Source organism: Phaeobacter sp. S60, assembly GCF_000826845.1.
Lineage (GTDB): Bacteria > Pseudomonadota > Alphaproteobacteria > Rhodobacterales > Rhodobacteraceae > Phaeobacter > Phaeobacter piscinae.
This window is the reverse complement of the sequence record NZ_JSWJ01000003.1, coordinates 283246-513931: the sequence shown is the minus strand read 5'-3', so window position 1 is coordinate 513931 and position 230686 is coordinate 283246. Positions and strand designations below refer to the sequence as shown.

Here is a 230686-nt window from a genome sequence, read left to right as displayed (position 1 = left end):
TCACGCGCGCCTAAACCGCGGGCCGTCAGAAAAGGGACGTGCCGATGTTACCGGCCTCCATTGAACACACAGATCACAAACTATCGGCGCACCACATGATGTGGCGACGGTGCCTTCGATCGCGCGAAGGTGTATCCGCTCGTCAGGCGGCGATGGTCGGGTTTGTCACCGCTGTTCTGTCTGCTGCACCTGGTTTTGCCGGCGACTGGAGCGGATTTTTCCTTGGCACCTCAATTGCACGGGTGCAGGCAGTACAATCAGAGCGCGGCTCGGTGAGCGCGTCGGGGCTTCATCTTGGCTATGATCATGATTTCGGCCGCGTAGTGCTGGGTGGGGAGGTTGAGGTCGATCGCAGCGGGCGTGTCCGCTCTGACCTGACTGAGGAGCAGACTCGGCGGATCAAGCTGCGCGCTGGGTACGACATGGGGGAGACGCTGGGATATGTCACCATCGGCTCCGCGCGCAATGAAACCGCCACAGATAGCGACAATGGTGCGGTTTATGGCCTGGGGCTCAGCTACTCGCTCAACCGTGCTCTGCGGGTCAGCGGGGAATACCTGCATCAGGACGCAAGCGATGGTGCGGCCGTTCGGGCCCCATCCCGGGATATCCTGTCGATCCGCGCATCTTTTCAGTTCTGACAGCAGCCCTCTCACCATCCGCCAATAGAATTGACTGCCGAAATCGGCCTACTGCGGCTATTTCGCAGGTCCGAGCATCCCTGCACAGCGCCTCAACCTCGGTTGAGCGACCCCCGGAATAGGCCGATCCGGAGCAGTCGGCTGGGCGCGGATACGGAATCAAGATAGGCGGCGGTTGGCCGGTCGCGCGAGATGCTGGCGCGTACTTGCCAATCGGCAATGAAACGCCCGAAATCAATCGGCAGGAACCTGCCTCAGACGCTCATTTTGGGCCAAATAATGCGCAGAAATTCGGAAAAATATGCCGGGGTCTGGAACAAAACGGCCGTCGATCTTCTTTAGGAGGGGCAGACGCGAGAGTAGCGCGTCGACGCAGAAGACACATGTCGAAAGACAGACAAGGAGAAGTCGAGATGACTCGTATCGTATCCATGGCCGCTATCGCCGCCGCCCTGAGCACCCCAGCCTTCGCCGGCAACCTGGAAGAGCCTGTCGTAGCCCCAGCCCCTGCCGCTCCGCCAGTTGTGGTTGCCAATGACGGCGGCGACTGGACCGGTGCATATATCGGTGGCCAAATCGGGCAGCTGGACGCAGATACCAGCAATGGCCTGTCAGGGGATGATGTCTCTTACGGTGTGCACGCTGGCTACAACTATGATTTTGGCCGCTTCGTACTGGGTGGTGAGATTGACTACGACGCCACCGATGTTGATCTTGGCGGTGGTGCCGCCACTGTGGACTCGGTGATGCGCGGCAAGGTGAAGGCCGGGTATGACTTTGGCCCCGTGCTGGCCTATGTGACCGGCGGTGTGGCGCAGGTTGATACCTCTATTGGTGATGAAACCGGTGAATTCTACGGTATCGGCGTGGCCTACCGTGTGACAGATCAATGGACTGTCGGTGGCGAAGTGCTGGAGCATGACTTCGACAATCTGGGCAGCTCCGGCATCAGCGCTGATGCGACCACCGTGTCGCTGCGAGCCTCCTACCAGTTCTGATTTGACCCACCGGGGTTAAAGGCGGCGCGTCCATTTCGGTGGGCGCGCCGTTTTGCGTTGGCGTGAGGCTTCGGTCTGAATTGCAGGCTTGGCGGGACGATGCGCGCGTGTTATGAAAACTCCATGAACCGGATTTGCAACATTATTACCTGCTGCATTACCTGCTGAAATAGTCAGCGGGCTGGTTTCTGTCGTTCCCTTCTTTTGAACAAGTTGCTAAGCCCGCGCTGCGCGCCGCGTATCTGCGGCACCCGTTGGGAGAGTGGCCAGAGGCGCATGCGCTGCGGTCAGACGAAGGATTTGTGATGACGACGATCAAGCTGCACAACACCCGCACCCGAGGCAAAGAGGTGCTGGACCCGCTCAATCCCGACGATGTGCGCCTCTATCTCTGCGGACCTACGGTTTATGACCGCGCCCATCTTGGTAATGCGCGTCCTGTGGTGGTGTTTGACGTGCTCTATCGCCTCTTGCGCCACGTCTACGGCACCGATCACGTCACCTATGCGCGTAATTTCACCGATGTGGATGACAAGATCAACGCAACTGCGCTGGCCCGCAAAGAAGCGGGCGCGCCGGGCACGTTGGAAGAGCTGGTACAGGAACGGACCGAAGAAACCATCAGCTGGTATCTGGCGGATATGGCTGAGCTGGGCGCGCTGGAACCGGATCACATGCCGCGCGCAACCGCCTATATTCCGCAGATGATCGCGATGATCGAAGACTTGATTGCCAAGGGCCATGCCTATGCCGATGGCGCGGGACATGTGCTGTTCTCGGTCAAGAGCTACAAGGACTACGGCGCGCTATCCGGCCGGTCGGTGGATGACATGATTGCCGGGGCGCGGGTTGAAGTGGCCGATAACAAACGCGATCCAATGGATTTCGTGCTGTGGAAGCCCTCCACCGATGAGTTGCCGGGCTGGGACAGTCCCTGGGGCCGGGGTCGTCCGGGGTGGCATATCGAATGCTCCGCCATGAGCCATGAGCTGTTTGGCGACAGTTTTGATATTCACGGCGGTGGCAATGACCTGATGTTCCCGCATCACGAGAATGAAATTGCGCAAAGCTGCTGTGCCCATCCTGAGGGCGATTTTGCAAAAATCTGGCTGCACAATGAGATGCTGCAGGTCGAAGGCAAGAAGATGTCCAAGTCTCTGGGCAATTTTTTCACCGTACGCGACCTTTTGGATCAGGGCTATCCGGGGGAGGTCATTCGCTTTGTGTTCCTGCAAACGCATTACCGCAAGCCGATGGATTGGACCGACAAAAAAGCAAAAGAGGCGGAAGCCACTTTGCGCAAGTGGTATCAGCTTGCGGCAACGGCCCTAGACAATGAAGAACCATATGTTGGGCTGATCAATGCACTATCCGATGATCTAAATACCGCTCAAGCGATTGCCGAATTGCATCAGCTTTCTCATGCAGGAGATGCTGCAAGCATGCGGGCTAGTTTGAAGTTCATGGGCCTTATGGGGGCGGACATTCCGACATGGGTTGCAGGTGAGGAAGTTGATTTAACCCACTATGAAAAATCACTTTTTGAGGCGCGCCAGGCGGCTATGGAAACCAAGGATTTTGCGGAAGTTGATCGGTTGAAATCCGCCTTGGTCGATGCCGGCATCGAAGTCCGCATGTCAAAAGCTGGCGTTGAACTGGTGCCCGGCCCGTCGTTTGATGCCAGCAAATTGGACGCGATCTAGCACCACGACACATCACGGCCCTCTGAGGGGAGGGCCACCCTCATTTGCCAAGCCATAAGGCCAGCCATGACCAAAGAACGTCTTTACCTCTACGACACCACGCTGCGCGATGGGCAGCAGACCCAGGGTGTGCAGTTCTCGACCACCGAGAAGGTGCAGATTGCCACGGCGCTGGACGGGCTGGGGGTAGACTACATCGAAGGGGGCTGGCCCGGCGCCAATCCGACTGACAGCGGGTTCTTTGATGCAGCCCCGCAGACGCGCGCGACCATGACCGCCTTTGGCATGACCAAACGGGCCGGGCGGTCCGCGGAAAACGACGATGTTCTGGCGGCGGTGATGAATGCCGGCACCGGGGCGGTCTGTCTGGTGGGCAAAAGCCATGATTATCACGTGACCCATGCGCTGGGGATCACGCTTGACGAGAACCTCGACAATATCCGCGCCTCCATCGCGCATCTTGTGGCGCAGGGGCGCGAGGCGCTGTTTGATGCCGAACATTTCTTTGACGGTTACAAGGACAACCCGGATTACGCGCTGGCAGCATGCCGCGCCGCGCTTGAGGCGGGCGCGCGCTGGGTGGTGCTGTGCGATACCAATGGTGGCACCTTGCCCGGTGACGTCGGGCGGATCGTGTCGGAGGTGATCGCGGCGGGGCTGCCGGGGGATTATTTGGGCATTCACACCCATAACGACACCGAAAACGCGGTGGCCTGTTCGCTGGCCGCGGTGGATGCAGGTGCGCGGCAGATCCAGGGCACACTGAACGGTCTGGGGGAGCGCTGCGGCAATGCCAATCTGACCACGCTGATCCCGACGTTGCTGTTGAAACCCCCCTACGTGGACCAGTTTGACATCGGTGTCAGTCGCGAGGGGTTGAGCACGCTGACCGCGCTCAGTCGGATGCTGGATGAGATTCTGAACCGGGTGCCAACGAAACAGGCCGCTTATGTTGGGGCTTCTGCCTTTGCCCATAAGGCCGGGCTGCATGCCAGCGCGATCCTCAAGGATCCGAGCACCTATGAGCATATTGACCCGGCATTGGTGGGCAATGCGCGTATCATCCCGATGTCCAATCAGGCCGGGCAGTCCAATCTGCGCCGTCGCCTGTCGGAGGCCGGTCTGCGCGTGGAGAACGGCGATCCGGCGCTGGCGCGTATTCTGGAACGGATCAAGACCCGTGAGGCCGAGGGCTATTCCTATGACACCGCCCAGGCCTCGTTCGAGATTTTGGCCCGTGAGGAGCTGGGGCAGCTTCCAAGCTTCTTTGAGGTGAAGCGCTATAAGGTCACGGTGGAGCGGCGCAAGAACAAGTATGACCGGATGGTCTCGCTCTCTGAGGCGGTTGTGGTCGTCAAGGTGGATGGCCAAAAGCTGCTGTCGGTGAGTGAATCGCTGGACGAAACCGGTAGCGACCGGGGGCCGGTGAACGCGCTGGCCAAGGCGCTGACGAAGGATCTGGGCCAGTACTCCAAGGCGCTGGATGATATGCGGCTGGTCGATTTCAAGGTGCGCATCACCCAAGGCGGGACCGAGGCGGTGACCCGCGTCATTATCGACAGCGAAGATGGCAAGGGGCGGCGCTGGTCCACCGTTGGCGTCAGCGCCAACATAATCGATGCCTCGTTTGAGGCGCTGCTGGATGCGATCCGCTGGAAACTGTTGCGCGATACCGATGCGGCGGGTGGTGCGGCCTGATGATCCCGTTTGATGATGATCTGACCGCCTGCGCCGATCTGGTGCAGAAAGGCGATCCCGACCGTTTTGCCACGGTGATGGCCGCCCCGGTCGAGGCGCGCGCGCCGCTGTTTGCGATCTATGCGTTTAATCTGGAATTGGCACGCGCGCCTTGGGCCTCATCCGAGGCGATGATTGCGGAGATGCGCGTGCAGTGGTGGCGTGATGTCGGGGAGGAAATAACCGCAGGCGGCTCGGTGCGTCGGCATTTTGTGGCAACACCGCTGGCCAAGGTCCTGACGCCGAAGCTGGCGGTGCATATTGATGCCATGGCAGAGGCGCGCCGCTGGGATATCTACCGTGATCCGTTTGAAGATGAGGCGGCGCTGGCCGATCACATCGACAAGACGACAGGGTCGCTCATGTGGATGGCCGCCGCAACACTGGGCGCATCGGATGAGGCGCTGGTGCGTCGGTTCGCCTATGGGGTCGGGGTTGCCAATTGGCTGCGCGCGATCCCGAAACTGGTCGCCGAAAAGCGTATTCCCCTGCTGGACGGCACGCCGTCAGGCATAAGTGCACTGGCAGAAACCGGGCTGGAGGCGATAAAGGAGGCGCGCGGGCAACGCGCCAAACTCACCAAATCCGCGCTGCCGGCACTGCTTCCCGGCTGGCAGGCCGCTGCGATCCTGCGGCAGGCCGTGGAGGAACCGCAGCGCGTGGCCGAGGGTATATTGGGCACCAGCGAGTTTCGCCGCCGCGCCAGCCTGATCTACCGGGTGTCAACCGGACGCTGGTAACGGGCTCAGGCCTTCAGATGAAAAAGACGCCTGCGGTTTCCCGTCAGGCGTCTTTTTTGTCGGTTTATCATCACGAGCCGGACTCTGCGCTCAGGCCTTGCGCAGAGCCCGCGGCTTCAGCATCAGCCACAGCAAAGCTCCGCCCGCCAGCACCAGGAAGGGCGCCATGGCCATGTTCACAGCGGTCCAGCCTTCGACCGCACTGCCGCCGGAACAGTTCATCAGACCACCAGAGGCGAGCGAAGCGAAGGTCACGCCGCCAAACACCAAGAGGTCGTTCAACCCCTGCATCCGGCCGCGCTCATAGCTCTCATGTGCGCCCGCCAACATGGTTGTCGCCCCGATGAAGCCAAAGTTCCAGCCAATGCCCAGCAGGACCAGCGCGACAAAGAAATTCTCCAGATCAACGCCTTGCAGCGCGACAGCTCCGGCTGCGGCAAGGATCACAAGGCCAGCGCCGACAATCTTTTCCACGCCAAACCGCGCGATCAGATGACCGGTAAAGAAGGACGGCACATACATTGCCAGCACGTGGGCGGTCACCACATCGGCGGCGCTGCCTTCGCTAAAGCCACAGCCAACAACCGCCAGCGGGGTTGAGGTCATCACCAGGTTCATCAGCGCGTAGGACACCATGGCGCAGATCACCGCCACGGCGATGGTGGGCGTGCGCAGCAGCTCCAGACGGCTGCGTCCCTTGGGGGCGTCTTCGCTGGGGACAGGGGGTTTGGGGATTTTGAGGAACAAGAACAGGATTGCACCCAGGACGTTCACGGCAACCACGGCCATATAAGTGCCGAGGAAGGGGATCACAAAGGCCTGGCTGGTCGCCTTGACAATTTGCGGGCCAATGATGGCCGAGAGCAACCCGCCCGCCATCACATAAGAAATCGCCTTGGGCCGAAACGCATCGGACGCCGTGTCCGTTGCGGCAAAGCGGTAAAAGCCCTGCGCGCTCATATAGATACCGGTGAGGAAGCTGCCCAGCAGGAAGATGGGGAAAGAGCCAAGGTAAAGCCCATATGCCCCAATGACACCGCCAAGTGTGCCGCCAGCGGCGCCCACAAAGAAGCCCGCCTTGCGCCCGTACCGCTGCATGATCGCAGAGATCGGCGTGGCCGCCAGCATGGAACCGGCAACGATCAGCGAAATCGGCAGCGTCGCGAAACAGGCATTGCTGGCAAGCGATTGACCTGCGAGACCACCAATGGTGAAAATCATCGGCATCTGCGCACCCAGAAAGGCCTGCGCAAGCACGAGAATGACAACATTGCGTTTGGCGATGCGGTCGTCGGGGAGGGGGAGGCTGTCAGTCATGACAGATGCGTATCCCTGAATATCCGACAGGGCAAGATTGATGCTGCATCAGTGCGCTATGCGCGCGAAAAAGACGCAAGGAGAGGTCACATATGACAGGATCGAAAAATCCGGATGCGGTGGGGATGGCCAACGTCGGGCGGATCATCACCAGTGACGCCTGTGTGCGCGAAGGTGCCGCGTGGCTGGCCGATCAGGATCCACGGTTTGCTGCCGCAATCGACCTCTGCGGACCGTTGCCCTTGCGCCGCAAACCCGAGGGATTTGGTGAACTGCTGAGCGCGATTGTCAGCCAGCAGGTCAGCGTGGCTTCGGCCAATGCGATCTGGGGGCGGATGGTTGAGGCCGGGCTGGATACAGCACCGCAGGTAGCAGCGGCCAGCGAGGAGGAGTTGCGCAGTGTCGGTCTCAGCCGTCAGAAAATTCGTTACGCCCATGCGTTGGCAGCGGCCGGTATTGATTTTGACACCCTGCGCCAGCTCCCGGATGCAGAGGTGATTGCGACCCTGACGCAAGTGTCGGGCATTGGCACCTGGACGGCGGAAATCTACGCGATGTTCTCGCTCGGGCGGGCCGATGTCTTTGCCCATGGCGATCTGGCGCTGCAAGAAGGGGCCCGGATCCTGCTGGATCTGCCGGAGCGGCCGAAACCCGCCGCGATGCGCCGCATCGCTGAGGACTGGTCGCCATGGCGGTCGGTTGCGGCGCGCGTGCTCTGGGCCTATTACCGGGTGGCAAAGGACAGGGAAGGGATCCGATGACACGAGTTTTGAAAGCCGAGCGCAAGGCGCCTTTGTCGGGGCAGACCCGATCCGTGGTGGTGTTCCTGCATGGCTATGGGGCCAATGGGGCCGATCTGCTGGGGCTGGCTGACCCCTTGGCCGAACATCTGCCCGACACCTTGTTTGTGGCACCGGATGCCCCGGAAAGCTGTGCAGGTGCGCCTTTTGGTTTCCAGTGGTTTCCGATCCCCTGGATCGACGGCTCCTCGGAAGAGGAATCCATGCGCGGGATGATGGCCTCCATCGAGGATCTGAACGCCTTTCTGGATGCGCTGATGGTGGATGAGGACGTGCTGCCCGAGCAGGTGGTGCTGTTTGGATTCTCGCAAGGCACAATGATGAGCCTGCATGTGGCCCCCCGCCGCGAGGATGCGGTGGCCGGGATCGTCGCTTTCTCCGGACGGCTGCTCTCGCCAGAGACGCTAAAGGATGAGGTCGTCTCAAAAATGCCGGTGCTGCTGGTGCATGGCGACGCTGACGATGTGGTGCCGCCACAATCGCTGCCCGAGGCTGCCGAGGCGTTGGGAGAGGCCGGGTTCCAGGATGTCTTTGCTCATATCATGAAGGGCACAGGCCATGGCATTGCCCCCGATGGGCTAAGCGTAGCGCTGGCGTTCATGCGGGACAAGCTGAGCCTTTGAGCGCTGAAAGCCGTAGATGAAGCGCAAAGCCGCGTAAGGATCAGCCCTTGCGCGGCTTTCTTGGTTTTCGGGGCTTTGCTCTCGCGTTCGGTTCCGGGCGAGCGGGCGTTGACGCGGCAGCCTTGCGCCGGGCGATGGCCTGTCGATTTGGCGCGGGTTTGGGCTTGGGCGGTCCGGGAATAGACGGCACCTCCAGATCCTCCCAATTGCCGGGGGACAAGCCATCAAGCGTCCAGATCCCAATCGCAGCACGGATCAGGCGCAATGTCGGGTGACCCACAGCAGCCGTCATCCGCCGCACCTGACGATTACGGCCCTCGCGGATGGTCAGCGCGATCCAGCTATCAGGGACGGATTTGCGCACCCTGATTGGCGGATTGCGTGCCCAGATCCCGTCGGGTTCATCCATCAATGCTGCTTTCGCCGGGCGGGTCAGCCCGTCCTTTAGTTCCACGCCGTCCGCCAGCGCCTGAATAGCCGCAGCGTCCGGCGTGCCCTCAACCTGCACCCAATAGGTTTTCGGCATTTTATGCTGCGGATCGGAAATCCACGCCTGCAAGCGCCCATGATCGGTCAGCAGCATCAGCCCCTCGCTGTCACGATCCAGCCGTCCCGCAGGGTAAACTCCCGGCAGATCAATCCAGTCGCTCAGCGTTGCGCGCGGACTGCTTTCGCTGCCACGGTCTGTGAACTGCGGCAAAACGTCATAGGGTTTGTTGAAGCGGATCAATCGGGTCATCTGTCTGCAATAGGCAGCACTCCGCTGAGTGGCAAGGGGCAGGCGCGCCTCCAGCGTGGTTTGTCCCGACGCCTTTCAGCGACTGGTCGTCATGCGGCTGTCACGGAAACATCCTAGAGGTTGATCTGAGAGCTGGTCTGAGACCTTGTCATAGTCATTGATAATGGGGGCTTGCCAGTTGCAGGCCACGATATATAGTTAATTCAAAGCAGGGGCGGGTTCCCCGCTCTGGTGTCGGAACACAGGCAGACAGGGCGGTAGAGCCGTTGCAGAACATGCAGATCCAACAGCAACAGATTTCAGCAGATAGTGGGTATCGCCGTGCAGCCGTTGCCCATGGTCAGCCTGTGATCAACGGCAGCAAGGGAATGCGCCCGCTGATTGGTCTGCGAATACCTGTTTGGCCGCATCGAAGCCTGCTGTCGGTTCACCCGCAGACTGCTGATATTCATATGACTGATCCAAAGACAAGCGCGTGCACTCCACGCGCTTTTGTTTTGTCTGAAACCACTGCTGTGTCGGCCCGTGCGCGGGGGCAGGGCGGTGGTCAGTGGCCGGGACCTTGGCGCAGGTCCGGGCCATTGAAACGAGGAGGTGCAGTATGACCGTCGCCGTTGGTAATCTCAGAACTTTGATTCTGAACGCAGATATGCAGCCGCTCAGCTGGGCGCCGCTGTCTGTCTGCAATTGGCAGGATGCGTTTGTTGCCGTCCATCAGGAACGGGTCATACAGGTCAAGACCTATGACGATGTCGCGGTGCATTCGGCTTCGGACACCTTCGAAGTGCCCGCTGTTGTTGCGCTCAAACGCTATCGCAAGCGCAAGAAGGTGGCCTTCACCCGGTACAATGTGTTTCTGCGTGATGAGTTCTGCTGCCAGTATTGCGGCAAGCGGTTTGCCGCCAAGGATCTGACATTTGATCATGTGATCCCCCGCAGCAAAGGTGGTGCATCCTCCTGGACCAATATCGTCGCCTGTTGCAGTGCTGATAATCTGCGTAAGGGCAATCTGAAACCACAGCAGGTGGGGTTGAAGCTCCGTCGTCAACCCTTCGCCCCAAGCCCACATGAACTGGACGCGATTGCCCGGCGCCTGCCACGCCCCAAACCGGAACTGCACCAGACTTGGATGGATTTCCTCTATTGGGATAGCGAATTGGACAGCTGATCGCACCCTGAAAGAGCTATGAAAAAGGCCCCGATCAGCAGCGCTGTCGGGGCCTTTTTGTATCTACCTTCGGGGGGATCAGCCTTTGGCGCGTTGCACCATGCCAAAGAGATCGCGCGGATCGTCAGGGTCGGCCAGCATATCCAGTTCGAGGAAGAAATCGGTGTCCTTGATCCGATCACGGATGTAGCGCAGAGCCGAGAAATCCTCGATCGCGAAACCGACGCTGTCGAACAGGGTGATCTGCTTGTCATCGCGGCGACCGGGTTTCTGACCCAAGATCACCTGCCACAGTTCGGTGACGTCAAAGTCCTCAGGCATCTGCTGGATTTCCCCTTCGACCCGGGTCTGGGGCGGGAATTCCACAAATACGTCAGAGCGGGACAAGATACCTGGTGCAAGCTCCGTCTTGCCTGGGCAGTCGCCGCCGATGGCGTTGATGTGCACGCCGCTGCCGACCATGTTGTCGGTCAGGATCGTGGCATATTGCTTGTCTGCGGTGCAGGTGGTCAGGATCTGCGCGCCCTCAATCGCCTCTTCCGGCGTCTCGCAAGCCACAACATCAAGCCCGCTGTTTTTCAGGTTTGCCGCGCATTTCGCGGTGGCGGCCGGATCAACATCATAGAGACGCACGGATTTTAGCCCGCAGATCGCCTGCATGGCGAGCGATTGAAACTCCGACTGGGCGCCGTTACCGATCATGGCCATGGTCGTCGCGCCTTTGGGCGCAAGGTGTTTTGCCACCATGGCGGAGGTCGCGGCCGTGCGCAGCGCGGTCAGAATGGTCATTTCGGTCAACAGTACGGGATAGCCAGTATAAACATCCGCAAGCAGGCCAAAGGCAGTGACAGTTTGCAGCCCCTCAGAGGTGTTCTTTGGATGGCCGTTCACATATTTGAAGCCGTAAGCCTCACCGTCGGAGGTGGGCATCAGTTCGATCACACCGACGTCGGAATGGCTGGCCACGCGTGGTGTCTTGTCAAACAGCTCCCAGCGTTTGAAATCCTCTTCGATATAGGCGGCGAGATCCTTCATCACCGTGTCGATCCCGACATGATGAATGAGGCGCATCATATTGTCGACGCTGACAAAAGGCACAAGCGCCTTGTCCGAGGGTTGGGTCATGACTGGGTCCTTTCACGGGGGCTGAGGTGGATGGCTGCCAGCATGCAGCGCACCGACCCGCCAGCGGTTTCGATAGTGGGAATGGAGAGCGGCAGCAGGGTCGCGCTGCGCTCAATTACAGCGATTTGGTCGGCGCGCAGCGCATCGACGGCACGCGACGACAGCGCCAGCAAGCGGCTGTGCCCGGTCAGCTCCAGCGCGTTGCCGGCAAATCCGGCAATCTGCTCGGGCGTAAGATCAATCACCCGGCGTCCGGTTTCCTCCAGCCGCGCGGCAACTTCGGCCCGGCGCGTTGGATCGGTGATCATATCAAGACAGATCAGCGCATAGTCCGTGCCAATACCCATCAGCACGTTGGTGTGATAGACATCGCGCCCTTGCGCATCCCGTGCTTCAAACACCATAGGTTCAAAGTTGAAATGGGTGCAGAAACGTTCCAGCAGCACCGGATCGGCACGGTTGGATTTCACGGTGTAGGCAATGCGCCCGATATGATCGAGCACCATGGCGCCGGTACCTTCCAGCGCCAGCCCGTCCTGTTCCAACCCGGAATAGTCGATCACATCCTGAACGCGGTAATCCCGCTTTAGCAGTTCAATCACATCCCAGCGGCGTTCCTTGCGCCGGTTGGCTGCATACATGGGGTAGACCGCGACATGGCCGCCGGCATGGGTCGAAAACCAGTTGTTCGGAAACACGCTGTCCGGGGTTTCCGTGCCCGTGTCGTCAAACACATGGACGCTCACACCCGCGCCGCGCAGTGCTGCAACCGCTCCGTCGAATTCGGCCAGCGCCTGCGCAGAAGTCACATCCGCCGTGTCATCCGCAAGGGTTTGAAACGCATTGTCGTCGCGCGTCTCCGGGTTGGAGCAAAAATGGTGCGGCCGGATCATCACCACCGCACCGGGGGCCTGAAGCTGGCTCATTGATAGCTCCGTGTCGGGCGGTCAAAGACACGACGCCCAAGGGCCGAGGCGCAGAGATCCACCATCAGATGGGCCGTGCGGCCGCGCTCATCCAGAAACGGGTTCAGCTCTACCAGATCCAAAGAGGTCATCAGTCCGGAATCATGCAGCATTTCGCACACCAGATGCCCCTCGCGCACTGTGGCGCCACCGGGCACGGTGGTGCCGACCGCAGGGGCCACAGCCGGGTCCAGAAAATCAACATCCAGCGAAACATGCAGCATTCCATTGGCATCCTTGACCCGCTGGAGGAAGGCAGAAAGCGGGCCGGCAATGCCATTTTCGTCGATATCACGCATGTCGTGACGGTGAATATCGCTGGCCTCAAGCGCGAGGCGTTCCGGGGTATCAACCGAGCGCAGGCCGATCATGCAGACATTTTCCTGCGGGACCGGATTGGCCACCTCGGGAAAGCCTGCAAAATCCGGACGCCCGGTGAAATAGCCCACTGGTGTGCCGTGCAGGTTGCCGCTGTCGGAGGTTGCCGGGGTGTGAAAATCGGTATGCGCATCGAGCCACAGCACAAATTGCGGGCGGCCTTCTTTGGCGGCGTGGTTGGCCACGCCAACAACCGAGCCGAGGGACAGTGAATGGTCGCCACCAAGAAAGATCGGCAGCCCCTCTGTCATCGCTTCTTCGGCGGCGCGGATCAGGCGATTGGTCCAGCCGATGGTTTCATTGCGGGCAAAGACCAGACCGTCGTTGGTATCGCGTTCATGGGTCGCAGGCCGCAGATTGCCCTGATCGATCACCTTGTGACCCAGACTTTCGATCGCGCGCCCCAGACCGGCGGTGCGATAGGCATCCGGCCCCATCAGGCATCCGGCGCGCCGCTTGCCGCTGTCCACCGGGGCGCCGATCAGAATACAGGTCTTGGATGTCACGCGCATATCTCCTCTGCGAACTGTGCTTACCCTTAGAAACCTCCGAGTTGAGGTGGATTCCAGCGATCAAATCGCCCATATAGTAGGGCAAATCATCAAGACGGAGGTCAAATTGGACAAAACGGATGAGCGCCTGATTGCTGCGCTACGTCATAATGCACGCGCCTCCCTGTCGGATCTGGCGTTGCAGCTGAACCTGTCGCGGACCACGGTGCGGGCCCGGATTGAACGCTTGCAGAGCAAGGGGGATATCCTTGGGTTTTCAGTTGTTCTGAAGGAGGATGTGCTGCGCGATCCGGTGCGCGGTCTGATGATGATCGGCATTGAAGGGCGGGGCACCAGCCGCATCACGCGGCAGCTTCAGGGCCTGCCGGAAGTGCGGGCGATCCACACCACGAACGGGCGCTGGGATCTGATTGTGGAACTGGGCACTGAAACACTGGAGACGCTGGATGCCGCTCTTGCCAAAATCCGCACATTTGAAGGGGTGGTGAGCAGTGAAACCAACCTCCTTCTTGCCACGAAAAAGGACAGCTGAGCCGAGCGGTGACAGGCCCGGCCCGATGCAGGCGTCAGATCCGGTTCTTGCGCATGTGATTGGCCGCAGCAACCCAGAGCACGGCCAGAAAGAGCGATGCAACCGCATTCCAGCTGGCCATTGAGAGGCTGAACAACTCCCACGGGACGTCGTCGCAGCGCACCAGCGGTGCAGACATGATCTGCTGCATCAGATCTTCGGAGCTGAGGTTGCCAATCGGGCCGGAGGTGCAGGAATTCGGGCCTTCCCACCAGCCACGCTCAACCCCGGTGTGATAAGCGCCGATCGCCGCCGTGGTCAGCGCAGCCAGCGCACCGAGATAGGGCAGCATCACCATTGGCACCATCAGCGCTAACATGCCGATCACCACAGCTGCGCCATGCGGATACCGTTGCCAGATGCACAGCTTACACGGTGCCATCTCACCAAGGTACTGAAACCCAAAGGCCCCAAGCAGCAGCGCAGCTGAACCGGCGGTGGCAATAAGGATGAGAAATCGGCTCATGTTTACAAGACCTTCAGTGCGAAAAATCCGCCAAACAACAACACGACAAACACCGTAAAGACAAGCCCCAGACGCCGCTCTATGAAGTTGCGGATGGGCGCGCCGAATTGCCACAAAAGCCCCGCAACCACGAAAAACCGCAGCGCACGGGCCAGAATGGAGGTCGCAACAAAGGTTGCAAGCGGCATGCCGGTCCAGCCTGACATTATCGTGATGACCTTATAGGGGAAGGGGGTGATGCCTGCGATCAGCACCGCCCAGAACCCAAAGTCGTTGAACCGTGTGTTGAAGTCCGCCATCGCGTCGGCTTTGCCCATGGCTGCGAGCACCGGCTGGCCGATACTGTCGTAGAAAAACGCGCCAATGGCGTAGCCTAGCAGGCCGCCGGCGACTGAAGCGACCAGCGCGACCAACGCAATCAGCCAAGCCCGCGATGGGCGTGCGAGGATCATCGGGATCATCAGAACATCGGGCGGGATCGGAAAAACCGAACTTTCGACGAAGGCGACGCCAGCCAGCCACCACAGGGCCTTAGGATGATCGGCCAGAGCCATGGTTCGGTCATACAGCGCGCGCAACATCCTCGGGGCTCTCCTTGGCAATCCGATGAGAGCGGTGCCACGTGGGAGCGGGCGGGTCAACCGCCATGGCCCCTCGGGCCCCAAACCCCGCTCAGACAACGGGTGCATTTTTCACCCCTTTGAAGACGATTTGCCTATGGACCTCCGCGACCGCCTTGGGTAGGAACAAGCCAGAGGCCCAAGTGGCGGAATGGTAGACGCAGGGGATTCAAAATCCCCCGCCTTTGCGGGCGTGCCGGTTCGAGTCCGGCCTTGGGTACCAAGGGTTTCAAGGGGCTGTGCGATGGTATTGCACGGCCCTTTATTTTTGGACATCCGCGTGCGAAGAACCGAAGCGGCGACATTGCCTGCTTGCCAGCCAACGTCATTGGATTTCGGGCAAGATGTCATCGTTCGCCCGGGGGAACACCTTATTGCACAATCGCGCGGGCGCGTGGCCGTCAGTAGTTGGGCGAGAAGGGCCGCGCTTCGCGGGCGGGCCAAGGGCTGGCGGCTATGGCCTCTTTCAGGGCGCGGTGGATCTCAGGGTCGATGGCCGTACCCTGCATCTCGTCCATAGTGGCGAATGCCTTCTCCAGCGGCAAGGCCGACCGATAGGGGCGATCCGCAGTCATCGCGTCGAAAATATCGGCAACGGTTAGGATACGCATTTCGACTGTCAGATCCGCAGCCCCAAGACCGTAGGGATAGCCCTTTCCATCCAACCGTTCATGGTGCGCTACCACCACGTCAGCAATGTCTTGGAAGACAGAAATGCGCCTTAATACCTCATACCCAAATTCAGGATGCAGTTTCATCTGTTTCATTTCCTGATCGCTGAGACGGCCAGGTTTGTCCAGGATCGCGTTGGAGACACCGAGCTTGCCCAGATCATGCAGAAGCCCTGCGCGAACCATCCAACGCCGATGAGGGAGCTCAAATCCGAGCGTCTCACAGATCATATCAGTGTAATGCGCCACCCTTTCAGAGTGACCATACGTAAAGGGACTCTTGGCGTCGATCACCTTGGAGAAAGCATAGGAAATATCGTCCATATAGGTGTCATCGACGCGCAAGGTTGCTCGTGCCGCAGGATCAGAGAAAACGCTGGTCTCTAGTCTGTCGCTGGTCAAGGTATCATAGAAACCAGGGGTGCGAACTACTCGGGTAAAGACGGGCACAAGCTCAGGATCAAACCAGCTGCCTGCGCGACTTTCCAACTCGTCCGCTGCGGCGCCAGAGCCATACTGAAGTGCAAAGACATCTGTCACCTGCGCCATAAGCGCAATACGGGAAAACAGCGGAATGTCCTTCCTGCTGATCCCCGCCGGATGGCCACCGCCATTCCAATGTTCATCCAGTGCGGCAATCCCACCGGCAATCCGTTCAGAAAAACGCATCAGCTGTGCAATCTTTGCCCCGCGATCACAACGGGTCTGGATCAGCTCGGTGGCAATACTGTCGCTGCGGGCGATCACGCCAGTTACGGTTTTCAGCCGCTTGAACCCGCTATCACCCTGACCTGTGTGCTGCAGCAAGAAATCAAGTTTTTTCCAGGTCGTATCGTCGACAAATTTGAAGTTGCGTTTGAAGGAGAGATCATCTGTGCGGTAGAGCGTGCTAATTCGCGCAGCGTTTGAGCTGCATCCCAAATCTTTGAGCAACAGCGTAAAGTACAGGTCCGATCGATCCTGCCGCGATAGGTGCAGATAATCGGCTACTTGCATACCAATCCAACAGCAGCGGACACAATGCCCTCTTGGCTGGCCTTCGGTGAGATCGAGCGCATGGCTGAGCGCGCCCAGGAGTTCGCCCAGCTGAATGGTCTGGCCGCCCACCCGAGGGTAGGTCACATCGTGCAGCACGCCCGTGGAGGCGGCCGCAAAACCGGGGCCCGGATCCGGTCCGGGCAGCGAATAGGGGGTCGGAGTGGCCACCATGGCGCGCATCCTTCTTCAAACGCGCACTCAGCCTACTATCACGGCCTTAATCTCTGGTTACTGCGGCGCTCGCCCGCCCTGCAGACATCGGCCTCGGCCTCGGTATCGGCCCAGGCGCCGGCACCGGCACCGGCACCGGCACCGAGTCAGGTGACACGGTTTGCCGAGGCCTCAAGCAGCGTCTGGGTATAGGGATGCTGTGTTTCACCGTTGCGCATCGCGTCGATGCTGAGCACCTCGACGATCTCGCCATGCTGCATCACGGCTGCCTGATCGCACATATGCGCCACCACCGCGAGATCATGAGAAACCATCACAAAGGTCAGCCCATGCTCGGAACGCAAATCGCTGAGAAGGTTCAGGATTTCCGCCTGAACTGACACATCCAGCGCCGAGGTCGGCTCATCCAGCAGCAAGATATCCGGCTGTGGCGCCAGGGCGCGGGCAATGGCGACGCGCTGGCGTTGGCCGCCCGACAGCTGATGCGGATAACGAAAGCGGAAGGCGGGGCCAAGTCCGACGTCTTTCAACAGTTGATCGACCCGATCGTCGATATCGCGAAACCCGTGCAGGTGCAGCGTTTCTGACAGCACCTGATCCACCGACTGGCGCGGATGGAGCGAGGCATAGGGATCCTGAAACACCATCTGCACGGTTTTGTAGAACTCCCGGTCGCGGGTGGGGCCAAGCCGTGCGCCCTCGACGGAAATCTCGCCGTTCCATTGCGGCGCCAATCCGGTGATGGCTTTTAAGATAGTGGATTTTCCTGATCCACTCTCCCCGACAAGCCCAAAACTGGCGCCGGTTTCAACGCTGAGAGAGGCTGCTTTGACGGCATGAACCAGCGCGTGGCGTTCGCCGAAATAGACGTTGAGATTGTTGATGTCCAAGGCGGTTGTCATCATCGTCCCTCCACACTGGGGGCGTCACGCCAGGCGGGATCGCGTTGCAGCACCTCCAGCCGGGGGCGCGGCGCGTCAAACCGGGGCAGGCTGCCCAATAGCCCCTTGGTATAGGGGTGTTGCGCCTCATGCAGGCGATTGGCGTCACAGACCTCGACGATGCGGCCCGCGTACATGATCAGCACCCGGTCGCAGAACTGGGAGACAAGATTGAGATCATGGCTGATGAAGATCAGCCCCATGCCGCGTTCCTTCACTAACCGGTCCATGATCGACAGCACCTGACCCTGCACCGAGACATCCAGCGCAGAAGTGGGTTCATCCGCAATCAGGATTTCCGGGTTCGGGATCAGCATCATGGCAATCATGATGCGCTGGCCCATGCCGCCCGACATCTCGTGCGGATAGGCGCCCATCACCCGTTCGGGATCCCGGATCGAGACCGCCTCCAGCATCTCAAGCGCTTTCTGGCGGGACTCGGCCTTGCTGGCCTTGGCGTGCAGGCGATGTGCCTCGATCAGCTGATCACCGATTGTCATCACCGGGTTGAGCGAGAATTTCGGATCCTGCATCACCATGGAGATCTGCTCGCCGCGCACCTTGCGCATATCGCGTTCAGATTTGGCCAGAAGGTTCTCTCCGTGGAGGGTGATGTGATCGGCCTCAACCATCCCCGGTTTGCGGATCAGTTGCAGGATGGCGCGCCCGGTCATGGACTTGCCCGATCCGCTTTCGCCAACAATCCCAAGCCGTTCCCGTCCGAGCGAGAAGGACACGCCGCGCACCGCGTCAAAGATCCCATTGCGCGTGGGGAACCGCACCCAGAGGTTTTCGACATCCAGAAGCATACTCATGACGCGCTGTCCTTTGGGTCCAATACGTCGCGCAAACCATCACCCAGCAGGTTGAAGGCTAGCGAAACGGCAAAGATGGCAAGTCCGGGCATGGTGGCAACCCACCAGTGATCCAGAATAAACCGGCGCCCCTCTGAGATCATCGCGCCCCATTCCGGGCTGGGGGGTTGCGCGCCAAGGCCAAGGAAGCCTAGTCCAGCGGCGGCCAGAATGATGCCGGCCATATCCAGTGTCACCCTCACGATCAGCGAGGACACACAGAGCGGCCAGATATGTTTGATAATGATCCGCAGCGGGCCTGCGCCTTGCAGTCGGATCGCGCTGATATAGTCGGAGGACCGGATGGTCAGCGTCTCTGCCCGCGCCATCCGCGCATAAGGTGGCCATGCGGTGAGCGAGATCGCCAGCACCGCGTTTTCTATCCCGGCGCCAAGGGCGGCAACAAAGGCCAGCGCCAGAACCAGCCTTGGAAAGGCGAGGAAGATATCGGTGATGCGCATCAGGATGATATCGGCCCAGCCTCCCACATAGCCAGAAACCGTGCCCACCAGCAGCCCGGCAACAGGCGCAATCAGCGCCACCAGGGCAACGATATAAAGCGTGATGCGGGCGCCATAGATCAGGCGGCTGAGGATGTCGCGGCCAAGGGAGTCGGTGCCCAGAATATGCCCTTCACTGCCTAGGGGCTGCAGGCGGTTGGAAAGGTTCTGCACAAACGGGTCATGGGGGGCCAACAGCGGTGCCAGCAGTGCGATGGAGATCAGCAGGATCAAGATGGCAAGCCCCACCATCGCCATATGGTTCTGACGCAGCGACAGCCAACCCTGATAAAGGGCGGCCAGCCGCGCCTGACGCCGCGATGTGGGGGTATCGGTCAACAGCCAGGCCCGCAGGCCCTGCTTTGGGGCCGGGGTTTGCGACGACATGCTCATTTCGACCTCGGATCAAAGACTTTGTAGAGAAGGTCGGAGAAGATGTTGAGGCAGATGAACACCAGACCAACAACAACTGTGCCGCCCAGCACCGCATTCATATCCGCCGACAGCAGAGCGGTGGTGATATAGCTGCCAATTCCCGGCCAGGAAAAGATAATCTCGGTCAGGACCGACCCCTCAAGCAGGTTGGCATAGCTCAGCGCGATCACGGTGATCAACTGGACACGGATGTTGCGGAACGCATGGGTCCAGATCACCGCCCATTCGCTCATGCCTTTCACGCGGGCCGTGGTGACATATTCTGCGGAGAGTTGTTCCAGCATGAACGACCGTGTCATTCGGCTGATATAGGCAAGGCTGTAGTATCCAAGCAGAGAGGCGGGCAGCACGATATGTGAAAACGCATCGCGAAAGCCCCCCCAATCCCCGGCGATCAGCGAGTCGATCAGGATTATCCCTGTGACCGAGGGGATCATGTCCTCGTAGAAGATCCCCTGCCGGCCTGGTCCGCCAACCCAACCCAGAATTCCGTAAAACAGCAACAACCCCATCAGGCCCAGCCAGAAGATGGGCATGGAATAGCCAACCAGCGCGATGACGCGGGCAATCTGGTCAATCCAGCTGCCGCGACGCACCGCAGCGATGACCCCCAGTGGCACGCCAAGTATGCAGCCAAAGAGGATGCCGATAGTGGCCAGTTCAAACGTCGCCGGAAACACGCGCGCAATATCGGTCGAGACATCCCGCGCCGTCAGCAGCGAGGTTCCGAAATCGCCCCGCAGGACATCGGTGACATAGTAGAAAAACTGCACCGCAAGCGAGCGATCAAGACCCAGCTCACGGTAGACGGCATTATACTGCTCCTCGGTGGCGCGCTCGCCGACGATGGCCAGCACCGGATCGATGGGCATCACCCGACCGATCAGGAAGGTCACAAACAAGAGGCCCAGCATCGTGACCGCGATGGACGACAGCGTCACCAGCGTGCCGCGCGCCCAAGGGGGGAGGGGCAGCCAAGGCCGCCGCTCCGTTTCTGTTGCGAAATTCGCCATCTTACTTGGTCACATCCCAGTAGGCGACCGAGGTGATGGCGCCGCCAAGGCTCAGCCCTTCGACGTTATCGGCCATGCCCGCCTGCTCGATCAGCTGGAACATTACGGCAAAGGGGGCGGTGTCACGGAATTGCGCCTGGATCTCATGATACATCTCCGCGCGCTTCTCTGTGTCGCCTTCGACAACAGCCGCCGACACCTTCTCGGTCAGACCACCTGTGTCCCAGCCGTTGCGCCAGGCCAGAAGACCGGTGGCATTCGCGGCGTCCGAGTTGTCGGGGTTATAGGCAAAGGTGCCCGCATTGGTGTGGGGATCAGGATAGTCCGGCCCCCAAGCGCCGAGATAGATATCCAGCTCACGCGCTCGGTACTTACCCAGCACCTGCTTGCCGGTGCCAACCTCAAGGTTCAGCGTGATCCCGGCCTGGGCGAATGTGTTCTGCAGCGACTGGGCAATTTCCAGACGCTCCTGCGCCTCACGCACGCCGACAGTCAGCTCCAGATTTTCGACGCCTGCCTCAGCCAGCAACGCCTTGGCCTTTTCCACATCGAGCGAGAAGGGATTCTCGTCCACCGCACCAAGATAGGTTTTCGGCAGGAAGTTCTGATGGCCGACATACCAGTTCTTGAGGAAGCTGTTTTCCATGCCGTCATAGTCGATCAGGTACTTCAACGCCTGACGGACTTGCGGTTTGGACAGTTCCGGGTGCTTCTGGTTGAAGGAGACATACATCAGGCGACCGCGCATTTCGCGCAGCACCTCAACGCCGTCAACACCTGCAAGACCATCAACATCAGACGGGGTGAGATCGCGGGCCACATCAATATCGCCACGCTCCAGCATCAGGCGCTGGGTCGCGCTCTCTTGTACGTGTCGCACAATGACGCGCTTCATTTCTGGTTCGCCGCCGTAATAGGCCGGGTTGGCGCTCAGGGTGACGCTTTCCTTCGGCTTCCAGCTGGCAAGGCTGTAGGGGCCGGACCCAGCGGAATTGGTGGTCAGCCAAGTGTTGCCCATATCGCCATCGACTTCATTGGCCATGACCAGTTCTTTGTCGACAATCGCGCCAATCGTGGCGGTGAGGCAGTTAAGGACAAAGGATGTCGCATAACGCTTGTCCGTTGTGATCGATAGCGTGTTGCCATCAACCTTGATCGTTTCATCGACGTTCTCGGGCGTGAACCCAAATTGGGTGATGATGAAGGATGGCGTTTTGTTCAGCAGAACTGCGCGTTTCAGCGAAAACGCCGCATCCTCGGCGCGGACCGGGTTGCCGGACTGAAATTTGACACCTTCGCGCATGGTGAAGGTGATGGTGCGGCCATCCTCAGAAACAGTCCAGCTTTCGGCCAGATCCGGTTGGTAGCCGGCGTCCAGATCCGCAGGGTCGAAATTCACCAGTTTGCCGTAGATGTTGCGGATCACGTCTGCGCCTGCAAATTCAAAGCTCTGTGCCGGGTCCAGCGTGGTGATGTCGTCAATGCGGTTGGCAATGACCAGCATATTATCCGGTGTTTCGGCCATCGTGGCCATCGGGGTGAGGCCAATTGCCAACCCCAGCGCGGCGGTGCCAAGAAGGGTTTGAATGGTTTTCATCTGTAACTCCCTATCGTGTTTTAATCTTTGAATATCGCGCTGTTGTCAGCGTCTTTTTGTTGTGTGGGTCTAAAACGGGCGCGTTTACTTGCCTGCGTTCTTGGCTGGGTTTTGCCAGGTCGCATCCAGAACCCGGAGCCAATTGTCGTGGCATAGTTTCTTCATAAGAGCATCGTTGAAACCGTGTCGGCGCAGGGCGGTACGAAGGGTAGGAAGACCCGCCACAGTCTCGATGTCCTTTGGCACCGTGGCGCCATCAAAATCCGAGCCGAAACCGACCCGATCCTCCCCGAGTTGGGTGATCAGGTGGTCAATATGGTGCAGCATGCAATCAATCGGGGTGTCCGCGTCCATGCGACCATCTTCGCGCAGGAAGGCCACGGCAAAGTTGAGACCAACCATGCCATCGCTGTCACGGATCGCGTGCAGCTGGCGGTCAGTCAGGTTGCGGCTGTGGGGAGTGAGGGCGTGGGCATTTGAATGTGTGGCCACCAGTGGCGCGTCACTCAGCTCTTCCACATCCCAGAATCCGGCCTCATTAAGATGCGAAAGATCGACCATCACACCCAGCTGATTGCAGCGATGCACCAGCCTTTTGCCATCCGCAGTTAGCCCCGGCCCGGTGTCGGGCGAGCCGGGAAAGCGAAATGGTACACCGTGGCCAAACCGGGTCGGGCGGCTCCAGACCGGGCCGAGCGAGCGCAAGCCCGCCTGATAAAGAACGTCGAGCATATGGAATTCCGGATCAATTGCCTCCGCCCCTTCCATATGCATCACGGCTGCGATCAACCCCGTGGCAAGACAGCTCCGAATATCATTGGTGCTGCGGCAGATCTTCAGCGCGCCGTCGCGTTCCAATTGGAGCAATATCGCCGCCTGAGAGAGCGCGACGGGGGCCGCATCCGGCCAGCTGACCTCCTCGGGCAAAGGTAAATCGTAGGCCGTGGCCATCATCTCATCATGGCTGTCGATATCGACCGCGTCAGGTACGTAGATGGCAAAAAAGCCACCGCCAAAACCGCCTTCGCGCGCTTTCACAAGGTCAATATGGCGTCCGCCGCCACCTTGGAACCCGTCAACACCGGGTGAAATGTCGCGATTATGCAAGCGCAGCAATAGATCGTTGTGGCCGTCGAAAATCAGAGGGTCAGTCATTTTGCTTCCTAATTCCCTGATATGAGGTCGTATCTTTTGCGCTAACGCAAGGGAATTTACGCTGGTTTTCACGATAAGCCTGGTCAACGCTCAAAAAGTGGCGCCTGACCAGCGGGATGCAGGAGGCTACCGGTCACCCTGACCGCCAATAGGTCGACCAGGCCGGGAATATGTTCGATTATCGCGCAAATGCGACTCAGGATTTTAGTCCTGCTTCAAGCTATAGCCTGCAAATGCCGCCAGCGCGTCGTCGATCTGCGCCGGGCTGAGTAGCTTGGGCGTACCGATGCTGCGGGCGCGAATGTAGGTTGCTGCCAAATGTTCCAGCTCAGCCATCCGCCACATGGCGCGCGCCAAGGTGTCACCGGTGCAGACGGCGCCATGGTTCGCCATAAGGCACCCCTCGCGGTCTGCCATTGCGGTAACAACATGGGCTGAGAGCTCTGCGCTTCCGAAGAGAGCGTAGTCAGCAAGCGGGACGTCGTGCCCGCCAAACGCTGCGACCATATAATGACAGGCCGGGATTGCCATGTGGTTCACCGCGAGAGCGCAGCAATTGACAGGGTGGGCATGAACAACGGCCATTGTCTCCGGCTTGGCTGCGAGCAGCGCCTGATGAAATTGCCACTCGGAAGAAGGGGCAAACTGGCGTCCCAGCGGAGCCGGATCGCCGACCACCGGCATCCGGACGATCATTTCTGGGCTCATTGCCTCATAGGGAACCCCGGATGGGGTGATCAGCATGTCCCCACCGGCGATCCGCAGAGATATATTACCGGATGTGCCCTGATTGACCCCACTCCGGTTCATCTCCAGACAGGCATCAATGATCGACTGGCGCAGCTCCAGGTTATCCTCTCGGGCGGATCTGGACATGGCAGATTACCCCGCCTTTCGGATAAGGTCAGGAAACAGCGCCGCCAGCCCCTCGGCAGAGGCGTCGCAGATACCGCGCTCGGTAATAAGCCCGGTCACCAGCCGGTTTGGCGTCACGTCAAAGGCGGGATTGCCGCAGGCGGTGCCCTCTGGCGTAACCTGTGCCAGCCCGATATCGCCACCCTCCAGCACGCCCTGAACATGGCTCACCTCGCGGCTATCACGGTCTTCTATCGGGATCTCTGCGACACCGTCCGTGACCGTCCAGTCAATGGTGGGCGAGGGCAGGGCGACATAGAACGGCACCCCGTTGTCACGGGCCGCCAGCGCCTTCAGATAGGTGCCGATCTTGTTGCAGACATCGCCCTGACGGGTGGTGCGATCAGTGCCGGTGATGACCAGATCAACCTGTCCGTGCTGCATCAGATGGCCGCCTGCATTGTCCGTAATGTAGCTGTGGCTGATGCCGTGGCTGCCCAGTTCCCAGGCGGTCAGCGCGCCCTGATTGCGGGGGCGGGTTTCATCGACCCAGACATGAATCGGAATTCCGGCATCATGGGCCTGATACATCGGGCTGGTCGCCGTGCCCCAGTCAACGGTGGCGATCCAGCCGGCGTTGCAATGGGTGAGCAGGCGTACGGGTTCACCTGCCGGTTTCTTAGCGGCGATATCGCGGATCAATGTCAGACCATAAGCGCCAATGCGGCGGTTGATCTCGACGTCCTCATCGGCAATGGCATGGGCAAGCTTCAGCGCAGCTTTTGCACGGTCTTCCTCCGGCAGGGGGCGCAGCGTCTCCAAGCAGCGGTTCAGCGCCCAGCGCAGGTTGATTGCTGTCGGGCGGGTCGCATTGAGTTGCTCCCAGGCGGCCTGTAGCGCGCTGTCGGACGGATCCATCTCCGCAGCCAACGCCATACCATAGGCCGCGGTCGCTCCGATCAGCGGTGCGCCACGCACCCGCATTTCCACGATGGCCGTAGCGAACTCCTCAAGCGTGGCAACGGGCTGGATGCGAAACTCATGCGGCAACCAACGCTGATCAATGATCATCAGGACCGATTGATCCTCATCCCACCAAAGCGAACGATAATGCGTGCCATTGATTTTCATGTGGGGGTCCTCCGTTCATGGCGAGCCCAGCGCCGCCGTTGAACGTTGTCCTAACGCATTGGCGTTAGAGTGCAATCATCTTGCACGCCTAACCACCGCGCAGCCGCTGCATCAGGTAGATTTCATTCTCAGGGGCGAGGGGTTCATCCAAACTGGCCGCAATGATGCGCCCGTCTACCGCCACCGAAACGCCTGCGTCCAGCGCCGGGATCAGCGCGGGGTAGGCGGCTTTCAGCGCGGCGATCATGGTGCCAGTGGTGCTGGCGGAAACTTCCACCGCGTCTTGCCCCTCGGCAAAGCGGCGCAACCCGGACCAAAGATGCACGGTCAGGCGCGGCAACCCCGCGTCCTGACCCAGATCTTGCGTCTCACTCGTCATCGCGCTGCATCAATCTGCCGTTCCGCGCTGCTGTTCCAATGCTGCCAGAATACGCGGCGGTGACATCGGCAGCGCATGCAGCCGCACGCCTGCCGCCGCAGAGACCGCATTGGCAATCGCCGCCAGAGGTGGGCAGATGGATGTCTCCCCCACGCCGCGCACACCAAAAGGATGGCCGGGGTTGGGCACTTCGACGATCACCGTGTCGATCATCGGCAGATCAGAGGCCACCGGGATCCGGTAATCGAGGAACACCGCATTCTGCAACCGGCCATCCTCGCCGTAAATGTATTCCTCATTGAGCGCCCAGCCGATACCCTGTGCGGCTCCACCCTGAAACTGCCCCTCCACATAGGTGGGGTGGATCGCCTTTCCCGCGTCCTGAATGACGGTGTAGCGGGTGACAGCGGTTTTGCCGGTTTCCGGGTCCACTTCGGCATCGACGATATGGGTGGCAAAGGAGACACCGGCGCCTTCGGGCGTGGCCTCGAAATGGCCCGAGATGGGACCGCCGGTCTGGCCCATGTCGCGGGTGATCTCAGCTAGCGGGATCGGGTCAAAATTGCCCGCATTCGGACCAGAGGGCACGGCGTGGCCGTCCTCCCATTTGACCGCATCCTCCGGGATGCCCCATTTCGCGGCAGCACGTTTGCTGAGTTTGACTACAGCGTCCTCTGCCGCCTTGATTGTCGCGAGGCCACTGGCATAGGTCACCCGGCTGCCGTGGGAGACGTCATTGTATCCCAATGTGGCGGTATCTGCGATGGTGACACGGATGCTTTCATAGGGAATGCCCAGAACCTCTGCCGCCATCAGCGCCATGGAGGCACGAGAGCCGCCGATATCCGGTGTCCCGACCGAGATCTGACAGGTGCCGTCCTCAGACAGGGACAACGACACCGAGGTCTCGCCCCCATGGTTAAACCAGAACCCGCAGGAGACCCCGCGCCCCTGACCGGGTTTGAGTGGGGCGCTGTAATGCGGGTGGGCTTTGGCGGCTTCCAGCGTTTCGACCAGACCGATGCGTTCGAATTTTGGTCCGTAGGAGGCTTTGGTGCCCTCGCGCGCCGCGTTTTTCAGCCGAACTTCGATTGGGTCCAGATCCAGCTTCCGGCACAGCTCATCAATTACGGATTCCACCGCATAGGCCGCCATGGGCGATCCCGGTGCGCGATAGGCGGCCTGTTTGGGGCGGTTGCTGATGACGTCATAACCGATCTGCTGGACATTCTGCAGATCATAGGGCGCAAAGGCACACATGGCGGTCATATCCGCAGGCGCCCCCGGAAAGGCACCGCCCTGCAGGCGGAAGGTGCCCTGCGCTGCGGTGATGATGCCATCCGCAGTCATGCCGATCTTGATATCCATGGAGGTTGACGCCGTGGGGCCTGTGGCGCGAAACACCTCCGGGCGGCTCATCACCAGTTTGACCGGGCGATTGGCCTTGCGCGACAGCGCCAGGGCCACGGGTTCGATGAACACAGTGGTCTTGCCACCAAATCCACCGCCAATTTCCGAGGCGGTGACGCGCAGCTGTGATGTCTCAATGCCCAACAACGCCGCGCAGTTCTTCTGCACATACCAGTGGCCTTGGGTACAGCACCACAGTTCCCCCTTGCCGTCCTGCCCCAGCTGGGCCAGACAGGCATGTGGCTCGATGTAGCCCTGATGCGTCGCCTCGGTGACGAAATGCTCCTCCACCACAAGGTCAGCCCTGGCAAAACCCGCCTCCACATCGCCATGACCGCTTTCGTGATAACGCACCACATTGGGGTGCATCCCCTCTGGCACGGAGTAATCGGCTGCCCCTTCACGGATCACCGGCGCATCCTTGGCCATGGCCTTGTCGACATCGGTTACATGAGGCAGCACCTCATACTCAACCTCGATCAGCTTCAGCGCATCGCGCGCGGCGAGGGCAGAGGTGGCGGCAACCGCGGCAATGGCATGACCATCATAAAGCGCGGTGTCGCCTGCCATCACGTTTTCCAGCACATTCCATTGTTCACCTTCGAGCCCTGGAGCGGGCTGGATCGCGTCGGAAAAATCGGCGCGGGTGACAATCGCCTTCACATCACCCAGCGCCTCAGCCTTGCTGGTGTCGATATGTTTGATCCGGGCATGGGCATGGGGGCTGCGCAGAATGGCGCCAAACAACATCCCCGGCGCCGTCACATCGGCGCCAAAGCGCGCCTTGCCAGTGACCTTGTCCAGACCATCGGGACGATTGGGACGGGTGCCCACTTGGGTGAAGTCGGTTTTTCGTTGATCCAGAGCCATTATGATGCCCCCCGCATCTCTGCTGCCGCGTCCATCACGGCGCGAATGATCTTGTCATAGCCGGTGCAGCGGCAGAGGTTGCCCGCCAGCCAATAGCGCACTTCGGTTTCTGTTGGATCCGGGTTTTTCTCCAGCAGAGATTTGGCTGCCACCAGAATACCCGGCGTGCAGATCCCGCATTGCAGCGCGGCGTGGTCAATGAATTTCTGTTGCAGTGGATGCAGTGTTTCGCCGGGCGCGATGCCTTCGACCGTGGCAATCTCCTGACCCTCTGCCTCAACCCCGAGGACAAGGCAGGAACAAACCAGCCGCCCATTCAGCGTGACCGAACAGGCCCCGCAGTCACCCGTGCCGCAGCCTTCCTTGGCGCCCGTGAGGTTCAACCGGTCACGCAGAACATCCAGCAGGGTTTCGCGCGGGTCGCAGAGATAGTCGACCGCATCGCCGTTGATGGTGGCAGAGACGTGGATTTTCGAACTCATGCTGTGTCTCCCTTGGAACGGGTATAGGCGATCTCGGCAGCGCGGCGTGCCATCACGCCCGCCACTTGGGTGCGAAAGGCAACGGTGCCGCGTTTGTCGGTGATCGGAGTGCAGGCATCGGAGGCGGCGGTGGCCAGTCGCTCAAGCGCAGCATCGTCCAGCGTGGAGCCAACCAGCGCATCGGCACAGGCCTCAACCAGCAGCACCGTAGGGGCAACAGCGCCCAGTGCAACACGCGCCTCCGCAATGGTGTCGCCTTCCAATCGCAGCCAGACGCCGCAACCAACAACTGCAATATCCATTTCGGTGCGCGGAATGAACCGCAGATAGGCATCGCCCTGACGCGGTTGAGTGGCGGGCAGATGCACGGCGGTGATCAGCTCGCCGGGGGCAAGCGTGGTTTTGCCTGGGGCTGAGGGAATATCCACAGCAGCTGCGCGGCGATCTCCCTTTGGGCCGGTGATGCTGACGGTCGCCTGCGCGGCAACCAAGGCCGGCACGCTATCCGCCGCTGGCGAGGCATTGCACAGATTGCCAGCCAACGTGGCGCGGCCCTGCACTTGGGTTGAGCCGATCAGATCCATCGCCTCCACGACACCGGGCCAGGCGGCACATAGGCCAGGGTGCTCGCTCATCTCAGCGCCAGCTACGGCGGCGCCGATCGTCCAGCTGCCATCGTCGTCCTGCCGGATGTCCCGCACCCCCTCAATTGACTTGATATCAATCAGCGTATCTGGCGTGACGATATCGGCCCGCATCTGCACCAGCACATCGGTGCCGCCGGCCAGCACACGGGTCACACCCTTGGCTGAGGCCGCCAGCTCTGCCGCCTCGGCAAAGCTGCTGGGTCGGTGATATTCCATTGGAGTTGTCCTTCTGCTGGCCTTGCTGCTGGCGACTGTGGTTAGGTCCGGAGGCCCGGCGGTCCGGCGTCGGGACCAAATGTTGGTGTGTCACTGACCCTATGATCCCTCACAGAGTCCTGAACGCGGCATATGCCCGTCGCACCATCTTGCGACCAGATGTCTGCTTGGGCAAGCCGCCATCAGTGCTTCGCCGGGTGATCGGCGAGAAAATCACGCTGTCAGGCGACTGTGTTCACAATGCGCGCAATTGACCGCTGTCCGCAGATGAAGCGGTGCCCACAATAGGAATGGGGAGGCTTTTACGTTATTGCCCCTTGCGGTGTCGGATCCACTCTTTTATGGCGTCGACGTTTCCAAGGTTGTCGCAAAAAAATATCGCCATGTAAGGGGCTTGAATGGCAGAGTTGGCTTGCACATTGGTGTGACAATCTGCCACACTACGCCGAATCCAACGGATGTGGGTACGGGGGAAATTTCCGGGATCAGTGTCAGATACGCAGAAACCCCGTGCGCTTTGGCAATGGGGCGGGCTGCAAGCCTTGACTCGGCCGGATGCGCCTGAAACGCTTAAGCCTCTGGACCTGCCGGAAATTGTTGCCAGAATACGCGACAAATCACACCTGGCGTCTACATGTCCCCAAGGGTTCAACAACCCCCAGCCGCGATTTTGGCGGCTCTACGGTTTCGACGACAAAAAACGTGGGAGAACAACACATATGACCAACACCAAGCTGGCCGTTAGCGCCCTTGTCGCATCTGCTTTCATGGCACCTGCTGCCATGGCAGAGGAATTCATCACAATAGGTACCGGCGGTGTAACCGGCGTGTACTACCCGACCGGTGGCGCGATTTGCCGTCTGGTCAACAAAACCCGCAAAGAGCATGGTATTCGCTGCTCCGTGGAATCCACTGGCGGCTCCGTCTACAACATCAACACCATCCGCGAAGGCGAGCTGGAGTTTGGCGTGGCGCAGTCTGACTGGCAGTATCACGCCTATAACGGCACCTCCAAATTCGAAGATCAGGGCGCCTTTGAAGGTCTGCGCGCGGTATTCTCCGTGCATCCCGAACCCTTCACCGTTGTGGCTCGCGCCGATGCCGGTGTGACCAACTTTGACGACCTGCAGGGCAAGCGCGTCAACATCGGCAACCCCGGTTCCGGTCAGCGCGGCACCATGGAAGTGCTGCTGGAAGCCAAAGGCTGGGGCATGGACAGCTTTGCGCTGGCAACCGAGCTGAAGGCGGCAGAACAGTCGGCTGCGCTCTGCGACAACCAGATCGACGCGATGGTCTACACCGTGGGTCACCCGTCCGGCTCCATTCAGGAAGCCACCACCGCCTGTGACTCCGTTCTGGTGACCGTTGATGGCGAAGCTGTTGAAAAGCTGATCGCAGACAACTCCTTCTACCGGACCGCAACCATCCCTGGTGGCATGTACCGTGGCTCCGACGCCGATGTCAGCACATTTGGTGTGGGCGCAACGTTCGTCACCTCCGATCAGGTCTCCGACGAGGCAGTCTATACCGTAGTGAAAGCGGTCTTTGAAAACTTCGATGACTTCAAAAAGCTGCACCCAGCATTTGCCAACCTCAAGCCTGAGGAAATGGCAACCGCAGGCCTGTCCGCGCCGCTGCATCCCGGTGCTGCGAAATACTACAAAGAGCAGGGCTGGGTAGAGTAACCCATCTCTGATGATTGCAGCGGGGCGCCAATGGCGCCCCGTTTTGCCCTTGCCGTGATGGCTTTGCCCTTTGCCATGAAGCGCTGAAACTCCAAAAGGGAGCAGGGCGCGTCGGGGCCAAGGGCAACACCCAAGAATAACCGGCCGCAGAGACAGACGGCCTCAGGGGGATACTCCATGACATCCGATGTTCAAGGAAATCGACCGCTTACCGAAGAAGAGCTACAGGACCTCGTCGCATCCTCCGATGCCGGCGCGCGCAACCCGGTTGGGTCGGTTGGGCTTTTCTTGGCCATTGTAGCGGTAATATGGTCGGTCTTTCAGGTGGTGCTGGCCTCGCCAGTTTCTAACCTGTTGTTACCCGGCAGCGTGGTGAATAACTCACGCCAGATCCATTTGGCTTTTGCGATTTTCCTCGCCTTTGCGGCCTATCCGGCCCTGAAGAGCAGCCCGACGGACCGGATCCCGGTTCAGGACTGGATCCTGGCCCTGATCGGTACATTTACCGCACTTTATGGCTATATTTTCTACGAGAAAATCGTGAATTCTGGTGGCAAGGGTGATGATATCGACACGATCTTTGCTGCGATCGGCCTTGTGCTGTTGTTTGAAGGCGCGCGCCGCGCGCTCGGGCCGGCGATGGCCATCGTGGCCTCTGTTTTCATGCTCTATGTTTTCTTCGGCTCGTCGGAGCTGGTCCCCGATGTGATCCGCTGGAAAGGCGCATCGCTGGACCGTGCCATGGAGCAGATGTGGATCACCTCGGAGGGTGTGTTTGGCATCGCCTTGGGCGTCTCCACCAAGTTCGTGTTTCTCTTCGTGCTGTTCGGTGCGCTTCTGGATAAGGCCGGGGCTGGCAACTACTTCATCAAAATGGCCTTTGGTGCCCTTGGTCACCTGCGGGGTGGTCCGGCCAAGGCTGCGGTGGTCGGTTCTGCCGCTACCGGTCTTATTTCCGGCTCCTCCATCGCCAATGTTGTGACCACCGGCACCTTCACCATTCCGCTGATGAAGCGGGTGGGGTTCAGTTCAGAGCAGGCCGGTTCGGTCGAGGTTGCCTCCTCGGTGAATGGCCAGATCATGCCTCCCGTCATGGGCGCTGCGGCCTTCCTGATGGTGGAATACGTCGGCATTTCCTACGTCGAGGTGATCACCCATGCCTTCCTGCCGGCGGCGATTTCTTATATCGCGCTGGTCTATATCGTCCATCTTGAGGCGGTGAAGCGCAACATGCCCACGCTGGGCAACCGTGTTGTGTCTATGGGACGGACGATCGGCGGCATGGCTGCGTTTTTCGCAGGGTTTGCTGCACTTTGCTACGGCATCCAATACCCGATCAAAGCAATCACCGCAGCCATCCCCGGCGCCTCTGGCCTTGTCCTGTCGCTCTTGGTGGTTGCAGCCTATCTGGGGCTATTGTGGCTGGCTGCTGGAACTGACGATCTGGTGCCAGATGATCCCAATGCGGCGGAGGTCGAACTGCCGGTTGTCGGCGAGATCTACAAGGCAGGTCTGCACTATCTGCTGCCGATCATCGTCTTGGTCTACTTCCTGATGATTGAGCAGAAGTCGCCGGGTCTGTCGGCCTTTTGGGCGACGGCTCTGCTGTTTGTGATCCTGTTGACCCAAAAGCCGCTGAAAGCGCTGTTCCGGGGGCAAAGCACCTTGGCACACAGCTTCCTGGATGGGGTGCATGATCTGTGGAACGGGCTAATTGACGGCGCGCGCAATATGATCGGCATTGCCTTGGCCACAGCCACAGCAGGCGTCATCGTCGGCACTGTAACGCTGACCGGCGTTGGTCAGGTGATGTCGGAACTGGTGGAACTGATGTCCGGCGGCAACCTGATCCTGATGCTGATCATGGTCGGCCTTCTCTCGCTGGTTCTGGGCATGGGGCTGCCGACCACGGCGAACTACATCGTGGTGTCCTCTCTGATGGCGGGCGTTGTGGTTGAACTTGGTGCACAATCCGGGCTGGTGGTGCCGCTGATCGCGGTACATCTCTTTGTGTTCTATTTCGGGATCATGGCGGATGTGACACCGCCTGTGGGTCTGGCCAGCTTTGCCGCCGCTGCGGTGTCGGGGGGGGATGCCATTCGCACCGGCTTTGTCGCGTTCTTCTACAGTCTGCGCACGGTGGCGCTGCCCTTTGTCTTCATCTTCAACACGGATCTTCTGCTGATTGATGTAGGCTGGGTGCAGGGCATTCTGGTGGCCATTTCTGCGACCATCGCCATTCTTGCCTTCACTGCGGGCACGATGAACTATTTCATCACCCGCAACCGCATCTACGAAAGTGTCCTGCTGGTTCTGGTCGCCTTTGCCCTGTTCCGCCCGGACTTCTTCATGAACCGGCTGATGCCTCCGTTTGCCAACACCGATCCGGCGGCGTTGGTGGAGACCGTTGCCACGGCCCCTGCGGGCAGTGAGTTGCGGATCACCGTGGAGGGTCCCGACTTCGACACCGGTGAGCAGAAGAGTACCACGCTGATCCTGCCGGTCGCTGATGGTGGCGACGGTCAGGCGCAGGTTGATGCCTTTGGCCTGATGTTGCTGCCTGAGGATGGTGTGGTCAAACTGGATGAGCCGATGTTTGGCACGCCCGCGCAATCCGGCATGGACAGCTTCGATTTCTACGGTGATGAACCTGTCCGCCTGCTGAGTGTGCAGGCCCCGGCAGACCAGCTGCCCAAGGAGTTGATCTTCATCCCGGCGCTGCTGCTACTGGCGATGATCGCCTTCTTGCAGCGCGCACGGGCCAGCAAGGAAGGAGTCCCGGCATGAGCAAATCCGTTCTCTGCGCATTGGAACTGAGCGACAAGACCATTGATGCCAAGGTGCTGCGCGAAGCGGCGCGGCTGGCGGATCTGGATCAGGCACAGCTGGATGTGGTCAATGTGCTGCCCGATTTCGGCGAAAGCTGGGTCTCGGGGTTCTTTGAGGACCATCACCATGACCGCGCCGTGAAGGAAACCGCCGACCATCTGGGCAAGCTCTGTGAGGAGATCCTGGGCGCTGAGCGCAACGCCAAGGTGCGCCATGTGGTTGCTACCGGCAAAGCCTATCAGGAAATCCTGAAGGTCGCCGACAAGGCCGGTGCAGATTTGATCGTTATTGGCGCGCATAAGCCGGAGCTGTCGGATTACCTGCTGGGCCCCAATGCGGCACGGGTGATCCGGCATTCGACCTGTTCGGTCTATGTGGTCCGCTGATCAGCCGATCCGAAACCATCGCTAACCCATGTGAATGGGGCGCCCTTAGCGGGCGCCCCATTCGATTCAGTGTGGTGATGACTGGTCACTCGCTAGTCCGCTGCAGCGCCGTAGCCGGTCATCTCAAGATACCCCTTGCCGACGTGACTGCCGCTGAGGCGCACCGGACCTTCCCAATAGGGAAAGGACATCTCCATCCAAGACTGCGGGTTCATCGCTGAGACACGAACGTCCAACCCGCGCGCAGGCAGGCGCAGTTGCCATTCCGTCGGCACCTTGCGCCCGGATACCTCAGTGAACGTGACAGGCGTTGCCTGCAGGCTGCCCGGCTCAAGCGGAGTTGGGGTGCCGTCGACCGCAATCCATGTCCCGGAGGTGAACAGGCTGGCACCGCGCAACTGGAAACCCATCAGTTTTTCACCGCTGTTGAACCGCAGCGAAAACCAGTCCCAACCACTCTGATCTTCTGACAGCGGCTGGCTGGACCATTCACGATCAAGCCAGCCTTTCCCCGTCACCGCCACAGGTCCGTCCGGCAGGTCCAGCGTCCCGGTTACCTGGTAATGCGGCTGGGAATAATAGTAGCTCGCCTGCCCATCCGCCGATTTCACCGAATAGCCGGCATCACCCTGCATCACCAGCGGCCCATCTGCGCTAAGCGACAGGTCATAGCGGAAGCTCTCGCCCGTTGCGCGCAAGGTCAGATCTCGCAGGTATTGGTCGCGGCTGCGCATGTGCCAATCGTCGATATAGGCCTCAAACGGCGCTGCGATAACGCCGGCCTGACCGATGCCACCGCGGGCCAGCCGCTCGGAGGAGTGATGGGCGTCAGGCGTCGTCAACCCTGCGTGCCCCATCCAGATCTGCGGATTGGTCCACACCGATCCTGCGTCATCCTGCCTGTCGTCGCCGGGTCGCAGCGCTGAGCGAAACAGCGTCCATTGCACGCCGTAATCACGCCCGTCGTCCCCGGTCAGGTTGGCCGTCAGATACCACCATTCAATCCGGTAGTCGGGATGGGGGGCGTGATCGCGTGGAAATACCAGCGGGCGACCGGGGACCGGCACGGCAAAGCCCTCCGCCTCGGTTCCCAATCCGGCATAGCCCTGCGCGACAGCGGGCGGTGCGGGCAGCGCCAGCAATGTCGCCGCCAGGGTGAATTTGCTGACAACTGCCGCAAGGGCGCGTTTAACGTTCATTGGCAAAGACCCTCAACAGATCGGCGGGTTTCAGCTTCGACAGCCGGCGTGCGGGCAGGGCGGCGGCCAGCGCTGCCGCCGCAAGCGCCATCAGCAGCAATTGCAGCCAGTCCAACGGAAACAGCGACATCGGCAAGCGCCAGCCAAAGGCCTCAACGTTGACGACGGCCAGAAGCGCCCAGCCCAGCAGCAACCCCAAAGGCAGCGCCAACAGTGCGGTCAGCCCCGCAAGGATCACGCTGCGCAGGATTTCATACCGGGCCAACTGTTGGCGCGTCAGCCCCATGGCCCAGATCGGCGCCAATTGCGGCAGGCGCTGGCTCCAGAGTGTCAACAGGCTGGTAAGCATGGCAAATCCAGCCACGCCAAAGGTCAGAAGGTTCAGCGCCCCGGTCACCACAAAGGTCCGGTCAAAAATCGCCAACGACTGCGCCTTGAGCGCGCTTTGATCGATAAAGGCGCTGCGCGGCAGACCAAACTCACGTTGCAGCGCCGCGCGGATCTCTGCGACCTCAGCAGGGGGCAACCGCAGACCAAACCGGCGGTTTTCAATCAGTGGACGATGCCGCAGCAGCGTTTCAAGCCCTACGATGGCCTGCGGGTTGGGATTTCCGTAATCGGAATAGACCCCGGCAATCCGCATCCGCCAGTCCGGCGCGATCACCAGCGTATCTCCGGGACCCAGATCCGCGCGCCGCGCCAGCTGTTCATTGATCAGCGCGCCACGCCCCCCGGCGAGTTGCGACCAGACCGTCGGCTCGGCCTGCAACAGCGGCCAGTTGTCACGATAGGTGGCATCATCCACCACCCCGTAGACCTCCATCGGTGCGCCGATACCGTCTGGTCCCACGTAACGCTCGTCACTGTGGCGGATCGGCAGGGTGCGAATTCCCCTGTCGGCAAGCCACGGCAGCACGTTTTTGGCCATCTCCTCCTGCGGCAGCGTCATATACAGCTCAGACGCCAATCGCTGATCCAGCCAGCCCAAGAACGTGAGGCGGAAGCTGGACACCATTGTTCCGACACCAATATTTGTCGCCAGCGCCAGCAGTAGCGCCATCAGCGCCAACGACAGACCGGGCAGTTGCGCCCGCATATCCGCCCAGAGCCATAGCGTTACCGGCTTGCGTGCCAGCTGCACGCCAACCGATGCCAACCGGGACAGCGCCAAGGGCAGCAGAAGCGCAGCCCCCAGCATCAGCCCCGCAAGAAAGGCAAACCCCACAAGCAGCCCGTCGAACAGCGCAGGGATCGCTGCCGCGCCCAACACAAGGAGCGCGCCGGACAGTGCCGAGAGGCGATGCCCGCGCAGGGCCTGCTGACCCCGCGCCGCCGCAGCCGGAGCCGCCAGAATGGGCAGGCGCGACAGGCCGACCCAGCTTTGCGCCCCTGCAAGCGCCATCCCTGCCAACGCCATTGACAGACCGGAAAACACCCAGCCGGGGCGCAGTTGCAGGCTGCCGTCCAGCGACGCGCCATAAAGCCCGGACAATGTCGCCCCTACGCCGGGGAGCAAGGCCGCGGCAATCAGGTAGCCGAGGATCAGACCCAGCAGCGCCGCCAGCAGTGTTGTCACCAGAAGTTCGGCAAAAATAAGCGCAACCAGCGTATTAAGCGGCACACCTAAACTGCGCAGCGTGCGGAACAGGCCTCGCCTCTGCTCAATCCCCAGCGCGATGGTGCCCTGCACGATGAACAAGCCCACCGCAAAGGACAACAGTCCAAAAGCGGTGAGGTTAAGGTGAAAACTCCGCGTCAGCTGCGCGGTATCCGCGCCGGTGGAGGCCGTTTGCAGGCGCAGCTGAGGGGCCAGTTCTGCCAGTGGGCGCAGGCCGATGGGTTGCTCATCAAGGATCACCAACCGACTGATAAAAAACGGCTTTCCCAGAAGGCGCGCGACTGTTGAGATATCGCCGACCACCACCCCACGCGGCACCGCCGTGGTGCGTGTCACAGGTGGCAGGCTGCGCAACAGCGGACCTAGATCACTGTCAGGATGCGCAAACAGATGACCGGGGGCCAGCAGTAGGTCCGCAGGGGTCAACGTCGCCTGCGCGCTTTCGTCAGGGGAGCTGTCCGTCGCAGCCAGCCGGGCCATCATCGGATGCGACAGGATATCTATCCCAATCACTTCCAGATCCGTCGCGCCCGCTTCGGCGGTATCCTCAGTAAGTGTTCCGATTAACACCGGTGACAGTTGCCAACCTTCACGTCGTAGCGCAACATATTGATCCAGTTCGATATATCCATCTTGAGGTGTCAGATATGTCTGCCCCGACGGGGATATACGCGCCGCAGCCTCGGCATAGCTGGCGCGGGCTTCTGCGTTGATGGCCTGCACCGCAGACCAGAGCGCCGTGGCAAGCGCGAGGCCGGTCACCAGCATCGCCAGCTGCAGCGGATGCAGACGCCAATGCGACAGGATCGCCGTGAATGTGGCCCTGATCACGCCTTGCCCTCGCGCAGGGTCCCACCGGACGAATTCATTTCATAGCGGATGTCAGTATCAAGGCGCCCCTTGCTAAGATGACGCTGCTGATCAAGCTGTGAGGCAATGGCCTGCGAATGCGTCACCAGTAGCAGCGCGGCACCGGTTTCGCGCACCAGATCCAGCATGAGCGCCATCACCGAAGCACTTGAACCTTCATCCAGATTTCCCGTTGGCTCATCCGCGAGAAGCAGCTTTGGCCGCATGGCCAGCGCACGCGCAATGGCAACACGCTGTTGTTGTCCGCCGGAGAGCTGCTCGGGATAGCGCTCCTGAAACTTCGCCAATCCAAGTCGCTCCGTCAGTGCCTTTATCCAACCCAGATCAACGCGCCCGGCCAGCCGGGCATGAAGGCTGATATTCTGCGCCACGGTCAGAGCCGGAACCAGATTGAACTGCTGAAACACCAATGAGACCTGCTGACGCCTGAGGGCGGCACGTCCTGCATCATCCAACCCTTCAAGGGAGATGCCATCCACCATAATCCGCCCGCTGTCGGCCTGATCCAAAGCGGCCGCCAGATGGAGCAGTGTGCTTTTGCCTGACCCGCTGTCCCCGGTCAGGGCCAGGCTGCGCCCGGCTGCCAGATGCAGTGATACCCCATTCAGAACCGGAATATCACCGGAGGGACCTTGATAGGACTTGTTGACGTCCTCAATGATGAGCATCACTTCGCAACCTTTTGACAACACATATTTTTTATCTGCTTCATGTTTTGTTCAGCCCCGAGCCACAGAAGCCTGCCGCCGACATAGACTGCGCCCGCACACTGCACAGCATTGACCCGAAGGGATCTAGCCCCCATTTGAGCAATGCCCATGTCATTTTACCGGGCTGCTTAAATCAGGTTTTGCCATGTCGCTGCTCCCACTGCCATCCCGTCACCGCTGTGAAATTGTCGCACTGGCGATGCTGGCATTCTGTCTGGGCCAGCCCGCTCTGGCGGAAACAGGAAACACCAGTCGCGAGGCGCAGTGCCGCAGCCGGGCCGAGGCCTATGCAGGGGCACCCCGTAGCGATGCCACCGATCACCTGCGGCTGGGCAATGATCGCGTCGGGATCACGTTCTCAGGCACCGCCCGTATTGGTATCAGCGTGCAGGATGGCAAGGTCCGCAGCGCCGGATCCCGTCGTGGGTCGGAGGCCGAGGATCGTGACGATTATTTCAATACACCAGAGGCGCGCCGCAAACGACTGGTCAAGCAGCATTATCGCGATTGCATGTCCCAACGCTGAGTGAATAGACTGCACAAAGCCGCGATCTAGGCCGGCTCGGTCGCAAGATATGCGGATGCCAACCGCGTGAAACTCGGCGTATGAGGGGCAGGGGTCATGACACTCATCCAACAGCTGCTGCTAGGCAGCTTGTACCTTGGTATTTGTCTGGTGGTCGAAGCCGGATTGCTGGTCCTCTGTATTCATGTCTTGCGCAAACGACTTGGTGTTCTGCAGCGCGGGCGGCACTTTGTGCAGATTAGTGCTATACTTGCGGTGGCAATTGGCCTGATTGTCTTTGCCCATACCCTGCAGGTCTGGATCTGGGCCACGGCGCTGATCTTTTCCGGCGCCATAGGTGATTGGAATACCGCGATTTATTTTTCGCTCGCGACTTATACAACGCTGGGCTACGGCGATATCGTTCTGGGCGAGGGAATGCGAATATTCGCGGCCTTTGGTGCGGTAACGGGTCTTTTTGCCTTTGGCATCAGTACGGCGTTTCTGGTCGCTGCCCTGCGTGAAGTATTCCTCTTGGAAGATACGGCGCCTGTCAGCGAGCGCTGAGAGTTCGCGGTCTGAGTTTAAAGGACAGGGGCCAGCAGACGGGCAACCGGCGCGCCAAAACGGATTGTCGGCGGTTGCGCCTCCAGAGCTTTCGTTAAAAGGCGCGCAGACGCCATGTCTTGCTCCAGCATGTCGGCTACCTGATCTGCGGTCTCGCTATCAAAACACAGCGCCATGCTCTCGAAATTCAACCGGAATGACCGGTTGTCGAGGTTCATCGTACCCACCGCCGCAATGCTGTCATCCACCACAAACGCCTTCTGGTGAAGAAACCCGGCTTGATACCGATATATTTTGATGCCGACGTCGCGCAGGTCGTCGAAATAGGCGTAAGCAGCTAGCCATGGGGCGTAGTGATCCACAGTATCCGGCAACAAGATGCGCACATCAACGCCGCGCAGGGCGGCGTTTTTCAACGCAGCCACAACATCCTGATCTGGCACAAAATATGGCGATGACAGCCAGACCCGCGACTGCGCAGCGGTAATTGCAGAGAAATACAACATCGAGCCGTTTACGGTGTTGTCGCCAGGGCCTGTTTCGACCACCAGTGCAGGTTTCCCCCCCTCAACCACTGGCGCACACTCCCAAGTCAGCAGGTCAAGGATCGGATCCTCCGTCAACCAGAACCAATCTTCGGCATAGCCAAGCTGCAATTGCTGGACCACAGGCCCTTTGAGCCGCACCTGTGTATCGCGCCAGTCGCCAAATTTGGGATCGCGACCCATATACTCATCACCAATATTCATCCCACCGGTAAAACCGACCCGACCATCGACAATCACTGTCTTGCGATGATTGCGAAAGTTGAGGTGGAAGCGATGTTTGGGGCCGGGCCGCGTGCTGGGGTCAACCTGGTTGACACCTGCCGCGTCCAGATCCGCACGGTATTGATGTGAAAGCCCGTGACTGCCAACCGCGTCTGTCATGAACCAGACGGCCACACCCCTAGAAGACGCCCGGATAAGCGCCGATTTGAACCGCTGGCCAATCTGATCGTCCCGCACGATGTAGAAGTGAACCAGCACGTAGTCTTCAGCTACATCAATGGCTTCGATGATGGCATCGCTGATATCGGTGCCGTCGATCAGCAGCTCGAAGCTGTTGCCCCGACAGACCGGATATCCGGCAAGCTGTTCGAAGGGCGCCTGATTCACTGCAAGTTGATCTCGGTCCTGAGTATAACGGGTGGAATAGACGCGCAGCGCATTAAGCACCCGTTCCGCCTCCCTTCGTGTCGCACGGTAGCTGGAGAATTTGCGCTGCCCGAAAAAGAAAAACAGTGGCAGCGCCAGCAGCGGCGCTGACAGTAGAAACACCACCCAGCCAATAGCGCCCTGAGGTGTGCGGGCCGTGCGCGCCGCCTTGAGAGAGGCAAGCCCTGCAAGCCCCCACATCAACAGCAGCCCAGATGTGCTTAAAACGACCTCAAACATCTCAATGCTATCCTATGGCTTATCTTGAGCTCGACCCTACATCTGGTGGATTGGTTTGGCTATATCTCTCTGAAAGGGCTGGTTTTTCGATCCAAGCTATGAGACCGTTTCCCATGAACATCCGTCCCTACGTCAAGCCCGGCGCCTATGCCTTGTATCTGGCCGCTAAGCGGTTCAACGACAAGAACGGCTGGGTGCTGAGCAGTCATATCGCCATGTCACTCATGCTGGCCCTGTTTCCGTTCATTCTGTTCACGGTGGCGCTGACTGGTGCGGTGGCAGGGTCGTTCTCCGAGGCGATTGACCTGAAGAACTTGGTCGAACTGGTTTTCGGCTCATGGCCTGAAAGCGTCTCTGATCCGATTGTGCGCGAGGTTTATTCCGTCCTGGCGACCTCCTCGACGGGGGTGGTGACGTTGGGTGGTGTGATTGCAATCTACTTTGCCTCAAACGGGGTCGATGCGGTGCGGTTGGCGATGGTTCAGGCCTATCATGAACGGGACCACAGGCCCTTCTGGAAAACCCGAGGCCTGTGCATCGGCCTGGTGATCCTTGGCGGTGCCGGTATTATGGCGGCAGCCGTGTTTGAGCTGATCCTGCCGCTCTATGCGCGCCATCTGGCCAGTTTCTTTCCGCAGGTTCCACTCGCCCGCAACTGGGAGAGCGGTCTGAACGGCATATTGGTGGCCGCTGTGCCGCTAATTGCGGTATTTGCATTTCACATGCTGCTCCCGGCAAAGCGCCACCGGTTTACACAGGTATTGCCCGGAGTGATATTGACAGTGGTACTGTGGTGGGCCGCGGGATTGGCTTTCGCCATCTACATCAGCAGTTTTGCGGCCTATTCGGCCACCTATGCCGGCCTTGCCGGAGCTATGGCGGCGCTGATCTTTCTCTATCTCAATTCTGCCATTCTGATCCTCGGAGCGGAGCTGAACGGCGTGCTACTGCATCCGACATCCTGAAGATAAAGTGCGGGTCACTAGGCGAGTCGCAAGCATGCCGCGTTGGCCATAATTGTTTCGCAAATTGCAACAATAAGGCAGTCTTGCCACAATTGGGTCACGATCACGACCCAGCGATCTATCTATCCTCAGATCATACAAGCCACGACAGCTTATATGGTATGAGGATCAGATGCGTCTTTTGCAAAACAAATTTCCGACCCGCCCATTGGTCCAGCGCTTGTTTGCGCGCCGCACGGAGGGCAAGCCGGGCAAGCGTGTGGACATGCCGCGTGTGACCCTGCGTGCTGAAGGCACTTCGCTGGAAACGCTCGCCCTGCAGACGATGGCGCTTCGCTCCTTTGGCAGTGTGGCGCCGCGCTGATCTGATTACCATCGGGGCAGGGGTCATCACCCCACCCGAAACACGTCTAACTGGCGTTAGTCTTCCGCAGCTTCTGATGCATCGCCGCGAAAACCGGTGGCGACCACGAATTTTTCGGAGCTATCGGACCGCGAAGATGGCGGTTTGACATGGTAGACTTTGGTGAATTTCTGCTTCAGCAGTTTCTGCAACTCGCCCTCCGCGCCACCTGCCAGCACCTTCGCAACAAACGTCCCGCCATCCTCCAGCACGTCGAAGGCAAAGTAAGCTGCCGTCTCGCAGAGGGAGATGATCCGCAGGTGATCGGTCTGTTTGTGACCGGAGCTGGCCGCGGCCATATCTGACATCACCACATCTGCCTTACCGCCCAGCCACTCTTTGACTTTGTCGTCGGCACCGTCATCCATGAAATCCAGTTGATGGAATTCGGCACCGGGCAGCGGCTCCACCTCTTGCAGATCGACACCGATGATACGGCCAACCGCCTTGCCTGGTTTTTCACCCAAGGCGTTGATCCGCTTGACCGCGACCTGCGCCCAGCCACCCGGCGCACAACCGAGGTCAACCACCCGCGCGCCGTTGATGAGAAACCGAAATTTATCGTCGACTTCCATGATCTTATAGGCCGCGCGCCCACGGTAACCTTCGGCCTGTGCTCGTTTCACATAAGGATCGTTTAACTGCCGCTGCAACCAGCGGGTTGAGCTGAGCTTGCGCCCACGGGCGGTCTTCACCTTGACCTTCAGATCGCGCTGCCCGCGCCCGGAGGTGTTTTTGCCAGTGGGTGTTTTTCCCGTGGGTGTCTTTGCCATATCCGCTGTTCCTTGTCGCCCGAGGTCCCATCTGGACCTGTTGTCGAACGCATTATTTCTATGGGCCCTTAGAACGGCCCGTCTTCCAACACGCCATCGGCGCTCATCTGTGCATAAAGCAGACCTTCGCGCAGGCCCCGGTCCGCCACCGACAGGCGATCTGTCGGCCAGCACCGCAACAAGGCCTGCAGAATTGCCGCACCGGACATGATCAGCGCCTGACGGTCCTCGCCAATGCGCGGGTCACTGCGGCGCCCTTGAGGGCCGAGTTCTAGATAAGAGCGGATCACCTTGTCAATCTGATCGCTGGTCATCCGCAGCCCATCCACCTTGGTCCGGTCGTACCGCTTCAGCCCCAGATGGGAGGCGGCAACGGTTGTCACCGTGCCGGAGGTTCCGACGATCTGAAACCCCTGCCGGGTCTGCTCATCCTTATAGGGGGCAAAATCCGCAAGGTTTTCCTCAAAAAACCAGCTCATCAGCGCAAACCGTGCGGCGTCGTCTTCGACATCGTGGAACTGATCGCGCAGCGTCGCCACCCCCAGAGGGACGGAGATCCAGTCCACCACCTTCGCGGCGGGGAAGGGGCTCTCTGCCGGGTGAAACCCTGCATGAAGCCGCATGATCGCCGAAGGGCGATCACGTCGCGGGATCGAAGAAATGTCAATCCAGACCAATTCGGTAGAGCCACCACCGATATCGACCACCAGCAACTGATCCGTCTTGGTGGACACCAATGGCGCACAGGAAATCACCGCCAGACGCGCTTCTTCCTCTGGTTGGATAATCTCCAGCGTCAGGCCGGTCTCGCGGCGCACCTGGCGAATGAACTCACGCGCATTCTTGGCACGGCGACAGGCCTCGGTCGCTACCAGCCGCATCCGTTTGACGCGGTTGCGCTTCAGTTTCTGCTGACAAATCCGAAGCGCCTGAATGGTGCGCGCCATGGACGCGCGCGATAGACGCCCGGTCCGCTCCAAACCGGCGCCCAGTTGCACCGACTTTGAGAAGCTGTCCACCACATGAAAGCCGCTGCCCTTGGGTTGGGCAATCAGCATCCGGCAGCTATTTGTTCCCAGATCGAGCGCCGCATAGAGCGCATCAGGATCTGGGCGGGCCGGTGCAGGGCTCTCTACCGCTCGGGGAAATGCGCCCGCACCTTTGGAACGCCTGGGCGCCATGATTCACGCCCTCCGATAATCGTGTTGATCCAAGCATATGTGGGCACATCGCTGCGTGCAAGATGGGCCGAGCGCCCCAATGACGATTTGCAGTCGCGCGAATTGACGTTTTTTGAACGGTTTTGAACGCTTTGCCGGTCAAATTCATAAAGCTGTTGAATATTATGAGGGAGCCACGCAGTAGCCAGCGCCGGGCCGCGTTGTTATCCAGAAGCGACCCGGAAAAAGGTCGCTCAGAACCAATGTCAGGTCGAAATCCGACGAACGCGCCCGGCGATGCCACACTAGAAACGCATTTACACAGACGCAAAGGAAGCCAAGGCAATGCCCGACGTCACCATCGTATACTGGCGCGACATCCCCGCTCAGATCATCGTCGGCAAAGGCCGCCGCGGGGCAAAACGCCAACTGGAAGAGCGGTTTGAACAAGCCATCGACCGCGCCGCCATGAAGGTGAATGCAAAGGACGCCGATGCCTATCTCGCAGAGTGGCGCAAGGCAGCACCCTATGCGGTGGAGGGTGAGCCTGCAGACATCGCAGAGGCCGAGGCCAAGCGTCTGGAAGCGGATTATGATCAGGACCGTCTGAAGACACTGATCGCCAACGACGGATGGGCATAAGCCTGACATCTTTATGGGAGGCCACGATGGCTTTGTTGAACTTCAAGAAACGCGATGCAGGCGCAGTCCAGCCCAGCAGCCCCGAGGTCGAGGCCTTTCTGGAAAACTACTCGATAGAGGTGATGCCGCGCACCGCCGCCAAAGTCGAGAATTTCCGCGATCTGCTGCCCGCAGGCACCCGCGTCTACATCGCCCATATCGAAGGCACCCCGATCGAGGAGATGGTGGAGACCGCCAAGCGCATCAACGCCGAGGGTTTCCCGGTGATGCCGCATTTCCCCGCCCGCATCATCCAGGATGAGGCCACACTGGCCGATTGGATCGCACGCTATCAGGGCGAGGCTGACGTCAAACAGGCGCTGCTGCTGGCCGGCGGCGTGGCCAAGCCGCATGGGGCCTTCGACAGCTCCATGCAGCTTTTGGAAACCGGGCTTTTTGACAAGGCCGGTTTCAGCAATCTGCACGTGGCGGGCCACCCCGAGGGCAACAAGGATATCGACCCCGACGGCAGCATGAAGAACGTCTCTGATGCGCTTCTGTGGAAACAGAAATTCTCTGAGCGGACCGACGCAAAAATGGCGCTGGCCACGCAGTTCGCTTTCGAGGCAAAGCCAATTATTGAATGGGCAGACAGCATCAAAGCCGCCGGCGTTGACCTGCCGATCCACATCGGTATCGCCGGTCCGGCCAAGCTGCAGACACTGATCAAATTCGCCATCGCTTGTGGTGTTGGCCCCTCGTTGAAGGTTTTGCAGAAGCGCGCGATGGATGTCTCCAAACTGCTGCTGCCCTATGAGCCGACCGATGTGATCGCCGAGCTGGCCGCCCACAAGGCTGCCAACCCCGATTTCAACATCACCAATGTGCATTTCTTCCCGCTGGGTGGCATCAAGACCAACGCCACCTGGGCCATAAACAACGGCGGCGCAGCCGCGCAGCCAGTCAATTCCCAAGGATAAACAATGACCCGTACTGTCGTAGAATCTAAGACAAAAACCGCAATCCTGGGATTTGATGAGCCGTTCTGCGTGATCGGTGAGCGGATCAACCCCACCGGCCGCAAGAAACTGGCGGCCGAGCTGGAAGCGGGTGATTTCTCCACGGTTGAGAAAGACGCGCTCGCGCAGGTGATGGCGGGAGCCAATATCCTCGATATCAATGCGGGCGTTGTCTACAACTCAAACCCGAACCCGAATGAAACCGAACCACCGCTGATGACCAAGATCGTCGAGCTGGTGCAGGGCCTCACCGATACGCCGCTCTGCATCGACTCCTCGGTGCCCGGCGCGCTTGAGGCCGGCCTGCAAGCCGCCGAAGGCCGCCCGCTGCTGAACTCCGTCACCGGCGAGGAAGAGCGTCTCGAGCATGTTCTGCCGTTGGTTAAGAAATACAACGTGCCTGTCGTGGCGATTTCCAACGATGACACAGGAATTTCCGAAGATCCCGATGTGCGTTTCGCTGTCGCAAAGAAGATTGTCGAGCGTGCCGCAGATTTCGGCATTCCGGCGCATGATATCGTGGTGGATCCACTTGTGATGCCGATTGGCGCGATGGCGACTGCCGGCCAGCAGGTCTTTGCTCTGGTCCGTCGTCTGCGCGAAGAGCTGGGCGTCAACACCACCTGTGGTGCCTCCAACGTCTCCTTCGGTCTGCCAAACCGTCACGGCATCAACAACGCCTTCCTGCCGATGGCCATGGGCGCGGGCATGACGTCCGCAATCATGAACCCGGTTGCTCTGCCGATCACTCAGAAAAAGATCGCAGAGAAGAAAGCTGAAGTTGAGGCCGCGGGCATCATCCTCCCCGATGGCATGGAAGATGAAGCTTTTGTTCAGATGTTCGGTCTGGGCTCCACTAAGCCGCGCGCCGGCAAGGAAATGGAGGCCATCCGCGCCGCAAACCTGCTGACCAACAACGACCCGCATGGTGGGGAGTGGATCAAGGCGAACAAAGAGCCTGCAAAAGAAGGCGAAGAGGGCCGGGGCCGGGGAGGCCGCGCCGGTGGTCGCCGCCGCCGCGCCTGATCCGGGATCAGCGACAAGAATAAGAAAGGTCAGGCTTCGGTCTGACCTTTTTTCGTGAACGCCCGCACCGCGTTTCGCGTGGCCAACAGCAGGCACAGACGCAAACCGCGTAGTCAAAGCGACCAGATCGGTCAGAGCAAAAACGAGCGACCCACGGGTAAAACCATTCCATCATGGACGCAGGCCGCTCTCTCCCGCCCCGGATTTGTCGGGATTAACCAATAATAGTGCGTGAGCGGAGCAGCGTCCACTTCCGCCGCTCAGACCGGCAAGCCCTCGCCGTTCAGCTGCACGCGAACAGCGCACATGCTCAGCAATCAGTTCTGACTTGGGAGATCTGGCGCACCTGAGAGGATTCGAACCTCTGGCCTCTGCCTTCGGAGGGCAGCGCTCTATCCAGCTGAGCTACAGGTGCCTATATGCGTCGTATAGCCGTCACAGGGTGGGTCTGCAATGGCAAAAAACACCGGAACCATAATTCAATTCAGGCGTTTGTCATCTATATGCAGTTGCTTTGGACCCCGCATGACACGCCGTGAATTTCGCAGAAAAATCGCCTTTCGGGCATCGCGTTCTCGCGCAGCAAAAAACCCATGTTGCGTCACAACATGGGTTTGCAGAGCCTCGGGACAGGCGGTCAGAAATGGTCGCGGTATCAGCCGTTCCAGCTGCGAACGACACCACAGTCCATATGTACAAAGTTCGACCCGCGGTATTTACCGACACCACCCGCACGGCATGCTTTTGCCGCGTTGGCCATTTGCGTCACCGAGCGAGAGGACAGGCGCAAATCTGCCGCCTGACCGCGCATGTGAAGGGAATTTTTCGCTACCCCACGCGACCGGCTGCGCAACATGGCGTTGGTTTTCGGGCTGCGATACCCCGACAGCATCATATAGGGTTCGTTCACATCAAGGAGGTTATGCGATGCAGCCATGATATCAATGGTGCGCAGATCGATCTCCTTGACCTGATCGTTTCGCCAATCGCGCATGAAGTGGTTCACTTCCTTCACTGCGTCCTTGATGTATTTTCCGTCAATCCAATACACCATATCGATCCGCTCACCCGTGCGGCCTGAGAACATTCGGATCCGCCGGATGTCGCCCGCGCCGCGCAAGAAGCCGGCTGCATTGGAGAAGGTTGGAGCGGCGACCAATGTTGTTGCCGCAAACGCACCCAATAGGGCACGACGGGAGAAACCCGATTTTTCAGTAGTAGCTGTTGTCACTGCGCTGTCCCGTACGCCTGAAGTCTCTGCCTGTGCCCGATGTTACGGACACCGTGTGGTCCTGTTTCCACGCGAGAACTGTATTGCACATACAGAATCGCGCGCCAAGTTTTGAATGTTGCAGCTCGACATGAACTGTGAATTTCGGCAATTTTTTGCGCAAAAGGGAAATAAATGGTTAATTTCCCCTCAATGTGTCGTGGCCGCCACGGGCCGTATGCGTCTTATTGCGGCCCATAAGACGCAGGTGCCTGTTGCCTGTTTGCGCTGATCAAAATGTGAATGGACAGCGAGGGCTGGCGTTTACCAGGATTTCATGTAGGCAACCACAGACTGTGAAAAGCAAATCATTTGAGGACCGTACCCATATGTCGCCTGTCATTGTGACCCGTGCCATTTCGACTGTTGGCCCGACGCTGAAGGCGGGGCTGTTTGCGCTTGCGCTTGGCGGCTTTGCACTCGGTGCACCGGATGGTGCGACCGCACAGGTGACCGCGTTTAAGCAAGCGGTTGCCGAGGCGGCCTCGGCCAGCGATCCGGTGGCACAGTTCTACCGTGAGACGGGGTACACCGCGATCTGGACCGGGCGTGATGATGCCGCCCGTTCCCGTCGCGCCGCATTGTTCCGTGCCTTGGGAGAGGCGCCGATGCACGGGCTTCCGGATCGGACTTCGGAAATCAACGCATTGATGGATGTCCTGAAGTCGGTCCAGACCACGCGTGATCTGGGTCGGGCGGAAGTTGCTATGAGCCGCGCCTTGGTTGGTTATGCCAGTGATTTGCAAACCGGCCTCCTGCAGCCGCGCCAGATTGATGATGGCATTGTCCGCAAGAAGCATCGGCCCGACTTTGCCGCCTATCTAGCTGGCATCCGTGACCAGGCGCCGGTAGCCTATCTGCGCAGCCTCGCCCCACAAAGCGCCCAATATCAGGCCTTGCTGCGTGAGAAGATGCGCCTGGAGGCGCTGCAGCAGGCAGGTGGTTGGGGGCCACAGGTCGCTGCCAAAAAACTGGAGAGCGGAGACAGCGGCCCAGCCGTCATCGCGCTGCGCAACCGCCTTATCGCCATGGGCTACCTTCCGCGCAGTGCCGCGCGCAGCTATGACGGTGCGCTGGAACGCGCGGTTCAGGCCTTCCAATCGGATCACGGCCTGACCGCTGACGGCGTCGCCGGTGGTGGCACTCTGGCAGAAATCAACAAACCGGTCTCGGCACGGCTGAAGTCGGTTCTTGTCGCAATGGAGCGTGAACGCTGGCTGACACCGGATCGCGGCACCCGCCATGTTCTGGTAAACCAGACCGATTTCACCGCCAAGATTATCGACAACGGCGAAGTGACCTTTGTGACGCGCTCAGTTATTGGCAAAGACAATGCAGACCGACGCTCGCCGGAGTTCTCCGACGAGATGGAGCATATGGTCATCAACCCCAGCTGGTATGTTCCACGCTCAATCGTGACGAAGGAATATCTGCCCAAGCTGCGCAACAACCCCAATGCGGTCGGCCACATTGAAATCACCGACAGCCGCGGTCGCAAGGTGAATCGCGCCACCGCTGATTTTTCCAAATATACCGCACGGACGTTCCCGTTTGCGATGCGCCAGCCGCCCAGCCGTAAGAACGCGCTTGGCCTGGTCAAGTTCATGTTTCCGAACAAATACAATATCTACCTGCATGACACGCCGCAGAAGAGCCTGTTCCAACGGGAAGTCCGCGCCTTCTCGCATGGCTGTATCCGCCTCGCGCAACCCTTTGAATTTGCGTATGCTCTGCTTGCGCGCCAGACTGAAAACCCCAAGGACTTCTTTCACCGCATCCTGAACAGCGGAAAAGAGACCAAGGTCGTTCTGGATCAGAAGGTGCCGGTACACATTATCTATCGCACCGCCTTTGTAACGCCGAAGGGGCAGCCAGAGTACCGTCGCGATATCTATGGCCGTGACGCCAAGGTATGGGCCGCGCTGGAACGAGCAGGGGTGGTGTTGCCGGGCGTACAAGGGTAATCCTCGGGCCTAAAGGCAACAGACCGGAAGGGCCCGACATGTTTACAGTCCGCGAAATCGCCGCCTCGCTTCAGGCAGAGGCTGAGGGGGATCTGGATCTGACGGTGCTGCGGGCCGCTGAACCTCAGGACGCCGGGCCGGATGATCTGGCGATGGCGATGGCCCCCAAATACGCCGAGAGCCTGGACGAGGGCAGCGCCCGTGTGGCGCTGGTCTGGGAAGGCGCCGACTGGCAGGCCATGGGCCTACAGGCGGCCATCTTTGCGCCACGCCCCCGCTTGGCCATGGGCGGCATCACCCGGCTGCTGGATCCCGGACAGGGATTTGGCACGGGCATTCACCCCAGTGCCGTTGTCGACCCTACCGCCGAACTGGGCGAGGGCGTCTGTGTTGGCCCGCTGGCGGTGATCGCCGCAGGCGCGCGTATCGGCGCAGGCTCGGTGATCGGCCCGCAATGCCACATCGGAGCGGATGTGACCCTGGGCCAGAAAGCCCAGTTGCGCGAATCCGTCAGCATTGGCGCGCGCGCCACAATCGGCGACCGGTTTCGTGCCCAACCCGGCGCGCGGGTTGGTGGTGATGGGTTTTCCTATGTCACCCCTGAGGTGTCAGGCGTGGAAACTGCCCGCAAAACAATGGGCGATCAGGGCGAAAGCAAAGCGCAAAGCTGGCTGCGCATCCATTCGCTCGGGGCCGTGGACATAGGCGATGATGTCGAACTTGGCAGCAACTGTACCATCGACAACGGCACCATCCGCAACACGGTGATCGGCAGCGGCAGCAAGCTGGATAACCTTGTGCATGTCGGCCACAACACCCGTGTGGGCCGCGATTGCCTGCTCTGCGGACAGACCGGGATTTCCGGTTCGGTTGATATCGGCAGTAACGTGGTTCTGGGCGGGCAGACCGGCGTTGCGGACAATCTCTTCATCGGTGATGGCGTGATCGCAGGCGGCGGCACCAAGATCCTGTCCAATGTTCCGGCAGGCCGCGTGGTGATGGGATATCCGGCTGTCAAAATGGAGACACATACCGAAATGTATAAGGGGCAGCGGCGCCTGGGCCGTCTGATGCGCGACATTGAAGCGCTGAAGAAGGCGGTTTTCAAATAACGGCGCAGCCACTACATGACGCAAAATACCATTGATCAGGGGTCCCCTATGAGCACGCAGGACAAGGTCATCGCCATCATTGCCGAACAGGCCGTGCTGGAGCCGTCGGATGTGACACTCGACAGCACACTGGAGGATCTGGGGATCGACAGCCTCGGTCTCGTTGAGAGCATCTTCGCCATTGAGGAAGAGTTTGATATCACCATTCCCTTCAATGCCAATGAACCGGAGAAAAGCGATTTCGACATCTCCAACGTGGCGGCGATCATCGCGGGTATCGACACGCTGATTTCAGAAAAATGACCATGCGGGATCGGGTTGGAGACGACGGATGAACCGGGTTGTCATCACCGGGATGGGCACGATCAACGCGCTTGGCCACACCGTGTCCGAGACCATGGCCTCCATGGCCGAAGGGCGCTGCGGCATTGGCGAACTTGAGTTTCAGGATGTTGATCGCCTGTCCATCCGCATTGGGGGTCAGGTGCGGGGGTTTGAGGCGGAGGGTCGCTTTAACCGCCAACAGATGAGCCTTTATGACCGGTTTACCCAATTCACATTGACGGCCGCCAAAGAGGCGATAGACCAATCGGGGCTGGAATTTCACGGCGAGCTGTCGCAGAAATCCGGCGTGGTACTGGGCACGGCAGGCGGTGGTGTCTCGACCTGGGACGATAACTATCGGTCTGTCTATGAGGCTGGGAAGAACCGTGTCCATCCCTTCGTCGTTCCAAAGTTGATGAACAACGCCGCAGCCAGCCATGTGTCCATGGAACACAATCTGAAGGGGCCCAGTTTCACGGTCTCCACCGCCTGCGCCTCCTCCAATCATGCGATGGCACAGGCGTTTCAAATGGTTCGCTCCGGTATGGCGCCGGTGATGATTACAGGCGGATCTGAATCGATGCTGTGCTTTGGCGGGGTGAAGGCCTGGGAGGGGCTTCGGGTGATGTCACGCGATGCCTGCCGCCCCTTCAGCGCCAATCGCAATGGGATGGTGCAGGGCGAAGGGGCCGGTGTCTTTGTTTTCGAAGACTACGAACACGCCCGTTCCCGCGGCGCCGATATCATCTGTGAGGTCATCGGCTTTGCCATGTCATCAGATGCCGCCGATATCGTGATGCCCAGCAAACAAGGCGCGGCGCGGGCCATTGCAGGCGCCTTGCAGGATGCGAGGCTGAACCCCGAAGATGTCGGCTATGTCAACGCCCATGGCACCGGAACTGCCGCCAACGACAAGACAGAGTGCGCGGCCGTGGCCGATGTCTTTGGTCCGCATGCTGACAATCTGATGATCTCTTCCACCAAATCCATGCACGGCCATCTGATCGGCGGCACAGGCGCGGTAGAACTGCTGGCCTGCATCATGGCGCTGCGCGACGGTATTGTGGCGCCCACCATCGGCTATGAGGAACCCGATCCCGAATGCGCGCTTGATGTGGTGCCGAATGAGGCACGGCAGGCTGATGTGACTGTCGCCCTCAGCAATGCCTTTGCCTTTGGCGGGTTGAACGCGGTGCTGGCCCTGCGAAAGATCTGAACGGCCAGCGCCATATCCACCAGCATAACATAAAAAAACCGCCGCGATCCTAGCCCGGATGCGGCGGTTTTCTGTTTCGGGCGTCTGTGCCGGACGGTTTACTGTTTCACCACATCCACAACGTTATAGCCGGCGGTAAAGCCGCTTAGCGACAAATCCATATTGATCACCTGATCAGGGGCAGGTGCCGGGCGCAGGCTCAATGTGGCTTTCTTGCCTTTCTTGAAGGCTGCGATATCGGTCTCGGTAAGGCCAATCTGCGCCACACAGCCCATCGGGTTGCAGAACGAGTAGTTATACCGTTTGCCCGGTGCGCCATCGATGGAGATAGTCAGCGCCGCTGGCAGCAGCGTTTCCAGCGGAACGATGACCGTGGCGCCGGCGACGGCCTGGCTGCCTTCCTGATTGATCCGGAACATCGAAAACTCCGCCATCGGGTTCCCCGATGCATCGGTCATGATCTGCAGCAGTGAGCAGGGGTCGTTGTCTTCTTCGGTCTTGACGCAGGCCAGATCCCAATCACCGTGGGTTTCTTTGGAATAGCGCTGGCCCAGTTGCGGGCCGTCCTGTACGGGCTGGCCTAGATCCAAGACGTCATCGGCCTTGGGGGCCTCCGTCGTGGCCTCTGCGGCGGGCTGGCTCTCTTCGGTCTCGGCCGCCCCAGCGGTGTCCTGCGCCATCACGGGCAGCGGCAGCGCCATCAGCGCGGCCAGGGTCATCGGGGTCAGGGACTTGATCATGATTGCCTCATCTATCCTGTGTTATCGGCCCGATGTAGCATGCCCGAAACCCGGTGTCAGTCCCATAACCATCTGACGCCTCAGCACTGGCGGGGAATTGATCGGATTATACGTCAGAGATGGAAGCGGCTGGATTAAAACAAAAAAGGGAGCAAAAATGCCCCCTTTTTCGTATTTTTTCTCCCCGTCGGACTGGCCGACTTAGTTATTGGGAGGACGTTACGAAAGGGTCGGCCATCGGTCAACATGCAAAGAGAAAAAAATGTCGCAGTTGAGGGATTAATTGACGCCTTCGCATGACGCGCGCGCAATGGGCACGAAACACGCCTGACGTGCAGGCGCAATCTCCCGGATGGCCCGGAAACACGGCACAAAAAAAGGCCGTGCCCGAAGCACGGCCCAGTCTGACAGGGAGGAAATGTCCGCCGAACCAACCGCATGATGGTCGACGGGCAATTATCACTCTCGCATTCAAAGGTTAATTTTGTATTTTCATTTCACAGAAACCGCAGCGTGCGGGATGACAACAGCCGGGGGCAGATCATGCAGGACAAGTTATTTATCGGGGGTGGGGGTGAAAACTATGCGGATCCACAGGCGCTGACGCTCAAATACGCCAATCGTCACGGGCTAATTGCAGGGGCCACCGGCACCGGCAAAACCGTCACCCTGCAGATCCTCGCAGAGAGTTTTTCCAATGCCGGAGTTCCGGTTATCCTGTCGGATGTAAAAGGGGACCTCTCCGGCCTTGCGAAATCCGGTAGCGCTACGCACAAACTGCACGACGCCTTTACCAGCCGGGCCAAGAAAATCGGATTTAGTGACTATAACTACCATGCCTGTCCGGTCACCTTCTGGGATCTCTACGGCCAACAGGGACATCCGGTGCGCACCACCGTAGCGGAGATGGGGCCGCTGCTTCTGGCGCGATTGCTGGAGCTGAGCGAGGCACAGGAAGGCATTCTGAACATTGCCTTCCGTCTGGCCGATGAGGAAGGGCTTGCGCTGCTGGATCTGAAGGATCTGCAGGCGCTGCTGGTCTGGGTCGGGGAAAACCGCGCTGATCTCTCGCTTCGCTACGGCAATGTCTCCACCGCCTCCATCGGGGCGATCCAGCGTCGGTTGCTGGTGCTGGAAAACCAGGGCGGTGCGCAGCTCTTTGGCGAACCTGCGCTAGATCTTGCTGATCTGATGCGCTGCACGGCGGAGGGGCGCGGCATGGTCAATATCCTCGCCGCAGACAAGCTGATGGCCGCACCGGGACTATATGCAACATTTCTGCTGTGGCTCCTCAGTGAACTGTTCGAAGAGCTGCCGGAGGTTGGGGATCCTGACAAACCGAAGTTGGTCTTCTTCTTTGATGAGGCGCATCTGTTGTTTGATGACGCCCCCAAGGCGCTGATCGACAAGGTGGAGCAGGTGGCCCGTCTGATCCGCTCAAAAGGGGTCGGGATCTATTTCATCACGCAAAACCCGGCTGATGTGCCGGAAGACATTCTTGGCCAGCTTGGCAACCGCATCCAGCACGCCTTGCGTGCCTTCACCGCGCGCGATCGCAGGAACCTGCGAATGGCGGCGGAAACCTATCGCGAGAACCCCCGGTTTTCGACTGAGGAGGCCATTCGCGAGGTTGGTGTCGGCGAGGCGGTCACCTCCATGCTGCAGAAAAAGGGCATTCCCGGTGTGGTCGAGCGGACGCTGATCCGTCCGCCCAGTTCTCAGCTGGGGCCGATCACTGCAGCGGAGCGGGCGGCGTTCCTGCAGACCTCGGATATGGCTGGGAAGTACGACCAGACCAGCGACCGGCGCTCCGCCTATGAAATCCTCGCCGAACGCGCAGCCAAGGCCGCAGCCGAGGCTGAGGCCGCAGAGGTGGCAGCCGAAGCCGCACCGGAGCCGATGGCGCGTGAGTATAACGCTGGGCGGCGCTACTCTGGAAGTCGCGTCAGCCGGTCGTCGTCGCGGCGGATGAAACCGCGCGACAGCTTTGCCTCAGCCATGTCCGAAGCGGTAATCAAGGAGCTGAAAGGCACCACTGGGCGGCGCCTTGTGCGTGGCATCCTTGGTGGGTTGTTCAAGGGACGCTGAGCGCCACCAGAACAAAAGAAAACGCCGCCCGAGATATCCACGGGCGGCGTTTTTTTTCCAGGGTCCGTAATTGAACCCGCTACGCACCTTCGACTTTACCGTTCCGGGATCAGACCACGGGGGCTGAACCGCAAGACCAGCAACAGGATCAGACCCATGGTCAGCAAACGCATATGCGACGCACTTTCCAATAGATGCAGCTTCAGCGCATTGGTGTCGGACATGCCTGCCGTCACGGTTTCAATCAGCAGGATGCCCATCGGCTCCACCTTGATCCAGAGGAACCAGATCAGCAGGCCACCCAGCACTGCGCCAAAGTTGTTGCCGGACCCGCCGACAATCACCATCACCCAGATCAAGAAGGTGAAGCGCAAGGGATTATAGGTGCCCGGTGTCAGCTGGCTGTCCAGCGTTGTCATCATCGCCCCGGCAATACCGCAAATCGCAGAGCCAAGAATGAAGATCTGCAGATGGCGGCGGGTCACATCCTTGCCCATCGCCTCGGCGGCCACCTCATTGTCGCGAATGGCGCGCATCATCCGGCCCCAGGGGCTCTTCAGTGCCATCTGCGCCATCCATAGCAGCGCCAGCAACACAACAGTGAACAACAGCGAATAGCCCAGCTTCACATAGAGCGTGGAGGCCAGAACCGGATCCAGACCATAGTCCGCAGCCTTGGCGACAAACGCGGCATCGTTCTGCAGATCGACCTCATAGGGCAGGGGCCGGGGCAGGCCGACAACGTTCTTCACGCCGCGCGACAGCCAGTCCTCGTTCTTCAGAACCGAGATGATGATCTCTGCAATCCCCAGTGTCGCGATCGCCAGATAATCCGAGCGCAGACCCAGCGCCGTCTTGCCGATCAACCAGGCAACACCGGCGGCCAGCAGGCCACCTGCGGGCCAGGCCAGCAGCACCGGCAGGCCAAGGCCGCCAAGATTACCTTCAAGCGCAGGGTTGATCGCCTCAACGCCCGCCACCGCCGGATCAAAGATCGCCCGGTAGATCACGAAGCCCAGGATCAGCACCGCCAGCAGCACCGCAATACGCAGTTTGCCCGCAGGCACCATCCGCATGGTTGCAACCGCCGCAACCAGCGTCATCGCTCCCATGGCCAGCGCCATGATGATCCCAACGCCGCCCTGGCTCCAGGCGCCCGGTGTTGGCGCGGTGGACACCAGCACAACTGCCAGACCGCCAAGCGCTACAAACCCCATGATGCCAACGTTGAACAGGCCCGCAAAGCCCCACTGAAGGTTGACGCCAATCGCCATGATGGCCGACACCAGCCCCATATTGAGGATCACCAGAGCCGAGTTCCAGGACCCGGAGAAGAAGAGGAAATTGGTGCTGCCTTCGAGCAGGATCAGCACACCAACAAACAGAAACAGCAGGGATGTTTTGACTGTCTCGCTCATACCACTTTTCCTTTAAAAAGGCCCGTGGGCTTGAACAGAAGCACGACCACAAGGATCGCAAAGGACACGGCGAATTTGTAATCCGTGCTCAGAAGCTGGACGAGGCCATCCGGCTTCATCGTTTCCGGCACAACATAGGTCAGCACCTTCTTCCAGGCGTAGGTGATCGTCACCTCGGAAAAGGCGATGATGAATCCACCCGCGATGGCACCAACAGGGCTGCCCAGACCGCCAACGATGGCGGCGGCAAAGATCGGCAGCAGCAGCTGGAAATAGGTGAAAGGTTTGAAGGATTTGTCCAAACCATAGAGCACACCGGCAATGGTCGCGAGGGTCGCAACGATCAACCACGTGTACATCACCACACGCTCCGGGTTGATGCCCGAGAGCAGCGCCAGATCCTCATTATCGGAATAGGCGCGCATGGATTTACCGGTGCGGGTTTTGTTCAGGAACCAGAACAACAGCGCCACAACCACAACCGCAGTGATCACGGTGATGCCTTGGGTCGTCTTGATTGCCAGACCTTCGCGCAGTCCAGTCAGCGCCTTGAAGTCACGCGCAGAGATAATGAACCGCTCGCCATCGGAAAACCGCTGATCCCCCGGCCCGATGATGAATCGCACCAGGCCGTTCATCATGAACATCACGCCAAGCGAGACCATGACAAAAATCACCGGCTTGGCCTTTTGCGCGCGATAGAACCGATAGACGGTGCGATCGGTGATCAGCATCAAGAGCATACAACCCGCGATACCTATAGGCAGCGCAAGCAGCGCGGTCGGCAGGGGACCAAAGCTGATGCCCATCGACTGGAACCACCAGGTCACCAGAATGGTGATCATAGTGCCAAAGGCCATGGTGTCACCATGAGCGAAGTTCGAAAACCGCAGCACCGAATAGATCAGTGTCACGCCGAGCGCACCAAGCGCAAGCTGACTGCCATAGGCGATTGCCGGAACCCCGACAAAATTGGTAAGCGCCACAAGGGCGTTGAGGAAGTCCATCTCTTAGCCCCCCAAGAAGGATTTGCGTACTTCGGGATCGGCGAGCAGCTCTTGACCGGTGCCGGTATAGGCATTGCGCCCCTGCACCAGCACATAGCCTTTGTCCGCGATCTCAAGCGCTTGTTTGGCGTTTTGTTCAACCATCAGGATCGGCAGCCCGGTACGGGCAACCTCGATAATGCGGTCAAACAACTCATCCATGACGATGGGTGACACACCTGCGGTTGGCTCATCCAGCATCAGTACCTTCGGCTTGGTCATCAGCGCGCGGCCCACGGCCACCTGTTGGCGCTGCCCGCCGGACAGCTCACCAGCCGGCTGGTTGCGTTTCTCACGCAGGATCGGAAACAGCTCATAGACCTGCTCCATCGTGTCGGAGAAATCATCCGTGCGGATAAACGCGCCCATTTCCAGGTTCTCTTCCACCGTCATCGAGGTGAAGATATTGCTGGTCTGGGGGACAAATCCCATGCCCTTGATCACCCGGTCCTGCGGGGTAAGCTGCGTTATATCCTCACCGTCAAGTCGCACAGCACCAGACCGCACATCCAGCATGCCAAAGACAGCTTTCATTGCGGTTGATTTGCCGGCACCGTTGGGACCGACGATCACCGCGATCTCGCCCTTGTCGACCGCAATCGTGCAGTCGTGCAGAATGTCCGGACCCTTGCCGTAACCGCCGGTCATGGTGTCACCAATCAGGAACGGTCCGCCATCGACCTTCGTTGTTGGCCCGCTTTTGCTATGCGCCGGTTGCATCGTCCCGGCGCCATGCGGGTTGGTGATCGAGGCGTCACGATTGCCATGATCGTTCTGGTAGGGGTTGTCGCTCATGCGCCCGCCTCCAGTTTATCTTTGTTTTTCAGCCCGGTGCCGAGGTAGGCTTCGATCACCTGCTCATTGGCCTTGATCTCTTCCAATGTGCCTTGTGCCAGCTTCTTGCCCTCAGCCATGCAGATCACCGGATCGCAGAGGCGACCGATGAACTCCATGTCGTGTTCGATCACAACAAAGGTATATCCGCGCTCCTCGTTGAGGCGCTTGATGGCGTCGGCAATCGTATACAGCAGCGTGCGGTTCACACCGGCGCCGACCTCATCCAGAAAGACGATCTTGGCATCGACCATCATGGTACGGCCCAGCTCCAGCAGCTTCTTCTGGCCGCCGGAAACCTGTCCGGCCTTCAGATCTGCAATATGGCTGATGGTCAGAAACTCCAGCACCTCATCGGCCTTGGCCCGCAACGCGCGTTCCTCATCAGCGATGCGTTTGCGGCCGAACCAGGTGTTCCACAGGCTTTCACCCGATTGGGTGCCCGGAACCATCATCAGGTTTTCGCGGCAAGTCATCGACGCAAATTCATGCGCGATCTGGAAGGTGCGCAGCAATCCCTTGTGGAACAGCTCATGCGGCGGCAGTCCGGTGATATCCTCACCATCCATCGTTACCCGCCCGGAGGTGGGCGGAAGGACGCCAGCGATTACATTGAAAAGAGTGGTTTTTCCGGCGCCGTTTGGCCCGATCAAACCGGTTATGGAGCCCTTAGCGATTTCTAGCGATGCGCCATCAACCGCGTGGAACCCGCCGAAGTGCTTGTGCAAGTCCTCGACGACGATCATGTCATTTCATCCCCCACCGTCTTTTTGACGGCTTTTGAATTTGGAACAGCCCGGGCAGAACCCGGGCTGATCATCTTGGTTTGATCCGGTGTTAAGGGATCAGCGGAATTTCACGGTGGCGTTGGCGCCGTCCTTGACTTCGATTTCACGGTAGGAGCCTGCGCTCTCACCGGGGCCGATCAGCTCCACGCCAGTGGCACCTTCATAGTCGATGTCGCCGCCATTCGCGAGAATCTCAAGCGCTTTGCCCAACTCACCAGGGTTGATTTTCTCACCCGGTGCGTTCGCCACTTCGAGGATCTTGGAGCCATAATCGGCCGGATCCTTGGAGTTCGCGGCCTGCATCGCCAGCATGAACAGCGCTGCCGCATCATAGCTTTCCGGCGAATAGGCGGAGGTGCCGTCAAAACCGGCGGCTTTGGCCAGCTCAGCATAGATGGCAGCGCCTTCGCTATCGGAGCCTGCGATCTGGCCGAAGGAGCCGTCAAGATCCGAACCGATGTTCTTTGGCAGGGAGTCACCGATCATACCGCCGGGCAGACCGAAGGTGTCATATGCACCGGAGTCAAGCGAGGCTTGGATGATGCCCAGACCGCCCTGGTCCAGATAGCCGGCCACAACCAGAATATCGCCACCAGCGGAAGCCAGCGCCGCAACTTCTGCGGAGTAGTCGCCTTTGCCATCCTCATGCGCGGTCACGATGGTGACTTCGCCGCCCACCTCTTCGAAGGAGGATTTGATCGCGTCGGCCAGACCCTTGCCGTAGTCGTTGTTGGTGTAGGTCAGCGCGATGGAGTTGATGCCACGCTCTTTCAGCACTTCTGCCATGACCTGGCCTTCGCGGGCGTCAGACGGCGATGTGCGGAAGAACAGGTCATTGTCTTCCATCGAGGACAGGCCCGGCGAGGTAGCGGAGGGCGAGATCATCACCATGCCGTTCGGAATGGCAACGTTCTGCAGGATCGCGCCGGTCACACCGGAGCAGTCACCGCCAATGATGCCGTTCACACCGTCAGCGACCAGTTTTTCGCCGTTCGCGGTGGACAGGCCATTGTCGATGCAGCCGGTGTCCGCGCGCACAGGCGTGACCGTGGCGGAGTCCAGCAGTTTGCCGGATTTGGTGACCTCTTCCATCGCCAGTTCCGCACCCGCACCCATGGCAGGGGCCAGCGATTCAATCGGGCCGGTAAAGCCGAGAAGCACACCCAGTTTCACTTCCTTGGCGTGACCACCTGCAAATGCGGTGCCAGCAGTCAGGGCAGCGGCCGCTGTGGCCATCATCAGTTTTTTCATTTTTGAAACTCCCATTTGTTGGAACTTATTTGTTCAAATCGGACCCTAGGCAAGCACGCGAAAAAAGGAAAGGCCTCTAGCGCCAACAATCAGCAGGTTTTTTGGTGGGTCCGCTGACAATAGAATGTTCACAGCCACATAGGCGGAACTGCGGCTGCGCAGCCCTGTCAGAGCAGCGATCAGCCCAGTTTCATTGACGTCGCAAGTGCCTGCGTCAGCGTCGTTTTCCACGCTCGGACCGCCTGAAATTGGGTCGAATGCAAAACCGTGCTAGTCTTTGATAAGGCGCCCCTTGTCAGAGCAGCAAGGGCGCCCACCGGGTGGTTTGAACGAGAGGCGACAGCAGATGAGAAGGCCCGCTATTCGAAGAATCCAAATCTGTCATTCACATATATATCCGGGTCGGTCTTCAGCGGCAGCGCTGGGGCGTCTCCGCATCCCGTTTTCTAGGCGCAGATCATCCAGCCGCAGGGGCGGCATCACATCGTGGCTTGTCAGGATCACGTCTGGCGCGGCCGTGCTGCTAGCGCTGGCGACTGGGGCATCAGCGGAGGCGCTTAGCAGCAGCCAAGGCGCGCTACGCATCGAGAAGATGGCGCAGGGGCTGGATATCCCCTGGGGCTTTGATTTTCTCCCCGACGGTTCGCTGCTGATCACAGAACGGGCCGGCAATCTCCGCCTCCTCAGCGACGGCCGCCTGACACAGATCAAGGGAACACCGAAGGTGGCCGATCAAGGGCAGGGTGGTTTGCTGGACGTGATGGTCCCGAAGACCTTCGCCCAAACCCGGCAGATCTACCTCACCTATGCAAAACGGGTTGGACGCGGTGCCGCCACTGCGGTGGCCACCGGCCAACTGGCCCGACGCAACACGCAATTGCAGGGGCTGCGGGATATCTTTGTCGCGGCGCCCGCCGTCAGCAGTGGTCGGCATTTTGGATCGCGACTGGCGGAGGGGCCTGATGGCCATATCTATGTCACGCTTGGGGATCGCGGTGACCGTCAATCGGCGCAGGTTTTGGCATCACATCAGGGCAGTATTCTGCGGCTGACACCCGAAGGCTCCATGCCACGCAGCAATCCCCTGATCAAACGCCGGGGCGCTCAACCCGAGATCTGGTCCTATGGGCACCGCAATCCGCAGGGGTTGAGCTTTGCCGCCGATGGCAGCCTCTGGTCGGTCGAACATGGTGCCCGGGGCGGAGATGAGGTCAACCGAATCGAAAAGGGAGCCAACTACGGCTGGCCGATCATTTCATACGGGCGCCATTATTCCGGGCTGAAAATCGGCGAAGGCACGGAGAAACCGGGTCTGAAACAGCCCGAGTATTACTGGGATCCGTCGATCGCGCCCTCCAATCTGCTGGTCTACTCCGGCAAGATGTGGCCGGAGTGGCGCGGCGATATCTTCGTTGGTTCGCTCAAATTCGACTACATCGCGCGCCTGTCAGGCGCCCCGCTGAAAGAGGTCGAGCAGATCAAAGGCGATCAGACCGGCCGCATCCGCGACCTGCGCGAGGCCCCGGACGGCAGTCTTTGGTTTGCCTCGGAAACCGATGGCGCGATCTACCGGCTGTCACGCTGATAGGCGGCGCCTCGCTAGACAGGTAGGATGATCACATTGCAGGCGGTGCCGACTTGCTGCCGCGCTCACGGTATGGCGTGGTATCATAGTGGGCACGATAGCATTTTGAGAAATGCGACGGTGAGGCAAATCCGCAGGCAAGTGCCACATTGATCACACTCATATCGGTCTGCATCAGCAGGTTGCGTGCCTTTTGCAACCGCAGCTCCATGTAATAGCGCTTCGGTGAGCGGTTCAGATAGCGGCGGAACAGCCGTTCAAGCTGACGGGTCGACATGCCCACATTCTGCGCCAGGATTGATGGGCTGATCGGCTCCTCGATGTTGGCCTCCATCATCTGGATCACCATGGAGAGTTTCGGATGCCGCACACCGATCCGCGTGGGAATCGACAGGCGCTGCGTGTCCTGATCGGTGCGAATCGACGAATAGATCAACTGGTCCGCGACGGAATTGGCGATATCCTCCCCATGATCGCTGGCAATCAGCTTCAGCATCAGATCGATGGAGGAGGTCCCGCCCGCCGTGGACATCCGGTTGCCATCAATGACAAACACCGACTTCGTGAGCTCAACCTCGTCGAATTCCTCATTGAAACTATCGGCATTTTCCCAGTGAATCGTCGCTCGCTTGCCATCCAGCAATCCCGCGCGCGCCAGAGAATAAGAAGCGGTACACAGCCCCCCGATCTTCAGCCCCTTGCGGGCCTCGCGGCGCAGCCAGGACAGCAGCTTTTTCGTGGTGGCCTCCTGCACCGAAATGCCGGAACACAACAGAATTGTGTCATCGCGCTGCAGTTCCACCAGATCGTCATCAACCTGAAAGGATGTTCCTGCCGAACAACTCACCGTGCGACCGCCCTCAGCCAGCAAGGTCCAGGTGTAGACCTCACGCCCCATCATCCGGTTCGCGATCCGCAGGCATTCCAGCGCGGAGGCAAACGACAGCATGGAAAAACTATCCAGCAAAACAAAGGCATAGCGACGGGTTTGAGGGCCTGTGGCCGGGCTTATTGTGGGCTTGCTTTGCGTCCGCATGGCCAGCGTCCTTATTCAAAATCTCTGTTTTTCGCAAAGCCGGATTTTGCGAAATTCGGGCACCGTGTTCACAGCTTCGCGGTGTCGTCAAGACTTTGCAAATCTAAACTGGTCAGCGCGGGTGCGATTTCGTATAGATGTCCTTCGTTAACCTAAGACCTCTTATGCGGAGACACAGCTATGAGTGAGTGGCAAAAATCGACCTGGCGCCAAAAACCGCGGGTGCAAATGCCAGAATATACCAACGCCGACGCGCTGTCGGCTGTTGAGGCTCAGCTGTCCAAGTATCCGCCCTTGGTATTTGCGGGTGAGGCACGCCGCCTGAAACAGCACCTTGGCGCTGCGGGCCGGGGTGAGGCGTTCCTGCTGCAAGGCGGCGATTGCGCCGAAAGCTTCGATCAGTTCAGCGCCGACGCGATCCGCGATACCTTCAAGGTGATGCTGCAGATGGCGATGGTGCTGACCTATGGCGCCAAGGTGCCGGTAATCAAAGTGGGCCGCATGGCGGGCCAGTTCGCCAAGCCGCGCAGCGCCCCCACGGAAACCGTGAACGGTGTGGAACTGCCCAGCTACCGCGGGGATATCATCAACGATCTGGCCTTCACCGAAACATCGCGTGTGCCCGATCCCCAGCGCATGTTGCAGGCCTATACCCAGGCTGCGGCAACCGTGAACCTGATCCGGGCGTTTTCGACCGGCGGCTATGCCGATGTGAATCAGGTCCATGCCTGGACCTTGGGTTTCACCGAGGGCGAGAAGGCCGAAAGCTACCGTGAGATGGCGAATCGGATCACCGATACGCTCGACTTCATGAAGGCCGCAGGCATCAACAACGACACCGCCCACACCTTGCAGTCGGTGGAATTCTACACCAGCCACGAAGGTCTGCTGCTGGAGTATGAAGAGGCGCTGACCCGTCTGGATTCCACATCTGGCAAATGGCTGGCCGGTTCCGGCCACATGCTGTGGATTGGCGACCGCACCCGTCAGCCTGACGGCGCCCATGTTGAATTCTGCAGCGGCGTCCAGAACCCGATTGGCCTGAAATGTGGCCCGACCACCACCGCCGAAGATCTGAAGGTGCTGATGGCCAAGCTGAACCCCGAAAACGAAGAGGGGCGTCTGACCCTGATCGCGCGGTTCGGTGCAGGCAAGGCCGGTGAACATCTGCCGCGCTTGATCAAGGCGGTTCAGGAGGAGGGCGCCAAGGTAACTTGGGTCTGCGACCCGATGCATGGCAACACCATCAAATCCTCCTCTGGCTACAAGACCCGCCCGTTTGAAAGCGTGCTGCGTGAGGTCCGTGACTTCTTTGCGATCCACACCGCAGAGGGAACGATCCCGGGCGGTGTGCATTTTGAGATGACCGGTCAGGATGTCACCGAATGCACCGGCGGCGTGCGTGCCGTGACCGATGAGGATCTGAGCGATCGCTACCATACTGCCTGCGATCCACGCCTGAACGCCAGCCAGTCCCTAGAACTGGCCTTCCTGGTGGCTGAAGAAGTGTCGCAGCTGCGTGCCCGCACCTCTGAGCGTCAGGCTGGCTGATCTTGTTTCTGGTGATACCCGACAACGGGGATCACAGATATGAAACGACAAGCCCTCACCCCAAACCGGGGTGAGGGCTTTTATTTTCAACAACTTACTCTGCACTCTTCATGTCATGCTGCAGCGTCGGTTGTAGTCAGACAAGGCGCGGCAGGATCATTATTTTGTCTACAAAACAGGAAACGCCCCGGACCTTCTGTCGCGGGGCGATCGCTTTCTAGCTATGTCCAGTAGCGCGAAAGGAATTCGGAATATAAGGGGGTGGTGAGGCCGGACTTCAGTCCTTGCTGACAACCAGACGCAGGTGGCCGCCACGTTTCTTGGTCTTATTCCCGGCCTGCTCTGCCGCAGGCGCTGCCGGTGTCTCAGTCGACATCTGGCGGCTGCGCTCAATCAGGGCACGCGCCTCGGTCATGACGGTGGGCTCGCGTTCAAACCGCGCCTGAGTTTCGGCAAAACCGGGGTTTGGTGCATTGACGTCCTTCGCTGCGGGTGCTGGTGTCGCGGGCTTCGCCGGTGCGGCCGGATCTGCGGCGCGCGGCTTTGCCTTGAAGGGCGCATCACCGGTCGGGCTGACCTGGCGAATCTGCGTTTCGGTCACCGAGAACCGCTGCGAGGTTCCGGTTGGGTTGCCTTCAGAGATGAAAACCCCCAGCGCCCGGCTGACATCGCCCAAATCACTGCGCAGCGGCAGCAGCAGCATGCGCGCCTCGCGGGCTCCGCGCAGGCGGTTGTTCTCGGTCTGTAGGGTCAGCTCGATAATGGCAGGCGTGTCGAACATCGTCTCCAACGCTGCGCTGACCTGTTTACGGGCCGCCGGGGTGAAGAAGGCGGTGATGGGCATACCACGCACTTCCATTCCAGCCATTTCGTTCACCCGCTGACCAGCAAGACGAAAACGGGCGATGCCGGGGGCGATCCGCTCCAGAATGAAGGTCTGAGGCAGGATGTTTTCCAACCCGCGCGGATCGATCTGCGACCGGCTGGGAATATCGTCGCCACGGCGCAGAGCGGTCCAATAGGCCTCCGCCTGTCGCATGGGCGACAGCGATCCCGCTGCGCGGAAGCGATCCATTGCCACAACCTTGGTTTGACCTTCGGTCTGATTGTTGTCTTTGCGGCCGCCAAAAAACATCGCTGTCATCCTCGCTGGATCCGGCTGGGTCATGCGCCAAGCTAAAGTTGGTTGCCTAACGATTAATGCCGAATTGGTTATCCTGAAGTTAACATGCCACAATCTTATTCAATTTTGGACTATTTCTTTAATCAATGGTTAACACTTTAGGATAGGTCTCCGCGCTTATGGACTTGTCCGCTGGCCGTTTGTAAACCTGTGGCGAGGCGAAACAGCGCCTCGTGCACCCGGGGAGGCCGCAGATAATGACCATCCATTCAATGACGGGCTTTGCCACAGGGCAGGGCAGCACCGGGGCGCATAGCTGGTCGTGCGAATTGCGCTCGGTAAATGCCAAGGGGCTGGACCTTCGCTTGCGCATCCCCGACTGGCTGGACGGGCTTGAAGCCAACCTGCGCAGGCAATTGAGCAAGGCGCTGTCGCGCGGCAATGTCTCTATGACACTGCGGATCAACCGCAGCGAGGAGGCTGCCGTCGACCTTCAAATCAACCAAGCGGCCCTGGCAACGCTGCTGACAGCGGTTGGTGAGGTGGAGCGGCGGGCCGCTGCTGCGGGGATCACCTTGGCGCAGACCTCTGCCACGGATCTTCTGACGCAACGGGGCGTGCTGGAGCAGGCCAGCGGCAGCGACGACCCCGCGCCCATCGTGGCGGCGCTCAGCACCGATTTTGCCGCAATCCTGTCCGACTTCGTTAACATGCGCGCCACTGAGGGCGCCGCGCTGAAGGCTGTCCTGATGGACCAACTGGATCAGATTGCCACCCTGCGCGAGGAAGCCGCACGCCGCGCCGACGCCCGCAAAGCCGAGGTCGCGTCAACTCTGCGCAACAATCTGGCACGGGTGCTGGAGAACAGTGACGGCGTCGACGAAACCCGGCTGGCACAAGAGCTGGCCCTGCTGGCGGTCAAAGCGGATGTCACCGAGGAGCTGGACCGGCTGACAGCCCATGTGGCGGCTGCGCGGGAACTGCTTGCCAAGGGCGGCGCTGTCGGGCGCAAGCTGGATTTCCTGATGCAGGAATTCAACCGAGAGGCCAATACGCTCTGCGCAAAAGCGCAAAACAGCGACCTGACAGCGGTCGGGCTTGAGCTGAAAGCGGTGATCGACCAGATGCGCGAGCAGGTTCAGAACATCGAATAGAAACCAGAAGAACAACAAATATAATATAAGGAGAGCATGCCATGGCAGATCGGCGCGGCCTGTTGATTATCCTTTCTTCGCCCTCTGGGGCCGGGAAATCCACATTGGCGAAACGGTTGCGGTCCTGGGATCCCAGCATCGAATTTTCCGTCTCTGCCACCACGCGCAACCCGCGCCCCGGCGAAACGGATGGGCAGGATTACCATTTCATCACCACTGATGCCTTCAAGACCGCCGTGAGCGAAGGCAATATGCTGGAGCACGCCCATGTCTTCGGCAATTTCTATGGCTCCCCCAAAGGGCCGGTGAAGGCGGCGATTGATGGCGGGCGTGATGTGCTGTTTGATATCGACTGGCAAGGCGCGCAGCAGATCCGCAACTCAGACCTGGGCCAGCACACGCTGTCGATTTTCCTGCTGCCACCTTCGATCGGAGAGTTGCGCCGCCGGCTAGAGAGCCGCGCCCAGGATGACGCCGCGACAATCACCCGCCGGATGGAAAAAAGCTGGGACGAAATCAGCCACTGGGGCAGCTATGATCACGTGCTGATCAATGATGATCTGGATGCCACCGAACTGCAGCTGAAGACCATAATCACCGCGACCCGTCTGCGCCGCATCCAGCAGCCGCATTTGGTGGATCACGTACGCGGCCTGCAAAGCGAATTTGAGGATCTGTCATGACGATTTATGCTCTGGGAGACAAAACCCCCGAACTCCACGCCGACACATGGGTTGCGCCGGATGCCAATCTGATCGGCCTTGTGGTGCTGGAGGAGGGGGCCTCGGTCTGGTTCGGCAGCACCATCCGCGCCGATCACGAGGAAATCCGCATTGGGCGTGGTTCAAACGTGCAGGAAAACTGCGTCATGCATATTGATGCAGGCTATCCGCTGACCATTGGCGAGAATTGCACCATCGGCCACAAGGTCATGCTGCATGGCTGCACCATCGGCGACAACACCCTGATCGGGATGGGGGCCACGGTGCTGAATGGGGCCAAGATCGGTAAGAATTGCCTGATCGGCGCGGGCGCCCTGATTACAGAGAATAAGGAAATCCCTGATAATTCTCTGGTCATGGGCGCACCCGGCAAAATCGTGCGTGATGTGGATGAGGCGCTGGTTCAATCCCTGCGTCAAAGCGCCGAGCACTACCAAGAAAACATGCGTCGTTTCCGCGACGAACTGACAGAGGTCTGACACGTGAAAAATTCCAAAGGGTCGCTGATGCGGCCAGATCCCTTGCCCTTCAGCGCGAGCCATCCGGTGGTGACCCCGCTTAGTCCGTCCGTGGTCTATGCCAGCGACACGCCAGATGCGCTGGATGATCAATATGAGGGGCGGGTGCACGGCTATACCTATTCACGTGAGGGGCATCCAAACGCCGACGTGGTCGCCAAACGGCTCGATGCGATGGAAGGCATGCCCGGCGGGGTTGTGACCGGTTCCGGTATGGCGGCGGTTTCGGCTGTGCTGCTGGGCCTGCTGAAAACCGGCGATCACGTGATTGGCGGCAATCAGCTTTATGGGCGCTCCATGCGCCTCATGGCGGAGGATCTGCCGCGTCTGGGCATTGCAACGACACTGGCCGATCCCGGCGATGTGGCTGCGGTTAAGGCCGCGATCCGCCCCGAAACCAAAATGATCCTGGTTGAGGCCGTCTCAAACCCGACGCTGGCCGTGGCTGATATCGACGGGCTGGCACAGCTCTGCAAGGATCGCGATATCCTTTTGGTGGTCGACAACACCTTCACCACCCCACGGGGCTTTCGCCCCTTTGATCATGGCGCGGATATCGTAATCCATTCCATTACCAAGCTCTTGGCCGGGCATTCCGATGTGATGCTGGGCTATGTCGTGGCCAAAGATACTGAGATCAACACCCGTCTCAGCGTCTATGTGGTCACCACCGGCATGACCCCCAGCCCGTTTGACTGCTGGCTGGCAGAACGCGGCATGCTGTCGTTTGAACTGCGGTTTGAGCGCGCGCAGGCCACCGCGGTGACGCTGGCGGATCATCTGGCCGGGCTACCGGGGGTGAAGCGGGTGATATACCCGACCCGCAAGGACCATCCCGACCACGAGCGCGCAATGGCGCTGCTGGATGGCAAAGGCTGCAATATGGTCAGCTTTGAGCTGGAAGGCGGACGCGCTGCGGCCAATGCCTTTACCCGTGGTGCCGATGGGCTGAACTTTGCCCCGACGCTGGGGGACGTGGGCACCACGCTGTCGCATCCCGCCTCCTCCTCGCACCGCGCCCTCAGCGCAGAGGATCGTGCAAAACTGGGGCTGAGCGAAGGATTCTTCCGGGTTTCGGTCGGGCTTGAGGATCCGGACACACTCTGCGCTGTCTTCAGCGAAGCGGTCGCGGCTGCCACGTCATAGTTACAATCGGTTTGTAACACGGCCGGCACAGCAACAAGGCGAGGGGCAAATGACGCAGGATCTGATTGACGGTTTCATGGAGGCCATCCCCTTGCCAGCGGTGCTGGTCGATCAAAGCGAAAGGTTCATCGCCGCAAACGCGGCGGCGACCACCCTGCTGGGCAACAATCTGGTCGGGCGTCATTTCGCCACCATCCTGCGCCAGCCCAATGTGGCGACTGCGATTGAGCGCTGTCTTTATGAACGCAGCGCCAAAACCGCGCGCCACCTGTCCAACGACGGCGCGCAGGACACCACATTTGAGGTCGCCTTGCGCTATATTCCCGGCATCGGCGCGGTCAATGGTGGGGCGGCGCTGATCAGCCTCACGGATATCACAGACCGCGAGCAGGCCAGCCAGATGCGGCGCGATTTTGTCGCCAATGTCAGCCATGAGCTGCGCACGCCGCTGACAGCCCTCATGGGGTTCATCGAAACGCTGCGCGGCCCTGCGCGCGATGATGGCGCGGCGCGCGACAGGTTTCTGCAGATCATGCAGGATGAAGCCAACCGCATGAACCGCCTGGTCGGCGATCTCTTGTCGCTGAACCGGGTCGAGAGCGAAGAGCGTGTGCGCCCGCGCGCGCAGCTCGATCTGGGCGCACATCTGGCCTCAACGCTGAAGTCGCTGGAACCGGTGGCGGAGGCTGCGGATGTCCATCTCACGCTGGAAATCCCTGAGGAGCCGACGCTGGTTACCGGCGATCCGGATCAGCTGCAGCAGGTCTTCACCAATCTTGTCGAGAACGCCATCAAATATGGTGGCGATCAGGTCACCTTACGGCTCAAAACCCGCGACCGCGACCCCGCCGTGCGCGCCGCCGCCGTCCGGGTTGAGGTGATCGACAATGGCGCCGGGATCGACCCGGTCCATCTGCCCCGGCTTACGGAACGGTTCTACCGCGTCGATACGCACAGATCGCGTGAGCAGGGCGGCACCGGGCTGGGGCTGGCGATCGTCAAACATATCATCAACCGCCATCGTGGCCGGATGCGGGTGGAAAGCTCAGCTGCGACGGGCACGGTGTTCACCGTGATCCTGCCGCGCTGACACGCCGGTGAGGCTTTGGCGCGCTCTATGTGACAACAACCTAAGCGTCCGCCGCGAAGGTCGGCGCGAAAAGTTAAGAAAATCCACCGTTGCTAGGCCAGTTTGTCACAAAAAACGGGGCAACAACCGGGTTTGTCATACAGCTGTTACATAGCCGTCACAAAAGGCACATGCGCCGCCCTTAGGTGAGGGCGCAAGATCATCACGGGATGATCCTGAAAATTGACACCCAAGGAGACACAGATGTCCTTTGTGAAACTCACCGCTTCCGCCCTGGCCATTTCGGCTGTTTCTGCCACTGCTGCGGCAGCGCGCGATCAGGTTCAGGTGGCCGGTTCTTCGACCGTTCTGCCCTATGCCTCCATCGTGGCCGAAGCCTTTGGCGAGAACTTCGACTTCCCGACACCGGTCGTTGAATCCGGTGGGTCCTCTGCCGGTCTGAAGCGGTTCTGCGAAGGTGTGGGTGAAAACACCATCGACGTTGCCAACGCCTCGCGCCGTATCAAGGAAAAAGAAATCAAGGCCTGCGCCGAAAACGGCGTGACTGACATCATCGAAGTCCAGATCGGCTATGATGGCATCGTGTTTGCCAATGACATCAAGGGCAACGCCTTTGAATACACGCCCACCGACTGGTTCCTGGCCCTGTCCGACGAAATCCTGATTGATGGCAAAATGGTTGCCAACCCCAACAAGACCTGGGCCGATGTGAACAGCGCTTTCCCGGCGCAGGACATTCAGGCCTTCATTCCCGGCACCAAGCACGGCACCCGCGAAGTGTTCGAAGACAAGGTGATCCTGGCAGGCTGCGAAGCCACCGGCGCATTTGAGCACCTGCTGGAACACGCGGAAGGCGACAGCGACAAAGCCAAGAAGAAAGCTGCAGAGAAAGCCTGTATTTCCCTGCGCACTGACGGCAAATCGGTCGATATCGACGGCGATTATACCGAAACTCTCGCCCGCATCGAGAGCAACAAGGACGGCATCGGCGTCTTTGGTCTGGCGTTCTATGAGAACAACACCGACAAGCTGCAGGTTGCCACCATGTCCGGCGTTGTACCCACCACCGAAAGCATCGCCGAAGGTGAATACCCGGTATCGCGCCCGCTGTTCTTCTACGTGAAGAAGGCCCACATCGGCGTGATCCCTGGCCTGAAGGAATACGCTGAATTCTTCGTCGCCGACGAAGTGGCAGGCCCCGACGGCCCGCTGGCAGAATACGGTCTGGTTGCCGATCCCGAATTGTCCAAGACCCAGGCTGTGGTCTCCGAAGAAGAGGTCATCGGCGGCAATTCCTGATCGCCCGGCTTAAGTGACACTGCGGGCCGGGGCATCTGACATTGCCCCGGCCCAATCTCTGACCACCATAAGACACCCCTTTGCAATCCGCGTGGTCGGCTCTTGCAGAACCGGATGTTCCGTCTCACTCAAACGGAGTAGCTGATGCCGACAGTTTGGCTCGTGATTGCCCTTCTTGCCCTTTCCGGGCTGGGCTTTGTGCTGGGGCGCAACCGCGCGCTTGCCTCGGCAGGAGGGAACGCAAAGGCGTTGCACTCGCTGCCCGCTTACTACGGTCATAACGTGGCCTTCAGTGCGCTGGTGCCGGCATTGGCGGTGCTCGCCATCTGGTCGCTGGCCCAGCCAATGGTCATTGAAAACCGGGTCTCCGCTATGATCCCGGCAGAGCTGGTGCCGGAGAACTCCACGCTTGGCCTTGTGATGAGCGACGTGCGCCGTCTCGCCGAGGGGCTGGATCTGGCGGTAGAGCAGGGGGTTCTATCCCCAACCGACGCCCGCAACCTCGACAGTGGTGAGACCGATATCCGTGCCCGTCTGGGCGAGATTGGCGTTGCACTTGGCTCCGATGTGCGCCCGGAGGTGCTGACTGCGGCGCAGAGTTACCGCAGCCTTGCCAACAAGGGCCAGATCATCATGTCGGTGATCGTCGGCCTCCTGGCGATGGTTGGCTTTGCCTGGGCCTATGGGCGCACGCATAAGGATTTTCGCGCCCGCAATGTGGTGGAACAGGGGATCATGGCGCTGCTCATTCTTGCAGCCAGCCTTGCCATTCTGACCACCGTTGGCATCGTGTTCTCAATGCTGTTTGAAAGCATCAACTTCTTTGGGCTGCATGCCTGGAGCGATTTCTTCTTTGGCACCACATGGGCGCCGAACTTCCGCGGGGACAGTGACCTGTCGATCCTGCCGCTGCTGTGGGGAACGCTATATATCTCGGCGATTGCGCTGCTGGTCGCGGTGCCTGTCGGGCTTTTTGCCGCAATCTATCTCTCTGAATACGCCAGCGGCACAACCCGCGCCTTTGCCAAACCGCTGCTGGAGATCCTCGCCGGCATTCCGACCATCGTCTACGGCCTCTTTGCGCTGCTGACGGTTGGTCCGCTGCTGGTGAAATTCTTCGGTCAGGGTGAAGACGGCATTCTGGGGGTCGAATGGATGAGCGGGGCCACCTCGGTTCTGACCGCTGGTCTGGTGATGGGCATTATGCTGATCCCCTTTGTGTCGTCGCTGTCCGATGACATCATCAACGCCGTGCCACAGGCCATGCGCGATGGCTCGCTTGGGCTGGGGGCGACCAAATCCGAAACCATCCGCCAGGTGGTGATGCCCGCAGCGCTTCCCGGCATCGTGGGCGCTGTGCTGCTGGCGGCGTCACGCGCCATTGGTGAGACGATGATTGTTGTTATGGGCGCCGGGGCGATTGCAAAATTCTCACTCAACCCGCTGGAATCGATGACCACAATCACCACACGGATCGTCAGCCAGCTGACGGGCGACACCGACTTTGCCAGCCCCGAGACGCTGGTCGCCTTTGCCCTTGGTCTGACGCTGTTTGTGCTGACCCTCGGGCTTAATGTTCTGGCGCTTTATATCGTGCGCAAATACCGGGAGCAGTACGACTAATGACCGATATCAGCCAAAACACCCCGGGACCCGAAAGCAGCCACGCAGGCTCGCTGCTGCAGCAATCGGACCGCACCCGCAAACGCAACGCCGCCGAGCGCCGGTTTCGTGGTTACGGTATTGCCGCCATCACGGTTGGCCTGCTGATGCTTGCGGTGCTGGTGTTCACCATTGTGAGCCGGGGCACAGGTGCGTTTCAACAGACCTTCATCACGCTGAACGTGGAACTGCTGGAAAGCAAACTGGACAAATCCGGTACCCGCGATCTGGACGCCATTAAGAAGGTGACCACATTCGGCTATGCGCCGCTGATCAAAAACGCGGTGCAGGCGAAGGTTGCGGAGCTGGGGATTGAGACGGATCTGAAGGCCAAGGCGATGGCGGGCATCCTGTCAAAGAACGCCGCCGCGCAGCTGCGGGCCTATGTGCTGGAAAACCCCGATCAGATTGGGGAGACGGTTACCTTCCGCTTCCTCGCCTCCAGCCGGGTGGACGGCTACCTGAAAGGCCGCGTCAGTCGCGACAGCATTGTCAACGACAAGAGCATCTCGCCCGCACAACTCGATCTGGTGGATGCACTGGTGACGGCAGGTGTCGCGGCCAAAACCTTCAACCTGGACTTCATCACCGGCGCCGACGCTTCTGATGCGCGTCCAGAAGCTGCCGGCATGGGCGTCTCCATGATGGGGTCGCTCTTCATGATGCTGGTGGTGCTGGCGCTGGCGCTGCCCATCGGTGTTGCCGCCTCGATCTATCTTGAAGAATTTGCTCCGAAAAACTGGCTCACGGATGTGATCGAAGTGAATATCTCCAACCTCGCTGCGGTGCCGTCGATTGTGTTTGGTATCCTCGGCTTGGCGGTGTTCATCAACTACATGCACCTGCCGATGTCGGCGCCACTGGTGGGTGGTCTGGTGCTGACGCTGATGACCCTGCCAACGGTGATCATCTCGACCCGCGCCTCGCTCAAATCTGTGCCGCCGTCGATCCGCGATGCGGCGCTTGGGGTCGGAGCCTCGCGGATGCAGGCGGTGTTTCACCATGTGCTGCCGCTGGCCGCACCCGGCATCCTCACCGGTACCATTATCGGTCTGGCGCAGGCCTTGGGTGAGACCGCGCCGCTGTTGCTGATCGGCATGGTTGGCTTCATCGCCTCCAACGCGCCGGAAACCCTCGCTGATGGCCTGCTGGCCCCGAACTCAGCCATGCCCGCGCAGATCTACGAATGGGCGAAACGTGCTGATCCGGCATTTTACGAACGCGCCTGGGGCGGTATCATCATCCTGTTGATCTTCCTCGTCACCATGAACACAGTGGCCGTGATCCTGCGCCGCCGCTTTGAACGCCGCTGGTAAGGGGGCCGCCGAAATGAACCTGATGACTGCATTGGACAAAGACGTGCAAACACAGAAAACCAAAATTGCCGCTAAGAACGTGAATGTCTACTACGGCGAGTCCCACGCGATCAAAGACGTCAACGTCGAGATCGAGGACAACACCGTCACCGCCTTCATCGGCCCATCGGGCTGCGGGAAATCAACCTTCCTGCGTTGTCTTAACCGGATGAATGACACCATTGATATCTGCCGGGTGACCGGGGATATCTCTATCGACGGTGAAGACATCTATGACAGCCGTGTCGATCCTGTGCAGCTGCGCGCAAAAGTGGGCATGGTGTTTCAGAAACCGAACCCGTTCCCCAAGTCGATCTATGACAATGTCGCCTATGGCCCGCGCATTCACGGACTGGCCGCCAATAAGGCGGAGCTGGATGAGATCGTCGAGAAATCCCTGCGCCGTGGCGCCATCTGGGATGAGGTGAAGGATCGGCTGGATGCACCCGGCACAGGCCTTTCCGGTGGCCAGCAACAGCGCCTGTGCATCGCCCGCGCCGTTGCGACCGAACCAGAAGTGCTGTTGATGGATGAGCCCTGTTCCGCACTTGACCCGATCGCCACCGCCCAGATCGAAGAGCTGATTGACGAACTGCGCAACAGCTATTCCGTGGTGATCGTCACCCACTCAATGCAGCAGGCCGCACGGGTGAGCCAGAAAACCGCCTTCTTCCACCTTGGCAATCTGGTTGAATTTGGTGCGACCGGCCAGATCTTCACCAACCCTGAGGATCCGCGCACCGAGAGCTACATCACCGGCCGTATCGGCTGATCGAGGACAGACCCATGGTAGAACAACATATTGCATCCGCATTTGACCGCGACCTCGAAGCCATTCAGGCGCAGATCATGAAAATGGGCGGCCTCGTCGAGGCTGCCATCATGGACGCCGCCCGCGCGTTGGAAACCCGCGATGAGGAACTGGCCCAGCAGGTGCGTCAGGGCGACAAGGCCATCGACGGTCTGGAAGAGCTGATCAACGAAGAGGCCGCCCGCGTCATCGCCATCCGTGCGCCCGCCGCTGTTGACCTGCGGCTGGTTCTGTCGGTGATGAAAATCTCCGGCAATCTGGAACGCATCGGCGACTATGCCAAGAACATCGCCAAACGGACGGCTGTTCTGGCGCAGGGGCCGAATGTCTCCGAAAGTGCTGCCGCCATGCGCCGGATGGCGCGCGAGGTCGAACTGATGCTGAAGGACGCGCTGGATTCCTACATCCAGCGCGATGTGGAACTGGCGCAGGATGTGATCGCCCGCGACCGTGATGTCGATCAGATGTACAATGCGCTGTTCCGTGAATTCCTCACCTTCATGATGGAAGATCCGCGCAATATCACCCCCTGCATGCACCTGCATTTCATTGCCAAGAACGTCGAACGCATGGGGGATCATGTCACCTCCATCGCGGAGCAGGTGGTCTATCTGGTGACCGGCGACAAACCGGAAGATGACCGGCAGAAGGCCGACACCACATCGTCTGTGCCGCAGGAGGTCTGAGCATGGCTGCCGACCAACCCACCGTTCTGGTGGTCGAGGACGAATTGGCCCAACGCGAGGTGCTGTCCTATAATCTGGAGGCAGACGGCTTTCGCGTCCTGCGCGCCGAACACGGCGAGGAGGCGCTGCTGATCGTCGAAGAGGACATGCCGGATATCATCGTGCTGGACTGGATGTTGCCCAATTTGAGCGGGATTGAGGTTTGCCGCCGCCTGAAGACGCGCACCGAAACCCGCAATATCCCGATCATCATGCTCTCGGCCCGCTCCGAGGAAGTGGACAAGGTGCGCGGACTGGAAACCGGGGCGGATGACTATGTGGTCAAACCCTATTCCGTGATTGAGCTGATGGCCCGTGTGCGGACCCAGCTGCGCCGCGTGCGTCCCTCAACCGTTGGGGTGCGGCTGGAATTTGACGATATCGTGCTGGATGCCGAAACCCATAAGGTGAGCCGGGGCGAGGCGCCGTTGAAACTGGGGCCAACCGAATTTCGCCTGCTGTCGACCTTTATGGAGAAACCCGGCCGGGTCTGGAGCCGGGAGCAGCTGCTGGACCGCGTCTGGGGGCGGGACATCTATGTCGACACCAGAACCGTGGACGTCCACATCGGCCGTCTGCGCAAGGCGCTGACCCAACACGGCGGATCGGATCCTGTCCGGACAGTTCGCGGCGCAGGATATGCCTTAGGATAGACCGACATCACATTGATAAAGTTATGAAACCTTGTCGTCAGATGGGGTTTCACCACCCGAAAACTACCTTGGCAGCGGATCTTCAGGCTGCGCCTGACCCGCCAGCCAGCTGCGAAACTTGATCAGGGCAGGGTCCTTGGACCGGGCCTCGGGCCAGACCAGGTAATAGGCGCCCGGGCTTTCGGTAGCGGTGGCGTGAAGCGCCACAAGCCGCCCTGTCGCAAGGTCCTGCTCCACCAGATAATCCGGCATCAAAGCAACACCAAGCCCATGCAGCGCAGCCTGTGTAATGGTTGCGAATTGGTCATACATGGTGCCGGACAAACCGTCCTGCAACGCGATATCATGGCTCTCGAACCAGTGTTGCCAGGCCTGAGGGCGAGTCTGGATATGCAACAGGGGCAGGGCGGCGATATCACTCGGGGTACGGACCTCCCCCCCGGCCAGCAGGTCGGGCGCACAGACTGGCAGCATCTGTTCATGTTTCAGCAGCAGCGCCTGGGTTCCGGGCCAGTCCGCAGTCCCAAAATGTATCGCAGCATCAAAGCCTTCGCTGACGAAGTTGAACGGTTCCAGCCGCGTGGACATATTGATCGTCACATCCGGATGCCGCCGTGCAAATTCCGGTAGCCGCGGCATCAACCAGCGCATCCCAAAAGCGGGCAGGATCGCCAGATTAAGACTGCCAGCCAAGGGCGCTGCCTGTACACGCAGCGTCGACTGGGCGATCTGGTTCAGCGCCTGACGGATATCAGCAGCGTAGGTCTGCGCCTCCGGTGACAGCGTCAGCCGCTTCTGGTCTCGGCGCACCAGATCCACGCCCAATTGACGCTCCAGCGCCTGCAACTGACGGCTCACTGCACCCTGCGTCAGCGCCAACTCATCCGCCGCCGCCGAGGCGCTGCCCAAACGGTCCAGCGCTTCCAGCGCGCGCAGCGCCGCAATTGAAGGGAGGAAGCGTCTTGGGGTGGCCATGTATGAGCTTTTGTAATGTTTGCTTGTGGTTCTCTCGCTGTCCTTTGTCTTACCGCAAGGTTAAGGTCGGCGGCAAGTTGAGGATCAAAAAGGTGACGAAAAATGACCGATAAACCTGCATTGCGCGCCAAAGATGCCCCGGATCTGGGTCAGTTCAACTGGGATGATCCTCTGCGGCTGGACGACCAGTTGACTGAGGACGAGCGGATGATAGCGGCATCGGCGCGGTCTTATGCCCAGGAAAAACTACAACCGCGCGTTCTAAACGCTTACGAAAACGAAGAAACTGATCCTGAGATCTTTCGCGAAATGGGCGAGATGGGCCTCCTTGGAACGACCATCCCGGAACAATACGGCGGCCTCGGCGCAGGCTATGTCTCCTATGGGTTGGTTGCACGGGAAGTCGAGCGTGTCGACAGCGGCTACCGCTCAATGATGTCGGTGCAAAGTTCGCTCGTGATGTATCCCATTTACGCATATGGCAGCGAGGAGCAGCGCCAGAAATACCTGCCGAAACTCTCCTCCGGCGAATGGATCGGCTGTTTTGGCCTGACCGAACCCGATGCGGGATCCGACCCGGCCGGCATGAAAACCCGCGCGGAAAAGACCGAAGGCGGCTACCGGTTGACTGGCTCCAAAATGTGGATCTCCAACGCGCCGATCGCAGATGTGTTTGTCGTCTGGGCCAAATCCGAAGCGCATGGTGGTAAGATCCGCGGCTTTGTCCTGGAAAAAGGGATGAAGGGCCTGTCCGCACCAAAAATCGCCAATAAGGCGTCGCTACGCGCCTCCATCACCGGTGAAATCGTCATGGATGGCGTCGAGGTTGGCGACGACGCGCTGCTGCCCCATGTGGAAGGTTTGAAAGGCCCGTTCGGCTGCCTGAACCGCGCGCGCTATGGCATCAGCTGGGGCGCGATGGGCGCCGCAGAGGCTTGCTGGCACGCCGCCCGTCAATACGGGTTGGATCGCAAACAGTTCGGTCGCCCCTTGGCCAACACCCAGTTGTTCCAACTAAAACTGGCCAATATGCAGACCGAAATCACGCTTGGCCTGCAGGCCTCCTTGCGCGTGGGGCGTCTGATGGATGACGCCAATGCCGCGCCGGAGATGATTTCCATCGTCAAGCGCAACAACTGCGGCAAGGCGCTGGAGATCGCACGGAATGCCCGCGACATGCACGGCGGAAATGGCATCAGCCTGGAGTTCGGCGTCATCCGGCACATGGTCAATCTGGAAACAGTGAACACTTATGAGGGGACTCATGATGTTCACGCGCTGATCCTCGGGCGCGCACAGACGGGTCTGCAGGCCTTTTTCTAAGCGTAACCGACAGCTACAACTGATCAATAAAACCATTAAAAATCGCACCGTTGCCAGACAGCGGTGCGTTTTTTTGTTAAGATCGTAACCGAGGTGTAAACCGATGTAGAGGTTAACACTCCTGACGCGCCTCGCATTTGTACAAATCTGAATTGCAATTTTGCAAAACGTGGCCGTACCCACAGCGACGCAAGGAGAGGCAGGTGGATCAAGCGAGATTTTCTGCTCCCTTTGGCGAAAAATAGTTAAGGGGGTAAAGCCGAACCTTCGTGTATTCATTGGCGCGCAGAAGGCGAAACGAAGCGGCGGGGTTAATGCCCACATGATCCCACGCAACACCGGTAGTGGAATGACCGTTCCGTACAGAGAGTTCCGCAAAAGGCGCAAGATCACCGCTGAACCGTCCGCCAAACTGCGATTTTGCAAAAGAGCGCGAGCCATGTCCGATCAAATGGCCAGAATGACAGGTTAATCCTGCTGCACAGATGCACGCTATGGCAACTGAAGCCAACCAAGTCATGCGAATGCCCCAAAGCGCAGGTGAAATCCCGCAGGATCGCCGAGGTGTTTTTGCCAGACGCATCAACCTCAATAAATGAAAGGTAAATGCGCAAAAGAGCGTATTTCGTCTGGCCAATCTACACTACGCAAATTTACCTGTAATCAGTATTATGTGTAATTTATATGATGTAGCGTCACTGTTGCAGGTCTGGCCTGTAGACGAGACAGTATCACAGAACGACTTCATCAGTTGAGGCCAACATGGATCTGCACGGCAAAACAATTGTCATCACCGGTGCGGCAACAGGTATCGGGCGTGCGTTGGCGATCGCAATGGCTGGGTGTAATCCCAAGCATATCATCTGCGCGGATTTGGACGGACTGGGTGCGCAGTGCACTGCGGATAAAATCGGTGGTCGTGCCTATACCCTGGACGTAGGATCGGACTACGCCATCGCTGAGATGATTGATGTGATCGAGCATGAAATCGCGCCGATTGATGTGTTCTGTTCCAATGCCGGGATCCTTCGGATCGGTGGACTTGAAACCCCGCTCACTGACTGGCAGCAAAGCTGGGATATCAACGTGATGGCCCATGTGTCAGCCGCGCGGCATCTGGTGCCGCGGATGATCAATCGCGGTGGCGGGTATTTTCTCAATATTGCCTCGGCGGCAGGATTGTTGAACCAGATTGGTGCTGCGAGTTATGGGGTGAGCAAACACGCCGCCGTCGGGTTTTCTGAGTGGCTTGCAATCACCCATGGCGATCAAGGGATCGGCGTCTCCGTGGCCTGTCCGCAAGCGGTGAAAACCGCTATGACCAAGGGTATGGAGCACAGCGCCGCGGCGGTGGACGGGATGATCTCAGCCGAGGATGTTGCGAGAAGTTGCATCGAGGCTATTGAAAAAAATCGATTTCTTGTCCTGCCCCATGCGAAGGTCGAAGGGTATATTCAGGCCAAGGCCGCAGACTATGACCGCTGGATCACTGGCATGCAGAGGCTGCGCGACAAATTCGACCTTCCAACAGTTGACTGAATAATTTCAGGGCTTTCGGTACCATTTCACGACTTGGAGATCGGGCGCATCAGCCCTTCCTGTGCAACACTGGCCACCAGTTGGCCGTCCTGCGTGAAGATCGAGCCACGGTTGAATCCGCGACCGCCACCGGCAAATGGTGAGTCCATCGTGTAAAGATGCCAGTTGTCAAATTGCACCGGGGCGTGGAACCACATCGCATGATCAAGGCTGGCCGTCATGGCCTGACCTTTTACAAAACTCAGACCGTGCGGCCGCAGCGCTGACCCCAATAACCCGTAGTCGGAGACATAGGCCATCAGCACATGCTGCAGCTGTGGCGTGGCCCCTTTTGCCGCCTTCATTCTAATCCACATATGATTGATATCACTACATTTGTCCGGATTGACCGGATCGCGTGGCTCAACATCGCGGATCTCAAACGGACGCTCTCTTGTGAATTCGACGCGTAAACGGCTGTCCAGTTTCGGGGCAAGCTGACGCAGGAGAACATCGCGGGACACCAATGCGTCTGGCGCCTTCACCTCGGGGATCTCATGTTGATGCTGCCACCCCGGTTCCTCAATGTGGAAGGACGCCGCCAAATTGAGGATTTGTTTGCCGTTTTGCAAAGCTGTCACACGTCGGGTTGTGAAGCTACCACCATCGCGCGCAGGATCAACCGCGTATATCACTGGTTTTGACGGATCACCGGGGCGGATGAAATAGGCATGCAGCGAATGGCACAGCCTGTCCTCAACAGTGGAATAAGCCGCCATCAAAGCCTGCGCGATCACTTGGCCGCCGTAGATCCGCGTCGGTGTTTCGCCGCCGGACCCAATACCGCGATAGAGATTGCGATCAAGCTCTTCCAAATCAAGTAAATTGAGCAAAATCTCAGCTGCATCAGGCATCTATCTGTTCCTGTTAATGTGACATCAGGCGGGCCGCTGCGGTCAACCGCCCTGCCCTGATGGTCTGGCTGGACAGCAGCCTTAACGCGTTACGGCGCCATGGACCAGCGCCTTCAGCTCCGCCCGCGACGAATAAGAGCTGGACGGTGCGAGCTGCGTAAAAAAGACAACACTCAAATCCAGGATCGGATCAACCCAGAAGAAGGTCGAGGCCATCCCCCCCCAGCTGAAATCGCCAACGGATCCCGGACATCTCGCCCTGGCCGGATCCAGCACAACCGCACCGCCAAGGCCAAACCCCATCCCGTCCATCGGTTGCTCCGCAAAACTATGCGGTCCCATGGACGCAATGTCACCGGGCAGATGGTTTTGACACATGAAATCAACGGTCTGCGGGCTGATCAGATGGTCCTTACCCAATGACCCCCGCAGCCGGATCAGCTCGGCAAAACGCATATAATCGTCGATCGTACTCAGAAGACCGCCGCCGCCCGAGTGCATCTCGGCGGTGTCGAAGGGGGTGTCGTCGTATGAATCAATCAGACGCAGGCTGTCAGCCCCCTGTTGCGCGTCATTCAGCGCCATCGCGTCGCCGCTCAGCGGAGAATAGAGCGATGCCAAGAGGTTACCGGTTACTTCCAGACTGCGAAAACCGGTTCGGTCCATGCCGAGTGGATCAAAGATTTCCCGCTTCAGCATGGCGCCAAGGCTCTCTCCGGTCACGACCTCAATCACTCGGCCGATCACGTCGATCCCAACGGAGTATTCCCACCGCTGGCCGGGTTCAAAGGCCAACGGCAGTGCCGCCAGCTCCTCCACCCGCGCCGCAAGGGCACCCTGGCTGGGTTTGAACATCAAATCGGTTTTTGACATTTCTTCAGGCAGGACGCCGGGATTAAACGGGTAGCTCAACCCACTGGTATGAGTCAGCAGCTCATGCAGGGTTGGCGGCCGACAGGGTTTGGTCTGCGCAATCTCGGTTGCACCATCAATAAGACAGCGCATCTCTTTGAATTCAGGAAGAAAGTCAGAAACAGGCATATCCAGGTGGATCAGGCCGCGTTCCAGCAGCAGCATCAGCGCGAGCGAGGTCACCGGCTTGGTCATTGAGTAGATGCGCGTCACGGTATCACGGGTGAACGGCAGCTCCTCTGCAATGTTTCGCTGGCCCGCAGCGTGGAAATAGTGCTCTTCACCATTGCGATTGATCAGCAGCGAACTGCCGGCATATTTGCGTTGATCCACATAGCGGTGTTGCCATGTCCTGATGTGCTCAAGGCGCGCAGCGTCCATGGGGGCTCCTGTTGTCGGTGATCTGGCGGTTTAGCCGATGATTTTGCTCATCGCCGGGACGGTCTCTTCGGTGAACCAGGGCTGGTCCTCAGCCTCTGCGTCCATTGCGGACCTGATCTTTGCAATTGTTTCGCCGCGCAGCTGCTGTTTGATCGCGGCATAGGTTCCGGGTGGCAGCTCTGCCAGTGCGCGCGCTTCTTTCAGCGCATAGCCAAGCAGATCCTCCGCATCATCCGCAATGATATCCACGATGTTAAAGTTCCGCGCAGCGATGGGACCGATGGTTTGCCCGGTCATCATCAGCCGCCGCTGGATATTCGGGTTCAGCGTCGCGCGGGCGATCTCCAACGGCGCAATGGGGAAATCAACTCCGGCCTGCACCTCTGCTAGACCAAACTTGGATTTCACCTGGGCCACCCGCACATCACTGCAAAGGATAAAGAACAGCCCACCAGCAATTGCCGCGCCGTTCACGGCGGCGACAACCGGCTTCGGGCAGGCGTAGAGCGCTAGAAAGGCCTCGTTCAGCCCCCGCACCGCGGCGCGCTGACCGGCCAGATCCAAGTCCCGCGCCACCTTCAGGTCGAGGCCTGCGGAAAACACTTTGAAGGCGCTGGTCAGCAGCAGCGCCCGAACAGTAGGATCTTCGCCGATCTCATTGATAACATCCGCGAAATCCATGAGGAACTCTGGCGATAGCGCATTGACCGGTGCGCGCGCCAGTTTGATTTCGACAACCCCGTCGCCATGTGCGTGCCGGATCAGCCAATCGCTCTCAGTCATTTCTGGGTCTTCCCTTAGACGCTGACACAGCTGCCAGCCGTTTCGATTATCATGCGCAGTTTGTTCAGCAAGGTCGAGTATTTTGACCTACGTAGAACCACGCATGACACCTATCATCGCAGCTTTGGCAAAGCGTTACCGCTACGGTCGCATGCTCAGGGTTTCTGCAGCAGACATCAGCTGATCCGCATAGACCGTCTCCAGCACATCCGGGCTTACATGAAAGGACGGGCCACCAACGTTCAGCCCATAGACGCGCATCCCGTTCAGCGACACCACCGGAACCGCGATCCCGTTCACATCCGGCCGCCAATCTCCGTAGCCGGTGCAAAAGCCACGGGCAGCATATTCGTCCTGCGCCCGGCCCAGACTGTCCTGGCGTGAGAGCCTGCCATCTGGTTCAAGCGCGTCCGCAATCCGCAGGCTTTCGGCCCGTTGATCCGGTGACATACCGGCAAGGATCGCGCGGCCCACGGCGGAGTAAAACAGCGGCAACCGCATCCCGACATGCGCCGCCAACGAGACATCTTCGCGAGAGCGATGCACTGCAATGTAGATGACATCCGCATGATGTGCCTCACCCAAGGCACTGGTGATATATGAGTTTTCGCCATTTCGCAGATCCCTGAGGATCTGCGACGCACGGTCGCTGATATCCATCCCGGCCAAGACACCATAGCCCAGACGCAACACCCCTGCCCCCAAACGGTAATTGCCGGACTGCCCGTTCTGAACCAGATACCCAAGCTGGCACAGCGTATAGGTTAGCCGCGAAACGGTTGGTTTCGGCAGCCCCGTGCGTTCAGCCAGATCGGTGTTGGTCAGCTCCAGCTCATTGCGGCGAAACGCGCGCAACACATCGAGGCCCCGCGCCAGGGCGGTGACAAAATTTCGATCTTTTTCGCCATCCGCTGTGGCCGTTTTGTCGCTGTCCATCTCCGGTCCCGTCTCAGATGCGCTTCAATCAAATTTCCGGGACAAGGCCGCCAGCCCGGCGCGCGCGAAGTCTGGCACAAACGCACCAAGGCGTGCCGCATGTTCGGGGTTTGAGGCGTTGCCATCAAGCCCTCTTTTGCGCACCCCTTGAAGGATTGCCGCCATCCGGAAGAAGCTGAAAGAGAGGTAATAGCCGAAATTTTCAACTCCCGGCAAATTTCTGCGTTGGCAATAGCTTGCGATAAATTCTTGATCCGATGGAAGACCAAGATCGCGCCGGTTGACACCGGCCAACCCACGCCCTTCACGCCCGGGTGGCATCTGCCACTGCATGATGACACCGGCAAGGTCTGCATAGGGGTGGCCAATGGTCGACAGCTCCCAATCCAGAACCGCCCGGCAGTTTGTCCCGTCGGCTGCATAGATCATATTGTCGATGCGGTAGTCGCCATGTACCAACCCGCGCTGAGCGTCATCAGCGGGCATCTGTGCGCCCAATGCCGCGATCAACTCGTCCATCTCTGCGATGGTTTCAACCTCGCTGGAGCGGTATTGCTTGCTCCAGCGACCGTGCTGACGCTCAAAATAGTTGCCCTCAGGCCCATAATCAGCCAGCCCGACGGTGGCGACATCCACATCGTGCAGCGCCGCCAGAACACGGCTCATCTCATCCATCACCGCAGCGCGATCACTCACGGGAAGACCGGGCAAAGTCGGATCTGAGAAGTTTCTCCCAACCACATGTTCCATAACAAAAAAAGATGATCCAATCACGGCATCCTCCTCACAGAGATGATGCATCTTCGCGACCGGAACCCCGGTGTTCCGCAGCGCCATCTGCACGCGAAACTCGCGCTCCACCGCATGGGCAGATTTCAGCAAAACACCCGGCGGTTTGCGTCGCAGAACATAGGCGCCCGCCTCAGTCTGTAGCAGATAAGTCGGGTTGGACTGGCCATTCTGGAATTTCCGGGCGCTGATTTCCGTGTCGAACCCGGGCAGACGCCCTTGCATGTACCGCTGCACAGCTCCGAGATTGAGCGCAAGGGGATCCTCGATACCGCTGTCATCAGGGGTTCCGGGTGATGTCTGCGATGCCATCAGTGCGCCCCAGCCGATGTGAACTCAGCCGCCATCCGTCGCCCGGCAGCGTCATAATCGGCGGCAATCTCATCCACCAGCGCACCCGCTGGGCGGACATCCCTGATGGCGCCAATGCCCTGACCGGAACCCCAGATCTCCTTCCAGGCCTTGGGTTTGGAAGACCCGCCAGCGAAATTCATCGCGCTTGCATCCGCGCTCTCCAGATTGTCAGGATCAAGTCCTGCGTTCTGGATTGACCCACGCAGGTAGTTTCCATAAACCCCTGTAAACAATGATGAATAGACAATGTCATCCGCAGCGCTATCGACAATCATCTGCTTGTAACCCTGCTGTGCATTCGCCTCTTCCGTAGCGATAAACGGGGAGCCCACATATCCGAAATCGGCCCCCAACGCCCGCGCAGCAAGCAGCGACGGACCATTGGCAATCGCGCCTGACAGCGCAAGTGGCCCCTTAAACCAGCTGCGAATTTCGCTGATCAGTGCAAGCGGAGATTGCTGACCCGCATGGCCACCTGCCCCGGCGGCGACCGCGATCAGACCATCGGCACCTTTCTCAATCGCCTTCCGAGCAAAACGGTTGTTGATCACATCATGCAGCACAATGCCGCCGCAACCATGGGCCGCCTCATTCACCTCGGGCCGCGCCCCAAGTGACGTGATCCAAAGCGGCACCTTCCAGCGGTGACAAATCTCAAGATCGCGCTCCAACCGCGTATTGGAGCGATGCACGATCTGGTTTACCGCAAACGGTGCCGCAGGAAGATCCGGATTGTCTTGGTTGTGCCTGTCCAATTCCTCGGTGATCTGCTGCAGCCAGACCTCCAGCAGCGGTGGCTCGCCCTCGGCCTCACGCGCATTCAGTGCGGGAAAGGACCCCACGATGCCGGCCTTGCATTGCGCAATGACCAGCTCTGGCACCGATATGATAAACAGCGGCGCACCGATCATCGGCAAGCGCAGTCTCTGCAGGGCATCAGGCATAGGCTGCCCACCCAATGTGAGGCGAGTTTCCTTCATTTCCAATCCTTTATCCAGCATATTTCACGCCGCTTTCCGGCCAGAAAACAGATCTATCGCAGAGCAGAATTGCATTTCGCAATTTCATTGACAACGTAAGATCCACACAGAAGACTTGACGTCACAACGGGCCCGCTTGGGCATCATGACAGGACACTCAGCCATGCACGCCATGCTCTCAACCGCTCCGGGCGGCCCCGAAACCCTGCAGTGGAGCGCGCAGGACTGCCCCCAACCCGGGGCCCAGGAGGTGTTGGTCAAAATCCATGCCGCCAGCGTGAACTACCCAGATACGCTGATGATCCAGGATCTGTATCAGATCAAACCGCCCCGACCCTTTGCGCCCGGCGGAGAGATCGCGGGAGAAATCATCGCCCTTGGTCCTGAGGTTCAGGGCCACAAGATCGGAGATCGGGTTCTGGCGCTGACAGGCTATGGCGGCTTTGCCACCCATATCGCGATCCCAGCCGCCAGTGCGATCCGGATCCCGGATCAAATGTCCGATCTGGATGCCGCCGGGTTTGTCTTCACCTATGGCACATCGCATCATGCCCTGAAGGAGCGCGCCACTCTACAATCGGGCGAAACCGTGCTGGTCCTCGGCGCCGCCGGTGGTGTTGGATCTGCTGCGGTAGAGCTGGCCAAAGCAGCGGGCGCGCGCGTTATTGCTGCCGTGTCCTCCGCCGAAAAAGCCGCGTTCTGCCAGGAGATCGGTGCGGATGCCACGGTGATCTACGGCCATGCGCCCGACAAGGAAGATCAGATCAGCTTTGGTAAAAATATCAAAGCCCTGGCAGGGAAAGCGGGTGTCGATGTGGTCTATGATGCGGTGGGTGGTTCCTATGCGGAGCCTGCGCTGCGCGCCATGGGCTGGCAGGGCCGTTATCTCGTTGTCGGCTTTGCCGCAGGCATCCCGAAAATCCCGATGAACCTGCCCCTGCTGAAAGGCTGCCAGATCGTTGGTGTCTTTTGGGGTGCTGCCGTGCAACGCAACCCAGCGCAGCACCTGCGTAATGTGGAGGAGCTGTTTGAGCTCTATCGCAGCGGCAAGATCCGGCCCCGTGTGCATGCGGCCTACCCGATGAGCGACGCGGCAACCGCGCTGACGGAGATGCAAAACCGGGGCGTGCTGGGAAAGATCATCCTGACAAATACACCTGAGTGAAACAGCCGTACCCGCACAACGTTAGCGTTAGCTGGCTTGCATATCATCCTGAAAGATATATCAATATGAGCCAACTACAGGACGCTGACCGCCAATCGTGGAGTTGAATGTCTCCGGCCGGCACATCGCTCCGGAGCATTCCCAAAACGCTGATGACCAGCCTGTCAGTTCCTGTCACAGCAGTTAAACTGACAGCCCGCGCAGCCAGGGCATCATAAGAACAAGTGGATACCAACATGCACACCATCCTGGTTTTGAACGGACCCAATCTCAACCTGCTTGGCACCCGTCAACCGGAGGTCTATGGCCGCGAGACGCTCGCCATAGTCGAACAGCGTTGTGTCGAACACGGGCAGTCCATCGGCCTCTCCGTGAGCTGCGAGCAGTCGAACCACGAGGGGGCTTTGCTTGATGCGTTGCACAGTGCGCGGGGCGTTTATGGCGGCGTGATCCTCAATGCAGGCGCCTATACACATACCTCCATCGCGTTGATGGATGCGATCTTCTCGATTGAGCTGCCCGTGGTTGAGGTTCACCTCTCAAACATCCATGCACGTGAGGATTTTCGCCACCGCTCCTATCTCGCGCGGGCAGCACTGGGGCAGATCTGCGGCTTTGGCACACAGGGGTATATCATGGCACTGGACGCGCTACGCGCCCATCTGGACAAAGACGCCGCGGGATGAAACTTCGGGCCTATCTCAACTTTCTGTGCGGCGCACGGACGCTTGAGGAGCTGTGGCTGGAACACGTCAAACAGATGCAAGCCTTTGGGTTTGATCGGTTGATCTACGGCTATACGCGCCACAAGACCAAGACATCCCTTGGCGATCCGGAGGATTTCGTCATCCTCTCCAACCATTGCGCGGAGTATGTGCAGGGGTTTGTCAATTCCGGCCTCTATTTCGACGCCCCTATGCTGCAATGGGCGTTGAATAACGAGGGGGCCGGCAGCTGGCGGATGGTGCAGCAACAGCTGGAGCAGCAAACACTGACACCGCAAGCCCAGAAAGTGATCGATTTCAACACGGCCATGGGCGTCCGGGCTGGTTACACGGTCAGTTTCTATTCAACCTCCCAACGCTTCAAAGGGGCGATTTCACTGGCGGCTGAGGAAAGCCTGAGCCAGGATGACATCGACGAGATGTGGGCAAAGGACGGGCACGACATCATATTGATGAACAATGTCGCGCATTTGAAAATCCTGACCATGCCCTATGATCCCCCAAACCGCAGCCTGACAAAACGTCAGCGCGAGGCATTACAGTGGGTTGGCGACGGCAAAACCACCCAAGACATTGCGTTGCTGATGGGGTTGACGCCTGCAACCGTCGAAAAACACCTACGTCTTGCACGTGAGGCCCTCGCCGTTGAGACAACAGCCCATGCGGTTCTAAAGGCTGCCCTGCACAACCAGATGTACGTTATGGAAAATTGATAAAATCATAAAATATACATTCCAAAGGTTGTTTAACGTATATTCCGAAAATCTATTAACCCATTCTTCAGAATTGGGTATGGAATTCATTACTTCCAGAAGGCGCGAATTACAGGCACACTTACAATGTTCCGTGAGTGGGGCTTTGGCCTGGGACGGCGCAGGGCATGACCCTTGGGATTTCAAGGCTCTCTAACCTGTCCGGTCGCTGCGTGTATTGTTCCGCGCCAGCGCCGGGATATTCAGAGGGGCTCTGCAACACCAGCAGCGCCCCTCAACTATTTTTCATCCAAGATATCTATCAGAACGGTACAGGTTGATTTATTGGCCTGCGCAGTCTTTTCAGGTTGCCCCAAACCAACGAAGAAGCTGCGCTTCGCCAAAAGAAAAGGCCAATGAAGCAACAGCTTCATTGGCCCTTCCATTATTCACAAGAGCAAAGCTCGGACAGGATTAGCCCTGTGCGGCCTTGGCAACCTCAGCAGCGAAGTCTTCTTTTTCGACTTCGATGCCTTCGCCCACTTCCAGACGAACAAAACCAGTGATGGTCGCGCCTGCTTCCTTGGCCGCTTCTTCAACGGTCAGGTCAGGGTTCACAACAAACTGCTGGTTCAGCAGGGTTGCTTCGGCGACGAATTTCTTCATCCGGCCGACGATCATCTTCTCGATCACCTGCTCCGGCTTGCCGGATTCGCGGGCGATGTCCATCTGGACCTGCTTTTCTTTCTCAACAACCGAGGCGTCCAGCTCAGCTTCGCTCAGCGCGGCAGGGTTCACAGCGGCGATGTGCATCGCTACCTGTTTGCCAATTGCTTCGTCACCACCGTTCATGGCAACCAGAACACCGATCTTGCCCATGCCAGCAGTCGCAGCGTTGTGCACGTAGGACACAACGGTGTCACCTTCGAGCGACGCCATCCGGCGGACGTTCATGTTCTCGCCAATGGTGGCGATTTTGTCGGTCAGCGTGTCAGCAACGGTCTTGCCGCCCATGTCAGCCGCCAGCAGCGCGTCAACGTCAGCAACGTTCAGAGCTGTCTTGGCGATGCCGGAGACCATTTCCTGGAATTCAGCGTTTTTGCCAACAAAGTCGGTTTCCGAGTTCACTTCGACAGCAACACCTTTGTTGCCTTCAACGACCACGGCGACCAGGCCTTCGGCAGCGGTACGGCCGGATTTCTTGGCCGCTTTGGCCAGACCCTTGGTGCGCAGCCAGTCAACGGCGGCTTCCATGTCGCCATTGGTTTCGGTCAACGCCTTCTTGGCGTCCATCATGCCTGCGCCGGTGCTGTCGCGCAGTTCCTTAACCATGGATGCAGTAATTGCCATCTTAGGCTCTCCTCAATTCAAAAACAGATTTGGGGCAGGTGATACCCTGCCCCTCATGTCAGTTCCGTGACGGGACGGATCAGGCTTCGGCAGCAGCTTCTTCAGCAACGGCTTCTTCAACCGGTGCGTCTTCCAGTGCGCCAAGATCAACGCCTGCTGCACCCAGCTGAGCGGACATGCCGTCCAGAGCTGCGCGCGCAACCAGATCGCAGTAGAGCGCAATTGCGCGGGCTGCGTCATCGTTGCCGGGGATGATGTAATCGACGCCATCGGGCGAGCAGTTGGTGTCGACGATGGCCACAACCGGGATGCCCAGTTTGTTGGCTTCGGCGATGGCCAGAGCTTCTTTTTTCACGTCGATGACGAACAGCAGATCAGGAACGCCGCCCATTTCGCGAATACCGCCGAGGGACGCTTCCAGTTTCAGCTGGTCACGCTCCATGCCCAGACGCTCTTTCTTGGTCAGGCCTTCGGCGCCGGACGCCATTTTCTCGTCGATTTCCTTCAGACGGTTGATCGACTGGGAAACGGTTTTCCAGTTGGTCAGCGTGCCGCCGAGCCAGCGGTGGTTCATGAAGTACTGAGCGGATTTCTCAGCAGCATCTGCGATCGGCTGAGCCGCCTGACGCTTGGTGCCGACGAACAGCACGCGGCCGCCTTTTGCGACGGTGTCACGCACAGCATTCAGAGCTGCGTCGAGCATGGGAACGGTCTGGGTCAGGTCCAGAATGTGGATGCCATTGCGCGAGCCGTAGATGAACGGCGACATACGCGGGTTCCAGCGCTGGGTTTGGTGACCAAAGTGTACGCCTGCCTCAAGCAGCTGACGCATGGAGAACTCGGGAAGAGCCATGTATATTTTCCTTTTCCGGTTTCGTGCCTCGGCGGGGGTCTCAGAGCGGATGCTCCAACCGGCGGTCTGCCGGGGATGTCTCCCCCGGTCAGGCCAATCCCCACCTGCGGATTGAATGGCGCGCGTATATGCCAGCCCCGTGGAATGCGCAAGAGCAAAAGTCTGACCGCTCTCCCCTCCACCGCTTAGGTGGTAGGGGTAACCTGTCCGTTTGCGAGCACGCCACCTGACCGCAGCATAGTATGTCCCGCCCTGACCCGCGCCTCGCAGGCGGCGGCCAATGCTTTGCGATCGGAATAGTCGGACACCCGAAGCGGATCATGATAGTGCAGTACAACCTCGCCCTGACGCCGCGCCGCAAGGGTTTTCAACAGATGCGGGCCAAAGTCCATATCTCCCCACCAACCGTAGAAACGTGGCTCTTCACCTTCGGGCGGAAGAAACACGACGGACACCGGTTGGATCGAAATATGATCGCGCAGTTCTGGGTGGAAAAACGCCGCAAAAAGCGTGGTTTTGAACGGCAAGACCCGCAAACCGTCCGTCGATGTCCCCTCCGGGAAGAACAACAGCTTATGCCCCAGAAGCAGACGTTTTTGAAACAAGGCCGTCTGTTTTTGCGCCTCCCTTACATCCCGCTTGATAAAAACGGTGCCGGTTGCGCGCGCCAGCCAGCCGATACCAGGCCAGCCAGCGACCTCTGCCTTGGAGACGAAATAGATCCGTTTGCGCGCATTAAGGGCAAAAATATCCAGCCACGAGGTGTGGTTCGCCACCACCGCACCGCGGTTTGTCATCAAGGCGCCCTTGGTGCGAAACCTCATACCAAGGACGCGGAATGCATTGCGGCAAACCCATTGCGTGATGAAGGGGGTGACCGGCCGATTCAAGCCGCAGAGCGGACGTTCAACCAGGCGAACCAGCAGCAGGATCAGCAACCCGCCAAAAACCAACACTCCCAGCAGTAATCCACGAAGGGCAACCCGCATCCAGCCCGTGCCGCTGATCTCTATCGGAGCTGCGGCGTCACCGCCCTCCCAGGTGCTCATGTGGTGCTCCGCCCTGCGCCGTAGATCCGTTTTTGCCGCGCATTCATCCGCGCGGTGTCAAGTACGAGGCAGACATCCGTTGTGTTGAACGCATGATCAACAAACGCACCATCTCCGACGCAGCCCCCCAGGCGCAGATAGGCCTTGATCAGGGCTGGGGTGTCCAGCATCGCCTGACGGCGGTCCAAATCATCTACTGCGATCAACTCCATCGACTGATACTCACGCGCGACGGGGCGCAGCGCCTCAGGTGCCAGATGATTGTGGTAGAGCATCGACAGCGCATTGGCCAGCGGCGCGGTATCGGTCCCGTGAAAGCTGGCAACGCCAAACAGGATTTCAACCTCATGTTCCGCCACATAGTCTGCCAAAGCGGACCACAGATGGAACATGGCGGTGCCACCGCGGTAATCCGGATGCAGGCAGGATCGCCCCAGTTCCAACAGCTTACGACCCGATGCTGTCAGTTTGGAGAGATCATATTCGCCCTCGGAATAGAATTGCCCCGCGCGCAGGGCCTGATCGCTCCGCAGCAGACGATAAACACCCACCACCGCATTGCGCTCCAGATCCCAGAGCAATAGATGGTCACAAAACGCATCGAAATGATCCCGCTCCAAACCGGCATCATGGTCCACCAAAGCCCCACCACCGCCCAGTTCGCTGACAAAGACGTCGTACCGAAGCGCCTGCGCCGCGCGTAAATCCGCTGATGTCTGTGCCAGTTTGACCTGAAACGCAGGGGAACTGTCGCCCATGACCTTGCTCAACAATGGTTTGCCTTGCGTGCAGCTAGCCTATAAGGCACGGCATGTGCAAGTTTCGTTCAAATTGGTGAACAGGCGTTAACCGTTCATCAACGCTTATGACGGATCAAAGACTGGAATAAGGGCCACCTGAGCGCCGTTGAACACCACCTTACCCTGATCGGGGAAATTCACGGTGATCTTGCCGGCAGCGTTGGACTGAACCTGCCCGGTGCCCCACTCGGGGTGGTCGGGATGGGTCACGAACATGCCAGGGGCAAGTATAGCGTTCAGGTCGTTCATGTGTGAGGGCCCACTTCGGAGGAAAGATATGTCAGTAGATAACGCTAATCTCGCGGCTTTGATAGGGTCGCGCATTTGCCACGACCTGATCAGCCCGATCGGCGCGATCAACAACGGGCTGGAACTGCTTGGAATGTCTGGAGATATGTCCGGTCCCGAGCTGGAGTTGATCTCCGACAGCGTGGCCAATGCCAATGCCCGTATCCGGTTCTTTCGGATTGCTTTTGGCGCGGCCAGCGATCAGCAGATTAGCCGGGCCGAAGTGGTCTCCGTTCTCGAAGATATCGGCAAAGGGGGCCGGTTGAAATATCAATGGGCCCCGCAGGAGGCCTCCAGCCGGACTGAGGTACGGCTTGCCTTCCTCGCGGCGCTGTGCCTGGAAACCGGCCTGCCCTATGGCGGCACGGTCAAGATCCTCTGTGCCGACGGGAAATGGACCGTCATCGGTGAGGGCAGCAAGCTGAATATTGATGATGATCTCTGGGCGCGCGTTAGCGGCGGCACCTCCTCGGCAACCGTGACACCCGCGCTGGTTCAGTTCGCGATGCTGCCCGAGGCGGCAAAAGATTTGGGCCGCACCGTCCGCGTGGAACAGACGCTGGAACGCGTCACGGTCCATTTTTAAGCTGGATTGAATCTCGGATATAATGAAAGCGCTGCAATCACTTGCAGCGCTTTTCTAATGTCAGACTGGTCCGCAATTAGCTGCGTACGGCACCATGGCCACGCACCAGATATTTGAAGCTGGTCAACTGCGCCGCCCCGACAGGCCCACGTGCGTGCATCTTGCCCGTCGCAATGCCGATCTCCGCTCCCATACCAAATTCACCACCATCGGCAAACTGGGTTGAGGCATTGTGCATCAGGATCGCGCTATCCAGCTCAGCGAAGAACTGCGCCACAGCACCATCGTTTTCGGTGATGATGCAATCGGTGTGCTGCGAATGATGGGCACGGATATGGGCAATCGCGGCGTCGATATCATCGACCTGCTTAGCCGCGATAATCGCATCCAGATATTCGCAGCCCCAGTCCGCGCTTGTGGCGGCTGTCATGCCATCCGGCCCCGGCAGACCAGCCTCAGCCCGGATTTCCACCCCTGCTGTCGCCAGCGCCGTCAGCACATCCCGGCCGATTGTCTCGGCAATATCACGGTGGATTAGCAGACATTCTGCCGCGCCACAGATGCCCGTCCTGCGGGTTTTGGCGTTCAGAACGATCTCCACCGCCTTTTGCGGATCTGCATCCTTGTCGAGGTAGATGTGCACGATCCCCTCCAAATGTGCAAAGACCGGCACCCGCGCCTCGCGCTGGACCAGCCCCACCAACCCCTTACCGCCACGCGGAACAATCACATCAACCGTATCGGTCATCGTGAGCAGTTCCTGCACAGCCGCACGATCGCGCGTCGGCACCAGCTGAACAGCGTCCTCAGGCAGGTTGGCGGCACGCAGACCCGCAGCCAAACAGCCATGAATGGCCTGACTGGAATGAAAACTCTCCGACCCGCCCCGCAGGATCACCGCATTGCCGGATTTGAGGCACAGCGCACCGGCATCCGCAGTCACATTCGGGCGGCTTTCGTAGATCACGCCGATCACCCCAAGTGGAGTGCGCACCCGCTGAATGTCCAACCCAGAGGGCTGAGACCATTCCGCCAACACCTCTCCCACGGGGTCGGGTTGTGCGGCAACCGCGCGCAGCCCAGCAACGATCCCCGAAATCCGGTCCTCATCCAGCGACAGCCGGTCCATCATGGCGGGCGATAGCCCTTTACTGCGACCGAAATCAAGATCCTTGGCATTGGCGGAGAGGATCTCCGCACGAGTGTCCCAAACTGCATCCGCAGCCGCATTCAGCGCCGCCGTTTTGCGTTCAGCGGTGGCTGTCGCCAGTTTTGCGGCGGCCTGCTTTGCGCGTTTGCCAATATCGGCCATCAGCGCAGCAATATCTTGCGTCTCATTCATTCGTTGAAACCCTTTGTAGACCCTCTTTGACACATCTCGCGGTCAGGCCGGGTCAGCCCTAACATGGATCACGGTTACAGCGCCATATCATCACGGTGAATGACAGCAGCGCGGCCCGCATAACCAAGGATGGCCTCGATCTCGATCGACTGGCACCCTTTGATGGCAGAGGCCTCCTCGGCTGTATATCGGCTAAGCCCCTGCCCCAGTTTTCGCCCGTCTGGGCCCAGGATGGCCAGCGGCTCACCGCGGCCAAAGTCTCCTTCGATGTGTCGGATGCCAGCGGGCAATAGACTCTTGCCGGAACCGAGTGCCCGTGCCGCGCCTTCATCCACAGAGACCACACCGCGTGTCTTCATCGCCGCGATCCAGCGCTTGCGTGCAACCTGCGGATCATCCTGCGCGGCGAACCACGTCGAGGCCGCACCATTTTCGAGCAACTTCAGTGGATTATCGGGCGAACCTTCGGTAATCGCCATAGCGCAACCCGCCGCCGTCGCCATTTTGGCCGCCAGAAGCTTGGTGATCATCCCGCCCTTGGAGAGACCCGAAACACCATCGCCGGCCATCGCCTCAATCTCTGGTGTGATCTGGTCGATGATGTCATAGCGCCGGGCGGTGGGATCCAACGCCGGGTTGGCTGTGTAGAACCCATCAACATCCGACAGCAGGATGAGCGCATCGGCGCCAACCGTGACCGCCACCTGCGCCGCCAGCCGGTCGTTGTCGCCATAGCGGATCTCATCGGTGGCGATGGTGTCATTTTCATTAACGATGGGCACAACGCCCAAGCCAATAAGCGTCTCCAACGTGGCGCGGGAATTCAGATAGCGGCGTCGGTCGGCGCTGTCTTCCAATGTGACCAGCACTTGGGCGGTGGTGATCTCATGCGGGGCCAGCGCCTCCTCATAAGCGCCTGCGAGCCGGATTTGGCCAACGGCAGCCGCGGCCTGGGACTGCTCCAGCGGCAACTCCTGTGCCGCCAACCCCAGCACCCGACGCCCCAACGCGATAGAGCCGGATGAGACAAGGATCACATCCTTGCCCATGGATTTCAGCCAGGCAACATCCGCCGCCAAGGCCCGCAACCAATCCGCCCGCAAAGCACCGCTTGTCCGGTCCACCAACAGGGCGGACCCGATTTTGACAACGATACGCTGGGCGTTGGTCAGGGTTGCCACGTGTCCTGCTCCTCTTGGGGTTTCTGGCGCAGACGATCTTCGTCGATCTGGGTCCGCATGGACCGCAGCACCTCGTTCAGACCTTCGCGGCTGACACCTGACATCATGAACACAGGTCCACCCACCGCAGCCTCCAGCGCGGCCTTGGCCTCGCCGCGTTCTTCATCATCAAGGGAGTCGATCTTGTTCAGCGCCGTGATACGGGGCTTCTCCGCCAGCTCACCACCATAGGCTTCCAGCTCATTGATGATGGTCTGGTAATCCTCAGCAATGGTGTCCGAGGTGCCATCTACCAGATGCAAGAGCACCGCGCAGCGCTCCACATGCCCCAGGAACCGGTCGCCAATGCCACGCCCCTCATGAGCGCCGGCAATCAGACCGGGAATATCAGCCACCACAAATTCAACCCCATCAATGCCCACAACGCCGAGGTTGGGATGCAACGTGGTAAACGGGTAGTCAGCGATTTTGGGCCGCGCGTTGGAGGTCGCGGATAGGAAGGTAGATTTGCCCGCATTGGGCAGGCCCAGCAGACCGACGTCGGCGATCAGCTTCAGGCGCAGCCAGATGGTGCGCTCAATCCCGTCCTGACCGGAATTGGCCCGACGCGGAGCCTGGTTGGTCGCGCTTTTGAAATGCAGGTTGCCAAAGCCGCCATTGCCGCCTTTTGCCAGCAGGAAACGCTCCCCCACCTCGGTGAGGTCGGCCAGAACGGTCTCCTGATCCTCATCCATGATCTCGGTACCGACAGGAACCCGCAGGACGATATCATCGCCATCTTTGCCGGTGCGCTGACGGCCCATGCCAGACTGGCCATTCTTGGCGAAGAAGTGCTGCTGATAGCGGAAGTCGATCAGCGTGTTCAGCCCTTCGGTCACCTCAACCCAGACGGAACCACCGCGACCACCGTCACCACCGTCGGGACCGCCATATTCCATAAATTTTTCACGGCGAAAGCTGACGCAGCCGTTCCCGCCCGCGCCGGAGCGAATGTAGACTTTGGCCAGATCGAGGAATTTCATGTCAGCTCCTTGCTGATGACCTGCCGCCAGGGGCGCAGGGATAAGATGGGGCGTACCGACGGTGCCGGGGCTTGCTGCCCCGACTTAACGCAAACCGCGCGGCGCGCCAATCACAGTTTTCGGCTGTAGGTCCAGGTTGGCACGGTTGCATCGCGCGCCACGGAGAAGGTCTCGGCATCGCCAAGATACTCAAACCCGCAATGGGTCAGCACACGTGCTGAGGCCGGATTGTCCTGAAACGCACTGGCAAAGAGCGCGTTACACCCTTGCGGATTGGTCTCGACCAAAGCGCGCAACGCGTCTGAGGCAAGGCCATTGTTCCAGAACACCGGGGCAATCCAATAGCCGACTTCGCTCTGGTCGCGGTCAAGCCGCTTGAGGCTGATAATGCCCTTCAGCTCCTCGCCACCGTCTGCGGTGCCATCGATGGCCCAGACATCTTCATCGCGGTCCTCATCCAGGGCGCGGGCAACAAAAGCCTCAATCGCGCCCGGCGGCAGCGGGTGTGGAATAGCGGTTGTCATGCGGGCAACGCGTTCATCGCTGACATAATGGGCAATCAGCCCCTCATCAGATTTGCGCAATGGGCGCAGAACAAAACGTCCTGCATCGATCACGGGCTGTTCTGCTCTTTTATGATCCAAACTCATGCCCTTGCTCCTCTCGAAGAATAACAACACTCATCTTGCTGCCGGATGAAACCGCGGGGCCTTAACAAACTGTTGCGCCCTGCCCTAACGCAAAGCCGTTGAGAACTGGTTAGGTTCTGCCACCGGGGCAAAAATAAAAAAGGGACCGGCGATGTCGCCGATCCCCTGATTGTGTCTTACCTTTCAGGTTCGGCTTATTCAGCGGCCTCCGCCACTGGCAGAACCGAAATAAAGGTGCGGCCCTTGAGGCCTTTGTGGAAGGTCACAGCACCGTCCGTGGTTGCAAAGATCGTGTGATCTTTGCCCAGGCCAACGCCTTCGCCCGGCCAAAACTTGGTGCCGCGCTGACGTACGATGATGTTGCCAGAGATGGCCGCTTGGCCACCATAGAGTTTCACGCCAAGGCGGCGACCGGCTGAGTCGCGGCCGTTACGTGAGGAACCACCAGCTTTCTTATGTGCCATTGTCTATCTCCTTAGCCTTTAGCCAATTCTTTGGCCTGCTCAACCCATTCGGGCTTCACTTTGACCGCGTCGATAGCAGCAATGTCAGCATCCGACAAGGCCGCGATCTGGGCAAAGCTGGTCAGACCGGCTTCTTCCAGCTTCTTGGCAGCGGCGGGACCAACACCTGTCAGCTCGGTGAGGTTGTCACCGGAGGCAGCAGGCGCAGCCTTTTTTGCAGCCGGAGCGGCTTTGGCAGCAGGCGCATCGCCCTGACCGCTGGCAGCTTTCACGCCGGACTTGTCAGCGCCGGAGGCCAGGATCTCGGTGATCTTGACCAGAGTCAGCTTCTGACGGTGACCCTTGGTGCGCTTGGAGGAGTGCTTACGACGGCGCTTCACAAAGTGAATGACCTTCTCGCCTTTGATCTGATCGACGACTTCGGCCTGAACCGCAGCACCGTCAACAAAGGGCGCACCCACAACCGGTGCATCACCACCGAGCATCAGGACGTCGTTGAACTGGATTGTTTCGCCAGCATCAGCAGCCAATTTTTCCACGCGCAGCATATCGCCGGCCTGAACTTTGTACTGCTTGCCGCCGGTTTTGAGGACCGCAAACATATGCGTCTTTCCTTTTCTACCCGCGTCCTACGGTCCCTTTCGCATCAGATGCGTCCAGCGTTTCGACCCGAAGGCCACCTCGAACAGCGCGCCCCGTGGGGGCGTATGACAAATAAACCCCGGCACAGGGAATCCGGGCCGGGATGCGGGCTTATGCGGCGAAACGGAGGAGCTGTCAACCCTAGGCGGGTGTCGCCTAGCGCAGCCGAAACAGGACCGGTCGTAGTGCAGTTTTCGTTTCAGAGATCCTGCGCCGGTTCCAGGTCTTTTAGCCGGTAGGCCAGCACTTCGAAACGGTTGGCCGTAATTTCGAATGTCACCGCATTGAGCAGCTCATAAACCCGCTGCATCAGCGGATGCTCCAACGCCACAATATACGCTTCCAGTTCCTCATTGTTGAAGGCCTGATAGGTATAGGCGTTTGCGGCCATATTCGCGGCCTGCAGCGCCATCTGGGTTGAGGCCTGCTGATCCTTCATAAAGGCGCGCAACCCGTCCGCGTCCAGCTGTAGATCGATCACACCGGCGGCGCTCGCCGCCATCAGGAACCGAAACTGGATTTCCTGCACCGCCTTCACACCTGTGCCATCGGCATCGATTGCCTGCCCCATGCGCTGGAACAGCTGCGGGCGCTCACTGCCCTCGGCCACCAAGTCGGAGATGATGCGCAGCCCTGCCTGCTGCTTCGTCTCATCATCCTCAATCATATGAGAGGCATTCTCCGCCTGCACCAAACGCGCCCCCAGCGGGCTGGCGTAAAACTCCGCGGCGTGGGCCAACGCGTCCTCCTCCAGCGTTTCTTCCAGTATACCGAGTGCAATCTCGCGCATGTCCTGCCGGTCAAACACATCCTGCGACAACCGCACCCAGGCAGCGCCAAAATCTCCGGCATCCACCCCCAGCATATCCGGCGCCATCTCCGCCGACAGGGCTATACTGTCGAGAGCCACATCAAACCCGGTGGTTTCAAGAAAGGCGATCACCTTGTCCCGCTCCGCGCCCTGTGCAGCAGTGATTGCGAATAATGATGCAAGAACAAGGCTCAGGAGCGTTTGCATCACGCGGGTTCGGAACGACATAAGCTGTATCATAATCCAAAACCTAAGCGTTTTCTGGCGCGAGACAATGAAAAATCCATTTTCCTGCTCAATGCGCCAAATCCCCTCTTGCGCGCCTGCGAATTCCACTTTAAACGCCCTTTCACCCCCCGCGGAGAGGTGCCGGAGTGGTCGAACGGGGCGGTCTCGAAAACCGTTGAGCCTTCACGGGTTCCCAGGGTTCGAATCCCTGTCTCTCCGCCATTATTCCCCTATATCATTGATATTTACTCGACTCGCCCCGAGGGGGCGGGTTTCAGGAGATATTGGCCAATCTCGGCATAGTTTGACGACTTTTTGCCCTGCCGGCTGTGCCGACTATGCCGTCTCGGCAAGGAATTTCTAAACGACGCACACAGGTTCAGTTCGCTCCAAATGGCGAAGCCCCGCCGGGCTGGGCGGGGCTCTGGGCTTTCTATGACTTGCAGTTCACAGACCGACGTTACCATCGGCGTTGGCTATCGCCTGTTGCTCCTGAGAGAGATAGCGAAAGTAGTAGCGTTCCGTCGTTTTTACCGATCCATGTCCAATATAGCGTTGCACCCGGTAGACTGACCACCCTTCCTTCAGCCGGTCGATCGCGAACTTGTGCCGTAGGTCGTGCATCCGAGCGCCAAAGTTGACTTCTTGAGCGTAGTCCCAGAACAGGTTGGCCGCAGACTTGTAGTAGCCATCCTCAGTCTTGTTCCAGAAGACATAGGGCGACCGGTTCGACCGAGGAATCTTCAGCAGGATGTCTATCGCTCGCTGGCGAAGCGTGATCGTCCGAACTTTATCGCCCTTTGTGTGGTTCAACGTGAGCGTGACATTCCCTTCGACCGGCCGCTCCATTCCACAAAGATCGCTCCATTTGATCATTGACATCTCCGTGATCCGCCCCCCCGTCTCATGCAGGAAATCAGGCAAGAACGTGAGCGTGCCCGGGGCACGCGCCGTGAGCCGTGCAATGGCCGGTGCGGTCGGCAGGACGATCGGGGGAAGCTTCTCCCGCATTCCCTGCTTCTCAAACAGCTGCACTGGATTGAATTCGATCCACCCCTTGTTCTTGATGTGGGTCATTAGATGGTTGAACGCAGTCAGATCGCGGTTGATGGTCGCCACGGACACACCCGCATCTTTGCGCAGTGCGACGAACTCGGTGACCTCGGCCAGCCCGATTTCCCAAGCGCCAGCTTCCGCAAGATCTTCATTCCGCTCGTTGAATATGTCCACCAATGTCAGTCCGATCCGGCGGAGGCTGGTGCGGTAGCGCTCGCAAGTAGAGGCGCTCCAGCCGTGTTCGTCGGCATCAGCGTCCATATTATCATAAAAGCTCATGAAGCCGGCATGAAAGAGCCAATCTGTTTCACCGCGCTCGGCCTTGCCTTTCAGCTCTTCGATACGCACCCGGGCCTTTTTTTCGGCGACCCGCTGAGAAGTTGTGCGAAGCGTTTCGCGGAATTCTTTTCCGTCGATCGTGACGCGGAGGTGATACTTTTTGCTGCCTTTGGGCTTGTAGACGTTTTTTGGCATTGGTTTCCCTTTTCGAGCCACAGGACGATTTTGTCTTGATCGAAGGTCCAGGTGCCCCCGAATTTCGCAGCACCGGGAATTTCTCCCTTCGCAGCGAGGCCGGTAATCGTGCGAGGTTTGAGTCCGGACAGTTCAGCGACCATGGTCACACGGACGCGCGGTTTCATTTGGAGGAGCGCTGGTTCAGCGTTGGCGAATTCATTTGGTGGAGCGTTGCTCATGCCCTGTTCCTCTTTTGGAGCAGCTCCGCCTTCCAAGCCGGCTGCTGTGTTCCGCCACCCATTCGGTAGCGAACAGAACAGTGGGTTCACCCGGAACGGACGAGTCGCCCCAAATGCCCGGCCAAACGAACATTTATTCGGCGCGCCAGCTAACCTATTGTCGGCAATTGAAACTTTCTCAAATCAGCCGACTGAAAGTCTTCAAGAGGCGTGCCGATCGGAGCAGAAAGAAGGTTCCGGCACGCCCTCCCGTGGTGATCCTGTCACGGGGATGGGGCTCTGGCCCCTCAAGCTGACGGCACCCCACGGGGCGCCGCCAGTTCTCAGCCGTCGATCAGGGTCCCGACCTGGCGCACCGCACCAGCGGCGGACAGGGTCGCCAAGGTCATGTCGGACAGCAGCGCCAGTTCGGCCACGGCATCGGCAAGCTTGCAGGCGTCATCCTCGCGATAGACGGATTTGTATCCGCCACGAGAATGGTGCTCGTCGCCGTGCCAGAACCGGTGGGTTCCTGCCTCGACCCGCGCGGTGAGAATGCTCTTGAAAGTCACCAGGTCGCGGAGGACCGCGTCCTCGAAGATAGGTCCACGCTCAATGCGTCGCGCGATACTCTCGGCGAAAGCCCGCTTCGCTGGGGGAAGTAGCGGAACGACAATCTCTCGGATCTGTTCTGCCAAGTAGTGCGCTTGCATGACCGCAACGGTCGCCAGCTTTGCGACGACATCTTCGGTCATCTCCAGCCCCTCTACGAGATCGGAGAACCGAGGCAGACCCCTCATTTGCGCGCTCATGCTGCCACCTGCGAAGACTGCTCCCGGTGGGTTTCGGGTTCGTCCATGTAGGCATCGAGAACGTCGCAGAAGCCGTCGGCCAGCAGACAGATTTCCTCGACCACCGGCCAGGCCGGGTCGAGAAGAGCAAAGCGCTCCGACTCGATCCGAGACGGGTCGTGAACGTGCTCGAGCTTCAACAGGTCGAGCAACTCTGCGCAGGCCTCGAGGGTTCGCGCTGTCGGCGGATGGCGCTGCGCAAGGCCGTCGGTAGCAGTCAGCGCCAAGCGCAGACCAGCAGAGCCACCGAGCAGATCGGCAGCCTCCAGCAAACCGTCGCGCTGATCTTGGACATAGGCGCGCAGAGCATCGAGCCCCGAGGTGAAGTTGGGATATAGGTCGAACATGTTGTCTCCTGTTTTCGGAGGGTCCGGCACTCGGCCGGGTCAAGTTCGATCGACCTCTCTGTTTTCCCGAGCTGCGGCTTCGTGGCTTCGGCTCTCGCAATGAAGAGCCGAAGCCACGAAGAAGCTGCGCGCCTCAGTCATCTGTCGCCTTGGGCGCTGTCTCGCCTAATGTCCGATGATCGAGGCGCTGCCTGCCAGTAGTCCAGGGCCTATCGGTGGGGACGACAGATCCGGCTGCTTCTTCACCCCCTCCAGGATCTCCATGCGCTGATGGTTCGATCCCTGTTCGAGGAACTTGAGGAGTTCGATGAGAACCACTGTGTAAATTTCCGCCACCTCATCGGTGCTGCCCGGCTCCGACGGCGCTACTTCAGCCAGGAAAACGCTCCCGCAGTAGAATTCCAGCCTGCGCGTAGAGATGCATTGAATGATCGTCAGGGATGGTCCTGATCGCCCCTGGTCGGGGGGCGCACCCCGGGAACGGGCCAACGGCCGTGAGCCGGTATTCTGATCGTTCATCCGCACGCTTGATTGATTTTTCATGGCACACCTCCAATCGCCAGGCTTCTTCCCCGAAGAGGAGCCGGGCGATTGGAGGTGCGGAAGGGCGCCACAGAATTGACGAATGCAGCGAATGCATCGTTGTCGGTGAAGCGAGTTCAGCAGAAGTTGGCCGGCTCATTCACGCGCGAAAAGCCCCGCGAGTGACGCGACCGGAAAGGAATGCGGCACTTGACCCCTCCCAGGCCCAGAAAGCAGCGAGCTGACGAGCGAAAGGCCTCTCTTCATCCCTGTCCGGAATACCAGTGTCATGCCAGTCGAACGGCACCACCCCACTGATGTAGCGAAGAAATTCTTCTGTTCACTTCCGAGCTGAATTGATCGGACCAACATCATGAGCACTACCAGATATCAGTTCGAGGAGAAAAGAATGATCACGACCGGCATCCATATCTCAAACGCGGTTCTTGCGAAGCTCGCTTCAGCCATCGCCGATCTTCACCGCAAGACAGCGGACATGTCGATGGCCGAATGGCGCAAGGCATACCGTGAGCGCAGCGGTGCCACGCTCGGCTGCTTTGTCCACGTCGACTATACGACCTCTGGCACCGTAAAAGGCTTCACGGCGCGGCAGATTGAAAAATCCCGGGAGAAATTCAGGGAGCACGGTTTCGAAACAGACGTGCCCATGCTCGGCCCCTCACGCTTCGCCGCGCGGTCTCTCGCCCGCGATTTCGGCGACTTCCTTCTCCGCCGGGAAATTACACAGCGAGGCAATGCGACCCAGCGTGAACTCGTCGGCCTGACGGATGATGAGCTTTCGGCCGCGGCCGAGGAGCTACGGCCCTTGCAGAGCTGGACTGCCGCCAAGGCGATTTCCTGCGGCTCACTCAGCGAGCAACTGCGAGTGCGGCTCATCGAGGAAGAGATAGCGATCCGCAGCAATGAGTCGAACCACCAGCGGCTGAAAGCGGTGGCAGAAAACGCCGACTACGTCGCCGCTTGCAACAAGCTCGTCGCAAGCCAGCTCACCGCGGCCCAGCATTGGCGCCTGAGGAAGGAAGTCTGCCCCGACTACACCTTCGTGGTAAACCGCGACTTCGAAAAACGCTCGCATGCGGATCAAACGCTTATTGCCTATCGCGACGACCAAGGCTGGCAGGTCTAACCCAACAGGTTAATTTCTGCGGCGCTGACGTTCTCGGTTGATCCTTTTCACCCGGAGTTTTTCTCCGGGTGGCGGGGGTGCATCCCGGTCCGCAGCCGCTTCAAGATCAACATCCCGGTCGAACGTAGCCTCGCCAGCATCCGGCAACTCCTCCGAGCTTGCCGCCCACCGCTTGGCCGCTTCAAGGGGGCACACTGCGCTCGGTGTATCGATCGATCCAGCTTGGGCGATGGCCTCCGCGAGATCCTCGTCGTTCTTTGCTTTCTCGACCATCTTCTTGTCGAGCGTGGCCTGCTCTCGGCGCCGTCTCTCGTTGTCTTCAGCGATGCGCGCCGACTCCCCCTCCAGGCGAGCTTTCTCGCGTGCCAGCTGGCGTAGCTCGAGCCAGCTCTCCCACCGGCGTTCGTTCTCGTCTCGGACGGCAGCGTTGCGCACCGCCACCATGGGTTCGTCCATGACGTTTACCTCGGCGCGGATCTTGGCCGTCCTTCGCGGTCCGACGTGCTCCTGTGCTCGCAGGCCTTCCGGGGCGTCACCGGCGGTCGCCATAGCCTCATAGGATCGCAAGTCGATACGTGCATTCGACCCAGCCCTTTCCAGCGCAGCGTTTGTTCGCTTTTCCCATTCGGCGCGGATAGCTTTGACCTCTTCGGGCCCGGTTTTGCGATCGTCGAGCACACGAGTCTTCTTGCCGAATGCACCAGTCTTCCCGTCGACCTCTCGTGTGGTCCAGCGGATATGAGCATGGAAATTTAGGTTCGTGAGAGCGGGGTCATAGAACGCTGCCTCGTATGCTTCCTTCCCTGCCTTGTCGTCCTTTTCGGGCCAGAGAGATTTACCGATATCCTTGTCTTTGAACGTCGGCGCGTGGATCACCCAATGGCAAGCCACGCCGTATCTATCCTTCAGGAAGAGAGCAAACCCTCGAACAAGGCGGCGCTGTTCGTCGAGCGGCAGCTCGGCGGGCAGTGCCGGCCGCAGTTCCCGCGCAACGCGGGCGTTGATGCGTGTCTCACTCGCTTCAGCAGCGTTCCAAAGATCTTCAGCCTCTCCTTCCCAATTCACCAAGCCTTCGCGCAATAAGCCGTGCAGGTTCTTGTAGTTGTAGATGAGCCCGGTCCGCTGATCCGTCATGCGGGTGCGCGAGGCATAGGCGGCAGCCGCAACCGAAGAACGCCCGTCTGACCGGGACATGACTATGAGCGGGCAATGGCTCGCGGGATGAAGCTTGAACTGTTTCATGAAGGGGAGATCGCGCCCGTGGCCGATCTCCGCTGTAAAAAGCCCGCGGCAGGCGCGCTGCAAACTCCCCGAGTTTGCGTAATTGCGCCCTTGGATTGCTCCGCGGGACTGGCGGGGTATCCCGGCCGGTCACGACAAGAAGTCTGTTTATCGGCTGCGATCCACGAAACCGGGCACGATCTCCTCCCCATGGAACCTTGAACACGGAGAAAGCACGATGCCGAAAATCGACGAGCAGATCGAAGCGATCGAGAAGAAAAGTGAGCAGCTTCGAAATCGCCTTCGCGACTTGAAAGCTCAGGCGACGAAACAAGAACGCAAGAACGAGGCCCGTCGCAAGCTCCTCTACGGGGCCGCCTACTTGGCGGGCCTCAAAACCCTTTCCGACGATGCGCGCAGGCGCAGTTTGGCCCGGGTTGAAGCCCATATCACACGATCGAAGGACCGCGCGTTTTTGGGTCTCGAGCGGCTGCCGAATGATGAGACTTCACAGAAGAACGACAACTCGGAAAAAGCCACACATACTCCAGAGTTGCCTTTCGAGATTCCCGAAACGCACACTTGATCGAGAGTAGCCTCTTGATGCCCGTTATGAACTGCTCTGCCTTGCCTGACGCTTTCAGCAAAAATCACACTGCTTAACGAGCTGGGATAGACCTTCCCTGCCAAAGCAGGCAGAATTGCCGAAAAGCGAGGGCAGTGAATGATTACCGGTGATCTCAAGTCTAAAGTCGATGCGATCTGGAACGCCATGTGGACCGGCGGGCTGTCGAACCCGCAGACGGTCATGGAACAGCTGACACTGCTGCTCTTTCTCAAGGGACTTGATGACGCACAGACCTTGGCCGAGCGTCAGGCTCGGGCCCGAGGCACTGCTCTGGAGCGTGACCTTTTCCCAGATCAACTCGACGGCATTGCGATCCACGACGAGAACGGCGAAAAGATCGCGGACGGACGCTCTTACGCTGATCTACGTTGGCCACGCTTCGTAGCGCTCCCTGCGGCAGAGATGCAGGAAGCCGCTCAGAACCACCTGATCCCGTTCCTTCGGCGTCTCGGCTCGGACGGTGCACCTCTGCGCAAGCACATGGCAAGCGCTCGGTATGAGATTCCCACCGGACGGCTACTATCGAAGGTGGTCGATCTGATCTCGGACCTCCCCATGAAACAGCGGGACACAAAGGGCGACCTCTACGAATACATGCTGTCCAAAGTGGCGGCCGCGGGTCAGAACGGCCAGTTTCGCACGCCCCGCCATATCATCAACCTTATGGTTGCCATGACCGAGCCGCGAAGGGACGATTTCATCTGCGATCCAGCTTGCGGCACCGCTGGCTTCCTGGTGGCCGCCGCCGACTACCTACGCGCCCACGATGCCGACGCTTGGACCAATACAGAGGCTCGGCAGCACATCGAAAGCCGCATGTTCCATGGCCATGACTTCGACGGCACGATGCTCCGTCTCGGTGCGATGAACATGGCCCTGCATGGGTTCGAGGACGCATCTATTGTCTACCGCGACAGCCTCACTCAGGAACACGGTGACGAAGCCGAGGCCTATTCCCTGATCCTCGCGAACCCACCCTTTGCGGGCTCTCTTGACGCCGAAGCGGTTGCCAAGGATCTCACCCGTATCGTCAACACCCGCAAGACCGAACTGCTCTTTCTGGCCCTCTTCCTCCGCCTCCTGAAGCGTGGCGGCCGGGCGGCGGTGGTCGTCCCAGACGGCGTGCTCTTCAGTTCCAACAAGGCCCACAAGGAGGTGCGGCGCATGCTGGTCGAGGATCAGCAGCTTCAGGGCGTCGTCAAACTCCCCGCCGGTGTTTTTCGCCCCTATGCCGGGGTCTCTACCGCCATCCTGCTCTTCCAACGCACCGATTCGGGGGGCACCGAGGGCGTGTGGTTCTACGACCTGCACGCCGACGGCCTCAGCTTGGACGACAAGCGCAACCTCTTGGTGTCTGAGGACAAGCTGGGCCCCTGGGCAGAACTGTCCGAGGACGAAGCGAAGCTTAATGACCTCCCCGACGCGCTGGCACGCTGGCAGGAACGTGAAGGTGCTGAAAAAGACAATCCCCGCACCGCGCGCAGCTTCGTTGTCCCGAAGGAAGAGATCGCCGCCGCCGGCTACGATCTCAGCCTCAACCGCTACCGCGAGATCGAACATGACGCGGTCGAGCACGAGCCGCCAACCGAAATCCTGTCGCGCCTGCGCGAGATGGAGCGGGACATCTTCGACGGCCTCGAAGAGCTCGAGAAGATGCTGGCTGAGGACAACACGAATGTGGCCGCCGAATGAGCACTGGAGACGTCTTCGGCCGAACCATCCAGCTCTTCCTGGTGGACGGCAAACCCACGGGCCTGCGCAAGGCGACCATCCACGGCTGGACCGGGCTGCTCTTCGTCTCGGGCGCCTCGGCCTTCGGCGATCTCACCGCGCGCGAAGAGGTGGACCGCACCGGCGTCTACATCCTCTCCGGCCCTGATCCTGACACGCCGGGGGCGACGCGGGTCTACATCGGCTCGGGCAACTCCGTGGCCGAGCGTATCAAGCAAAGCGCGGTGAAGCGCGACTTCTGGGAAACGGCCGTCACCGTCACCACCAGCGATGACGATATGTCGAAGGGCCACGCCGAATATCTCGAGGCGCGGCTGATCGAGCAGACCGCGAAATCGGGCCGCGTGACGCTCGATAACGGCACGCACCCCGACACCAGTCGTCGGCGCTTACCTGAGGCCGATATCGCCAACATGGAGCAGTTTCTGGCAAACCTGCGGATCATCCTGCCGGTCATCGGGCTGGACATGCTGAAGCCACAGCCGAAGGCAGTTAGCGCCAAGGCGAACCCGTCCTCCTCCATGATCTCGGATGAGGTGCAGTTCGAGATCCGGCACAAGAGCGGGATCGCAGCGACGGCCGTCGAAGAAGACGGCGAGTTTATCGTGTTGGAAGGGTCCGAGGCCCTAACCGGCACTGGCTATGTCCAGCACAAAACCGCCTCGGCGACGAAAGAGAAACTGATCGCCGACCGCGTGCTTGTGCCGCAGGATATGCCGCCAGACTCAAACAAGCTGCGGTTTGCAAAACCATGGTCCTTCTCCAGCCCGTCGGCAGCGGCGGCCGTCGTGCTGGACCGGCACAGCAATGGCCGCGTGGAGTGGAAGGTGAAAGGCGCGAGCCAGACCTACCACGATTGGCAGCAGGCGCAGGCAGCGAAGCAGGAGGCGGCGGAATGAGTTGGGCGACGGCCACGCTCTCAGAGGTTGCGACGATCGAGCGAAACTCGGTCGCGCCTGGGGCAATCACCTCCGGAACGACTTATGTTGGCCTTGAGCACATATCGGCGGGAGGTGAAAGGTTTTCGCCGATCCAGGTCGAAGCCGGAGAACTGTCCAGCAACAAGTTCGCCTTCGATGCGGATACGATCCTCTTCGGCAAGCTCCGTCCCTACTTGGCGAAAGTAGTTGCCCCATTGGTCTCGGGGGTATGCAGCACCGATATCCTGCCTATTCGACCGGGGGGAGATCTCGACAAGAAGTTCCTACTCCATTTTCTGCTCACCCCAAAGCAAGTCGCACATGTCGCCAATAGAGCGACAGGTGCGAACCTCCCGCGATTGTCTCCGATAGAACTGGCGGCGATGGAAATCCCCCTCCCACCCCTCAAGGAGCAGCGGCGGATTGCGGGGATACTGGATGCGGCCGACGCCCTGCGCCGCCGCCGCCGCGAAGCCCTCGCCCTACTCGACACCCTCCCGGGCGCGATCTTCGCGGAAATGTATGGGAAGCGATCTGACCTGCCCACCGCAAAGATCGAGGATGTCGTTGTGAACAGTCGCACGGGGCCCTTCGGCAGCCAGCTATTGAAATCCGAACTCGTCGAGGCTGGCATACCCGTCCTTGGGATCGACAATGTTGTTACCAATAAGTTCGTCGAAGAAACGCCTCGGTTCATAACAGAAGAGAAATATAAAGCACTCCAGAGATATACGGTAATCCCCGGAGATGTATTGATTACGATCATGGGCACGTGCGGCCGATGTGCCGTTGTTCCTACCGGCATACCGACTATGGTCAATACAAAGCACCTATGCTGCCTGACGCCGAAGCATGACGAGATTCACTCGGAATACCTGCGCGCAGCGTTTCTGTTCGATGAAGATGTGCATCGCCAACTTGAACAGCAAACCAAGGGATCAATCATGTCTGGGCTGAACATGGGAATTATCAAGGGGCTTTCGATAAAGCTACCGCCCATGGCAGAACAGAAGGCATTTGCGGCGCGGCTTCACAACGCCAATAGTCATATCGAGAATTGTATAACTCACTCCATTGAACTCGAAACCCTTTTCGCCGCTCTCCAAACCCGCGCCTTCGCCGGAGAGCTCTGACACCGGAATCCCGCCATGACCGCCAGCAATTTCGCACATCTCGAACCCGACTTCCCCACCGTCCACGCTGCGGCGACTTCAGCCGAGCGGCTGGCGATGTCGGAGCCCGAGGCGGCAGCGATCCTGGCGGGCAAGGCGGTGGAGCTCGCGCTCGGCTGGGCCTTCGCCCATGATGCGGGCCTGACGCCCCCCGCTCAGACCGGCGCGAGCCGGATGATCAACGACCCCGACCTGCGCACCATCATGGGGCAGAAGGTCCACGCCAAGGCACGGTTCATCAATATCGTGCGCAACAAGTCCGCCCACGAGGGATCGAACCTGAAGCCAGAGGGCGCGCGCCAGGTGGTCGAGGAGCTGCACCACGTCCTGCACTGGTTCGGCCGCACCTACGCCCGGCGCCAGAAGCCACCCGAGCCGAACCCCTTTGACCCCGCCCCGCTGACTGCCAGGTTCGACCTGATCCGCGACGCCCGCGGACGGATACAGAGCACCGAGAAGGCCCTCGCAGAGCGGGACGAGGAGCTTCAGGATCTCCGCGCTCGCTACGCCACTCTCGACGATGAACTGAAGGCAAAGCGCGCCGAGGTGGCGAAGGGTCGCCTTGAACTGAAGACCGACCCGCACGACTACAACGAGGCTACCACCCGCCTGCGCCTGATCGACCTGCTCCTGGCGGAGTCCGGATGGATCGACCTGAAGGACGGCAGGGATCTGGAATACCGTGTGGAGCCGATGCCCAACGAGAAGGGCCACGGCTTCGCCGACTACGTCCTTTGGGGCGCGGACGGCCTGCCCTTGGCAGTGGTAGAAGCGAAACGCACCCGTCGCGACCCTGGCGTCGGCCAGCAGCAGGCAAAGCTCTATGCAGATGCCCTGGAGCAGATGCACGGCCGTCGGCCGATAATCTTCTACACGAACGGCTACGAGCACTGGATCTGGGACGACGCCCGCAGCATCCCGCCGCGCCGCCTGGGCGGCTTGAAGACAGCTCAGGAGCTGGGCGAAATGATTGCCCGCCGGAAGGATGCCAAGCCACTGGTAGCTCAGAAACCCAAAGCCGCCATCGCAGGCCGTCCCTACCAGACGCGGGCGCTGACCCGCATCGCCGAGCATTTCGATGCGGGTTCTCGCAAGGCGCTTCTGGTCATGGCGACCGGAACCGGCAAGACACGCACCGTGGTGGCCCTCGTCGACATGATGATCCGGGCAGGTCTGGTGAAGCGCGCCCTTTTCCTCTGTGACCGGATCAGTCTTGTCCGTCAGGCCCGCAACGCCTTTGCCGCCCACCTTCCCGAAAGCGCCCCGGTTAACCTGGTGACCGACCCCTCCGGCACCGGCCGCGTCTACGTCTCGTCTTATCCGACGATGATGAACCTGATTGACCGAGCCGATCAGAGCGGGCGACGGTTTGGCCCTGGTCACTTCGACCTCGTCATCATCGACGAGGCTCACCGATCCATCTACAAGCGCTACCGCGCGATATTTGAATGGTTCGACAGCTACCTCGTCGGGCTCACGGCAACGCCGCGCGACGAGGTGGACCGCGATACCTATCGGCTTTTCGACCTCGATCCTGGCCACCCAACGGACTTCTACGGTCTTGAGGAAGCGATTGAGGATGACTGGCTCGTCCCGTTCGATCCGATCTCCCTACCCACGCGATTCATGCGCGAGGGTATTCGCTATGACGATCTGACTGACGAGGAGAAGGATGAGTGGGACGAGCTCGATTGGGGTGAATCTGGTCGCCGGGACGAAGTGACCGCAGGCGAAATCAACACGTATCTCTTCAATGAGGATACCGTCGACAAGGTGCTGGCTCATGTGATGGAGCACGGGATTCGTGTCGACGGCGGTGACAAGATCGGCAAGACGATCATCTTCGCGGCCAACAAGCCTCATGCGAAGTTCATCGCAGAACGCTTCAACGCCGGCTGGCCGAACTACGGTGAGACATTCGCCCGTCGCATCGTGCACGGCGAAAGCTATGCCCAGAGCTTGATTGAGGCGTTCGAGATACCCAGCAAGGAGCCGCAGATTGCCATCTCGGTCGACATGCTGGACACCGGCGTCGACGTGCCCGAAGTGGTCAATCTCGTCTTCTTCAAGATGGTGCGGTCAAAGACCAAGTTCTGGCAGATGGTGGGCCGTGGCACTCGGCTATGCCCCGATCTCTTCGGCCCCGGGACACGCAAGAGCGAGTTCCGTATCTTCGACGTCTGCGGTAACCTCGAGTTCTTCGGCTCAAATCCGGAGCTTTCTGACCCCAAAGTGCCGAAATCGCTCACCGAGCGATTGATCGAGACCCGCTTGAAGATCGCTCAGGCCATCGACGAGCCGAGGCCGCTGATCAAGGAAGATGCCGAAGGCGGCCAGACCGATGGTATAGGATCGCAGGATGAGCTCCTGGAGGTCCGGCATGGCCTCATCCAGGATGTTCGCCGGTTCGTCATGGGCCTCGACATTTCGTCATTCGTCGTGCGGCGACACCTGCGCGAAGTCGAGGCTTGGCAAGCTGAGGACGCGTCTTGGTCGGCGCTGCCTGAGAGTGCTACCGAACAGTTGACCGAACTCGCCACCCTTCCGAGTAGTGCGGACCTCGGGGGTGAGGAGGCCAAAAGGTTCGACCTGCTGATGTTCGAGCTTCAGCTCGCGCTCATGGGAATATCCACGAGGATGGAATCCTGTCGCCGAAAACTCAGCGAGATCGCGACAGCGCTCTCGTCGAAGATGGAAATTCCGGCGGTAGCGAGGCATGCCGAGCTGATCGAGGAAATTCTGACTGATGCGTGGTGGACTGGTCTGACTGTCCCCATTGTGGAGCGTGCCCGCCTTCGGCTGCGTGAGATCGTCCACCTAATAGACCAGGGGTCGCGGACGATACTTTACACAGATTTCGAGGATGAGCTGGGTGCGCCGACCGGCGTGATCTTGAGCCCTGCTGCCGATTTCGCGGCGTTCAAGAAAAAGGCACGCGAATTCCTGTCACAGCATGAAGACCATGTCGCGCTGCGCAAGCTTAGAATGGGTAGACCGCTGACCCCATTGGACATCGAAGAGCTTGAAAAGATGCTTCTCGAAGCAGGCGTAGGTTCGCCCGAGGACATCTCAATCGCCAAGGATACGGAGCATGCGCAGGTGCGCGGGTTCGGGGTTTTTCTTCGGTCCTTGGTCGGGCTGGACCGCGGTGCGGCGCAGAAACACTTCGCCGACTTCATCGCCGACGGCAGGTCGGCCGATCAGATTGAATTCGTGGGCATGGTCATCGAGCATCTGTGCAAGAATGGCATTGTGGACCCCGGCATGCTCTATGACAGTCCCTTTACCGATCGGGCACCGGATGGCCCTGATGGTGTCTTCGAGGAGGCAGAGGTGGATGAGTTCCTGACCCGCGTGCGAAAGATGAATCGGACAGCGGCACCCGATGTCTCTGCCGATGCAGGTTGAGAACGGAGATTGCTTGTCCGCTACCGGCCACTTCCCTTGGGGTTCTTACAGGTTCAGAGGTTCTACGAGGTTCCCATGCCTAAATACCTCGAAAATTCAGTCAGGTAGATAAATTTACCCGGCACTATCTCGGAATATCCCGCCGGTAGTCCGGCTTTTTCAGACAGAATTTCGGCACAAGCGGACCGTGGTCCGGCACCCGCGGACGTAGGAAGGTGCGTTACGTCCTTTATACCGCGCGCCTCAGACAGAATTTCGGCACATCCAGACATTCTTGCGGCTCTTGAGCTACTTCCATTTTGGGCCAAGACCCTTCGGACCGATATCCCCTGTGAACAACAGAGAGATACCTATGTCCAAACCTACGGAATACCTCATGCCACTGAAATTAGTCGCTTTGCTCGAAGCGGCCAACCCGTCGTTGCATCTACTGCGCCTTTTTCATGCTTGCTATGCCTATGTCGATAGAAATCCGTTGCTCTCGGTTGGGGTGATCGCCCTGCCTGGTAGACCCGCATGCAGGGTGCTGTGCTCCGATCTCAGCCTCATTACCGGATCTCCAGGCGCCAAAAGCAACTCGTGGATCGGCAACGCAATCGAAGCCGACGGCTTGAAGAACCTGTTTTCGGAAATTTCCATCGAAGAGAACTCGAAGGTTCTCGCATTTAAGTTTTCGAGGAAAGTAAGCGTGAGCTCTATGAGAAACGAGGACGACAAAATCTTCTCCATGGTTGACGGCAATGTGATAAGAAACATCAGCTCTTCGAAAGAAGCGCTTTTTTACACTCGAGCAGTCATGGTGGATAAAGCCAACCAACCCATGTTTCACTTGCCTGGAATATGCCCCGAAACTTCGCCGTGGACCGACAACACAAAGAAGTCATGGCTTCGAGTTGCGGCGCGTGTCGGCGAAAGGATGAACCATCACTATGTTGTTTTACCTGAGCGCGACCCGCTGACCCGCAAAATAGTCCATGTTAAGGTGAAAGCGGTTACACCGACTTCTCGGTGGTCACCGCAATGTCTCTTTCGAAGGCCACCCTGCCCTCCCGTCAGCATCGTCCACGATGGAAAATTTCGTTCTCTTTCGAAAAGCGAACTACTTTCGAGGAACAGTTGGACACGCGTCGTCAGAACATGAAGTAGAGTCATTTATGGGACCCGACCGGATGAATAAGTTTCTCACTTCAGAGACCAGCGAAATGACAAGAAGTTTGCGCGAAAGTGATCCTTATACCCCCATTCCCCCAATATTACTCATTCACCTAAAGAAAACTTGAATATCATACGGCCAATGATAGCGTCGGTCCGATTTGGCCTCTGGATTCAAGAAACTCTGCCTCCGAAAGAACAAGTAGATTGGCGTCCAACCCGATCGCACCCTTAATACCATCGGAATTCTCGCGCACCCACGTCCGCAGTATTTTTGCTGCGGAATAATCACTTGCCTTATATACGATTGCAACATCGAAATCCGACGGCAATGACGCTCCCCTTGCTATCGAGCCGAACACGTGCAGTTCAAGGCGGTGCAGCAGCCGCGACATGTCATGATCAGCCAAGCAAGCAGAAAACTTGGAAACCAACGCATAACCTTGCTTACTCAAAGAAGGATATCGTGGCGCCATGCGGCATCACCCTCATGCCAAGTTCTTGAGCACGCGCTTTTCCCTCTGCGGAAGGCTGCGACCATTGGCTCGCATAGGAGATTATGTCTCCCCCAATCTCGTGGACCTCTTCGACACAATCTCGAGTGATCCTATAATCTTGAGGCGTCGGACACCAAATCCTATGATTTGAAACAACCACGCCCATCTGGGTGCGACTGATAGAAATAAGTGGACTATAGCGTGGTTCCACTCTGTCACCGTAGAGTTCGCGCAACTGACCCCAAAGCCACCCGTTATAATGGCGCATCCCATTTATCCCTTCGTTGCTTCCAATTCTCTAATTTGCTCCGTTCGGAACTTGGAAACCCTATCTTCGATCCCAATCGGAAATCTGAATTGCTCATGCACTTCGCTCCCAACCTTTAGAAAAATTGAGTATGAATCAATGTGTAACTTGAGCCGCAAATACTGTTCAAAATCATCCCCCTCTGAGAGCAGATGGGACTTCGACTGAATTATCGACGATATCTTTTCATTGTTTTGAACAATGACACCTAACTTCATCTCTTTCCAGACCTCGGCTGCTACGACAGCATCCCCACTTTCAAGGCCTGCAATTCTACTCGGCCCAAACTTCGAAAAAACTTCTCGATTTTCACTCAAGAGCGCAAGGAGGGGATTGTAGAATTCCTCCAGGCGTTTCTCAATGGTAGATCGGAGAGCAAAATCCTCAGAAGATTTCCGGGTCACTCTCTGTTGGTAAAGGGCAATGAAAATTGCAACGGCGTTCGAAATTGCCAAAGTTCCGATTGCACCAATGAGCGGCCAGTCGCCGGACTGATACCACGCCTCCGAGCCTACCGTCGAGATCGACCAAGTTGTATCGCCGATCGTTAAGCTAAACTCTTTCATCCGCAGAAGTTTCCACTGGTGGGCAAATCTCAGATACCTATTGTAGTGCTGCGATGCAATAACCGGAAGCGGTGACTGCCACGATGTCTGGTTACCTTCTCAAGAGACATTCCGTCTCTGGAGGTTTCTAAAGTTGAAATCTCGCCGACTGGCAGCGCTCAGCGGTCAATGCACATAGGATCAAGTTCATATCTCGGCGATGGAACTCCCTCCGGCCCGATGTGTCCGCTTGGGCCAACTCCCTCGTAGCCGCCACCCGAAGCACGCATGACTTGGAAGGGAAAAGGGCTACGGGTCACGACGGGTTTAAGTATCGCCGTTGGAGTCGGCCTCTCTATGAACACTATGCCGTCTAACTATGCCGCCCTACCCCGCCGAAGATGCCGATATCGCGCATCCCGCCACTTGGTAGCCCAATGAAATAAGGGGTTTGGCGGGCTGCAAACGCCTAAAAACGGTCTCGAAAACCGTTGAGCCTTCACGGGTTCCCAGGGTTCGAATCCCTGTCTCTCCGCCACTTTTACCTGAAAGCATGACCACTCCTGATCTAACCCGCGTGAGATTGCGGCTGGGGTCTCCAAGTTTGCGGCCGTGACACATGCCGGAATACCCGACGTTTCACACACGGATCCTCACCGGTCATTAAACATTTCAAGTCAGAATGGGCCGACGCTGATCCGGAGTTTCATTTTGTCCATTTCGTTTCCAAACGGATTTAACTGCCCGCTCTATACCGGCGCGGTTCAGCTTATGCGAAACCGCGACTTCACTGAGGCCGAACCCATGATGCGCAGCTCCCTCATACATGAGGGCGAAACTGCACTTAGCTATCACTATCTGGCTGAGATCGTCGCCTCTCGGACCGGACGCATTGAGGAAGCAATCGCACTCCAGGAAAAGGCGCTATCCCTGGCTCCGTCAAACTCGGTGTTTATCGCCGCCCTGGGCTCTCGCCTGAAGGATGGTGGGTTTGACAGGCAAGCTCTCAAGATCCTCGAAACCGCTTTGGCGATTGATGAAAACAGCCCAATTGCTCTGCCCTTGATCATGAGGCTTCGGCGCAAATTCCTGGCATGGAAGAACGATGCGCAAGAACGACGCTGCCTTGAGAGGATGCAGCAGGCCAACCATCGTCCAGACCCGCTAGCCCTTTTCACTTATATCGATGACCCTCAGGCCCAGCTTGACAATGCAAGCCTGCGTGCCCCCAAATCCAGACGGGCCAAACCTGCGCCTCATGAGCCCGGCAATAAGATCAGGGTTGGGTATTTTTCCAGCGACTTCTTCGAACATCCCACAATGCATCTGTTCCGCGGCGCGCTGAAGGCGCATGACAGAGACAAATTCGAATTTTATGTTTATGATCTTCTCCCTAAGGAGCAGTCCGAAGAAAGCGCCTTTGTTCGCAACTTCGCGGACCACTACAGAGATGTTTCGAACCTGACCCCTGAGGAGACTGCCGACCTTTCCATCCGCGACAGAGTTGATATCGCGGTGGATCTCAAGGGGGATACCTTCGCCTCAAAGCAAGAAATATTCGCCTATGGGGCTGCACCGGTTCAAGTCTCGTTTCTCGGGTTTCCGGGTACCACCGGCATGGACATGATTGACTATATGATCGCTGACGAGGTCACGATCCCTGAGGGCTCGGAACGATATTATAGCGAAACCATTCTCAGATTGCCCAATTGCTATCAGCCCAATAGCAATTGCCGCCATGTCCCCGAGGTCCGCGACACTAGGGCAGACTACAACCTCCCGCAGGATAAATTCGTCTTCGCCAATCTCAACAACACCTACAAGGTCGGCCCGCGAGAGTTTGCCGCATGGATGAAGATACTCAAACGAGCTCCGGATTCGGTGCTACTCTTCTATATGGGCAATGCTGATATCGCTGAAGTCGTCGCTCAAAAGGCCGAGGCGCATGGCGTCGCTCCGGATCGGATCATCCCTTGTGGGGCGCTACCGCAGGCCGCTCACATAGACCGTATTTCGCAAGTCGACCTGTGCCTTGATTGTTTCAGTTGCAACGCCCATACGACCGCGTCCGACATCCTATGGGCCGGTGTTCCGATACTGACCCTGGCTGGCAAACAGTTTGCGGCCCGTGTTGCCAGCAGCGTCCTGAGTGCGGCGAATCTACCAGAGCTGTCTGTGAAATCTGAAAAACTTTTCATCGACAAAGCTGTGAGCCTGGCAAAAAATCCCGACGAGATATCACGGATTAAACACCAACTGAGAGAACAACGGTTTGCTCTGCCGCTGTTTGACACCGAAGCATGGACGAGAGATTACGAGCGTGCGCTGTACCAGATCTATCACGAGAGTCACTCCGCAGCTGGGCGTTAAGACCGCTGCGCCAACTTAATCGTCTTCTCCAAGTATTCCACCGCACGGGCTCCCGCCGCGTATTCCGTCAGAGCAACGCAGAACTGGCGCTGCAATGACGGAGGAGCATCTAGGATGACCAAGGTCGCGGCCGCTATTGGCGCGGCTGCACGAGTTTGCTAGCCAAACAACTCATGCGCCAGCTCCAGCGCGTCGATCAGCACATCGACCTCTTCCTTGGTGTTGTACAGTCCGAAAGAAGCCCGACAGGTGGCAGCTACGCCGAGGTGGTCCATCAGAGGCCCTGCACAATGCTGACCGGCGCGCACGGCCACGCCTTTTTTGTCAAGGATGGTGGAGATGTCATGCGCATGGGCAGCGCCCTCAAGCGTGAAGCTGAAAATCGCAGCTTTGTCAGCAGCTTGCCCCTGTATATTCACCCAGTTCAAACCGCTTAACCGCTCGTTGGCATAGGTCGTGATGGCCGTCTCATGGGCGGCGATATTCTCCATGCCGATGTCCATCATATATTCGAGCGCCACGCCCAGACCGATCATCTGTACGATCCCCGGCGTGCCGGCCTCGAACTTCATCGGCGCATCATTGTAGATCACCTGCTCACGGGCGACTTCCTTGATCATATCGCCGCCGCCCATGAAGGGGCGCATCTCTGCCATCCGTTCGGGTCGAATGTAGATCGCACCTGATGAGGACGGACCGTAGAGTTTGTGACCGGTGATCGCGTAGAAATCACAGCCGATATCCTGTACATCCACTGGCATGTGGACCGCGCCCTGCGAGCCGTCGACCAATACCGCAACGCCCTGGTCACGCGCTTCACGACAGATGGTTTTCACATCCACAATGGTTCCCAACACATTGGAGCATTGGGTAATTGCGATCAGCTTGGTTTTGGGACCGATGGCGTCCAATACCGCCTGCGGATCAAGACTGCCGTCAGCGGCGGTCTCTACCCACTTCAGCACCACGCCCTGACGCTCGCGCAAGAAATGCCAAGGCACAATGTTGGCGTGGTGCTCCATCACGCTCAGAATGATCTCATCCCCGGCCTCCAGCTGGGGCATCGCCCAACCATAGGCTACGGTGTTGATGCCTTCAGTGGTACCGGAGTTCATCACAATCGTGTTCTCATCCCCAGCATTCAGAAAACGCGAGATCGTGCCACGCACGCCTTCGTATTTTTCAGTCGCAAGGTTAGAAAGATAGTGCAAACCTCTGTGAACGTTAGAATATTCCTCTGAATATGCACGGGTAATTGCATCAATCACCACCTGAGGTTTCTGCGCCGACGCACCGTTGTCCAGATAGGTCAGCGGCTTGCCGTTCACCTGACGGGACAGGATCGGAAAATCGGCGCGAATTTTTTGGACATCATACATGGTCGGGAAGTCCCAATAGTGCCGGGGCATGGGCCCCCAAAAGCAGAGAGAGAAGGATGACGATCAATATCGCCGACATCAGAACCGAGCCGATGGCCCGCCAGACTGATGTAAACTGATGTGCTTCTTTGATGAACAGCAGAAAGATCGCCAGCATGACGAAATTTGCCACCAGAGCAATCAAGGAGGCGGCCAGAGGCAGGATCAGATGCAGCAGTATCACGGCCATCAAAAGAGCTATCTGTACCGCATTCAGCCAGACGTTGACCGCAAGTATTTCGACAAAACGCGCCTGACCGCCGATCCAGCGACCGGTCCAAGTCAGTAGCGCAGTGATGCAAAGATGCAGGACGAAAACCGCACCGGCATAGGGCAGCGGGGACAGGCTTGGCAGGAGACTGCTATTACCCGGTAAAATCGCATCCGCGACTTCAAGCACCAGCGTGTTCAGCACGGCCGTCAGCAACAGCGCCAGAACAAGTGCCTGACGGGGCCAGTCCACCGACAGGAGCACCCGCGCCGCTGCGGTCGGCGCGCTGAAGGTCAGGCTTGCAAGTGTCTGGTAGGGTATCATTTTTCAGCCCAATACGCCTGAGCCATACCGCTGACCCAGAACCAAAGAAACAGCAGGAACCAGATCCCGCCGACCAGTGTCAGTTCAAGCCCCGACCCGATAAACCCAGCCACGAGCCCGTTTAGCAGCATCAGCGGGCTGGCCGCCAAAAAGGCCCAGAACAGCGCCAGACGGGCTTGAGCGCTACCGCCTGAGCCGCCGACCAACCGGGCCAGCCCATGGGCCAGAAACGCCAGCGCATATAGCAGCAGCGGCGCCATGAACAGCAATGCAAGCAGCGATCCGCCCAGCAGCATGTTCAACTCCTGCCCGGTCAGATGTGCCTCCCGCGCCCGCACAGGCATCTGCGCAATGAACGCGATAGCGCAGCCAGCCATCAGAATGGCAAGCAGCCGGTCTTCATGCAGCCCCATGGCAAGACGCCGCGCAAAAACTCTGCGCGGCCCCTTGTAGGTGGCAACAATGTCCTGACTGACGGACATCAGCGGCGCCGGGCCAACCAGCCTTCCAGCCGGTCCACAACGTTCGCCGCAATATCAGCGTCCTCAATCTCGTCCACCGCCTCGGCGAGAAACGCAAGCGTCATGAGATCGGTCGCTTCGGCATGCGGCACACCACGGGAACGCAGATAGAACAGACCTTCTTCGTCAATCGCACCGGACGTGGAGCCATGCGAACAAGCCACGTCGTCGGCATAGATTTCCAGCTCAGGCTTGGCGAGGAACTGGCTGTCATCGTCCAGCAACAAAGACTGGGAAATCTGATATCCGTCAGTCTTTTGCGCGCCTTCCTTCACCAGGATCTTGCCCTGGAATACACCAGTCGCCCCATTGCGCAGCACCTTCTTGAAGACCTGACGGCTCTCACAGTTCACGGCATCATGGGTGATGAACACAGTGTCGTCGTGATGGAAATCCCGATCGCCAACACACGCACCAGCGATGTGGGCCACGGCATCATCGCCGGTCAGCTCGATCACCGCCTCATTCCGGGTCAGCACGCCATTCACAGTCAGGGTGAAGGATTTGAACACAGATTCAGTGCCAAGACGCGCAAACAGATGTGTTGCCGCGCGACGCTCGTGATCACGACCCTGTGCGCGCACCAGATGCAGGGAACCGCCGTCGGCGACGTCAATTTCCATGCACTTGTTGAACCGCGAGGCCGCAGGCCCGTTTTCCAGAATGGTCGCGGTGGCCCCGCTCTCAACACGGATCACGTGGTGCAGAATCGCATCCGAGTCCTCTGACGCGTGGCGATAGATCAAGCTGACCGGTTTCGAAGGCGTCCCGGTGACGCGGATCGCGACACCATCCTGCGCAAATGCGGTATTCAAAGCCGCCAGCGGGCGTGCGACAGGGGTCTGACCGCGCGCCTCAAGAACACCGTACAAGTCCTTGGCCCAATGGATATCTTTGGCGCAGATATCAGCAATGCGATCAATGCTGATCCCTTCCAATGCCAGTTCATCCGAGGCATCAGCATCAAAAACACCATCGACAAACACGATCTTGATGCGATCAAATTCGCTGAACATCGGAGGCTCGCCTGCATCAAAAACGGCGGCGGTTGGTGCCTCCGCTGCGGTCAGCGTATCGGGCCGGGTGTATTTCCAATATTCATCGCGACGGCCGGGCAGCCCCAGCGTCTGTACGCGGGACAGCGCGGCTTTGCGCGCCTCCGCCAGACAGCCGCCCTCCGGCATGGTCAGCGTGGCCAGACGCGCCTCTGTTTCGCTTTGTTTTCTGTCAGCAAGCGCCATTTACACACCCTCTGCCAGAATGTCGGCATAGCCGTTGTTCTCGACTTCCAGCGCCAGCTCAGGACCACCAGTTTTCACGATGCGACCATCTGCCATGATGTGAACCACGTCGGGTTTGATGTGGTCCAACAGGCGCTGATAGTGGGTGATGACGAGGAAACCGCGGCCTTCGTCGCGCAGGGCATTCACGCCTTCGGAAACCAGTTTCATTGCATCCACGTCCAGACCGGAATCGGTCTCATCAAGGATGCACATTTTCGGCTCCAGCATCGCCATCTGCAGAATTTCGTTACGCTTTTTCTCACCACCGGAGAAGCCGACATTGACCGGACGCTTCAGCATATCGGCGTCGATCTTCAGCGTCTTCGCCTTGGCGCGGACCTCCTTCAGGAAATCGGAGGCGCTCAGCTCTTCTTCGCCGCGGGCCTTGCGCTGCGCGTTTACTGCGGTGCGCAGGAAGGTCATGTTGCCGACACCGGGGATCTCAACCGGATATTGGAACGCCAGGAAGACGCCTGCGGCGGCGCGCTCTTCCGGCTCCATCTCCAGCAGATCTTCGCCAGCCAGCGAGGCCTCACCGTCGGTCACCTCATAGCCGTCGCGGCCAGACAGCACATAAGACAGTGTCGACTTGCCAGAACCGTTCGGCCCCATGATCGCATGCACTTTGCCAGCTTCAACGGTGAGGTTGACGCCTTTGAGGATCTGCTTGTCCTCTTCTTCAAGTTTGACGTGCAGGTTTTTGATTTCGAGCATTTTTTCCTCGTTTATATCTCTTCGGGGCGAACCCCGGTTGTTCCTGTGCCCCGAGGGGCGAATTTTTTAGCCGAGCACCACGGCTGTTCCGCTGGCCGACACCATCAGCATGGATTGGCCGACCACTTCGTAATCCAGATCGACGCCGACAACTGCGTTGGCGCCTTTGGCGCGGGCGCGATCTTCCAGCTCTGCCAGCGCGGTTTCACGCGCGTCCTGCAGCTTGCTTTCATAGGCACCGGAGCGGCCACCGACGATATCGGTGATGGAGGCAAAAACATCGCGCACAACATTGGCGCCCATGATCGCTTCACCCACCACGATGCCTTTGTAGTCGGATATCTGGTAGCCTTCGACGTTTGGTGTGGTTGTGATGATCATGCCCTTACCTCCATGCGTTGATGCCCAGGGGCCTGTCATTAGCCCACAGACCCTTCCAGCGAAATCGCAACCAGCTGCTGCGCTTCCATGGCGAACTCCATCGGCAGTGCTTGCAGCACGTCCTTGCAGAAGCCGTTGACCACCAGGGCCACCGCCTCCTCCTCGTCCATGCCGCGCTGGCGGCAGTAGAACAGCTGATCGTCGTCCACCTTGGAGGTGGTCGCCTCATGCTCCACGCGGGAGGAGTTGTTCTTGACCTCGATATAGGGAACCGTGTGGGCCCCGCATTTGTCACCGATCAGCAGGCTGTCGCACTGGGTGTAGTTGCGGCTGTCCTTGGCCTTCGGGTGCATCGACACCAGGCCGCGATAGGTGTTCTGCGCCTTGCCGGCGCTGATGCCCTTGGAGACGATGCGCGACTTGGTGTTCTTGCCCAGATGCACCATCTTGGTGCCGGTGTCGGCCTGCTGCATGTTGTTGGCAATCGCAATCGAGTAGAACTCGCCTTGGCTTTCCTCACCGCGCAGGATGCAGGAGGGGTATTTCCAGGTGACGGCAGAGCCGGTTTCCACTTGGGTCCACATCACCTTGGAGCGATCTCCGCGGCAATCAGCGCGTTTGGTCACGAAGTTATAGATGCCGCCCTTACCGTTCTCATCACCGGGATACCAGTTCTGAACGGTGGAATATTTCACCTCGGCATCTTCTTCGATGATGATTTCCACCACGGCTGCGTGCAGCTGGGCGATATCACGCGCTGGTGCAGTACAGCCTTCCAAGTAGCTGACATAGCTGCCTTTGTCGGCGATGATCAGCGTCCGTTCAAACTGGCCGGTGTTTTCCGCATTGATGCGGAAATAGGTCGACAGCTCCATCGGGCAGCGCACGCCCGGCGGCACATAGACAAACGAGCCATCCGAGAACACAGCAGAGTTCAGCGTTGCGTAGAAGTTATCGGACACCGGCACGACAGAACCGAGGTACTTCTTCACCAGTTCGGGGTGCTCTCGGATCGCCTCAGAGATCGAACAGAAGATCACGCCCGCTTTTTTCAACTCTTCCTGGAAGGTTGTGCCAACGGACACGGAGTCGAACACCGCATCAACCGCGACCTTGCGGCCCTCGGCTGGCATATTCTCCGCGCCCTCGACACCTGCAAGAATCATCTGTTCTTTCAGGGGGATACCCAGCTTTTCGTAGGTTGCGAGCAGCTTCGGGTCGACCTCATCCAGCGACTTTGGCTTCACCTCCATCGATTTGGGGCGCGCATAGTAATACTGGTCCTGAAAATCGATCTCCGGATAGTCGACCATCGCCCAGGTCGGTTCTTCCTTCTGCAGCCACCGGTCATAGGCTTCCAAACGCCAGTTCAGCATCCATTCCGGTTCTTCGTTTTTCTCCGAAATCAGCCGGACGATATCGGTGGTCAGGCCCTTGGGGGCGTATTCCATCTCGATATCGGTTTCCCAGCCGTATTTGTAGGCGCCGCCAACCTCGCGGACGGCATCAACCGTTTCCTGGTCAACGCCTTCTTTTACCTGAACATCATCCAATGCTGTCATGGTCATCTCCTGCACTCACGCCACCCGGGCGCGATGTTTCTTCTGTTTGGCGCACCAGCTTTCGGCAAAGCGCAGCACATCCGTTTCTGTTGTGTCCGGCCCAAGCGAGACGCGCACGGCGCTCTGGGCGGTTAACTCGTCATATCCCATGGCGGTCAGCACAGCGCTGGCGCGCACCTTGCCGCTGGAGCAAGCACTGCCTGCGCTGATCGCAAAACCCGAAAGGTCCATTTGCATGACCTGGGTTTCACCCTTCCAGCCCGGGGTCGCAAAACAGCTGGTGTTGGGAAGGCGTGATGCCGATGTCCCAACAAAAATAGTATCGGGACTGCCAGCTGCAAGGGCCGCTTCCATTGTGTCGCGCAGCATCGCAACCTGCTCCCACACACCATTGGCCAGCGCCTGTACCGCAGCTTCGGCAGCGGCGCCGAAGCCGGCGATCCCGACAACATTCTCGGTGCCGGACCGACGGCCCATTTCCTGACCGCCCCCTTTGATCTGCGCCGCCAGATCGGTACCGCGTTTCAGAACAACCGCGCCGATCCCCTTGGGGCCGCCCAGCTTATGTGCCGAAATCAGCGCCATGGTTGCGCCCATCCAATTGAAGGCCACGGGCAACTTGCCAAAGGCCTGTGTCGCATCAGTCACCGCCAGCCCCTGCGGCAACGTCTGAATAATGCCCGTTTCGGAGTTGGCCAGTTGCAGGGCAGAGGTCGCCGGGTCATTCACAAGGACATCGCCTTCAGGCGAAACCTGTAAATCTTCGACAGCCCAAGACCTTACCGCGTCATGTTCAACCGATGCGGCGTGAAGGTTGCGACCACTCATGGCCAGGGCAGCCCCCTCAGTCGACCCGGAGGTAAAGACGATATCGGCACCATCCGCCCCAAAAGCCGAGGCGATCTGCGCCCGCGCCTTCTCTACCAACGCCTTGGCGGCCCGACCCTCAGCATGCACTGAAGACGGGTTTCCACAAATCTCCATGGCAGAGATCATCGCAGCCTTCGCAGCATCGCAAAGCGGCGTGGTAGCGTTGTGATCAAGATAGACGCGCGACATCTGCAGTGTTGGTCCTTGGCTCTTACCCCTCGCCGCCGCTCAGAGCAGGCACGCGATCGTTGATTTCGTCGGTACAGCGCACCAGCGCCGGTGTGGATTTCCAAATTTGCGGGTCAGATCAGTCATCGACCACGGAAAACAAGGTCGGAACCGCCGGACAGGGAACCAGATCATTTTCGATCACATCCGAAAGGCGGGTCTGATGCAGGAAAACATACACATGCGCGCTCAGCCCCTCCCATAGACGGTTGGTCAGCGATTGCGCGCGGCTTCCTGATAGCCCGCCAGAGGCACCGGCCCCCTTGTGCATCGCATCAACGGTTTCGTCCACAGCACTCAGCACATCAACCACCCGGATGTCCGAGGGCGGTTGTGCCAGCCTGTACCCCCCACCGGGGCCACGCACCGACACCACAAGACCGCTACGGCGCAGTTTGACAAACAGCTGTTCGAGGTACGGGAGCGAGATATCCTGACGCTTGGAGATATCCCCCAACACCACCAAACTGCCCTCCGGCTGCAAGGCGATATCCGCCAAGGCCACCATCGCATACCGCCCCTTGGTCGAAAGTTTCATATTTTCAAATCCTCAGACCCTGACGACACAGCGAAAAGATTGACCTCGAACGCTGCAATGCGTATCTCAGCGGGACGGCAGCGAAACTTGGCCTCTGCCACCAATTAGAACCGTTCTAAGGTGCCCTACGGAATTCGTCAAGTATTCCCGGCGGCATCCCCGAAAATAAGAGTAGGATTCACCCACACATGCCTGAGGTCATTTTTCCCGGACCCGAAGGCCGCCTGGAAGGCCGCTATCACCCGCAAAAAGAAAAAGACGCGCCCATCGCCATCGTGCTGCATCCGCATCCGCAGTTCGGCGGAACGATGAACAACAAGGTCGTCTACAATCTGCATTATGCGTTCTATAACATGGGCTTTACGGTTCTGCGGTTCAATTTCCGCGGCGTTGGCCGGTCGCAGGGCGAATATGATCAGGGCGTTGGCGAATTGTCCGATGCCGCATCGGCGCTGGATTACCTGCAGTCGATGAACAACAATTCCAAACATTGCTGGGTTGCCGGTTTCTCGTTTGGGGCATGGATCGGTATGCAGTTGTTGATGCGCCGTCCTGAGATCACCGGTTTCATCTCGGTCGCGCCGCCTGCCAATATGTATGATTTCTCGTTCCTGGCGCCCTGCCCGTCCTCGGGTCTGATCATCAACGGGACCGCCGACCGCGTGGCGCCGCCTGCGGATACGGTAAACCTGGTGAATAAACTGCATGAGCAGAAGGGCATCACCATCACCCATACCGAAGTCGAAGGCGCTGATCACTTCTTCCAGGATCCGCATATGGATCCAATGATCGACAATGTCTCCGACTACGTCAAACGGCGGCTCACCGAAAGCTCCCGCTGATGGGCACAATTGAGACGCTGGCCCAAAAACTGGCCGCCGACACGCTAAAGGTACAGGACGCCACCGGCGAAGAGCGCCTTTATATGGAGGTGAGCCAAGTTCTGGGGGCGGCGTCTCAATCCCTTGAGGAAGCCTTCCTCACTGAAATGCGGGTGCGCCTTGCCGAGCGTAAGGCGCGCGCCTTCCTCAACAGCAAAATCAGCGCCGCCAAGGCTAAGATTGCATCCAAGGCTCCAGACCATGAGTGACACCTCAACGCGGCTTGAAAGCCAGTTCCGTTTTTTGTTGGAGGCGGACAAGCTGCGCCGCGTGGATCGTCAGAACCTGATCCTGGACGGCTCGCGCTGCGAAAACTCCGCCGAACACAGCTGGCATCTGGCGCTTTATGCGCTGGTCCTGGCCCCGTTTGCACCGGCTGACGTCTCGATTGAACGGGTGGTGCAGATGTTGCTGTTGCATGATCTGGTTGAGATTGATGCGGGCGACCATCCGATTGACGGTGATGTGGACTGGGAGGCGGTTGCCAGTGCCGAAGCGGTTGCCGCGACCCGGCTGTTCTCGCTGCTCCCGGCGGATCAATCTGCCTTTCTGCATGGTCTGTGGCGCGAGTTCGAAGCAAGCACAACGCCCGACGCGCAATGGGCCAAGCGCATTGATCACTGTCAGCCAATCTTTCAGACCCTTTACAATGCGGATGTGCCAGCAGCGCATATCGAGGTGGTCCGTGGCAACCTCTATGGCGGGCGTGCCGCAGCACTGAAAGAGGCCTTTCCTGAGGTTTACACCCATGCGGTCACGAAGCTTGAGGGGGGCAATCCACAGGATGTGCTGACCGCGCCCCTTGCCTTCCTCAATGAGGTCGATGCGTTGAAGACCGTTCTGCGCGCAACCACGCTCGGCGACGGCAGCCGCCATGAGAATTCCGCCGAACACAGCTGGCACATCATGCTTTACGCTTGGGTACTGGCGCAACACAGCCACGCGCCGGTGGATATGGCCAAAGTGCTGCAGATGCTGATGCTGCATGACATTGTCGAAATTGATGCAGGCGATGTGCCGATCCATTCGACCCTGTCGGAGGCTGATCACGCTGCCATCGCTGCTAGTGAACAGGCCGCTGCAGAACGGATCTTCGCCCTTCTGCCAGAAGATCAGGGCCAGGCCTTCCGCAGCATCTGGGAGGAGTTCGAAGCCGCAGAGAGCGCCGAAGCGGTCTATGCCAAGGCCATTGATCGCGTGCAGCCGGTCTTGCTGAACCTGATGTCCGGCGGCGGCAGCTGGCGAGAGTATAACGTCACTCTGGCTCAACTGGAGGCGCGTGTTGGCCAGAAAGTCGCCCGCGGCGCACCTGCTGTCTGGGAGTATGTCCGGGCCACTGTTGCCCCTTGGTTTGCCGAAAACACCAGCGCCTGATCCAAGCGCTGCGTGGGCAGGCAGATCCCCACTGGAAGTCTGAACATGCCGCTTCACTATCTCTATCTGGTCCTTGCGGTTGCCGCAGAAACCATTGGCACCACCGCCTTGCAGGCCAGCCAGCAATTCACCCGGCTTGGCCCGTCACTGCTCGTAGTGGTTGGCTATGGGTTGGCGTTTTACCTCATGGCGCTCACCCTGCGGCACATGCCTGTGGGGATCGTCTATGCGATCTGGTCCGGCCTTGGCATTTTCCTCATCGCGATCATTGGCTGGGTTGTATTCGGACAACGGCTTGATCTGCCTGCTGTTCTGGGATTGTTGCTGATCCTGGCCGGCATCCTGGTGATCCATTTGTTTTCTAACACCACCGGACATTGACAGCGATCATCACGTCCTCACGTATGGCCAGCCAAACGCCACAACACGGGTTCGATTGGGGCCACGCGGGCAAAAAGATGTATTTCCTCTGGCCTTTGGTGGCCTATCACGCTATGCGCGCGTCAACTTCCTTACAAAGGCTGACGTCATGGACCTGCGCAACATTGCGATCATTGCTCACGTGGACCACGGGAAAACCACCCTGGTTGACGAGCTTCTGAAACAATCCGGCGCCTTCCGCGAAAACCAGGCTGTGGCGGAACGCGCCATGGACAGCAACGATCTGGAACGCGAGCGGGGCATCACAATTCTGGCCAAGGCCACTTCGGTGGAGTGGAACGGCACCCGGATCAATATCGTCGACACCCCCGGCCACGCCGATTTCGGCGGCGAGGTTGAGCGGATCCTGTCGATGGTGGACGGTGTTGTCCTGCTGGTAGACGCCGCAGAAGGCCCGATGCCACAGACCAAATTCGTGACCTCCAAGGCGCTGGCACTGGGTCTGCGCCCGATTGTGGTCGTGAACAAGGTCGACAAACCCGATGGTGAGCCAGATCGCGCGCTGGACCAGTGTTTTGACCTCTTCGCGAACCTCGGCGCCGATGATGATCAGCTGGACTTCCCGTCCATGTATGCGTCCGGTCGCTCCGGTTGGGCTGATATGGAACTGGACGGCCCGCGCAAGGATCTCTCCGCCCTGTTCGACCTCATTGTGGAACACGTCCCTGCGCCAAAGCAGATCGAGCACAAAGACGAGCCGTTCCGCATGCTCGCCACCACACTGGGCGCCGACCCTTTCATGGGTCGCATCCTGACCGGCCGTGTTGAATCCGGTACGCTGAAGGCAGGTGACAACCTCAAAGCGCTGAGCCGTGAAGGCGATCTGATCGAGAACTTCCGCTGCACCAAGGTTCTGGCCTTCCGTGGTCTTGGCCAGCAGGCCATCGACGTCGCCGAGGCCGGTGATATCGTCTCCATCGCGGGAATGACCAAGGCAACCGTGGCGGATTCGCTGGTAGATACCTCAGTCAGTGAAGCCCTGCCCGCGCAGCCGATTGATCCGCCCACCATCACCGTCACTTTTGGCATCAATGACAGCCCGCTGGCTGGTCGCGATGGCAAGAAGGTTCAGTCCCGCGTCATTCGCGATCGTCTGATGAAGGAAGCCGAATCCAACGTCGCGATTCAGATCTCCGACACCCCCGGCGGCGAGGCCTTTGAGGTTGCCGGTCGCGGCGAACTCCAGATGGGTGTTCTGATCGAGAACATGCGCCGCGAAGGATTCGAACTGTCGATCTCCCGTCCGCAGGTGCTGTTCAAAGAAGAAGACGGCGTCCGCATGGAGCCGGTTGAGGAAGCCACCATCGACGTCGATGATGAATATTCCGGCGTCGTCATCGAGAAGCTGACCGGTCACCGCAAGGGTGAGCTGGTCGAGATGAAACCGGCAGGCGTTGGCAAGACCCGCATCATCGCGCATGTCCCCTCCCGTGGCCTGATCGGCTATCACGGGGAGTTCCTGACCGACACCCGAGGCACTGGCGTTCTGAACCGCGTGTTCCACGGCTGGACCCCGCACAAAGGCTCCATTCCTGGACGTCGCGCGGGTGTTCTGATTTCCATGGAAAACGGCACCTCGGTGGCCTATGCCCTGTGGAACCTGGAAGAACGCGGCAAGATGATGATCGGCGCGCAGGAAGACGTCTACACCGGCATGATCATTGGCGAGCACAGCCGCGACAATGATCTTGAGGTGAACCCGCTGAAAGGCAAGAAACTGACCAACGTTCGTGCCTCCGGCACCGACGATGCGGTGCGTCTGACAACGCCGATGAAGCTCTCTCTGGAAGAGGCGATTGCCTATATCGACGATGACGAGCTGGTGGAGGTGACCCCGAACTCCGTGCGTCTGCGCAAGCGCTACCTCGACCCGCATGAGCGCAAGCGGATGGCCCGCGCCAACGCTTAAGATACAGTCGATACAGAAAATATCAGAGGCCGCCCAGAATTCAGGGCGGCCTTTTTGCTATCCGTTTGCCGCGTGCTACCCTGCGAGAAACAGGGGTTCATCCAAGGGAAAGACAGCATGCGCAAACTACAGGTTCAGGGCGTTCACCATATCACCTTGACCGGTGCCGACCGGCAGACGTCAATCGATTTCTGGGAGGGCGTGCTGGGCATGCCGTTCATCTTCGACCAGCCCAATCTTGACGACCCGGACGAAGGCCATCTCTACTTCGATCCCGGCGATGGCCGCCTGATCACCGTCTTCACCAATGAGACCCGCACGGCTGACCGTCGTCGCACGCCGATGGACCCTGGCTGTGTCCATCATCTGGCCTTCAACGTCTCAAAGGCCACTTTTGCCCAGGCCGTTGAACGGCTCAACGAGCGCGGCATCGGACATTCCGGTCCGAAGGATCGCGGCTTTATGGATTCGATCTACTTCAAGGATCCGATGGGGTTGCTGATCGAACTCGCCTGCTACAAATTTGAACCCCCGATGGGGTGCTCCCATGCGGATGTGATGATCACCGCACATAAGATCCGGGTTGCTGCCGGAGACTATAACATTCAGGAAAAACACCTGGCCGACGCGATAGAGCAGCTGGTTGAACGGCGGCAACAGACCCTGTCTGAGGATCGCACACCCCGCAATCCCTATTGAGAGACCTGCTACACTGCCAACAACGCTTTGAAAAATGAAAAAGAGCGGCCAAAGGCCGCTCTCATCACATCTGCAAGAGGCCGATCAGTGCTTACTCGCTGATCTCAACCACCATCAACTCCCGCTCGGAGGCGTCACGGGCATGGCTCAGCGCCTCTTGGTATTCGGGGCTGTTATAGCACTCCACCGCGGCATCGACGCTGGGGAATTTTGCCACGACATTGCGCGGACGTTCCTTGCCTTCCAGCTGCACAAACCGGCCGCCACGGGCGATGAACTGACCGCCATGTTTGGCAACCGCCGGGCCGGCCAATTCAGCGTATTTGCCGTAAGCGTCTGCGTCGGTGACGGTGACATGTGCAATCCAGAGTGCTGGCATCGGGGACGTTCCTTTGTCTGACGATCTTTCCGGTAGGTTACGGGAATTGCCGGAAAGACCAAGTCATTTTTGATCAGATGATCAAACAGATGTGTTACCCAGCCAACAGGGCCTCAGCTGCCTTGATCGCCTCCTCGGCGCCAGCGAAGTCCTTGCCGCCGCCCTGCGCCATATCAGGACGACCACCGCCGCCTTTGCCGCCGACCGCCGGTACGGCTGCCTTCAAGACATCAACCGCAGACACTTCTGCCGTCAGATCATCCGTGACACCTGCGGCCACCGCCACCTTGCCGCCATCATTGGCGATCAGCAGGATCACACCGGAGCCGATTTTCTGCTTATGGGCATCAATCAATCCGCGCAGATCCTTGCCCGAAACACCTTCCAGCGCCTGACCGAGGAAGGTCTTGCCACCAATTTCTTTGGTCTCGGATCCGCCACCAGCGCCGCCGCCCATGGCAACCTGCTGTTTCAGCTGCGACACCTCGTTCTGCAGCGCCTTGCGTTCATCCATCAGCGCCTTGAGACGGTCCATGACCTCCTCCGGCTGTGCCTTGAGACTATTGGCAACCTCCGCCATCCGCAGGGCCTCGCGGTCCAGATGAGCAAAGGCTTCTGCGCCGGTTAGTGCCTCGATCCGACGCACCCCAGCAGAGGAGGCACTATCACTCAGGATCACAAAGGTGCCGATGTCCCCGGTTTGGCGCACATGAGTGCCGCCGCACAGCTCGATCGAATAAGTGGTGCCATCCTGTCCCTTGCCGGTGTCGGCCTCACCCATGGAGACGACGCGCACCTCATCGCCGTATTTCTCACCAAACAGCGCCTGCGCGCCCAGGGCGCGAGCATCATCCGGCGTCATAATGCGGGTTTCGACGGCAGTGTTCTGGCGAATAAACCGGTTCACATCAACGGCTACCCGGCGCAGTTCTTCCGCGCTCAACGCCTTGTTGTGGCTGAAGTCGAACCGCAGCCGGTCATCCGCATTGAGCGAACCGCGCTGCGCCACATGATCCCCCAGCGCCTCGCGCAGGGCCTCATGCAGCAGGTGCGTGGCCGAATGGTTGGCGCGAATGGCGCTACGGCGGATGTGATCGACCTCCAACTGGGCTGCGGCACCTTTGGTGATCAGGCCGCTTTCGACCTTGCCAAAGTGAATGAACACGCCAGCGGCTTTCTTGGTGTCCGTCACCCGAACCACGCCACCCTCGACACGGATCTCACCGCTGTCGCCGACCTGGCCACCGGACTCCGCATAGAACGGCGTCTGGTTCAGAACCACCTGCACGTCAGTGCCGGCCCCGGCTTCGGCAACCTGAGCGCCATCGACCACAAGCGCCATGATCTGACCTTCAGCTGCCTCGGTCTCATAGCCAAGGAAATCAGTGGTGCCCGCCTGATCGGCAATATCAAACCAGATGGTGCTATCCGCAGATTCACCCGACCCGGACCATGCCGCCCGCGCCTTGGCCTTCTGCTCCGCCATAGCGCTGTCAAACCCGTCGGTGTCCACGGTCCGGCCCTTTTCGCGCAAGGCGTCCTGGGTCAGATCCAGCGGGAAGCCGAAAGTGTCATACAGTTTGAACGCCGCAGCACCGGGCAGCGGTGCGCCCTCATCCAGACCGGCCAGCTCGTCATCCAGCAGTTTCAGGCCACGATCCAGCGTCTGCTTGAAACGGGTTTCTTCCTGATGCAGCGTCTCTTCGATCATCGGCTGTGCGCGCCCCAGTTCGGGATAGGCTGCCCCCATCTGCTGCACCAGCGCCGGGACCAGACGGTGCATCACCGGATCCTTGGCACCCAGCAAATGCGCATGACGCATCGCGCGGCGCATAATGCGGCGCAGCACATAGCCGCGCCCATCGTTTGACGGCATCACACCATCGGCCATCAGGAAGGATGTCGACCGCAGGTGGTCCGCAATCACCCGGTGGTGGACGTTCTGATCCCCATAGGGATCCACATTGGTCACATCGGCCGAGGCTTCGATCAGCGCCTTGAACAGGTCGGTGTCGTAGTTGTCATGGCTGCCCTGCAACAGTGCGCCGATCCGTTCCAGCCCCATGCCAGTGTCGATCGACTGCATGTCGAGCGCCTTCATCGTGCCGTCTTCGAATTGCTCGTTCTGCATGAAGACGACATTCCAGATCTCGATGAACCGGTCACCATCTTCATCAGCGCTGCCCGGAGGGCCACCCCAGATGTGATCGCCGTGATCATAGAAAATCTCGGTGCAGGGCCCACAGGGACCAGTCGGCCCCATCTGCCAGAAATTGTCGGAGGTATCGATGCGAATGATCCGATCTTCCGGCACGCCGACCTTCTTCCAGATCTCGAACGCCTCGTCATCGGTGTGATACACCGTGGTCAGCAGACGGTTCTTGTCGATGCCAAATTCCTTGGTGATCAGCTCCCAAGCAAAGGTGATTGCCTCTTCCTTGAAGTAGTCGCCAAAGGAGAAATTCCCCAGCATTTCAAAGAACGTATGGTGACGCGCGGTGTAGCCGACATTGTCGAGGTCGTTGTGCTTGCCGCCTGCCCGCACACATTTCTGCGAGGTCGTCGCGCGTTTGTAGTCGCGGGTTTCAACCCCGGTAAAACAGTTTTTGAACTGAACCATGCCAGAGTTGGCAAACATCAGGGTCGGGTCATTGCGCGGCACCAGCGGGCTGGAGGACACGACCTCGTGCCCCTGCTTGGCAAAGTAGTTCAGAAAGGTAGAGCGGATATCATTGAGCGTCGGCATAATCGGGATCTCTCGGCTGGCTGTCTCAGCGGTTCGGGAAGATGTATCCGCCCCCAGAGAGCCTGTCCAGCGCTGCGGTGCGGAAAGCCGACATGAAAAAGGGCGCGGAGAGGTCCGCGCCCTGTTTTGATCAGATTCTTCCGGCGTCATCTGTGCTTATGAACGGGCGCTGCCGCATCCATGGCACGTGACCGGGCGACCTGCGCCCCTGTCGTCAGGCTTCCAGGATGTCATCATCCGCACCTTCCGGCCGGTCAAACTCAAGCCCATGAGCCGCGCGGATCTTATCTTCAATATCATAGGCGATATGGGCGTTTTCGCGCAGATAGGTTTTGGCGTTTTCACGCCCCTGCCCGATACGCTCATCCCCGTAGGAGAACCAGGCCCCGGATTTTGCGACAACACCTGCGGCCACACCCAGATCCAGCAGTTCGCCCATCTTGGAGATGCCTTCACCATACATGATGTCGAATTCCACCTGTTTGAACGGTGGGGCCACCTTGTTCTTCACGACCTTCACGCGGGTTGCGTTGCCGACAACCTCATCCCGGTCCTTGATCGCACCAATGCGGCGGATATCCAGACGGACAGAGGAGTAGAATTTCAACGCGTTGCCGCCTGTTGTGGTTTCGGGCGAGCCGAACATGACGCCAATCTTCATCCGGATCTGGTTGATGAAAATCACCATGCAGTTGGAACGGCTGATGGAGCCAGTCAGTTTGCGCATGGCCTGGCTCATCAAACGGGCCTGCACGCCGACATTGCTGTCGCCCATGTCGCCTTCCAGCTCCGACTTTGGTGTGAGGGCTGCAACGGAGTCCACGATCACCATATTCACTGCGCCGGAGCGCACCAGCGTATCGGTGATCTCCAGCGCCTGCTCACCGGTATCGGGCTGTGAAATCAGCAGCTCGTCCAGATCGACACCCAGCTTGGCCGCATATTGCGGATCAAGCGCATGTTCCGCATCCACAAAGGCGCAAACGCCACCTTTCTTCTGCTGCTCTGCAATACAATGCAGAGTCAGCGTGGTCTTGCCCGAGCTTTCAGGGCCGTAGATTTCGACGATCCGCCCCATCGGCAAACCGCCGATGCCAAGGGCAATATCCAGCCCCAACGATCCGGTCGACGACGCCTCGATCTCGTTCAGGGGGTTGCCGTCGCCGAGCTTCATAATGGAGCCCTTGCCGAACTGCCGCTCAATCTGCGCCAGAGCGCTATCAAGCGCCTTTTGTTTGTCGCCGCTCTTCTTATTGTCTTTCATGGTCAAAAGATCCGCCATAGTCCCTTGTCCCTTTCTATGTGTCACACCCGCGAGCGGGCGGCAATCACTGCTTTGTTCGCCTCTTGTTCTATATGAGATCAAAAGGAGAACATTGCAATGAAAATCTGACGTGGCCACTCCTGCCCTGATCTGGTGGCCAAGAGGGTTAAGAGAGTGTTATCCAAGGAAGACCCTTCGTCTTAGCCGCGGATTTTTCACGCTATGCTGATCTTTTTCAAGGAACGACTGGCACTGCTGAGCGTGCCCAAAACCGGCACCACGGCCTATCAGGCGGCGCTGAGCGCCCGCGCCGATATGGTCTTTGCCAACCCGCCACAGCTGAAACACGCCCCGGTCTACCGCTACAATCGCTGGATTCGCCCGATGCTGGCCAAGGTTTGCGATGCCGAAATGGAGCTGGTTGCGGTCATGCGTGAACCGGTCAGTTGGCTGGGCAGTTGGTATCGGTTCCGGCAGCGCGACGATCTGCGCGGCCATGCCAACAGTACGCTGGGGATCAGCTTTGACGATTTTCTGCGGGATGCCTGCAAAGGAAAGCCGCCGCGTCACGCCGATGTCGGCAGTCAGGCCAAATTTCTGGAAGCCCAGCCCAATGGCTGCGCCGTCAGTCATTTCTTCCGCTACGAGGACCCAGACGCGCTCCATGGGTTTCTTCAGGACCGGCTCCAGACCGACATCAACCTGCCCCGGCTGAATGTCAGCCCGCCGGGCGATCTGGCCCCCAGCGGTGCTGCGCTAGAGGTTGTCAGACGCAAGCGGGCGGATGAGTTCGCACTTTATGCCAGTCTGAGCTGACACGTTCAGAATTGCCATCACACGGGCCACAGGAACAACCGCTCCAAGTCCAGTGAAGCCGCTTAGTGCAGCTGTTCGTGAACGGTTTCTGTCAACTGGTTGAGCGAGAAGGGTTTTGGCAGGAACACCGAATTCGGGACCGATGGCTCGGCCTCGCCAAAGGCACCTTCGGCATAGCCGGAGACAAAGACCACGCGGGTATCCGGACGCGTCTTCAATGCCTCACGCACCCAGCTGGGCCCGTCCATGCCGGGCATCACCACATCCGTGACGAAGACATCGACGGTAAGACCCGGATCTTCCAGGGTGCGCAATGCGTCCTCGGCAGATTCCGCCTCAAGCACCGTATAGCCGCGCATCCGCAGCGCGCGGGACGCAAAGGCCCGTACGGGCGCTTCGTCCTCCACCAGGAGAACAACCCCTTCGCCGTGCTGGGCGGCGACCGGTTTTGCGGTGGTATCTACAGTGATCGCAGCAGCGGCTTCCGCCTCCACCTGCGTGTTCACTGGGAAGAACAGGGTGAACTGAGTGCCCTGATCTTTGATCGAGTCGACGAAGATATAGCCGCCCGTCTGCTTGATGATGCCATAGGCTGTCGAAAGACCAAGGCCAGTGCCCTCACCCGTCCGCTTGGTGGTGTAGAACGGTTCAAACACCTTCTGTAGCTTGTCCGGGGATATGCCGACGCCTTCATCAGAAACCTTGACCGTAACCCAGTCGCCCGCAGGTACCACCGCACGGTTGCGTTCCAATGGTTGATCCAGCACCACGGCCTCTGTCTCGATCCGGATCTCGCCGCCCTGTGGCATCGCATCGCGCGCATTCACCACCAGATTCATCAGCACCTGTTCCAGCTGACGTTTGTCTGCCCGGATCGACCGCATCACGGGATCATGGCTCAGCGTCAGCGTTACTTTCTCCCCGACCAGTCGGTTCAACAGATGGGTGAGGTCAGACAGGGTGTCGCGCACATCCAGAACTTCAGGCTGCAAGGTCTGCTTGCGGGAGAATGCCAGCAGCTGACTGACAAGAGCCGCCGCGCGGTTGGCGTTCTCATGGATCTGGATCAGATCGCCGAAGTCCTGATCGCCCTGATCATGACGCAACAGCAGCAGATCGCAATGCCCGGAAATGGCCGTCAGAAGGTTGTTAAAATCATGCGCCACGCCGCCCGCCAGCTGACCAATCGCCTGCATCTTCTGGCTCTGCACAAATTGCGCCTCAAGCGTCTTCAGTTCGGTCGCATCGTTCAGCACCGCGATGAGGACGGTTTCGCCCTCCTCGATGACCCGGGTCAAGGTCACCTGCACAAACACTTCCTTGTCACGGCGCGTCAGACGCAGGAACTCGGACTTGTGCGAGGCTTGGCCGTCTGCGGTGTCGCGCAGCCAGTCCGACATCGGACGGCCAAGACCATCCATCAGCTGGCCGATATTCAGATTGCCGCAGGAGCTGATGCCCAGCAGGTGCATCCCCATCTTATTGGCCGAGATCAGCGCCCCCTTCGGATCAACCTTCACAAATGGCACCGGCAGGCTCTCGAGAGAGGCCTGTCCAACCGAGGTTTCGCTATCATCCAACTGCAGGAAATACAGCTCGCTGCGCCCCTGACTCCGGTTCTTCTCGCATACCAGAACCTCAATAAGCCCAGTTTTGGTGCTCATGGTGTTGATCTGTCCGGACAGCACCGGCAACGATGTAAATAGGCGGTCGGTGGACTTCACCCGTTCGCCGATCACCCCGCGGGCCGCCTCGTTCATGAACAGGACTGCCCCGGTGCGCCCAACCGTCAGCATCGGAATTGGCACCGCATCGGCGCCACGGCTGGTGGTGGGGCGATCCGTGATCTCCTCCACCCGCCACAAAAAGCTACCGCCCTGCATCTGATGGACCGCCAGCCGTACATGGCCACGGCGGGTCACGATATCTTCGCGCGCAGCCCCATCAACACGGGCGCGACTTTGCAGGCGGAACAGAACCGCAGAGGGATTGGCAAGGATCGAACGCAACGTGCCGGCAAGCGTCTCGGTATCGGCATCGGCAAACCGCTTCAGCGCGGCCCCGTTGGAGGCATGGATCATCCCATCATCATCACAGACGAAGGTCGCGGTCGCGTCCTTCTCGATGAACCCGGTGAGCAGCGCTGCCGCCATTGAGCGCGCCCGCAACCGCGTGCGCGCCTGCACCAGCATCATCAGCGCGACGGCAATCAGCGTCAGGCCAACCGTCACAAGCCCGCGCGTGATCCATTCTGGCGTCTGGAGCAGCCAAGGCGCAGTGATGACCATGGCCGACAATAGCAAAACCGCCGCCAGGCGAGCATGTTCCGGCGTGTAGACGCGCAACTGGGGAACGGGTGAAGCATGGCGACCGTTCATTGCGGCTCCCTCGATGAAATTTATGTGCTTATATCGAGACGAATTAGGTTAAAACTGCGTTAAGACCGCAGGTTCCGAATTGCCTTAGTGTCGATCAACCGTCGCTGAAATGGGACAGAACGGCAACATAGAAACCATCGGTTCCGTCCTGGACCTGCCAGCCGTGATCCCGTTGCAACTGCCAATCGGGGTTTCGATCCAGGAACGCTGCGACCTGGTCGCCATTTTCTGCGTCCAGCATGGAGCAGGTCGCATAGGCTAGCGTTCCGCCAGGGGCCACCAGCTGGCTGGCGTCGTGCAGGATCTGCGTCTGCGTCTGGCACAGCTCATCCAGCCGCGCCTGCGTCAGGCGCCATTTGCCTTCGGGTGCGCGCCGCCAGGAGCCAGAGCCGGAACAGGGCGCGTCACACAGAACCAGATCAAAGGGTGCCTTGGCAGCGACATCATCGGGGGCCAGCACTGTGATGGCGGCCCCGGCCCGATCTGCGCGTGCAGGCAGGTCTTTCATCCGTTGCGGCGCGATATCATGGGCAAAAACTGAAAGCTTGGCGCGCGCCGCGATGGCGAGGCTCTTACCACCGCCACCGGCACAGTAATCAAGCACCCGCTGGCCATCAGCCAGGGGCAGCGCCTCGATCACCGCCTGGCTGGCAGCGTCCTGCAATTCGACCAATCCGGTCAGATAGGCGGAACTGTTGCGCAGCTTGCGCGCCCCTTCCGTCACCGACAAAGCCGTGTCTGCTGCGGGGTGCGTCTCGGCAAGGATCCCCTCCTCGGCCAGCGCGCGCATCGCTGCGTCACGATCAGTTTTGCGCCGGTTGACGCGCAGATGCACTGGCGCGCGTTGCTGCAACGCGCGCGCGGCCGCCTCAGCCGCATCGCCAAGGCTGGCCGCAAAAGCAGGCCAGAGCCAGTCCGGAATATCAAGCGCCTCCGCCTGCTGCATCTGAGACGCGGCGCTGATTGCGGTCTCCTCAGCCTCCTCAAGCGGCGCAGGTGCGTGGCCCACTCCAGTGAAGATCTCGCCTATATCAGCGCCTTCTGCCCGCAACGCCCCCAAGATCAACTGCCGACCCGTTGTATTGGCATCCGAGATCTCCCCCGCGCCACCGCCGCCGCCAAGGGCCGCATAGGAGCGCAAGCATCGCAGAGCATCAAAGACGTGATCGCGCACCGCTGCGCGGTCTTTGGATCCGGCAAAACGGCTGCGCCGCGCCCAAGCTGTCAGTGCTTTTTCCGCAGGCTCTCCGGTCAGGATCTGATCGAGGATTTCGATAGCGGCCTGACGGCGGGCAGCCGGGGTCATACCCCGGCCTCATGGCGATGCGTCACAGTCATCCGGCAGCGCTCCTGTGTTTAGCCGATACGGTAATTCGGGCTTTCGCGGGTGATCTGCACGTCATGCACGTGGCTTTCTTTCAGGCCAGCGCCGGTGATGCGAACAAATTCGCAGTTTTTGCGCATCTCATCCACGGTTGCACAGCCGGTATAGCCCATAGCCGCGCGCAGACCGCCCACCAGCTGGTGGATCACCGCGCCAGCCGAGCCTTTGTAGGCGACCTGACCTTCGATCCCCTCGGGCACCAGTTTGTCGCTGGCCGCGTCTTTCTGGAAATAGCGGTCTGCGGAACCGCGCGCCATTGCGCCCAGCGATCCCATGCCGCGATAGGATTTAAACGAACGCCCCTGATAGAGGATCACCTCGCCCGGGCTTTCGTCGGTACCTGCAATCATCGAGCCAACCATGGCACAGGACGCGCCTGCCGCGATGGCCTTGGCAAAATCGCCGGAAAATTTGATGCCACCGTCCGCGATAATCGGAATATCGCCAGCAGCGCCGGCACAATCCATGATCGCCGTCAGCTGCGGCACACCCACACCCGCCACCATACGGGTGGTGCAGATGGAGCCCGGACCGATGCCGACCTTCACCGCATCGGCACCGGCATCAATCAACGCGCTGGTCGCTGCTGCGGTTGCGACATTGCCCGCCACAACCTGCACACCTGAGGACAGCGCCTTGATGCGTTTCACGGCCTCGATCACGCCTTCGGAATGACCGTGGGCGGTGTCCACGACGACAATATCAACACCGGCATCAATCAGCGCCTCGGAACGGGCAAAGCCGCTGTCGCCAACAGAGCTGGCAGCCGCCACGCGCAGGCGTCCCAGATCATCCTTGCAGGCGGTGGGGTTCAAAACCGCCTGTTCGGTGTCTTTCAGCGTCAACAGGCCTGTCAGTTTCCCGTCACCATCGGTCACCAGCAGCTTTTCAATGCGGCGCGCCTTCATCATCGACTTGGCCTCTTCCAGCTCAGCCGGTTCATGCAGCAGCGCGAGATTGTCGGAGGTCATCATCACCGAGACCGGCGTGTTGTCATCGGTGGCAAAGCGCATGTCGCGGTTGGTCACGATGCCAACCACGCGCCCGTCGTTATCGACAACGGGGAAGCCGGTGACGCGGTAGCGCTCCTGCAGGGCCTTGGCATCGGCCAGGGTCTGATCTGCGGTCAGGGTGATCGGGTTGTAGACAATGCCGCTCTCAAAGCGTTTGACCCGGCGCACCTGACGGGCCTGCTCTTCCAGATCCAGGTTCTTGTGAATGACACCCATGCCGCCGGCCTGCGCCATAGCGATGGCCATCCGCGATTCCGTCACCGTATCCATCGCCGAGCTGAGCAAAGGAATGTTCAGAGAGATGCCACCCGTGACGCGCGTGCGCGTGTCAGCCGTGTTCGGCAGAACGCTAGACGCAGCCGGAACCAGAAGAACATCATCGAATGTGAGAGCCTCACGAATCTGCATTTGTCATCCCCATGCATAACCCCGTTTGGCGATGACCCTATGGCACAGAAGCCGAAGGGGGAAAAGAGGTGGCGCCGGAAAAACGGGAGAATTGCGACGGTTTCTCAACCGGTGATGTGATGACCGCTGCCCCGCCTGCGACACTGGCCATGGACACCACGGCTGACAGCCTGCTCACCAAGACCGGGCTGATCTGCATCAAGGCAGGCTGCGGAGCATTCCGCCACCAAGAAACCGCGAACAGATCAGATAGGAGCCTCGCCATGATCCGTCCCCTCAGCGATATTGTTGTCCTCGACCTCACCCATGTGCTGGCAGGGCCCTATGCCTCCATGACGCTGCGCGATCTGGGCGCACGGGTGATCAAGGTGGAACGGCCGGGTCTTGGCGATGACACCCGTGCCTTTCCCCCCTTCAAAGACGGCGACAGCGCCTATTTTGCCACCATCAACCACGGGAAAGAGAGCATCGCTCTGGATCTGCGCGCCGAAGAGGATCGCGGCACCTTCGAACAGCTGCTGACGCAGGCTGATGTCATCCTGGAGAATTTTCGCCCCGGCGTGATGGAGCGGCTGGGGTACGGTTGGGAGGCCTTGCATGCCCGTTTCCCTAAACTCGTCTATGGTGCGGTCTCCGGCTTTGGTCACACCGGACCAGACCGGTTGCGCCCTGCTTATGACATGGTGGTGCAGGCCCGTGGCGGGGTGATGTCAATTACAGGCGAACGCGACCGCGAGCCGGTGCGCGTCGGCGCCTCCATCGGCGATCTCGCAGCGGGCATGTTCCTGTGTCAGGGTGTTTTGGCGGCGCTCTATGCTGTGCAAGGGGGCGCGCCTGGTCAAAAGGTGGATATCGCCATGCTCGACAGCCAGCTTGCGCTGTTGGAACACGCGGTGGCGATCACCTCGGTAACGGGCGAACCTCCACGCCCGTCAGGGGCGCGCCACCCGTCGATCACCCCGTTTGAGACGTTCCACGCCAGCGACGCATTGTTTGTGATCGCCGCCGGCAATGACGCGCTGTTTGCGACGTTGTGTACCGCGCTGGACCTGCCGCTGGCCACGGATGCGCGCTTTGCCAGCAATCAGGCGCGCTGCGAAAACGCCCGCCTTCTCAAACGGTTGATTGAGGCTGTGACGCTGGACCAGCCCGCATCCTATTGGATTGACCGGCTGCAGCGCGCCGGTGTGCCGACCGGTCCGATCCAGTCCGTCGCCGAGGTGATGCAGGATCCCCAGATCCTCGCCCGCAATATGCTGGTGGATGTCTGTGACCACGACGGCGCGCCACGGTTCAAGGCGGCGGGCAACCCGGTCAAACTCTCCGCGCTGCCTGATGAGACCACGCGCCCGCCTGCGCCGATGCTTGACGAACACCGTGGCCAGATCCTGCATTGGCTGGGCGACATCGCGTCAAGATCACCCGACAACAACACCTGAGGCGGCTTGATTTTTGTCATCAATCCGCCAGCCGCAGCGGTCTTTTCCCAAAACCGCCCAGAAATGACGCCACGAGACCGCAAAATGACGCGCGCCGCCTTTCCTCCCGCAAAAAACGCCATATGCTCCGCCCAAACCGCGCAAGCAAGATAGGTACAGGCATGGCAAACGATCCCGCCCCCGAGATCTCGACCGAGACCGCAACTGATCCCGCATCGCATCCGCTGGTGGTCTTTACCCCGTCCGGCAAGCGTGGCCGGTTTCCGATTGGCACGCCAGTTCTGACAGCAGCCCGCCAGCTGGGGGTCGATCTGGATTCCGTCTGCGGCGGGCGGGGCATCTGTTCGAAATGTCAGATCACGCCATCTTATGGTGAGTTCTCCAAACATGGCGTAACCGTCGCCGATGACGCCCTGACCGAATGGAACAAGGTCGAACAGCGCTACAAGGACAAACGCGGCCTGATCGACGGGCGGCGCCTGGGGTGTCAGGCGCAGGTTCAGGGCGATGTGGTGATCGACGTGCCACCGGAAAGCCAGGTCCACCGTCAGGTGGTCCGCAAACGCGCCGAAGCGCGCGACATCACCATGAACCCCTCCACCCGCCTTTATTATGTCGAGGTGGAAGAACCCGACATGCACAAACCCACAGGCGATATGGAGCGGCTGATCGAGGCGCTGGATGCGCAGTGGGATCTGAAGGGTGTCAAAACCGATTTGCACATCCTGAGCGTGCTGCAACCAGCCCTGCGCAAGGGCGGCTGGAACGTCACCGTCGCCGTGCATCTGGGCGATGAAAATCACCCGCCCAAGATCATGCACATCTGGCCGGGGTTCTACGAGGGCTCGATCTATGGTCTGGCGGTTGACCTCGGCTCCACCACCATCGCCGCGCATCTGTGCGACCTGAAAACCGGCGAGGTCGTCGCCTCCTCCGGCATCATGAACCCGCAGATCCGCTTTGGCGAAGATCTGATGAGCCGGGTTTCCTATTCGATGATGAACAAGGGCGGCGATCAGGAGATGACCCGCGCGGTACGCGAGGGCATGAACGCGCTGTTTACCCAGATCGCGTCTGAGGCGGAAATCGACAAGGCGCTGATCGTGGACGCGGTGTTCGTCTGCAACCCGGTGATGCACCATCTGTTCCTTGGCATTGATCCGTTTGAACTGGGTCAGGCGCCCTTCGCGCTGGCGACCTCCAATGCGCTGGCACTGCGCGCCGTAGAGCTGGACCTGAATATTCATCCAGCCGCCCGTGTCTACCTGCTGCCCTGCATTGCCGGCCATGTGGGGGCCGACGCCGCCGCAGTGGCACTGTCGGAAGCGCCCGACAAATCAGAAGATCTGGTGCTGGTCGTGGATGTGGGCACAAATGCGGAAATCCTGCTGGGCAACAAAGACAAGGTGCTGGCCTGTTCATCCCCCACCGGCCCCGCGTTTGAGGGCGCGCAGATCTCCAGCGGTCAACGGGCGGCCCCCGGTGCCATTGAACGGGTTGAGATCAACCCGGAGACCAAGGAGCCGCGCTTCCGGGTGATCGGCTCCGACATCTGGTCGGATGAGGACGGTTTTGCCACCGCAGTCGCCACCACCGGCATCACCGGTATCTGTGGCTCCGGCATTATCGAGGCGATTGCAGAGATGCGGCTTGCTGGTGTGCTGGATGCCTCCGGTCTGATTGGCTCAGCCGAACAGACCGGCAGTGCGCGTTGCATCCAGGACGGGCGCACCAATGCCTATCTGCTTTGGGACGGCTCTGCCGAGGGCGGCCCGACCATCACAGTGACCAACCCCGATATCCGCGCGATCCAGATGGCAAAGGCGGCGCTCTACTCCGGCGCACGTCTCCTTATGGACAAATTCGGCATCGATACCGTTGATCGGGTGGTGCTGGCGGGCGCATTCGGTGCGCATATTTCCGCAAAACACGCGATGGTCCTTGGGATGATCCCGGATTGTCCACTGGACAAGGTGACCAGCGCGGGCAATGCCGCAGGCACCGGTGCCCGTATTGCGCTGCTCAACACAAAGGCCCGCACCGAGATTGAGGCCACCGTCCAGCGGATCGAAAAGATCGAAACCGCAGTGGAGTCACGGTTTCAGGAGCATTTCGTCAATGCCTCTGCCATCCCGAACTCCGCCGAACCCTTCCCGATCCTGAACAGCATCGTCACCCTGCCGGAGGCGAATTTCAACACCGGAGGTGGCGACGGCAATGAGGACGGCGGACGCCGTCGTCGGCGGCGGCGCGGATAAGGCATTTTTGCCGGTCGCGGGGGTGGTTGGGCGCTTGACCCTCCCCCGCGAAACCGGTAATCACCCCTTATTGGCGCGGGTATGGTGAAAAGGTATCACGGCAGCTTCCCAAGCTTTAGTTACGAGTTCGATTCTCGTTACCCGCTCCAAAATCCCTCACATTAAGACAGCCTCGCAGTTCACTGGATTTTCAGTGGTATTTTGCATTCACGGCATGTTGCGAATGTCCCTTATAAGACATCCTGTAGCGGCGTGCTGACTTGCACCTTGGTGCCAATCTCGCTAGCGACTTCCGCATGGATCTGATCTTTCACACCCCGCTCAGCCCGGATGCTCAACGCCACCACGGTCTCAAAAGCCCGCAGCCGCTGGCAATGGCAGATCGGGTGCGGTTTTCCGAGCTGGATATTCTGCATCACGTAAACAACAAGGCCTATCTGAGCTGGTTTGAGACCCTGCGCGTGGCCTACTATGATCGGTTTTTCGCCCCCCATTTCAACGGGATGCCTGCCCCTCGCAATGTGCTGCGCAACGCAAATGTGCATTACATGAAAGAGATGGTGCTGGACGAGGACTATATCACCACGGCCCGCGTCGTGTCCTTCCGCCGGACCTCATACGTGATGGAACAGCAGATCTGGTCTGGTGATCTGCGTGCAACGATGACCGGTATCATGGTTCTCCGCACACCAGATGGGCAATCGGGCTATCCGCTGCCAGACAGCCTCCGCACCGCCCTGATCGAGCGGGACGGCGCTGTTTCAGAGGGTTAAGTGGCGGATCTCAACCCTCAACACTTTACCTGATCTAGGGCGCCCAATGCACTGTCATTTCTGACAAAACTGCCTGAATTGGCGCCTCTCCCGGCGGCAAGGATTTGGCGGTTTCAAGCGCCTCCCGCTTTGCCTCCCCGTAAATCACCAGATGTTTGGCAATCGCCGCATCCAATACCCGCGCCGATAGGCTGACACGCGGTTCCGGCTGGCTGTCGGGCCGCATCACCGCCAACACCGGCGCATCTGGCGCCAGTGCCTCGCTCAGCCCGCGCACGCCGGGAAACAGAGAGGCCGTGTGCATGTCTTCGCCCATCCCCAACAGGACAACAGAAAGCGGCAGATCCGGCTCAATCTGGCTTTCGACCTCAGCCAGCACATCCTCTGGCGCCCGCGCAGGCACATGAAACGGCACGAAGGTCGCGGATGCCGCCCGATTGACCAGCAGACGCTCGCGGATCATGCGCGCATTGGAACGTGCGCTGTCGGCGGGCACCCAGCGTTCATCCGTCGCCATCAGGCGCACCCGCGCCCAGTCGATATCCGCGGCGCAGAGATCGTCAAAAATCGGCGCGGGGGTGGTGCCGCCTGCGACGGCAAAGGACGCGCTGTCATGATGCAAAAGATGGGTCTTCAGATCACCAGCCAGTTGATTGGCCACGTCAATCGCCAGCATATCCCGATCTGCATATTCGATAATATTCATGGGTTGATCCCCCGCCATTCCCGTTCATCGCGCCGCATCAGGAGATCCGCATCTCCCGGTCCGGTGCTACCGCTATCATAGGGTTTTGGCACATCTCCGCGCGATGTCCAGCCCGCAATGATGGGATCCGTCCAGGCCCAGGCGGCTTCCACCTCATCACCGCGCATGAACAGCGTCTGATTGCCCCGGATCACATCGGTGATCAGCCGCTCATAAGCATCGGGCGCGCCGTCGATATCCGCCCCCAGCGCCTGGGCAAAGCTCATATCCAGCGGCACATCGATCAGCCGCATACCGCCGGGTCCAGGCTCCTTGATGGTCACCTTGAGGGTGATGCCCTCATTCGGTTGCAGACGAATGGTCAGCAGATTGGCGTGGCGTCCGGCATCGGCGCCAAAAATCGAATGGGGCGCGTCCTTGAAGAACACATTGATCACAGAGGAGCGCGCCACCAGCCGCTTGCCCGTGCGCAGATAAAACGGCGTGCCCGCCCATCGCCAATTGCTGATATGGGCCTTCAGCGCCACATAGCTTTCGGTGGTGGAGCGCGGATCCCCCACGGTTTCACGGTAAGATTGGTCGTCGTCGCGCCCTGCCCCGTCCTCAGCCGACGTGTATTGACCGCGCACAATATGGTGGGGTTCCACCGGCTCCAGCGCCCGGATTACCTTCAGCTTTTCGTCGCGCACGGCATCGGGATCGAATTTTGCCGGGGGCTCCATGGCAATCAGGCACAGCAGCTGCATCAGGTGATTTTGCATCATGTCCCGCATCGCACCGGATTTGTCATAATACGACGCTCTACCGTCAACACCGACCGATTCAGCGACGGTAATTTGAATATGATCCACATACTGACTGTTCCAGAGGGGCTCAAACAGCATATTGCCAAACCGGATCGCCATCAGGTTCTGCACCGTTTCCTTGCCCAGATAGTGATCAATCCTGTAGATCTGACTTTCATCGAAGTGGCCCGCCAGAGTGCGATTGAGCGCTTTTGCTGAGGCCAGATCATGACCGAAGGGTTTTTCTACCACAATCCGGGTTTGCTCATCCGCCAGCTGATGCGTCCAGATCTGCTCCGCCAGCGGCGCAAACAGCGCCGGGCCGACTGAAAAATAAAATACCCGCACTCGATTCGAACTTCGCAGACCAAGCATTTGTTTCAGCGCCGCCCAGCCATCGCGCGCCTCCGCATCAATCGCCAAATACTCCAGCCGCGCCAGAAACCGCTCAAGCTCCTCACCGCGCGCAGCAATCTCCGCACCGCTCAGCTCATTGTGCAAAGACGCGCGGATCAGATCGCGATAGCCATCGCTGCCAAGCGCCCTCCGCGCCGCGCCCACAATCCGCGCATCCTGCGGCAATTGGCCTGCACAATGGCGCCGGAACAGCGCAGGCAGGATTTTGCGCCGCGCCAGATCCCCCGTGCCGCCAAATATCACAAGATCGAAGGCCTGAACCGGAATAACTCGGGAAACCATATTGCGCTTTCTCTCAACCAGGGGGGCACATTCCAACTTGAGGCGCATCAAACACGTCCCACAGGCCAGCACCTGTCACCGCAGCACCGGCTTGCACAACGCAAAAGCCACTGCCATCGGGTCCATTCGGCGCCAGTATAAGCAGTTGCCTCAGAAAGAAAACAGATCTCCGCGCATGGTCGTCGCGACGCGCAGCCGAGCCCCGCGCACCCGAAGCGCCACGGATCTCACTTATAGCCCGGACTGGCCATTTAGCGGCACGATCAGTGCATATGCAGCACACCCTTCACGTTGCGCCACTCGCCGGGGCTGATCATTTTGCGATGGGTAAATCGAACCGAATGCAGCGGGCCGTCAATCTCACGGTTCCAGAATTCGATGAACTCAAACAATCGCGGATGGTCTGGCGCCAGATCATATTCCTGCCAGACGAAAGTGTTCAGAACATGGGTGTGATCCGGCATGTGATAGGTCATCTCAGCCGTGGTCAGACCGTAGCCCTTCAGCATCAATTCAGTTTCGCGTGTCTCCATTTCAGGTCTCCCTTACGGATCCCCCCAAAGTAGCTTACCACGGAAAGGGTTAATTCCGAACAAATACAGCCCATTGGCAGAAAACCTCCAACGCGGGGGCGCTCCGCCGCCCTGCTTGCTTGCGCCTTATATGCCCTGTCTGTTATGGTGCAGACACAATATATAGACCCAATAATAACAACGGGCAGCCAACGTGAACGATACGCCGGAAACTCCTGAAAACATGGACGAAAATAAACCTGAACGGCCCCAATATGACGGCCCAACGGTGTCCATCGAATCCGAGATGCGCACATCGTATCTCGACTATGCGATGTCGGTTATTGTCAGCCGCGCCATTCCTGACCTGCGTGACGGGTTGAAACCGGTTCATCGCCGGATTCTCTACGCCATGCATGAGGTCGGCAATTCGCATGACAAACCCTACCGCAAATCGGCGCGCCCGGTTGGCGATGTCATGGGTAAATACCACCCCCATGGCGACTCCGCGATTTATGACGCCTTGGTGCGGATGGCGCAGGATTTCTCCATGTCACTGCCGCTTCTCGACGGTCAGGGCAACTTTGGGTCCATGGATGGCGATAACCCAGCCGCCATGCGCTATACCGAAGTGCGGATGGACAAACCCGCCGCCTCAATCCTGGCTGACATTGAAAAAGACACGGTCGATTTTCAGGACAACTACGATGGCAAGGACCGTGAACCGACGGTTCTGCCCGCGCGGTTCCCCAACATGCTGGTCAATGGCGCTGGTGGTATCGCGGTTGGTATGGCCACCAATATCCCGCCCCACAACCTGGGCGAAGTGATTGATGCCACGCTCGCGCTGATCGAAGACCCGGATCTGACCAGTGAACAGCTGATCGACTTTGTTCCCGGCCCGGACTTTCCGACCGGCGGCGTGATGCTGGGTCGGTCCGGCGCGCGTAAGGCCTATCTGGAAGGGCGCGGCAGCGTCGTCATTCGCGCCAAGACCCGCGTTGAGGAAATTCGCAAGGACCGCTACGCCATCGTGGTCGAGGAGATCCCGTATCAGGTCAACAAGGCCGCGATGATCGAAAAGATCGCCGAACAGGTGCGCGAGAAAAAGATCGAGGGTGTCAGCCACGTTCAGGATGAATCCGATCGCAACGGCGTGCGGGTTGTTGTCGAGCTGAAACGCGATGCCACGGCTGAGGTGGTGCTGAACCAGCTCTATCGTTTCTCGCCCATGCAGACCCACTTTGGCTGCAACATGCTGGCTCTGAATGGCGGTCGGCCCGAACAGCTGACCCTGCGCCGGTTCCTTACCTCTTTCCTTGATTTCCGCGAAGACGTGATTGCGCGGCGCACCGCCTATGATCTGCGCAAGGCGCGGGAACGCAGCCATATTCTGTGCGGTTTGGCCGTCGCGGTTTCTAATGTGGACGAAGTGGTCGCAACCATCCGCGCCTCTGCGGATGCAGCCGAAGCGCGACAGAAGCTGATGACCCGGCGCTGGCCCGCGGTCGACATCGCACCTTATATCCGCCTGATTGACGATCCGACCCACACCATGAATGACGACGGCACCTATAATCTCTCCGAGATTCAGGCCCGCGCCATTCTGGAACTGCGTCTGCAACGTCTCACCCAGATTGGTGTCAAAGAAGTCACGGATGAGCTGGAAGAACTGGCTGGCAAGATCAAGGAATACCTTGAGATCCTGTCCTCGCGTGAGCGGATCCTTGGCATCATCTCGGATGAGCTGCGCGAAGTGCGTGATAATTTCGCCGTGCCCCGTCGCACCCAGATCGTCGACTGGTCCGGCGATATGGAAGATGAAGACCTGATCGAGCGCGAAGACATGGTCGTGACGATCACCAGCGGCGGCTATATCAAGCGGACCCCTCTGGCCGACTTCCGGGCGCAGAAGCGTGGCGGCAAGGGGCTGTCGGGTATGCAGACCAAGGAAGAGGATGTTGTCACCAACCTCTTTGTGGCCAATACCCATACCCAGCTGTTGTTCTTCACCACTGACGGGATGGTCTACAAGCTGAAGACCTGGCGCCTGCCGCAAGGTGGCCGCACGTCGAAGGGTAAGGCGATTGTCAACATTCTGCCGATCCCGCCGGGCGTCTCCATCGCGGCGATCATGCCGGTCGATGTGCCAGACGACGAATGGGAAAACCTACAGGTGGTCTTTGCCACCTCGGGCGGGGACGTGCGTCGCAACCGCCTGTCGGATTTCACCAATGTGCGCCGCAACGGCAAAATCGCGATGAAGCTGCCGGAGGATGGCTCGGTCAGGTTGGTCAACGCGCGCATCTGCTCCGAGGATGATGACGTGATGCTGGTGACCAATTCCGGGCGGGCAATCCGCTTCCGCTCCACCGACGTCCGCGTCTTCAACTCCCGTGAATCGACCGGGGTGCGTGGGATCCGACTGGTAAGCGATGGGGATGAGGTCGTCTCGATGTCGGTGATCCGCCACTTCAGCGCAGAACCCTGGGAGCGCAATGCCTTCATTAAACGGTTCCGCTCCGAATTTGGCGGCGAGGTTGCCGAAGACGAAAATGGTGAGGAAACCGAAGGTTCACTCTCCGAGGAGCGCTATCAGGAAATGCTGGCGGCCAATGATCTCTTGGTGACCATCAACCGCTCTGGTGTGGGCAATCTGACCTCCGCGCATGACTACCGTGTCAGCGGGCGTGGCGGTCAGGGTGTTGGTGCCATGAAAGGCGGCGCCATCGTCGCGACCTTCCCGGTCGAGCTTGAAGACCAGATCATGCTGGCAACGTCCAAAGGCCAGTCGATCCGCTGTCCGGTCAACGGCATCTCGTTCCGCTCCCGCAGCGCCGGTGGCGTACGGGTGTTCAACACGGCCAAGGGAGAAGAGGTCGTCTCGGTTGCCTGGATCGCGGAACGCGACGACGAAGATGCAGAGGTCCCGACATCTGAGGGGGCCAGCGAAGCTGCTGAGGCAACCTGATCTCACCCCTGTTATTGCGCCATGACGTCACTAAAATGCCGCCCTTCGGGGCGGCGTTTTTCGTTAATCGAAACCTAAGCAGTTTCTGTCAGCCTCCCAGCGATACACGCCATCGCCAAGGGAGGCCTGACATGAACCTCTATCACTGCTCGATCGATTTGCATCACGAGGCGAAGGCGATTGCCTTTGCCAATGCCGTGGACCAATGGATGTCCTATCTGCGTGAGCGGGATGTCATTCAGGGCTGGCGCTTGCTGCGCCGTAAACTGAACCTGGCCAGCGACAATCACCGGGATTTTCTGCTGGAAATCGAATTCGCGAATATGACCCAGCTGGATCAGGCGTTTCGGGTGCTGGGTGAAATGGACGAGAATGTCGAGCGGCTCTATGCCAATGTGAATGCGCTGATTGCCTCTGCTGACTTCGGCCTGTACCGCCCCTTCCCCGATCCTGAACGCGCCGAGCGTATGGCGCTGATCTGAACGGACCTGCGCCAGCGAGACGCGCGCGGCACCGGAACGGAAAAACCCCCGCCAGTGACTGACGGGGGCTTCGTTGATTGTGCAGCGTGTCGCTTTACAGCTCGTAAAGCGCGCCGAACTTCTCTTCCAGATAGCTGAGCAGCGGCTCCGGGCTGGGCGCCATGCCTGCGGCATGGGTGATGGTCTCAACCGGGCTGCGCAGCCCGCCATGGGTTTGCAGATTATCGCGCAGCCAGCTGGTTGCGGCGACCGTATCCCCCGCCGCCAGTTGCTTATCCAGATCCGGCACCGCCTGACGCAGCGTTTGATAGAGACAACCCGCATAGACATTGCCCAGCGAATAGGTCGGGAAATAGCCAAACAGCCCCACCGACCAATGCACGTCCTGAAGGCAACCATTGGAGGGTTTATCAACGTCATAGCCGAAATCAGCGGCGAAACGGTCATTCCAGGCCGCCTCCAGATCCTGCACCTGCAAATCACCGGACATCAGCGCGCGCTCCAGATCAAAGCGCATCATCACATGCAGGTTATACTGCAACTCATCGGCCTCAGTCCGGATGTAGCCGTTGTGAACCGCGTTCACGGCCGCATAGAACGCATCGGCATCTGCAATGCCAAAGTCACCGAACTGCGGCACCATTTGATCAAACAACCAGCCGGTAAAGGCACGGCTGCGGCCCAGTTGGTTCTCATAGCTCCGGCTTTGGCTTTCATGCACACCCATGGAAACACCACGCCCCAGTGGGGTCAGCAGATAGGCCTGATCAATGTTCTGCTCATAGGCAGCGTGGCCGACCTCGTGAATGGTGGAGTAGAAACAATTGAAGGGATCATCGTCGCTGGTCCGCGTGGTCACACGCACATCCAGACCGCTTCCGGAACAGAAAGGATGCACTGCCTTGTCGACCCGACCATGGCGCATCTGGTAGCCGAAGGTCTCCGCCAGCGTCGTGGTCAACGCCATCTGCTTGTCGGCATCGAAATGCCCGCTGACGCCCTTCGGCGCGGGTTTGTCCAAAACGCGCGCCCGCAGATCAACCAGACGCGGGCGCATGGCATCAAACAGAGCTGCAATCTCGGCAGCGGTGGTGCCATGTTCATAGTCAGCGATCATCGCGTCATAGACATCGCCCCCGGCAGCCAAGGCCTGCCCCTCTTCGCGTTTCAGTGCGACCACTTCCTCCAGCACCGGCAGGAAGGCTGCGACGTCCTCAGCCGCCCGAGCGGCGGCCCATTTTCCCTGTGCCTCGGAGGTGACGCGGGCGATGCGTTTCGCCAGATCGCCAGGCACCTTGACGGCACGCTCATGACTGCGACGGATCTCGCGCAGCTGCGCCGCACCCACCTCATCCGGGGCCTCAGCCCGTGCCAGCCAGTCAGCGACCTGCGGATCGGAGCGCCGGGCATGTAGAACCGCCTCAATCGCGGCCATTTCTTCGCCCCGCTGGGGGGCGGCACCGCGGGGCATCATGGTCTCCTGATCCCAGCCCAATCGGCCCGCAATCTGGCCAAGCGCCTGGGTGTCCCGCTCATAGGCCATCAAGTCGTCAAATGCGCTCATTCTCAGTGATCCTTAATCGAAGTTGCAATGGGATAACCCGACAGATACCGCGCCCTGAGGATCAGGACCCAGAGGCAGACAGCCATCAGCTGATGCAGGATCGCGATCTGCCAGGGCGCCGCATAGAGCACGGTGACAATACCGAGGACCATTTGCAACAACAGCGCGGCAAAGACCGCGTTAAAGGCAAAGCGCGTGCGCAGGTGGGCGCTGTTGCGCCCGCGCAACCATACCACCACGCCAAAGGCCAACAGGAGATAACCGCTGATCCGGTGAATGAACTGCACAAGGCCTGGGTTTTCAAAGAAATTGGTCCAGAGCGGCTGCAGCATAAACGGCTCAGGCGGCAGGATCTGCCCGCCCATCAAGGGCCAGTCGGTGTAGGACCGCCCCGCGTCGATGCCCGCAACCAGCGCGCCAAGGATGATCTGCAAAAAGCTGAAGTGCAGCAGGCCGGTTGCGAGACCAAACAGCTTGGTCTCCTTGGCCCGGCGCGCCTGCATCAGATCGCGCTCTTCGCGCCCCAGTAGAAACATATACCAAGCGATGAAGCCCAGAATGACAAAGGCCAACCCCAGATGCGTCGCCAAGCGGTAAGACGCGACCGAGGTCATGCCCTCGCCCTGCGTTACACCGGAGGCCACCATCCACCATCCGATCGCGCCCTGAACAGCGCCCAGAAGGCCGGGCAGTGCCAGCCGTCCGGCCCAACCAACCGGGATCTGCCGTGTAACCGCAAAGCCAAGGAACCCCAGCGCCCAGACCAGGCCAATCACCCGGCCCAACTGGCGATGGCCCCATTCCCACCAATAGATTTCTTTGAAATCCGCCAGCTGCATCCATTGGTTCTCAATGCGCCACTGATCGATTTCCTTGTATTTGTCGAATTCCGCCTGCCAGTCTGCCTCGCTCAGCGGTGGCATGGCACCGGTCACAGGCCGCCATTCGGTGATCGACAGCCCACTGTCGGTCAGCCGGGTCAACCCGCCGACAACAATCATCGTCACCACCAGCGCAAACAGCACTGCCAGCCACGCCCGAATTGCGCCTCTTGCGCCGCGGCGGGTGCGATCAATACCGCCGGGTGTCGCCTGTCGGCGTTCTTGCGGCTCGTTGCCAGAGACCTCTTCGAAAATGCTGCGCTTGCTCATGCTTGCCTCTTCCAATTTCCCGTCAAGCTAGGCCGCATGTTCGGCCCCGTCCAGTGGGCGACTGTGGTGCAAATTCGCCCGAAGTCGCGTCTCAGTCGCGTTTTTCTTTCCAGCGGACCATCTGTCGCATGACACCATGCAGCATCTGAACGTCTGCACGGGTCAGCGGCATCCGGCTGAACATGTTGCGGAACACTGTTTTCATGCTGGGCGCCTTATCCGGCGGAAAGAAGAACCCGGCCTCATCCAACCGGTCCTCATAGTGGTTAACCAGCGCATCAACATCCGCGTGGCTGGCCCAGTCGGATTTGCCAAGATCGGTCACGACGGGCGCGACCTCAGCCATCTGACGCCGCCATTCATAGGCCGTCAGCAATACGCATTGGCCAAGGTTGAGCGACGCAAACTCGGGATTCACGGGGACCGAGATAATAGCGTTTGCGCGGGCGATGTCCTCATTCTCCAGACCTGCTCGTTCAGGGCCGAACATCACCGCCACTTTTTCCCCTGTCGCAATTTTCTCTGCGGCCAGTTTCATCGCGGCTTCCGGGCTGTAAACAGGTTTCGTCAGCTCGCGCGGGCGCGCGGTGGTGGCAAAGACGAAATCGTAATCCTCTAGGGCGCCTGCCAGTTCCTCTGCCAGCCGCGCCTCATCCAGCAACCGCCCCGCGCCTGAGGCCATAGCAACGGCCTTGGGGTTGGGCCAGCCATCGCGCGGCGCCACGATGCGCATCCGGTCCAGCCCAAAGTTCCACATCGCGCGGGCGGCGGCGCCGATATTCTCGCCCATCTGCGGGCGCACGAGGACAAAAGCGGGTTGAGGGGTGTCGCTGGGCATCCGTTTCTCCAAAAAAGCTGCACTGCTGTAGTCGGCACAGGCGTGATGGGCAAGGCCGCGCGGGGCGACTTCTGCGGGAAACCCGCTATATTCCTGATATATCAGCGCTGCATCACACGGAAATATCCCACTTGGGATGTCGCCAAATCCTTGCGTCCAGTGGCAGATGCGCTAAACACCGACAACCACTGAACAGGAGCCCTCCCCATGGACAGCCCCGCTGACGCCCCCGAAACGCCGCAGATCTATCTGACGACGCCCCCCAGTTTTGAGCTTGGTCGCTTTCCCGACCAACTGGCGCGGGTGTTGGATTCGGTGGACATTGCCTGCGTCCGTCTTGAGCTGGCCAGCCGCGATGAGGATACGCTGAGCCGGGCGGGTGATGCCCTGCGCGCTGTGGCCCATGCCCGCGATGTGGCCATCGTGATTGCCGACCATCAGATCCTGGCAGAGCGTCTGGGCCTTGACGGGGTGCATCTGTCGGACGCCGCCCGTCCCATTCGCGCGGCACGCAAGGCGCTTGGCGCCGACGCGATTGTTGGCAGTTTCTGCGCGGCGTCACGCCACGATGGTCTGACCGCCGCCGAAGCCGGTGCCGATTATGTCAGTTTCGGCCCGGTTGGGACCTCCGGTCTGGGCGATGGCAATCAGGCCCAGAAAGAGCTCTTTGAGTGGTGGTCCCAGATGATCGAAGTGCCCGTGGTGGCAGAGGGCGGCCTCACACCTGAGCTGGTCCGCGATCTGACGCCTTATACGGATTTCTTCGGCATCGGAGATGAGATCTGGCGCGAAGAGGATCCGCTCATGAGCCTGCGCAGCTTGCTGGCGGCGATGGAGGGCTAAAAAAGGCCCACACCGGTCGCATGTCGCTAAAGACACGACCAAGACAGCACATCTGACCGGCGTCCCGTCCGGTCAGAGGAAGAGCCGCTCCACGCACCAGTAGCCACCGATCAGCGCAATGGTGAAACTGGCCGGGATGGCGACCCGGCCCCGATATTTCGGATGCCGCCAGAACCAGAACCCGAGGAGCGCATAAGCCGCCCCCACAACGGTCAGCTGCCCCAGTTCGACGCCAACATTGAAGCCCAGCAACGCAGGCAGGAACTGCGCATCCGGCAGGCCAAACTCGCCCAACACCGAGGCGAACCCCAGCCCGTGCAGCAACCCGAAGCCAAAGATCACCAGCGTTCGCCAGCTGTGCAGTTTCCGGGCAAAGATGTTCTCCACCGCGACGAATACAATTGATCCGGCAATCAGAGGTTCCACAATGGCAGGATTGATCTGCACCAACCCCAGAGCGCCAAGCGCCAGGGTGATGGTATGTGCCACCGTGAAGGCGCTGATCTGCCAGATCAGAGGCCGCAGCCGGGTGCTGAAGAAGAATAAGCCCAGCACAAACAGGATATGATCCAGCCCCTTTGGCAGGATATGGGTGTACCCCACGGGGATATAGTCGATAAACGCCTCACTCGGCGTCTGCGCCAGCCCGCCAGACAGGGGAATGGTCGGGGTGGTTTCCCCGCCCTGCAGATAGCCGGTGTAGGGACCTTCGACACCGTTTTGGCGCAGAACCACACCGCCCGACCCTTTTGGCCAGCCCAGTTTCAGCCCCCGCGCGCCGTCCGGGATTTCGCCCGAAAGCCGCAGCAAGGTACTGCGCGGCAGGGCCATGTCCCCCGGCTCCGGGATCTCAATCGCGGTTACCTCCATCGCGATAGCGCCGCGTGCCTCCACCTGAAGGCTCTGCAACCAATCTTCGGCAAAAAGCTGCACCATCGGCGCCAGCTCATCCGGGCCGAGCGCGCGCAGGTCGTCATAGTCCTGCGCCTGATCAGCCGTGTCAGTATCGGACATGCCATCCAGATCAATACCCGCCACAAATGCCTCGGCGTTGATCCGCAGATCCATGGCCAGCTGATCACCGGAAATCTCAAAATCCGCAATCGTCGGCGTGACTTCATGGGCGAAACCGCTAGAGTGTGAGACGCTCCAGAAGAGCAGGACCAGCAGCAGACGCCTCAGGTGATGCCGCCAGCGGATCAGCCCTCTGCGCGGCATCTGCGCCGCGCTCTGCCAATGTCTGTAACCCACCGTCCCAGCCAGAGGTCTCATCTGCGCCATGCGTTTTGCCCGCCCTGTTGCTTTTATCCTGCTCGCGCTTGCCGCAAACACCGTCGGTCGCGCTGCCCTTGCCCACGAGTTTTGGATTGCGCCAGAAAAATATCAAGTAAAATTAGGCGCCTCGGTTCAGGCAGATCTGCGCAACGGGCAAGTGTTCAGCGGTGCGCGGCTGCCATATTTCGACCGAAACATCGCCCGCTTCGAGATCTGGGATCAGGCGGAGGCCCGCCCCTATAGCGGACGCATGGGCGACCTGCCTGCGCTTCAGCTGGAGCCGCCTGCAGAGGGGCTGCTGGTGGTGGCTCACGAGACCACACCGGACGATCTGACCTATGACAGCTGGGAGGATTTCGCAAAATTCGCGGCCCATAAGGACTTCACGGATATCGAGCAGCGCCACAGCGCCCGCAACCTGCCCCGCACAGGGTTTGCCGAGCGCTACACCCGCCACGCAAAATCACTGATCGCTGTTGGCAGTGGTGCGGGATCGGACCGCGCGATTGGCCTGCTCATTGAATTTGTCGCGTTGGCCAACCCCTACAGCGATGATCTGAGCGCCGGCCTGCCTGTCGAACTGCGGTTTCAGGACCGCCCACGCAGCCACGCTCAGGTTGAGGTCTTCGAACGAGCGCCGGATGACACTGTGTCGATCACATTGATCCGCACTGATGCAGATGGCCGCGCCGTGGTGTCTGTGAAATCAGGCCACGTCTATCTCCTGGATGCCGTGGTGCTGCGCCCATTGGATCCTGAGGCCACATCCGGGCATGATAGCGCGACCACAGGCAAGCCCGCGCCGGTCTGGCAGACGCACTGGGCTGCCCTGACTTTCGCCATTCTCTAGGTCTGTTGCCGCTTGCGGGGGGCGAAAAAACGCGGCAATACGGGATTTATGACACAGCCTCCGCATGTTCCCGCCTCGCATCAATCTGACGCCACGCCCCCATCCGGCGGCACTGCCTCGGCGCAGCCCGATATCCTCTGTATCGGATCAGTGCTCTGGGACATCATTGGACGGTGCACCGCGGAAATGCAGCGCGGGTCGGATATGCCGGGGCGGATCACCCGCCTGCCCGGCGGTGTTGCGATGAACATTGCGATGACCTTGGCCCGTTTTGGCCTGCGCCCGGCCCTCCTGAGCGCGATCGGTCGCGATCCTGAAGGGGATGAACTGGTCCATGCCTGCGCCCATCTTGGCCTGATCACGGACCACCTCTACCGCTCTGAGGATCTGCCCACCGATCGCTATATGGCAGTCGAGGGTGCCAATGGTCTGATTGCCGCCATCGCAGACGCCCATTCGCTGGAAGCCGCAGGTGCGAAGATCCTGCGCCCGCTGATTGATGGTGCCCTTGGCAGCGAGGATGCACCATACAGCGGCCCGGTGGCGCTGGACGGCAATCTGACCTTGTCGCTGCTGGATGATATCACCGCCAACCCGGCCTTTGCGAAAGCAGACCTGCGCGTCGCCCCTGCCTCACCCGGCAAGGCGGAGCGTCTGCGCCCGTTCCTGCTGCGCAGCTGTGGCACACTTTATGTGAACCTTGAGGAAGCGGGCCTGCTCTGTCAGGACGAATTCACCGACAGCCCCACCGCCGCTCGCGCCATGCTGGATCGCGGCGCCGCGCGGGTACTGGTCACCGATGGCGGCAGCACCGCCACCGAAGCGGACCACAATGGGCTGATCACCCAGGCCCCGCCGCGCGTGACCGTCGCGCGCGTGACGGGCGCTGGCGATACCTTCATGGCTGCACATATCGCAGCCGAGGCCCGCGGCGAAGACCGCGAAACCTCCCTTGCATCGGCGCTGAAGGCCGCTGCAACCTATGTTTCAGGAGAACCCCCCCTTTGATCAACATGACATTTTCCGCCGAAGTCGCAGCAGCCCGCGCCTCCGGCCAGGCCATCGTTGCGCTTGAAAGCACCATCATCACCCACGGGATGCCCTATCCCCAGAACGTAGAGGTGGCCGCACAGGTCGAGGATGATATCCGCGCCGCGGGTGCCGTTCCGGCCACCATGGCCGTAATCGACGGCGTGCTGCACATCGGGCTTGAGGCGGACCAACTGCAGGCGCTTGGCCAGGCCAAGAATGTCGCGAAGATTTCGCGTGCGGATATGCCCGCCTGTATCGCCACCGGCGGCACTGGCGCCACCACCGTTGCGGCGACCATGATCGCGGCCCGGCTGGCCGGGATCAGTGTTTTTGCCACTGGCGGCATCGGCGGCGTCCATAAGGGCGCAGAAACCAGCTTCGACATTTCTGCCGACCTTATGGAACTGGCGCAAACCCCGGTTACCGTGGTGGCCGCAGGCGCCAAGGCGATCCTAGATATTCCCAAAACGCTTGAGGTGCTGGAAACCCAAGGTGTGCCGGTCATCGCCTATGGGCAGGACAGCATTCCGGCGTTCTGGTCGGCGACCTCTGACTTGGCTGCCCCCCTGCGCATGGACAGCGCCGCAGAGATCGCCCGCGCCCATGCCACCCGTCAGGCTATGGAGCTGCCCGGCGGACAGCTGATCGCCAACCCGATCCCGGCAGGCGACCAGATCGCTGCCGAAGATCTGGCACCGGTTCTGGCGCAGGCCCAGTCCGAGGCGGATGCGCAAGGCGTCGCCGGCAAGGCGGTAACCCCCTTCCTGCTGCAACGCATCTTTGAGCTGACCGAGGGCCGGTCACTGACCGCCAATATTGCGCTTGTGCGCAACAATGCCCGGCTGGCCGCTGAAATCGCCAAGGAATTGGTCAACTTGAAGCAATAAAGGCTCTTTCTGCGCAGCTGCCCATTGCGGTTGCGCAGATCCCTGCCTAGCTTCCTTACGTTCCTCACCGGTGAAACGCACAGATGACCACGCCTTTTGACGACGAAAACACGCCCCGCCGCCCCGGCCTTTTTGCCCGGCTGCGGTCGTCCTTCTTTACCGGCATCGTGGTCATTGCACCGGTCGGGCTGACCATCTGGCTGTTGTGGACGGTGATGGGCTGGATTGACGGTGTGGTGCTGCCGCTGGTGCCGCATACCGTACGGCCCGAGCAATATATCGGGATCAACCTGCGTGGCGTCGGCCTGATCATCTTCCTGCTGTTCACAATTGTGGTGGGCTGGATCGCCAAGGGCATCATCGGCCGTTCACTCATCGGTTTTGCCGAAAGCCTGGTGGACCGCATGCCGGTGGTGCGCTCGATCTATTCGGGGATCAAACAGATCTCGGAAACCGTGTTTGCCCAGACCGAACGCAGCTTTGACACCGCCTGCCTGATCCAGTATCCGCGCCGTGGCATCTGGGCAATCGGCTTTGTCTCCACCACCGCCAAAGGTGAGGTGGCAGCGCGGGCCGAGACGGGTGGCAACCTCCTGTCGATTTTTGTGCCGACCACACCAAACCCGACATCAGGCTTTCTGCTGTTCTTTCCTGAGGAAGATGTGATCCCGCTGGACATGACTGTGGAAGAGGCTGCCAAACTGGTGATCTCCGCCGGACTTGTCTATCCCAACGCCAAGGACCCGACAAAACCTGCCGAGCTCGTTTCAGACTGAATTCCGGCGCCCTATCGGGGGCACCATCAGGCCGGGGTTCTGCGCTCAGCCAAACATCTCCGCCAGATCCACCGTTGACCGGAGGCCGATGGCGTCGCTGTCCTGCTCCAGAAACTGCTCCGCAGCTGCACGTCCGGCGGCTTTCAGCTTCGCCAGAATCTGTGGGATCGGGATCAGCTTGGTATTGACGGACAGCTCCCGCATCAGATCATCATCGGCGATCATATGCACCAACACCCGTTTCATCTCTCCCGCCTCCAGCTGCCCCTCCGCCAGCAATCGCTGAACGAAGGAAATCGCCCGCAGCTCTCGCAACAGAGATGAGTTGAAGCTGATTTCATTCACCCGGTTCTGGATCTGCTGCGGCGTGCGCGGCAGCTCATCGCGTTCCAGCGGGTTGATGCTGACAATCACCACGTCCGATGGCAATTCAGGCCGGTAAAGCGGAAACAGCGCCGGATTGCCGGTATAACCGCCATCCCAATAGGGCTCCAACCGTCCGGTCTTCGGGTCTTCAATCTCAATCGCCTGAAACAGGTTCGGCAGACAGGCTGAGGCCAGGATCGCGTCGGTCGTGACCTCCTCACCGGAAAACACCCGCACCTTGCCACTGCGTACCGATGTGGCGCAGATGAACAGCTGTGGCCCCTGATCTGCGCAAACCTCGGCAAAGTTGAAACCCTCCACCACGGGTCTGAGCGGATTGCGATAGAACGGCCCATAGCTATAGGGCGACAGGATCTGGCCCATGGCCTCACGCGGGGAAAACGGCGCGATCCAGTCCAATGCGCCCAGCAGCGGTGCTGCATCAAGCCCAGCCAGCCAATGGGCAAACCGCATGTCACCCACCGCCCCCATCCGGTGCCAGAGATGATCAAGACAGGCCCGCGCCCCTGCACGCCCTCCCTGAACCAGCCCGGATTTCAACGCCGCCCCGTTCAGGGCACCGGCAGAGGTCCCGGTGATCGCGGCGATCTCCAGATTCTCACACTCCAAGAGCCGGTCCAGAACACCCCAGGTAAACGCCCCATGCGCGCCGCCGCCCTGCAGGGCCAGATTGATCCGCTTTGTCACACTCTATCTCCTGACCGGCGGCGCAGATCGGGGCCTGCGCATTTCGCTTTTCACCTTTCCCAAAATACTCCGGGGGTGAATTGCCCCTGATGGGGCAAAAGGGGGCTGGCGCCCTCTCCACGTCTGCATCGCGACTACAGCGCGGTCCAGCCACCATCGACGCTCAGGGTGGTGCCTGTCATCTGCGCCGCCGCATCGGAACAGAGAAACACTGCCGTGCCGCCCAATTGTTCGACCGTTGCAAACTCGCGCGAGGGCTGGCGCTCCAGCATCACCTTCTTGATCACCTCTTCCCGGCCCATATTATATTTCTCCATCGTGTCGGGGATCTGCGCCTCCACCAGCGGGGTCAGCACATAGCCCGGACAGATGGCGTTTGCGGTGATCGGTTCCTCTGCGGTTTCCAGCGCCAGCGTCTTGGTCAGACCGACCACGCCATGTTTGGCGGCGACATAAGCCGACTTGTAGGGTGACGCCGTCAAACCATGCGCCGAGGCGATATTAACCACCCGGCCCCACCCTGCATTGCGCATCATCGGCAGGGCCGCGGCGGCGGTGTGAAAGGCCGACGACAGGTTGATGGCAAGGATGGCATTCCACTTGTCGACGGGAAATTCATCGACTGGCGCCACATGCTGAATACCCGCATTATTGATCAGTATATCGCAGCGGCCGGATTTGGTGATCAGGGCCCGACAGGCTTCCGCATCGGACATATCGGCCTGTATATAGCGTGCCTCAACACCGAATTCGGCGGCGATTTCGGCGGCCAGCGCATGGTCCTCGTCCCGGTCGGTGAACGAATTCAGAACCACATCTGCCCCGGCGCGCGCCATCTCCCGCGCAACCCCAAGACCGATCCCAGAATTCGATCCGGTAATCACCGCACATTTGCCGCTCAACGTCATCTTGCTCTTCCCTTCCCGTGCAAAACCTGATTGGTGCAACTGTGGCATGCTGCACCTGCAAAGGAAACGGCAATCACTGCGTGAAAGTTGCAAGAAACCGGTCAGAAAAATGCGCGTCCAGCAACCGGTGAGGCAGATCAGATGACAGCCGGATCCGCCCTCTGCGGTGTAACAGGCTGATGCAATTGGAAACCGCTAAGCCAAAAAAAACGCCCGCACGAAGCGGGCGTTAAGTTATTGAGGCAGGTTTCATACAGGCAAGAAACCTATCGAGCAGTGAGACCTTTATAAGCAATTTCCCCCGCTCATCCAAGCTAAAAGTTTGAATTGACCTGACAGCGCCGTTAGCGTTGGTGTTCATGAAAATAAGGCCAGAGCAGGATTGTTGCAAAAGTGCGTCCAGATTTTTTCTTTAGAGTTCGACCGGTCTTGGCCGGAATCATCCTCAGCGCAAGCGTTAATTTTGCACAAGCAGAATCAGCGCACGGCATAGCTATGTATGGGGACCCGGCATTACCACCGGATTTTGTGTCTTTACCCTATGCAAACGCTAATGCGCCCAAGGGCGGCAGGGTGGTCTTTGGCAACACCGGCGGCTTTGATACGTTGAACCCCTTCGCCGAGAAAGGCACCCCCCCTTGGCAGATGAGGTTCTGGGGATATGAGAGTCTGATGGGTCGATCCGCGGACGAGGCGTTCACGCTTTATGGGCTGCTCGCCGAATCGATTGAGGTGCCGGAGGATCGCGCATGGGTTGAATTCACACTGCGTCCGGAGGCCCGATTCTCCGATGGCTCACCAGTCACGGTCGCAGATGTCATCTGGTCTTATGAAACCCTCGGACAGGAGGGGCATATCCGCTATCGGCGGTTCTGGAACCAGATCGACAGCATCGAACAAACGGGCGCGCGCAGCCTGCGCATTACATTTAATGAGGACAATCGTGAACTGGCGCTCATCGCAGGTCTGCGTCCGATCCTGAAAAAGGGACAGTGGGAGGGCAAGGATTTTGCCGCCTCCGGTCTGGATGAGGCACCGATTGGCTCTGGTCCCTACACCGTCGCTGATTTCGAACCGGGCCGCTTCATCCGCTTTTCCCGCAACCCTGACTACTGGGGGCGCGATCTGCCGCTCAGACGCGGCACCAGTAACTTCGATGAGATCCGGCTGGATTTCTACGGCGACCAGACCGTTTTGCTGGAGGCCTTCAAGGCCGGGGAAATTTCTGCAATCCGCGAATTCAACGCCGCCAAATGGGACAAGGCCTATGATTTTCCTGCGGTGACATCCGGCGAGGTGATCAAGAGCGTCATCCCCAACGGCAAACCCTCCGGCATGACGGGTATCGCGATGAACACCCGCCGTGACCCATTGAACGATTGGCGGGTACGCGAGGCGCTGATCCAGGCGTTCAACTTCGAATATATGAACGAAACACTGACAGGTGGCAGCCAGCCGCGCATTTCGTCCTATTTCTCCAATTCCTATCTGGCCATGCAGCCCGGTCCCGCCGAGGGCAAAGTTCGCGCGCTGCTGACTCCATTTGCGGACAGCCTGCTCCCAGGCGTGCTGGACGGTTACAGCCTGCCCATCGGCGATGGCACTGAGCGCAATCGCAAGAACCTGCGTTCCGCGACAAAGCTCCTCGCGGAGGCCGGCTGGACCGTTCAGGACGGCATCATGCGCAACGCCGCTGGCAAGGCGCTGGAATTTCAAGTCCTGCTGACCCCCGGCAATCTGGGCGAGGGTGAGATGCGCTCGGTCGTGGAAATCTATGCCCGCGCTCTGGAACGCCTCGGCATCGCGCTCGAATCCGACATGGTGGACAGCGCCCAGTTTGTGCAGCGCCAGCAGGCATTTGACTACGACATGACCTTCTTCCGCCGCTCAATGTCGCTCAGCCCCGGCAACGAGCAATATCTATACTGGGGCAGCGCCGCTGCGCAGCAGCCGGGATCACGCAATCTGATCGGGATTGAGGATCCGGCGGTGGATGCAATGATCGACACCATGCTGACCTCCAAGAGCAAGGAGGATTTCACCGCCGCCGCCCGCGCGCTTGACCGTCTGCTGACAGCGGGACGCTATGTGATGCCGGTCTGGCAATACGCCGAAGCGCGCATTGCCCATCGCAAGGAGTTGAAATTCCCCGAGCAGCTGCCGGTCAGCGGCGATGGCATCGCCTATATGCCTGAAGTCTGGTGGTATCAGGCCGACTGACGCCAGGACCCGCGCCGACATCCCGGCCCGCTCCGACCTTTTCGGGGCGGGCCTTTTTATGGCCAGAACTTCTCGTTGACCCAACATATATAATTCTGTATTTCGTGAAATATGGAAATAGAGATCACATCGCAACTTTCGGCTTTGGCGCACCCAAATCGGCTGGCGCTGTTTCGCCTGCTGATGCGGCGCTATCCCGATGCTGTTCCGGCGGGTGAAATCGCCACCGCTTTGGCGCAGAAGGCCAACACCGTTTCCAGCTACCTCTCGACGCTCAGCTCCGCCGGTTTGATCCGCGCCGAACGGCAAGGCACCTCGCTGCTCTACCGGGCGCAGTTGGAGGGGCTGCGGAGCTTGTTCGACGATCTGTTGTCTGATTGCTGCTACAATCGACCTGATATCTGCCAGCCTGCCGTGGTTCAGCAACCCTTGGCGCCCTGCAGCGACCGTCCCTTGAACGTTCTGTTTCTCTGCACTGGCAACTCCGCCCGCTCCATCATGGCAGAGGCGATCCTGCAGAAGGAAGGCGACGGACGGTTCCGCGCCTATTCCGCAGGTAGCCGCCCCTCTCCCGCGCCGCGTCCGGAGGTTCTAGATCTGTTGCAGGAGAAAGGCCACGAAACCAATGGGCTTCGTTCCAAGGATCTCACCGCGTTTTCGGCCGGTGCTGCGCCGCAAATGGATTTCATCTTCACCGTCTGCGACCACGCCGCGAATGAAGACTGCCCCACTTGGCCCGGTCAGCCCATGAGCGCCCATTGGGGGCTCCCCGATCCCGTCAAAGCCACAGCACCTGATCTTGCATATCAGCAGACCTATGAGGCGCTGCGCAACCGCATCCGCAACTTCGCCACACTCCCCTTTGAAAGCCTCGACCGAATATCGCTACAGCACCAGCTGGATGACATCGGCCGTCTTACATCTTCTGCATAGCCATCAAACGAGTTCATCACATGAATATTCTGGTCCTCTGCACCGGCAACTCAGCGCGCTCTATCCTATTGGAAACCCTCCTGAACAGCCATGGCAACGGGCGCGTCAACGCCTATTCCGCAGGCTCCAGGCCGGCAGGGGCTGTTCACCCGCAGTCGCTCACGCTTCTGGCGGAGAAAGGCCATGACGCCAGCGCTGCTCGATCAAAAAGCTGGGATGAATTTGCCACCGAGGGCGCACCTCAGATGGATCTGGTGATCACCGTCTGTGCCTCCGCTGCGGGCGAGACCTGCCCGATCTGGCCCGGCACCCCGTTGCGCGCCCATTGGGGCGTCGAAGATCCGGCGGCAGCCGCGAAACCTGACTGGGATGCGGCCTTCCGCCTTGCCTATGATCGGCTGGAGCGACGCGCGCTGGCGTTTCTGGACCTGCCACTGGAAGACCTCGACACTGACACACTACGCCAAGACCTGATCCGCATCGGAGAGCTGCCATGACCATACAAAAACTGATCGCCGAAACGCTCGGCACCGGCTTTCTGCTGATCGGCGTTGTGGGGTCGGGGATCATGGCCGAAACCCTGTCGGGTGGAAACATCGGCTTGGCTTTGCTGGCCAACGCCGTAGCGACGGGCGCCATGCTCTATGTGATCATCACGACGCTGGGGCCGATTTCTGGCGCACATTTCAACCCGGCGGTCACGCTGGCCTTCGCGCTGCGCGGTGATCACAGCTGGGGGGCGGTGCCGCCCTATGTGGCCGCGCAGATCATTGGCGGCATCCTCGGCGTCTGGGCCAGCCATGTGATGTTTGATCTGACCATCCTGCAGACCTCTACTACCATGCATCGGACCGGGGGCGCCCAATGGTTCTCGGAAATCCTCGCAACCTTTGGTCTGTTGTTTGTGATCTTTGGGGGGCTGCGATCACGCCCCGATGCAGTGCCCGCCCTTGTCGCCTTCTATATCACCGGAGCCTACTGGTTCACTGCGTCGACCAGTTTTGCCAATCCGGCGGTGACCATTGCGCGCGGGTTCAGCGATACATTTGCAGGCATCTACCCCGGTCATATTCTGATGTTCATCGTCATGCAGTTTATCGGTGTTGGCCTCGCGCATCTGGTGCTGACCCGCCTGTTTCGGCCCGATTAACTGCGGCCCGGCCCAAAGCAAACCTCAGGTGAAACCCGGCCCCCGGATGCATTCGACAGGACGCGGACTTTCTTTTTTTGCAAAAAATGCTAGCATCAATACCCATTCGAAATTTTGACCCGGAGGGAGCCCCCCATGCCTGTTCAAACAGCCCGCGCCAGCTGGTTCGACAGGATGCCCCGTCTCAAACAACGGTTTCCGCATCTGCAGACCCGCTCGGCCCCATCCCTGTTCGACGATAAAGATAAGTTCGTCGCCTATTTGGCCCGCACCCATCACCTGACGCTGACAGAAGCGCGGGAGGAGGTGGATGATTTCCTCTACACCGAGAGCCTGCACCGGGAGTTGGACCATCAGCTGAACTGATCCGACCTGTCCGTACAGCGGCCATTCCCCGCTCGGGGGCGGCTTGGCTGTGGACACCTTAGGGCGGTGATCCGCATAGACCGGTCCCAACACAGGCCGTGATGTTGCGGCTGATCTGGGGCAGTCTGGCAGAGTGGCACCCCTTATGACAGGGACGTCACCCAGAGAATGGTTGCATCTTCATCGCTCAGCGAGATCACATTATGCCCCATGGCAGCGTCGTAATAGGCGCTGTCGCCACGCCGCATTTCGATCGGTTCGTAGAACTCAGTATAAAGCCGTACGACACCGGTCAGTACGTATAGGAATTCCTCACCGTCGTGGCGCACCCAGCCCTCGAACTCATCCATCGACCTGGACCGAACGCGGGCGCGATAAGGCAACATCTGTTTGCGTGTCAGGCTGTCGGCCAGCAGCTCATGCTCATAGGTTGCAGTGGCATGCGCAGAGCCTTGACCGGTCTTGGTCACCGTCAGACGACCATTCACCTGATCCCGTTGTGGCTGGGTAAACAGCTGCGGAACCGAGATCTGAAGCCCCACCGCCAACTTCTTCAACGCCTCGTAAGTCGGTGACATCTGGCCATTTTCGATCTTCGACAGGGTCGAACGCGCAAGGCCTGCCTGATTGGCGGCATGTTCCAGCGTCCAGTCCCGCGCCTTGCGCAACTCGCGCACCCGAGCGCCCAGATCCAGTGGCTCGGTTTCGGCAGCCTCACCCGATGCACGGGCAATAGTGATAAGCGATTTGGGATCACGAGAGGTCATGCTTTTTCCTATAGGGCGGGGCGCGCCATCTTGCAACGCGTGGTTTGCCAAGTTAGCCAATCGAGATGCAATCTGTGTTTGACAGCGGGCCTTTTGCGCCCTGCCCCGCGCCGTTCAATCTGGCCGACCACGTGCTCTACCAGCGCGCGGCGGCGCGTCCCGCAAAAGCAGATGCAGACGCGCTGCGCGTGCTGTCGCCGCAGTCTCAGCCCGACGCGGCCACATCAGATCAGTCGCAAGAGCCGTCGCCACAGATCTACACCTATGGGGACCTGCGCGCTGCGGTGCGTGGACTGGGCGCCGGACTGCTGGCCGAGGGGCTGTCTCCCGGCGACCGGGTGCTGTTGCGGCTGGGCAATACGCCGATCTTTCCGATTGCCTATCTGGCCGCCATCGCGGTCGGACTGGTGCCGGTTCCCACCTCCGCGCAGCTGACCGAGCCTGAGGTGGCACGCATCATAGATGACCTGTCGCCAGCTGCGATCCTGCGCGATCCGGGGATCGCCTCAGCACCGCACCCCTGCGAGATCAACCGCGACTCACTTGAGGCCATGCAGCGCGCCGCACCGCCTGAAAACCAGTTTCAGATGCAGCTCGGCGACCCTGATCGACCGGCCTATATCGTCTACACCTCCGGGACCGGCGGAAATCCGCGCGCGGTTGTGCATGCCCACCGGGCAATCTGGGCGCGCCAAATGATGATCCGTCACTGGTATGATCTGCGCCCCACAGATCGCCTCCTTCATGCCGGTGCGTTCAACTGGACCTTTACGCTGGGCACCGGGCTGATGGACCCGTGGAGCCTCGGGGCAACGGCACTCATCCCCGAAGATAGCACCCCAATCACCGCGTTGCCCGACCTCTTGCAGCAGCATGATGCCAGCCTCTTTGCCGCAGCGCCCGGCGTCTATCGCAAACTGCTGCAAAATGACCGGACGCTACATCTACCCGCCCTGCGCCACGGTCTCTGCGCCGGGGAGAAACTCTCCAGCCAGGTGTCACGGGATTGGCGGGCAGCCACCGGTACCGCGCTCTACGAGGCTTTTGGCATGTCGGAATGTTCCACCTTCATCTCCGCGGATCCGGCGCGCCACCGTGATCCTGCGCAGGTGGGCGACACACTGGGCTGGCCGCAACCGGGGCGCCGGATTGCCATTCTGGATCCAGCCGGGCAACCTCTGCCCCGCAACACCCCCGGCGTCATCGCCATTGATCGCCGCGATCCGGGGCTAATGCTCGGCTATCACAACGCCGCAGCCGCCACCGAGGATCGCTATCAGGGGGAGTGGTTCCTGACCGGCGATCTGGGCGCGATGACAGAAGACAATCAGATCCGCTATCTCGGCCGCACCGACGACATGATGAACGCAGGCGGCTATCGCGTCTCCCCGCTTGAGGTGGAAACAACGTTGGCAACCCACCACGATCTGGAGCAGGTGGCGGTCGCCTCTGTCGAGGTAAAACCCGATACCCACATCATTGTCGCGTTCTATACCAGTGCCAAAGACGTGACCGCTGAGGCGCTTTCGGCTTTTGCCAAGGACCGACTGGCGCGCTACAAACAGCCGCGCGCCTATCTGCGTCTCGACGCGCTGCCCAGCGGTGCCAATGGCAAACTGCTGCGTCGCGCCCTGCCCGATTGCTACATCCGACACCAAAGGACCCCGTCATGAGCCTTGTAAAGCTTGATATCCTGTCCGATCCGATCTGCCCCTGGTGCTACATCGGCAAAACCCATCTGGACAAGGCGCTGGCCGAGGTTGGCGATCATCCGTTTGTCATTGAATGGCACCCGTTCCAGCTCAACCCCGATATGCCGCGCGAAGGCATGGATCGGCGCAGTTATCTTGAGGCGAAATTTGGCGGCAAGGACGGCGCGGTGAAAGCCTATGCCCCGGTTGTCGAACACGCCAGCGCCGCCGGGCTTCAGATCAATTTCGAAGCCATGGAGCGCACGCCGAACACGCTGGATGCGCACCGCCTGATCCACTGGGCGGGGATTGAGGGCAAGCAGAGCGCGGTGGTCGATGCGCTGTTTGATGCCTATTTCGTGCAGGCCAAGGATATTGGCGACGCTGAGATCCTCGCCGATATTGCTGAGGCTGCGGGAATGGACCGCGCCGTTACCCTACGGCTGTTGTCTGGCGACACCGACGCCGAGGAGATCCGCAACCGCGACGCCCACTCGCGCAAGATGGGGGTCACATCTGTGCCAACATTTGTTGTCGCGAACCAGCACGCCGTGCCGGGCGCGCAGCAGCCCGAACTGTGGAAACAGGTGATCGCCGACATCCAGAGACAGCTGCAGGAAGGTGACGCCGCGGAGGCCGACTAAGCCTGAACGCGCGCCCTCAGTACACCTAGCCCTATATTGAAAGTCTGGATCTGCTGCACAGGGCAGTCCAGACCTTTGCGGCGCGGCCAGATACAACGATGCACATAAAACTGTGCGTCTTGGCTGCTGGTCCAATCCCGAGAGATATGTTAGCGCGGACAGAGCGCCGCCCAGACAGCTCCCGATTACCGGGGCTCCTGATGTGTCGCCTGAGGTTTCAAATGACAAAAGATATACAGATCAGCATGTCCAAAGCTGAGTTCATTGCCCTGATTGCGATGATGTTCGCAACTGTTGCATTTTCCATCGACGCCATGCTGCCTGCGCTGCCCGAAATTGGTCAGACGCTCAGCTCCGCCAACCCCAACCGCGCGCAGCTGGTCATTGCGACCTTTGCGCTTGGCATGGGGATCGGCACCTTTTTTACCGGGCCGCTCTCCGACGCCTTTGGCCGCCGAACCGTCATTTTTGCCGCTGCGGGCCTTTATATTGCTGCCGCGCTGGTGGCCTACGCCAGCTCTTCCATCGAAATGCTGCTCTTGAGCCGTGTGGTGATGGGGCTCGGTGCTGCCGGACCGCGCGTCGTGGCACTGGCGATTGTGCGCGACCTCTATTCTGGTCGGGAAATGGCCCGGATGATGTCCATCGCCATGCTGATTTTCACCCTCGTGCCAGCCATCGCTCCGATGATGGGCGCAGGCATTATCCTGCTGACCAGCTGGCGCGGCATCTTCCTGGCCTTTGCGCTGTTTGCGGTCATCATCGTGCTGTGGATGGGCCTGCGCCTACCCGAGCCGCTGCCCGTCGAAAACCGCCGCCCGTTTCGCCTGCCAAATCTTAAGGCAGCCCTGATCGAGATGCTGCGGCATCCCACGGTTCGGCTGTCGATGATGGTGCAATGTTTCTGTCTTGCGATGCTGTTTTGCATGATCACATTGGTTCAGCCCATCTACGATGTGGTCTTTGATCGCGCAGCCAGTTTCCCGTTCTGGTTTGGTTTCATAGCCATCATGTCGGGCAGCAGCAGCCTCATCAACGCGTCGCTTGTGGTGCGCCTTGGCATGCGGCGTATGGTGTCCTGGGCACTGGGGGGGCAGATCATCTTCTCAACCCTCATGCTGAGCCTCGAGACATTTCCACTTTCCGGAGATCTTATGTTCGGGCTGTTTGTGGCCTGGCAGACCAGCGTGTTTTTCATGGCCGGTCTGACGCTTGGCAACCTCAACGCCATGGCGATGGAGCCGATGGGCCATATCGCAGGCATGGCCGCCTCTATCGTGGGTGGTGTGTCCACGGTGTTTGCCGCCGCAGCTGCCGCGACGGTGGGGCTGCTGTTTGATGGCTCCATTGCGCCACTCACCGGGGCGATCCTGCTGATGGTGGTCGCAGGCTACGCCATCATGTTGCATATGGCACGGGTCGAAAACCGGGTGGCGGCGGAGTAACCCCACATATCACGATAGAAAACAAAGCCCCTCCAAGCAGTTGGAGGGGCTTTTTCATGTCCAGCGCGTCAGCCTATTCAACCAGATTTCGCCTTCGCCTTGGCTTTCTTCTTTTCGGCAACGACCTTTTCAGCCAGATCCCGCGCGATGGCAAAGGCACCTTTGATCTTGTCGCTGTCTTTCTTCCAGTCACGGCGTACGACAATCTTGTTGTCCTTCACCTTGGCCAGACCGTCCTGCGCCTGAATGAATTCCACCAAACCCTGCGGTGAGGCGAATTTATCATTGTGGAACTGAATGGTTGCACCTTTTGGCCCGCCGTCCAGCTTGGCGATCCCGGCGCGTTTGCACATCGCCTTGATCCGCACCACCAGCATCAGCGTGTTGACCTCTTTGGGCAGCGGCCCAAAACGGTCGATCAGCTCCGCGGCAAAACCTTCCAGCTCCACCTTGGTGCTCAAATCCGAGAGCCGACGATAAAGACCCAGACGCACATCCAGATCCGGCACATAATTCTCCGGGATCAACACTGCTACGCCAAGGTTGATCTGCGGCGCCCATTGGTCATCGCTGCCGGACAGACCTTCCAGCTCACCAGATTTGATCTTGGCAATCGCCTCTTCCAGCATGGATTGATAAAGCTCATAGCCCACATCGCGCATCTGGCCGGATTGCTCTTCACCCAGGAGATTGCCCGCCCCGCGAATATCCAGATCCTGCGAGGCCAGCGAGAACCCTGCCCCCAACGTATCCAGCGATCCCAGCACGCGCAGACGTTTTTCCGCACCGGGCGTCAGCCGCACACGGGGCTTGGTGGTGAGATACGCATAGGCGCGCGTTTTTGACCGCCCCACGCGGCCCCGGATCTGATAAAGCTGCGCCAGACCGAACATATCCGCGCGATGCACCACCATCGTGTTGGCGGTCGGGATATCCAGACCGGATTCGACAATTGTTGTGGCCAGCAGAATGTCGAATTTGCCATCGTAAAAGGCATTCATCCGGTCATCCAGATCGCCCGCCGCCAATTGACCATGGGCCACGACATAAGACAGCTCCGGCAGCTGCTCCTGCAGGAAGGCCTCAACGTCCGGCAGATCGGTGATGCGCGGCACCACATAGAAACTCTGCCCGCCGCGATAATGCTCCCGCAGCAGGGCTTCTCGGATGGTGACCGCATCAAACTCGCTCACATAGGTGCGGATGGCCAGACGGTCCACCGGCGGGGTGCCGATAATGGAGAGATCCCGTACGCCAGTCAGGCTCAATTGCAGCGTTCGCGGGATTGGCGTTGCGGTCAGCGTTAGCACGTGGATGTCGCTGCGCATCTGCTTCAGCCGCTCCTTATGGGCGACACCGAAATGCTGTTCCTCGTCGATAATCAGCAGGCCGAGGTTCTGGAACCGGACGGATTTTGCCAGCAAAGCATGGGTGCCAACGACAATATCAATGGTCCCTTTGGCCATGCCCTCGCGGGTTTTGGCGGCTTCCTTTGCGGTAACAAACCGCGACAACTGCCTGACTTCCAACGGAAACCCGCGAAACCTCTGCGCGAAGGCCGCCGCATGCTGACGGGCCAGCAACGTGGTGGGCGCAACAATCGCGACCTGTACACCGGACATCGCCGCAATGAAGGCCGCGCGCATCGCAACCTCAGTCTTGCCAAAGCCGACATCACCGCAGATCAGCCGATCCATGGGAGAGCCGGATTGCAGGTCCTCCATCACTTCGCCAATCGCGCGCAGCTGATCGTCGGTTTCCTGATAGGGGAAGCGGGCGGAGAATTCTTCCCAGGCATGCGGCGGTGGATCCATCATCGGCGCCTTGCGCAGCGCGCGCTCTGCGGCGACCCGGATCAGCCGATCCGCCATCTCGCGGATCCGCTCCTTCAGCTTTGCCTTTTTGGCCTGCCAGGCGCCGCCGCCCAGCCGATCCAGAAGACCCTCGTCATGGCCGTATTTCGACAGCAGCTCAATATTCTCAACCGGCAGGTACAGCTTTGATTGCTCTGCATATTCCAGCAGGATGCATTCATGCGCAGCGCCGGCGGCAGTGACAACCTCAAGCCCCTTGTAGCGGCCAATCCCGTGGTCCACATGCACCACCAGATCGCCGGGGCTGAGGGATTGGGTCTCGGTCAGGAAATTCTCCGCCTTGCGGCGTTTCTTTGGCGCGCGGATCAGCCGATCCCCCAGCACATCCTGTTCGGAAATCACTGTCAGATCATCGGTCTCGAAGCCGTGTTCCAGCGCCCAGACTGCCAGATGCAGACCGGATTTGCCAATGCGGGTTCCGTCCGTGATCGCGATGACCTCCGCCAGGCCCTCATCCTCAATCAGACCGGTCAACCGCTCTCGTGCGCCCTCGGAATAGGAGGCGACCACAACCGGCCCCACCTGCATCCGTGCTTTAATATGATCCGCCAGAGATTTGAAAAGGCTGACACTTTCCAACTGTCGCTCAGGGGAGAAATTGCGACCTATCCGCCCCCCCGCATCAATCACCCCCGGCCCGCTGGCCTGTGGCAGCGGATGGAACTGGATCACCCGATGATCCGCGATTGCCGCCTCCCAAGATGCATCATCAAGATAAAGCAACCCCGGCGGCACAGGTTTGTAGACCGTGTCCATCCGCCCTTTCTGCGCCATCGCAATCTTGCGGGTCTCATACTGGTCCACGATGCTGTCCCAGCGCGCCAACCGGGCGGGCGTCACCTGATCGTCCAGCGTCACCGTGGCCTGCGGCAGATAGTCAAACAACGTCTCCAGCCGATCATGGAAAAACGGCAACCAATGTTCGATGCCCTGGTATTTCCGCCCTGCAGACACCGCCTCATACAGCGGATCATCGGTGCCCGCCGCGCCAAACTCGATCCGGTAGTTCTGCCGGAACCGGGTTACCGCAGCCTCGTCCAAAATCACCTCGGAAACCGGCGCCAGCTCGACAATCGACAGCTTCTCCGTGGTCCGCTGGGTCGCCGGATCAAACCGCCGCGCTCCATCCAGCACATCACCAAAAAGATCCAGCCGCACCGGGCCGCTCTGCCCGGGAGGAAAGATATCAATGATCCCGCCCCGCACGGCAAAATCGCCCGGCTCCATCACCGTCGGGCTCTTGGTGAAGCCCATCCGCGTCAGGTAGCTGCGCAGCGCCTCCTCATCGATACGTCGATCCACCTCCGCCACAAAGGCGGCATCCTTCAGAACCTGGCGCGCAGGGACACGCTGAGTGGCCGCATTGAGCGTAGTCAGCAGCACAAACTGCCCCGGCATCTGATGCACCAGCGCCGCCAGCGTGGCCATCCGCGCGGCGGCGATATCGGCATTGGGTGACACCCGGTCATAGGGCAGGCAATCCCAACCCGGAAAGCTGATCACAGGCATATCCGGCGCAAAGAAAGCCAACGCCGCCCGCGTCGCCTCCATACGCTTGTCATCCCGTGCGACATGCACCACCGGCGCATCGCTGCTTGCGGCTTCCTTCAGGATCAGCCGCGCATCAAAACCCTCTGGTGCGCCGCCTGCGGTGATTGCCCGTTGCGCCATCTCTGTCTCTCTTTCGTCGTCTGCCCGCAGGCAATTAGCCGAGGAACCCGATCTGCAGGTTCTGATACATGCCCCAAAGCGCGGTCACAAAAATCGCGACCATACCCACCAGCTGGATGAACAACCGGGTGATGGTCAGTTGCCGGGCCAGGGTTTCCCCCGCCAGCCCCTCTCGATGGATGCGACGCGCCGAGCTCCAGTTAATTAGGCCGACGATCGCCATGGGAAAGGCCAGAAGAAACACCGCCTGGGCAAATTCCACCCCATAGTAGAACCCCAGCATCCCCAGCATCGCGAGCACAAAGCAGGTCATCCCCAGAACCCAATGGCCCGACACCTCAGTGATATACATCATCCGGTTCACATTGACGCGGGTGATGGCCTCCAGATCCAGCGCAGCCTGCCCGCCTTGCTTGCGGGCACGATAGACCATGTCAAACGGCACCCCCATCACCCAATGGCTCGCGGAGGACCAGACCACGGCCAGCGCGATCCAGTACCACAGGTTGGAAAAGGACCGCAGATCAATCAGCTCGGTCAAGGTATGAAACAGATCCACTGCGCGGCCCTTCTCTCGTCCAGTCTGTGCGCCCCTATATCCCCTGCGTCGCGCGCCGGCACAAGGGGTGGCCCCGTCCGACCAGAGGATGGGGGGCCATGGCGCGGCGAATCTGTCACTTGTCGCCGCCGTCATTCCATGTCACCCAAAGGGTCAACTGCGACCGCTCGCCGGATCGCACCCCTGATCTGCGAGGACCCGATGAAGCCGACCGTCGCCCCTTTTCCCGCTGCCCGCCCCCGCCGTTTGCGCAGCGCCCCTGCCCTGCGCAATCTGGTGCGCGAGACCACGTTGACCAGCGACGATCTGATCTGGCCGGTGTTTGTACGCGATGGCGACGCGATTGAGGAGCCGATCCCCTCCATGCCCGGCGTTACCCGTCGCAGCATCGACAAGGTGGTGGACGCCGCGATTGAGGCGCAGGCCCTTGGCATCCCGGCGATCTGCCTGTTTCCCTATACCGACCCCGCGCTCAAAACCGAGGATTGCGCCGAGGCCTGGAGCCCGGACAACCTGGTGAACCGGGCCATTCGTGCCATTAAATCCGCCGCGCCGGGTATAGCGGTGATGACCGATGTGGCGCTGGATCCCTATAATATCAACGGGCACGACGGCTATGTGGTGGACGGTGAGATCGTCAATGACGAAACCGTCGAGGCGCTGGTGAAGATGACAGTGGCCCAGGCCGATGCCGGTGCCGATATCATCGGTCCTTCGGATATGATGGATGGCCGGATCGGAGCCATGCGCCGCGCGCTGGAGGCCGCAGGTCACCGCAATGTCACCATCCTCTCCTATGCCGCCAAATATGCCTCTGCCTATTACGGCCCGTTCCGTGACGCCGTCGGTGCCTCCGGCGCGCTGAAGGGCGACAAGAAAACCTATCAGATGGACCCCGGCAACACTGATGAGGCCCTGCGCATGATCGAACGCGATCTGACCGAGGGCGCAGATATGGTTATGATCAAACCCGGTCTTGCCTATCTCGACATCTGCCAACGGGTGAAATCCACTTTCGGCGCGCCTACGTTTGCCTATCAGGTATCTGGCGAATACGCGATGATCGAGGCCGCCGCCCAGAACGGGTGGATTGATGGCGAGCGTATCATGATGGAGAGCTTGATGGCCTTCAAACGCGCAGGCTGTGATGGGGTGTTGACCTATTACGCACCGGCAGCTGCGCGACTGCTGAATGGCTAGGTGACATAGGCGGCACCACCGGACCCGCAGGGTGAATGATCACGCAAAATTGCCGGCAGGAAGCCGCTGATTGCACCTGTCTCAGTGATGACAGGCGGCAGCTTTCCGCGTATACCTTGCCGCAGAGCCAGAAAACTGGCCGCAATTGAACAGTGACAGGCCGAGAAAATAGCCCCGCGCGGCCCCGGCCCCAGATAACAGGCAACCCAAGATGAGCAGTTCTTATTCTTCCCGTTTGACCCGGCGTGGCTTTGCGCTTAGCGCGCTGGCTGGTGCTGGTGTCACCGCCGCATGTGGCAATGGTATCGGAAACAGCAACGCCTCCACCATTGATGCCCGCGTCGATGCGACGCTCAGCCAGATGTACAGCCAGTACCCCGGCGCCGTCACCCTGGCTGAGAAATCAACCGGCATGCTGGTGATGCCGCTGGTGACAGAGGCTGGCTTCTTTGTCGGCGGTGCCTTTGGTCGTGGCGCCCTGCGCATTGATGGCGTGACGGTCGACTATTATTCCACGGTAAAGGGCAATGCAGGTCTTCAAATCGGCGCCCAGCAATATGCCCATGTGCTGTTCTTCATGACGCAGGACGCACTCTCCAACTTCCGCCGCTCCTCCGGCTGGGCCGCAGGCGCCGATCTGGAGTATGTGATCCGCGACGAGGGCGACTCGCTGGCCGCAGACACCAATACGCTGAACAGCCCGGTTCTGGCCGCTGTCTTCGGTCAGGCAGGCCTGCGCCTGGGTGCCACGCTGGAAGGCACCAAGTATACCCGGATCATCCCCTGATCCGACCTGGGCGCCTGCCGTAATATCCAACTTATCTTCTGGCTGAAAATATCCCCGCCGGAAGCATGGCCTTTCCGTCAGGAAAGGCCATTATCATTTCGTGCTTTTGCTTACTCAAACGCCTTCAAACGTTTGAACAGGCTGGAAGTATCCCAGCGCCCGCCGCCCAGTTTCTGCACCTCTTTGTAGAACTGATCGACCAGAGCGGTGACCGGCAGGCTGGCCCCGGTCTCCTCCGCCGCATCAAGGCAGATGCCCAAATCCTTGCGCATCCAGTCAACCGCAAACCCATGCTCAAAATGGTCATCCAGCATGGTCTCATGCCGGTTGGCCATCTGCCAGCTGCCTGCGGCCCCCTGGCTGATCACCTCGACGACCGCGCGACCATCCAGCCCGGCCTTTTCGGCGAAATGCAGCGCCTCGCTGAGCCCCTGAACCAACCCGGCAATCGCAATCTGATTGCACATCTTGGTCATCTGACCGGCGCCGCTTTCGCCGATCCGGCGGCAGATCCGAGCGTAAGCTGCGATAATCGGCTCGGCCTTGTCGTAGGCCGCCTGATCGCCGCCGCACATAACTGAAAGCACACCGTTTTCTGCCCCGGCCTGACCGCCGGAAATCGGCGCATCCACGAAAGACAGCCCAAGGTCCGCCGCCGCCGTGTTCAGCTCGCGGGTCACCTTCGCCGACACCGTTGTGTGGTCCACGAAAATCGCGCCCGCATCCATACCACCAAAGGCCCCGGCATCGCCAAGGCACACGCTGCGCAAATCATCGTCGTTGCCAACGCAGGCCATCACGAACTCCGCGCCCGCTGCCGCCTCCCGTGGTGTCGCAGCGGCGGTGCCAGTATGCTCCTTTGCCCAGGCTTCCGCCTTTGCTGCGGTGCGGTTGTAGACTGTCACCTCATGTCCGGCAGCGGCCAGATGACCTGCCATCGGATAGCCCATCACTCCCAAACCCAAGAATGCAACCTTCGCCATCTGCTTTCCCCCTGATGCGTCTTGTCCTATGTTGGCGCCACCCTAACAGCCGCGCCGCCCGGTGCAATCTGCGAGGGCGAGAAACTGCGCCGTAACCGGGCCAATAACGTCAAAAATCTGAGGAAACGCACCACCGATGGGACTTCTCTTTCGCTGGCTTCTGCGCCTTGCCGCCGCTTTGATTCTACTCTTGGTGATGGGGCTTGGACTGGTCTATTTCCTCGCGGCGCAATCACTACCGGACTACAATAAGGAGATCACCCTGCCCGGCCTTCTGGCGCCGGTGGAAATTGTGCGTGATAACGCCAATGTGCCGCATATTTTCGGCAGCTATGGCGCCAGCGACGAGGATGTCTATTTTGGCCTCGGCTATGCCCATGCCCAGGACCGCCTGTGGCAGATGACCACGATGCGACGCACCGCCATGGGTCGCCTGTCAGAGATCTTCGGCAGTCGCACGCTGCAGGTCGACACGCTGATCCGCCGCCTCGATATCTATCGTCTGGCGCAGCAATCCGTCGCCGCCCAGACCCCCGAAACCATGACCGCGCTGCGCGCCTATTCTGCCGGGGTCAACGCACGCCTGCAGGAAATCAATGAGGACGCGCTGGGGCGCGGAGCGCCGGAGATGTTCCTCTTTAACGTCCCAATGGCGCCGTGGCAGCCTGCTGACAGCATTGCGGTGATGAAGTTGATGGGTCTGAAACTCTCCGGTCATATGCAGGAAGAAATCCTGCGCGCCCGTACCTCTCTGGCGTTGCCCGACCCCGAACGGTTGAAGGATATTCTGCCGGATGCGCCGGGCAACGGTGTTGCCGCGCTGCCGGAATATGCGGCGCTGTTTCCGGACCTGCCGCGCCATGCCAGCGCCAGCACGGACATCAGCCGGACCCTGCCCTTCATGCCGATTGCCCCCCGTGGGCTGGCAGGCGCGTCCAATGCCTGGGCTGCCGCCCCAAGTCGGTCTGCCGCAGGCGGCACGCTGTTGGCCAACGATCCCCATCTGGAGCTGACCGCCCCCGGCGTGTGGTATCTTGCGCGGCTGGAATTGGGCACAGGCGGTGTGATCGGCGCCACCATTCCCGGCATCCCCGCTGTCATCTCCGGCCGCTCGGACCTGCTGGGCTGGGGCGTGACCTCCTCTTATATGGATGATCAGGATCTGTTCATCGAACAGCTGAACCCCGACAATGCCGAGGAGTACAAAACCGCCGACGGTTACAAGCGCTTCACCAGCCGCCCCTCAATCATCAATATCAAGGACGAAACCCCGGTCACCCTGACCCTGCGCTGGACCGACAATGGCCCGGTTCTGCCCCGGTCCCTGTTTGATCTCGCGGCAATCACGCCGCCGGGTCACGTTGTCAGCCTTGGCTGGACGGGCCTCAGCGCTGAGGACACCTCCATCAGCGCCGCGCTTGAGCTGATGCGTGCGAACTCCGTGGCTCAGGCGATTGAGATCAGCGAAGGCTATATCGCCCCCTCGCAGAACCTGACCCTTGCCGACAAGACGACTGTTGCGCTGAAAACCGTTGGCGCCATTCCGCAGCGTGACGCCCGCCATCAGAGCCAGGGCCGGATGCCCAGCCAAGGCTGGCGGAGCGAGAACCAATGGCAGGGCCGCGCGCCTTATGCTGCCAATCCCGAGTTTGTCGCCCCCATTGGGGGCATTCTTGGAAACACCAACAACAAGCTCTTGGAGCGCCCGTTTCCCAATCACGTCTCTTACACTTGGGGCGATACCCAGCGCATCAATCGCTGGAAGAAGCTGATGCAGGACCGGCAGGTCCACACCCGTGACAGCTTCATCGAGGCACAGCTGGATACCGTCTCCTATACCGCCCGCAGCCTGTTGCCGCTGATTGGCGCCGATCTGTGGTTCACCGGAGAAGCCGCGCCCGAAGGCACCCGTGAGCGTCAGCGCCAGATCGCACTGACGCTGCTGTCGGAGTGGAACGGCGAAATGAACGAACATCTGCCAGAGCCGCTGATCTATGCCGCCTGGGTGCGGGCTTTGCAAAAACGTCTGATCACAGACGACCTTGGGCCACTGGCCGCGGAGTTTACGCAAGTGGATCCGCTGTTCCTCGAGCGGGTGTTCCGCGATGTGGAGGGAGCATCGGTCTGGTGCGATATCCGCCAAAGCGCCCCCACTGAAACCTGTAGTGAGCTGGCTCGTCTGGCGCTGGACGATGCACTGATCTGGATCGAAGAGACCTATGGTAACGCCTTGGAATCACTGCGTTGGGGTGATGCGCATCAGGCGACACAGAACCACGAGGTGCTGGGGGATGTACCGCTGCTTCGGGTCTTTGTGAATATCCGCCAGTCCACAAGTGGTGGCGACAATACACTGCAACGGGGGCGCACCTCCGGTGAAGGGAAACACCCGTTCCGCAATGTGCACGCCGCAGGCTATCGGGGGGTCTATGATTTTGCTGATCCCGATAGTTCCGTCTTCATCATCGCCACCGGCCAATCCGGGCACTTCCTGTCACGTTACTATGACGACATGTCCCAGCTCTGGCGGCGGGGAGAATATATCCCAATGTCACTGGATGAGGATCTGGCCCGCGCGGCCGCCGTTGGTGTCACGCGCCTAATCCCGGCCACCGCCACCGAATGACCGCGACAGAAACCATCCCTAACCGACTGCAGTAAAACAAAAACCCCCGCTACCGAATGGGCTGCGGGGGTTTCTTGATGTCCTGTCAGAAACGCTGATTAGAGCGCAGCGAACCGGTTTTTCTGGGTTTCGGTCCACAGAACCGTCAATTCGAACCCGGTCTCTGTCTGGGTTTCGCTTTGCACAACATCCTGCTCAAACAGCCAAGCACGTTGCTTGCCTTGCGCAAATGTCAGGGTGATCTCATCTTCATGGCGGATCAAACGCAGCTTTGCGGTGATATCCGCAAGCAGATCCTCCAGCCCCTCACCGCTGATCGCAGAGATGGCGTGGATGCCCTCTTCACGCTCCGCGCGCTGGCGGCGCGCCTCGGCCTGTTCATCGTCCAACAGATCCAGCTTGTTCCAGACCTCCAACCGCGCGCGGCTGTCATCAACCCCGAGAGAGGTCAGAATGCTTTCGACATCTGCGGCCTGGTTCTGGGTCTCGTCATGGCTGATGTCGCGCACATGCACGACCACATCAGCGGCCAGCACCTCTTCCAGCGTGGCGCGGAAGGCCGCAACCAGCTCCGTCGGCAGATCCGAGATAAAACCAACGGTGTCAGACAGGATGATTTCCGGCCCATCCGGCAGCTGAACCCGGCGCATTGTCGGGTCCAATGTGGCAAAGAGCATATCCTTTGCCATCACCTCTGCGCCGGTTAACCGGTTGAACAACGTGGATTTTCCGGCGTTGGTATAGCCGACCAGCGCCACAATCGGATAGGGGATCTTCGCCCGCGCCGCACGATGCAGGGTCCGGGTTTTGACCACCTTGTCCAGCTGACGACGCAAGCGCACCAGCTGTTCGTCAATGGCACGACGGTCCGCCTCGATCTGGGTTTCGCCGGGACCACCGACAAAGCCAAGCCCACCCCGTTGACGTTCTAGGTGGGTCCAGGCCCGCACCAACCGCGTCCGCTGATAGCTGAGCGCCGCCATCTCCACCTGCAGCACGCCTTCACGGGTGCGCGCACGATCCGAGAAGATCTCAAGGATCAGCCCGGTCCGGTCAAGGATCTTGACCTTCCAGGCCTTCTCCAGATTGCGCTGCTGCACCGGTGAGACCGGGCCATCAATCAACACCAATTCCACCTCTTCATCGTGAAACAGCGTTTTCAACTCATCGATTTTACCCGATCCAAACAACATCCCCGCATGCGCCTTTGGCAGGCGCACAACATCGGAGCCGATCACCTCAATGTCGGGCAAGGCCTCGGCCAGGGACACGCCCTCAGCAAGGGCGGACACCGGGTCGCGGCGGTCGCGGTCTGATTTGATATCGGGATGCACCACCCAGGCACGGGTGGGCGTCCTATCATGCTCCATCAAGAGGCGTCTTCACCTTCATAAAGGCTGATCGGCTGGGCAGGCATGATCGTCGAGATGGCGTGTTTATAAACCAGTTGCGACTGCCCGTCCCGACGCAGCAGGACACAGAAATTGTCAAACCATGTGATCACACCCTGCAACTTTACGCCGTTGATCAGAAAGATGGTGACCGGAACCTTGGTTTTACGAACGTGGTTCAGGAAGGCATCCTGAAGATTCTGTCTGTCCGAAGCCATTATTATTATCTCGCCTTTGTTCTTGTCGCGCTGCGGACCAGCGCCCTGTTAATGAATACTATGAACGCAGATAGTCGGAGTTTCCACCCGAAAATTACTCATATGACATTCACGGTAACCATGATTGATCAACTGCGCCAGAGGTTTGGTGTCATCAGCGCAATGATCGCCAGAGTTTCCAGCCGTCCCAGTACCATGGCAAAGCACAGGATCAGCTTCGCGGTAGCCGTCAGATGGATAAGCGCGATGGGTTCGGACCCTGCGATTTCAGTCAGCGGCCCTGTGGTCGAGAGTGTCGCAATGGTCAGAATCAGCGCCTGCTCAAAATCCGACCCCACGGCCGCCAGGCTGATGCTGATCACTGCCAGCGACAGCGCAAACAGCATGAAAAATACCCAGGCCACAAAGGCGCCATTGCGTTGGAGACGCCGGTTGCCCTTGCCCTCATTGCTTACGGAAGAGGGATGAATCAGCCGTTCCATCTCCCGCAACCCATTGAGGTAGAGCGCATAGACCCGCAGCAGCTTCACACCGCCCGCGGTGGTTGCCACACCACCGCCGATCACTGCCAACCCCAGAAGGATCATGCCTGGCGTGTCCAGCCCCGACCATTGTCGCGCGGTTTCCCAATCGGCACTTTCGAACCCAGTGGTCGACAGGAACGACAAAACGGTAAACGTCGCCCCCCACCAGGAGTGCAGCCCCTGCACCAGATCGCTGGTGGTGGCGACGTCAAAACTGGCAATCCAATGGCGCAAAATCAGCAGCAGTGGCACACCAAAGACAATCAGCAGACCAATGCGGAACTCAGGATCCCTGTCCAACCGACTATGACCACTGGTCACTGTATCGGTCGAAAACGTGAGCCGCGACAGGGCAAAGAACATGAACAGGAACATCACCATTTCGCCGGCAATGCCGCTGGCACCATTCTCCGCCCCGCCAACCGCAGAAATACCGGAGGTGGCCAGAACCGACATCGCATGGCCGAGCGCCACCAGGGCCGTCTCACCGGTGACGATCAGCAAAATCCACAACACCAGTGTCAGCCCGGCATAAAGCGGCGCCAGGGTTTTGGTCACCACCACCAGTTTGCGACGGGGATCTGCGCGCTGCATATGCAGCGGTGTTTCGGTGCCGCGTCCCGGCTCGCCCCGTGCGGTAACCTCAAACCCGCCCAGCGACAGCGGTGCCAGAATGGCCGAGGCCGCCACCCACATCAGCAGCCCTCCAAGCCAGCCAACCATAGCCCGCCACAGATGTACGCTGGGCGGCAGCCGGTTCGGGTCGGCAAATACATCCGCGCCCGTCGTGGTAATGGCGCTGACCATGTCGAAATATGCGTTGAGATAGCTGGTATTCCCTAACGCATCCTGCACCGGAACCGCCAGAAACGCAGGCAGCACCGCAAAACTTGCCAGCAGCGAGGTTAATTGCCCAGGCATACTGTAGCGCGGCACGCGGTTGCCCATCGACAGCCCGACCAGCACAACGACGATCAGCCCCACAACGCCAGAGTAGAAGAAGCTGCGCGAGGTCTGATGATCATCAAGGATCAGCGCGTGGATGGCCGGCACCCACATCGCCAGCGCTGCCACCAACAGGATCAGCAGAAACAGCGGCAGGCGCAAAAGGCCGCGCGTCCTCTCCTGCGAGGGTTTGCGGTGCCGCGACATCCTAGAAGAAGTCAATCGAGACCTGCATCAGGCGCTCGACCTCGGGCACATCCGCGGCCATGGCGAAGAGGGCAATCACATCGCCTTCCTCAATCCGCATGCCGCCCGTTGGGCGCATCACAACACCGTTTTTGCTGACGGCGCCAACCAGTACACCTTCAGGGAAATCGATATCGCGGATCATCTGCCCGGCCATCGGGGAGGTCGACATCACCTCGGCCTCGATCACCTCGGCTTCGGCGTCGCCGATCGAATAGACCTGTCGCACCCGGCCATAGCGAATGTGGCGCAAGATCGAGCTTACGGTGGTGGCGCGCGGGTTGATATAAGCATCAATGCCCAAGGGCGCCATCAGCGGCACCAGTGTCGGATCATTGATCAGCGCAATGGCCAGAGGGCAGCCTTCGGCCTTCGCGCGCACAGCTGCCAGCATATTGACCTTATCGTCATCGGTCACAGCCAGCATGGCGTCAGCGCGGTCTATCCCCGCCTCAATCATAAGGCTGCGATCCAAGCCATCGCCGTTCAGCACGATTGTCCGTTCCAGCGTCTCCGCCGCACGTTCGGCGCATTTGCGGTTCCGCTCAATCATCTTGGCGCGCGTGCGTCCTGTGCGGGATTCTAGCGCCTTGGCCACTTCAAGGCCGACATTACCGCCGCCCACGATCACCACACGATCCTGACGTTTTTGTTGTTTGCCAAAGACTTCGATGGTGCGGCTCACATCATCCACATGGGCAAACACATAAGCACTGTCGCCGACGAAGAGCTGGTCGCCCGGTTCCGGTGCAAATAGGCTGCCGTCCCGGCGAATGCCGACAACGATGGCCCGCAGGGTCGAAAACAGATCTGTCAGCTGGCGCAGCGGCGTGTTGACGACGGGACAATCCTCGTCGATCTGCACCCCAAGCAGCTGCGCGCCACCCTCCATGAACATCTCAGTATCAAAAGCAGCCGGCGCCGACAGGCGTTGCATCGCCGCAGCGGCCACCTCGCGCTCGGGGCTGATCACCACATCAATCGGCAGATGGTCACGGCGATACAAATCCGAGTAAATCGCCTCCAGATAGCTCTTGGAACGCAGCCGCGCGATCTTGCGTTGGATGGAAAACACCGAATGCGCCACCTGGCAGGTGACCATATTCACCTCATCCGAATGGGTGGCCGCGATGATCATATCCGCATCCCGCGCCCCGGCCCGGGTCAGCACATCCGGATAGGAGGCAAACCCCGCAATCCCCTGAACATCCAGCGTATCCGTCGCGCGACGCACCAGATCAGGGTTGTTATCCACCACCGTCACGTCGTTGTGCTCACCCGACAGGTGGCGGGCGATCTGCCAGCCGACCTGACCTGCGCCACAAATAATTACTTTCATGTGCTTGTCCCTCGGGGCGCTGATACGCGCAATCGCCGGTTTTGAATGACAGAAGCCGCAGTAACGGTCAATTCAATTGTCTTGCAGAGGAATTTGCAGCACAATCACAGGATGTTCTTCGCAAAACATACGTTTGCCGCACTGTTGCTGGTCTCGGGACTGGCGGCCTGCGGACCGGTTCCGGTCTATTACCGCGCGGGCGCGGATGTGGCCCGACGCGACGCGGATCTGCTGTCTTGCGAGGTCAGCGCCCTGCGGGATGCACCCGTCGCGACCCAAATCCGACAGCACCCACCCATCTATCGACCCGGCGGCGAAATCTGCCGCAATGGGCGCTGCTATCACCGTGCGGGCTATTGGGAGGACGGCGGCATCTATACAGTCGACGTCAACGCAGATCTGCGCGGGCGGGTGGAGCAGTCCTGCATGGCGTCCAAAGGCTATCAGAGCATCGCCCTGAAACGCTGTCCGCGATCGGTGGCGGATGCCGTGGGCAGCCGCCGTGCATCGACGCTTCCGCCGCTGACCCAGACATCCTGCGCCATTGCGCGGCGCGGTCAGCCCCCTCAGATTATCGCCTCCGCTCCCTGACGACCCGCAGCATGGTTTACCATTGACCGCCAAGACATTGATCTGAAACCAAACATGGGCCGTGGGTAGGTTCAGGTCAAACCATATCCTCCTCTGCTTCTTTCTCAACATGTGCAATCCGCGCGCCCGCCTTGTTGGAGGTCACCACCCCCAGCGACTTCAGTTTGCGATGCAACGCAGACCGTTCCATACCGACAAAGGACGCGGTGCGGCTGATATTGCCACCAAAGCGGTTGATCTGTGTGAGCAGATACTCCCGCTCAAACGCCTCACGCGCCTCCCGCAATGGCAGGGTTGCTAGTGCGCCGGACAGAACAACACGGCTTTGATCTTCCGCGGCCTCATCTTCGCGCGGAAGGTCTTTTGGCTCGATTGGACCACTGCTTTCACCAAGGATCAGAATACGTTCCACCATGTTCTTCAACTGGCGCACGTTGCCAGGCCACAGCATCGTCTGCATCAGCGCGATGGCATCTTCGCTCAGCCTGCGCAGTGGTAGGCCTTGGCTCTGGTTGAACTGTGCAATGAAATGATCAGCCAGCAGCGGAATATCCTCGCGCCGTTCCGCCAGTGATGGAACTGGGATCGGCACCACATTCAGGCGATGATAAAGCTCCTGCCGAAAGCGATCCGCCTCAATCTCGCGTTCCAAGTCCTTGTTGGTCGCGGAGATAACCCGCAGATCGACGCGCACCTTGTCAGAACCGCCAACCCGCTGGAACTGCTGATCAACCAGCACGCGCAGGATCTTTGACTGGGTGCCAAGCGGCATATCCGCGACCTCATCAAAGAAGACAACGCCGCCATGTGCCTGCTCCAAGAGACCGGGCTCAACCCCGCGCTCGGCACTTTCGCGGCCAAACAGCACCTCCTCCATCCGGTCGGGTTCAATGCTGGCACAGTTCACCGTCACAAAAGGCGCTGAGGCGCGGTTGGACTGGGTATGGATATACCGCGCGGCAATTTCCTTGCCGCTGCCCGCAGGCCCGGTCAGCATCACCCGCCCGTTGGATTTTGTCACCTTATCCAGCTGGCTGACCAATGCGCGATAGGCAGCTGAAGCGCCAATCATCTCGCTGGCGCCGGAGTCCTGACGTTTCAGGTCCGTGTTCTCGCGACGCAGCTTTGAGGTTTCCATCGCGCGGCGAATAACGACCAGCAACTGGTCAATATTAAACGGTTTTTCAATAAAGTCATAGGCGCCCTGCTTGATCGCAGCGACCGCGATCTCGATATTGCCATGACCGGAAATGATCACCACGGGGATTTCCGGATTGTCCCGTTTCACCACTTTCAGAATGTCGATGCCGTCCATCTGGCTGTCCTTCAGCCAGATATCCAACACCATGAGCGCGGGTGGCGCCTCATTCAGAGCGGCCATGCATTCCTCGGAACTGCCAGCCTTGCGCGTCGCGTAGCCTTCATCCTCCAGGATATCAGAAACCAGCTCACGGATGTCGCGTTCATCGTCAACAATCAGAATGTCACTCATGTCAGACCTGCTTTCACTGTACTCTTATGATGGTCTGCCGCCTCATGTGCAGCAGGCAGGCGGATCACAGCCATGGCCCCGTAGTGGGTCTGACCGTCGAATACCGGCGCATCTTCCAGCGCCAGTGTTCCGCCGTGTTCTTCGATAATTTTCTTGACGATCGGCAGGCCAAGACCGGTGCCTTCGTCGCGGGTGGTCACATAGGGTTCAAACAAACGGGCGCGGTCTTCTGGCAGACCGATACCATTGTCGGCGATGGTGACCTCATAGCCGGATTTCGTCGGACTTACTGCGATGCGGATTTCCGGATCAAGATCCGCAACGGTGCCTTTTTGTTTCAGCGTTTCAACGGCTTCGCCCGCATTCTTGATCAAATTGGTCAAGGCCTGGCCAATCATCGTCGCGTCGAGATCCGCCGGCATCGGCTCCGACGGCAGGTCCGCGACAATACGCAAATCAGGCTGACCGGCCTTTTGCAGGGTCACCGCCTCGCGCAGCAGCTTCACCAGATCTTCCTCACGCCGCTCGGGTTCCGGCATCCGGGCAAATTTGGAAAACTCATCAACAATACGGCGCAAGTCGTTGGTTTGACGCACAATCACATCTGTCATGGATTGTAGAAGGTCACTGTTTTCCTCGCCCAATTTCGGCGCAAATTTGCGTTTGATGCGCTCCGCGCTCAACTGGATCGGTGTCAGCGGGTTCTTGATCTCATGGGCGATCCGACGTGCGACATCGCCCCAGGCCGCCATCCGCTGCGCACTGACCAGATCCGTGACATCGTCAAAGGCCACCACATAGCCCTCAAGCCGGTCTTCCTCGCTCCGCCGGGGGGACATCCGCACCAGAAGGTTCTCCAGCTGCCCCTGACGGGTCACCTTGATCTCACCCTGCACCACATCAGCGCCAGTTTCGGTCAATTCCTGAAACAGCGGTCCGAACTCCGGCACGGCCACTGCCAGGGCCAGCGACTGGCGATCACCGCTCCAACCCAAGAGCCGCTCCGCGGACCGGTTCACAAAGGTCACCCGCCCCTCAGGATCCAGCCCTACCACGCCTGAAGTCACCGACATCAGCACGGAATCAAACAACCGGCGGCGGCGTTCAATCTGATGGGTGTTTTCCAGCAACGTGTCGCGTTGTTCCCGCAGCTCCAGTGTCATCTGGTTGAAGTAGCGGCCCAGTTGGGAAATCTCGTCATCGCCATCGTCCTCTGGCACCTGCACATTCAGGTTGCCCGCCCCGACGCGCCGCGCCGCAATGGTCAGCCGCCCGACCGGCCGCGACAGCCGCTCGGCAAACCACATGCCAAGCCACATTGCCGCGAGGATCAGGATCACCGCAAAGCCCAGATACAGCAGGACAAAGTCAAACAGTACCCGCCCCCGCTCGCTCTCCAACTGCTGATAGAGATGCGCAGTCTCCTTGGTGTCATCCAGGAGGCTCAGCAATTCGCCGTCCACATCCCGGCTGACATAGAGAAACCGGTCGACAAACGCATCCAGCCGCACCAGTGCGCGCAGTTCGCTGTTGTCCCAATCCTGGATCAGGGTGACACCTTCAAAAGAGGCCTGGCTGATATCCGCTGTGCTCGGCTCTTCAAAGTCAAACTCGTAAGACCGCTCACCACGGGCCCGAATAGCGCCTGCACCATCCACCACATAGGCCTCTTGCAACCCGCGCTGGATCTGCAATTGCCCTTGTGTCAGCACCTGACGCAGCTGCCCGTCGCTGATGAAAAAATTGCGGTTTCGGCTGTTATCGATATAGCGCGCCAGCGCCACTGCATCCTCCGAGAGGTCACGCTGCTGCTGGTCCTGATAGGCCTCGGCCGCCGCAAGAGAGCTGCCCACGACTTGCCGCACCCGGTCAGAGAACCAGCCTTCAAGGCCAACATTAACCGTCAGCCCAGCAAAGAGCGCCACAATCACGGTGGGCGTCAGCGCCAGAAAGGCGAAGGCACCGATCAGACGCAGGTGCAACCTGGAGCCTGCGGATTTGGCCCGGCGCGCGGCGATCAGACGTCCCACCTGCGTCAGCACAAGCGCCGCGACAGCCAGCACATAAATCAGATCGGCAAGCAGGATCAGCCGCAGCGACAGCGACGCCACCCCTTGCGAAAACGGGCCAATGATCAAAAATGTCGAAAGCGCCAGCACCGGCCCCAAAACAACCAGCCCGAGCGCGCCAACATTGCGCGCCCTGCGTGTTCTGCGCCACCGGTCAAGGGCCGCAAATGGCCCATATGCCGAGCGAAGATGTGACCTCTGCGCCACGTACTGCCCTCATCCTGATGTGCGACCCTTCTGGTCGACCGCCATATGTCGTGATCATCACCAGCCTAAACGCCGATCCGCCACGGTTCTGTGGCGATATTACATCAGTTTGCGACGGCGTGTCACCTCAATATCAAGATCCGTGATCTTCTTGCGCAACGTATTGCGGTTAATGCCAAGTAAATCCGCACATTTTGCCTGATTTCCGCCTGTCATCGCGAGCGATATTTCGATCAATGGGGTCTCAACTTCGCGCATCAAACGGGCATAGAGCCCCGGCGGTGGCAGAATATCGCCATGCAGATCGAAATACCGCTGCAGATGGCGCGCCACTGATTCCGACAGTTTTTCACTGCTGAGTGCGCCACCTGTCGCCGCCATCGGCTCACCGCCCGATTGTGCGCCCAGCGCCGCGTTGACTTCGTCGAGGCTGATCTCCTCACTGCGGGCCGTCAGCGCCAGACGGCGCACCACGTTTTCCAGCTGGCGCACATTACCCGGCCACGAAAACTGCCGCAACGGCTCACGGGCCGCCTCGCTCAGCCGACGGTGCGGCGCGCCCTCGTTCTCAGCACGCGTCAGGAAATGCGCGCAGAGCAGGGAAATATCGTCCACACGGGCACGTAACGCAGGCACCGGCAGCTCGGTACCGCTGATCCGGTAGTAGAGATCCTGTCGCAGCGTGCCGGCCTCCATCGCCGCAGTGAGATTCTGCTGGCTGGTGGCGATAAATCGGGGCTGATGATCCCCCGGCGCATCCATCATCCGCACCACGCGGGCCTGCGCCTCCTCCGACAGATCCGCCAGCTCATCCAGCAACAGCGTTCCGCCACGGACCTTGGCCAGCAGCTGCGCCGGACCGTCAAGTGACGCCAGATCAGCCGCCTCCGCCCGGACAAACGGCAGCGTGCGGCGGTCCGACAGATCATGCATCGACCGGGCAATCAGGGATTTTCCGGTGCCGCTTTCACCGGTGATCAGCAGCGGGATATCGGTGTTCATCACCCGCGCGATCAGCCGGTAGAGCGTTTGCATCACCTCGGTGCGCCCGACCAACGGCAGATCCTCATGGCTCTCGTTCGCGGTCTCCGCCCCATCCGGCGTGGCGCCAGTCTGCGGAGCAGCGCGCAACGCCCCCTGCCCGCTCCGCCTTTCAGTCAGCGCCTTGGCCGTCCGCTTCATCAGCTCCGGCAGATCAAACGGTTTGGGCAAGTAATCATAGGCTTCCGCCTCCGCCGCCTTGATCGCAGTCATAATGGTGTTCTGCGCCGAAATCACGATCACTGGCAGTCCGGGACGGTCATCAGCAATCTTCGGAAGCATTTCCAGCCCGTTGCCATCCGGCATCATCACATCGGAGATCACGACATCGCCTTTGCCCTCTCCCACCCAGCGCATCAGCGTGGTCAGGGAGGAGGTCGCATGGACCTTACACCCGGCACGCGTCAGAGCCTGGGTCAAGACCGTGCGAATTGTGCGATCGTCATCTGCGACCAGAACGGTGCCGTCCATGATGTGCTACTCCTGCCGTGGGGCGTTTGGGATGGGTACTGGACGCGGTGCGGTCGGCACGCGCGACAGTGACAATCGAAAAACCGTCCGGCCAGGTTCGGAATTGACCGAGATCCAGCCTTGATGATCGGCGATGATTTTGCTGACCAGCGCCAACCCCAGTCCGGTGCCATTCTCCCGACCCGAGACAAAGGGATCAAAGATATCGTCGCGGATTGCCTCAGGCAGGCCGGGGCCATCATCCGAGATCTCAATTTGCAGCGGCAACAGCTTGCCGGATCCGTCACTGCGACGCAGCCGGAAGGAATGTTCATAGAACGTCCGGATCCGAATGGTGCCACCCCCCGGATCCGCGGCCTCAGCTGCGTTCTTCAGAAGATTCAGCACCACCTGCAATAGCTGATCCCCATCTCCCCAGGCCATCGGTAGGGAGGGATCATAATCTTCGACAATCGTCATCTGCGCGCCAAAACCCAAAAGCGCCGAACGGCGGGCGCGGTCCAGCACATCGTGAAGATTGACCTCCTGAAAGGCCGGGACAGAGAGATTGCCGAATTGCTCCACCTGCTCCAACAGCTTCACAATACGTCGGCTTTCGCTGACGATCAGATCGGTCAGCTCCAGATCATCGCCCGACAGCCCCATCGACAACAGCTGTGCAGCCCCGGTGATCCCAGCCAGCGGGTTCTTGATCTCATGGGCCAGCATCTCCGCCATGCCGATCGCAGATTGCGCGGCAGATTTGGCGGAGTGGTTCTGCGTCAGCCGCCCGGCCAGTTCGCGCGGGGAGAGCAGGATCAGCATCCGCCCCTCAACGCCCTGCACCCGCGCCACCTGTACATTGCATTGCAGCGGCGCACGCCCCGGCGCACCAACATCAATGTCATTGACAAACAGGGGCGTGCCATTGTCGCGGGCACGCGCCACCGCCTCGTCGATGGCGGGGGCGATGATCACATGGTGCCAGATCGCCTTCCCCAGCAGCGCCTTGCGCGAGGTATTGAGAAATCCTTCACCAGCGGAGTTCACATCTTCGATCCGGGCCTCTGGATCAATCACAAAGGCCGGCACAGGCAACGAGGCCCAAAGCGCACTATCGGCCCCGTTCCATCCTGCAACCCCCGCAGGGGCCTCCCCCACGTGCCCGGTCATGCTGCCTGCCCTCCCGCCAGGTCGGGGCTGCGATCCGGCCCAGCGCCACTGGTCAGCGCATCAGGCAATAGCTTCAGCACCGCCTTAGGGTCTTTGGCCGTGAGCACCTCGCGGCGCAGCGGCGCCGGTGTAGCAGCCTCATCCATATACCAACCCAGATGCTTGCGCGCGACCCGAAGGCCCAGGTCAGTGCCATAGAACGCGATCATCGCCTCATAGTGGGCGCAGACCATCTGAACCAGTTCCGCTCCGGTGGGAACATCGGGGGCGGCGCTGCCCCAGATGTCATGGGCCACCTCAGCCAGCAGCCAGGGTTTGCCCTGCGCGCCACGACCGATCATCACACCATCCGCGCCGGAATGGGCCAGCGCGCGACGTGCGCTCGCCGTATCGACAATATCGCCATTGGCAAGCAGCGGCACGGTCAGCGCGGATTTTACGGCAGAGATCGCCTTCCAATCCGCGCTCCCCTTGTAGAACTGACAGCGGGTGCGGCCATGAATGGTGACCATCTGCACGCCCGCATCCTGCGCGCGGCGGGCCACGTCAGCGGCATTGAGGCTATTGTCGTCCCAGCCAAGCCGCGTCTTCAGCGTGACCGGCACTGAAACCGCAGCCACCACCGCCTCAATCAGCGACAGCGCGTGGTCCGGTGTCTTCAGCAGCGCCGAGCCTGAATAGCCATTGGTCACCTTCTTGGCGGGACAGCCCATATTGATATCGATGACCTTGGCCCCGCGGCTCTCCACCTGGCGCGCGGCCTCTGCCATCCAATAGGCGTCGCGCCCGGCAATCTGCACGGCGGTATTCTCGACATCGGCGCTCAGCTCGGCGCGTTCGCGCACACCGGGCTTGGCTTGGACCATCTCCTGACTGGCGACCATCTCGCTTACCATCAGCCCAACACCAAAGCTGCGCACCAGATCGCGAAAGGGGCGATCCGTGATTCCGGCCATCGGCGCCAACGCGATGGGAGGGGTCAGAGAAGTGGAACCGAGAGTGAAGGACAACTGCCTAATCCTTGTGCATATGAAGCGTTTCTAACCGAAGCAGCCTCTATGCGACAATGAAACCCCCGGCGGCAAGGCTACATCTTTTGGCATATGCCTAATTTTTGAGCATATTACGCGGGGTGACCTGCTGCCATTGCCTCCCCTTGCATCACCTCCTAAACAATTGCGACCCAACAATGAGGCGCCTGATGCCGTCCGACCCCTTCCCCTCCCCGTCTGCAACCGTCGGCGCAGACACACCCGAGGCGCCCCATGCCCCGGAACACCGAACCGCCGCACTAATTGTCGCCGCAGGCAAGGGGCTGCGCGCGGGCGGTGGTCTGGCCAAACAGTGGCGCCCGCTGGCGGGACGTCGGGTGATCGACTGGACGCTTGATGCCTTCCTCACTGCAGGCGTAGACCGCATCGCACTGGTCCTCAATGCCGAGGATCACGACCACTGGCAGGAGTTTTCTGCCCAGCCGGGTCTTCTTCTGGCCAGTGGAGGCAACACTCGTGCGCAATCGGTGGCAAACGGCCTTGATCTCTTGGCCGCACACGGTCTCGACCGGGTGCTGATCCATGACGCCGCCCGCCCTTGTGTCTCAGCACGCATGATCCGGGGAGTAATGACCGCGCTCGACACCCATCTGGCGGCGGCCCCGGCGCTGGCCGTGACGGATGCACTTTGGCGCGGGGGCGATGGTTATGTCACCGGCACTGAAGACCGCAATGGGCTGTTTGCAGCGCAGACCCCGCAAGGCTTCCACCTGCCCCAGATCCGCGCTGCTCATCAGCAGCTTGCGGCAAATGGCGGTGACGCCGCCGATGATGTGGAGGTCGCCCGCGCGGCAGGGATTGACGTTGCCATCATTCCGGGCGACGCAGACAATATCAAAATCACCCGCCCGGAGGATTTCGACCGGGCTGCGCGCAATTTAGGGGGCGACATGGATGTAAGGCTTGGCAATGGCTATGATGTTCACCGGTTTGGACCGGGGGATGAGGTCGTGCTCTGCGGGGTGCCGGTGGCCCATGATCGCGGCCTTCAGGGGCATTCTGACGCCGATGTCGGGCTACATGCCATCACCGATGCCCTCTACGGCGCGCTGGCAGAGGGCGACATCGGCCGCCACTTCCCGCCGTCTGATCCGCAATGGAAAGGTGCCGCCAGCGATATCTTCCTGCGCCATGCCGCCGAGCTGACGCGTTCCAAAGGCTACCAGATCTCCAATGTGGACTGCACGCTGGTCTGTGAATTCCCCAAGATCACCCCCCACGCCCCCGCCATGCGCGCCGCCGTGGCGGAGATCCTGTCGATTGATCTCTCACGCGTCTCGATCAAGGCGACAACCTCCGAACGGCTTGGGTTCACCGGGCGCGGCGAAGGCATCGCCGCCATTGCCACAGCCTGCGTGGTGAAACCATGAAACGGTCGCGCCTCGCCTTTCTGATTGGCACCGTCGGCGGTGTTGGCTATCTGCGCCCCGCCCCCGGTACATGGGGCTCACTGGCAGCCCTCCCTCTGGCGTTTGTCCTGCACCAGCTGGGCGGCTTTCTCCTGCTGGCGCTTGCGACCGTGATTTGCATGGTGGTCGGCGTCTGGGCCGCAGAGGCCATGACCCGCAACCGCGAGAACATGGACCCCTCCGAATTTGTGCTGGATGAGGTGGCAGGCCAGTTCGTCGCCCTTTGGGCAATCTCTTACCCCGCATGGGCGCATGACATCGCAATCACCGCGCTCTGGCCGGGCTGGATCGCCGCCTTTGTGCTGTTTCGGCTGTTCGACATCTGGAAACCTGGCCCCGTCGGCTGGGCCGACCGTCAGAAGGGCGCCACAGGCGTAATGATGGACGACATCATCGCCGGTATCCTTGCCGCGATTGGCGTCGCCGCCCTTGCTGGATTCTCACATGGGGTGCTTGGCCTCTAATCTGAGGAGAGGGTGATATGGACACGACAGACATTATCCGTGAGGCCCGTGCCAAAGGCCTCACCCTTGCCACCGCAGAAAGCTGCACCGCCGGCATGATTACGGCGGCCCTCACCGATGTGGCCGGATCCTCCGCGGTCGTGGACCGGGGCTATGTCACCTATTCCAACCGCGCCAAGCAGGAGATGCTGGGTGTCGAGCAGGCAACCCTGGAAGCCGTCGGCGCCGTCAGCGAGGAGGTGGCCACCGAGATGGCCGAGGGTGCGCAGAGCCGCGCCGATGTGGATATCGCCGTAGCCGTCACCGGTATTGCTGGTCCCGGCGGCTCGGAGCACAAACCTGAGGGGAGGGTTTGCTTTGCGCTGGCACGGCGCCACCAACCCACGCACGTCGAAACAATCGACTTCGGCCCGCTTGGCCGCGACGGCGTGCGCATAGCGACACGCGACCATGCGCTGACCCTGATCTGGCAATCGCTCACTGCCGACCCGCTGGGCTGACGCAAACCGCAGCCCATCTGCCGCTATTTCGTAGAACGGGCGGGAATTGAGCAACACGCCCGCAGGGTCGCTCATTTTTTCAGCATTTTGACAAAAGCCCGGTTTTCTGGCGCCGATATGAAACCTGCCGCTTTTTTCAACGCCCCAGTTCCGCTTTGTCAGGCTTCAGATCAAGAAACAGCCTGCAGATGCGGAAGGAACGGCGATGAACGCAGCCGATACAGCTTGGATTATTGTGGCCACGGCCCTTGTCCTCTTCATGACTTTGCCGGGGCTTGCCCTGTTTTACGGCGGCCTTGTCCGTGCCCGAAATGTGCTCAGCGTGTTTATGCAATGTTATGCCATTGCCTGTTTGATGAGCGTTCTGTGGCTCGCCTTTGGCTATTCCATTGCCTTTGGTGGCGGCACCTCTGGCCTCTGGGGCGGGCTGGACAAGATGTTCCTGTCCGGCGTCACCGCAGACAGCCTCTCTGGCACCCTGCCCGAGGTGCTGTTCTTTGCCTTCCAGATGACCTTCGCGATCATCACGCCTGCCCTGATTGTCGGCGCCTATGTTGAGCGCGTGGGCTTTGGCTTTGTGCTGGTGTTCTCCGGTCTCTGGATGCTCATGTGCTACGCGCCCGTCGTGCATTGGATCTGGGGCGGCGGCATGCTGGCCGATGGCGGCATCTTTGGCGAGATCGGCGTGCGCGACTTTGCCGGTGGCATCGTGGTACATGAAACCGCAGGTCTGGCGGCGCTGATCATCGCGGTGTTCCTTGGCCCGCGCAAAAACCGCACCACTCCGCCGCATAACCCCGGCTATGTCTTCATCGGCGCGGCCATGCTCTGGGTTGGGTGGTTCGGTTTCAACGGTGGCTCGCAGCTGGCGGCAGACGGTGGCGCAGCGATGGCCCTCACGGTCACCCATATCTCCGCCGCCACAGCCTCGCTGACCTGGGCGCTCTGGGAGAAGATCAAATACGGTAAGGCGTCCATGGTGGGCCTTGTCACAGGCACCATTGCGGGCCTTGCCTCTATCACGCCCGCCTCCGGCTTTGTCGGCCCGGTTGAGGCCCTGGTGATCGGTGCTGTCGCAGGCATCCTCTGCCAGGAAGCCGTAAACGTCGTCAGAAACCTGCTGAAGATCGACGACACGCTGGATGTCTTTGCGGTGCATGGTGTCGGCGGCATCTTCGGCACCATCATGATCGCGGTCTTTGGTGCGGGCAGCTGGCTGGCGCAGCTGGGTGGTCTCGCGGTTGTCGGCATCTTCACGGCTGTCGTGACCGTCGTTCTGGTCAAGGTTACCGCCGCGATCACCCCGCTGCGCGTCGACCTGGAGACGGAGACCAACGGTCTGGATATCACCGTTCACGGTGAACGCGCCTACGACATGACCAGCTGACGTCAATCAGCCAATATCACAAACGAAAACGGGCCTGCATCGCGGGCCCGTTTCTATTCAACGGCTTAGGCGTGGTTGCGGATCAGCCATAAAGCTCCGCCGCGCGACGTTCAAAGGCACGCACGATCCGCTGCATCGCCTCGTTGAACACCACACCGATGATGCCCTGCAGGACGGCGTTCTTGAATTCGAAATCAACATAGAACGACACATCACAGCCACCATCCGCGCGATCCGCAAAGGCCCAATTGGATTTCATGTAACGAAACGGCCCGTCCAGATATTCCGTGTCGATTTTCTTCTCCTCTGCGAACAGCGTGACCCGGCTGCCAAAGCGTTCGCGAAACACCTTGAAGGAGATCACCAAGTCCGCCTCCATCACCTCAGCGTCCCCCAAGGGCGTACGGCTGCGGATACGGGCAGCCGAACACCAGGGCAGAAACTTTGGGTAATCCCCGACATCAGCCACCAGATCATACATCTGCTGCGCCGTGTAAGGCATTGGCCGGGTTTCTGAATGGGTAGGCATAAGAGGCGCATTTCCTGCTATGATCGTCCCGCGTCATGTCATATGAACGCGCGGGAAATTCAAGGGGGCACCCATGACACAGCGGCCATATGTCATCGATGTGATGATCTCAGCCAAGGCCATTGCGGCCCGGATCGAAGAGCTTTGCGCCGAGATCCAGACGGAATTTGAAGGCACCGACAAACTGGTGGTGGTGGGGCTCTTGCGCGGCAGCTTCGTCTTTATCGCCGATCTGGTACGAGAGCTGGATCTGCCGATCGAAGTCGATTTTCTTGAGGCATCTTCTTACGGTGATGCGATGGAAAGCAGTCGGGAAGTTCGTATTCTCAAAGACTTACGTGGCGCAATTGAAGGGCGCGACGTGCTGGTTGTTGAGGATATCGTCGACACTGGCCATACGCTGAACCACGTGACGCATCTGTTGCGCAGCCGCCAGCCCGCCCGGCTGAAATCCATCGCGCTGCTGGACAAACCCTCCCGCCGCGAGGTGGATTTCCGCTCTGATTGGATCGGTTTTGAGATCCCGGACGAATTTGTCGTCGGCTATGGAATCGATTACGCGCAGCGCAACCGGAACCTGCCCTTTATCGGCAAGGTTCGCTTTACCGAAGAGGGCTGAACCCGCACCCGGTCCCTTCCGGTCGCCAATATCCGCCGAACAATCCGACGTGGGGCGCAAACATCCGCGCCCTGCGCCCTGCGGTTTTTAAAACCGGCACCAGCCCGCCGATGACCCGCTGTTGCGTCAGCGTCTTTCGGCACAGTCCATTTGCCAAATCCCCCGATCCCCGCCAAGCCTCATCCAAGTGTTGAGATCATGAAGGAGATCGCCAATGAGACTGGCCTATATCGCTGCAGCCTCGCTCGCCCTGTCCCCTGTCGCAGGCGCCGCCGCGCCCCCGAAATGGGCCCCCGACCACAAAAGCACTGCCGCACACCATTCCCCCGGTCAGATCAAGAAACAGCACAAACCGCGCCACAAGGGTTTCCAGCAGCTGCGCGGTGACTGGGACTATATTGACGATCATGCCCGATGGGGGCTGGCGCCGCCTGCTCCGGGTCACCGCTATATCCGCAAGGATGACCGGATTTACGAAGTGGTGCGGGACACACTGGCGATTGTGGGCGCGGTGGCTCTGGTTGATGCGCTGATCGATTGATCGCCGTCTTCCGACATCAACATGCGTAGATAAGATACTGTAAGATAAAGATTATCTCAGTATTCCGTCGATGACAGCAGTAAAAATGGACACGCCAACCGGGATCGCGTCATCGGGGAAATCATAGTCAGGATTATGAAGCTGCGGCTGCATTTCACCTGAGCCAAGCCAGACCATCGCGGCCCGTGCGCTCTTCCCAAACTGGCCGAAATCTTCGGACCAGCGCTGCGGTCGATCACGCATTTCAACCGGATGCCCTGCGGTGCGGCAGGCCGTCTGCAGGAGTGCAACGGCCTCAGCCTCATTGGTGCAGGCCTCAAACACATCGTCAAAGCTGATCTCAACGCCCAGGCCACACTCTGTGCAGATCTGACGTGTCAGATCCTCGGCCTCAGCGATCAACGCCTCCATCCGCGCATCATTCACCGTGCGCAAGGTCGCCCAGACCTCGCCCTCACCGGGCGCGATGCCAAAGGTTGCCTCGCCAAGGCGCGCATGGGTGAGCGTGACCAGCGCATAGTCAGCGTCAAGATCGTCCCCACCGCCAAGCGCCACCAGCCCCGGCAGCAGCTGCGCCATGGCACCGGCAGGTGAAATCCCGTCCTGCGGGGCCGCCGCATGGGAGGTCTTGCCCGTTAGTCGGATGCGCATCCCGCGGGACGCACAATTGGCCGGGCCGCTGCACAGGGCAAGCTGCCCCACCGGCAGCCCCGGTAAATTGTGAAGGGAAAACGCATAGTCTGGCGCAAGTTCGCCAAAGGCCGGATCGGCAATGACCGCAGGCGCGCCCTTGCCGGTTTCTTCGGCCGGCTGAAACATCAGCACGACACGGCCCCGCGCAGGGCGCCGTGCGGCCAGATCCTGCGCCAGCGCAGCCACGATGGTCATATGTCCGTCATGCCCACAGAGATGGCCCCGCCCGGCATGGGTGGAGCGATAGGGTTGGTCAGATATCTCTTCGATCGGCAGCCCGTCCAGCTCACAACGGATCATCACGGTCGGCCCATCCGCCGCGCAGTCGTAGACTGCCGCAACACCGTGCCCACCTAGGCCCGTCAGCAGCTGGTCAGGATCATACCCGCGCAGATAGTTGGTGATGAAGACCGCAGTCTTTTCCTCGGCGCCCGACACTTCCGGGATCTGGTGCAACGCGTGGCGCAGCTCTGTCAGCTGCGCCAGACGGTCCGGCGTCATGCCAGGCCGAGCTTCTTGTTGCGGGCGGCTCGCAGCTGGGCGAAATCATCCCCCGCATGGTAGGACGACCGGGTCAGCGGCGTTGCCGAAACCATCAGGAAGCCCTTGCCATAGGCGGCTTTCTCATAGCTTTCAAACTCTTCCGGCGTCACGAACCGATCGACCGCATGGTGTTTCGGCGTCGGCTGCAGATACTGGCCAATGGTCAGGAAATCGATGTCCGCGGCGCGCATATCGTCCATCACCTGCTTCACCTCCTGCGCATTCTCGCCAAGGCCGACCATGATGCCGGATTTGGTAAAGATCGCCGGATCCATCTCTTTCACCCGCTGCAGCAGCCGCAGGGAGTGGAAATACCGCGCGCCGGGCCGCACACCGGGATAGAGGCCGGGCACAGTTTCCAGATTGTGGTTGAAGACATCGGGCCGCGCTTCCACCACGGTTTCCAGCACTTCAGGTGCGCATTTCAGAAAATCCGGCGTTAGGATCTCAATCGTGGTCTTCGGGCTGCGGTGACGCACCGCGCGGATGGTCTGGGCAAAATGCTCCGCGCCGCCATCTTCCAGATCGTCGCGATCCACAGAGGTGATCACCACGTGATTCAGTCCCAGCTTCTGCACCGCATGAGCCACCCGCCCCGGTTCAAACGCATCCAGCGTATCCGGACGACCAGTGGCAATGTTGCAGAAGGTACAACCCCGGGTACAGATTTCGCCCATGATCATCATGGTAGCGTGACCCTGGCTCCAGCATTCGCCAACATTCGGGCAGCCGGCCTCTTCGCAGACGGTGACGAGGTTATTCTCACGCATGATCTTATGCGTTTCCGCGTAGCCCTTGCCCCCTGGCGCCTTGACCCGGATCCAGCTTGGCTTTTTCGGCTGAGCATTGTCAGGGCGATGGGCCTTTTCCGGGTGGCGTTGCTCGGGGATTTTCAGATCTCGCACGTCGATGTTCCCTTGCGGCAATGGTCTTTTGATCTTCGTAACATAGTTGCAATCGCTTGGCACGACCAGTTCTCGGCCCGGACCACATTCCCGCGCGACGCAACTCACCAGTGCAATACACTGTTTATATGAATATTTTGCTCCAGATTGCGGATAGTGCAACCCCGCCACCCGGTTTTGAACAACCAGGCAATCTGCCGGCTGGTCCCGGCTGCCGAGTCGCTGCGGGCAGGTCGCATCACTCCCGCTAAACGGCGCGAATTGGCAACCCTTCTGGCCCGATCCGCATCCCGTCATCCGCTGCGGCATTGCGCCCGCGAAAACCCCATTGCAGGTGATTTAGAACTATTATAAATCACCGCGCGACGACGAATTGATCCTTAAGGAGCCGATGATGAAAGCTGGCGTAAAACTGCCCGACGTGACCTTCCGCACCCGTGTTCGCGACGAATCCGTAGGCGGCCCCAACCCGTTCCGCTGGGAAGACAAAACCACCGCCGACTATTTTGCCGGCAAGCGCGTTGTGCTGTTCTCCCTGCCCGGCGCCTTCACCCCCACCTGTTCGACCTATCAGCTGCCCGGTTTTGAAAAAGGCTTTGCCGATTTTCAGGCCGAAGGCATCGACGCGATCTACTGCATGTCGGTGAACGACAGCTTTGTGATGAACAAATGGGCCGAATCCCAGAACCTGAAAAACGTCGGTGTTATTCCTGACGGATCCGGTGAATTCACCCGCAAGATGGGCATGCTGGTGGCCAAGGACAACCTGGGCTTTGGCAACCGCTCCTGGCGCTATGCGGCCATCGTCAACAACGGTGTGGTCGAAGCATGGTTCGAAGAGCCAGGCCTGTGCGACAACCACGGCGAAGATCCCTATGGTGTGTCCTCGCCGGAGACCGTTCTCGAGTACCTGAAAACTGCCAAGGCCGAAGTCGCCGCCTGATCGACAGGTCTTCAGATGCGCCCTGATCTACAGCATCCCGGTGCAAGCTGATTTGATCAACAGAACGAAACCGGCGCCCGATGGCGCCGGTTTTTTAGTTAAAGTGCAACGCGTTCAGCCAATCAACTCATCCCGTGTCTGCTGTCTGTCATAGTGTAGTTTCAACTGTTGCAATGCAATGCGCAGCACCACTTTGCCGGATCGCGCTGACCAACCCAGTTGACGTTCGGCGGCTTCCAAGCCTTCCAAATGGCAACAACAACGCATTACGATATCACTCAGCCCTTCACCAAGCGCATTCAGCGCGGCGGCGGCTCGCTTTTTGGCCGCTGAAGCGGCCTGTCCAGGCCGCCGACGACGGGCCGTAGCGGGACAGCAATCCCCCTCACTGAACTGCGCAGTCGATTGCGCGAGATGTTCGGCCACCTGCGCAAGCTCGAAATCCTCGCGCAGGCGCTCTCCCGCACGTACCAGATCGGTGGTCAGAAACGGAGTGCCATTGCGATCGGTCAGCCGTGCCAGCATATGCAACGGGGTCTCTCCCAGGCCATAACGGGCCCGCCGGGGGCGGCGTCGGTTGCGGCTGGATTTGCGCGTCGCCAAGCTGGCGCTTTCCAGCCGTGACCGGGCGCGGTTTTCACGACTGGCCACAAACTGGCTGAGCGCGCTGCGGCCCTCCGATGTAATATGATAGCGGCTAAGCCGCCCAGGCGCTTGACAGGCAATCCAGTCGCGCAGCGCCAGCGCCTCCGCCAGAGTGCGGTCGACAACGACCTTCTTGTCACCGGCCGTTGCCTCGCGCACCACCACCGCCTTCTCCATCCCATCCGCCACCGCAAGGACAGCGCCCTGCGGATTTAGACAGGTCAGAACCTCAACCGCCTCACTCTCGAAAGCCTCAGCGCAGGCTGGCACGGTCCCCAAAGCCAACGCACGGGCTGACATCGGTCGGGGCCCCGTCATGCCAGCGGAATAGTGACTGGCAGCAAGCGACGCCAAGGCCGCATCAACCAGCGGATCATCGCGCCGGGTCTCAACCCGACGGACCTGTCGCAGCACGGTAGACGGGTGGCAGCCCGCCTGTTTCGCCAGATTGCGGATCGACCGGCCCGCTTCGGTATGTTCAAGATATCGGCACGCCTCCTCAGGCACCCATTCCGGCAAGCCGGATACAGCCATAGTTTGCATTTTATCACCCCACATGTGATCATTCGAAACTATCCTCCCACGGGCCGCTTACGTGTTATTCACAGACACAATTCACCGTACTGGCCTGATTTTTTTGGATAGTCTCAGTCAGAGCATCATTGGTTTCAAATTTTCATCAATCAATATCGAATAGACCGTTCGCAGAACCGCCCCTTTCGGCAACACCCGCACTGGTTGTGTTAAACAGCGCTATCGACGGAGCTGGAAAGGACATGACGATGCAGGATATCTTTGCTCATCTAGCCGCTTTGCGCCGCCCTCGGCTGTTGGTGCGGACAGCGAGGATCGGGGCGCGCGACTATAGCCGACGGCGTGATCTGAAACGGGTGCTAGGGTATGGCACATTGCCCAAACCCGCAGCAGCTGTGATGCGGCTTCTGGATCTGGAGCGCGATCACAACCGCAGGCGTGAAGCGGGAGATGCCGGGTATTCACTGACTCGCCACGTTGACGTATTGATCGCGCTGATGGGCGAAGCAGACGGGCTGCGCCGCCCCCGTTTGAACGTCGCCTGACCGACACATGCGATGAAACCGCAAAACGGCGGCCCCTTGGGACCGCCGTATGCCAGCCGGGCTATGCCGGTTGGTGCATGTGCAGATATAAACCGCCGCTCTTACATGAAGGCGTCAGGCATGGAGGCTTTTTTCTCAGCAACATAAGCTTCCAGCTTACCCAGGATCTCAGGATCCAGCGGCGGCGCCTCATAGGCGTTCAGCAGGGTTTCAACCCGGTTGCTGGCCAAAGCAACAGTGTCGCGCGCGCCTTCCTCTTCCCAGGTTTCAAACGGTTTGTAGTCCAGAAGATCGGATTTCCAGAACGCGGTTTTGAAGTTGGCCTGCGTGTGTTCGCAGCCCAAATAGTGACCGCCCGGACCAACTTCGCGGATCGCGCCCATGGCCAGCGTGTCGTCGTCAACCACAACACCTTTGGCCAAACCATGCAGCGCGCCCAGCTGATCGGCATCCATCACGAATTTCTCAAAATCAGCAACCAAACCGCCCTCCAGCCAGCCACAGGAGTGCAGCTGGAAATTCACACCGGCCAGCAGACCCATATTGAGCGAGTTCGCCGTTTCATAAGCCGCCTGTGCATCCGGCAATTTGGAGCCGCAGAAGGAGCCGGCGGACCGGAACGGCAGGCCCAGACGGCGGGCCAGCTGGCCTGCACCATAGGTGATCTGGGAGGCTTCGGGTGTGCCAAAGGTGGGCGCGCCGGAATTCATGTCGATCGAGGTCACCATGGCACCAAAGATCACCGGCGCACCGGGGCGGATCAACTGGCTGTAGGCGACACCGGCCAGAACTTCGGCCAGAACCTGAACCAATGTCCCGGCAACCGACACCGGCGCCATCGCGCCACCAACGATGAACGGCGAGATGATGCAGGCCTGGTTGTGTGCGGCATAGACCTCCAGCGCGCCCATCATCACATCGTCAAATGTCATCGGCGAGTTGATGTTGATCAGCGAGGTCATCACGGTGTTGTCGCGCACAAAATCCTTACCGAACAGGATTTCGCACATTTCGATGGAATCCTGCGCCCGGCTGGGTTCCGTCACCGACCCCATGAAGGGTTTGTCGCTCAGCGTCATATGCGCCATCAGCATGTCGAGGTGACGCTTGTTCACCGGCACATCGGTCGGCTCGCAAACGGTGCCGCCGGAATGGTGCAACCACTTCGACATATAGCCCAGCTTCACGAACTTCTGGAAATCATCCAGCGTCGCATAGCGGCGGCCGCCCTTGGCATCGCGCACAAACGGCGGGCCGTAGACAGGTGCCAGCACCATGTTCTTGCCACCAACAACCACTGATTTCTCAGGGTTGCGCGCATGCTGGGTGAATTCGGACGGGGCGGTTTTGCACAGCTCACGCGCCAGACCACGCGGGATGCGAACGCGTTCCCCATCAATGGTGGCGCCAGCTTCACGCCAGCGCTCCAGCGCGGCGGGGTTGTTCACGAAATTGACGCCCACCTCCTCGAGGATGGTCTCGGCGTTGGCTTCGATGGCCTGCAGCGCCTCTTCGCCCAGCACCTCAAAGTTCGGGATATTCCGTTCAATGTATTTTGCGGTGTCGATCTTGACGCCGGTACGTTCTGCGCGACGGGCGGCACCACCGCCTCCACGTGCGCGGCGGCGCGGTGCTGCTGGAGCTGCTTCTGTCATGGTTTTTCCTCACCACAGGCATTTCGTTGCAGCTGTGATTATATCGCTCAGACAAAAGGCCGCCGCAGGATTACGGCCATTGAAGTTGAAAAGCGACATTCCCGACAGGTTTCTCGCGAAACCGGCCGGGATTTTCACTCTGTCACCGGCGCAGCGACGGCACGCGGCAGATCGCGCAAACGCGCTCCGAGGCGCGAAAATCCCTTGCGAATTCTGCGCCACTGCCCTATGGCGCGTGCATGACAGAGACATCCCACGACAGCCTTCTCATCATCGACTTTGGCAGCCAGGTGACGCAGCTGATCGCGCGCCGCCTCCGCGAGCTGAATGTCTATTGCGAAATCCATCCCTACCAGAATGTCACTATGGACTTTGTGCGCGAGATGGCGCCCAAGGCGGTGATTTTCTCCGGTGGACCCGACAGCGTGACCCGCGACGGCAGCCCCCGCGCCCCGCAGGAGATCTTTGATCTTGGGGTGCCGATCCTGGGCATTTGCTACGGCCAGCAGGTGATGATGCACCAGTTGGGCGGCAAGGTGCTATCCGGCCATGGCACCGCCGAGTTTGGTCGCGCCTATGTGACCCCAACAGTCAGCAGCCTGCCCCTGCTGGACGGCTGGTTTGCCGACGACAGCGACCGTGAACAGGTCTGGATGAGCCACGGTGACCACGTCAGTGAGATTGCACCGGGGTTTGAGGTCTACGGCACCTCCCCCAATGCGCCCTTCGCGATCACCGCAGATGTCAGCCGCAATTTCTACGCCGTGCAGTTCCATCCGGAGGTGCATCACACCCCGAATGGCGCCAAACTCTACGAGAACTTCGTGAAGATTGCCGGCTTCACCGGTGACTGGACCATGGGTGCCTACCGTGAGCAGGCGATCCAAGCGATCCGCGATCAGGTTGGCGACAAGAAAGTTATCTGTGGTCTCTCCGGCGGTGTCGACAGCTCGGTGGCTGCGATCCTGATCCATGAGGCAATCGGCGACCAGCTGACCTGCGTGTTTGTAGACCATGGCCTGCTGCGCAAAAATGAGGCTGAAGAGGTCGTCACGATGTTCCGTGACAACTACAATATCCAGCTGATCCACGCGGATGAGCAGGAGTTATTCCTGGGCGAGCTGGACGGTCAGTCGGATCCCGAAACCAAACGCAAGATCATCGGCAAGCTGTTCATCGACGTGTTCCAGAAACACGCCAACACGATTGAGGGCGCCGAGTTCCTGGCACAGGGCACTCTTTATCCGGATGTGATTGAATCGGTGTCCTTTTCCGGCGGCCCGTCGGTCACCATCAAGAGCCACCACAATGTCGGTGGCCTACCAGAGAAGATGGGCCTCAAGCTGGTGGAGCCGTTGCGCGAACTGTTCAAGGACGAGGTCCGCGCCCTGGGCCGCGAACTGGGCCTGCCGACAAGTTTCATTGGCCGCCATCCCTTCCCCGGACCCGGTCTTGCGATCCGCTGCCCAGGTGAGATCACCCGCGAGAAGCTGGAGATCCTGCGCGAAGCCGATGCGATCTATATCGACCAGATCCGCAAGCACGGTCTCTATGACGACATCTGGCAGGCCTTTGTTGCAATTCTGCCGGTCCGCACCGTGGGTGTGATGGGCGACGGGCGCACCTATGACTACGCCTGCGCCCTGCGCGCGGTGACTTCTGTTGATGGCATGACGGCGGATTACTATCCATTCAGCCACGACTTCCTTGGTGAAACCGCCACGCGAATCATCAACGAGGTGAAAGGCATCAATCGCTGCACCTATGACATCACCTCAAAACCGCCCGGCACCATCGAGTGGGAATAAACCTACACACCAAACCCCGGCCCAGCGGCCGGGGTTTCTCTTTTTTGGAAAGCCCTGCTCTTATTGTGTTTTCATCTGTCTATTAACGATTTGAACAATTCTCTCTGCGAGGTTTCGTAGAACCTTAATTGAGAGTATCTTCAGAATGATCATCTGCCATCCGCTCAAGCTTATTTTCATCAAGACAAAGAAAGTTGGCGGAACCTCATTTGAGATCGCACTGTCCAGTTATTGCGACGAAAACAGCATCATTACGCCGATCAGCCCAAAGGATGAAGAGATCCGGAAGGCATTGAGCTACCCGGGGCCTCAGAACCATCAAACCCAGACCTGGCCAGATGGAAATGAGGGCAAGCAGGCGTTCTTCAATCACATGACCGCCGGGCAGATCCGCGCCGCTGTTCCGCAGGAAATCTGGGAGAGTTACACCAAGATCACGATATGGCGTGATCCCTATGATGCGATTATCTCGCGCTACTACTGGGAGGGCATGGACAAACGCAACATTCCATTTGATCTGTTTGTCGAGAACTTCCGCAGCGTTTTGAGCGAGAACCGTCGTATCGCGCCGCTGGGTGGGCCGAACAGCCCCGACATCTTCCTGCGATACGAACATCTTGAGGAGGATATCAACGCGCTGGGTGTCGATGACCTCTGGGCGCGGTTCTCAAGCCTAAGCGCCAAGGCCGCACTTCGTCCCAAACGTGGCGCCGATCCGGCAACCCTCTTCGCCAAGCATCCCGATACAGCTGATCTGATTGCACAGGAAGCCGCATCCGAAATTGCCCGGTTCGGCTACACGCGCCCAAATCCAACGCCAGCCCCCGGCACAGCCGAGCATGCCCCCCCTCGTGCGTCCGGCGGCACCCCCTCAGTCAGCGCCCCGTCAGATAGCTCTCAGCCCGATTTCATCTTCACTCTCTCTGCAGGGCGCACCGGCACCGCCTGGCTCGCGCGATTTCTTGGCGATAACCTGAATATTCCGTCAGTGCATGAACCCCTTGGCCTTGATGCCTATGGCACCCGCCTGCCCAGTATCAGCCATATGAGGCACTTCAACACCTACGGCATGAACGGACCTCTCTGCGATTTTTGGGAGGGCAAGCTTAGTGAGCTTCAAGCGCCCTACGCTGAAAGCAATCACACCTTAGGAAAATGCGGACTCATTGAGGCCCTTATTGACCACGGTCTTGCGCCGCGCACCACCATCATCATCCTGCGTCGCAACCTTGCCAAACAGATCGCAAGCTATGTCGTGCGCAATGATTTCTTCAATATCACCATCCCTTGGCAATGGTACCTGCATCCCGATTATCACAACAAGATTGTGGATCCGGCTCCTCTGAAGCATTTGGGAGATGTCGGCAGCGCGATCTGGTATGCGTTGGAAATGGAGGCGCGATATGCCTACTATAAACATATCTATGGTGGTCAGCTCCAATTCATCGAGTCTACACTGGAAGACGCCGTTACCCCGGATGGAGCGGCGAAACTGCTTCGGGCGCTAGGACATAAAGGGCACCCAAAGCTGCCACCCAAGGCGAATGCATCACCGCAAAATGGCAATATAACGGATACACTTGTTGCTGAGGTGGAAACACTGCTTTCACGGGTGAATTTCGATGCCGAAGAGGCAGCCTTGGCCTTTATCCAGCGCGGGAACCGGCTCGATGTTCCAGCCCTGCCACGCCAGTGCGCGGCGGCCGGGAAGGTTGCTGCCGAATAGCTGTCACGGCATATCCTGGCATATCAGTGTCCCGGCACTGGACCGCGCGGCGAACATAGCTTGACCTAAGTTGAAAACTGACCCCTTCTGCCCGTTAGAATGGCGCATGAGGGGCAGTGATGGAATTGAACGACCGACCGATTGGGACGGCTGCGATCTGGATGATCGGGGCGATTATTTCCTTCTCCTCAATGGCGATTGCCGGACGGGAGGCGGGTTTGAGCCTCGACACGTTTGAGATCATGACCTACCGCAGTGCTGTCGGCCTGGTGATCGTCGTCGTGGTTCTGACCGCCACGGGCAGCTGGCCACAGGTGCGGCGCGACCGGCTGGGCCTGCACCTCATCCGCAACGCGGCCCATTTCACAGGGCAGAACCTCTGGTTTTTTGCTGTGACCCTGATCCCGCTGGCACAGGTCTTTGCGCTGGAATTCACCTCTCCACTCTGGGTGTTGATGCTGTCACCGCTGCTGCTGGGCGAAGCTTTGACAAAACCGCGCGTGCTGGCGGCGGCTCTTGGTTTTATCGGGATCCTGATCGTGGCGCGCCCAAGCCCAGAGACCCTGAACCTCGGCGTAGTTGCTGCGGCTAGTTCTGCTGTCTTCTTCGCGCTTACCATCATGTTTACCAAGCGACTGACCCGGCATGAGCCGATCAGCTCCATCCTGCTGTGGCTCACCCTGATGCAACTGGCAATGGGTCTGGCGATATCTGGCTGGGACGGGGTAATTGCAATACCAAATGCCGCAACGGCACTTTGGTTGCTGGTAATCGGCTGCGCCGGGTTGGCCGCGCATTTTTGCATGACCAAGGCGCTTGCTATTGCTCCGGCCACTGTTGTCGTGCCCATCGACTTCGCTCGCCTGCCCACCATCGCTGTGGCCGGAATGTTGATTTATGGTGAAGCGCTTAACCTGTGGATCCTGCTGGGCGCGGTGGTGATCTTCTGCGCCAACTACATCAATATTCTCGATGCGGCCGGACGCCTGCGTGCGCATTCAGAACACCGCAGATCTGCCTGATTTTCTTGCCGTTGATTGCCTTTGCGTCAACATTGACCGAAAAATTCCCCCTTGCTAGCGTTTTCCAATGTTAAAACCAGACGCTCAAGTCTGGACAGGGAGGAACAATGAAACGCTATCTTGCAACGTCAGCGGCGCTGGCGCTGGCTTCCGGCTCCGCTATGGCCAGCGGTCTTGACCGCACCGGTCAGCCGATTGGCATCATCTTCGAAGAAGGCTCCTATGCCGAATTTTCGATCGCCACCACCTCGGCTGACGTCTCGGGCAAAGACCTGACGACGCTCAACCCGTTCGGGTCTGCCTCCGGCGATGTTGGCGATCGCTTCAACATGTTTGGCGCTGGCTACAAACGGGACATCAATGAACAGCTGTCCTTTGCTGTGATCTTCGATCAGCCCTGGGGCGTTGACATTGCCTATCCCGTTGGAAACTCGCTGCTTCTGGGCGGCACCACCGCCGAGGCAAATTCGAACGCAGTAACCGCACTGCTGCGTTACCGGTTCAACGAGAACTTCAGCGTCCACGGCGGCATTCGCTACCAAGAAATCGACGGTGAGATCAATCTGGCCGGAGGAGCCTACGCTTCTATTCCCGGTGGCACTTATAATGTCCGTGTGAATAAGGATGGTGCGTTTGGCTGGGTTGCCGGTGTTGCGTATGAAATTCCAGAAATCGCCCTGCGCGCAGCTCTGACCTACAGCTCCGAGATCACTCATAATTTCACCACCAATGAGAACCTCACTCCCGGCGGTGCCGCCACTTCGGCTGAGACCAAGACACCTCAATCGGTAAATCTGGATTTCCAGACCGGCATTGCGGCGGATACATTACTGTTTGCGAATATTCGCTGGGCCGAGCATAGCGTGACAAACCTCATCCCAACGACCTTTGGCCGTGACCTGATCGATCTGGACGATTCCTTCACCTACACGATCGGCGTTGGGCGCAAATTCAATGAGAATTGGTCCGGATCGCTGGCGTTCATCTATGAAGATGCCGACGGTGACAACCGGGTCTCCCCGCTTGCACCAACCCAAGGCATGGAAGCCATTCGCCTGGGCGTCCAGTACCAGCAGGATAAGATGAAAATCTCCGCTGGCATCCGCTACACAAAGCTGGGTGATGCATTCGCCTCGCCAGGTGGCACCCCCGTTGCCTATTTCGAGGACAACGACGCCGTCAGCTTTGGCCTGAAAGTCGGCTACAGCTTCTGATCCTGCGTAAAACCTGCGTGCGCTACAGACCGCGCTGTAACAAAGACAGGGCCAGGACCAGCTTTGCCCCCGCACCCATGGTGCGGGGGTTTTTCGTGTCACGACTACATCTGATCAGGTCACCTTCGGCCGCTGCTGATTGACCCACGCGACATTGGTCAGTAGCAAGGCAAGGAACCAACAGGGACCGGATTTCAAATGCTCTATTCGTCTGCCGAAGAGTGGCGTAAGGCGCCGCATAAGCGGGTTTTGTTCTTTGGCATGTCCGGTCTGGGCAAGACCTATGTCAGCAATATCCTGCGCGGTGCGGGCAGCTGGTTTCACTATTCCATCGATTACCGCATCGGCACCCGCTACATGGGCGAATATATCGCCGACAATGCCAAGGCCGAGGCGATGAAAGTGCCGTTCCTGCGCGATCTGCTGTTGTCGGACTCGATCTACATCGGCTCCAACATCAGCTTTGAAAACCTGACACCGGTCGCGTCCTACCTGGGCAAACCCGGTGATCCGGCCAAGGGCGGGCTGGCAATGCAGGAATACACACGCCGTCAGGACCAGTTCCGCACGGCTGAGCTGAACGCGCTGCGTGATACCGGCTATTTCATCGACCGGGCTGCGCGGCTTTATGATTATCCGAACTTCATCTGCGACACTGGCGGCAGCATCTGCGAATGGGTCGACGCAAGCGACCCCAACGACCCGCTGCTGACGGCGCTGTCGCGGCAGACGCTGATGGTCTGGATCAAGGGCGACGAAGCCCATACCCAAGAGCTGATCCGCCGGTTCGACCGCGCGCCGAAACCCATGGCTTATGAACCGGCCTTCCTTGCCCGCGTCTGGCAAGAGTATCTAAAGGAAAACACCCTATCAGAGGCCGATGTGGATCCTGATAGTTTCATTCGCTGGACCTATGCGCAGGCGCTGGCCCATCGCCAGCCGCGCTATGCCGCTATGGCTGAGAACTGGGGCGTCACGGTGACAGCCGATCAGATATCAGGCATCCGCACCGAGGCTGATTTCACAGACGTGATCGCGGGCGCTCTTGAGGCGCGCGGCTAGGCCTTCTACATCACGAGGGGCCAGAGACAGGCCCCTCGCCGGAGATCATCTCCGGATCAGAACGATCCCGACCGCTATGGGCGGGGCAAACATACCAAAGGACACGATATGCCGATCAAGATCCCTTCAGACCTCCCTGCCTATGACGTTCTCACGAACGAAGGCGTGATGGTCATGTCGCCGGATCAGGCGGCCCGTCAGGACATTCGCCCGCTGCGCATCGGCCTGTTGAACCTGATGCCGAAGAAGATCCAGACCGAGAACCAGTTCGCCCGGCTGATCGGCGCGACGCCCTTGCAGATCGACCTGTCGCTGATCCGCATGACAGAGCATCAGACCCGCAACACTGCCGCTGAACATATGGCCGAATTCTACCGTCCCTTTCAGGAGATCAAGGACCAGCGCTTTGACGGGTTGATCATCACTGGCGCGCCGATTGAGCATCTGGAGTTCGAGGACGTCACCTATTGGGACGAGCTGTGCGAGGTCTTTGACTGGACCCAGACCAATGTGCATTCCACCTTTGGTGTCTGCTGGGGCGGCATGGCGATGATCAACTACTTTCACGGGGTGAAAAAACACCTCCTCGATCACAAGGTCTTTGGCTGTTTCCGGCATCAAAACCTTGATCCTGCCTCGCCCTATCTGCGGGGGTTTTCGGATGATTGCGTCATTCCGGTGTCGCGCTGGACCGAAATCCGCCAGTCCGAAATTGACGCGCGCCCCGGCCTGCGCAGCCTTCTGGGCAGTCAGGATGCGGGTCCCTGCCTGATTGAGGATCCGAGCCACCGGGCGCTCTATATCTTCAACCACTTTGAATACGACAGTGATACGCTGAAGCAGGAATACGACCGCGACGTGGCCAGCGGGACGCCTATCAACGTGCCGATGAACTACTACCCGGATGATGATCCCAGCCGCAAACCGCAAAACAGATGGCGCAGCCATGCGCATCTTCTTTATGGCAACTGGATCAATGATATCTACCAATCCACCCCCTTCGACATGGCTGAGATTGGTCGTTAAGGGCATGGTGACCGCCGGGCTGGTTCTGGCGCTTGGCGTTGGCGTGACGCTGTGGCGCGCGAATGCGCGCGAGGCGGAAGCGATGTCGGCTTACCCACCGCAGGGCACATTTGTGACCGTCGAGGGGCAGCAGGTGCACCTGCTGGATCTGGGACAGCCTGCCGCCCTGCCAGCAGGCGAACGCGCGCCGGATCTGGTGTTGATCCACGGCGCCAGCGGCCATATCCGCGATATGACCTTCCGCCTCGCACCAGCCCTCAGCGACCGCTACCGGGTGATCATCGTCGACCGGCCCGGATTGGGCTACAGTGACCGCACCCGCGGCGCGCAAGCCTCCCTGAGCAGGCAAGCCGCCCTGATCCGTGGTGCGGTGGCTGACCTGGGGGCAGAGCGTCCCATCGTCTTGGGGCAAAGCTATGGCGGCGGGGTTGCGCTGGCTTGGGCGCTAGATGATCCCGACAGTCTCTCTGCGCTGGTCACCGTGGGTGCGGTCTCGCACCCCTGGCCGACGCCGCTCAGCACCTTCTACAAGGTCACCTCCTCACCCTTGGGTCAGCGGCTGGCGGTCCCCCTGCTGACCGCCTATGTGCCGGAGACCACCATTCGCGACACGCTGACTGAGGTCTTCGCCCCGCAACCCGTTCCGGCGGGGTATTTTGAGCATTTCGGCCCCGGCCTGACCCTGCGCCGCTCTGCCTTGCGGGCCAATGCGCGCCAGCGCGCTGACCTTCTGGCCGAAATCAAATTGATGGCGCCCCGATACAATGCCCTTCGCCTGCCCATTGAGGCGGTCCATGGCAGCGCGGATACCACCGTCGGGCTGGATCTGCACGCGCGCCAGCTGGAACGCGATGTGCCCACGCTCACTCTCACGGTGCTGGACGGGATCGGCCATATGCCGCATCAGGTCGCCACCAATGCGGTTGTGGCAGCGGTAGACCGGGCAGCAGCGCGGGCCGCACCGACAGAGAATTTGCGTTAAAACGATTCACATTTCTCTGCAAAGCCCCATATAAGGGACAGAAGACAGAAGGAATTTTCGAATGCCCCTGCCCTTTGACGGTGCCATCAGCGCGTTTTACCAGACCGAAGCCCCGGACGAGATCCGCGCCGCCCTCAAAAGCTCGGACAAGGACGATGTTCTGGATCCCGGCTTTCCCTATGACACACGGATGAGCCGCAAGCGCTATGACAAAGAGATGAAGCGCCTGCAGATCGAACTGGTAAAAATGCAGTCCTGGGTGCGCGCAACCGGTGCACGGATTGCCATCATTTTCGAAGGCCGCGATGCGGCTGGCAAAGGCGGCACCATCAAGAGGTTCCGGGAAAACCTGAACCCACGCGGTGCCCGCATCGTGGCCCTGTCGAAACCCAGCGAACGCGAACAGACGCAGTGGTATTTCCAGCGCTATATCACCCATCTGCCTGCGGCCGGTGAAATCGTTTTCTTTGATCGCAGCTGGTACAATCGAGGCGTGGTGGAGCCGGTCTTTGGCTTTTGCACCGACGGCCAACGCGAACGGTTCTTTGATCAGGTCAACGGGTTTGAGGAGGCACTGGTTGAGGATGGCATTCAGGTCTTCAAGATCTGGCTCAACGTCGGGCGCGCGGAACAGCTGCGCCGGTTCCTGTCGCGCGAAACCGATCCTTTGAAACAATGGAAGTTGAGCCCGATTGACGTAAAGGGGCTGAGCCTCTGGCAGGAATACTCCACCGCGATTGCAGACACGCTGACGCGCAGCCATTCGGACCACGCGCCCTGGACCATCGTCCGCTCGGATGACAAACGCCGCGCGCGGCTGGCCGCCATCCGCCGGGTGCTGCATGCGGTTGATTATGCCAACAAGGACGCCAAGGCGCTTGGTGATCTGGATGGTACGATCTGTGGCGGACCGGAACTTTGGGATGCCTAAACGCGGATATCACCACGGCAACCTGCGTCAGGCGCTGGTCGAAGCCGCATTGCACCTGATCGAGGCGAAGGGTCCAACCGGGTTTACGCTATCAGAGGCGGCCAAGAAGGCAGGCGTCACCCCGGCTGCGGTCTACCGTCATTTCGACGGGCGAGAGGATCTGATTGCCGAGGCAGGCCGACAGGGCTACGTCATGTTTGCCGATCTGATGCAGCACGCCTATGACAAATATCAGCCCTCTGCCCTGGCCGCGTTTGAGGCCACAGGCCGGGCCTATCTCGCCTTTGCGCGCAAACATCCAGGCCATTACATCGCCATGTTTGAAAGCGGCATTTCCGTGAACCGCACCCCGGAGCTGGCCGAGGCCGCCAACCGCGCGCGTGCCATTCTGGAGCGGGCCGCAGCGGATCTGAGCCAGCACATCCCGGCCGAAAAACGCCCGCCCGCCTCGATGTTCTCCGCTCATATCTTGGCGATGAGCCATGGGGTGGTTGAGCTTTATGCGCGCAACTCACCCGGTGCCGCCTCACCCTTCCCGCCTGAGGATCTGCTGGAAAGCGGCATTGGCATCTATCTGCGCGGGCTAGGTCTGATTGAACCGGATAGCTGAGACTGACGGCCGGTGGCATCTGCCCCGACTGACGTAGCCTCTAAACAGTCCAGACAACGAAAAAGGCCGCAGATTTCTCTGCGGCCTTTTCCAATCCATGTGATCCAGCGATTAACGCTTGGAGAACTGGAACGAACGACGCGCTTTGCGACGACCGAATTTCTTACGCTCAACGACACGGCTGTCGCGGGTCAGGAAGCCAGCAGCTTTCAACGCGCCACGCAGGGACGGGTTGTAGAGTTGCAGCGCCTTGGAGATGCCGTGCTTGACCGCGCCGGCCTGACCGGAGAGGCCACCGCCCTTGACGGTTGCGTAGACGTCGAATTCGCCTTCGACACCGGCAACTTGGAACGGCTGGCGCAGGATCATCTGCAGCACAGGGCGTGCAAAATATGCGTTCAGCTCTTTACCGTTGACGGAGACCTTGCCGGAACCCGGCTTGATCCAGACGCGGGCAACCGCATCTTTCCGCTTGCCGGTGGCATAGGCGCGGCCCAGCTCGTCACGAACGGGTTCGCGCGAAATGGTTTCTTCGGCTACGGTTTCTACGCCTGCAACGGCGCCGAGCTCTTCGAGAGTGTTGATCTGATCAGCCATCGGTCTCAGCTCCGGGTGTTTTTCTTGTTCATGGATTTAACATCCAGAACCTCGGGGGACTGGGCTTCATGCGGGTGCTCGGCACTTGCATAGATGCGCAGGTTGGTCATCTGCTGGCGCGACAGGCGGTTGCCGGGCAGCATGCGCTTCACAGCCTGGTAGACCACGCGCTCAGGGTGCGCGCCTTCCAGAATTTGCTGTTTGGTGCGGGATTTGATGCCACCGGGGTGACCGGTGTGCCAGTAGAAGTGCTCTTCGCGCTTCTTGCCGGTCATCTGGATTTTGTCAGCGTTGATCACGATGACGTTGTCGCCCATATCCATGTGAGGAGTGAAGGACGGCTTGTGCTTACCACGCAGGCGCATGGCGACGATCGAGGCAAGACGGCCCAGCACCACGCCTTCGGCGTCGATGATGATCCACTTCTTCTCGATGTCTGCCGGAGTAGCAGAGAAGGTTTTCATATCAGGTCAATCCTGTTTGACGTGAAGGGCACACCAAAGCGGCACGCCCGAATTCGATGGACGGGGTTTACGGCAGCCCAATGCGCAGGTCAACACCCGTAAATCAGATTTAATTGTTCAAAAACATACACTTAAAAAATAGGTATAATAATACCCCAAATTTTGACACCGACCGACGCGCTGCTGCACCGATCAAAAACCGCAACTGCCGACGCGGAGCAGGCTAACACGCCTTTTCAGCCGTTACCCCACACGTTAAAGCTGCATCGGAAAGACGAATTATAGGATGTCACTAACATGTTTCGAAAACTTGCTCTGGCTGGCGCCCTGCCGCTGGCCCTTGGTGCCTGCATGCAAAACGCCGAAGTTACCGCTCCCCCGGTAACGGTGGCGCTCAAGAATCAAAGTGCGACAGCGCCGCGCATTCAGGGCTACAAAGAACTGACCTTCCGCACCCATGTCGTGCTGGACAAGGAGAAGATGAAGGCGACGGGCGGTCAACCCAGCAGCGCCAATATGCGCGAGGTTGTTGGCGCCAGGTGCACAGTCGAAAGCACCGAATTCAAGGCAACATTCATCACCCCGGCAAAAGTCAACGTTCCGGTGCTCAAACGTCGTCCGACACCGGCTTATGTGCAATGCAACGCAGGCGAACAGTCCGGCCGGACCATGCTCAAGCCTGAGCTGAACGGCACGGTGGTGGGCGGCGCCTCGGCTGCAGGTCTTCTGGCTGCTGCCATTACCGCAGGCATCGCTGCTGGTCGCGACAACTGGTCGTTCATCGGCAACCATGCCTCGGGCGTGTCGATCCTGGTCGAATAACCGACCCGGTCGATCATCCTATAATATATAAAGGGGCCTGACTGTTCAGGCCCCTTTCTCCTTCGCCGGACAGCCCTCCCTGAACTGGTCAACATCACACGCTGATTTGCTCTGGCGGGTTGTCCAAGAGGGCGCGCAGGCGCAACATGGCGTCTTCGAACTGCTTCGGCGTGACATGGCCGTTCACCGCGATCCGCACCGCATTAGGGGCGCGGCCATCGCGCAGGGCAAACTCATCGGCCGACCGGATCTGAACGCCCTCGGCCTCCGCCGCGCGGGTAAAGGCGGCGGCGCGCCAGCCCGAGGGCAGTTTTAGCCACAGAAACGGCACGCTCTGCGACCAGATCAGATCAAACCCACCCAGAGTGTTGACCGCGATCCGTATGTAATTGTCCATTTCGCGACGCACATCGGCGACCAGCTTTCTGGTGCGCGGATCAGACAGCAGAATACGCGTCAGCTCAGCAACCGGCTGCGCAATTCCGAAGTAGCTGTATTCCGCCATCCGTCGCAGATCCCGGCCACGCCCCTTGGGGGCCAGCGCAAACCCAACCCGCAGCGACGGTGTCAGAGTTTTGGAAATCGACGAAACATGCCAAGAGAGATCCGGCGCCAGCGCGCGATAGCTTGGCGCGCGGGCTTCGCCCATGCGATAACAGTCATCCTCAATGATCTGCACCTCATGGCGGCGCAGCACTTCAAGGATCTGCTGGCGGCGTTCCAGCGGCGTATAAAGCCCGGTTGGATTATGCACCTCGGGACTGGTGCAGAGCACCATGGCGCCGGTTTTGCGGATCGCAAGCTCCAGAGAGTCGGGCAGAATGCCATGCTCATCCATCGCAACGCCGACAACCCGCGCGCGCACCAGTTCCGCCGCGCGCCGGAACCCAGCATAGGAGAGATCTTCCACCAGCACGGTCGGTTGCGGCCCCTTCAGAATAGCCTGCATCACCGTCAGGATGCCGTTCTGTCCACCATGGGTCAGCACCACGTCACGCTCATCCAGCGGGCCCAGCGGATCCTGCGACAGCCAGTCGACCACAGCCTCACGCAGGGGGCGGTAGGCATCTCTCGTTGGGTAATTCAGGAGCTGTAACGGGTCCCCTTGCGAAATCTTGACCAGCGCCTCCCGGATCGCCGCCACCTGCCCCACATCCACCAACCGGGGGCTAAACAGGCTGACATGACCCGGATCTTTGACTTCCTTCAGGTAGAGCTGCCGCGACCAGACATCGTCCTGAACCTTGGTTTCCGGTTCCGCCACAAAGGTGCCGCGCCCCACCTCAGCCTGCAGTAGCCCCGCATCCGTCAGCAGAGAATAGGCCCGCGCCACAGTGCCCGGGGTGATCTTCAGCTGGTAAGCAAGCTCCCGCACCGGCGGCAACTTTGTACCGATACAAAGGGTGCCATCCTCAACCGCGTTTCGGATTGTATCGGCGACCCGCTGATATTTGGGACCGGATCGGCCAGAAAGATCAGTTGGCAACTCATTCGGCCAAATTGTACCCATTACAATCCTTCCTTGGACATGATGCCCCACAAATTGTACCCAAGCATTGTGATATTAACACAGGATTGTATCAATACAATAGGAAAATGCCATGACACAGAACGCAACTCCCCCTTCGACGGATATGCTCTATCTCTCCAGCCGCCCCGCCCTGCCGGTGCTGGCGGAGGTTGCAGTCTCCTTTGCGGTTCTGGTCACCAAATGGACAGTGCGCCAACGCACCCGCCAGGCATTGCGCCAATTGCCTCCGGAACTGCTCAAAGATGTTGGGCTGACCCGTGAAGAGGCACGCCATCAAGGGACTCTTCCGTTCTGGCGCCCATGATCCCCGGGCAACGGAACCACCTGACGGCCGGGGCTTGCCCCGGCCTTTTTTATGGGCAGACCGCATCCATTTTAGAAAAAACCTCTTGATCGAATCCCGCACCCACCATAGATGCCGCTTCACTTTCGGTACCGATCCCAACCCCGGACTCTTATCCGGGGGGGCGCTAAGGGCCGGCTGGATTGTCATCTACTGGAACGAAGGGGAGTGTCATGACGGACGCCAACCTCTTCCAACTGGGGATCGGTCTGGAGACAGGCGCCCAAGAGGAAGATACCGCCCGCAGTGCAACCACTGCGATCGTAAACTCACTTGTGGATTCGGATCGCGAAGACCATTTCATCCGTCGGGATGGAAAGGTGTTTGCCGGAACCCATCTTATTATCGAGGTCATGAACGGCAGCGGTCTGGATTGCGAAACCCGCATTCAGAACGCATTCCGTAAATGCGTGGACGTCTGCGGCGCCACGCTGCTGCATATCCACACGCATAAATTCTCGCCGCAGGGCGTGTCCGGTGTCGCGGTGCTGGCCGAGAGCCATATCTCCGTCCATACTTGGCCCGAGATCGGCTATGGCGCCTTTGACGTCTTCATGTGTGGCGATGCCGAACCATGGAAAGCGGTTGATGTGCTGAAAGAGGCCTTTGACACGCCCACCGTTGAGGTGCGTGAACTGCTGCGCGGTGAGGAATTCCTCGCCAAGGGCATTCCTTCGAAGGAGGTGGCAGCATGAGCGATCAGACCTGGATCACCGAACGCCTGCACGCGCATTACGCGCAATCGCTGCGCGTTGATGAGATGCTCTATGACAGCAACACCGAGCATCAGCGCCTAAAGGTGTTTCAGAACGGCCAGTTCGGCCGCATCCTGACGCTGGACGACGTGGTGCAGACCACCGAAGGCGACAACTTCATCTACCATGAGATGCTGACCCATGTGCCGATCCTGGCGCATGGAAATGCAAAGCGCGTGTTGATCATCGGCGGCGGCGACGGCGGCATGGCCCGCGAGGCGCTGCGCCACACCTCGGTCGAGCATGTGACCATGGTGGAGATTGATGCAGGCGTGGTGGATTTCTCGAAAGAGTATCTGCCGATGCTGAGCGACGGCGCCTTTGACGACCCGCGGCTCAATCTGGTGATCAATGACGGTGCGCTCTTCATGAAAGAGAACACCGAACAGTTCGACGTCATCATCGTCGATTCCACCGATCCGATTGGCCCCGGTGAAGTGCTGTTCACCGACACCTTCTATGGCCACGCGGCCCGGTCGCTGTCTGAGGATGGCATCATCGTCACGCAGAACGGCGTGCCCTTCATGCAGGGCGATGAGCTGACCGGCACCCTGCGCGCGTTCAAGGCGCTGTTTGCCGATGCCTCCTGCTATCTGGCGACCGTGCCCACTTATGCTGGCGGACCGATGGCCTTTGGCTGGGGCAGCCATTCGGACAAGGCCCGCAATGTGCGGCTTGATGATCTGGAAGCGCGCTTCGCCGCGGCTGGGATCGAGACCGGGTACTACAACCCCGAGGTTCACAAGGCCGCCTTTGCCTTGCCGAACTACGTCAGAAAACTGTTCCCCTAACGGGACAGGCATTTGGGGGCTTCGGCCCCCTTTTTCTTTTGCGCTGACTTTGCGCTTGCAGCCCGCGCTCTGCGCAGCTGACGCTGCTCTGCAGGGAGAGACATATGGCTCATATCAACAAGGTTATCAAATCGATCAACTTGGACGGCGAGTTGATCTGCACCGATATTTTTCAGCGACCTGACGGGAGTTATGGCTTCGACGAGTTCCGCCGCGATCCCGAGGATGGACGTGGTTGGTACAGCATTGGCCACTACGGCGAACAGGTGTTTACAGATGCCGAAGCCGCGATTGCCGCTGCAAAGACGCAAATCCACTGGTTACAGGATAAGATCGATTGAAGGACACGGCCCGGTAGCGAGGGTCGTTAAACCCTTGGCCCGGGCCGCGCTTCTTGCTAGGCGCGACGGGAGCGAAACAAAATCTGGCAGGCCCCCATGCAGCGCGACCCGATCCTAGTTGTTGACCGCGACACCGGCGAAACCTTTGAGGAGGTGATGCTTGGGGAAAAATGGATCCGCTGGGCCTATCAGAACGCCAGCGCAAAACCGGTGGAAAAACTGCTGTTCCGCTCCGCCCTGATCAGTCGGTTGATGGGCGCGTGGTTCGACTCGCGGTTCTCCAGAGGCAAGATCAGCGCCGTGATCGAGGATCTATCCATAGACATGAGCGAAGCTACGGAACCAACTGAAAGCTATGCAACTTTCAACGACTTCTTCGCCCGAAACCTGAGGCCTGAGGCGCGGCCTTTTGATCCTTCCCCCAGCGTGATTGCCAGCCCCGCAGACGGCCGCGTGCTGGTGTTTCCTGAACTGGCCGAGGATGTCTTTGTCCCCGTGAAGGGGTATCCGATGTCCATTCGCACCATGCTGCCCGGCATCGCGGATCGCTTCATCGGTGGCGCGCTGGCCATCGTGCGGCTGTGTCCTGCGGATTATCACCGCTATCACTTCCCCGCCTCCGGTCAGATCAGCGCCGCAAAGGATCTGCCCGGCGCGCTCCATTCGGTGAATCCGATTGCACTGGGAGCCGGGCCGGATGTCTTTGGCGAGAACAAACGCAGCTGGACCCTGATCGACACAGACACCATTGGCAGCTACGCCTTTGTTGAGGTGGGCGCCTTTGGCGTCGGCTCCATCATCAACACTCGCACCTCTGGCGCTGTCGAGAAGATGGACGAAAAAGGCTACTTCAAATTTGGCGGCTCCACTGTCGTGGTGGTGTTCGAACCGGGCCGCGTGCAGTTCAGCGACGATCTGGTCGCCAACAGTGCCAAGGGCCGTGAGACACTGGCGAAAGTCGGCCAGCCGCTGGCCACGGCTATCTGACGTCTAGCGCCCAAGTGCCTATCGTTCTGGCGGGATCGCATAGGTCATGGTGGAGCGCGCAACCGGTCGCGGATCCCCTTCCGAAAACAAGAGCACATCGCCCACCGCAAGCTGGCGACCCAGTTTCAACAGCTTGCCCTCGGCCACCAAAGGCGTGCCGCCGACCGGCTTGCGCATGAAATCGAAGGAGGCGTTGGTGGTCACCGCCAGCGCCTTGCGCCCCAGTCGCGACAGAACCAGCGCATAAACCGTGACATCGGCCAGCCCGAACATCGACGGGCCAGAGATCGTCCCGCCGGGGCGCAGGTGGCGTTCATCCACCAGAAGCCGCATGGTGATGCCGTCCTCATCCAATCTGTCGATGACAAAATCATTGGCCACCTCTGCAAATACCTCCTGCAGATACGCCCCCAGCCCTGCGGCATCAAACGCCAATCCCATTATGTGCTCTCTCCCTCATAGTCCCGGTTCCCTGCGAGTGGATGTCGCATGGGGCTGCGGCGCAATACCGGTTCCCCCCTCTGCGCAACATGGTCTAACGTTGGCCTCAATCCGGGGAGGGACACAAGATGACAATTTTGGAACGTCACGACAGCAACGGCATCGCCACGCTTCATCTGAACGCGCCGGAGCGGCTGAATGCGCTCTCTGATGCGATGCTGGCGGCCTTGCAGACAGAAATCGACCGCCTGCGTCACGACAGTGAAACCCGCGTGGTGATCCTGGCCGGACGAGGCAAAGCCTTCTGTGCAGGCCATGATCTGCGTGAAATGACCGCGGGACGTCAGGCAGAAGATGGCGGGCAGGCCTATTTTGCGGACCTCTTTGACCGCTGCACCAAGGTCATGCTGGGCCTGCAACAGATCCCCCAGCCGGTAATCGCGCAGGTGCACGGCATCGCCACCGCAGCGGGCTGCCAGCTGGTTGCCTCCTGCGATATGGCTGTCGCTGCGGAGGGCACGCGGTTCGGTGTCAATGGCGTCAATATCGGCCTGTTCTGCTCCACGCCTATGGTGGCGCTCACCCGAAATATCTCGCGAAAACACGCGTTTGAGATGCTGACCACGGGCGAATTCATCAGCGCCGCGCGCGCAGAGGAGTTGGGCCTGATCAACCGTATCGCCGTGCCTGAAGATCTGGCAGAGGTCACGCAGGCTCTGGCCCGAACCGTTGCCGACAAGCTCGGCGCCGCCGTCAAGATCGGCAAACGCGCGTTTTATGACCAGCTCCAACTGCCCACCGCCGAGGCCTATGCCCATACCGGCGCGGTCATGGTTGAAAACCTGATGCTGGGCGACACCATCGAAGGCATTGATGCCTTTCTGGAAAAGCGCGACCCGAACTGGAAAAATCGCTGATCCGCTTAAAAAATCTAAAAGACGTCGAAAATTTTAGTCTTTGTTTACGATTGGCGATTTATTGTTTCCATGTCGGGTCTTTCAAACAAGGCAAGATCATGGCAAAGATTGGGCAGGGCTTGTGAGACACGGTCACAAACCCCGGCACAATTAGGGTCGCTGATGCGGACCGTCCCTCCACCGGGTCTCTCCCCCGGCCAGACAGTTCCCCAGCGACCCCAATACCCCTCCCGCTTAGACCAATCGACATTGCCACTGATGGCGTTGGGCTAGCAAAGACCCCAAAACGCCAGTTTTTCGCACCGATCAGCACAAGCCGCACCGCGCAATATTGCGTGACGGCCCCAGCTGCCCTATGTGGCGGGCATGACAAAAACATTGCATATCGTGGGCGGCGGCATGGCCGGCTCAGAGGCCGCATGGCAGGCCGCACATATGGGCGTAGACGTGGTGCTGCATGAAATGCGCCCCAAGGTGGAGACCTTTGCCCATCAAACCGGCAATCTGGGTGAGATGGTCTGCTCCAACTCCTTCCGTTCGGATGATGATGAGCAGAACGCCGTCGGCCTGCTGCATTGGGAAATGCGCGCGGCAAACGGTCTGATCATGTCCACCGCCGAGCAGCATCGCCTGCCCGCAGGGGGCGCATTGGCCGTGGACCGTGAACCCTTTGCCGAAACCGTGACGGCCCGGCTGAAAGCGCTGCCGAATGTCTCCGTTTCCTACGAGGAAATCACTGAGCTGCCCACGGACGGCGACTGGATCTTTGCCACCGGCCCGCTGACCTCCGCCAGCCTGGGACAGGCCATTCAGCAGGAAACCGGCGCCGAGGCGCTGGCCTTCTTCGATGCCATTGCGCCGATCATCTACGCCGACAGCATCGACATGTCGAAGGCCTGGATGCAGTCGCGCTATGACAAAGGCGAGACCGAAGAAGAGCGCACCGCCTATCTCAACTGCCCGATGGACAAGGACCAGTATGAGGCCTTCATCGACGCGCTTCTGGCCGCCGACAAGACCGAGTTCCACGACGGCGAGACCGCCGGTTATTTTGACGGCTGCCTGCCGATCGAGGTGATGGCTGAACGTGGCCGTGAAACCCTGCGCCACGGCCCGATGAAGCCCGTCGGCCTGACCAATCCGCATCAGCCAGAGATCAAGGCTCATGCGGTGGTCCAGCTGCGTCGCGACAATGCGCTGGGGACCCTGTTCAACATCGTCGGTTTCCAGACCAAGATGAAATACGGCGCCCAGACGGAGGTTCTGCGGATGATCCCGGGGCTGGAGAACGCCAGCTTTGCCCGGCTCGGCGGCATTCACCGCAACACTTTCCTCAACTCGCCCACGCTTCTGGACAATCAGATGCGGCTGAAATCGAAACCCCATTTGCGCTTTGCCGGGCAGATCACCGGGGTTGAGGGCTATGTCGAAAGTGCCGCGATGGGTCTGCTTGCGGGCCGGATGGCTGCAGCGGAAATTCTGGGCAAAACCCTACCCGAAGTGCCGCAGGACAGCGCCATGGGTGCCCTGATCCACCACATCACCGGCGGCGCCGAGGCGAAGACCTTCCAGCCGATGAATGTCAACTTCGGACTGTTCCGCCCGGTGGAGGGGCTAAAAGGGGGCCGCCGCGGCCGCAAAGACCGCTACAAGGCCTACACCGACCGGGCAAAGGCCGCTTGGCAGGAATGGCTGGCAAACTTTTCCTAGACGCCTCATGCGGGCAGCGCCTAAACTGCCCGCATGAGCAAAAAGTTTCTCGACAAAGCCTATGACCTTGAAACACCGGAAGCGACCCTGACCCACTACGACCGATGGGCCGCCTCCTATGACGCCGAGATCGCCGAAAACGGCTATGCCACCCCCGGTCGCATTGCAGAGGCATTGGCAAGCGTTCATCCCAGTATATCCGAACCGGTTCTGGATTTTGGCTGTGGCACCGGACTTTCCGGCCTGGCGCTGCGACGCGCGGGATTTCAGACCATCGACGGTATGGAACCCTCTGGCGAAATGTTGGAACAGGCGCGTGCCAAAGGCGCCTATCGGCACCTGACGCAGATAGAAGTGACCGACACCCAACCAATCACCAAAGGCGCCTATCTCCTGATCACCGGTTGCGGCGTATTGGGAACCGGGGCCGCCCCACCAGCGGTATTTGATATGATTATGCACGCATTGCCACGGGGCGGGTTGTTTGTGTTCTCCTACAACGATCACGCGCTGGCGGATCCCGCCTACACGGGCAAGCTCAATGAATGGCTGGACTGTTCCGCTGCGCGGCTGCTATCTCGGGAGCATGGCGATCACCTCCCCGGTATCGACCTTAAGTCCACCGTCTACGTAATTGAGAAATCTTGACATTCACCACCCGCTTTGCGCCCTCGCCAACCGGTCCGCTGCATCTTGGCCACGCCTATTCCGCCCTTCTGGCACAGGACATGGCCGCCGCGAATGACGGCGTCTTTCTACTTCGGATCGAAGATATCGATACGGCCCGGTCTCGCCCACACTGGGAACAGCAGATCTACGAAGATCTGGCCTGGCTGGGGATGGGCTGGCCGCAGCCGGTGATGCGGCAATCACAGCGGCTGCCCCGTTACCGGGCCGCGCTTGATCAGCTCAGCACCATGGGGCTCACCTATCCCTGCCGCTGCAATCGCCGCGATATTGAGGCCGCCGCAGGTGCACCCCAGGAAGGTGTGCCGCAATTTGGCCCCGACGGACGCATCTACCCCGGCACCTGCCGGAACCGCGCGATGGCGGACGCTGGCGCCGAGGATGTGATCCGCCTCAATATGGAAAGCGCCGTGCGCGCTGCCCGGCTGCGGTTCTTCACGGAGACCGGTGAGACATATGGCGGCCAATATCCGCTTGATCCTGAGCGACTGATCACAACCGTCGGGGACATTATCCTTGTGCGCCGCGGCATGGGCAGCGCCTATCACCTCTCGGTGGTGGTAGATGATGCAGACCAGCATATCACCCATGTGGTGCGCGGCGCTGATCTGTTTGAGGCAACGCAGATCCACGTGCTGCTGCAAGCGCTGCTCGGCTTGCCCACGCCACTCTACCACCATCATACTCTGATCCGCGATGACAGCGGCAAACGGCTCGCCAAACGCGACGATGCCCGCGCCATTGCCAAATACCGTGCCGAAGGCGCAACCCCGCAGGATATACGCGCCCTGGTTGGCCTCATTGAG

The 230686-nt window shown here is 59.6% G+C and carries 215 protein-coding genes, 4 tRNA genes and 1 pseudogene (1 of these 220 cut by a window edge); 110 read left to right on the top strand and 110 right to left on the bottom strand.

The features are described from left to right. The first annotated feature begins 95 nt into the window (after positions 1-95). The 5 genes from OO25_RS03970 (at position 96) to OO25_RS03950 (ending at position 5819) form a co-directional block, all read left to right on the top strand. Entirely contained in the window at positions 96-641 is a 546-nt protein-coding gene (locus tag OO25_RS03970) for an outer membrane protein (RefSeq protein ID WP_242406972.1), read from the top strand. Between the two features lie 413 nt (positions 642-1054). Further along, positions 1055-1639: an outer membrane protein gene (locus tag OO25_RS03965; RefSeq protein WP_040169219.1), complete on the top strand. Its 585-nt coding sequence runs from the start codon at positions 1055-1057 to the stop codon at positions 1637-1639. 305 nt (positions 1640-1944) lie between these two features. Beyond that, the gene (gene cysS / locus OO25_RS03960) at positions 1945-3342 is read left to right on the top strand and encodes a cysteine--tRNA ligase (RefSeq protein ID WP_040178571.1); all 1398 of its coding nucleotides are present in this window, start codon (positions 1945-1947) and stop codon (positions 3340-3342) included. Between the two features lie 66 nt (positions 3343-3408). Then, positions 3409-5040 (top strand): citramalate synthase, encoded by a 1632-nt coding sequence (gene cimA, locus OO25_RS03955; RefSeq protein WP_040178569.1) that lies wholly within the window; start codon positions 3409-3411, stop codon positions 5038-5040. Beyond that, positions 5040-5819, top strand: a complete 780-nt coding sequence (locus tag OO25_RS03950) for a squalene/phytoene synthase family protein (protein ID WP_040178566.1) — start codon at positions 5040-5042, stop codon at positions 5817-5819. The genes cimA and OO25_RS03950 overlap by 1 nt, the downstream gene beginning before the upstream one ends. Before the next feature lie 90 nt (positions 5820-5909). Here the strand turns inward: OO25_RS03950 and OO25_RS03945 are convergent, their stop codons facing one another. Next, on the bottom strand, positions 5910-7136 hold the full coding sequence (locus OO25_RS03945; RefSeq protein WP_024097132.1) for an MFS transporter: 1227 nt from the start codon (positions 7134-7136) through the stop codon (positions 5910-5912). A 92-nt stretch (positions 7137-7228) separates the two neighbouring features. Between OO25_RS03945 and OO25_RS03940 the strand changes: the two genes are divergently transcribed. Both OO25_RS03940 and OO25_RS03935 read left to right on the top strand, forming a co-directional pair. Beyond that, positions 7229-7897 carry a DNA-3-methyladenine glycosylase gene (locus OO25_RS03940; RefSeq protein ID WP_040178564.1) on the top strand — a complete coding sequence of 223 codons (669 nt, stop codon included), beginning with the start codon at positions 7229-7231 and terminating at the stop codon, positions 7895-7897. After that, positions 7894-8559, top strand: a complete 666-nt coding sequence (locus tag OO25_RS03935; protein ID WP_040169209.1) for an alpha/beta hydrolase — start codon at positions 7894-7896, stop codon at positions 8557-8559. The genes OO25_RS03940 and OO25_RS03935 overlap by 4 nt, the downstream gene beginning before the upstream one ends. A 40-nt stretch (positions 8560-8599) precedes the next feature. On the opposite strand, the gene OO25_RS03930 is transcribed toward OO25_RS03935, so the two are convergent. Further along, positions 8600-9298, bottom strand: coding sequence for a pseudouridine synthase (locus OO25_RS03930; RefSeq protein ID WP_040178562.1), 699 nt, complete (start codon positions 9296-9298; stop codon positions 8600-8602). 601 nt (positions 9299-9899) lie between these two features. Between OO25_RS03930 and OO25_RS03925 the strand changes: the two genes are divergently transcribed. Continuing rightward, positions 9900-10466: an HNH endonuclease gene (locus OO25_RS03925; protein ID WP_040169205.1), complete on the top strand. Its 567-nt coding sequence runs from the start codon at positions 9900-9902 to the stop codon at positions 10464-10466. 78 nt (positions 10467-10544) lie between these two features. Here the strand turns inward: OO25_RS03925 and OO25_RS03920 are convergent, their stop codons facing one another. The 3 genes from OO25_RS03920 to rocF are packed head-to-tail and all read right to left on the bottom strand — an operon-like array spanning position 10545 to position 13440. Further along, positions 10545-11591 carry an ornithine cyclodeaminase gene (locus OO25_RS03920; RefSeq protein ID WP_040178560.1) on the bottom strand — a complete coding sequence of 349 codons (1047 nt, stop codon included), beginning with the start codon at positions 11589-11591 and terminating at the stop codon, positions 10545-10547. Beyond that, positions 11588-12517, bottom strand: a complete 930-nt coding sequence (gene ctlX, locus OO25_RS03915; RefSeq protein WP_040178557.1) for a citrulline utilization hydrolase CtlX — start codon at positions 12515-12517, stop codon at positions 11588-11590. The genes OO25_RS03920 and ctlX overlap by 4 nt, the downstream gene beginning before the upstream one ends. Next, complete coding sequence (gene rocF, locus OO25_RS03910) at positions 12514-13440, bottom strand: arginase (RefSeq protein WP_040169611.1); 927 nt, start codon at positions 13438-13440, stop codon at positions 12514-12516. Before rocF ends, ctlX begins: the two co-directional genes overlap by 4 nt. 112 nt (positions 13441-13552) lie before the next feature. Here rocF and OO25_RS03905 point away from each other — a divergent pair, with 112 nt between their 5' ends. Then, on the top strand, positions 13553-13978 hold the full coding sequence (locus tag OO25_RS03905; RefSeq protein ID WP_040169608.1) for an Lrp/AsnC family transcriptional regulator: 426 nt from the start codon (positions 13553-13555) through the stop codon (positions 13976-13978). A 34-nt stretch (positions 13979-14012) separates the two neighbouring features. On the opposite strand, the gene OO25_RS03900 is transcribed toward OO25_RS03905, so the two are convergent. Both OO25_RS03900 and OO25_RS03895 read right to left on the bottom strand, forming a co-directional pair. After that, positions 14013-14483, bottom strand: coding sequence for a disulfide bond formation protein B (locus tag OO25_RS03900; RefSeq protein ID WP_040178553.1), 471 nt, complete (start codon positions 14481-14483; stop codon positions 14013-14015). Between the two features lie 2 nt (positions 14484-14485). Next, positions 14486-15064 carry a YqaA family protein gene (locus OO25_RS03895; RefSeq protein ID WP_040169199.1) on the bottom strand — a complete coding sequence of 193 codons (579 nt, stop codon included), beginning with the start codon at positions 15062-15064 and terminating at the stop codon, positions 14486-14488. Positions 15065-15240: 176 nt separating this feature from the next. Between OO25_RS03895 and OO25_RS03890 the strand changes: the two genes are divergently transcribed. Further along, positions 15241-15326 (top strand) — tRNA-Leu (locus OO25_RS03890). Positions 15327-15504: 178 nt separating this feature from the next. On the opposite strand, the gene OO25_RS03885 is transcribed toward OO25_RS03890, so the two are convergent. The 13 genes from OO25_RS03885 to OO25_RS03825 form a co-directional block, all read right to left on the bottom strand. Further along, positions 15505-16983, bottom strand: coding sequence for an HD-GYP domain-containing protein (locus tag OO25_RS03885; protein WP_040178740.1), 1479 nt, complete (start codon positions 16981-16983; stop codon positions 15505-15507). Between the two features lie 146 nt (positions 16984-17129). Further along, complete coding sequence (locus OO25_RS03880) at positions 17130-17885, bottom strand: ABC transporter ATP-binding protein (RefSeq protein WP_040178739.1); 756 nt, start codon at positions 17883-17885, stop codon at positions 17130-17132. After that, positions 17885-18739 (bottom strand): ABC transporter ATP-binding protein, encoded by an 855-nt coding sequence (locus OO25_RS03875; protein ID WP_040178552.1) that lies wholly within the window; start codon positions 18737-18739, stop codon positions 17885-17887. The genes OO25_RS03880 and OO25_RS03875 overlap by 1 nt, the downstream gene beginning before the upstream one ends. After that, positions 18736-19671 carry a nickel transporter permease gene (nikC, locus tag OO25_RS03870; RefSeq protein WP_040178551.1) on the bottom strand — a complete coding sequence of 312 codons (936 nt, stop codon included), beginning with the start codon at positions 19669-19671 and terminating at the stop codon, positions 18736-18738. The genes OO25_RS03875 and nikC overlap by 4 nt, the downstream gene beginning before the upstream one ends. Continuing rightward, positions 19668-20726: an ABC transporter permease gene (locus OO25_RS03865; RefSeq protein ID WP_040178547.1), complete on the bottom strand. Its 1059-nt coding sequence runs from the start codon at positions 20724-20726 to the stop codon at positions 19668-19670. Before OO25_RS03865 ends, nikC begins: the two co-directional genes overlap by 4 nt. A gap of 1 nt (position 20727) precedes the next feature. Then, complete coding sequence (locus tag OO25_RS03860; protein WP_040178546.1) at positions 20728-22323, bottom strand: ABC transporter substrate-binding protein; 1596 nt, start codon at positions 22321-22323, stop codon at positions 20728-20730. An 84-nt stretch (positions 22324-22407) separates the two neighbouring features. Then, positions 22408-23478, bottom strand: a complete 1071-nt coding sequence (locus tag OO25_RS03855) for a dipeptidase (RefSeq protein ID WP_040178545.1) — start codon at positions 23476-23478, stop codon at positions 22408-22410. A 204-nt stretch (positions 23479-23682) separates the two neighbouring features. Beyond that, the gene (locus OO25_RS03850) at positions 23683-24354 is read right to left on the bottom strand and encodes a class II aldolase/adducin family protein (RefSeq protein WP_040178542.1); all 672 of its coding nucleotides are present in this window, start codon (positions 24352-24354) and stop codon (positions 23683-23685) included. A gap of 6 nt (positions 24355-24360) precedes the next feature. After that, complete coding sequence (gene mtnA / locus OO25_RS03845; protein ID WP_040178541.1) at positions 24361-25464, bottom strand: S-methyl-5-thioribose-1-phosphate isomerase; 1104 nt, start codon at positions 25462-25464, stop codon at positions 24361-24363. A gap of 88 nt (positions 25465-25552) precedes the next feature. Then, entirely contained in the window at positions 25553-25843 is a 291-nt protein-coding gene (locus tag OO25_RS03840; RefSeq protein WP_040178540.1) for a MoaD/ThiS family protein, read from the bottom strand. Between the two features lie 9 nt (positions 25844-25852). Next, the gene (locus tag OO25_RS03835; protein WP_040178537.1) at positions 25853-28123 is read right to left on the bottom strand and encodes a xanthine dehydrogenase family protein molybdopterin-binding subunit; all 2271 of its coding nucleotides are present in this window, start codon (positions 28121-28123) and stop codon (positions 25853-25855) included. After that, positions 28123-28605: a (2Fe-2S)-binding protein gene (locus OO25_RS03830; protein WP_040178536.1), complete on the bottom strand. Its 483-nt coding sequence runs from the start codon at positions 28603-28605 to the stop codon at positions 28123-28125. Before OO25_RS03830 ends, OO25_RS03835 begins: the two co-directional genes overlap by 1 nt. After that, complete coding sequence (locus OO25_RS03825; protein WP_040178533.1) at positions 28602-29468, bottom strand: xanthine dehydrogenase family protein subunit M; 867 nt, start codon at positions 29466-29468, stop codon at positions 28602-28604. Before OO25_RS03825 ends, OO25_RS03830 begins: the two co-directional genes overlap by 4 nt. A gap of 719 nt (positions 29469-30187) precedes the next feature. On the opposite strand from OO25_RS03825, the gene OO25_RS03820 reads away from it, so the two are divergent. From OO25_RS03820 to OO25_RS03810, 3 genes are all read left to right on the top strand, one after another. After that, complete coding sequence (locus OO25_RS03820; protein WP_040169182.1) at positions 30188-31153, top strand: TAXI family TRAP transporter solute-binding subunit; 966 nt, start codon at positions 30188-30190, stop codon at positions 31151-31153. Between the two features lie 177 nt (positions 31154-31330). Further along, the gene (locus OO25_RS03815) at positions 31331-33940 is read left to right on the top strand and encodes a TRAP transporter permease (protein WP_040178532.1); all 2610 of its coding nucleotides are present in this window, start codon (positions 31331-31333) and stop codon (positions 33938-33940) included. Further along, positions 33937-34368: a universal stress protein gene (locus OO25_RS03810; RefSeq protein ID WP_040169180.1), complete on the top strand. Its 432-nt coding sequence runs from the start codon at positions 33937-33939 to the stop codon at positions 34366-34368. The genes OO25_RS03815 and OO25_RS03810 overlap by 4 nt, the downstream gene beginning before the upstream one ends. A 92-nt stretch (positions 34369-34460) precedes the next feature. On the opposite strand, the gene OO25_RS03805 is transcribed toward OO25_RS03810, so the two are convergent. Genes OO25_RS03805 through OO25_RS03795 form a run of 3 tightly spaced genes read right to left on the bottom strand, consistent with a single transcriptional unit; the run spans position 34461 to position 38723 of the window. Further along, positions 34461-35567: a lipocalin-like domain-containing protein gene (locus OO25_RS03805; protein ID WP_040178531.1), complete on the bottom strand. Its 1107-nt coding sequence runs from the start codon at positions 35565-35567 to the stop codon at positions 34461-34463. Beyond that, positions 35557-38016: an FtsX-like permease family protein gene (locus OO25_RS03800; protein WP_040178530.1), complete on the bottom strand. Its 2460-nt coding sequence runs from the start codon at positions 38014-38016 to the stop codon at positions 35557-35559. The genes OO25_RS03805 and OO25_RS03800 overlap by 11 nt, the downstream gene beginning before the upstream one ends. Then, positions 38013-38723 carry an ABC transporter ATP-binding protein gene (locus OO25_RS03795; RefSeq protein WP_040178529.1) on the bottom strand — a complete coding sequence of 237 codons (711 nt, stop codon included), beginning with the start codon at positions 38721-38723 and terminating at the stop codon, positions 38013-38015. Before OO25_RS03795 ends, OO25_RS03800 begins: the two co-directional genes overlap by 4 nt. A 187-nt stretch (positions 38724-38910) precedes the next feature. Here OO25_RS03795 and OO25_RS03790 point away from each other — a divergent pair, with 187 nt between their 5' ends. Both OO25_RS03790 and OO25_RS03785 read left to right on the top strand, forming a co-directional pair. Further along, positions 38911-39291 carry a hypothetical protein gene (locus OO25_RS03790; protein ID WP_040178528.1) on the top strand — a complete coding sequence of 127 codons (381 nt, stop codon included), beginning with the start codon at positions 38911-38913 and terminating at the stop codon, positions 39289-39291. A 96-nt stretch (positions 39292-39387) separates the two neighbouring features. After that, positions 39388-39837, top strand: coding sequence for a potassium channel family protein (locus OO25_RS03785; protein ID WP_040169171.1), 450 nt, complete (start codon positions 39388-39390; stop codon positions 39835-39837). A 17-nt stretch (positions 39838-39854) separates the two neighbouring features. On the opposite strand, the gene cls is transcribed toward OO25_RS03785, so the two are convergent. Continuing rightward, a complete protein-coding gene (gene cls / locus OO25_RS03780; RefSeq protein WP_040178527.1) occupies positions 39855-41273 on the bottom strand; it encodes a cardiolipin synthase in 1419 nt (472 codons plus the stop codon). A gap of 113 nt (positions 41274-41386) precedes the next feature. Here cls and OO25_RS03775 point away from each other — a divergent pair, with 113 nt between their 5' ends. Next, positions 41387-42238 carry a YihY/virulence factor BrkB family protein gene (locus OO25_RS03775; protein ID WP_040169166.1) on the top strand — a complete coding sequence of 284 codons (852 nt, stop codon included), beginning with the start codon at positions 41387-41389 and terminating at the stop codon, positions 42236-42238. A 172-nt stretch (positions 42239-42410) separates the two neighbouring features. Next, the gene (locus tag OO25_RS03770) at positions 42411-42602 is read left to right on the top strand and encodes a hypothetical protein (RefSeq protein ID WP_040178526.1); all 192 of its coding nucleotides are present in this window, start codon (positions 42411-42413) and stop codon (positions 42600-42602) included. A 56-nt stretch (positions 42603-42658) separates the two neighbouring features. Here the strand turns inward: OO25_RS03770 and OO25_RS03765 are convergent, their stop codons facing one another. Both OO25_RS03765 and OO25_RS03760 read right to left on the bottom strand, forming a co-directional pair. Then, a complete protein-coding gene (locus tag OO25_RS03765; RefSeq protein ID WP_040169161.1) occupies positions 42659-43414 on the bottom strand; it encodes an RlmE family RNA methyltransferase in 756 nt (251 codons plus the stop codon). A gap of 68 nt (positions 43415-43482) precedes the next feature. Next, complete coding sequence (locus tag OO25_RS03760) at positions 43483-44595, bottom strand: Ppx/GppA phosphatase family protein (protein ID WP_014874712.1); 1113 nt, start codon at positions 44593-44595, stop codon at positions 43483-43485. Positions 44596-44919: 324 nt separating this feature from the next. On the opposite strand from OO25_RS03760, the gene OO25_RS03755 reads away from it, so the two are divergent. The 3 genes from OO25_RS03755 to OO25_RS03745 are packed head-to-tail and all read left to right on the top strand — an operon-like array spanning position 44920 to position 47240. Beyond that, complete coding sequence (locus OO25_RS03755) at positions 44920-45216, top strand: virulence factor (RefSeq protein WP_014874711.1); 297 nt, start codon at positions 44920-44922, stop codon at positions 45214-45216. 26 nt (positions 45217-45242) lie between these two features. Then, positions 45243-46175, top strand: coding sequence for a methylenetetrahydrofolate reductase (locus tag OO25_RS03750; RefSeq protein WP_040169158.1), 933 nt, complete (start codon positions 45243-45245; stop codon positions 46173-46175). A 3-nt stretch (positions 46176-46178) separates the two neighbouring features. Further along, positions 46179-47240 carry a methyltetrahydrofolate cobalamin methyltransferase gene (locus OO25_RS03745; RefSeq protein WP_040169156.1) on the top strand — a complete coding sequence of 354 codons (1062 nt, stop codon included), beginning with the start codon at positions 46179-46181 and terminating at the stop codon, positions 47238-47240. Between the two features lie 338 nt (positions 47241-47578). On the opposite strand, the gene OO25_RS03740 is transcribed toward OO25_RS03745, so the two are convergent. Next, a tRNA-Arg gene (locus tag OO25_RS03740) sits at positions 47579-47655 on the bottom strand. 240 nt (positions 47656-47895) lie between these two features. Beyond that, complete coding sequence (locus OO25_RS03735) at positions 47896-48471, bottom strand: DUF882 domain-containing protein (RefSeq protein WP_040169153.1); 576 nt, start codon at positions 48469-48471, stop codon at positions 47896-47898. A 368-nt stretch (positions 48472-48839) separates the two neighbouring features. Here OO25_RS03735 and OO25_RS03730 point away from each other — a divergent pair, with 368 nt between their 5' ends. The 4 genes from OO25_RS03730 to OO25_RS03715 are packed head-to-tail and all read left to right on the top strand — an operon-like array spanning position 48840 to position 53126. Beyond that, positions 48840-50474 carry a murein L,D-transpeptidase gene (locus OO25_RS03730; RefSeq protein WP_139044750.1) on the top strand — a complete coding sequence of 545 codons (1635 nt, stop codon included), beginning with the start codon at positions 48840-48842 and terminating at the stop codon, positions 50472-50474. A 38-nt stretch (positions 50475-50512) separates the two neighbouring features. Then, positions 50513-51586, top strand: coding sequence for a UDP-3-O-(3-hydroxymyristoyl)glucosamine N-acyltransferase (gene lpxD, locus OO25_RS03725; RefSeq protein WP_040178525.1), 1074 nt, complete (start codon positions 50513-50515; stop codon positions 51584-51586). A gap of 48 nt (positions 51587-51634) precedes the next feature. Continuing rightward, positions 51635-51889 carry an acyl carrier protein gene (locus OO25_RS03720; protein ID WP_024097235.1) on the top strand — a complete coding sequence of 85 codons (255 nt, stop codon included), beginning with the start codon at positions 51635-51637 and terminating at the stop codon, positions 51887-51889. Between the two features lie 28 nt (positions 51890-51917). Continuing rightward, the gene (locus OO25_RS03715) at positions 51918-53126 is read left to right on the top strand and encodes a beta-ketoacyl synthase (protein WP_040178524.1); all 1209 of its coding nucleotides are present in this window, start codon (positions 51918-51920) and stop codon (positions 53124-53126) included. Positions 53127-53224: 98 nt separating this feature from the next. Here OO25_RS03715 and OO25_RS03710 read toward each other — a convergent pair whose 3' ends face one another. Beyond that, positions 53225-53866 (bottom strand): invasion associated locus B family protein, encoded by a 642-nt coding sequence (locus OO25_RS03710; protein ID WP_040169150.1) that lies wholly within the window; start codon positions 53864-53866, stop codon positions 53225-53227. Positions 53867-54409: 543 nt separating this feature from the next. Between OO25_RS03710 and OO25_RS03705 the strand changes: the two genes are divergently transcribed. Beyond that, a complete protein-coding gene (locus tag OO25_RS03705; RefSeq protein ID WP_040178737.1) occupies positions 54410-55954 on the top strand; it encodes a helicase HerA-like domain-containing protein in 1545 nt (514 codons plus the stop codon). A gap of 95 nt (positions 55955-56049) precedes the next feature. Here OO25_RS03705 and OO25_RS03700 read toward each other — a convergent pair whose 3' ends face one another. The 5 genes from OO25_RS03700 to OO25_RS03680 all read right to left on the bottom strand — a co-directional run bounded on the left by OO25_RS03700 (position 56050) and on the right by OO25_RS03680 (position 61291). Next, positions 56050-57372: a branched-chain amino acid ABC transporter permease gene (locus OO25_RS03700; RefSeq protein ID WP_040169149.1), complete on the bottom strand. Its 1323-nt coding sequence runs from the start codon at positions 57370-57372 to the stop codon at positions 56050-56052. Further along, positions 57369-58379 carry a branched-chain amino acid ABC transporter permease gene (locus tag OO25_RS03695; RefSeq protein ID WP_040169148.1) on the bottom strand — a complete coding sequence of 337 codons (1011 nt, stop codon included), beginning with the start codon at positions 58377-58379 and terminating at the stop codon, positions 57369-57371. The genes OO25_RS03700 and OO25_RS03695 overlap by 4 nt, the downstream gene beginning before the upstream one ends. A 3-nt stretch (positions 58380-58382) precedes the next feature. After that, on the bottom strand, positions 58383-59213 hold the full coding sequence (locus OO25_RS03690; protein WP_082035283.1) for an ABC transporter ATP-binding protein: 831 nt from the start codon (positions 59211-59213) through the stop codon (positions 58383-58385). Further along, positions 59210-59998 carry an ABC transporter ATP-binding protein gene (locus OO25_RS03685; RefSeq protein WP_040178523.1) on the bottom strand — a complete coding sequence of 263 codons (789 nt, stop codon included), beginning with the start codon at positions 59996-59998 and terminating at the stop codon, positions 59210-59212. Before OO25_RS03685 ends, OO25_RS03690 begins: the two co-directional genes overlap by 4 nt. Before the next feature lie 99 nt (positions 59999-60097). Further along, complete coding sequence (locus OO25_RS03680) at positions 60098-61291, bottom strand: ABC transporter substrate-binding protein (protein WP_040169144.1); 1194 nt, start codon at positions 61289-61291, stop codon at positions 60098-60100. 517 nt (positions 61292-61808) lie between these two features. Between OO25_RS03680 and OO25_RS03670 the strand changes: the two genes are divergently transcribed. After that, the gene (locus OO25_RS03670) at positions 61809-62876 is read left to right on the top strand and encodes a PQQ-dependent sugar dehydrogenase (RefSeq protein ID WP_369808847.1); all 1068 of its coding nucleotides are present in this window, start codon (positions 61809-61811) and stop codon (positions 62874-62876) included. Positions 62877-62907: 31 nt separating this feature from the next. Here the strand turns inward: OO25_RS03670 and OO25_RS03665 are convergent, their stop codons facing one another. After that, on the bottom strand, positions 62908-63912 hold the full coding sequence (locus OO25_RS03665; RefSeq protein ID WP_040178521.1) for a GlxA family transcriptional regulator: 1005 nt from the start codon (positions 63910-63912) through the stop codon (positions 62908-62910). Positions 63913-64092: 180 nt separating this feature from the next. Here OO25_RS03665 and OO25_RS03660 point away from each other — a divergent pair, with 180 nt between their 5' ends. Beyond that, positions 64093-65463 carry a class II 3-deoxy-7-phosphoheptulonate synthase gene (locus OO25_RS03660; RefSeq protein WP_040169138.1) on the top strand — a complete coding sequence of 457 codons (1371 nt, stop codon included), beginning with the start codon at positions 64093-64095 and terminating at the stop codon, positions 65461-65463. A 277-nt stretch (positions 65464-65740) separates the two neighbouring features. Here the strand turns inward: OO25_RS03660 and OO25_RS03655 are convergent, their stop codons facing one another. Next, entirely contained in the window at positions 65741-66598 is an 858-nt protein-coding gene (locus tag OO25_RS03655) for a PAS domain-containing protein (protein WP_040169136.1), read from the bottom strand. Positions 66599-66843: 245 nt separating this feature from the next. Here OO25_RS03655 and OO25_RS03650 point away from each other — a divergent pair, with 245 nt between their 5' ends. From OO25_RS03650 to phoB, 11 genes are all read left to right on the top strand, one after another. Then, positions 66844-67740 (top strand): YicC/YloC family endoribonuclease, encoded by an 897-nt coding sequence (locus OO25_RS03650; protein ID WP_040178520.1) that lies wholly within the window; start codon positions 66844-66846, stop codon positions 67738-67740. 41 nt (positions 67741-67781) lie between these two features. Next, a complete protein-coding gene (gene gmk / locus OO25_RS03645; protein ID WP_014880014.1) occupies positions 67782-68423 on the top strand; it encodes a guanylate kinase in 642 nt (213 codons plus the stop codon). Continuing rightward, a complete protein-coding gene (locus OO25_RS03640; protein ID WP_040178519.1) occupies positions 68420-68941 on the top strand; it encodes a gamma carbonic anhydrase family protein in 522 nt (173 codons plus the stop codon). The genes gmk and OO25_RS03640 overlap by 4 nt, the downstream gene beginning before the upstream one ends. Before the next feature lie 27 nt (positions 68942-68968). After that, complete coding sequence (locus OO25_RS03635; protein ID WP_040178517.1) at positions 68969-70126, top strand: PLP-dependent aspartate aminotransferase family protein; 1158 nt, start codon at positions 68969-68971, stop codon at positions 70124-70126. Positions 70127-70175: 49 nt separating this feature from the next. Further along, the gene (locus tag OO25_RS03630) at positions 70176-71216 is read left to right on the top strand and encodes a cell wall metabolism sensor histidine kinase WalK (protein WP_040169129.1); all 1041 of its coding nucleotides are present in this window, start codon (positions 70176-70178) and stop codon (positions 71214-71216) included. Positions 71217-71459: 243 nt separating this feature from the next. Continuing rightward, positions 71460-72515 carry a substrate-binding domain-containing protein gene (locus tag OO25_RS03625; protein WP_040178516.1) on the top strand — a complete coding sequence of 352 codons (1056 nt, stop codon included), beginning with the start codon at positions 71460-71462 and terminating at the stop codon, positions 72513-72515. 144 nt (positions 72516-72659) lie between these two features. Beyond that, positions 72660-74138 carry a phosphate ABC transporter permease subunit PstC gene (pstC, locus tag OO25_RS03620; RefSeq protein WP_040178514.1) on the top strand — a complete coding sequence of 493 codons (1479 nt, stop codon included), beginning with the start codon at positions 72660-72662 and terminating at the stop codon, positions 74136-74138. Continuing rightward, entirely contained in the window at positions 74138-75493 is a 1356-nt protein-coding gene (pstA, locus tag OO25_RS03615; RefSeq protein ID WP_040178513.1) for a phosphate ABC transporter permease PstA, read from the top strand. Before pstC ends, pstA begins: the two co-directional genes overlap by 1 nt. 13 nt (positions 75494-75506) lie before the next feature. Continuing rightward, entirely contained in the window at positions 75507-76304 is a 798-nt protein-coding gene (pstB, locus tag OO25_RS03610) for a phosphate ABC transporter ATP-binding protein PstB (RefSeq protein ID WP_024097257.1), read from the top strand. Between the two features lie 14 nt (positions 76305-76318). Then, entirely contained in the window at positions 76319-77029 is a 711-nt protein-coding gene (gene phoU / locus OO25_RS03605; protein WP_014874683.1) for a phosphate signaling complex protein PhoU, read from the top strand. A 2-nt stretch (positions 77030-77031) separates the two neighbouring features. Continuing rightward, a complete protein-coding gene (gene phoB, locus OO25_RS03600; RefSeq protein ID WP_040178511.1) occupies positions 77032-77721 on the top strand; it encodes a phosphate regulon transcriptional regulator PhoB in 690 nt (229 codons plus the stop codon). A gap of 63 nt (positions 77722-77784) precedes the next feature. On the opposite strand, the gene OO25_RS03595 is transcribed toward phoB, so the two are convergent. Further along, positions 77785-78696, bottom strand: a complete 912-nt coding sequence (locus OO25_RS03595; protein ID WP_040178510.1) for a LysR family transcriptional regulator — start codon at positions 78694-78696, stop codon at positions 77785-77787. 102 nt (positions 78697-78798) lie between these two features. Here OO25_RS03595 and OO25_RS03590 point away from each other — a divergent pair, with 102 nt between their 5' ends. Together OO25_RS03590 and OO25_RS03585 are read left to right on the top strand one after the other, a co-directional pair. Beyond that, positions 78799-80019, top strand: a complete 1221-nt coding sequence (locus tag OO25_RS03590) for an acyl-CoA dehydrogenase (RefSeq protein ID WP_040178508.1) — start codon at positions 78799-78801, stop codon at positions 80017-80019. A gap of 762 nt (positions 80020-80781) precedes the next feature. Further along, the gene (locus OO25_RS03585; protein WP_040178506.1) at positions 80782-81558 is read left to right on the top strand and encodes an SDR family oxidoreductase; all 777 of its coding nucleotides are present in this window, start codon (positions 80782-80784) and stop codon (positions 81556-81558) included. A gap of 26 nt (positions 81559-81584) precedes the next feature. On the opposite strand, the gene OO25_RS03580 is transcribed toward OO25_RS03585, so the two are convergent. The 6 genes from OO25_RS03580 to OO25_RS03555 all read right to left on the bottom strand — a co-directional run bounded on the left by OO25_RS03580 (position 81585) and on the right by OO25_RS03555 (position 87550). Then, positions 81585-82451 carry an acyl-CoA thioesterase II gene (locus OO25_RS03580; RefSeq protein ID WP_040178504.1) on the bottom strand — a complete coding sequence of 289 codons (867 nt, stop codon included), beginning with the start codon at positions 82449-82451 and terminating at the stop codon, positions 81585-81587. Between the two features lie 81 nt (positions 82452-82532). After that, complete coding sequence (locus OO25_RS03575) at positions 82533-83744, bottom strand: serine hydrolase (protein WP_040178503.1); 1212 nt, start codon at positions 83742-83744, stop codon at positions 82533-82535. Positions 83745-83774: 30 nt separating this feature from the next. After that, the gene (locus OO25_RS03570) at positions 83775-84527 is read right to left on the bottom strand and encodes an enoyl-CoA hydratase/isomerase family protein (protein WP_040178502.1); all 753 of its coding nucleotides are present in this window, start codon (positions 84525-84527) and stop codon (positions 83775-83777) included. Positions 84528-84668: 141 nt separating this feature from the next. Further along, a complete protein-coding gene (locus tag OO25_RS03565) occupies positions 84669-85463 on the bottom strand; it encodes an IclR family transcriptional regulator (protein ID WP_040178500.1) in 795 nt (264 codons plus the stop codon). 24 nt (positions 85464-85487) lie between these two features. Further along, the gene (locus OO25_RS03560) at positions 85488-86564 is read right to left on the bottom strand and encodes a phosphotransferase family protein (RefSeq protein ID WP_040178499.1); all 1077 of its coding nucleotides are present in this window, start codon (positions 86562-86564) and stop codon (positions 85488-85490) included. After that, positions 86564-87550 (bottom strand): nitronate monooxygenase family protein, encoded by a 987-nt coding sequence (locus tag OO25_RS03555; protein ID WP_040178734.1) that lies wholly within the window; start codon positions 87548-87550, stop codon positions 86564-86566. Before OO25_RS03555 ends, OO25_RS03560 begins: the two co-directional genes overlap by 1 nt. Positions 87551-87749: 199 nt before the next feature. Here OO25_RS03555 and OO25_RS03550 point away from each other — a divergent pair, with 199 nt between their 5' ends. The 3 genes from OO25_RS03550 (at position 87750) to OO25_RS03540 (ending at position 90189) form a co-directional block, all read left to right on the top strand. Further along, positions 87750-88751 carry an NADPH:quinone oxidoreductase family protein gene (locus OO25_RS03550; RefSeq protein ID WP_040178498.1) on the top strand — a complete coding sequence of 334 codons (1002 nt, stop codon included), beginning with the start codon at positions 87750-87752 and terminating at the stop codon, positions 88749-88751. Positions 88752-88987: 236 nt separating this feature from the next. Then, positions 88988-89437, top strand: coding sequence for a type II 3-dehydroquinate dehydratase (aroQ, locus tag OO25_RS03545; protein ID WP_040178733.1), 450 nt, complete (start codon positions 88988-88990; stop codon positions 89435-89437). Further along, positions 89434-90189: a LuxR family transcriptional regulator gene (locus OO25_RS03540; protein WP_040178497.1), complete on the top strand. Its 756-nt coding sequence runs from the start codon at positions 89434-89436 to the stop codon at positions 90187-90189. Before aroQ ends, OO25_RS03540 begins: the two co-directional genes overlap by 4 nt. A gap of 278 nt (positions 90190-90467) precedes the next feature. On the opposite strand, the gene OO25_RS23330 is transcribed toward OO25_RS03540, so the two are convergent. The 6 genes from OO25_RS23330 to OO25_RS03515 all read right to left on the bottom strand — a co-directional run bounded on the left by OO25_RS23330 (position 90468) and on the right by OO25_RS03515 (position 94469). Further along, complete coding sequence (locus OO25_RS23330) at positions 90468-90602, bottom strand: hypothetical protein (RefSeq protein WP_255352588.1); 135 nt, start codon at positions 90600-90602, stop codon at positions 90468-90470. Positions 90603-90642: 40 nt separating this feature from the next. Then, complete coding sequence (gene tsf / locus OO25_RS03535) at positions 90643-91518, bottom strand: translation elongation factor Ts (protein ID WP_040169102.1); 876 nt, start codon at positions 91516-91518, stop codon at positions 90643-90645. A gap of 79 nt (positions 91519-91597) precedes the next feature. Continuing rightward, positions 91598-92371, bottom strand: a complete 774-nt coding sequence (rpsB, locus tag OO25_RS03530) for a 30S ribosomal protein S2 (RefSeq protein WP_024097272.1) — start codon at positions 92369-92371, stop codon at positions 91598-91600. Positions 92372-92556: 185 nt separating this feature from the next. Then, positions 92557-93420: a 1-acyl-sn-glycerol-3-phosphate acyltransferase gene (locus OO25_RS03525; RefSeq protein WP_040178496.1), complete on the bottom strand. Its 864-nt coding sequence runs from the start codon at positions 93418-93420 to the stop codon at positions 92557-92559. Further along, positions 93417-94178, bottom strand: coding sequence for a GNAT family N-acetyltransferase (locus OO25_RS03520; protein ID WP_040178494.1), 762 nt, complete (start codon positions 94176-94178; stop codon positions 93417-93419). The genes OO25_RS03525 and OO25_RS03520 overlap by 4 nt, the downstream gene beginning before the upstream one ends. Before the next feature lie 105 nt (positions 94179-94283). Next, positions 94284-94469 (bottom strand): DUF3553 domain-containing protein, encoded by a 186-nt coding sequence (locus OO25_RS03515; protein WP_014879994.1) that lies wholly within the window; start codon positions 94467-94469, stop codon positions 94284-94286. Positions 94470-94497: 28 nt separating this feature from the next. On the opposite strand from OO25_RS03515, the gene OO25_RS03510 reads away from it, so the two are divergent. Beyond that, entirely contained in the window at positions 94498-95094 is a 597-nt protein-coding gene (locus tag OO25_RS03510) for a histidine phosphotransferase family protein (protein ID WP_014874664.1), read from the top strand. Positions 95095-95170: 76 nt separating this feature from the next. On the opposite strand, the gene OO25_RS03505 is transcribed toward OO25_RS03510, so the two are convergent. From OO25_RS03505 to OO25_RS03475, 7 genes are all read right to left on the bottom strand, one after another. Further along, positions 95171-96436 carry a glutamate-5-semialdehyde dehydrogenase gene (locus tag OO25_RS03505; protein WP_040178492.1) on the bottom strand — a complete coding sequence of 422 codons (1266 nt, stop codon included), beginning with the start codon at positions 96434-96436 and terminating at the stop codon, positions 95171-95173. A gap of 74 nt (positions 96437-96510) precedes the next feature. Continuing rightward, complete coding sequence (gene proB, locus OO25_RS03500) at positions 96511-97617, bottom strand: glutamate 5-kinase (RefSeq protein ID WP_040178491.1); 1107 nt, start codon at positions 97615-97617, stop codon at positions 96511-96513. Next, entirely contained in the window at positions 97605-98639 is a 1035-nt protein-coding gene (gene obgE, locus OO25_RS03495) for a GTPase ObgE (protein ID WP_040178490.1), read from the bottom strand. The genes proB and obgE overlap by 13 nt, the downstream gene beginning before the upstream one ends. Positions 98640-98749: 110 nt before the next feature. Beyond that, positions 98750-99289, bottom strand: a complete 540-nt coding sequence (locus OO25_RS03490; protein WP_014879990.1) for a GNAT family N-acetyltransferase — start codon at positions 99287-99289, stop codon at positions 98750-98752. 194 nt (positions 99290-99483) lie between these two features. Beyond that, positions 99484-99753, bottom strand: a complete 270-nt coding sequence (gene rpmA, locus OO25_RS03485) for a 50S ribosomal protein L27 (protein WP_014874659.1) — start codon at positions 99751-99753, stop codon at positions 99484-99486. 11 nt (positions 99754-99764) lie between these two features. Beyond that, positions 99765-100355, bottom strand: coding sequence for a 50S ribosomal protein L21 (locus tag OO25_RS03480; RefSeq protein WP_014879989.1), 591 nt, complete (start codon positions 100353-100355; stop codon positions 99765-99767). Between the two features lie 239 nt (positions 100356-100594). Continuing rightward, positions 100595-101446 carry a DUF2059 domain-containing protein gene (locus OO25_RS03475; RefSeq protein WP_040169593.1) on the bottom strand — a complete coding sequence of 284 codons (852 nt, stop codon included), beginning with the start codon at positions 101444-101446 and terminating at the stop codon, positions 100595-100597. Between the two features lie 120 nt (positions 101447-101566). On the opposite strand from OO25_RS03475, the gene OO25_RS03470 reads away from it, so the two are divergent. After that, positions 101567-101656: transfer RNA gene (locus OO25_RS03470), tRNA-Ser, on the top strand. 225 nt (positions 101657-101881) lie between these two features. On the opposite strand, the gene OO25_RS03465 is transcribed toward OO25_RS03470, so the two are convergent. The 5 genes and pseudogenes from OO25_RS03465 to OO25_RS03450 form a co-directional block, all read right to left on the bottom strand. Further along, on the bottom strand, positions 101882-102964 hold the full coding sequence (locus OO25_RS03465; RefSeq protein ID WP_040178488.1) for a tyrosine-type recombinase/integrase: 1083 nt from the start codon (positions 102962-102964) through the stop codon (positions 101882-101884). A gap of 17 nt (positions 102965-102981) precedes the next feature. Next, positions 102982-103107 (bottom strand): annotated as a pseudogene (locus tag OO25_RS23415) (helix-turn-helix domain-containing protein); the annotation flags it as partial. Positions 103108-103508: 401 nt separating this feature from the next. Next, complete coding sequence (locus OO25_RS03460) at positions 103509-103919, bottom strand: hypothetical protein (protein ID WP_139044749.1); 411 nt, start codon at positions 103917-103919, stop codon at positions 103509-103511. 53 nt (positions 103920-103972) lie between these two features. Then, on the bottom strand, positions 103973-104362 hold the full coding sequence (locus tag OO25_RS03455; RefSeq protein ID WP_052465587.1) for a hypothetical protein: 390 nt from the start codon (positions 104360-104362) through the stop codon (positions 103973-103975). Between the two features lie 165 nt (positions 104363-104527). Continuing rightward, positions 104528-104905 (bottom strand): hypothetical protein, encoded by a 378-nt coding sequence (locus OO25_RS03450; protein WP_139044748.1) that lies wholly within the window; start codon positions 104903-104905, stop codon positions 104528-104530. A 388-nt stretch (positions 104906-105293) separates the two neighbouring features. Between OO25_RS03450 and OO25_RS03445 the strand changes: the two genes are divergently transcribed. Continuing rightward, complete coding sequence (locus tag OO25_RS03445) at positions 105294-106031, top strand: hypothetical protein (protein ID WP_040178483.1); 738 nt, start codon at positions 105294-105296, stop codon at positions 106029-106031. A gap of 9 nt (positions 106032-106040) precedes the next feature. Here the strand turns inward: OO25_RS03445 and OO25_RS03440 are convergent, their stop codons facing one another. After that, the gene (locus OO25_RS03440) at positions 106041-107273 is read right to left on the bottom strand and encodes a MobA/MobL family protein (RefSeq protein WP_040178731.1); all 1233 of its coding nucleotides are present in this window, start codon (positions 107271-107273) and stop codon (positions 106041-106043) included. 217 nt (positions 107274-107490) lie between these two features. On the opposite strand from OO25_RS03440, the gene OO25_RS03435 reads away from it, so the two are divergent. The 6 genes from OO25_RS03435 to OO25_RS22740 all read left to right on the top strand — a co-directional run bounded on the left by OO25_RS03435 (position 107491) and on the right by OO25_RS22740 (position 116252). Next, the gene (locus OO25_RS03435) at positions 107491-107838 is read left to right on the top strand and encodes a hypothetical protein (RefSeq protein WP_040178482.1); all 348 of its coding nucleotides are present in this window, start codon (positions 107491-107493) and stop codon (positions 107836-107838) included. Between the two features lie 138 nt (positions 107839-107976). Continuing rightward, positions 107977-109572 (top strand): class I SAM-dependent DNA methyltransferase, encoded by a 1596-nt coding sequence (locus OO25_RS03430; RefSeq protein WP_040178481.1) that lies wholly within the window; start codon positions 107977-107979, stop codon positions 109570-109572. Continuing rightward, positions 109569-110510 carry a GIY-YIG nuclease family protein gene (locus OO25_RS03425; protein ID WP_040178477.1) on the top strand — a complete coding sequence of 314 codons (942 nt, stop codon included), beginning with the start codon at positions 109569-109571 and terminating at the stop codon, positions 110508-110510. The genes OO25_RS03430 and OO25_RS03425 overlap by 4 nt, the downstream gene beginning before the upstream one ends. Then, the gene (locus OO25_RS03420; RefSeq protein WP_082035282.1) at positions 110507-111664 is read left to right on the top strand and encodes a restriction endonuclease subunit S; all 1158 of its coding nucleotides are present in this window, start codon (positions 110507-110509) and stop codon (positions 111662-111664) included. Before OO25_RS03425 ends, OO25_RS03420 begins: the two co-directional genes overlap by 4 nt. 15 nt (positions 111665-111679) lie before the next feature. After that, positions 111680-115111, top strand: coding sequence for a DEAD/DEAH box helicase family protein (locus OO25_RS03415; protein WP_040178476.1), 3432 nt, complete (start codon positions 111680-111682; stop codon positions 115109-115111). A 352-nt stretch (positions 115112-115463) separates the two neighbouring features. Beyond that, a complete protein-coding gene (locus OO25_RS22740; RefSeq protein ID WP_139044747.1) occupies positions 115464-116252 on the top strand; it encodes a hypothetical protein in 789 nt (262 codons plus the stop codon). A 142-nt stretch (positions 116253-116394) separates the two neighbouring features. Here the strand turns inward: OO25_RS22740 and OO25_RS22735 are convergent, their stop codons facing one another. Then, on the bottom strand, positions 116395-116739 hold the full coding sequence (locus OO25_RS22735) for a nucleotidyltransferase domain-containing protein (protein WP_139044746.1): 345 nt from the start codon (positions 116737-116739) through the stop codon (positions 116395-116397). Positions 116740-117033: 294 nt separating this feature from the next. Then, positions 117034-117633: a hypothetical protein gene (locus tag OO25_RS03405; protein ID WP_040178472.1), complete on the bottom strand. Its 600-nt coding sequence runs from the start codon at positions 117631-117633 to the stop codon at positions 117034-117036. A gap of 690 nt (positions 117634-118323) precedes the next feature. On the opposite strand from OO25_RS03405, the gene OO25_RS03400 reads away from it, so the two are divergent. Continuing rightward, a complete protein-coding gene (locus OO25_RS03400) occupies positions 118324-119982 on the top strand; it encodes a UDP-N-acetylglucosamine-peptide N-acetylglucosaminyltransferase (RefSeq protein WP_040178471.1) in 1659 nt (552 codons plus the stop codon). A 158-nt stretch (positions 119983-120140) separates the two neighbouring features. Here OO25_RS03400 and OO25_RS03395 read toward each other — a convergent pair whose 3' ends face one another. From OO25_RS03395 to OO25_RS03355, 9 genes are all read right to left on the bottom strand, one after another. Then, positions 120141-121361 carry a cysteine desulfurase gene (locus tag OO25_RS03395; RefSeq protein WP_040178469.1) on the bottom strand — a complete coding sequence of 407 codons (1221 nt, stop codon included), beginning with the start codon at positions 121359-121361 and terminating at the stop codon, positions 120141-120143. Beyond that, positions 121354-121935 carry a YIP1 family protein gene (locus OO25_RS03390; RefSeq protein WP_040169089.1) on the bottom strand — a complete coding sequence of 194 codons (582 nt, stop codon included), beginning with the start codon at positions 121933-121935 and terminating at the stop codon, positions 121354-121356. The genes OO25_RS03395 and OO25_RS03390 overlap by 8 nt, the downstream gene beginning before the upstream one ends. Next, the gene (locus OO25_RS03385; RefSeq protein WP_040178467.1) at positions 121932-122417 is read right to left on the bottom strand and encodes a hypothetical protein; all 486 of its coding nucleotides are present in this window, start codon (positions 122415-122417) and stop codon (positions 121932-121934) included. The genes OO25_RS03390 and OO25_RS03385 overlap by 4 nt, the downstream gene beginning before the upstream one ends. Further along, positions 122417-123697 (bottom strand): SufD family Fe-S cluster assembly protein, encoded by a 1281-nt coding sequence (locus OO25_RS03380; RefSeq protein ID WP_040178466.1) that lies wholly within the window; start codon positions 123695-123697, stop codon positions 122417-122419. The genes OO25_RS03385 and OO25_RS03380 overlap by 1 nt, the downstream gene beginning before the upstream one ends. Beyond that, positions 123698-124453, bottom strand: a complete 756-nt coding sequence (gene sufC, locus OO25_RS03375; RefSeq protein WP_014879982.1) for a Fe-S cluster assembly ATPase SufC — start codon at positions 124451-124453, stop codon at positions 123698-123700. Positions 124454-124519: 66 nt separating this feature from the next. Continuing rightward, positions 124520-124834: a heavy metal-binding domain-containing protein gene (locus OO25_RS03370; protein ID WP_014879981.1), complete on the bottom strand. Its 315-nt coding sequence runs from the start codon at positions 124832-124834 to the stop codon at positions 124520-124522. A 38-nt stretch (positions 124835-124872) separates the two neighbouring features. Further along, on the bottom strand, positions 124873-126396 hold the full coding sequence (gene sufB / locus OO25_RS03365; protein WP_040169591.1) for a Fe-S cluster assembly protein SufB: 1524 nt from the start codon (positions 126394-126396) through the stop codon (positions 124873-124875). A gap of 15 nt (positions 126397-126411) precedes the next feature. After that, the gene (locus OO25_RS03360; RefSeq protein ID WP_040178464.1) at positions 126412-127455 is read right to left on the bottom strand and encodes a cysteine desulfurase family protein; all 1044 of its coding nucleotides are present in this window, start codon (positions 127453-127455) and stop codon (positions 126412-126414) included. Between the two features lie 118 nt (positions 127456-127573). Beyond that, complete coding sequence (locus tag OO25_RS03355; protein ID WP_040169082.1) at positions 127574-128032, bottom strand: Rrf2 family transcriptional regulator; 459 nt, start codon at positions 128030-128032, stop codon at positions 127574-127576. A gap of 188 nt (positions 128033-128220) precedes the next feature. On the opposite strand from OO25_RS03355, the gene OO25_RS03350 reads away from it, so the two are divergent. From OO25_RS03350 to OO25_RS03325, 6 genes are all read left to right on the top strand, one after another. Then, entirely contained in the window at positions 128221-128874 is a 654-nt protein-coding gene (locus OO25_RS03350; RefSeq protein WP_024097294.1) for an alpha/beta hydrolase, read from the top strand. Continuing rightward, complete coding sequence (locus OO25_RS03345) at positions 128874-129122, top strand: hypothetical protein (protein WP_014874645.1); 249 nt, start codon at positions 128874-128876, stop codon at positions 129120-129122. The genes OO25_RS03350 and OO25_RS03345 overlap by 1 nt, the downstream gene beginning before the upstream one ends. After that, on the top strand, positions 129115-130287 hold the full coding sequence (locus tag OO25_RS03340; RefSeq protein ID WP_040169079.1) for an HD domain-containing protein: 1173 nt from the start codon (positions 129115-129117) through the stop codon (positions 130285-130287). The genes OO25_RS03345 and OO25_RS03340 overlap by 8 nt, the downstream gene beginning before the upstream one ends. 45 nt (positions 130288-130332) lie before the next feature. Then, positions 130333-130668, top strand: a complete 336-nt coding sequence (locus tag OO25_RS03335; RefSeq protein WP_040169078.1) for a multidrug efflux SMR transporter — start codon at positions 130333-130335, stop codon at positions 130666-130668. A 148-nt stretch (positions 130669-130816) separates the two neighbouring features. Beyond that, positions 130817-132637 (top strand): translational GTPase TypA, encoded by a 1821-nt coding sequence (gene typA / locus OO25_RS03330; protein WP_040178729.1) that lies wholly within the window; start codon positions 130817-130819, stop codon positions 132635-132637. A gap of 117 nt (positions 132638-132754) precedes the next feature. Then, the gene (locus OO25_RS03325; RefSeq protein WP_040178462.1) at positions 132755-133336 is read left to right on the top strand and encodes a VOC family protein; all 582 of its coding nucleotides are present in this window, start codon (positions 132755-132757) and stop codon (positions 133334-133336) included. A gap of 91 nt (positions 133337-133427) precedes the next feature. Here the strand turns inward: OO25_RS03325 and OO25_RS03320 are convergent, their stop codons facing one another. From OO25_RS03320 to recA, 3 genes are all read right to left on the bottom strand, one after another. Then, the gene (locus OO25_RS03320) at positions 133428-133715 is read right to left on the bottom strand and encodes a DUF1330 domain-containing protein (RefSeq protein ID WP_040169075.1); all 288 of its coding nucleotides are present in this window, start codon (positions 133713-133715) and stop codon (positions 133428-133430) included. A 94-nt stretch (positions 133716-133809) separates the two neighbouring features. Further along, positions 133810-136461, bottom strand: a complete 2652-nt coding sequence (gene alaS, locus OO25_RS03315; protein WP_040178461.1) for an alanine--tRNA ligase — start codon at positions 136459-136461, stop codon at positions 133810-133812. 214 nt (positions 136462-136675) lie between these two features. Next, positions 136676-137743, bottom strand: a complete 1068-nt coding sequence (recA, locus tag OO25_RS03310; protein WP_024097302.1) for a recombinase RecA — start codon at positions 137741-137743, stop codon at positions 136676-136678. A gap of 204 nt (positions 137744-137947) precedes the next feature. On the opposite strand from recA, the gene OO25_RS03305 reads away from it, so the two are divergent. Beyond that, positions 137948-138541: a hypothetical protein gene (locus OO25_RS03305; RefSeq protein WP_040178459.1), complete on the top strand. Its 594-nt coding sequence runs from the start codon at positions 137948-137950 to the stop codon at positions 138539-138541. Between the two features lie 62 nt (positions 138542-138603). Here the strand turns inward: OO25_RS03305 and OO25_RS03300 are convergent, their stop codons facing one another. From OO25_RS03300 to guaB, 3 genes are all read right to left on the bottom strand, one after another. Further along, entirely contained in the window at positions 138604-140919 is a 2316-nt protein-coding gene (locus OO25_RS03300; protein WP_040178458.1) for an ATP-binding protein, read from the bottom strand. Positions 140920-141013: 94 nt separating this feature from the next. Continuing rightward, on the bottom strand, positions 141014-142225 hold the full coding sequence (locus tag OO25_RS03295) for an RsmB/NOP family class I SAM-dependent RNA methyltransferase (RefSeq protein ID WP_040178456.1): 1212 nt from the start codon (positions 142223-142225) through the stop codon (positions 141014-141016). Positions 142226-142275: 50 nt separating this feature from the next. Continuing rightward, positions 142276-143724 (bottom strand): IMP dehydrogenase, encoded by a 1449-nt coding sequence (gene guaB, locus OO25_RS03290; RefSeq protein WP_040178455.1) that lies wholly within the window; start codon positions 143722-143724, stop codon positions 142276-142278. Between the two features lie 263 nt (positions 143725-143987). Here guaB and OO25_RS03285 point away from each other — a divergent pair, with 263 nt between their 5' ends. From OO25_RS03285 to OO25_RS03270, 4 genes are all read left to right on the top strand, one after another. Continuing rightward, a complete protein-coding gene (locus tag OO25_RS03285; RefSeq protein WP_040178728.1) occupies positions 143988-145163 on the top strand; it encodes a CaiB/BaiF CoA-transferase family protein in 1176 nt (391 codons plus the stop codon). A gap of 161 nt (positions 145164-145324) precedes the next feature. After that, positions 145325-147421, top strand: a complete 2097-nt coding sequence (locus tag OO25_RS03280) for an ASKHA domain-containing protein (protein WP_040178452.1) — start codon at positions 145325-145327, stop codon at positions 147419-147421. Between the two features lie 75 nt (positions 147422-147496). After that, positions 147497-147570 (top strand) — tRNA-Gly (locus tag OO25_RS03275). Positions 147571-147717: 147 nt separating this feature from the next. After that, positions 147718-148194: a thioesterase family protein gene (locus OO25_RS03270; RefSeq protein WP_040178450.1), complete on the top strand. Its 477-nt coding sequence runs from the start codon at positions 147718-147720 to the stop codon at positions 148192-148194. 34 nt (positions 148195-148228) lie between these two features. Here the strand turns inward: OO25_RS03270 and pgl are convergent, their stop codons facing one another. The 3 genes from pgl to OO25_RS03255 form a co-directional block, all read right to left on the bottom strand. After that, positions 148229-148900: a 6-phosphogluconolactonase gene (gene pgl, locus OO25_RS03265; RefSeq protein ID WP_040178727.1), complete on the bottom strand. Its 672-nt coding sequence runs from the start codon at positions 148898-148900 to the stop codon at positions 148229-148231. Then, positions 148897-150384: a glucose-6-phosphate dehydrogenase gene (zwf, locus tag OO25_RS03260; protein ID WP_040178448.1), complete on the bottom strand. Its 1488-nt coding sequence runs from the start codon at positions 150382-150384 to the stop codon at positions 148897-148899. Before zwf ends, pgl begins: the two co-directional genes overlap by 4 nt. A 263-nt stretch (positions 150385-150647) precedes the next feature. Next, positions 150648-150917 (bottom strand): usg protein, encoded by a 270-nt coding sequence (locus OO25_RS03255; protein WP_040169058.1) that lies wholly within the window; start codon positions 150915-150917, stop codon positions 150648-150650. Positions 150918-151140: 223 nt separating this feature from the next. Here OO25_RS03255 and gyrA point away from each other — a divergent pair, with 223 nt between their 5' ends. Together gyrA and OO25_RS03245 are read left to right on the top strand one after the other, a co-directional pair. Then, the gene (gene gyrA / locus OO25_RS03250) at positions 151141-153867 is read left to right on the top strand and encodes a DNA gyrase subunit A (RefSeq protein WP_052465585.1); all 2727 of its coding nucleotides are present in this window, start codon (positions 151141-151143) and stop codon (positions 153865-153867) included. 131 nt (positions 153868-153998) lie between these two features. Next, entirely contained in the window at positions 153999-154349 is a 351-nt protein-coding gene (locus OO25_RS03245; protein ID WP_040169054.1) for a DUF6614 family protein, read from the top strand. Positions 154350-154443: 94 nt separating this feature from the next. Here the strand turns inward: OO25_RS03245 and OO25_RS03240 are convergent, their stop codons facing one another. The 3 genes from OO25_RS03240 to OO25_RS03230 all read right to left on the bottom strand — a co-directional run bounded on the left by OO25_RS03240 (position 154444) and on the right by OO25_RS03230 (position 157902). Then, positions 154444-155913 carry a carboxypeptidase M32 gene (locus OO25_RS03240; RefSeq protein WP_040178444.1) on the bottom strand — a complete coding sequence of 490 codons (1470 nt, stop codon included), beginning with the start codon at positions 155911-155913 and terminating at the stop codon, positions 154444-154446. Positions 155914-155915: 2 nt separating this feature from the next. Next, positions 155916-157064, bottom strand: a complete 1149-nt coding sequence (gene ctaA / locus OO25_RS03235; protein ID WP_040178443.1) for a heme A synthase — start codon at positions 157062-157064, stop codon at positions 155916-155918. A gap of 91 nt (positions 157065-157155) precedes the next feature. Continuing rightward, on the bottom strand, positions 157156-157902 hold the full coding sequence (locus OO25_RS03230) for an RNA methyltransferase (protein WP_040178442.1): 747 nt from the start codon (positions 157900-157902) through the stop codon (positions 157156-157158). 207 nt (positions 157903-158109) lie between these two features. Here OO25_RS03230 and OO25_RS03225 point away from each other — a divergent pair, with 207 nt between their 5' ends. After that, the gene (locus OO25_RS03225) at positions 158110-158745 is read left to right on the top strand and encodes a thiamine phosphate synthase (protein ID WP_040169046.1); all 636 of its coding nucleotides are present in this window, start codon (positions 158110-158112) and stop codon (positions 158743-158745) included. A 72-nt stretch (positions 158746-158817) separates the two neighbouring features. On the opposite strand, the gene OO25_RS03220 is transcribed toward OO25_RS03225, so the two are convergent. Continuing rightward, the gene (locus tag OO25_RS03220) at positions 158818-160026 is read right to left on the bottom strand and encodes a HupE/UreJ family protein (RefSeq protein ID WP_040178439.1); all 1209 of its coding nucleotides are present in this window, start codon (positions 160024-160026) and stop codon (positions 158818-158820) included. Between OO25_RS03220 and OO25_RS03215 the strand changes: the two genes are divergently transcribed. The 4 genes from OO25_RS03215 to OO25_RS03200 all read left to right on the top strand — a co-directional run bounded on the left by OO25_RS03215 (position 160025) and on the right by OO25_RS03200 (position 163565). Beyond that, positions 160025-160870, top strand: a complete 846-nt coding sequence (locus tag OO25_RS03215) for a DUF4198 domain-containing protein (RefSeq protein ID WP_040178437.1) — start codon at positions 160025-160027, stop codon at positions 160868-160870. The two genes, OO25_RS03220 and OO25_RS03215, sit on opposite strands and share 2 nt — an antisense overlap. A 48-nt stretch (positions 160871-160918) precedes the next feature. Then, complete coding sequence (locus tag OO25_RS03210) at positions 160919-161878, top strand: PfkB family carbohydrate kinase (protein ID WP_082035280.1); 960 nt, start codon at positions 160919-160921, stop codon at positions 161876-161878. Beyond that, positions 161875-162789 carry a pseudouridine-5'-phosphate glycosidase gene (locus tag OO25_RS03205; protein ID WP_040178436.1) on the top strand — a complete coding sequence of 305 codons (915 nt, stop codon included), beginning with the start codon at positions 161875-161877 and terminating at the stop codon, positions 162787-162789. Before OO25_RS03210 ends, OO25_RS03205 begins: the two co-directional genes overlap by 4 nt. Positions 162790-162872: 83 nt before the next feature. Continuing rightward, on the top strand, positions 162873-163565 hold the full coding sequence (locus OO25_RS03200; protein WP_024097322.1) for a DUF502 domain-containing protein: 693 nt from the start codon (positions 162873-162875) through the stop codon (positions 163563-163565). A gap of 45 nt (positions 163566-163610) precedes the next feature. Here the strand turns inward: OO25_RS03200 and OO25_RS03195 are convergent, their stop codons facing one another. Both OO25_RS03195 and OO25_RS03190 read right to left on the bottom strand, forming a co-directional pair. Next, a complete protein-coding gene (locus OO25_RS03195; protein WP_040178434.1) occupies positions 163611-164639 on the bottom strand; it encodes a patatin-like phospholipase family protein in 1029 nt (342 codons plus the stop codon). A 134-nt stretch (positions 164640-164773) separates the two neighbouring features. After that, positions 164774-165547, bottom strand: a complete 774-nt coding sequence (locus tag OO25_RS03190; RefSeq protein ID WP_040178433.1) for a 3-hydroxybutyrate dehydrogenase — start codon at positions 165545-165547, stop codon at positions 164774-164776. A 393-nt stretch (positions 165548-165940) separates the two neighbouring features. On the opposite strand from OO25_RS03190, the gene OO25_RS03185 reads away from it, so the two are divergent. The 5 genes from OO25_RS03185 to OO25_RS03165 all read left to right on the top strand — a co-directional run bounded on the left by OO25_RS03185 (position 165941) and on the right by OO25_RS03165 (position 170216). Continuing rightward, positions 165941-167767 (top strand): extracellular solute-binding protein, encoded by a 1827-nt coding sequence (locus OO25_RS03185; protein ID WP_040178432.1) that lies wholly within the window; start codon positions 165941-165943, stop codon positions 167765-167767. Between the two features lie 111 nt (positions 167768-167878). Further along, positions 167879-168700, top strand: coding sequence for a helix-turn-helix domain-containing protein (locus tag OO25_RS03180; RefSeq protein WP_040169034.1), 822 nt, complete (start codon positions 167879-167881; stop codon positions 168698-168700). A gap of 20 nt (positions 168701-168720) precedes the next feature. Continuing rightward, positions 168721-169197: an arsenate reductase ArsC gene (locus OO25_RS03175; protein WP_040178429.1), complete on the top strand. Its 477-nt coding sequence runs from the start codon at positions 168721-168723 to the stop codon at positions 169195-169197. Further along, positions 169194-169850: an MIP/aquaporin family protein gene (locus tag OO25_RS03170; protein WP_040178427.1), complete on the top strand. Its 657-nt coding sequence runs from the start codon at positions 169194-169196 to the stop codon at positions 169848-169850. The genes OO25_RS03175 and OO25_RS03170 overlap by 4 nt, the downstream gene beginning before the upstream one ends. A gap of 135 nt (positions 169851-169985) precedes the next feature. Continuing rightward, positions 169986-170216, top strand: coding sequence for a hypothetical protein (locus OO25_RS03165; protein ID WP_040178425.1), 231 nt, complete (start codon positions 169986-169988; stop codon positions 170214-170216). Positions 170217-170359: 143 nt separating this feature from the next. Here OO25_RS03165 and OO25_RS03160 read toward each other — a convergent pair whose 3' ends face one another. After that, complete coding sequence (locus OO25_RS03160; RefSeq protein ID WP_040178424.1) at positions 170360-170983, bottom strand: helix-turn-helix domain-containing protein; 624 nt, start codon at positions 170981-170983, stop codon at positions 170360-170362. 65 nt (positions 170984-171048) lie between these two features. On the opposite strand from OO25_RS03160, the gene OO25_RS03155 reads away from it, so the two are divergent. The 3 genes from OO25_RS03155 to OO25_RS03145 all read left to right on the top strand — a co-directional run bounded on the left by OO25_RS03155 (position 171049) and on the right by OO25_RS03145 (position 174763). Further along, on the top strand, positions 171049-172656 hold the full coding sequence (locus tag OO25_RS03155; protein WP_040178422.1) for a class I adenylate-forming enzyme family protein: 1608 nt from the start codon (positions 171049-171051) through the stop codon (positions 172654-172656). Continuing rightward, on the top strand, positions 172653-173318 hold the full coding sequence (locus OO25_RS03150; RefSeq protein WP_040178421.1) for a DsbA family oxidoreductase: 666 nt from the start codon (positions 172653-172655) through the stop codon (positions 173316-173318). Before OO25_RS03155 ends, OO25_RS03150 begins: the two co-directional genes overlap by 4 nt. A 221-nt stretch (positions 173319-173539) precedes the next feature. After that, a complete protein-coding gene (locus OO25_RS03145; RefSeq protein ID WP_040178420.1) occupies positions 173540-174763 on the top strand; it encodes an MFS transporter in 1224 nt (407 codons plus the stop codon). A 77-nt stretch (positions 174764-174840) separates the two neighbouring features. Here OO25_RS03145 and mfd read toward each other — a convergent pair whose 3' ends face one another. Beyond that, entirely contained in the window at positions 174841-178308 is a 3468-nt protein-coding gene (mfd, locus tag OO25_RS03140) for a transcription-repair coupling factor (RefSeq protein ID WP_040178418.1), read from the bottom strand. Between the two features lie 34 nt (positions 178309-178342). Then, a complete protein-coding gene (locus OO25_RS03135) occupies positions 178343-178867 on the bottom strand; it encodes a hypothetical protein (RefSeq protein ID WP_040178417.1) in 525 nt (174 codons plus the stop codon). 201 nt (positions 178868-179068) lie between these two features. Here OO25_RS03135 and hemB point away from each other — a divergent pair, with 201 nt between their 5' ends. Together hemB and OO25_RS03125 are read left to right on the top strand one after the other, a co-directional pair. After that, a complete protein-coding gene (gene hemB / locus OO25_RS03130; RefSeq protein ID WP_040178725.1) occupies positions 179069-180067 on the top strand; it encodes a porphobilinogen synthase in 999 nt (332 codons plus the stop codon). Positions 180068-180278: 211 nt separating this feature from the next. After that, the gene (locus OO25_RS03125; protein WP_040178416.1) at positions 180279-180854 is read left to right on the top strand and encodes a YSC84-related protein; all 576 of its coding nucleotides are present in this window, start codon (positions 180279-180281) and stop codon (positions 180852-180854) included. Positions 180855-180964: 110 nt separating this feature from the next. Here the strand turns inward: OO25_RS03125 and OO25_RS03120 are convergent, their stop codons facing one another. Continuing rightward, positions 180965-181837 (bottom strand): NAD(P)-dependent oxidoreductase, encoded by an 873-nt coding sequence (locus OO25_RS03120; RefSeq protein ID WP_040169019.1) that lies wholly within the window; start codon positions 181835-181837, stop codon positions 180965-180967. Positions 181838-181973: 136 nt separating this feature from the next. Here OO25_RS03120 and OO25_RS03115 point away from each other — a divergent pair, with 136 nt between their 5' ends. Then, positions 181974-184463 carry a penicillin acylase family protein gene (locus tag OO25_RS03115; RefSeq protein ID WP_040178414.1) on the top strand — a complete coding sequence of 830 codons (2490 nt, stop codon included), beginning with the start codon at positions 181974-181976 and terminating at the stop codon, positions 184461-184463. A 98-nt stretch (positions 184464-184561) separates the two neighbouring features. On the opposite strand, the gene hflX is transcribed toward OO25_RS03115, so the two are convergent. The 4 genes from hflX to trkA all read right to left on the bottom strand — a co-directional run bounded on the left by hflX (position 184562) and on the right by trkA (position 189126). Further along, positions 184562-185833 (bottom strand): GTPase HflX, encoded by a 1272-nt coding sequence (hflX, locus tag OO25_RS03110; protein ID WP_040169016.1) that lies wholly within the window; start codon positions 185831-185833, stop codon positions 184562-184564. After that, positions 185833-186072, bottom strand: coding sequence for an RNA chaperone Hfq (hfq, locus tag OO25_RS03105; RefSeq protein ID WP_008204623.1), 240 nt, complete (start codon positions 186070-186072; stop codon positions 185833-185835). Before hfq ends, hflX begins: the two co-directional genes overlap by 1 nt. A gap of 128 nt (positions 186073-186200) precedes the next feature. After that, on the bottom strand, positions 186201-187748 hold the full coding sequence (locus OO25_RS03100) for a TrkH family potassium uptake protein (protein WP_040169012.1): 1548 nt from the start codon (positions 187746-187748) through the stop codon (positions 186201-186203). A gap of 1 nt (position 187749) precedes the next feature. Further along, the gene (trkA, locus tag OO25_RS03095; protein ID WP_024097341.1) at positions 187750-189126 is read right to left on the bottom strand and encodes a Trk system potassium transporter TrkA; all 1377 of its coding nucleotides are present in this window, start codon (positions 189124-189126) and stop codon (positions 187750-187752) included. Between the two features lie 45 nt (positions 189127-189171). Between trkA and OO25_RS03090 the strand changes: the two genes are divergently transcribed. After that, a complete protein-coding gene (locus OO25_RS03090; protein ID WP_040178413.1) occupies positions 189172-189717 on the top strand; it encodes a hypothetical protein in 546 nt (181 codons plus the stop codon). Between the two features lie 76 nt (positions 189718-189793). Here OO25_RS03090 and OO25_RS03085 read toward each other — a convergent pair whose 3' ends face one another. The 5 genes from OO25_RS03085 to dusB form a co-directional block, all read right to left on the bottom strand. Beyond that, positions 189794-191209, bottom strand: coding sequence for a sigma-54 dependent transcriptional regulator (locus OO25_RS03085; RefSeq protein ID WP_040178411.1), 1416 nt, complete (start codon positions 191207-191209; stop codon positions 189794-189796). Further along, positions 191206-193485: a PAS domain-containing sensor histidine kinase gene (locus OO25_RS03080; RefSeq protein WP_040178410.1), complete on the bottom strand. Its 2280-nt coding sequence runs from the start codon at positions 193483-193485 to the stop codon at positions 191206-191208. The genes OO25_RS03085 and OO25_RS03080 overlap by 4 nt, the downstream gene beginning before the upstream one ends. Positions 193486-193584: 99 nt before the next feature. Beyond that, positions 193585-194997, bottom strand: a complete 1413-nt coding sequence (locus OO25_RS03075) for a sigma-54-dependent Fis family transcriptional regulator (protein ID WP_040178409.1) — start codon at positions 194995-194997, stop codon at positions 193585-193587. Between the two features lie 6 nt (positions 194998-195003). Further along, complete coding sequence (locus OO25_RS03070) at positions 195004-196149, bottom strand: nitrogen regulation protein NR(II) (RefSeq protein WP_052465584.1); 1146 nt, start codon at positions 196147-196149, stop codon at positions 195004-195006. Continuing rightward, a complete protein-coding gene (gene dusB / locus OO25_RS03065) occupies positions 196146-197159 on the bottom strand; it encodes a tRNA dihydrouridine synthase DusB (RefSeq protein ID WP_040178407.1) in 1014 nt (337 codons plus the stop codon). Before dusB ends, OO25_RS03070 begins: the two co-directional genes overlap by 4 nt. A gap of 191 nt (positions 197160-197350) precedes the next feature. Between dusB and OO25_RS03060 the strand changes: the two genes are divergently transcribed. The 4 genes from OO25_RS03060 (at position 197351) to OO25_RS03045 (ending at position 200961) form a co-directional block, all read left to right on the top strand. After that, positions 197351-198571 (top strand): bifunctional 2-C-methyl-D-erythritol 4-phosphate cytidylyltransferase/2-C-methyl-D-erythritol 2,4-cyclodiphosphate synthase, encoded by a 1221-nt coding sequence (locus OO25_RS03060; RefSeq protein ID WP_082035279.1) that lies wholly within the window; start codon positions 197351-197353, stop codon positions 198569-198571. Beyond that, a complete protein-coding gene (locus OO25_RS03055) occupies positions 198568-199074 on the top strand; it encodes a phosphatidylglycerophosphatase A (RefSeq protein WP_040169000.1) in 507 nt (168 codons plus the stop codon). Before OO25_RS03060 ends, OO25_RS03055 begins: the two co-directional genes overlap by 4 nt. A 17-nt stretch (positions 199075-199091) precedes the next feature. Continuing rightward, complete coding sequence (locus OO25_RS03050) at positions 199092-199574, top strand: CinA family protein (RefSeq protein ID WP_040168998.1); 483 nt, start codon at positions 199092-199094, stop codon at positions 199572-199574. 205 nt (positions 199575-199779) lie between these two features. Next, positions 199780-200961, top strand: a complete 1182-nt coding sequence (locus OO25_RS03045) for an ammonium transporter (protein ID WP_040178406.1) — start codon at positions 199780-199782, stop codon at positions 200959-200961. A gap of 82 nt (positions 200962-201043) precedes the next feature. Here OO25_RS03045 and OO25_RS03040 read toward each other — a convergent pair whose 3' ends face one another. Further along, positions 201044-201490 carry a type II toxin-antitoxin system RatA family toxin gene (locus tag OO25_RS03040; RefSeq protein ID WP_040178404.1) on the bottom strand — a complete coding sequence of 149 codons (447 nt, stop codon included), beginning with the start codon at positions 201488-201490 and terminating at the stop codon, positions 201044-201046. A gap of 73 nt (positions 201491-201563) precedes the next feature. Here OO25_RS03040 and hpt point away from each other — a divergent pair, with 73 nt between their 5' ends. Beyond that, entirely contained in the window at positions 201564-202109 is a 546-nt protein-coding gene (gene hpt / locus OO25_RS03035) for a hypoxanthine phosphoribosyltransferase (RefSeq protein WP_040168993.1), read from the top strand. 214 nt (positions 202110-202323) lie between these two features. Continuing rightward, positions 202324-202650, top strand: a complete 327-nt coding sequence (locus OO25_RS03030; RefSeq protein ID WP_040168991.1) for a hypothetical protein — start codon at positions 202324-202326, stop codon at positions 202648-202650. A gap of 51 nt (positions 202651-202701) precedes the next feature. Here OO25_RS03030 and OO25_RS03025 read toward each other — a convergent pair whose 3' ends face one another. Continuing rightward, positions 202702-203844 carry an amidohydrolase gene (locus OO25_RS03025; protein ID WP_040178401.1) on the bottom strand — a complete coding sequence of 381 codons (1143 nt, stop codon included), beginning with the start codon at positions 203842-203844 and terminating at the stop codon, positions 202702-202704. Then, the gene (lipA, locus tag OO25_RS03020; RefSeq protein WP_040169582.1) at positions 203841-204791 is read right to left on the bottom strand and encodes a lipoyl synthase; all 951 of its coding nucleotides are present in this window, start codon (positions 204789-204791) and stop codon (positions 203841-203843) included. Before lipA ends, OO25_RS03025 begins: the two co-directional genes overlap by 4 nt. Before the next feature lie 394 nt (positions 204792-205185). On the opposite strand from lipA, the gene OO25_RS03015 reads away from it, so the two are divergent. Next, complete coding sequence (locus OO25_RS03015) at positions 205186-205734, top strand: peroxiredoxin (protein WP_040168987.1); 549 nt, start codon at positions 205186-205188, stop codon at positions 205732-205734. 114 nt (positions 205735-205848) lie between these two features. On the opposite strand, the gene OO25_RS03010 is transcribed toward OO25_RS03015, so the two are convergent. Beyond that, positions 205849-206922, bottom strand: a complete 1074-nt coding sequence (locus OO25_RS03010) for a DUF6456 domain-containing protein (protein ID WP_040169579.1) — start codon at positions 206920-206922, stop codon at positions 205849-205851. Between the two features lie 239 nt (positions 206923-207161). Here OO25_RS03010 and OO25_RS03005 point away from each other — a divergent pair, with 239 nt between their 5' ends. After that, positions 207162-207458 (top strand): DUF6477 family protein, encoded by a 297-nt coding sequence (locus tag OO25_RS03005; RefSeq protein ID WP_040169577.1) that lies wholly within the window; start codon positions 207162-207164, stop codon positions 207456-207458. Between the two features lie 101 nt (positions 207459-207559). Here OO25_RS03005 and OO25_RS03000 read toward each other — a convergent pair whose 3' ends face one another. Next, positions 207560-209113, bottom strand: a complete 1554-nt coding sequence (locus tag OO25_RS03000) for a trimethylamine methyltransferase family protein (protein WP_040168986.1) — start codon at positions 209111-209113, stop codon at positions 207560-207562. A gap of 239 nt (positions 209114-209352) precedes the next feature. Between OO25_RS03000 and guaA the strand changes: the two genes are divergently transcribed. The 9 genes from guaA (at position 209353) to OO25_RS02955 (ending at position 219494) form a co-directional block, all read left to right on the top strand. Continuing rightward, positions 209353-210921, top strand: coding sequence for a glutamine-hydrolyzing GMP synthase (gene guaA / locus OO25_RS02995; RefSeq protein WP_040168984.1), 1569 nt, complete (start codon positions 209353-209355; stop codon positions 210919-210921). 145 nt (positions 210922-211066) lie between these two features. Further along, positions 211067-212647 (top strand): hypothetical protein, encoded by a 1581-nt coding sequence (locus OO25_RS02990; RefSeq protein WP_040178400.1) that lies wholly within the window; start codon positions 211067-211069, stop codon positions 212645-212647. A gap of 119 nt (positions 212648-212766) precedes the next feature. Beyond that, positions 212767-213669, top strand: coding sequence for a DMT family transporter (locus OO25_RS02985; protein WP_040178399.1), 903 nt, complete (start codon positions 212767-212769; stop codon positions 213667-213669). Positions 213670-213776: 107 nt separating this feature from the next. After that, positions 213777-214883, top strand: coding sequence for an outer membrane protein transport protein (locus OO25_RS02980; protein WP_040168979.1), 1107 nt, complete (start codon positions 213777-213779; stop codon positions 214881-214883). A gap of 198 nt (positions 214884-215081) precedes the next feature. Beyond that, a complete protein-coding gene (locus tag OO25_RS02975) occupies positions 215082-215945 on the top strand; it encodes a hypothetical protein (protein WP_040178398.1) in 864 nt (287 codons plus the stop codon). A gap of 108 nt (positions 215946-216053) precedes the next feature. Further along, positions 216054-216971 carry a homoserine O-succinyltransferase gene (gene metA / locus OO25_RS02970; RefSeq protein WP_014874573.1) on the top strand — a complete coding sequence of 306 codons (918 nt, stop codon included), beginning with the start codon at positions 216054-216056 and terminating at the stop codon, positions 216969-216971. After that, positions 216922-217953: an alpha/beta fold hydrolase gene (locus OO25_RS02965; RefSeq protein WP_242406970.1), complete on the top strand. Its 1032-nt coding sequence runs from the start codon at positions 216922-216924 to the stop codon at positions 217951-217953. The genes metA and OO25_RS02965 overlap by 50 nt, the downstream gene beginning before the upstream one ends. Before the next feature lie 61 nt (positions 217954-218014). Continuing rightward, positions 218015-218884, top strand: coding sequence for a polyphosphate kinase 2 (ppk2, locus tag OO25_RS02960; RefSeq protein ID WP_040168973.1), 870 nt, complete (start codon positions 218015-218017; stop codon positions 218882-218884). After that, positions 218877-219494: a TetR/AcrR family transcriptional regulator gene (locus OO25_RS02955; RefSeq protein WP_040168970.1), complete on the top strand. Its 618-nt coding sequence runs from the start codon at positions 218877-218879 to the stop codon at positions 219492-219494. Before ppk2 ends, OO25_RS02955 begins: the two co-directional genes overlap by 8 nt. Positions 219495-219605: 111 nt before the next feature. Here the strand turns inward: OO25_RS02955 and rpsI are convergent, their stop codons facing one another. Together rpsI and rplM are read right to left on the bottom strand one after the other, a co-directional pair. After that, positions 219606-220091, bottom strand: a complete 486-nt coding sequence (gene rpsI / locus OO25_RS02950; RefSeq protein ID WP_040168968.1) for a 30S ribosomal protein S9 — start codon at positions 220089-220091, stop codon at positions 219606-219608. A gap of 5 nt (positions 220092-220096) precedes the next feature. After that, positions 220097-220555 (bottom strand): 50S ribosomal protein L13, encoded by a 459-nt coding sequence (gene rplM, locus OO25_RS02945; RefSeq protein WP_014874569.1) that lies wholly within the window; start codon positions 220553-220555, stop codon positions 220097-220099. A 297-nt stretch (positions 220556-220852) separates the two neighbouring features. On the opposite strand from rplM, the gene OO25_RS02940 reads away from it, so the two are divergent. Next, positions 220853-221377, top strand: coding sequence for a hypothetical protein (locus OO25_RS02940; RefSeq protein ID WP_040178394.1), 525 nt, complete (start codon positions 220853-220855; stop codon positions 221375-221377). Between the two features lie 94 nt (positions 221378-221471). Here the strand turns inward: OO25_RS02940 and OO25_RS02935 are convergent, their stop codons facing one another. Beyond that, positions 221472-222887, bottom strand: coding sequence for a PLP-dependent aminotransferase family protein (locus tag OO25_RS02935; RefSeq protein WP_040178393.1), 1416 nt, complete (start codon positions 222885-222887; stop codon positions 221472-221474). A 91-nt stretch (positions 222888-222978) separates the two neighbouring features. Between OO25_RS02935 and OO25_RS02930 the strand changes: the two genes are divergently transcribed. From OO25_RS02930 to asd, 5 genes are all read left to right on the top strand, one after another. After that, positions 222979-223212 (top strand): DUF1127 domain-containing protein, encoded by a 234-nt coding sequence (locus OO25_RS02930; RefSeq protein WP_040178391.1) that lies wholly within the window; start codon positions 222979-222981, stop codon positions 223210-223212. Between the two features lie 212 nt (positions 223213-223424). Next, positions 223425-223946: an adenosylmethionine decarboxylase gene (gene speD / locus OO25_RS02925; protein WP_040178390.1), complete on the top strand. Its 522-nt coding sequence runs from the start codon at positions 223425-223427 to the stop codon at positions 223944-223946. Next, positions 223943-224797: a polyamine aminopropyltransferase gene (speE, locus tag OO25_RS02920; RefSeq protein WP_040178389.1), complete on the top strand. Its 855-nt coding sequence runs from the start codon at positions 223943-223945 to the stop codon at positions 224795-224797. The genes speD and speE overlap by 4 nt, the downstream gene beginning before the upstream one ends. 104 nt (positions 224798-224901) lie before the next feature. Next, positions 224902-225138, top strand: coding sequence for a hypothetical protein (locus OO25_RS02915; protein ID WP_040168956.1), 237 nt, complete (start codon positions 224902-224904; stop codon positions 225136-225138). Between the two features lie 96 nt (positions 225139-225234). Then, complete coding sequence (gene asd / locus OO25_RS02910; protein ID WP_040178388.1) at positions 225235-226125, top strand: archaetidylserine decarboxylase; 891 nt, start codon at positions 225235-225237, stop codon at positions 226123-226125. 18 nt (positions 226126-226143) lie between these two features. On the opposite strand, the gene OO25_RS02905 is transcribed toward asd, so the two are convergent. Then, the gene (locus tag OO25_RS02905) at positions 226144-226566 is read right to left on the bottom strand and encodes a PaaI family thioesterase (RefSeq protein ID WP_040168952.1); all 423 of its coding nucleotides are present in this window, start codon (positions 226564-226566) and stop codon (positions 226144-226146) included. A gap of 128 nt (positions 226567-226694) precedes the next feature. Here OO25_RS02905 and OO25_RS02900 point away from each other — a divergent pair, with 128 nt between their 5' ends. From OO25_RS02900 to gluQRS, 4 genes are all read left to right on the top strand, one after another. Then, entirely contained in the window at positions 226695-227483 is a 789-nt protein-coding gene (locus OO25_RS02900) for an enoyl-CoA hydratase (protein WP_040178387.1), read from the top strand. A 366-nt stretch (positions 227484-227849) separates the two neighbouring features. After that, positions 227850-229193, top strand: coding sequence for a methylenetetrahydrofolate--tRNA-(uracil(54)-C(5))-methyltransferase (FADH(2)-oxidizing) TrmFO (gene trmFO, locus OO25_RS02895; RefSeq protein WP_040178386.1), 1344 nt, complete (start codon positions 227850-227852; stop codon positions 229191-229193). Positions 229194-229226: 33 nt separating this feature from the next. Then, complete coding sequence (locus OO25_RS02890) at positions 229227-229841, top strand: class I SAM-dependent methyltransferase (RefSeq protein ID WP_040178384.1); 615 nt, start codon at positions 229227-229229, stop codon at positions 229839-229841. After that, positions 229838-230686, top strand: the 5' portion of a protein-coding gene (gene gluQRS / locus OO25_RS02885) for a tRNA glutamyl-Q(34) synthetase GluQRS (protein WP_040178382.1). It continues 27 nt past the right edge of the window; 849 of the gene's 876 nt are visible here — the first part of the coding sequence; it begins with the start codon at positions 229838-229840; the stop codon falls past the right edge of the window. Before OO25_RS02890 ends, gluQRS begins: the two co-directional genes overlap by 4 nt.

Excerpts from the sequence above, each read along its gene's own strand:
- OO25_RS03970 (WP_242406972.1), top strand. The coding sequence starts at position 96 with ATGATGTGGCGACGGTGCCTTCGATCGCGCGAAGGTGTATCCGCTCGT.
- OO25_RS03965 (WP_040169219.1), top strand. The coding sequence starts at position 1,055 with ATGACTCGTATCGTATCCATGGCCGCTATCGCCGCCGCCCTGAGCACC.
- cysS (WP_040178571.1), top strand. The coding sequence starts at position 1,945 with ATGACGACGATCAAGCTGCACAACACCCGCACCCGAGGCAAAGAGGTG.
- cimA (WP_040178569.1), top strand. The coding sequence starts at position 3,409 with ATGACCAAAGAACGTCTTTACCTCTACGACACCACGCTGCGCGATGGG.
- OO25_RS03950 (WP_040178566.1), top strand. The coding sequence starts at position 5,040 with ATGATCCCGTTTGATGATGATCTGACCGCCTGCGCCGATCTGGTGCAG.
- OO25_RS03945 (WP_024097132.1), bottom strand. The coding sequence starts at position 7,136 with ATGACTGACAGCCTCCCCCTCCCCGACGACCGCATCGCCAAACGCAAT.
- OO25_RS03940 (WP_040178564.1), top strand. The coding sequence starts at position 7,229 with ATGACAGGATCGAAAAATCCGGATGCGGTGGGGATGGCCAACGTCGGG.
- OO25_RS03935 (WP_040169209.1), top strand. The coding sequence starts at position 7,894 with ATGACACGAGTTTTGAAAGCCGAGCGCAAGGCGCCTTTGTCGGGGCAG.
- OO25_RS03930 (WP_040178562.1), bottom strand. The coding sequence starts at position 9,298 with ATGACCCGATTGATCCGCTTCAACAAACCCTATGACGTTTTGCCGCAG.
- OO25_RS03925 (WP_040169205.1), top strand. The coding sequence starts at position 9,900 with ATGACCGTCGCCGTTGGTAATCTCAGAACTTTGATTCTGAACGCAGAT.
- OO25_RS03920 (WP_040178560.1), bottom strand. The coding sequence starts at position 11,591 with ATGACCCAACCCTCGGACAAGGCGCTTGTGCCTTTTGTCAGCGTCGAC.
- ctlX (WP_040178557.1), bottom strand. The coding sequence starts at position 12,517 with ATGAGCCAGCTTCAGGCCCCCGGTGCGGTGGTGATGATCCGGCCGCAC.
- OO25_RS03900 (WP_040178553.1), bottom strand. The coding sequence starts at position 14,483 with ATGAGCCGATTTCTCATCCTTATTGCCACCGCCGGTTCAGCTGCGCTG.
- OO25_RS03895 (WP_040169199.1), bottom strand. The coding sequence starts at position 15,064 with ATGTTGCGCGCGCTGTATGACCGAACCATGGCTCTGGCCGATCATCCT.
- OO25_RS03885 (WP_040178740.1), bottom strand. The coding sequence starts at position 16,983 with ATGGTGGCCACTCCGACCCCCTATTCGCTGCCCGGACCGGATCCGGGC.
- OO25_RS03880 (WP_040178739.1), bottom strand. The coding sequence starts at position 17,885 with ATGACAACCGCCTTGGACATCAACAATCTCAACGTCTATTTCGGCGAA.
- OO25_RS03875 (WP_040178552.1), bottom strand. The coding sequence starts at position 18,739 with ATGAGTATGCTTCTGGATGTCGAAAACCTCTGGGTGCGGTTCCCCACG.
- nikC (WP_040178551.1), bottom strand. The coding sequence starts at position 19,671 with ATGAGCATGTCGTCGCAAACCCCGGCCCCAAAGCAGGGCCTGCGGGCC.
- OO25_RS03865 (WP_040178547.1), bottom strand. The coding sequence starts at position 20,726 with ATGGCGAATTTCGCAACAGAAACGGAGCGGCGGCCTTGGCTGCCCCTC.
- OO25_RS03860 (WP_040178546.1), bottom strand. The coding sequence starts at position 22,323 with ATGAAAACCATTCAAACCCTTCTTGGCACCGCCGCGCTGGGGTTGGCA.
- OO25_RS03855 (WP_040178545.1), bottom strand. The coding sequence starts at position 23,478 with ATGACTGACCCTCTGATTTTCGACGGCCACAACGATCTATTGCTGCGC.
- OO25_RS03850 (WP_040178542.1), bottom strand. The coding sequence starts at position 24,354 with ATGTCCAGATCCGCCCGAGAGGATAACCTGGAGCTGCGCCAGTCGATC.
- mtnA (WP_040178541.1), bottom strand. The coding sequence starts at position 25,464 with ATGAAAATCAATGGCACGCATTATCGTTCGCTTTGGTGGGATGAGGAT.
- OO25_RS03840 (WP_040178540.1), bottom strand. The coding sequence starts at position 25,843 with ATGACGAGTGAGACGCAAGATCTGGGTCAGGACGCGGGGTTGCCGCGC.
- OO25_RS03835 (WP_040178537.1), bottom strand. The coding sequence starts at position 28,123 with ATGGCTCTGGATCAACGAAAAACCGACTTCACCCAAGTGGGCACCCGT.
- OO25_RS03830 (WP_040178536.1), bottom strand. The coding sequence starts at position 28,605 with ATGAGTTCGAAAATCCACGTCTCTGCCACCATCAACGGCGATGCGGTC.
- OO25_RS03825 (WP_040178533.1), bottom strand. The coding sequence starts at position 29,468 with ATGGAATATCACCGACCCAGCAGCTTTGCCGAGGCGGCAGAGCTGGCG.
- OO25_RS03820 (WP_040169182.1), top strand. The coding sequence starts at position 30,188 with ATGACCAACACCAAGCTGGCCGTTAGCGCCCTTGTCGCATCTGCTTTC.
- OO25_RS03815 (WP_040178532.1), top strand. The coding sequence starts at position 31,331 with ATGACATCCGATGTTCAAGGAAATCGACCGCTTACCGAAGAAGAGCTA.
- OO25_RS03810 (WP_040169180.1), top strand. The coding sequence starts at position 33,937 with ATGAGCAAATCCGTTCTCTGCGCATTGGAACTGAGCGACAAGACCATT.
- OO25_RS03805 (WP_040178531.1), bottom strand. The coding sequence starts at position 35,567 with ATGAACGTTAAACGCGCCCTTGCGGCAGTTGTCAGCAAATTCACCCTG.
- OO25_RS03795 (WP_040178529.1), bottom strand. The coding sequence starts at position 38,723 with ATGCTCATCATTGAGGACGTCAACAAGTCCTATCAAGGTCCCTCCGGT.
- OO25_RS03790 (WP_040178528.1), top strand. The coding sequence starts at position 38,911 with ATGTCGCTGCTCCCACTGCCATCCCGTCACCGCTGTGAAATTGTCGCA.
- OO25_RS03785 (WP_040169171.1), top strand. The coding sequence starts at position 39,388 with ATGACACTCATCCAACAGCTGCTGCTAGGCAGCTTGTACCTTGGTATT.
- cls (WP_040178527.1), bottom strand. The coding sequence starts at position 41,273 with ATGTTTGAGGTCGTTTTAAGCACATCTGGGCTGCTGTTGATGTGGGGG.
- OO25_RS03775 (WP_040169166.1), top strand. The coding sequence starts at position 41,387 with ATGAACATCCGTCCCTACGTCAAGCCCGGCGCCTATGCCTTGTATCTG.
- OO25_RS03770 (WP_040178526.1), top strand. The coding sequence starts at position 42,411 with ATGCGTCTTTTGCAAAACAAATTTCCGACCCGCCCATTGGTCCAGCGC.
- OO25_RS03765 (WP_040169161.1), bottom strand. The coding sequence starts at position 43,414 with ATGGCAAAGACACCCACGGGAAAAACACCCACTGGCAAAAACACCTCC.
- OO25_RS03760 (WP_014874712.1), bottom strand. The coding sequence starts at position 44,595 with ATGGCGCCCAGGCGTTCCAAAGGTGCGGGCGCATTTCCCCGAGCGGTA.
- OO25_RS03755 (WP_014874711.1), top strand. The coding sequence starts at position 44,920 with ATGCCCGACGTCACCATCGTATACTGGCGCGACATCCCCGCTCAGATC.
- OO25_RS03750 (WP_040169158.1), top strand. The coding sequence starts at position 45,243 with ATGGCTTTGTTGAACTTCAAGAAACGCGATGCAGGCGCAGTCCAGCCC.
- OO25_RS03745 (WP_040169156.1), top strand. The coding sequence starts at position 46,179 with ATGACCCGTACTGTCGTAGAATCTAAGACAAAAACCGCAATCCTGGGA.
- OO25_RS03730 (WP_139044750.1), top strand. The coding sequence starts at position 48,840 with ATGTCGCCTGTCATTGTGACCCGTGCCATTTCGACTGTTGGCCCGACG.
- lpxD (WP_040178525.1), top strand. The coding sequence starts at position 50,513 with ATGTTTACAGTCCGCGAAATCGCCGCCTCGCTTCAGGCAGAGGCTGAG.
- OO25_RS03720 (WP_024097235.1), top strand. The coding sequence starts at position 51,635 with ATGAGCACGCAGGACAAGGTCATCGCCATCATTGCCGAACAGGCCGTG.
- OO25_RS03715 (WP_040178524.1), top strand. The coding sequence starts at position 51,918 with ATGAACCGGGTTGTCATCACCGGGATGGGCACGATCAACGCGCTTGGC.
- OO25_RS03710 (WP_040169150.1), bottom strand. The coding sequence starts at position 53,866 with ATGATCAAGTCCCTGACCCCGATGACCCTGGCCGCGCTGATGGCGCTG.
- OO25_RS03705 (WP_040178737.1), top strand. The coding sequence starts at position 54,410 with ATGCAGGACAAGTTATTTATCGGGGGTGGGGGTGAAAACTATGCGGAT.
- OO25_RS03700 (WP_040169149.1), bottom strand. The coding sequence starts at position 57,372 with ATGAGCGAGACAGTCAAAACATCCCTGCTGTTTCTGTTTGTTGGTGTG.
- OO25_RS03695 (WP_040169148.1), bottom strand. The coding sequence starts at position 58,379 with ATGGACTTCCTCAACGCCCTTGTGGCGCTTACCAATTTTGTCGGGGTT.
- OO25_RS03690 (WP_082035283.1), bottom strand. The coding sequence starts at position 59,213 with ATGAGCGACAACCCCTACCAGAACGATCATGGCAATCGTGACGCCTCG.
- OO25_RS03685 (WP_040178523.1), bottom strand. The coding sequence starts at position 59,998 with ATGATCGTCGTCGAGGACTTGCACAAGCACTTCGGCGGGTTCCACGCG.
- OO25_RS03680 (WP_040169144.1), bottom strand. The coding sequence starts at position 61,291 with ATGAAAAAACTGATGATGGCCACAGCGGCCGCTGCCCTGACTGCTGGC.
- OO25_RS03665 (WP_040178521.1), bottom strand. The coding sequence starts at position 63,912 with ATGCGGACGCAAAGCAAGCCCACAATAAGCCCGGCCACAGGCCCTCAA.
- OO25_RS03660 (WP_040169138.1), top strand. The coding sequence starts at position 64,093 with ATGAGTGAGTGGCAAAAATCGACCTGGCGCCAAAAACCGCGGGTGCAA.
- OO25_RS03655 (WP_040169136.1), bottom strand. The coding sequence starts at position 66,598 with ATGTTTTTTGGCGGCCGCAAAGACAACAATCAGACCGAAGGTCAAACC.
- OO25_RS03650 (WP_040178520.1), top strand. The coding sequence starts at position 66,844 with ATGACCATCCATTCAATGACGGGCTTTGCCACAGGGCAGGGCAGCACC.
- gmk (WP_014880014.1), top strand. The coding sequence starts at position 67,782 with ATGGCAGATCGGCGCGGCCTGTTGATTATCCTTTCTTCGCCCTCTGGG.
- OO25_RS03640 (WP_040178519.1), top strand. The coding sequence starts at position 68,420 with ATGACGATTTATGCTCTGGGAGACAAAACCCCCGAACTCCACGCCGAC.
- OO25_RS03635 (WP_040178517.1), top strand. The coding sequence starts at position 68,969 with ATGCGGCCAGATCCCTTGCCCTTCAGCGCGAGCCATCCGGTGGTGACC.
- OO25_RS03630 (WP_040169129.1), top strand. The coding sequence starts at position 70,176 with ATGACGCAGGATCTGATTGACGGTTTCATGGAGGCCATCCCCTTGCCA.
- OO25_RS03625 (WP_040178516.1), top strand. The coding sequence starts at position 71,460 with ATGTCCTTTGTGAAACTCACCGCTTCCGCCCTGGCCATTTCGGCTGTT.
- pstC (WP_040178514.1), top strand. The coding sequence starts at position 72,660 with ATGCCGACAGTTTGGCTCGTGATTGCCCTTCTTGCCCTTTCCGGGCTG.
- pstA (WP_040178513.1), top strand. The coding sequence starts at position 74,138 with ATGACCGATATCAGCCAAAACACCCCGGGACCCGAAAGCAGCCACGCA.
- pstB (WP_024097257.1), top strand. The coding sequence starts at position 75,507 with ATGAACCTGATGACTGCATTGGACAAAGACGTGCAAACACAGAAAACC.
- phoU (WP_014874683.1), top strand. The coding sequence starts at position 76,319 with ATGGTAGAACAACATATTGCATCCGCATTTGACCGCGACCTCGAAGCC.
- phoB (WP_040178511.1), top strand. The coding sequence starts at position 77,032 with ATGGCTGCCGACCAACCCACCGTTCTGGTGGTCGAGGACGAATTGGCC.
- OO25_RS03595 (WP_040178510.1), bottom strand. The coding sequence starts at position 78,696 with ATGGCCACCCCAAGACGCTTCCTCCCTTCAATTGCGGCGCTGCGCGCG.
- OO25_RS03590 (WP_040178508.1), top strand. The coding sequence starts at position 78,799 with ATGACCGATAAACCTGCATTGCGCGCCAAAGATGCCCCGGATCTGGGT.
- OO25_RS03585 (WP_040178506.1), top strand. The coding sequence starts at position 80,782 with ATGGATCTGCACGGCAAAACAATTGTCATCACCGGTGCGGCAACAGGT.
- OO25_RS03580 (WP_040178504.1), bottom strand. The coding sequence starts at position 82,451 with ATGCCTGATGCAGCTGAGATTTTGCTCAATTTACTTGATTTGGAAGAG.
- OO25_RS03575 (WP_040178503.1), bottom strand. The coding sequence starts at position 83,744 with ATGGACGCTGCGCGCCTTGAGCACATCAGGACATGGCAACACCGCTAT.
- OO25_RS03570 (WP_040178502.1), bottom strand. The coding sequence starts at position 84,527 with ATGACTGAGAGCGATTGGCTGATCCGGCACGCACATGGCGACGGGGTT.
- OO25_RS03565 (WP_040178500.1), bottom strand. The coding sequence starts at position 85,463 with ATGGACAGCGACAAAACGGCCACAGCGGATGGCGAAAAAGATCGAAAT.
- OO25_RS03560 (WP_040178499.1), bottom strand. The coding sequence starts at position 86,564 with ATGGCATCGCAGACATCACCCGGAACCCCTGATGACAGCGGTATCGAG.
- OO25_RS03555 (WP_040178734.1), bottom strand. The coding sequence starts at position 87,550 with ATGCCTGATGCCCTGCAGAGACTGCGCTTGCCGATGATCGGTGCGCCG.
- OO25_RS03550 (WP_040178498.1), top strand. The coding sequence starts at position 87,750 with ATGCACGCCATGCTCTCAACCGCTCCGGGCGGCCCCGAAACCCTGCAG.
- aroQ (WP_040178733.1), top strand. The coding sequence starts at position 88,988 with ATGCACACCATCCTGGTTTTGAACGGACCCAATCTCAACCTGCTTGGC.
- OO25_RS03540 (WP_040178497.1), top strand. The coding sequence starts at position 89,434 with ATGAAACTTCGGGCCTATCTCAACTTTCTGTGCGGCGCACGGACGCTT.
- OO25_RS23330 (WP_255352588.1), bottom strand. The coding sequence starts at position 90,602 with ATGAAGCTGTTGCTTCATTGGCCTTTTCTTTTGGCGAAGCGCAGCTTC.
- tsf (WP_040169102.1), bottom strand. The coding sequence starts at position 91,518 with ATGGCAATTACTGCATCCATGGTTAAGGAACTGCGCGACAGCACCGGC.
- rpsB (WP_024097272.1), bottom strand. The coding sequence starts at position 92,371 with ATGGCTCTTCCCGAGTTCTCCATGCGTCAGCTGCTTGAGGCAGGCGTA.
- OO25_RS03525 (WP_040178496.1), bottom strand. The coding sequence starts at position 93,420 with ATGAGCACCTGGGAGGGCGGTGACGCCGCAGCTCCGATAGAGATCAGC.
- OO25_RS03520 (WP_040178494.1), bottom strand. The coding sequence starts at position 94,178 with ATGGGCGACAGTTCCCCTGCGTTTCAGGTCAAACTGGCACAGACATCA.
- OO25_RS03515 (WP_014879994.1), bottom strand. The coding sequence starts at position 94,469 with ATGAACGACCTGAACGCTATACTTGCCCCTGGCATGTTCGTGACCCAT.
- OO25_RS03510 (WP_014874664.1), top strand. The coding sequence starts at position 94,498 with ATGTCAGTAGATAACGCTAATCTCGCGGCTTTGATAGGGTCGCGCATT.
- OO25_RS03505 (WP_040178492.1), bottom strand. The coding sequence starts at position 96,436 with ATGAATGAGACGCAAGATATTGCTGCGCTGATGGCCGATATTGGCAAA.
- obgE (WP_040178490.1), bottom strand. The coding sequence starts at position 98,639 with ATGAAATTCCTCGATCTGGCCAAAGTCTACATTCGCTCCGGCGCGGGC.
- OO25_RS03490 (WP_014879990.1), bottom strand. The coding sequence starts at position 99,289 with ATGAGTTTGGATCATAAAAGAGCAGAACAGCCCGTGATCGATGCAGGA.
- rpmA (WP_014874659.1), bottom strand. The coding sequence starts at position 99,753 with ATGGCACATAAGAAAGCTGGTGGTTCCTCACGTAACGGCCGCGACTCA.
- OO25_RS03480 (WP_014879989.1), bottom strand. The coding sequence starts at position 100,355 with ATGTTTGCGGTCCTCAAAACCGGCGGCAAGCAGTACAAAGTTCAGGCC.
- OO25_RS03475 (WP_040169593.1), bottom strand. The coding sequence starts at position 101,446 with ATGATACAGCTTATGTCGTTCCGAACCCGCGTGATGCAAACGCTCCTG.
- OO25_RS03465 (WP_040178488.1), bottom strand. The coding sequence starts at position 102,964 with ATGCCAAAAAACGTCTACAAGCCCAAAGGCAGCAAAAAGTATCACCTC.
- OO25_RS03460 (WP_139044749.1), bottom strand. The coding sequence starts at position 103,919 with ATGACCGAAGATGTCGTCGCAAAGCTGGCGACCGTTGCGGTCATGCAA.
- OO25_RS03455 (WP_052465587.1), bottom strand. The coding sequence starts at position 104,362 with ATGTTCGACCTATATCCCAACTTCACCTCGGGGCTCGATGCTCTGCGC.
- OO25_RS03450 (WP_139044748.1), bottom strand. The coding sequence starts at position 104,905 with ATGAAAAATCAATCAAGCGTGCGGATGAACGATCAGAATACCGGCTCA.
- OO25_RS03445 (WP_040178483.1), top strand. The coding sequence starts at position 105,294 with ATGATCACGACCGGCATCCATATCTCAAACGCGGTTCTTGCGAAGCTC.
- OO25_RS03440 (WP_040178731.1), bottom strand. The coding sequence starts at position 107,273 with ATGAAACAGTTCAAGCTTCATCCCGCGAGCCATTGCCCGCTCATAGTC.
- OO25_RS03435 (WP_040178482.1), top strand. The coding sequence starts at position 107,491 with ATGCCGAAAATCGACGAGCAGATCGAAGCGATCGAGAAGAAAAGTGAG.
- OO25_RS03430 (WP_040178481.1), top strand. The coding sequence starts at position 107,977 with ATGATTACCGGTGATCTCAAGTCTAAAGTCGATGCGATCTGGAACGCC.
- OO25_RS03425 (WP_040178477.1), top strand. The coding sequence starts at position 109,569 with ATGAGCACTGGAGACGTCTTCGGCCGAACCATCCAGCTCTTCCTGGTG.
- OO25_RS03420 (WP_082035282.1), top strand. The coding sequence starts at position 110,507 with ATGAGTTGGGCGACGGCCACGCTCTCAGAGGTTGCGACGATCGAGCGA.
- OO25_RS03415 (WP_040178476.1), top strand. The coding sequence starts at position 111,680 with ATGACCGCCAGCAATTTCGCACATCTCGAACCCGACTTCCCCACCGTC.
- OO25_RS22740 (WP_139044747.1), top strand. The coding sequence starts at position 115,464 with ATGTCCAAACCTACGGAATACCTCATGCCACTGAAATTAGTCGCTTTG.
- OO25_RS22735 (WP_139044746.1), bottom strand. The coding sequence starts at position 116,739 with ATGGCGCCACGATATCCTTCTTTGAGTAAGCAAGGTTATGCGTTGGTT.
- OO25_RS03405 (WP_040178472.1), bottom strand. The coding sequence starts at position 117,633 with ATGAAAGAGTTTAGCTTAACGATCGGCGATACAACTTGGTCGATCTCG.
- OO25_RS03395 (WP_040178469.1), bottom strand. The coding sequence starts at position 121,361 with ATGTATGATGTCCAAAAAATTCGCGCCGATTTTCCGATCCTGTCCCGT.
- OO25_RS03390 (WP_040169089.1), bottom strand. The coding sequence starts at position 121,935 with ATGATACCCTACCAGACACTTGCAAGCCTGACCTTCAGCGCGCCGACC.
- OO25_RS03385 (WP_040178467.1), bottom strand. The coding sequence starts at position 122,417 with ATGTCCGTCAGTCAGGACATTGTTGCCACCTACAAGGGGCCGCGCAGA.
- OO25_RS03380 (WP_040178466.1), bottom strand. The coding sequence starts at position 123,697 with ATGGCGCTTGCTGACAGAAAACAAAGCGAAACAGAGGCGCGTCTGGCC.
- sufC (WP_014879982.1), bottom strand. The coding sequence starts at position 124,453 with ATGCTCGAAATCAAAAACCTGCACGTCAAACTTGAAGAAGAGGACAAG.
- OO25_RS03370 (WP_014879981.1), bottom strand. The coding sequence starts at position 124,834 with ATGATCATCACAACCACACCAAACGTCGAAGGCTACCAGATATCCGAC.
- sufB (WP_040169591.1), bottom strand. The coding sequence starts at position 126,396 with ATGACAGCATTGGATGATGTTCAGGTAAAAGAAGGCGTTGACCAGGAA.
- OO25_RS03360 (WP_040178464.1), bottom strand. The coding sequence starts at position 127,455 with ATGTCGCGCGTCTATCTTGATCACAACGCTACCACGCCGCTTTGCGAT.
- OO25_RS03355 (WP_040169082.1), bottom strand. The coding sequence starts at position 128,032 with ATGAAACTTTCGACCAAGGGGCGGTATGCGATGGTGGCCTTGGCGGAT.
- OO25_RS03350 (WP_024097294.1), top strand. The coding sequence starts at position 128,221 with ATGCCTGAGGTCATTTTTCCCGGACCCGAAGGCCGCCTGGAAGGCCGC.
- OO25_RS03345 (WP_014874645.1), top strand. The coding sequence starts at position 128,874 with ATGGGCACAATTGAGACGCTGGCCCAAAAACTGGCCGCCGACACGCTA.
- OO25_RS03340 (WP_040169079.1), top strand. The coding sequence starts at position 129,115 with ATGAGTGACACCTCAACGCGGCTTGAAAGCCAGTTCCGTTTTTTGTTG.
- OO25_RS03335 (WP_040169078.1), top strand. The coding sequence starts at position 130,333 with ATGCCGCTTCACTATCTCTATCTGGTCCTTGCGGTTGCCGCAGAAACC.
- typA (WP_040178729.1), top strand. The coding sequence starts at position 130,817 with ATGGACCTGCGCAACATTGCGATCATTGCTCACGTGGACCACGGGAAA.
- OO25_RS03325 (WP_040178462.1), top strand. The coding sequence starts at position 132,755 with ATGCGCAAACTACAGGTTCAGGGCGTTCACCATATCACCTTGACCGGT.
- OO25_RS03320 (WP_040169075.1), bottom strand. The coding sequence starts at position 133,715 with ATGCCAGCACTCTGGATTGCACATGTCACCGTCACCGACGCAGACGCT.
- alaS (WP_040178461.1), bottom strand. The coding sequence starts at position 136,461 with ATGCCGACGCTCAATGATATCCGCTCTACCTTTCTGAACTACTTTGCC.
- recA (WP_024097302.1), bottom strand. The coding sequence starts at position 137,743 with ATGGCGGATCTTTTGACCATGAAAGACAATAAGAAGAGCGGCGACAAA.
- OO25_RS03305 (WP_040178459.1), top strand. The coding sequence starts at position 137,948 with ATGCTGATCTTTTTCAAGGAACGACTGGCACTGCTGAGCGTGCCCAAA.
- OO25_RS03300 (WP_040178458.1), bottom strand. The coding sequence starts at position 140,919 with ATGAACGGTCGCCATGCTTCACCCGTTCCCCAGTTGCGCGTCTACACG.
- OO25_RS03295 (WP_040178456.1), bottom strand. The coding sequence starts at position 142,225 with ATGACCCCGGCTGCCCGCCGTCAGGCCGCTATCGAAATCCTCGATCAG.
- guaB (WP_040178455.1), bottom strand. The coding sequence starts at position 143,724 with ATGCAGATTCGTGAGGCTCTCACATTCGATGATGTTCTTCTGGTTCCG.
- OO25_RS03285 (WP_040178728.1), top strand. The coding sequence starts at position 143,988 with ATGATCCGTCCCCTCAGCGATATTGTTGTCCTCGACCTCACCCATGTG.
- OO25_RS03280 (WP_040178452.1), top strand. The coding sequence starts at position 145,325 with ATGGCAAACGATCCCGCCCCCGAGATCTCGACCGAGACCGCAACTGAT.
- OO25_RS03270 (WP_040178450.1), top strand. The coding sequence starts at position 147,718 with ATGGATCTGATCTTTCACACCCCGCTCAGCCCGGATGCTCAACGCCAC.
- pgl (WP_040178727.1), bottom strand. The coding sequence starts at position 148,900 with ATGAATATTATCGAATATGCAGATCGGGATATGCTGGCGATTGACGTG.
- zwf (WP_040178448.1), bottom strand. The coding sequence starts at position 150,384 with ATGGTTTCCCGAGTTATTCCGGTTCAGGCCTTCGATCTTGTGATATTT.
- OO25_RS03255 (WP_040169058.1), bottom strand. The coding sequence starts at position 150,917 with ATGGAGACACGCGAAACTGAATTGATGCTGAAGGGCTACGGTCTGACC.
- gyrA (WP_052465585.1), top strand. The coding sequence starts at position 151,141 with ATGGACGAAAATAAACCTGAACGGCCCCAATATGACGGCCCAACGGTG.
- OO25_RS03245 (WP_040169054.1), top strand. The coding sequence starts at position 153,999 with ATGAACCTCTATCACTGCTCGATCGATTTGCATCACGAGGCGAAGGCG.
- OO25_RS03240 (WP_040178444.1), bottom strand. The coding sequence starts at position 155,913 with ATGAGCGCATTTGACGACTTGATGGCCTATGAGCGGGACACCCAGGCG.
- ctaA (WP_040178443.1), bottom strand. The coding sequence starts at position 157,064 with ATGAGCAAGCGCAGCATTTTCGAAGAGGTCTCTGGCAACGAGCCGCAA.
- OO25_RS03230 (WP_040178442.1), bottom strand. The coding sequence starts at position 157,902 with ATGCCCAGCGACACCCCTCAACCCGCTTTTGTCCTCGTGCGCCCGCAG.
- OO25_RS03225 (WP_040169046.1), top strand. The coding sequence starts at position 158,110 with ATGGACAGCCCCGCTGACGCCCCCGAAACGCCGCAGATCTATCTGACG.
- OO25_RS03215 (WP_040178437.1), top strand. The coding sequence starts at position 160,025 with ATGCGTTTTGCCCGCCCTGTTGCTTTTATCCTGCTCGCGCTTGCCGCA.
- OO25_RS03220 (WP_040178439.1), bottom strand. The coding sequence starts at position 160,026 with ATGGCGCAGATGAGACCTCTGGCTGGGACGGTGGGTTACAGACATTGG.
- OO25_RS03210 (WP_082035280.1), top strand. The coding sequence starts at position 160,919 with ATGACACAGCCTCCGCATGTTCCCGCCTCGCATCAATCTGACGCCACG.
- OO25_RS03200 (WP_024097322.1), top strand. The coding sequence starts at position 162,873 with ATGACCACGCCTTTTGACGACGAAAACACGCCCCGCCGCCCCGGCCTT.
- OO25_RS03190 (WP_040178433.1), bottom strand. The coding sequence starts at position 165,547 with ATGACGTTGAGCGGCAAATGTGCGGTGATTACCGGATCGAATTCTGGG.
- OO25_RS03180 (WP_040169034.1), top strand. The coding sequence starts at position 167,879 with ATGGAAATAGAGATCACATCGCAACTTTCGGCTTTGGCGCACCCAAAT.
- OO25_RS03175 (WP_040178429.1), top strand. The coding sequence starts at position 168,721 with ATGAATATTCTGGTCCTCTGCACCGGCAACTCAGCGCGCTCTATCCTA.
- OO25_RS03170 (WP_040178427.1), top strand. The coding sequence starts at position 169,194 with ATGACCATACAAAAACTGATCGCCGAAACGCTCGGCACCGGCTTTCTG.
- OO25_RS03165 (WP_040178425.1), top strand. The coding sequence starts at position 169,986 with ATGCCTGTTCAAACAGCCCGCGCCAGCTGGTTCGACAGGATGCCCCGT.
- OO25_RS03160 (WP_040178424.1), bottom strand. The coding sequence starts at position 170,983 with ATGACCTCTCGTGATCCCAAATCGCTTATCACTATTGCCCGTGCATCG.
- OO25_RS03155 (WP_040178422.1), top strand. The coding sequence starts at position 171,049 with ATGCAATCTGTGTTTGACAGCGGGCCTTTTGCGCCCTGCCCCGCGCCG.
- OO25_RS03150 (WP_040178421.1), top strand. The coding sequence starts at position 172,653 with ATGAGCCTTGTAAAGCTTGATATCCTGTCCGATCCGATCTGCCCCTGG.
- OO25_RS03145 (WP_040178420.1), top strand. The coding sequence starts at position 173,540 with ATGACAAAAGATATACAGATCAGCATGTCCAAAGCTGAGTTCATTGCC.
- mfd (WP_040178418.1), bottom strand. The coding sequence starts at position 178,308 with ATGGCGCAACGGGCAATCACCGCAGGCGGCGCACCAGAGGGTTTTGAT.
- hemB (WP_040178725.1), top strand. The coding sequence starts at position 179,069 with ATGAAGCCGACCGTCGCCCCTTTTCCCGCTGCCCGCCCCCGCCGTTTG.
- OO25_RS03125 (WP_040178416.1), top strand. The coding sequence starts at position 180,279 with ATGAGCAGTTCTTATTCTTCCCGTTTGACCCGGCGTGGCTTTGCGCTT.
- OO25_RS03120 (WP_040169019.1), bottom strand. The coding sequence starts at position 181,837 with ATGGCGAAGGTTGCATTCTTGGGTTTGGGAGTGATGGGCTATCCGATG.
- OO25_RS03115 (WP_040178414.1), top strand. The coding sequence starts at position 181,974 with ATGGGACTTCTCTTTCGCTGGCTTCTGCGCCTTGCCGCCGCTTTGATT.
- hflX (WP_040169016.1), bottom strand. The coding sequence starts at position 185,833 with ATGGAGCATGATAGGACGCCCACCCGTGCCTGGGTGGTGCATCCCGAT.
- hfq (WP_008204623.1), bottom strand. The coding sequence starts at position 186,072 with ATGGCTTCGGACAGACAGAATCTTCAGGATGCCTTCCTGAACCACGTT.
- OO25_RS03100 (WP_040169012.1), bottom strand. The coding sequence starts at position 187,748 with ATGTCGCGGCACCGCAAACCCTCGCAGGAGAGGACGCGCGGCCTTTTG.
- trkA (WP_024097341.1), bottom strand. The coding sequence starts at position 189,126 with ATGAAAGTAATTATTTGTGGCGCAGGTCAGGTCGGCTGGCAGATCGCC.
- OO25_RS03090 (WP_040178413.1), top strand. The coding sequence starts at position 189,172 with ATGACAGAAGCCGCAGTAACGGTCAATTCAATTGTCTTGCAGAGGAAT.
- OO25_RS03085 (WP_040178411.1), bottom strand. The coding sequence starts at position 191,209 with ATGAGTGACATTCTGATTGTTGACGATGAACGCGACATCCGTGAGCTG.
- OO25_RS03075 (WP_040178409.1), bottom strand. The coding sequence starts at position 194,997 with ATGGACGGCACCGTTCTGGTCGCAGATGACGATCGCACAATTCGCACG.
- OO25_RS03070 (WP_052465584.1), bottom strand. The coding sequence starts at position 196,149 with ATGACCGGGCACGTGGGGGAGGCCCCTGCGGGGGTTGCAGGATGGAAC.
- OO25_RS03060 (WP_082035279.1), top strand. The coding sequence starts at position 197,351 with ATGCCGTCCGACCCCTTCCCCTCCCCGTCTGCAACCGTCGGCGCAGAC.
- OO25_RS03055 (WP_040169000.1), top strand. The coding sequence starts at position 198,568 with ATGAAACGGTCGCGCCTCGCCTTTCTGATTGGCACCGTCGGCGGTGTT.
- OO25_RS03050 (WP_040168998.1), top strand. The coding sequence starts at position 199,092 with ATGGACACGACAGACATTATCCGTGAGGCCCGTGCCAAAGGCCTCACC.
- OO25_RS03045 (WP_040178406.1), top strand. The coding sequence starts at position 199,780 with ATGAACGCAGCCGATACAGCTTGGATTATTGTGGCCACGGCCCTTGTC.
- OO25_RS03040 (WP_040178404.1), bottom strand. The coding sequence starts at position 201,490 with ATGCCTACCCATTCAGAAACCCGGCCAATGCCTTACACGGCGCAGCAG.
- hpt (WP_040168993.1), top strand. The coding sequence starts at position 201,564 with ATGACACAGCGGCCATATGTCATCGATGTGATGATCTCAGCCAAGGCC.
- OO25_RS03030 (WP_040168991.1), top strand. The coding sequence starts at position 202,324 with ATGAGACTGGCCTATATCGCTGCAGCCTCGCTCGCCCTGTCCCCTGTC.
- OO25_RS03025 (WP_040178401.1), bottom strand. The coding sequence starts at position 203,844 with ATGACGCCGGACCGTCTGGCGCAGCTGACAGAGCTGCGCCACGCGTTG.
- OO25_RS03015 (WP_040168987.1), top strand. The coding sequence starts at position 205,186 with ATGAAAGCTGGCGTAAAACTGCCCGACGTGACCTTCCGCACCCGTGTT.
- OO25_RS03010 (WP_040169579.1), bottom strand. The coding sequence starts at position 206,922 with ATGCAAACTATGGCTGTATCCGGCTTGCCGGAATGGGTGCCTGAGGAG.
- OO25_RS03005 (WP_040169577.1), top strand. The coding sequence starts at position 207,162 with ATGCAGGATATCTTTGCTCATCTAGCCGCTTTGCGCCGCCCTCGGCTG.
- OO25_RS03000 (WP_040168986.1), bottom strand. The coding sequence starts at position 209,113 with ATGACAGAAGCAGCTCCAGCAGCACCGCGCCGCCGCGCACGTGGAGGC.
- guaA (WP_040168984.1), top strand. The coding sequence starts at position 209,353 with ATGACAGAGACATCCCACGACAGCCTTCTCATCATCGACTTTGGCAGC.
- OO25_RS02990 (WP_040178400.1), top strand. The coding sequence starts at position 211,067 with ATGATCATCTGCCATCCGCTCAAGCTTATTTTCATCAAGACAAAGAAA.
- OO25_RS02985 (WP_040178399.1), top strand. The coding sequence starts at position 212,767 with ATGGAATTGAACGACCGACCGATTGGGACGGCTGCGATCTGGATGATC.
- OO25_RS02980 (WP_040168979.1), top strand. The coding sequence starts at position 213,777 with ATGAAACGCTATCTTGCAACGTCAGCGGCGCTGGCGCTGGCTTCCGGC.
- OO25_RS02975 (WP_040178398.1), top strand. The coding sequence starts at position 215,082 with ATGCTCTATTCGTCTGCCGAAGAGTGGCGTAAGGCGCCGCATAAGCGG.
- metA (WP_014874573.1), top strand. The coding sequence starts at position 216,054 with ATGCCGATCAAGATCCCTTCAGACCTCCCTGCCTATGACGTTCTCACG.
- OO25_RS02965 (WP_242406970.1), top strand. The coding sequence starts at position 216,922 with ATGATATCTACCAATCCACCCCCTTCGACATGGCTGAGATTGGTCGTT.
- ppk2 (WP_040168973.1), top strand. The coding sequence starts at position 218,015 with ATGCCCCTGCCCTTTGACGGTGCCATCAGCGCGTTTTACCAGACCGAA.
- OO25_RS02955 (WP_040168970.1), top strand. The coding sequence starts at position 218,877 with ATGCCTAAACGCGGATATCACCACGGCAACCTGCGTCAGGCGCTGGTC.
- rpsI (WP_040168968.1), bottom strand. The coding sequence starts at position 220,091 with ATGGCTGATCAGATCAACACTCTCGAAGAGCTCGGCGCCGTTGCAGGC.
- rplM (WP_014874569.1), bottom strand. The coding sequence starts at position 220,555 with ATGAAAACCTTCTCTGCTACTCCGGCAGACATCGAGAAGAAGTGGATC.
- OO25_RS02940 (WP_040178394.1), top strand. The coding sequence starts at position 220,853 with ATGTTTCGAAAACTTGCTCTGGCTGGCGCCCTGCCGCTGGCCCTTGGT.
- OO25_RS02935 (WP_040178393.1), bottom strand. The coding sequence starts at position 222,887 with ATGGGTACAATTTGGCCGAATGAGTTGCCAACTGATCTTTCTGGCCGA.
- OO25_RS02930 (WP_040178391.1), top strand. The coding sequence starts at position 222,979 with ATGACACAGAACGCAACTCCCCCTTCGACGGATATGCTCTATCTCTCC.
- speD (WP_040178390.1), top strand. The coding sequence starts at position 223,425 with ATGACGGACGCCAACCTCTTCCAACTGGGGATCGGTCTGGAGACAGGC.
- speE (WP_040178389.1), top strand. The coding sequence starts at position 223,943 with ATGAGCGATCAGACCTGGATCACCGAACGCCTGCACGCGCATTACGCG.
- OO25_RS02915 (WP_040168956.1), top strand. The coding sequence starts at position 224,902 with ATGGCTCATATCAACAAGGTTATCAAATCGATCAACTTGGACGGCGAG.
- asd (WP_040178388.1), top strand. The coding sequence starts at position 225,235 with ATGCAGCGCGACCCGATCCTAGTTGTTGACCGCGACACCGGCGAAACC.
- OO25_RS02905 (WP_040168952.1), bottom strand. The coding sequence starts at position 226,566 with ATGGGATTGGCGTTTGATGCCGCAGGGCTGGGGGCGTATCTGCAGGAG.
- OO25_RS02900 (WP_040178387.1), top strand. The coding sequence starts at position 226,695 with ATGACAATTTTGGAACGTCACGACAGCAACGGCATCGCCACGCTTCAT.
- trmFO (WP_040178386.1), top strand. The coding sequence starts at position 227,850 with ATGACAAAAACATTGCATATCGTGGGCGGCGGCATGGCCGGCTCAGAG.
- OO25_RS02890 (WP_040178384.1), top strand. The coding sequence starts at position 229,227 with ATGAGCAAAAAGTTTCTCGACAAAGCCTATGACCTTGAAACACCGGAA.